Source organism: Thiomicrospira cyclica ALM1 (genome assembly GCF_000214825.1).
In the GTDB taxonomy this organism is placed as follows: Bacteria; Pseudomonadota; Gammaproteobacteria; order Thiomicrospirales; family Thiomicrospiraceae; genus Thiomicrospira; species Thiomicrospira cyclica.
Genome location: NC_015581.1, coordinates 57,672 through 288,357, shown reverse-complemented (window position 1 = coordinate 288,357; position 230,686 = coordinate 57,672). Strand labels below are relative to the sequence as shown.

General features: G+C 46.8%; 231 protein-coding genes, 7 tRNA genes and 3 rRNA genes (2 of these 241 only partly in view). 56 read left to right on the top strand and 185 right to left on the bottom strand.

All coding sequences use genetic code 11. The features are described from left to right. The 3 genes from THICY_RS01470 to THICY_RS01460 form a co-directional block, all read right to left on the bottom strand. Nucleotides 1-70, bottom strand: the 5' end (the start) of a protein-coding gene (locus THICY_RS01470) for a SapC family protein (RefSeq protein WP_013834842.1). Its footprint begins 731 nt before the window's first position; only the first 70 of its 801 coding nucleotides appear in the window; it begins with the start codon at nt 68-70; its stop codon lies off the left edge, out of view. Between the two features lie 58 nt (nt 71-128). Next, nucleotides 129-1,937 carry a ShlB/FhaC/HecB family hemolysin secretion/activation protein gene (locus THICY_RS01465; protein ID WP_013834841.1) on the bottom strand — a complete coding sequence of 603 codons (1,809 nt, stop codon included), beginning with the start codon at nt 1,935-1,937 and terminating at the stop codon, nt 129-131. Nucleotides 1,938-2,070: 133 nt separating this feature from the next. Then, nucleotides 2,071-3,138 carry an AI-2E family transporter gene (locus tag THICY_RS01460; RefSeq protein WP_013834840.1) on the bottom strand — a complete coding sequence of 356 codons (1,068 nt, stop codon included), beginning with the start codon at nt 3,136-3,138 and terminating at the stop codon, nt 2,071-2,073. 159 nt (nt 3,139-3,297) lie between these two features. Here THICY_RS01460 and ppk1 point away from each other — a divergent pair, with 159 nt between their 5' ends. Both ppk1 and ppx read left to right on the top strand, forming a co-directional pair. Further along, a complete protein-coding gene (gene ppk1 / locus THICY_RS01455) occupies nt 3,298-5,445 on the top strand; it encodes a polyphosphate kinase 1 (RefSeq protein ID WP_013834839.1) in 2,148 nt (715 codons plus the stop codon). Nucleotides 5,446-5,535: 90 nt separating this feature from the next. After that, complete coding sequence (gene ppx, locus THICY_RS01450) at nt 5,536-7,053, top strand: exopolyphosphatase (protein WP_013834838.1); 1,518 nt, start codon at nt 5,536-5,538, stop codon at nt 7,051-7,053. Here ppx and THICY_RS01445 read toward each other — a convergent pair. Then, nucleotides 7,047-8,147 carry a flavodoxin domain-containing protein gene (locus THICY_RS01445; protein ID WP_013834837.1) on the bottom strand — a complete coding sequence of 367 codons (1,101 nt, stop codon included), beginning with the start codon at nt 8,145-8,147 and terminating at the stop codon, nt 7,047-7,049. The two genes, ppx and THICY_RS01445, sit on opposite strands and share 7 nt — an antisense overlap. A gap of 245 nt (nt 8,148-8,392) precedes the next feature. Here THICY_RS01445 and pyrE point away from each other — a divergent pair, with 245 nt between their 5' ends. Beyond that, nucleotides 8,393-9,037: an orotate phosphoribosyltransferase gene (gene pyrE, locus THICY_RS01440; protein WP_013834836.1), complete on the top strand. Its 645-nt coding sequence runs from the start codon at nt 8,393-8,395 to the stop codon at nt 9,035-9,037. On the opposite strand, the gene THICY_RS01435 is transcribed toward pyrE, so the two are convergent. The 3 genes from THICY_RS01435 to THICY_RS01425 form a co-directional block, all read right to left on the bottom strand. Next, nucleotides 9,021-9,791 carry a sulfite exporter TauE/SafE family protein gene (locus THICY_RS01435; protein WP_013834835.1) on the bottom strand — a complete coding sequence of 257 codons (771 nt, stop codon included), beginning with the start codon at nt 9,789-9,791 and terminating at the stop codon, nt 9,021-9,023. The genes pyrE and THICY_RS01435 overlap by 17 nt on opposite strands. Before the next feature lie 174 nt (nt 9,792-9,965). Further along, nucleotides 9,966-10,880 (bottom strand): acetylglutamate kinase, encoded by a 915-nt coding sequence (gene argB / locus THICY_RS01430; protein WP_013834834.1) that lies wholly within the window; start codon nt 10,878-10,880, stop codon nt 9,966-9,968. A 14-nt stretch (nt 10,881-10,894) separates the two neighbouring features. Next, nucleotides 10,895-11,380, bottom strand: a complete 486-nt coding sequence (locus THICY_RS01425; RefSeq protein ID WP_013834833.1) for a YajQ family cyclic di-GMP-binding protein — start codon at nt 11,378-11,380, stop codon at nt 10,895-10,897. 196 nt (nt 11,381-11,576) lie between these two features. Between THICY_RS01425 and THICY_RS01420 the strand changes: the two genes are divergently transcribed. After that, the gene (locus tag THICY_RS01420) at nt 11,577-12,356 is read left to right on the top strand and encodes a DUF4395 domain-containing protein (protein WP_013834832.1); all 780 of its coding nucleotides are present in this window, start codon (nt 11,577-11,579) and stop codon (nt 12,354-12,356) included. Here the strand turns inward: THICY_RS01420 and coaD are convergent. From coaD to THICY_RS01400, 4 genes are read right to left on the bottom strand one after another with little or no spacing between them, the layout of a single operon-like run. Continuing rightward, nucleotides 12,346-12,828 carry a pantetheine-phosphate adenylyltransferase gene (gene coaD, locus THICY_RS01415; protein ID WP_013834831.1) on the bottom strand — a complete coding sequence of 161 codons (483 nt, stop codon included), beginning with the start codon at nt 12,826-12,828 and terminating at the stop codon, nt 12,346-12,348. The two genes, THICY_RS01420 and coaD, sit on opposite strands and share 11 nt — an antisense overlap. 45 nt (nt 12,829-12,873) lie before the next feature. Continuing rightward, a complete protein-coding gene (gene rsmD, locus THICY_RS01410) occupies nt 12,874-13,521 on the bottom strand; it encodes a 16S rRNA (guanine(966)-N(2))-methyltransferase RsmD (RefSeq protein WP_013834830.1) in 648 nt (215 codons plus the stop codon). Beyond that, nucleotides 13,508-14,860: a M16 family metallopeptidase gene (locus tag THICY_RS01405; RefSeq protein WP_013834829.1), complete on the bottom strand. Its 1,353-nt coding sequence runs from the start codon at nt 14,858-14,860 to the stop codon at nt 13,508-13,510. The genes rsmD and THICY_RS01405 overlap by 14 nt, the downstream gene beginning before the upstream one ends. Beyond that, nucleotides 14,860-16,239 (bottom strand): M16 family metallopeptidase, encoded by a 1,380-nt coding sequence (locus tag THICY_RS01400; RefSeq protein WP_013834828.1) that lies wholly within the window; start codon nt 16,237-16,239, stop codon nt 14,860-14,862. The genes THICY_RS01405 and THICY_RS01400 overlap by 1 nt, the downstream gene beginning before the upstream one ends. 115 nt (nt 16,240-16,354) lie before the next feature. Between THICY_RS01400 and ftsY the strand changes: the two genes are divergently transcribed. Both ftsY and THICY_RS01390 read left to right on the top strand, forming a co-directional pair. Then, entirely contained in the window at nt 16,355-17,401 is a 1,047-nt protein-coding gene (gene ftsY / locus THICY_RS01395) for a signal recognition particle-docking protein FtsY (RefSeq protein WP_013834827.1), read from the top strand. Nucleotides 17,402-17,510: 109 nt separating this feature from the next. Beyond that, nucleotides 17,511-18,137, top strand: a complete 627-nt coding sequence (locus THICY_RS01390) for a transglycosylase SLT domain-containing protein (RefSeq protein WP_013834826.1) — start codon at nt 17,511-17,513, stop codon at nt 18,135-18,137. A gap of 109 nt (nt 18,138-18,246) precedes the next feature. On the opposite strand, the gene fabB is transcribed toward THICY_RS01390, so the two are convergent. The 12 genes from fabB to THICY_RS01330 all read right to left on the bottom strand — a co-directional run bounded on the left by fabB (nt 18,247) and on the right by THICY_RS01330 (nt 29,988). After that, a complete protein-coding gene (gene fabB, locus THICY_RS01385; protein WP_013834825.1) occupies nt 18,247-19,467 on the bottom strand; it encodes a beta-ketoacyl-ACP synthase I in 1,221 nt (406 codons plus the stop codon). Between the two features lies 1 nt (nt 19,468). Continuing rightward, nucleotides 19,469-19,984, bottom strand: coding sequence for a 3-hydroxyacyl-[acyl-carrier-protein] dehydratase FabA (gene fabA / locus THICY_RS01380; RefSeq protein WP_013834824.1), 516 nt, complete (start codon nt 19,982-19,984; stop codon nt 19,469-19,471). A 129-nt stretch (nt 19,985-20,113) separates the two neighbouring features. Beyond that, a tRNA-Thr gene (locus THICY_RS01375) sits at nt 20,114-20,189 on the bottom strand. A gap of 70 nt (nt 20,190-20,259) precedes the next feature. After that, nucleotides 20,260-21,093 carry a type III pantothenate kinase gene (locus tag THICY_RS01370; RefSeq protein WP_157862705.1) on the bottom strand — a complete coding sequence of 278 codons (834 nt, stop codon included), beginning with the start codon at nt 21,091-21,093 and terminating at the stop codon, nt 20,260-20,262. Beyond that, nucleotides 21,074-21,895 (bottom strand): biotin--[acetyl-CoA-carboxylase] ligase, encoded by an 822-nt coding sequence (locus THICY_RS08570; protein WP_013834822.1) that lies wholly within the window; start codon nt 21,893-21,895, stop codon nt 21,074-21,076. Before THICY_RS08570 ends, THICY_RS01370 begins: the two co-directional genes overlap by 20 nt. A 118-nt stretch (nt 21,896-22,013) precedes the next feature. Further along, nucleotides 22,014-22,129 (bottom strand): 5S ribosomal RNA (gene rrf / locus THICY_RS01360). A gap of 141 nt (nt 22,130-22,270) precedes the next feature. Then, a 23S ribosomal RNA gene (locus THICY_RS01355) occupies nt 22,271-25,231 on the bottom strand. A gap of 387 nt (nt 25,232-25,618) precedes the next feature. Further along, nucleotides 25,619-25,694 (bottom strand) — tRNA-Ala (locus tag THICY_RS01350). 3 nt (nt 25,695-25,697) lie between these two features. Then, nucleotides 25,698-25,774, bottom strand: a tRNA-Ile gene (locus tag THICY_RS01345). 93 nt (nt 25,775-25,867) lie between these two features. Next, nucleotides 25,868-27,407, bottom strand: a 16S ribosomal RNA gene (locus tag THICY_RS01340). Together the 16S, 23S and 5S rRNA genes with 2 tRNA genes alongside form the textbook arrangement of a ribosomal RNA operon. A gap of 418 nt (nt 27,408-27,825) precedes the next feature. Further along, nucleotides 27,826-29,016, bottom strand: a complete 1,191-nt coding sequence (gene tyrS / locus THICY_RS01335; RefSeq protein ID WP_013834821.1) for a tyrosine--tRNA ligase — start codon at nt 29,014-29,016, stop codon at nt 27,826-27,828. 24 nt (nt 29,017-29,040) lie between these two features. After that, a complete protein-coding gene (locus THICY_RS01330) occupies nt 29,041-29,988 on the bottom strand; it encodes a dihydroorotate dehydrogenase (RefSeq protein ID WP_013834820.1) in 948 nt (315 codons plus the stop codon). A 16-nt stretch (nt 29,989-30,004) separates the two neighbouring features. Between THICY_RS01330 and THICY_RS01325 the strand changes: the two genes are divergently transcribed. Then, nucleotides 30,005-30,478: a tRNA (cytidine(34)-2'-O)-methyltransferase gene (locus THICY_RS01325; protein ID WP_013834819.1), complete on the top strand. Its 474-nt coding sequence runs from the start codon at nt 30,005-30,007 to the stop codon at nt 30,476-30,478. Nucleotides 30,479-30,480: 2 nt separating this feature from the next. Here the strand turns inward: THICY_RS01325 and THICY_RS01320 are convergent, their stop codons facing one another. The 4 genes from THICY_RS01320 to THICY_RS01305 are packed head-to-tail and all read right to left on the bottom strand — an operon-like array spanning nt 30,481 to nt 32,727. Beyond that, a complete protein-coding gene (locus THICY_RS01320; protein WP_013834818.1) occupies nt 30,481-31,491 on the bottom strand; it encodes an NAD(P)H-dependent glycerol-3-phosphate dehydrogenase in 1,011 nt (336 codons plus the stop codon). A gap of 36 nt (nt 31,492-31,527) precedes the next feature. Beyond that, a complete protein-coding gene (gene secB, locus THICY_RS01315; RefSeq protein WP_013834817.1) occupies nt 31,528-32,010 on the bottom strand; it encodes a protein-export chaperone SecB in 483 nt (160 codons plus the stop codon). Nucleotide 32,011: 1 nt separating this feature from the next. Then, on the bottom strand, nt 32,012-32,275 hold the full coding sequence (gene grxC / locus THICY_RS01310; RefSeq protein ID WP_013834816.1) for a glutaredoxin 3: 264 nt from the start codon (nt 32,273-32,275) through the stop codon (nt 32,012-32,014). Continuing rightward, on the bottom strand, nt 32,272-32,727 hold the full coding sequence (locus THICY_RS01305; protein ID WP_013834815.1) for a rhodanese-like domain-containing protein: 456 nt from the start codon (nt 32,725-32,727) through the stop codon (nt 32,272-32,274). Before THICY_RS01305 ends, grxC begins: the two co-directional genes overlap by 4 nt. Nucleotides 32,728-32,834: 107 nt before the next feature. On the opposite strand from THICY_RS01305, the gene gpmI reads away from it, so the two are divergent. Continuing rightward, nucleotides 32,835-34,388 (top strand): 2,3-bisphosphoglycerate-independent phosphoglycerate mutase, encoded by a 1,554-nt coding sequence (gene gpmI, locus THICY_RS01300; RefSeq protein ID WP_013834814.1) that lies wholly within the window; start codon nt 32,835-32,837, stop codon nt 34,386-34,388. An 87-nt stretch (nt 34,389-34,475) separates the two neighbouring features. Here the strand turns inward: gpmI and gdhA are convergent, their stop codons facing one another. Then, entirely contained in the window at nt 34,476-35,825 is a 1,350-nt protein-coding gene (gene gdhA / locus THICY_RS01295; protein ID WP_013834813.1) for an NADP-specific glutamate dehydrogenase, read from the bottom strand. Between the two features lie 345 nt (nt 35,826-36,170). Here gdhA and gltB point away from each other — a divergent pair, with 345 nt between their 5' ends. Next, nucleotides 36,171-40,646, top strand: coding sequence for a glutamate synthase large subunit (gene gltB / locus THICY_RS01290; RefSeq protein WP_013834812.1), 4,476 nt, complete (start codon nt 36,171-36,173; stop codon nt 40,644-40,646). A gap of 13 nt (nt 40,647-40,659) precedes the next feature. Beyond that, a complete protein-coding gene (locus THICY_RS01285) occupies nt 40,660-42,069 on the top strand; it encodes an FAD-dependent oxidoreductase (protein WP_013834811.1) in 1,410 nt (469 codons plus the stop codon). A 53-nt stretch (nt 42,070-42,122) separates the two neighbouring features. On the opposite strand, the gene ilvC is transcribed toward THICY_RS01285, so the two are convergent. From ilvC to orn, 4 genes are all read right to left on the bottom strand, one after another. After that, a complete protein-coding gene (gene ilvC / locus THICY_RS01280) occupies nt 42,123-43,139 on the bottom strand; it encodes a ketol-acid reductoisomerase (protein WP_013834810.1) in 1,017 nt (338 codons plus the stop codon). Nucleotides 43,140-43,237: 98 nt separating this feature from the next. Beyond that, nucleotides 43,238-43,729, bottom strand: coding sequence for an acetolactate synthase small subunit (ilvN, locus tag THICY_RS01275; RefSeq protein ID WP_013834809.1), 492 nt, complete (start codon nt 43,727-43,729; stop codon nt 43,238-43,240). Between the two features lie 5 nt (nt 43,730-43,734). After that, entirely contained in the window at nt 43,735-45,432 is a 1,698-nt protein-coding gene (locus THICY_RS01270; protein WP_013834808.1) for an acetolactate synthase 3 large subunit, read from the bottom strand. A 167-nt stretch (nt 45,433-45,599) separates the two neighbouring features. Further along, on the bottom strand, nt 45,600-46,145 hold the full coding sequence (gene orn, locus THICY_RS01265) for an oligoribonuclease (RefSeq protein WP_013834807.1): 546 nt from the start codon (nt 46,143-46,145) through the stop codon (nt 45,600-45,602). 105 nt (nt 46,146-46,250) lie between these two features. On the opposite strand from orn, the gene THICY_RS01260 reads away from it, so the two are divergent. Genes THICY_RS01260 through rsgA form a run of 3 tightly spaced genes read left to right on the top strand, consistent with a single transcriptional unit; the run spans nt 46,251 to nt 48,892 of the window. After that, entirely contained in the window at nt 46,251-47,513 is a 1,263-nt protein-coding gene (locus THICY_RS01260) for a M48 family metallopeptidase (protein WP_013834806.1), read from the top strand. A gap of 12 nt (nt 47,514-47,525) precedes the next feature. Beyond that, on the top strand, nt 47,526-47,867 hold the full coding sequence (locus tag THICY_RS01255) for a 4a-hydroxytetrahydrobiopterin dehydratase (protein WP_013834805.1): 342 nt from the start codon (nt 47,526-47,528) through the stop codon (nt 47,865-47,867). An 8-nt stretch (nt 47,868-47,875) separates the two neighbouring features. Then, nucleotides 47,876-48,892, top strand: a complete 1,017-nt coding sequence (rsgA, locus tag THICY_RS01250; protein WP_013834804.1) for a ribosome small subunit-dependent GTPase A — start codon at nt 47,876-47,878, stop codon at nt 48,890-48,892. On the opposite strand, the gene THICY_RS08805 is transcribed toward rsgA, so the two are convergent. After that, nucleotides 48,857-49,030: a hypothetical protein gene (locus tag THICY_RS08805; protein ID WP_013834803.1), complete on the bottom strand. Its 174-nt coding sequence runs from the start codon at nt 49,028-49,030 to the stop codon at nt 48,857-48,859. The genes rsgA and THICY_RS08805 overlap by 36 nt on opposite strands. A 216-nt stretch (nt 49,031-49,246) precedes the next feature. Here THICY_RS08805 and THICY_RS01245 point away from each other — a divergent pair, with 216 nt between their 5' ends. Continuing rightward, entirely contained in the window at nt 49,247-49,552 is a 306-nt protein-coding gene (locus THICY_RS01245) for a c-type cytochrome (RefSeq protein ID WP_013834802.1), read from the top strand. An 85-nt stretch (nt 49,553-49,637) separates the two neighbouring features. Further along, nucleotides 49,638-49,949, top strand: a complete 312-nt coding sequence (locus THICY_RS01240) for a c-type cytochrome (protein ID WP_013834801.1) — start codon at nt 49,638-49,640, stop codon at nt 49,947-49,949. Between the two features lie 78 nt (nt 49,950-50,027). On the opposite strand, the gene THICY_RS01235 is transcribed toward THICY_RS01240, so the two are convergent. The 12 genes from THICY_RS01235 to THICY_RS01180 form a co-directional block, all read right to left on the bottom strand. Beyond that, nucleotides 50,028-53,888 carry a DUF3683 domain-containing protein gene (locus THICY_RS01235; RefSeq protein ID WP_013834800.1) on the bottom strand — a complete coding sequence of 1,287 codons (3,861 nt, stop codon included), beginning with the start codon at nt 53,886-53,888 and terminating at the stop codon, nt 50,028-50,030. 98 nt (nt 53,889-53,986) lie between these two features. Continuing rightward, nucleotides 53,987-55,414 carry a ribosome biogenesis GTPase Der gene (gene der / locus THICY_RS01230; protein ID WP_013834799.1) on the bottom strand — a complete coding sequence of 476 codons (1,428 nt, stop codon included), beginning with the start codon at nt 55,412-55,414 and terminating at the stop codon, nt 53,987-53,989. After that, nucleotides 55,407-56,633 (bottom strand): outer membrane protein assembly factor BamB, encoded by a 1,227-nt coding sequence (bamB, locus tag THICY_RS01225; protein ID WP_013834798.1) that lies wholly within the window; start codon nt 56,631-56,633, stop codon nt 55,407-55,409. The genes der and bamB overlap by 8 nt, the downstream gene beginning before the upstream one ends. Further along, a complete protein-coding gene (locus THICY_RS01220) occupies nt 56,630-57,271 on the bottom strand; it encodes a YfgM family protein (protein ID WP_013834797.1) in 642 nt (213 codons plus the stop codon). The genes bamB and THICY_RS01220 overlap by 4 nt, the downstream gene beginning before the upstream one ends. A 3-nt stretch (nt 57,272-57,274) precedes the next feature. Further along, complete coding sequence (hisS, locus tag THICY_RS01215; protein WP_013834796.1) at nt 57,275-58,543, bottom strand: histidine--tRNA ligase; 1,269 nt, start codon at nt 58,541-58,543, stop codon at nt 57,275-57,277. A 20-nt stretch (nt 58,544-58,563) separates the two neighbouring features. Further along, nucleotides 58,564-58,956: a helix-turn-helix domain-containing protein gene (locus tag THICY_RS01210; protein ID WP_013834795.1), complete on the bottom strand. Its 393-nt coding sequence runs from the start codon at nt 58,954-58,956 to the stop codon at nt 58,564-58,566. A gap of 4 nt (nt 58,957-58,960) precedes the next feature. Then, nucleotides 58,961-60,118 (bottom strand): bifunctional tRNA (adenosine(37)-C2)-methyltransferase TrmG/ribosomal RNA large subunit methyltransferase RlmN, encoded by a 1,158-nt coding sequence (locus THICY_RS01205; protein ID WP_013834794.1) that lies wholly within the window; start codon nt 60,116-60,118, stop codon nt 58,961-58,963. Nucleotides 60,119-60,129: 11 nt separating this feature from the next. Next, nucleotides 60,130-60,534 (bottom strand): nucleoside-diphosphate kinase, encoded by a 405-nt coding sequence (ndk, locus tag THICY_RS01200; protein WP_013834793.1) that lies wholly within the window; start codon nt 60,532-60,534, stop codon nt 60,130-60,132. Between the two features lie 105 nt (nt 60,535-60,639). Next, nucleotides 60,640-60,966 carry a HesB/IscA family protein gene (locus THICY_RS01195; protein ID WP_013834792.1) on the bottom strand — a complete coding sequence of 109 codons (327 nt, stop codon included), beginning with the start codon at nt 60,964-60,966 and terminating at the stop codon, nt 60,640-60,642. 13 nt (nt 60,967-60,979) lie between these two features. Beyond that, nucleotides 60,980-61,417, bottom strand: coding sequence for an Rrf2 family transcriptional regulator (locus THICY_RS01190; RefSeq protein ID WP_013834791.1), 438 nt, complete (start codon nt 61,415-61,417; stop codon nt 60,980-60,982). A gap of 58 nt (nt 61,418-61,475) precedes the next feature. After that, nucleotides 61,476-62,264, bottom strand: coding sequence for a serine O-acetyltransferase (gene cysE, locus THICY_RS01185; protein ID WP_013834790.1), 789 nt, complete (start codon nt 62,262-62,264; stop codon nt 61,476-61,478). Nucleotides 62,265-62,273: 9 nt separating this feature from the next. After that, a complete protein-coding gene (locus THICY_RS01180) occupies nt 62,274-63,014 on the bottom strand; it encodes an RNA methyltransferase (protein WP_013834789.1) in 741 nt (246 codons plus the stop codon). Nucleotides 63,015-63,119: 105 nt separating this feature from the next. Here THICY_RS01180 and THICY_RS01175 point away from each other — a divergent pair, with 105 nt between their 5' ends. Further along, nucleotides 63,120-63,920 carry an inositol monophosphatase family protein gene (locus tag THICY_RS01175; RefSeq protein ID WP_041435253.1) on the top strand — a complete coding sequence of 267 codons (801 nt, stop codon included), beginning with the start codon at nt 63,120-63,122 and terminating at the stop codon, nt 63,918-63,920. On the opposite strand, the gene rimI is transcribed toward THICY_RS01175, so the two are convergent. The 8 genes from rimI to THICY_RS01135 form a co-directional block, all read right to left on the bottom strand. Next, complete coding sequence (rimI, locus tag THICY_RS01170; RefSeq protein WP_013834787.1) at nt 63,917-64,414, bottom strand: ribosomal protein S18-alanine N-acetyltransferase; 498 nt, start codon at nt 64,412-64,414, stop codon at nt 63,917-63,919. The genes THICY_RS01175 and rimI overlap by 4 nt on opposite strands. Before the next feature lie 7 nt (nt 64,415-64,421). Beyond that, complete coding sequence (locus THICY_RS01165; protein ID WP_083816652.1) at nt 64,422-64,940, bottom strand: hypothetical protein; 519 nt, start codon at nt 64,938-64,940, stop codon at nt 64,422-64,424. Nucleotides 64,941-64,947: 7 nt separating this feature from the next. Then, nucleotides 64,948-66,498 carry a 2-isopropylmalate synthase gene (locus THICY_RS01160; protein WP_013834785.1) on the bottom strand — a complete coding sequence of 517 codons (1,551 nt, stop codon included), beginning with the start codon at nt 66,496-66,498 and terminating at the stop codon, nt 64,948-64,950. A 70-nt stretch (nt 66,499-66,568) separates the two neighbouring features. Then, a complete protein-coding gene (gene pssA / locus THICY_RS01155) occupies nt 66,569-67,330 on the bottom strand; it encodes a CDP-diacylglycerol--serine O-phosphatidyltransferase (RefSeq protein ID WP_013834784.1) in 762 nt (253 codons plus the stop codon). An 8-nt stretch (nt 67,331-67,338) separates the two neighbouring features. After that, a complete protein-coding gene (locus tag THICY_RS01150; RefSeq protein WP_013834783.1) occupies nt 67,339-68,649 on the bottom strand; it encodes a UDP-glucose dehydrogenase family protein in 1,311 nt (436 codons plus the stop codon). A 1-nt stretch (nt 68,650) separates the two neighbouring features. Continuing rightward, complete coding sequence (gene pgi, locus THICY_RS01145) at nt 68,651-70,285, bottom strand: glucose-6-phosphate isomerase (protein WP_013834782.1); 1,635 nt, start codon at nt 70,283-70,285, stop codon at nt 68,651-68,653. Between the two features lie 37 nt (nt 70,286-70,322). Continuing rightward, complete coding sequence (gene galU / locus THICY_RS01140; RefSeq protein ID WP_013834781.1) at nt 70,323-71,207, bottom strand: UTP--glucose-1-phosphate uridylyltransferase GalU; 885 nt, start codon at nt 71,205-71,207, stop codon at nt 70,323-70,325. Between the two features lie 52 nt (nt 71,208-71,259). Then, nucleotides 71,260-71,475 carry a sulfurtransferase TusA family protein gene (locus THICY_RS01135; RefSeq protein ID WP_013834780.1) on the bottom strand — a complete coding sequence of 72 codons (216 nt, stop codon included), beginning with the start codon at nt 71,473-71,475 and terminating at the stop codon, nt 71,260-71,262. Between the two features lie 63 nt (nt 71,476-71,538). Between THICY_RS01135 and THICY_RS08565 the strand changes: the two genes are divergently transcribed. The 5 genes from THICY_RS08565 (at nt 71,539) to soxA (ending at nt 75,333) form a co-directional block, all read left to right on the top strand. Continuing rightward, complete coding sequence (locus THICY_RS08565) at nt 71,539-72,915, top strand: M48 family metalloprotease (RefSeq protein ID WP_013834779.1); 1,377 nt, start codon at nt 71,539-71,541, stop codon at nt 72,913-72,915. Nucleotides 72,916-73,124: 209 nt separating this feature from the next. Beyond that, entirely contained in the window at nt 73,125-73,508 is a 384-nt protein-coding gene (gene soxX, locus THICY_RS01125; RefSeq protein WP_013834778.1) for a sulfur oxidation c-type cytochrome SoxX, read from the top strand. A 29-nt stretch (nt 73,509-73,537) separates the two neighbouring features. Beyond that, a complete protein-coding gene (gene soxY / locus THICY_RS01120) occupies nt 73,538-74,005 on the top strand; it encodes a thiosulfate oxidation carrier protein SoxY (RefSeq protein WP_013834777.1) in 468 nt (155 codons plus the stop codon). 59 nt (nt 74,006-74,064) lie between these two features. Next, nucleotides 74,065-74,376 (top strand): thiosulfate oxidation carrier complex protein SoxZ, encoded by a 312-nt coding sequence (soxZ, locus tag THICY_RS01115; RefSeq protein ID WP_013834776.1) that lies wholly within the window; start codon nt 74,065-74,067, stop codon nt 74,374-74,376. Nucleotides 74,377-74,469: 93 nt separating this feature from the next. After that, on the top strand, nt 74,470-75,333 hold the full coding sequence (gene soxA / locus THICY_RS01110) for a sulfur oxidation c-type cytochrome SoxA (RefSeq protein WP_013834775.1): 864 nt from the start codon (nt 74,470-74,472) through the stop codon (nt 75,331-75,333). An 87-nt stretch (nt 75,334-75,420) separates the two neighbouring features. Here the strand turns inward: soxA and THICY_RS01105 are convergent, their stop codons facing one another. Next, nucleotides 75,421-75,819: a tellurite resistance TerB family protein gene (locus THICY_RS01105; RefSeq protein ID WP_013834774.1), complete on the bottom strand. Its 399-nt coding sequence runs from the start codon at nt 75,817-75,819 to the stop codon at nt 75,421-75,423. A gap of 12 nt (nt 75,820-75,831) precedes the next feature. Further along, complete coding sequence (ilvD, locus tag THICY_RS01100) at nt 75,832-77,736, bottom strand: dihydroxy-acid dehydratase (protein WP_013834773.1); 1,905 nt, start codon at nt 77,734-77,736, stop codon at nt 75,832-75,834. Between the two features lie 118 nt (nt 77,737-77,854). On the opposite strand from ilvD, the gene argA reads away from it, so the two are divergent. Further along, complete coding sequence (gene argA, locus THICY_RS01095; RefSeq protein ID WP_013834772.1) at nt 77,855-79,138, top strand: amino-acid N-acetyltransferase; 1,284 nt, start codon at nt 77,855-77,857, stop codon at nt 79,136-79,138. Further along, on the top strand, nt 79,135-79,776 hold the full coding sequence (gene rnt, locus THICY_RS01090; RefSeq protein WP_013834771.1) for a ribonuclease T: 642 nt from the start codon (nt 79,135-79,137) through the stop codon (nt 79,774-79,776). Before argA ends, rnt begins: the two co-directional genes overlap by 4 nt. Before the next feature lie 29 nt (nt 79,777-79,805). Here the strand turns inward: rnt and grxD are convergent, their stop codons facing one another. Together grxD and THICY_RS01080 are read right to left on the bottom strand one after the other, a co-directional pair. After that, nucleotides 79,806-80,156: a Grx4 family monothiol glutaredoxin gene (gene grxD, locus THICY_RS01085; RefSeq protein ID WP_013834770.1), complete on the bottom strand. Its 351-nt coding sequence runs from the start codon at nt 80,154-80,156 to the stop codon at nt 79,806-79,808. A 65-nt stretch (nt 80,157-80,221) separates the two neighbouring features. Further along, entirely contained in the window at nt 80,222-82,030 is a 1,809-nt protein-coding gene (locus tag THICY_RS01080; RefSeq protein WP_013834769.1) for an N-acetylglutaminylglutamine amidotransferase, read from the bottom strand. A 54-nt stretch (nt 82,031-82,084) separates the two neighbouring features. On the opposite strand from THICY_RS01080, the gene THICY_RS01075 reads away from it, so the two are divergent. Both THICY_RS01075 and coaE read left to right on the top strand, forming a co-directional pair. After that, a complete protein-coding gene (locus tag THICY_RS01075; protein WP_013834768.1) occupies nt 82,085-82,372 on the top strand; it encodes a peptidylprolyl isomerase in 288 nt (95 codons plus the stop codon). Continuing rightward, nucleotides 82,369-82,977, top strand: coding sequence for a dephospho-CoA kinase (gene coaE / locus THICY_RS01070; protein ID WP_013834767.1), 609 nt, complete (start codon nt 82,369-82,371; stop codon nt 82,975-82,977). The genes THICY_RS01075 and coaE overlap by 4 nt, the downstream gene beginning before the upstream one ends. Here coaE and THICY_RS01065 read toward each other — a convergent pair. Genes THICY_RS01065 through secA form a run of 3 tightly spaced genes read right to left on the bottom strand, consistent with a single transcriptional unit; the run spans nt 82,974 to nt 87,936 of the window. Further along, nucleotides 82,974-83,933 carry a Nudix family hydrolase gene (locus THICY_RS01065; protein WP_013834766.1) on the bottom strand — a complete coding sequence of 320 codons (960 nt, stop codon included), beginning with the start codon at nt 83,931-83,933 and terminating at the stop codon, nt 82,974-82,976. The two genes, coaE and THICY_RS01065, sit on opposite strands and share 4 nt — an antisense overlap. After that, nucleotides 83,934-85,157, bottom strand: a complete 1,224-nt coding sequence (argJ, locus tag THICY_RS01060) for a bifunctional glutamate N-acetyltransferase/amino-acid acetyltransferase ArgJ (RefSeq protein ID WP_013834765.1) — start codon at nt 85,155-85,157, stop codon at nt 83,934-83,936. 22 nt (nt 85,158-85,179) lie between these two features. After that, the gene (secA, locus tag THICY_RS01055) at nt 85,180-87,936 is read right to left on the bottom strand and encodes a preprotein translocase subunit SecA (RefSeq protein ID WP_013834764.1); all 2,757 of its coding nucleotides are present in this window, start codon (nt 87,934-87,936) and stop codon (nt 85,180-85,182) included. A gap of 89 nt (nt 87,937-88,025) precedes the next feature. On the opposite strand from secA, the gene THICY_RS01050 reads away from it, so the two are divergent. Beyond that, nucleotides 88,026-88,457: a DciA family protein gene (locus THICY_RS01050; RefSeq protein WP_013834763.1), complete on the top strand. Its 432-nt coding sequence runs from the start codon at nt 88,026-88,028 to the stop codon at nt 88,455-88,457. Between the two features lie 7 nt (nt 88,458-88,464). Here THICY_RS01050 and lpxC read toward each other — a convergent pair whose 3' ends face one another. The 11 genes from lpxC to THICY_RS00995 form a co-directional block, all read right to left on the bottom strand. Then, nucleotides 88,465-89,376, bottom strand: coding sequence for a UDP-3-O-acyl-N-acetylglucosamine deacetylase (gene lpxC / locus THICY_RS01045; protein ID WP_013834762.1), 912 nt, complete (start codon nt 89,374-89,376; stop codon nt 88,465-88,467). Between the two features lie 20 nt (nt 89,377-89,396). Further along, entirely contained in the window at nt 89,397-90,641 is a 1,245-nt protein-coding gene (ftsA, locus tag THICY_RS01040) for a cell division protein FtsA (RefSeq protein WP_013834761.1), read from the bottom strand. A gap of 7 nt (nt 90,642-90,648) precedes the next feature. Continuing rightward, nucleotides 90,649-91,380: a cell division protein FtsQ/DivIB gene (locus THICY_RS01035; RefSeq protein ID WP_013834760.1), complete on the bottom strand. Its 732-nt coding sequence runs from the start codon at nt 91,378-91,380 to the stop codon at nt 90,649-90,651. Beyond that, the gene (locus THICY_RS01030) at nt 91,361-92,329 is read right to left on the bottom strand and encodes a D-alanine--D-alanine ligase (RefSeq protein ID WP_245534964.1); all 969 of its coding nucleotides are present in this window, start codon (nt 92,327-92,329) and stop codon (nt 91,361-91,363) included. Before THICY_RS01030 ends, THICY_RS01035 begins: the two co-directional genes overlap by 20 nt. Further along, entirely contained in the window at nt 92,320-93,693 is a 1,374-nt protein-coding gene (gene murC / locus THICY_RS01025) for a UDP-N-acetylmuramate--L-alanine ligase (RefSeq protein WP_013834758.1), read from the bottom strand. Before murC ends, THICY_RS01030 begins: the two co-directional genes overlap by 10 nt. 73 nt (nt 93,694-93,766) lie before the next feature. Then, nucleotides 93,767-94,984: an aminotransferase class V-fold PLP-dependent enzyme gene (locus THICY_RS01020; RefSeq protein WP_013834757.1), complete on the bottom strand. Its 1,218-nt coding sequence runs from the start codon at nt 94,982-94,984 to the stop codon at nt 93,767-93,769. A 22-nt stretch (nt 94,985-95,006) separates the two neighbouring features. Then, complete coding sequence (gene sufD / locus THICY_RS01015; RefSeq protein ID WP_013834756.1) at nt 95,007-96,347, bottom strand: Fe-S cluster assembly protein SufD; 1,341 nt, start codon at nt 96,345-96,347, stop codon at nt 95,007-95,009. After that, nucleotides 96,313-97,071 carry a Fe-S cluster assembly ATPase SufC gene (gene sufC / locus THICY_RS01010; RefSeq protein WP_013834755.1) on the bottom strand — a complete coding sequence of 253 codons (759 nt, stop codon included), beginning with the start codon at nt 97,069-97,071 and terminating at the stop codon, nt 96,313-96,315. The genes sufD and sufC overlap by 35 nt, the downstream gene beginning before the upstream one ends. Before the next feature lie 78 nt (nt 97,072-97,149). Beyond that, on the bottom strand, nt 97,150-98,628 hold the full coding sequence (gene sufB / locus THICY_RS01005) for a Fe-S cluster assembly protein SufB (RefSeq protein WP_013834754.1): 1,479 nt from the start codon (nt 98,626-98,628) through the stop codon (nt 97,150-97,152). 45 nt (nt 98,629-98,673) lie between these two features. Further along, the gene (locus tag THICY_RS01000; protein ID WP_013834753.1) at nt 98,674-99,426 is read right to left on the bottom strand and encodes a hypothetical protein; all 753 of its coding nucleotides are present in this window, start codon (nt 99,424-99,426) and stop codon (nt 98,674-98,676) included. Next, on the bottom strand, nt 99,410-100,327 hold the full coding sequence (locus THICY_RS00995; RefSeq protein WP_245534963.1) for a zinc ABC transporter substrate-binding protein: 918 nt from the start codon (nt 100,325-100,327) through the stop codon (nt 99,410-99,412). The genes THICY_RS01000 and THICY_RS00995 overlap by 17 nt, the downstream gene beginning before the upstream one ends. Nucleotides 100,328-100,418: 91 nt before the next feature. Between THICY_RS00995 and THICY_RS00990 the strand changes: the two genes are divergently transcribed. Further along, entirely contained in the window at nt 100,419-101,180 is a 762-nt protein-coding gene (locus THICY_RS00990) for an ATP-binding cassette domain-containing protein (protein ID WP_013834751.1), read from the top strand. Continuing rightward, nucleotides 101,173-101,973 (top strand): metal ABC transporter permease, encoded by an 801-nt coding sequence (locus tag THICY_RS00985; RefSeq protein ID WP_013834750.1) that lies wholly within the window; start codon nt 101,173-101,175, stop codon nt 101,971-101,973. Before THICY_RS00990 ends, THICY_RS00985 begins: the two co-directional genes overlap by 8 nt. Nucleotides 101,974-101,999: 26 nt before the next feature. On the opposite strand, the gene THICY_RS00980 is transcribed toward THICY_RS00985, so the two are convergent. The 3 genes from THICY_RS00980 to THICY_RS00970 are packed head-to-tail and all read right to left on the bottom strand — an operon-like array spanning nt 102,000 to nt 104,560. Continuing rightward, entirely contained in the window at nt 102,000-103,256 is a 1,257-nt protein-coding gene (locus tag THICY_RS00980) for an MFS transporter (protein WP_013834749.1), read from the bottom strand. Continuing rightward, nucleotides 103,257-103,757 (bottom strand): nuclear transport factor 2 family protein, encoded by a 501-nt coding sequence (locus THICY_RS00975; protein ID WP_013834748.1) that lies wholly within the window; start codon nt 103,755-103,757, stop codon nt 103,257-103,259. Next, nucleotides 103,754-104,560: an SDR family NAD(P)-dependent oxidoreductase gene (locus THICY_RS00970; RefSeq protein WP_013834747.1), complete on the bottom strand. Its 807-nt coding sequence runs from the start codon at nt 104,558-104,560 to the stop codon at nt 103,754-103,756. The genes THICY_RS00975 and THICY_RS00970 overlap by 4 nt, the downstream gene beginning before the upstream one ends. Before the next feature lie 65 nt (nt 104,561-104,625). On the opposite strand from THICY_RS00970, the gene THICY_RS00965 reads away from it, so the two are divergent. From THICY_RS00965 to THICY_RS08560, 7 genes are read left to right on the top strand one after another with little or no spacing between them, the layout of a single operon-like run. Next, entirely contained in the window at nt 104,626-105,909 is a 1,284-nt protein-coding gene (locus tag THICY_RS00965) for an NAD(P)/FAD-dependent oxidoreductase (RefSeq protein WP_013834746.1), read from the top strand. Further along, nucleotides 105,909-106,694, top strand: coding sequence for a DUF1365 domain-containing protein (locus THICY_RS00960; protein ID WP_013834745.1), 786 nt, complete (start codon nt 105,909-105,911; stop codon nt 106,692-106,694). Before THICY_RS00965 ends, THICY_RS00960 begins: the two co-directional genes overlap by 1 nt. Beyond that, on the top strand, nt 106,688-107,917 hold the full coding sequence (locus tag THICY_RS00955) for an SAM-dependent methyltransferase (RefSeq protein ID WP_013834744.1): 1,230 nt from the start codon (nt 106,688-106,690) through the stop codon (nt 107,915-107,917). The genes THICY_RS00960 and THICY_RS00955 overlap by 7 nt, the downstream gene beginning before the upstream one ends. Continuing rightward, nucleotides 107,904-108,446, top strand: a complete 543-nt coding sequence (locus THICY_RS00950; RefSeq protein ID WP_013834743.1) for a DUF3833 domain-containing protein — start codon at nt 107,904-107,906, stop codon at nt 108,444-108,446. Before THICY_RS00955 ends, THICY_RS00950 begins: the two co-directional genes overlap by 14 nt. Then, a complete protein-coding gene (locus THICY_RS00945) occupies nt 108,443-108,952 on the top strand; it encodes a chalcone isomerase family protein (protein ID WP_013834742.1) in 510 nt (169 codons plus the stop codon). Before THICY_RS00950 ends, THICY_RS00945 begins: the two co-directional genes overlap by 4 nt. Continuing rightward, the gene (locus THICY_RS00940; protein ID WP_013834741.1) at nt 108,953-110,389 is read left to right on the top strand and encodes a cryptochrome/photolyase family protein; all 1,437 of its coding nucleotides are present in this window, start codon (nt 108,953-108,955) and stop codon (nt 110,387-110,389) included. It abuts the gene before it with no gap. Next, entirely contained in the window at nt 110,386-111,288 is a 903-nt protein-coding gene (locus THICY_RS08560; protein ID WP_013834740.1) for a MerR family transcriptional regulator, read from the top strand. The genes THICY_RS00940 and THICY_RS08560 overlap by 4 nt, the downstream gene beginning before the upstream one ends. Before the next feature lie 14 nt (nt 111,289-111,302). Here the strand turns inward: THICY_RS08560 and THICY_RS00930 are convergent, their stop codons facing one another. The 8 genes from THICY_RS00930 to groES all read right to left on the bottom strand — a co-directional run bounded on the left by THICY_RS00930 (nt 111,303) and on the right by groES (nt 117,708). Next, nucleotides 111,303-111,749, bottom strand: a complete 447-nt coding sequence (locus tag THICY_RS00930) for a PAS domain-containing protein (RefSeq protein ID WP_013834739.1) — start codon at nt 111,747-111,749, stop codon at nt 111,303-111,305. Nucleotides 111,750-111,863: 114 nt separating this feature from the next. Then, nucleotides 111,864-112,256 carry a 30S ribosomal protein S9 gene (rpsI, locus tag THICY_RS00925; protein ID WP_013834738.1) on the bottom strand — a complete coding sequence of 131 codons (393 nt, stop codon included), beginning with the start codon at nt 112,254-112,256 and terminating at the stop codon, nt 111,864-111,866. A gap of 10 nt (nt 112,257-112,266) precedes the next feature. Continuing rightward, complete coding sequence (gene rplM, locus THICY_RS00920) at nt 112,267-112,695, bottom strand: 50S ribosomal protein L13 (protein WP_013834737.1); 429 nt, start codon at nt 112,693-112,695, stop codon at nt 112,267-112,269. Between the two features lie 168 nt (nt 112,696-112,863). Then, on the bottom strand, nt 112,864-114,066 hold the full coding sequence (locus THICY_RS00915; RefSeq protein WP_013834736.1) for a citrate synthase: 1,203 nt from the start codon (nt 114,064-114,066) through the stop codon (nt 112,864-112,866). A 60-nt stretch (nt 114,067-114,126) separates the two neighbouring features. Then, nucleotides 114,127-114,471 carry an iron-sulfur cluster insertion protein ErpA gene (gene erpA, locus THICY_RS00910; RefSeq protein ID WP_013834735.1) on the bottom strand — a complete coding sequence of 115 codons (345 nt, stop codon included), beginning with the start codon at nt 114,469-114,471 and terminating at the stop codon, nt 114,127-114,129. 97 nt (nt 114,472-114,568) lie between these two features. Next, nucleotides 114,569-115,615 (bottom strand): N-acetyl-gamma-glutamyl-phosphate reductase, encoded by a 1,047-nt coding sequence (gene argC / locus THICY_RS00905; RefSeq protein WP_013834734.1) that lies wholly within the window; start codon nt 115,613-115,615, stop codon nt 114,569-114,571. A 136-nt stretch (nt 115,616-115,751) separates the two neighbouring features. Further along, nucleotides 115,752-117,383: a chaperonin GroEL gene (gene groL, locus THICY_RS00900; RefSeq protein ID WP_013834733.1), complete on the bottom strand. Its 1,632-nt coding sequence runs from the start codon at nt 117,381-117,383 to the stop codon at nt 115,752-115,754. A 37-nt stretch (nt 117,384-117,420) separates the two neighbouring features. Continuing rightward, a complete protein-coding gene (gene groES / locus THICY_RS00895) occupies nt 117,421-117,708 on the bottom strand; it encodes a co-chaperone GroES (RefSeq protein ID WP_013834732.1) in 288 nt (95 codons plus the stop codon). A 298-nt stretch (nt 117,709-118,006) separates the two neighbouring features. Here groES and THICY_RS00890 point away from each other — a divergent pair, with 298 nt between their 5' ends. Both THICY_RS00890 and THICY_RS00885 read left to right on the top strand, forming a co-directional pair. Continuing rightward, nucleotides 118,007-119,968 carry a BCCT family transporter gene (locus THICY_RS00890; protein WP_013834731.1) on the top strand — a complete coding sequence of 654 codons (1,962 nt, stop codon included), beginning with the start codon at nt 118,007-118,009 and terminating at the stop codon, nt 119,966-119,968. Nucleotides 119,969-119,991: 23 nt separating this feature from the next. Continuing rightward, nucleotides 119,992-121,047: a porin gene (locus THICY_RS00885; RefSeq protein WP_013834730.1), complete on the top strand. Its 1,056-nt coding sequence runs from the start codon at nt 119,992-119,994 to the stop codon at nt 121,045-121,047. Here the strand turns inward: THICY_RS00885 and THICY_RS00880 are convergent. From THICY_RS00880 to rplU, 5 genes are all read right to left on the bottom strand, one after another. Continuing rightward, nucleotides 121,044-122,396 carry an MFS transporter gene (locus tag THICY_RS00880; protein ID WP_013834729.1) on the bottom strand — a complete coding sequence of 451 codons (1,353 nt, stop codon included), beginning with the start codon at nt 122,394-122,396 and terminating at the stop codon, nt 121,044-121,046. The genes THICY_RS00885 and THICY_RS00880 overlap by 4 nt on opposite strands. Nucleotides 122,397-122,447: 51 nt before the next feature. Next, on the bottom strand, nt 122,448-123,569 hold the full coding sequence (gene proB / locus THICY_RS00875) for a glutamate 5-kinase (RefSeq protein WP_013834728.1): 1,122 nt from the start codon (nt 123,567-123,569) through the stop codon (nt 122,448-122,450). A 1-nt stretch (nt 123,570) separates the two neighbouring features. Continuing rightward, a complete protein-coding gene (gene cgtA / locus THICY_RS00870) occupies nt 123,571-124,635 on the bottom strand; it encodes an Obg family GTPase CgtA (protein WP_013834727.1) in 1,065 nt (354 codons plus the stop codon). Between the two features lie 101 nt (nt 124,636-124,736). Beyond that, on the bottom strand, nt 124,737-125,000 hold the full coding sequence (gene rpmA, locus THICY_RS00865) for a 50S ribosomal protein L27 (protein WP_006459558.1): 264 nt from the start codon (nt 124,998-125,000) through the stop codon (nt 124,737-124,739). Between the two features lie 64 nt (nt 125,001-125,064). Continuing rightward, nucleotides 125,065-125,379, bottom strand: a complete 315-nt coding sequence (gene rplU / locus THICY_RS00860) for a 50S ribosomal protein L21 (RefSeq protein ID WP_013834726.1) — start codon at nt 125,377-125,379, stop codon at nt 125,065-125,067. 295 nt (nt 125,380-125,674) lie between these two features. Here rplU and THICY_RS00855 point away from each other — a divergent pair, with 295 nt between their 5' ends. Further along, nucleotides 125,675-126,640 (top strand): polyprenyl synthetase family protein, encoded by a 966-nt coding sequence (locus tag THICY_RS00855; RefSeq protein ID WP_013834725.1) that lies wholly within the window; start codon nt 125,675-125,677, stop codon nt 126,638-126,640. A 27-nt stretch (nt 126,641-126,667) separates the two neighbouring features. Here THICY_RS00855 and ssb read toward each other — a convergent pair whose 3' ends face one another. The 8 genes from ssb to THICY_RS00820 form a co-directional block, all read right to left on the bottom strand. Beyond that, nucleotides 126,668-127,246 (bottom strand): single-stranded DNA-binding protein, encoded by a 579-nt coding sequence (gene ssb, locus THICY_RS00850; RefSeq protein ID WP_013834724.1) that lies wholly within the window; start codon nt 127,244-127,246, stop codon nt 126,668-126,670. 7 nt (nt 127,247-127,253) lie between these two features. Beyond that, nucleotides 127,254-128,645, bottom strand: coding sequence for an MFS transporter (locus THICY_RS00845; RefSeq protein WP_013834723.1), 1,392 nt, complete (start codon nt 128,643-128,645; stop codon nt 127,254-127,256). 178 nt (nt 128,646-128,823) lie between these two features. Beyond that, complete coding sequence (locus tag THICY_RS00840; protein WP_013834722.1) at nt 128,824-130,377, bottom strand: cryptochrome/photolyase family protein; 1,554 nt, start codon at nt 130,375-130,377, stop codon at nt 128,824-128,826. Continuing rightward, entirely contained in the window at nt 130,358-130,510 is a 153-nt protein-coding gene (locus THICY_RS08680; RefSeq protein ID WP_013834721.1) for a DUF2256 domain-containing protein, read from the bottom strand. The genes THICY_RS00840 and THICY_RS08680 overlap by 20 nt, the downstream gene beginning before the upstream one ends. A 6-nt stretch (nt 130,511-130,516) precedes the next feature. Then, nucleotides 130,517-132,100: an FAD-binding domain-containing protein gene (locus THICY_RS00835; RefSeq protein WP_013834720.1), complete on the bottom strand. Its 1,584-nt coding sequence runs from the start codon at nt 132,098-132,100 to the stop codon at nt 130,517-130,519. 113 nt (nt 132,101-132,213) lie between these two features. Then, on the bottom strand, nt 132,214-132,603 hold the full coding sequence (locus tag THICY_RS00830) for a DUF302 domain-containing protein (protein WP_322787139.1): 390 nt from the start codon (nt 132,601-132,603) through the stop codon (nt 132,214-132,216). Between the two features lie 16 nt (nt 132,604-132,619). After that, nucleotides 132,620-132,928: a hypothetical protein gene (locus tag THICY_RS00825; protein ID WP_013834718.1), complete on the bottom strand. Its 309-nt coding sequence runs from the start codon at nt 132,926-132,928 to the stop codon at nt 132,620-132,622. A gap of 59 nt (nt 132,929-132,987) precedes the next feature. Then, a complete protein-coding gene (locus THICY_RS00820; protein WP_013834717.1) occupies nt 132,988-133,599 on the bottom strand; it encodes a flavin reductase family protein in 612 nt (203 codons plus the stop codon). Nucleotides 133,600-133,819: 220 nt separating this feature from the next. Between THICY_RS00820 and uvrA the strand changes: the two genes are divergently transcribed. After that, nucleotides 133,820-136,627 carry an excinuclease ABC subunit UvrA gene (gene uvrA, locus THICY_RS00815; protein ID WP_013834716.1) on the top strand — a complete coding sequence of 936 codons (2,808 nt, stop codon included), beginning with the start codon at nt 133,820-133,822 and terminating at the stop codon, nt 136,625-136,627. A 43-nt stretch (nt 136,628-136,670) separates the two neighbouring features. On the opposite strand, the gene coaBC is transcribed toward uvrA, so the two are convergent. Genes coaBC through THICY_RS00800 form a run of 3 tightly spaced genes read right to left on the bottom strand, consistent with a single transcriptional unit; the run spans nt 136,671 to nt 138,989 of the window. After that, nucleotides 136,671-137,897: a bifunctional phosphopantothenoylcysteine decarboxylase/phosphopantothenate--cysteine ligase CoaBC gene (coaBC, locus tag THICY_RS00810; RefSeq protein ID WP_013834715.1), complete on the bottom strand. Its 1,227-nt coding sequence runs from the start codon at nt 137,895-137,897 to the stop codon at nt 136,671-136,673. 13 nt (nt 137,898-137,910) lie between these two features. Continuing rightward, nucleotides 137,911-138,303: an acyl-CoA thioesterase gene (locus THICY_RS00805; RefSeq protein WP_041435241.1), complete on the bottom strand. Its 393-nt coding sequence runs from the start codon at nt 138,301-138,303 to the stop codon at nt 137,911-137,913. Then, the gene (locus THICY_RS00800) at nt 138,300-138,989 is read right to left on the bottom strand and encodes an alpha/beta hydrolase (protein ID WP_013834713.1); all 690 of its coding nucleotides are present in this window, start codon (nt 138,987-138,989) and stop codon (nt 138,300-138,302) included. The genes THICY_RS00805 and THICY_RS00800 overlap by 4 nt, the downstream gene beginning before the upstream one ends. Before the next feature lie 86 nt (nt 138,990-139,075). Here THICY_RS00800 and lptM point away from each other — a divergent pair, with 86 nt between their 5' ends. Then, nucleotides 139,076-139,279 carry an LPS translocon maturation chaperone LptM gene (lptM, locus tag THICY_RS00795; protein ID WP_013834712.1) on the top strand — a complete coding sequence of 68 codons (204 nt, stop codon included), beginning with the start codon at nt 139,076-139,078 and terminating at the stop codon, nt 139,277-139,279. A gap of 1 nt (nt 139,280) precedes the next feature. Further along, complete coding sequence (gene lysA, locus THICY_RS00790) at nt 139,281-140,540, top strand: diaminopimelate decarboxylase (RefSeq protein WP_013834711.1); 1,260 nt, start codon at nt 139,281-139,283, stop codon at nt 140,538-140,540. A 46-nt stretch (nt 140,541-140,586) separates the two neighbouring features. Here lysA and THICY_RS00785 read toward each other — a convergent pair whose 3' ends face one another. The 47 genes from THICY_RS00785 to THICY_RS00555 form a co-directional block, all read right to left on the bottom strand. Further along, on the bottom strand, nt 140,587-141,690 hold the full coding sequence (locus THICY_RS00785; protein WP_013834710.1) for a hypothetical protein: 1,104 nt from the start codon (nt 141,688-141,690) through the stop codon (nt 140,587-140,589). Beyond that, entirely contained in the window at nt 141,690-142,421 is a 732-nt protein-coding gene (locus THICY_RS00780) for a tRNA threonylcarbamoyladenosine dehydratase (RefSeq protein ID WP_013834709.1), read from the bottom strand. Before THICY_RS00780 ends, THICY_RS00785 begins: the two co-directional genes overlap by 1 nt. After that, nucleotides 142,408-143,160, bottom strand: a complete 753-nt coding sequence (locus tag THICY_RS00775; RefSeq protein WP_013834708.1) for a TatD family hydrolase — start codon at nt 143,158-143,160, stop codon at nt 142,408-142,410. Before THICY_RS00775 ends, THICY_RS00780 begins: the two co-directional genes overlap by 14 nt. Nucleotides 143,161-143,210: 50 nt before the next feature. Further along, on the bottom strand, nt 143,211-143,606 hold the full coding sequence (rplQ, locus tag THICY_RS00770) for a 50S ribosomal protein L17 (protein ID WP_013834707.1): 396 nt from the start codon (nt 143,604-143,606) through the stop codon (nt 143,211-143,213). An 18-nt stretch (nt 143,607-143,624) separates the two neighbouring features. Then, on the bottom strand, nt 143,625-144,611 hold the full coding sequence (locus tag THICY_RS00765) for a DNA-directed RNA polymerase subunit alpha (RefSeq protein ID WP_013834706.1): 987 nt from the start codon (nt 144,609-144,611) through the stop codon (nt 143,625-143,627). A 25-nt stretch (nt 144,612-144,636) separates the two neighbouring features. Next, nucleotides 144,637-145,257: a 30S ribosomal protein S4 gene (gene rpsD, locus THICY_RS00760; protein WP_013834705.1), complete on the bottom strand. Its 621-nt coding sequence runs from the start codon at nt 145,255-145,257 to the stop codon at nt 144,637-144,639. Between the two features lie 11 nt (nt 145,258-145,268). Beyond that, nucleotides 145,269-145,658: a 30S ribosomal protein S11 gene (gene rpsK, locus THICY_RS00755; protein WP_006459589.1), complete on the bottom strand. Its 390-nt coding sequence runs from the start codon at nt 145,656-145,658 to the stop codon at nt 145,269-145,271. A gap of 18 nt (nt 145,659-145,676) precedes the next feature. Then, complete coding sequence (gene rpsM, locus THICY_RS00750; protein ID WP_013834704.1) at nt 145,677-146,033, bottom strand: 30S ribosomal protein S13; 357 nt, start codon at nt 146,031-146,033, stop codon at nt 145,677-145,679. 87 nt (nt 146,034-146,120) lie between these two features. Further along, a complete protein-coding gene (gene secY, locus THICY_RS00745) occupies nt 146,121-147,449 on the bottom strand; it encodes a preprotein translocase subunit SecY (RefSeq protein WP_013834703.1) in 1,329 nt (442 codons plus the stop codon). 3 nt (nt 147,450-147,452) lie between these two features. Then, on the bottom strand, nt 147,453-147,887 hold the full coding sequence (rplO, locus tag THICY_RS00740; protein ID WP_013834702.1) for a 50S ribosomal protein L15: 435 nt from the start codon (nt 147,885-147,887) through the stop codon (nt 147,453-147,455). Between the two features lies 1 nt (nt 147,888). After that, on the bottom strand, nt 147,889-148,077 hold the full coding sequence (gene rpmD, locus THICY_RS00735) for a 50S ribosomal protein L30 (RefSeq protein ID WP_013834701.1): 189 nt from the start codon (nt 148,075-148,077) through the stop codon (nt 147,889-147,891). A 1-nt stretch (nt 148,078) separates the two neighbouring features. Then, nucleotides 148,079-148,588, bottom strand: a complete 510-nt coding sequence (rpsE, locus tag THICY_RS00730; protein ID WP_013834700.1) for a 30S ribosomal protein S5 — start codon at nt 148,586-148,588, stop codon at nt 148,079-148,081. Between the two features lie 14 nt (nt 148,589-148,602). Then, the gene (gene rplR, locus THICY_RS00725) at nt 148,603-148,956 is read right to left on the bottom strand and encodes a 50S ribosomal protein L18 (RefSeq protein WP_013834699.1); all 354 of its coding nucleotides are present in this window, start codon (nt 148,954-148,956) and stop codon (nt 148,603-148,605) included. Nucleotides 148,957-148,968: 12 nt separating this feature from the next. Then, nucleotides 148,969-149,502, bottom strand: a complete 534-nt coding sequence (gene rplF, locus THICY_RS00720; RefSeq protein ID WP_013834698.1) for a 50S ribosomal protein L6 — start codon at nt 149,500-149,502, stop codon at nt 148,969-148,971. Nucleotides 149,503-149,513: 11 nt separating this feature from the next. Beyond that, nucleotides 149,514-149,909 carry a 30S ribosomal protein S8 gene (rpsH, locus tag THICY_RS00715; RefSeq protein ID WP_013834697.1) on the bottom strand — a complete coding sequence of 132 codons (396 nt, stop codon included), beginning with the start codon at nt 149,907-149,909 and terminating at the stop codon, nt 149,514-149,516. A 9-nt stretch (nt 149,910-149,918) separates the two neighbouring features. Beyond that, entirely contained in the window at nt 149,919-150,224 is a 306-nt protein-coding gene (gene rpsN, locus THICY_RS00710; protein WP_013834696.1) for a 30S ribosomal protein S14, read from the bottom strand. 11 nt (nt 150,225-150,235) lie between these two features. Beyond that, the gene (gene rplE / locus THICY_RS00705; protein WP_013834695.1) at nt 150,236-150,775 is read right to left on the bottom strand and encodes a 50S ribosomal protein L5; all 540 of its coding nucleotides are present in this window, start codon (nt 150,773-150,775) and stop codon (nt 150,236-150,238) included. 13 nt (nt 150,776-150,788) lie between these two features. Next, on the bottom strand, nt 150,789-151,103 hold the full coding sequence (gene rplX, locus THICY_RS00700) for a 50S ribosomal protein L24 (RefSeq protein ID WP_013834694.1): 315 nt from the start codon (nt 151,101-151,103) through the stop codon (nt 150,789-150,791). A gap of 10 nt (nt 151,104-151,113) precedes the next feature. Then, nucleotides 151,114-151,482: a 50S ribosomal protein L14 gene (gene rplN, locus THICY_RS00695; protein ID WP_013834693.1), complete on the bottom strand. Its 369-nt coding sequence runs from the start codon at nt 151,480-151,482 to the stop codon at nt 151,114-151,116. A 118-nt stretch (nt 151,483-151,600) separates the two neighbouring features. After that, on the bottom strand, nt 151,601-151,864 hold the full coding sequence (gene rpsQ, locus THICY_RS00690; protein WP_013834692.1) for a 30S ribosomal protein S17: 264 nt from the start codon (nt 151,862-151,864) through the stop codon (nt 151,601-151,603). A gap of 1 nt (nt 151,865) precedes the next feature. After that, nucleotides 151,866-152,057: a 50S ribosomal protein L29 gene (gene rpmC, locus THICY_RS00685; protein ID WP_013834691.1), complete on the bottom strand. Its 192-nt coding sequence runs from the start codon at nt 152,055-152,057 to the stop codon at nt 151,866-151,868. Between the two features lies 1 nt (nt 152,058). Further along, nucleotides 152,059-152,472, bottom strand: a complete 414-nt coding sequence (gene rplP / locus THICY_RS00680) for a 50S ribosomal protein L16 (protein ID WP_006459604.1) — start codon at nt 152,470-152,472, stop codon at nt 152,059-152,061. A gap of 13 nt (nt 152,473-152,485) precedes the next feature. Next, complete coding sequence (gene rpsC / locus THICY_RS00675; protein WP_013834690.1) at nt 152,486-153,175, bottom strand: 30S ribosomal protein S3; 690 nt, start codon at nt 153,173-153,175, stop codon at nt 152,486-152,488. An 11-nt stretch (nt 153,176-153,186) separates the two neighbouring features. Further along, a complete protein-coding gene (gene rplV, locus THICY_RS00670; RefSeq protein WP_013834689.1) occupies nt 153,187-153,519 on the bottom strand; it encodes a 50S ribosomal protein L22 in 333 nt (110 codons plus the stop codon). A gap of 12 nt (nt 153,520-153,531) precedes the next feature. Continuing rightward, nucleotides 153,532-153,807: a 30S ribosomal protein S19 gene (gene rpsS, locus THICY_RS00665; protein WP_013834688.1), complete on the bottom strand. Its 276-nt coding sequence runs from the start codon at nt 153,805-153,807 to the stop codon at nt 153,532-153,534. An 11-nt stretch (nt 153,808-153,818) separates the two neighbouring features. Then, nucleotides 153,819-154,649, bottom strand: a complete 831-nt coding sequence (gene rplB / locus THICY_RS00660) for a 50S ribosomal protein L2 (RefSeq protein WP_013834687.1) — start codon at nt 154,647-154,649, stop codon at nt 153,819-153,821. 10 nt (nt 154,650-154,659) lie between these two features. Next, nucleotides 154,660-154,956, bottom strand: a complete 297-nt coding sequence (gene rplW, locus THICY_RS00655; protein ID WP_013834686.1) for a 50S ribosomal protein L23 — start codon at nt 154,954-154,956, stop codon at nt 154,660-154,662. Then, nucleotides 154,953-155,573, bottom strand: a complete 621-nt coding sequence (rplD, locus tag THICY_RS00650) for a 50S ribosomal protein L4 (protein ID WP_013834685.1) — start codon at nt 155,571-155,573, stop codon at nt 154,953-154,955. Before rplD ends, rplW begins: the two co-directional genes overlap by 4 nt. Before the next feature lie 10 nt (nt 155,574-155,583). After that, a complete protein-coding gene (gene rplC / locus THICY_RS00645) occupies nt 155,584-156,219 on the bottom strand; it encodes a 50S ribosomal protein L3 (protein WP_013834684.1) in 636 nt (211 codons plus the stop codon). 57 nt (nt 156,220-156,276) lie between these two features. Next, the gene (gene rpsJ, locus THICY_RS00640; RefSeq protein ID WP_006459612.1) at nt 156,277-156,588 is read right to left on the bottom strand and encodes a 30S ribosomal protein S10; all 312 of its coding nucleotides are present in this window, start codon (nt 156,586-156,588) and stop codon (nt 156,277-156,279) included. A gap of 101 nt (nt 156,589-156,689) precedes the next feature. Then, the gene (gene tuf, locus THICY_RS00635) at nt 156,690-157,880 is read right to left on the bottom strand and encodes an elongation factor Tu (protein WP_013834672.1); all 1,191 of its coding nucleotides are present in this window, start codon (nt 157,878-157,880) and stop codon (nt 156,690-156,692) included. Between the two features lie 25 nt (nt 157,881-157,905). Continuing rightward, nucleotides 157,906-160,008, bottom strand: coding sequence for an elongation factor G (gene fusA, locus THICY_RS00630; protein ID WP_013834683.1), 2,103 nt, complete (start codon nt 160,006-160,008; stop codon nt 157,906-157,908). 63 nt (nt 160,009-160,071) lie between these two features. Continuing rightward, nucleotides 160,072-160,545 carry a 30S ribosomal protein S7 gene (rpsG, locus tag THICY_RS00625; RefSeq protein WP_013834682.1) on the bottom strand — a complete coding sequence of 158 codons (474 nt, stop codon included), beginning with the start codon at nt 160,543-160,545 and terminating at the stop codon, nt 160,072-160,074. A 54-nt stretch (nt 160,546-160,599) separates the two neighbouring features. Beyond that, nucleotides 160,600-160,977 (bottom strand): 30S ribosomal protein S12, encoded by a 378-nt coding sequence (rpsL, locus tag THICY_RS00620; protein WP_013834681.1) that lies wholly within the window; start codon nt 160,975-160,977, stop codon nt 160,600-160,602. A gap of 126 nt (nt 160,978-161,103) precedes the next feature. After that, complete coding sequence (gene rpoC, locus THICY_RS00615; RefSeq protein ID WP_013834680.1) at nt 161,104-165,345, bottom strand: DNA-directed RNA polymerase subunit beta'; 4,242 nt, start codon at nt 165,343-165,345, stop codon at nt 161,104-161,106. Beyond that, nucleotides 165,346-169,404, bottom strand: a complete 4,059-nt coding sequence (rpoB, locus tag THICY_RS00610; protein ID WP_013834679.1) for a DNA-directed RNA polymerase subunit beta — start codon at nt 169,402-169,404, stop codon at nt 165,346-165,348. 165 nt (nt 169,405-169,569) lie between these two features. Beyond that, a complete protein-coding gene (gene rplL, locus THICY_RS00605; RefSeq protein ID WP_013834678.1) occupies nt 169,570-169,938 on the bottom strand; it encodes a 50S ribosomal protein L7/L12 in 369 nt (122 codons plus the stop codon). A 39-nt stretch (nt 169,939-169,977) separates the two neighbouring features. After that, the gene (gene rplJ, locus THICY_RS00600) at nt 169,978-170,472 is read right to left on the bottom strand and encodes a 50S ribosomal protein L10 (protein WP_013834677.1); all 495 of its coding nucleotides are present in this window, start codon (nt 170,470-170,472) and stop codon (nt 169,978-169,980) included. Between the two features lie 163 nt (nt 170,473-170,635). Continuing rightward, a complete protein-coding gene (gene rplA, locus THICY_RS00595) occupies nt 170,636-171,325 on the bottom strand; it encodes a 50S ribosomal protein L1 (RefSeq protein ID WP_013834676.1) in 690 nt (229 codons plus the stop codon). Nucleotides 171,326-171,331: 6 nt separating this feature from the next. After that, nucleotides 171,332-171,760: a 50S ribosomal protein L11 gene (gene rplK / locus THICY_RS00590; RefSeq protein ID WP_013834675.1), complete on the bottom strand. Its 429-nt coding sequence runs from the start codon at nt 171,758-171,760 to the stop codon at nt 171,332-171,334. Between the two features lie 51 nt (nt 171,761-171,811). Then, a complete protein-coding gene (gene nusG / locus THICY_RS00585; RefSeq protein WP_013834674.1) occupies nt 171,812-172,345 on the bottom strand; it encodes a transcription termination/antitermination protein NusG in 534 nt (177 codons plus the stop codon). Between the two features lies 1 nt (nt 172,346). Further along, nucleotides 172,347-172,730 carry a preprotein translocase subunit SecE gene (secE, locus tag THICY_RS00580; protein ID WP_013834673.1) on the bottom strand — a complete coding sequence of 128 codons (384 nt, stop codon included), beginning with the start codon at nt 172,728-172,730 and terminating at the stop codon, nt 172,347-172,349. Nucleotides 172,731-172,787: 57 nt separating this feature from the next. Continuing rightward, nucleotides 172,788-172,864 (bottom strand) — tRNA-Trp (locus THICY_RS00575). A 54-nt stretch (nt 172,865-172,918) separates the two neighbouring features. Then, nucleotides 172,919-174,109 carry an elongation factor Tu gene (tuf, locus tag THICY_RS00570; RefSeq protein WP_013834672.1) on the bottom strand — a complete coding sequence of 397 codons (1,191 nt, stop codon included), beginning with the start codon at nt 174,107-174,109 and terminating at the stop codon, nt 172,919-172,921. A gap of 51 nt (nt 174,110-174,160) precedes the next feature. Next, nucleotides 174,161-174,236, bottom strand: a tRNA-Thr gene (locus tag THICY_RS00565). Between the two features lie 20 nt (nt 174,237-174,256). Beyond that, nucleotides 174,257-174,331 (bottom strand) — tRNA-Gly (locus tag THICY_RS00560). A gap of 8 nt (nt 174,332-174,339) precedes the next feature. Further along, nucleotides 174,340-174,424 (bottom strand) — tRNA-Tyr (locus THICY_RS00555). 116 nt (nt 174,425-174,540) lie between these two features. Between THICY_RS00555 and bioA the strand changes: the two genes are divergently transcribed. Next, complete coding sequence (gene bioA, locus THICY_RS00550; protein ID WP_013834671.1) at nt 174,541-175,872, top strand: adenosylmethionine--8-amino-7-oxononanoate transaminase; 1,332 nt, start codon at nt 174,541-174,543, stop codon at nt 175,870-175,872. A gap of 30 nt (nt 175,873-175,902) precedes the next feature. On the opposite strand, the gene speE is transcribed toward bioA, so the two are convergent. The 9 genes from speE to rpe form a co-directional block, all read right to left on the bottom strand. Continuing rightward, a complete protein-coding gene (gene speE, locus THICY_RS00545; RefSeq protein WP_013834670.1) occupies nt 175,903-176,730 on the bottom strand; it encodes a polyamine aminopropyltransferase in 828 nt (275 codons plus the stop codon). Continuing rightward, on the bottom strand, nt 176,727-177,233 hold the full coding sequence (gene speD / locus THICY_RS00540) for an adenosylmethionine decarboxylase (RefSeq protein WP_013834669.1): 507 nt from the start codon (nt 177,231-177,233) through the stop codon (nt 176,727-176,729). The genes speE and speD overlap by 4 nt, the downstream gene beginning before the upstream one ends. Before the next feature lie 107 nt (nt 177,234-177,340). After that, on the bottom strand, nt 177,341-177,769 hold the full coding sequence (locus tag THICY_RS00535) for an OsmC family protein (RefSeq protein ID WP_013834668.1): 429 nt from the start codon (nt 177,767-177,769) through the stop codon (nt 177,341-177,343). Nucleotides 177,770-177,857: 88 nt separating this feature from the next. Then, nucleotides 177,858-178,664, bottom strand: a complete 807-nt coding sequence (trpC, locus tag THICY_RS00530) for an indole-3-glycerol phosphate synthase TrpC (RefSeq protein WP_013834667.1) — start codon at nt 178,662-178,664, stop codon at nt 177,858-177,860. Nucleotides 178,665-178,673: 9 nt separating this feature from the next. Then, complete coding sequence (trpD, locus tag THICY_RS00525) at nt 178,674-179,693, bottom strand: anthranilate phosphoribosyltransferase (RefSeq protein WP_013834666.1); 1,020 nt, start codon at nt 179,691-179,693, stop codon at nt 178,674-178,676. A 3-nt stretch (nt 179,694-179,696) separates the two neighbouring features. Then, nucleotides 179,697-180,281, bottom strand: a complete 585-nt coding sequence (locus tag THICY_RS00520) for an aminodeoxychorismate/anthranilate synthase component II (RefSeq protein WP_013834665.1) — start codon at nt 180,279-180,281, stop codon at nt 179,697-179,699. Then, on the bottom strand, nt 180,265-181,779 hold the full coding sequence (trpE, locus tag THICY_RS00515) for an anthranilate synthase component I (protein WP_013834664.1): 1,515 nt from the start codon (nt 181,777-181,779) through the stop codon (nt 180,265-180,267). Before trpE ends, THICY_RS00520 begins: the two co-directional genes overlap by 17 nt. Nucleotides 181,780-181,782: 3 nt before the next feature. Next, nucleotides 181,783-182,469 carry a phosphoglycolate phosphatase gene (locus THICY_RS00510; RefSeq protein ID WP_013834663.1) on the bottom strand — a complete coding sequence of 229 codons (687 nt, stop codon included), beginning with the start codon at nt 182,467-182,469 and terminating at the stop codon, nt 181,783-181,785. Nucleotides 182,470-182,476: 7 nt separating this feature from the next. Then, a complete protein-coding gene (rpe, locus tag THICY_RS00505; RefSeq protein WP_013834662.1) occupies nt 182,477-183,181 on the bottom strand; it encodes a ribulose-phosphate 3-epimerase in 705 nt (234 codons plus the stop codon). Between the two features lie 189 nt (nt 183,182-183,370). Here rpe and THICY_RS00500 point away from each other — a divergent pair, with 189 nt between their 5' ends. The 4 genes from THICY_RS00500 to THICY_RS00485 all read left to right on the top strand — a co-directional run bounded on the left by THICY_RS00500 (nt 183,371) and on the right by THICY_RS00485 (nt 186,509). Continuing rightward, nucleotides 183,371-183,829 (top strand): phosphate-starvation-inducible protein PsiE, encoded by a 459-nt coding sequence (locus THICY_RS00500; protein ID WP_013834661.1) that lies wholly within the window; start codon nt 183,371-183,373, stop codon nt 183,827-183,829. Nucleotides 183,830-183,838: 9 nt separating this feature from the next. Then, nucleotides 183,839-184,726 (top strand): phosphoribosylaminoimidazolesuccinocarboxamide synthase, encoded by an 888-nt coding sequence (locus THICY_RS00495; RefSeq protein WP_013834660.1) that lies wholly within the window; start codon nt 183,839-183,841, stop codon nt 184,724-184,726. A gap of 3 nt (nt 184,727-184,729) precedes the next feature. Next, a complete protein-coding gene (gene bioD / locus THICY_RS00490; RefSeq protein WP_013834659.1) occupies nt 184,730-185,455 on the top strand; it encodes a dethiobiotin synthase in 726 nt (241 codons plus the stop codon). A 103-nt stretch (nt 185,456-185,558) separates the two neighbouring features. After that, complete coding sequence (locus THICY_RS00485) at nt 185,559-186,509, top strand: RpnC/YadD family protein (protein ID WP_013834658.1); 951 nt, start codon at nt 185,559-185,561, stop codon at nt 186,507-186,509. 164 nt (nt 186,510-186,673) lie between these two features. On the opposite strand, the gene THICY_RS08555 is transcribed toward THICY_RS00485, so the two are convergent. The 11 genes from THICY_RS08555 to THICY_RS00425 all read right to left on the bottom strand — a co-directional run bounded on the left by THICY_RS08555 (nt 186,674) and on the right by THICY_RS00425 (nt 202,770). Next, nucleotides 186,674-187,726 carry a porin gene (locus tag THICY_RS08555; protein WP_013834657.1) on the bottom strand — a complete coding sequence of 351 codons (1,053 nt, stop codon included), beginning with the start codon at nt 187,724-187,726 and terminating at the stop codon, nt 186,674-186,676. Between the two features lie 264 nt (nt 187,727-187,990). After that, on the bottom strand, nt 187,991-189,055 hold the full coding sequence (gene fba / locus THICY_RS00470) for a class II fructose-bisphosphate aldolase (protein WP_013834656.1): 1,065 nt from the start codon (nt 189,053-189,055) through the stop codon (nt 187,991-187,993). Nucleotides 189,056-189,107: 52 nt separating this feature from the next. Next, nucleotides 189,108-190,550 carry a pyruvate kinase gene (gene pyk / locus THICY_RS00465; protein WP_013834655.1) on the bottom strand — a complete coding sequence of 481 codons (1,443 nt, stop codon included), beginning with the start codon at nt 190,548-190,550 and terminating at the stop codon, nt 189,108-189,110. A gap of 240 nt (nt 190,551-190,790) precedes the next feature. Next, on the bottom strand, nt 190,791-191,969 hold the full coding sequence (locus THICY_RS00460) for a phosphoglycerate kinase (protein WP_013834654.1): 1,179 nt from the start codon (nt 191,967-191,969) through the stop codon (nt 190,791-190,793). Between the two features lie 10 nt (nt 191,970-191,979). Further along, nucleotides 191,980-192,978, bottom strand: a complete 999-nt coding sequence (gene gap, locus THICY_RS00455) for a type I glyceraldehyde-3-phosphate dehydrogenase (RefSeq protein WP_013834653.1) — start codon at nt 192,976-192,978, stop codon at nt 191,980-191,982. Nucleotides 192,979-193,071: 93 nt separating this feature from the next. Then, on the bottom strand, nt 193,072-195,081 hold the full coding sequence (gene tkt / locus THICY_RS00450; RefSeq protein ID WP_013834652.1) for a transketolase: 2,010 nt from the start codon (nt 195,079-195,081) through the stop codon (nt 193,072-193,074). Nucleotides 195,082-195,246: 165 nt separating this feature from the next. After that, the gene (locus THICY_RS00445) at nt 195,247-198,357 is read right to left on the bottom strand and encodes an efflux RND transporter permease subunit (protein ID WP_013834651.1); all 3,111 of its coding nucleotides are present in this window, start codon (nt 198,355-198,357) and stop codon (nt 195,247-195,249) included. Then, nucleotides 198,350-199,588, bottom strand: coding sequence for an efflux RND transporter periplasmic adaptor subunit (locus THICY_RS00440; RefSeq protein WP_013834650.1), 1,239 nt, complete (start codon nt 199,586-199,588; stop codon nt 198,350-198,352). Before THICY_RS00440 ends, THICY_RS00445 begins: the two co-directional genes overlap by 8 nt. 38 nt (nt 199,589-199,626) lie before the next feature. Then, nucleotides 199,627-200,550: a cation diffusion facilitator family transporter gene (locus tag THICY_RS00435; protein ID WP_013834649.1), complete on the bottom strand. Its 924-nt coding sequence runs from the start codon at nt 200,548-200,550 to the stop codon at nt 199,627-199,629. After that, the gene (locus tag THICY_RS00430; protein WP_013834648.1) at nt 200,551-201,795 is read right to left on the bottom strand and encodes a multifunctional CCA addition/repair protein; all 1,245 of its coding nucleotides are present in this window, start codon (nt 201,793-201,795) and stop codon (nt 200,551-200,553) included. It lies immediately after the preceding gene. 3 nt (nt 201,796-201,798) lie between these two features. Next, nucleotides 201,799-202,770, bottom strand: a complete 972-nt coding sequence (locus THICY_RS00425) for an SDR family oxidoreductase (RefSeq protein ID WP_013834647.1) — start codon at nt 202,768-202,770, stop codon at nt 201,799-201,801. A 154-nt stretch (nt 202,771-202,924) separates the two neighbouring features. On the opposite strand from THICY_RS00425, the gene THICY_RS00420 reads away from it, so the two are divergent. Then, complete coding sequence (locus THICY_RS00420; protein ID WP_013834646.1) at nt 202,925-203,233, top strand: YcgL domain-containing protein; 309 nt, start codon at nt 202,925-202,927, stop codon at nt 203,231-203,233. A 117-nt stretch (nt 203,234-203,350) separates the two neighbouring features. Further along, complete coding sequence (locus THICY_RS00415; RefSeq protein ID WP_013834645.1) at nt 203,351-203,959, top strand: superoxide dismutase; 609 nt, start codon at nt 203,351-203,353, stop codon at nt 203,957-203,959. 76 nt (nt 203,960-204,035) lie between these two features. On the opposite strand, the gene THICY_RS00410 is transcribed toward THICY_RS00415, so the two are convergent. From THICY_RS00410 to aroK, 4 genes are all read right to left on the bottom strand, one after another. After that, nucleotides 204,036-204,371: a DUF3392 domain-containing protein gene (locus THICY_RS00410; RefSeq protein ID WP_013834644.1), complete on the bottom strand. Its 336-nt coding sequence runs from the start codon at nt 204,369-204,371 to the stop codon at nt 204,036-204,038. Then, entirely contained in the window at nt 204,368-205,276 is a 909-nt protein-coding gene (locus THICY_RS00405; protein ID WP_013834643.1) for a D-hexose-6-phosphate mutarotase, read from the bottom strand. Before THICY_RS00405 ends, THICY_RS00410 begins: the two co-directional genes overlap by 4 nt. Nucleotides 205,277-205,395: 119 nt before the next feature. Then, a complete protein-coding gene (gene aroB / locus THICY_RS00400) occupies nt 205,396-206,475 on the bottom strand; it encodes a 3-dehydroquinate synthase (protein ID WP_013834642.1) in 1,080 nt (359 codons plus the stop codon). Between the two features lie 53 nt (nt 206,476-206,528). Continuing rightward, the gene (gene aroK / locus THICY_RS00395; RefSeq protein WP_013834641.1) at nt 206,529-207,056 is read right to left on the bottom strand and encodes a shikimate kinase AroK; all 528 of its coding nucleotides are present in this window, start codon (nt 207,054-207,056) and stop codon (nt 206,529-206,531) included. 102 nt (nt 207,057-207,158) lie between these two features. On the opposite strand from aroK, the gene gmk reads away from it, so the two are divergent. Genes gmk through THICY_RS00370 form a run of 5 tightly spaced genes read left to right on the top strand, consistent with a single transcriptional unit; the run spans nt 207,159 to nt 212,083 of the window. Beyond that, a complete protein-coding gene (gene gmk, locus THICY_RS00390) occupies nt 207,159-207,773 on the top strand; it encodes a guanylate kinase (RefSeq protein WP_013834640.1) in 615 nt (204 codons plus the stop codon). Nucleotides 207,774-207,786: 13 nt separating this feature from the next. Beyond that, entirely contained in the window at nt 207,787-208,974 is a 1,188-nt protein-coding gene (locus THICY_RS00385; protein ID WP_013834639.1) for a DegT/DnrJ/EryC1/StrS family aminotransferase, read from the top strand. Nucleotides 208,975-208,984: 10 nt separating this feature from the next. Continuing rightward, the gene (locus THICY_RS00380) at nt 208,985-210,058 is read left to right on the top strand and encodes an iron-containing alcohol dehydrogenase family protein (protein ID WP_013834638.1); all 1,074 of its coding nucleotides are present in this window, start codon (nt 208,985-208,987) and stop codon (nt 210,056-210,058) included. Further along, entirely contained in the window at nt 210,058-210,804 is a 747-nt protein-coding gene (gene kdsB, locus THICY_RS00375; RefSeq protein ID WP_013834637.1) for a 3-deoxy-manno-octulosonate cytidylyltransferase, read from the top strand. The genes THICY_RS00380 and kdsB overlap by 1 nt, the downstream gene beginning before the upstream one ends. A gap of 1 nt (nt 210,805) precedes the next feature. Then, on the top strand, nt 210,806-212,083 hold the full coding sequence (locus tag THICY_RS00370) for a 3-deoxy-D-manno-octulosonic acid transferase (RefSeq protein WP_013834636.1): 1,278 nt from the start codon (nt 210,806-210,808) through the stop codon (nt 212,081-212,083). A 1-nt stretch (nt 212,084) separates the two neighbouring features. Here THICY_RS00370 and gorA read toward each other — a convergent pair whose 3' ends face one another. The 13 genes from gorA to mnmC form a co-directional block, all read right to left on the bottom strand. Then, nucleotides 212,085-213,440, bottom strand: a complete 1,356-nt coding sequence (gorA, locus tag THICY_RS00365) for a glutathione-disulfide reductase (RefSeq protein ID WP_013834635.1) — start codon at nt 213,438-213,440, stop codon at nt 212,085-212,087. 106 nt (nt 213,441-213,546) lie between these two features. Beyond that, nucleotides 213,547-214,296, bottom strand: coding sequence for a glutathione peroxidase (locus THICY_RS08850; RefSeq protein WP_013834634.1), 750 nt, complete (start codon nt 214,294-214,296; stop codon nt 213,547-213,549). A 149-nt stretch (nt 214,297-214,445) separates the two neighbouring features. Then, nucleotides 214,446-215,051, bottom strand: coding sequence for an OmpA family protein (locus THICY_RS00355; RefSeq protein ID WP_013834633.1), 606 nt, complete (start codon nt 215,049-215,051; stop codon nt 214,446-214,448). 107 nt (nt 215,052-215,158) lie between these two features. Next, nucleotides 215,159-215,608 (bottom strand): hypothetical protein, encoded by a 450-nt coding sequence (locus THICY_RS00350; RefSeq protein WP_013834632.1) that lies wholly within the window; start codon nt 215,606-215,608, stop codon nt 215,159-215,161. A gap of 18 nt (nt 215,609-215,626) precedes the next feature. After that, complete coding sequence (locus tag THICY_RS00345) at nt 215,627-216,811, bottom strand: BaiN/RdsA family NAD(P)/FAD-dependent oxidoreductase (protein ID WP_013834631.1); 1,185 nt, start codon at nt 216,809-216,811, stop codon at nt 215,627-215,629. Further along, nucleotides 216,808-217,572 carry a competence/damage-inducible protein A gene (locus THICY_RS00340; protein ID WP_013834630.1) on the bottom strand — a complete coding sequence of 255 codons (765 nt, stop codon included), beginning with the start codon at nt 217,570-217,572 and terminating at the stop codon, nt 216,808-216,810. The genes THICY_RS00345 and THICY_RS00340 overlap by 4 nt, the downstream gene beginning before the upstream one ends. 97 nt (nt 217,573-217,669) lie before the next feature. After that, nucleotides 217,670-218,008 carry a hypothetical protein gene (locus tag THICY_RS00335; protein ID WP_013834629.1) on the bottom strand — a complete coding sequence of 113 codons (339 nt, stop codon included), beginning with the start codon at nt 218,006-218,008 and terminating at the stop codon, nt 217,670-217,672. A 6-nt stretch (nt 218,009-218,014) separates the two neighbouring features. Then, entirely contained in the window at nt 218,015-219,337 is a 1,323-nt protein-coding gene (locus THICY_RS00330; protein WP_013834628.1) for an NAD(P)/FAD-dependent oxidoreductase, read from the bottom strand. Nucleotides 219,338-219,421: 84 nt separating this feature from the next. Then, entirely contained in the window at nt 219,422-220,000 is a 579-nt protein-coding gene (locus THICY_RS00325; RefSeq protein ID WP_013834627.1) for a YfaZ family outer membrane protein, read from the bottom strand. A 36-nt stretch (nt 220,001-220,036) separates the two neighbouring features. Continuing rightward, the gene (locus tag THICY_RS00320) at nt 220,037-220,240 is read right to left on the bottom strand and encodes a hypothetical protein (RefSeq protein ID WP_013834626.1); all 204 of its coding nucleotides are present in this window, start codon (nt 220,238-220,240) and stop codon (nt 220,037-220,039) included. Then, nucleotides 220,241-220,873, bottom strand: coding sequence for a penicillin-binding protein activator LpoB (locus tag THICY_RS00315; RefSeq protein WP_013834625.1), 633 nt, complete (start codon nt 220,871-220,873; stop codon nt 220,241-220,243). Between the two features lie 88 nt (nt 220,874-220,961). Beyond that, nucleotides 220,962-222,629 (bottom strand): hypothetical protein, encoded by a 1,668-nt coding sequence (locus THICY_RS00310; RefSeq protein ID WP_013834624.1) that lies wholly within the window; start codon nt 222,627-222,629, stop codon nt 220,962-220,964. Further along, complete coding sequence (gene mnmC, locus THICY_RS00305) at nt 222,626-223,987, bottom strand: FAD-dependent 5-carboxymethylaminomethyl-2-thiouridine(34) oxidoreductase MnmC (protein WP_013834623.1); 1,362 nt, start codon at nt 223,985-223,987, stop codon at nt 222,626-222,628. The genes THICY_RS00310 and mnmC overlap by 4 nt, the downstream gene beginning before the upstream one ends. A 47-nt stretch (nt 223,988-224,034) precedes the next feature. On the opposite strand from mnmC, the gene THICY_RS00300 reads away from it, so the two are divergent. Further along, nucleotides 224,035-226,287 (top strand): tRNA(Met) cytidine acetyltransferase TmcA, encoded by a 2,253-nt coding sequence (locus THICY_RS00300; protein WP_013834622.1) that lies wholly within the window; start codon nt 224,035-224,037, stop codon nt 226,285-226,287. A 6-nt stretch (nt 226,288-226,293) separates the two neighbouring features. Here the strand turns inward: THICY_RS00300 and purU are convergent, their stop codons facing one another. Further along, a complete protein-coding gene (purU, locus tag THICY_RS00295; protein WP_013834621.1) occupies nt 226,294-227,151 on the bottom strand; it encodes a formyltetrahydrofolate deformylase in 858 nt (285 codons plus the stop codon). Between the two features lie 125 nt (nt 227,152-227,276). On the opposite strand from purU, the gene xthA reads away from it, so the two are divergent. Further along, entirely contained in the window at nt 227,277-228,104 is an 828-nt protein-coding gene (gene xthA / locus THICY_RS00290; RefSeq protein WP_013834620.1) for an exodeoxyribonuclease III, read from the top strand. A gap of 12 nt (nt 228,105-228,116) precedes the next feature. Next, the gene (locus THICY_RS00285) at nt 228,117-228,797 is read left to right on the top strand and encodes an FAD-binding oxidoreductase (RefSeq protein ID WP_013834619.1); all 681 of its coding nucleotides are present in this window, start codon (nt 228,117-228,119) and stop codon (nt 228,795-228,797) included. 34 nt (nt 228,798-228,831) lie between these two features. Here THICY_RS00285 and pgm read toward each other — a convergent pair whose 3' ends face one another. Further along, the gene (pgm, locus tag THICY_RS00280) at nt 228,832-230,475 is read right to left on the bottom strand and encodes a phosphoglucomutase (alpha-D-glucose-1,6-bisphosphate-dependent) (RefSeq protein WP_013834618.1); all 1,644 of its coding nucleotides are present in this window, start codon (nt 230,473-230,475) and stop codon (nt 228,832-228,834) included. Next, a protein-coding gene (locus THICY_RS00275; RefSeq protein ID WP_013834617.1) for an NADP-dependent isocitrate dehydrogenase crosses the window boundary here: on the bottom strand, nt 230,465-230,686 show its 3' end. It continues 2,028 nt past the right edge of the window; 222 of the gene's 2,250 nt are visible here — the last part of the coding sequence; its start codon lies off the right edge, out of view — the gene reads right to left on this strand; the stop codon is at nt 230,465-230,467. The genes pgm and THICY_RS00275 overlap by 11 nt, the downstream gene beginning before the upstream one ends.

The following is a 230,686-nucleotide window of genomic DNA, read 5'->3' as shown; positions in this document are numbered from 1 at the left end:
CTAGACGTAGGTTTTTGTGTGTTTCTTTGTTAAGCGGTTGCACGTTGTTATAAAACATTAAGGTTTTCATAAGTCGTCCTTTTTGGGTTTAAAAATTTACAGTTAATTAAACGGTGTTTTATCCTTAGTTAAAACCACCACATAGCCTGCAGCCAAAGTCTCGCAAAGCGATCTTTGCCCTCAGAATCTGTTTGCACCGTACTACGGCGCTCTATCTTGTCATCAATCTTGCGTGCATAGATTGCTTTTACGCTGTATTTTAGCGGTCGCGTCCAGGATAGCTCGACCCCTGTGCCTCGAATATCGTAGCTGTTTACGTTTGCGGTATTGGCGTTTTGGCTCACCGAGTTTTTATTAATTAGGATATGGGCATGGTCGTAAAAGCCCGTCAACTGAAAGGTGCCGTTGTGCAAGCTGAGATTGGGGATGTCGTAGCGATATTCTAGGTTCAGTAACCAGCCTTCGTCACCCGAGGCATCACCACCGGCATAGGCTCTTACGCCACTGGACCCGGAGCCGGAGAAGGTTTCGGCGGAATCGAGGTTGCCAGAGGCGTTAAACTGGCGGTCGAATTTGACATAAACCGCGCCGTTACGGGTGATTTTTTGCAGTCGAGTGAGGCTGGCATTGAATTTGGAAAACTGGCCTTGTTGTTGCAGTCCGTTGTTGGGGTCGCGGTCGGCAGCGATGACTTCGTCGGGACTGCCTGAGAAGCTGAGGTCGCCGCGCTTAAAGCTGATTTCGTAGCCGGTGTAGCCTCCTAGACCTTGTTGGTCGAGGCGGTCGCCGTTCAGACTGACACTGAAGTTGTTGTACTTGCGACTTTTGCTCAGCTCGTTGTTGAAGTAGTCTTCAAGCCGGCTGTAGCTGAAGCTGGTGCTGGCGTAGAGGTTGCTTTGGCGCGAGCGAATAATTGGGTAACGCAGACCCATGTTAAAGCCGGCCGAGCCGCCTTTGGAGTCAACTTCGTCGAGGTTGCCAAGCGTGTAGCGCATGGTGTTAACCCCGTAGTTGAAGCTGAGCCCATTGGGGCTGACCGGGGTGGTGTAGGTGAGACTGCCAAAGCCGAGGTATTCTGTGCGGCTTATCAGGGCGGTGAGCTGGTCGCCACGACCGGTTAGGTTGTTGACGTTAAACAAGCCGTTGAGACGGATATCGCCGGTGTAGTAGCCGCCGTAGTTGTCGACCCAGACGTTATTGGTATAGCGCGGCGTGGGCAGCACGTGAACATTAACTCGGGTGGTGCCAAAATCATCCCCTCTTTCGAGTACGGATTGTGCGTTTATGCCGGAAAGGTCATTGAGTAAAAGCAGGCCTCTTTCCATATTTTTTGCATTAATGGCAATACTCATGTCGTCGCGCATACTGTGACGCAACATACTGCTGATTAATTCTTCATCGATCACCAGATCTTGTGCTTTGAGGATATTGGGCTGCCAGTCCTCCCCGCCTTCGACTCGAACAGGCAATATCGCGATGATTAAATCGCCATCGGTGATGTCTTGTTCGGGTAGGTAGGCAAAGGCTAAAAAGTAGCCTAGATTAGCAAGGTATTGCGTCACCTTGTCGGCCAGTGCCATTAGGCCGTTGAAACCGAGCTCTTGCCCAATGTCGTCGACCACTAACCGTTCGAGCGCCGCTAAGCTGACCATGCCTTCGTAGCCTTGAAACCGGACACTACGAAGCACCACGGTTTGGCCGTCGTCGGCGAGTGCGCGGGGCTGGTCACGCTCGATGCGGGGAAAGGTTTGGGTTTCGCGTTCAAGCTGTTGCAGGTCACGCAATAGGGTTCCAGAATCCGGCACTTGCGGTGGCAGTGCACTGGTGTCTGCTTGTGCATAGAGAGGTTGCAGGCTTAGACCGGCTAACAAACAGGCGCAGGTGGCGCTGGTTAGCTTGGCCGGCAGGGCATTTTTTGTTTTCGCGACTGTGATCAAACGAGCTACCTCAGGATTCTTTATTTTTACTTTGTGTATCCTAAAGCATTATTTTTTCTGAATATACACTCAAAACGCAGTAAGGCAATTTTTTTTGTCTAAAAAATGCGAAAACAGGTCGAACAAGAGAATTTTAATTTTTCTTGCTTATTTCAGTGGATTGCGTGGGCTCAATTGGCGGTGGCGGCGCGTCGTTGGAGAGCATAATACCAATCCAACGCGTGCCGTCGTATTGCTCTAGGGCAATTTTGACAATCATGGTGAGTGGAATCGATAAAAACATCCCTACCGGTCCAAATAGCCAGCCCCAGAGAATTAGGGATAAAAACACCACCAACGGCGATAGCCCGAGCCCTTTGCCCATATAGCGCGGCTCGATTAAACTGCCCATCACCACGTTGATGACAATGTAGCCGAGTGCGACCAGCGCGGCATCGCCAAAGCCCAGTTGCACCATCGCCAGCAACACCGCCGGAATCGCCGCGATTAATGAGCCGACATTGGGGATAAAGTTCATCAACATCGCAATTAAGCCCCAGAGTATCGGGAAATCGACCCCTAAAAACATCAGCCACAGGGTGACCAGCAGACCGGTTATAAAACTGATGATGGTTTTGATGAGTAGGTATTTGTTGACGCGGTCCATAAATCCGCTGGTCAGTGCCAAGGTGAAATTGGCATTTTTGCTAGCGGCTTTGAGTTTGGCGGGAAGCTGGGCTTCTTCCATCATTAAAAAGATCACGATGAAGATAACCAAAAAGGTGCTGGTAAGCAGTGAACTGACCGCCGACAGTGCGGTGCCAATCGAGCCCATCACGGTGGCCGGATTAATGTGCTGCATCACCATGTCGCGGGTTAATGGAATATTAAATTGCTCGGCGAGCGGCACCAGGCCTGTTAATAGCGTTTGCAGGCGCAGTTGATAATGCGGCAGTTGTAGCATAAAGGCATTGATGGATTGACTGACGATGGACAACAGCCCACCACCGACAATAATCAACACCGATAAGACAATAAGCACCGCCGCATAACCCGGAATACCGCGTTGGGTAAGTATTCGTAAAAAGGGACTGCTGATAATGGCGATAAACAGCGCCAGCATAATCGGGATGGTGATGGATTCGGCGGCTTTGAGCCCCGCTAGGATAATAATGATGGCGGCTATGCCGACTAACCAACTTAGGCCTTTATTGTCTGTCATCGTAGTGTTCCGTAATGGGGTTCCGTAATAAGCGTTGCGCAACAGTTTAGCACTTGGGCTGATGTGCGTCATCAAAGCGTCATGTAGCGATAGCTATTTTCAGTTAAAATGATTGAATAATCCTATCAATCTTTTTAGTGTTTTGCATCGAGGACGACCATGACAGAAACCACCGAATTGAATCCACCTGTTTCGCCTATTTATATTAATCGCGAGCGCAGTTTGCTGGAATTTAACCGCCGCGTATTAGCCCAGGCTAAAAATGCGCAGGTGCCGTTGTTGGAGCGGTTGAAATATTTGTGTATTTCAAGCTCAAACATGGATGAGTTTTTTGAGGTGCGTTTGGCGAGTTTAATTGAGTTGGCTAAAGAGCCGGCGGCGCGAACTCACCCGGATAATTTGGTGCCGCGTGATGCGATTGCTCAGTTGACCGAGGCGGCGCATGAGTTGGTGAAAGACCAGTATCACACGCTCAATCACATTTTGATTCCGGCCTTGGAAAAGGAAAATATTCGCTTTGTGCGCCGCAATCATTGGAATGAGAAACAAAAGGAGTGGATTCGCAATTATTTTCTGGATTCGTTGAAGCCGGTGCTGAGTCCGATGGGCTTAGATCCGTCGCATCCGTTCCCCAAAATTTTAAATAAAAGTTTGAACTTTATTGTGTCTTTAGAAGGTAAGGATGCGTTTGGGCGCTCAAATGGTTTGGCGATTGTGCAGGTGCCACGCTCACTGCCTCGGTTGGTTAAGCTGCCGCCAGAGGCGACCGATGGTGACAATGATTTGGTGTTTTTGTCGTCTATTTTGCACTCCAATGTGGCCAACTTGTTCCCGGGGATGACGGTGACCGGTTGTTATCAATTTCGGGTGACGCGTAATACAAATTTGTTTATTGACGAGGAAGAAGTTGATGACATTATGAGTGCATTGCAAGGCGAATTGTATGGGCGCCAGTTTGGTGATGCGATTCGTTTGGAGGTGGCCGATAATTGCCCGCCGGCGATGGTGGATTATTTGTTGGATCGGTTTAAGCTGGATGAGTCGGCGTTGTATCAGGTGCATGGTCCGGTGAACTTGCATCGCTTAGATGCGGTGCCTAATTTGGTGAATCGTCCGGATTTGATGTTTCCGCCCCACGTGCCTAAGCCGTTTAAGCCGAAGCCGGTAAATAAAAGCCCGTTCCGTTTGTTTTCGCGCAAAAAAGATGGCGAAAGTTTGTTTCAGCATATTGCGCGCCAGGATATTTTGTTGCATCACCCCTATGATGCCTTTGCGCCGGTGATTGATTTTTTGAACCAAGCGTCGAAAGATCCCGATGTGTTGGCGATTCGGATGACCTTGTATCGCACCGGTGAGAAATCGGCGATTATTGATGCGTTGGTGCGTGCGGCTAAGAATGGCAAAGAGGTTACCGCGGTGGTCGAGTTGCGTGCCCGTTTTGATGAAGATAATAATATTCAACAAGCAACGCGGTTGCAGGATGCCGGCGTGCACGTGGTGTATGGCGTGGTGGGCTATAAAACTCATGCCAAGATGATTTTGGTGGTGCGTCGCGAGGAGAATAAGTTGCGCCACTATGTGCATTTGGGCACGGGCAATTATCATCACATTACCACGCGTTTTTATACCGACTTTGGCTTGTTTACTTGCCACAAAGATATTTGCCATGATGTAACGAAGATTTTTCAGCAGTTGACCAGTTTGGGCAATACCAAAGATTTGAAGGTGTTGTTGCAATCGCCCTTTACCCTTCATTCGGGCATGATTGAGCGGATTCAGCGTGAGGCGGAGAATGCACGCAATGGCAAACCGGCACGGATTATTGCCAAAATGAATGGTTTGCAAGAAAAGCAAATTATTGATGCGCTGTATGAGGCGTCGCAGGCGGGCGTGCAGATTGATTTGATTGTGCGCGGTATGTGTTCGCTGGTGCCTGGAGTGCCAGGCCTGTCTGAGAATATTCAGGTGCGTTCGATTATTGGGCGGTTTTTGGAGCATCATCGGGTGTATTATTTTGAGAATCATGGTGACGAGCCGCAGTTATATTGTTCGAGCGCCGATTGGATGGGACGCAATTTGCTGTCGCGGGTTGAGACCTGTTTTCCCATTTTGGACCCGCAGTGTTTTCAGCAGGTGTTTACCGAGGGCTTGGCGCTGTATTTAGAAGATAATACGTCGGCTTGGTTGTTACAGCCCGATGGTCATTATGAGTTGGTCGCGCCGCCTGTGGGCGACGATGAGGATACGCCGCTATTGAACGCGCAACAGCATTTGATTAGCCAGTATCAGGGTGATCAAATAGGCTAATAGCTCGGCAAGCCAATTTGCTTGGTTTGCCATACCTAAATGGGTTACACTTGAGCCCTTCCTTTTCCCCAGTTGTGAAAAAAGACAGTTATGATCGAACGTCCAGAGTCGGATTTATACGCCGCCATTGATTTGGGTTCCAACAGCTTTCATATGATTTTGGCACGTGAGCGTGACCATCAATTACAAGTGATTGACAAGCATAAAGAAATGGTGCGACTGCGGTCTGGCTTAGATAGCCAGGGCTGGTTGTCGGATGAGGCCATTGAAAACGCTTTGACCTGTTTGACGCGCTTTGGGCAGTTGATTAAACATTTACCCGCCCAAAATATTCGTGCCGTGGGCACCAACACCCTTCGCAATGCGCAAAATTCTCGGCGATTTTTACGTGCCGCCGGCGAGGCCTTGGGCCATCATATTGAAATTATTTCGGGCCAAGAAGAAGCCCGGCTGATTTTTTTGGGCGTGGTGCATGGTTTGCCTAAAAGCACAGAACAGCGGTTGGTGATGGATATTGGCGGCGGCAGTACCGAGTATATTATTGGTCAGGGCTTTGAAAACCAGCATTTGACGAGCACTGAAATGGGTTGTGTAAGTTTAACCCAAACTTTTTTTGCAGATGATGTGATTACCGCCGACCGGATGAATCGAGCCATTGCCAGTGCGCGCCAGATTTTGCGACCACATCGCAAAAACCTGACTAAGCAGGGCTGGGATAGTGCTTATGGGGCTTCGGGCACGATTAAGTCGCTTAGCCAAATTTTGCAAGAAAATCAGTGGAGCACCGATGGCACTATTCAACTGAGTGGCTTGCAACAACTTCGCGGCGAATTGATTAAGGCCGGCAGTGCGATGGATGCGACGATTCTGGGCTTAAAAGATGATCGCCGTCCGGTGATTGCCGCTGGCTTGGCCATTTTGATTGCGACCTTTGAGGAGCTGAGTATTTCGACAATGCTGGTGAGTCAGAATGCGTTGCGCGAGGGTTTGGTGTTCGACACCCTGGGACGCTTGCAAAATGAGGATAGCCGCGAACAGAGTGTGTTGGCGATGCAAAATTGGATGCGGGTGGATACGGCGCAGGCGAAGCAAGTGGTACATACCGCTCGACGTTTGTATCATCAGGCGCACAATACTTGGCAGTTGCATGACACGGAATACAATTATCCTAAGCTGTTGGAATGGGCTGCGCAGTTGCATGAATGCGGGATGGCGATTAGTTATAAGCGTTATCGCCATCATTCGGCTTATTTACTTGAAAATGCTGACCTGGCGGGTTTTACCAACCAAGAAAAACAAATGCTGGCGGCGATGATGCTAAACCATCGCGGCAAATTTATAAAAGAGGCGTTTGATAATTTATTTGAGCCGCACAATATTAAGCTGGTGTTTTTAACGGTGCTGTTGCGCTTGGCGGTGCGAATTCACCGCGGTCGCGATTTGGATTCGCCCGAGGTGTTGTTGCAGATTGATGCCAGTTCGTTGGATCATCAGTTGAAACTGGTGTTTGAAGAGGGTTGGCTGGAACAGCATCCATTAACCGCCATGGACTTGGATATTGAGGCCAAGCGTTTAGAAGCGGCAGGATTTTATTTAACGATTCAATAAACGTCGAGTTGGATGCGCCCCGCTTTGCGGGCGTCTAACCAGGCCTGTTCCAACGCCGAGGCGGGATAAATGCCAGCGGCCAACCAGGCCTGCTTGATGGCGGCTTCTACCCCTTTCGCGAGTCCTTGCTTACTTCCACACACATAAATATGCCCACCCGCTTGCCAGGCGTTTAACCAGGCCTGCTGGTGGATGAGTGCGTGTTGCACATAGTATGGGCTTGGGTGCTCGGCGGGTTGTGGATCGCGCGAAAATGCGGTGACCAAATTGAGCAGGCCTGCTTGTTGCCAGGCGGTGAGTTGGTGTTGCGCCAAAAATCGTTGTTGGGCGTGGGTTTCGCCAAAGTAGAGTTGGTTGTTATGAGCACCCTGATTAGCACCTTGTGCGACTCGGGCTTGCATGAAGCTGAGGAACGGAGCCAAACCGGTGCCGGCGGCAATCATGGTGATCGGCGTTGCGGGGTCTGCTGGCAAACGAAATTGGGGATTGGGTTTGATTGCAATATCAAAGAGGTCGCCCGGTTGCGCGTGCGCCAGACTGCTCGATGTGACGCCATAACGGCTGCGACCACGGCGCTGGATTTCGATTTGCTTAAATAAAATATCGAACTGGGTGGGCGCAGTAGGATTTGGCGCGCTGGCAATCGAGTAATAACGCGGCAGTAGCGGCGTGAGCAACGGCAGGAGCTGCTCGCCCATGTCAGCAATGTCGGGGTATTCGATGAGCAGGTCGAGCAGGTCGCGGCTGTCGGCATAGGCTCGCATGGCATCGCGGTCGGGCCAGTCGGTATAACCAAACTGGCGACTTAACTTGCCCAGTAACGCTGGATCGAGCAGAGTGATTTCTAGGTGGTGCGTTAGGGCTTCGCGGGCGCTCACCTGCCCTGCTCGGCGCAGGCTGACTGGCGTGTCGGGGCTAAGCTGGAGTTGTGCCAAAATAGCATCAACCCAAGCGGGCTGATTGGTGCCGGTAACGGTAACCCAGTCGCCCGGCTGAAAGTCGATGGGGCTGTCGGCGGCCAGAGTGACCAGCCAGGCCGGTTGTGCGCTATCGGGGTGCGTTTGACGCTGTTGCTGAATAAGACGAGCTTGCATTGAGTGTACCCGAGTTGTGAAGCGTTATTGTAACCAGCCGGCAAAGCTGTGCATCCAGGGTGCGACCAGCAGAATGGTAACCGTTACTGGTAATTATTTGTTGAATAGTTTAGCAAGTCCTGCGCGAGCTGAACAGGATTTAACCGGCATTGGTTGTAAAAAGGCTTGCCAGATGCCGAGCGCCACTCTATGATTTGAGGCATTATTTTTGTCGAATTAATAGGTTATTAACAGGGATTTTTACCATGAATAAAGCAGACTTTATTAATTTTATTGCCGATGTGGGCGTGTTGAAATGGGGTGAGTTTACCTTGAAGTCGGGGCGCGTGAGTCCGTATTTTTTTAATGCCGGTTTGTTTAATACTGGGGCGCATTTGGATCAGTTGTCGCAGGCCTATGCCGCGGCGATTGCTGCGTCTGGCGTTGAGTTTGATGTGTTGTTTGGCCCGGCTTATAAGGGCATTCCGTTAGCGGCGACGACCAGCGTGGCACTGGCGCGCGATTTTGGGATTAATAAGCCCTATGCGTTTAATCGTAAAGAAATTAAGGATCACGGTGAGGGAGGTCAAATTGTGGGCCATGCTCTGAGTGGGCGTATTTTGATTATTGACGATGTGATTACCGCTGGCACCGCAATTCGGGAGTCGATTGATTTGATTCATCAGCATGGCGCAACGCCTGCCGGTGTGGTGGTGGCTCTGGATCGTATGGAGCGTGGCCAAGGTGAGTTGTCGGCAATTCAGGAAGTGGAACAGCAGTACGGCTTGCCGGTGATGAGTATTTTGAATCTGCATGATTTAATTGCCTATTTGGCGGATGGCGCTACGGGCACGGCAGATGCCGCCACTTTGGCGGCCATGCAGGCTTACCGCACTAAATATGGGGTGTGAACCAGGCCTGGTAAATCAGCGCTAGGCCGACCAGCACGGTAATAATTTCGAAGGCGCGCTTGATGAGCTTGTTGCCTTTAACAATGGAGAGATGGGCGCCTAAGTAGCCGCCAATCAGCGAGCCGAGAATGAGCGCGGGTAGCCAGCTCCACTGGATATCGCCGAGGATTCCAAGAGTTATTGCACCAGCGCCGTTCCAGAAAATGCCCACCAGCACGAGGGTGTAGGCTACCGCCGCTTTGTAGTCTAAACCAAACCAACGCACTAGCCATAGGGTTACGAATAACCCGGTGCCAGAGGTGAGCGAGCCATTAAGAACACCGATCATGAGAATAACTGCACCACCTATTAGCAGGCCTGCTATTTGGCGGTTTTGCGGTTGCGCGTGCTGGCCGAGTTCGGGTTTGAGCCAGGAATAAATCCCCAGACTGAGCGTGAGCACACCAAGCGCAAAGGTCGCCCAGCGTTCGTCAACCTGCAAAATAAGGCTGGCTCCGAGTAGAACTCCGGGCAGTCCGCAGGCAAGGATAAATGCGGCAAATCGCCAATCGAGAGTGGAACTGCGCCAGTGGCGTGCGGTCGCGCCTAGCCCCAAAAACACACTGGCGACCTTATGGGTGGCAAGTGCTACGCCAAATGGCAGGCCTAAAAATAACAAGGCAGGCAGTTGTAGCAGGCCTGCCCCACCACCCGCTAAGGCCGATAACAAATTCGCAACCAGGGAAATTACAAAGAGCAGCAGTTGTTCTAGCATGACGATTCCAAATAAAAAAGCGAACCCGGTTATAAATCGGTTTCGCTTTTGAACTATGCACTAAAGGCTTTCGGTCTATACCCATGCCTCCTTCGGCTTTTTTCTGCGAAAAAAGAGGCGTCAGCAGAGTATAGCCCTACGCCTTTTTTAGAGGGCTAACCCAACCATTTGATCTTAACGCGCCGTAATCAAGGTGCCGACACCTTCGTCGGTAAAGACTTCTAGCATGACCGCATGATCTACCCGGCCATCGACAATATGTGCAGCTTTGACACCACCTTGCACGGCATCAAGAGCACATTGGATTTTTGGCAGCATACCGCCATAAATGGTGCCATCGGCAATCAGTTCATCGACCATTTTGGCATTGAGACCAGTAAGCAGTTCACCCTGCTGGTTTAGCAGGCCTGGTGTGTTGGTGAGCAACATTAATTTTTCGGCTTGCAAGGCTTCGGCCACCTTACCCGCCACCAAATCGGCATTGATATTGTAAGAGTGCCCTTCTTCGTCGACACCCACCGGCGCAATCACCGGGATAAAGTCGCCTTGAATGAGCATATCAATCACGCCGGTATTAATCCGAGACACTTCGCCAACATGACCTATGTCAATTATTTCGGGTTCGTCCATATCGGGCGTGTGCTTGGTGACTTTGAGTTTTTTGGCCATGATCAAGTTACCGTCTTTGCCGGTTAAGCCCACGGAGTTGCCGCCATGTTGATGAATCAGGTTAACAATTTCTTTGTTGACCAAGCCACCGAGCACCATTTCGACAATATCCATGGTTTCGGTGTCGGTCACCCGCATTCCCTGCACAAATTCGGACTCTTTGCCGACGCGCTTAAGCAAATCGCCAATTTGCGGACCGCCACCATGCACCACCACTGGGTTCATTCCGACCAGCTTCATGAGCACGATGTCGCGAGCAAAACTGGCCATGAGGTGATCTTCGGTCATGGCATTGCCGCCGTATTTAACCACAATGGTTTTGCCGGCAAAACGCTGAATATAGGGCAGTGCTTCGGCTAATACTGAGGCGATATTTTGGGCTTGGTCTTTATTTAGATTCATGGTTTTTTGTACTCTCATTTCAGCAGGCCTGGTTAATCTCGGAAATTGTTAAATTGCAGTGGGCGTTCAAAATCTTCTTGGCTTTTGAGGAGCGCAATGGCTTCTTGGAGGTCATCGCGTTTTTTGCCAGTCACTCGCACCGAGTCGCCTTGAATTTGTGCCTGCACTTTTAGCTTGGCATCTTTGAGGATTTTGATGATTTTTTTGGCCACCGGCGTATCTAAACCCTGGTGCACAATAATGCTTTGTTTGGCGGTTTTTAGCTGAACATCTGGGTCTTTTAGCTCGATAGCCCGCAAGTCGATGCCACGTTTGCTGAGCTTGGAGGTTAATACGGTGTACATTTGGTCGAGCTGAAACTCGGATTCGGTGTGCATTTTGATTTCGAGCTCTTTGAGGTCAAAATGACTGTCCGTGCCTTTAAAATCAAAGCGCGTGGTGACTTCTTTGTTGGCTTGATCTACGGCATTGGTGAGTTCGTGTTTGTCGACTTCTGAAACAATATCAAATGAGGGCATAGAACGTCCTTCGGTTAGGTGATTTGGGTGGTTGTTGCAATATTGGATTATTTTAGCACACTACGTATTTGATGCTTTATTGCTTGTGGCATTGGCGCTAGGCCTGCCGATAACCCCATTAAGCTTTTCTATTAGAATTATTGGTACAGCTGGGCGTAATATAATTAAACAGTAATATATTTTGATGGGGTTTATCATGTGGCAGGCTTATGTGAATGCACTGCAAAATTTGTGGTTTCGTGACCCGCGCGAGCAATCGCTTTATATCAATGATATGGCAGTACGGATTCGTGCGGGGATGTTGTTGGCGATTCCGCTGTATATGGGATTGACTCTGTATGATGCGATTTATTTTCCGGTGTGGTTGGTTGATGGCAATACCTCGGTCGATACTTATGAAATGGATTGGGAAGGACGCATTATTTATCAGGTTGAGGCGGTGCGCAGGACTTATGATTGGACGTTTCAAACCTGGGTGCTTTGGTATGCATTGTTTGAAATGATTGCCGGGATGTCGAAGTATTTATCGCGACTATCGCCTACGATTTTAATTGCCAGTTTGTTGGCCGCGCGCCAGCCTGTCGTTTGGAAGCCTTTGGTGCCAAAACGCTTTGCTTGGACTTTGGGCAGCAGCTTTATTATTGTTTGTTTAATTTTCTTTAATCCAGAGGTGTTTGCAGGCTGGGTGAATAGTCTAACCGGCCAAACTCTGCTACCGACGCATTACAACTATATGCCGTTTTGGATTCCCACAACGCTGGTGTGGATTTGTATTGCGTTTATGTGGATGGAGGCGATATTAGGCTTTTGTATGGGTTGTAAAATTCATGCGTTGCTGGTGAAAGTGCGCATTCTGAAAGAGGAGTGTGAAACCTGTAATAACATCGATTGGGATGAGATTGCCCGCCGTCATCAGGCGAAACAGGCCGCAGAACAGCAAGCCGCCAAAAACGCAGCTGATAAACCTAGTACTTGAATTTGGCGTGCAGTGCCTGATTAACGCAATCGGGCACAAATTCTTGCACGTCGCCTTGTAAGCGGGCAATTTCTCGCACCAGGCTTGATGATATAAAACTGTATTGTTCGGCAGGTGTCATAAACATGGTTTCGACTTGGCTGGCGAGTTTGCGATTCATCGAGGCCAGTTGAAATTCGTATTCAAAATCGGATACCGCACGCAAGCCCCGCAGAATCACTCGCCCTTTTACCTGCTTTACAAAATCAACCAACAGGCAGTTAAAACCTTTTACTTCGACATTATCAATTCCCAAGCAGGCCTGCTGGGCCAGAACAATGCGCTCATCTAAACTAAATAGCGGTTGTTTGTTTTGGTTTTCCGCCACCGCAATTATGATCTTATCGTAAAAAGGACTGGCACGTTTGATGAGGTCGGTGTGACCGCAGGTAATCGGGTCGAAGGTGCCTGGGTAAACTGCAATTGTGCTCATAACAGCGTGGTTTCCTTGTTATTTCGGTAGTCTGGTGCACAAGAATTAATCGGATGCGCGTTGTTGACGCCAGAGGCTGAAAGCGACTTGTGCCGTGGTTTTTTCACGGTGACAGTGCCAGTTCGCCGGTAGTGCAGGCCAAGTTTGCCCTTTTTCGTGCTCTAAGTAAAGCCATGTGTCGGCATGAATCCAGTTCGAATGGATAAGCAGGTCGAGTGTTTTTGCCAACAGGTCTTGCATAAAAGGCGGATCGAGAAAGATGATGTCATAGGGCTTATAGGTCTTAAAGGGTTCGTTGGGCGTGCTGGCTGGCTGGGTTTGTAGCCATTTGAGCGTGTCGGTTATTATGACGCGACTGTCGGGACTAACCAGGCCTGCTTGTTGCCATTGATTAAGGTTGTTTTGTAGGCAATTTGCAACCTGTGGACTTTTTTCGAGCAGCGTAACGCTGGCGGCGCCGCGGGATAGGGCTTCGAAGCCGAGCGCACCCGAGCCCGCATAGGCGTCTAAGCAGCGGGTGCCTGCTATATCAAACTGCAACCAGTTGAATAGGGTTTCTCGGACTCGGTCGCTGGTTGGACGCAATCCGGGTTGGTCGAGCACTTGCAACTTGCGGCCACGCGCATCACCGCCAATAATGCGCACTTGGCCGGTAGCCAGTGTTTTTGCCGATGCCGGTTTATGGTGTGGCATCGAGCACCGGTTGTCCAACCATTAGGGTAAACAAATTGTCGGGATGAATATGCTGACGCCAGGCGGCGAGTACGTCCGCTTTTTCGAGTGCTTCGATGGCCGCTGGAAAGGCTTCTAAGTAATCGAGCGGGAGGTCATAAAACCCAATCATGGTGAGATAGCCAAGAATTTTATCGTTGGTATCAAAGCGCATCGGCCAGCCGCCGAGTAGGTTTTGTTTGATGTCGGCAAATTTGGCATCATCAAAATCCTCCAAGAAGCCGAGCAGCGTTTCTTTAACGACTTGGTCGGCTTCTTGCGCTTGGTTATTGGCGGTTGATAAGCCAATCATCCAGGGACCGGCTTCGCGCATTGGAGCAAAAAAGCTAAACACGCTGTAAACCAAGCCGCGCTTTTCGCGCACCTCTTCCACCAGCAATGAGGCAAAACCACTGCCGCCGAGCAGGTGATTACCTAGAAATAAGGCATAGTAGTCGGGGTGACCGCGTTCGACACCCAGCTGACCCGCAAAGTATTGAGTTTGATTGGCGGTAAATTCCACCACCTCTAATCCGGGGGTTACCGGTTCTGGCGTAGGTATTGCGGTGGCTTTAACACCGCTGGCTAGACGCTCACTGATGGCTTGTGCAATCGCCTTGGCTTGCGATTGACTGAGATCACCGACAATCGAAATTTGCGCATTTTGCGCCACATAGTATTGGCGATAGAAGGCATCCAGATCCATCGGCGTTAGCTGTTCAATAACTTCGCTGTCACCTGCGACATCCTGACCATAGGGATGATCTTGATAGAGACGTTGCCAAAACACTTTGCGCGCATATTGACCGGCGACTTCGTCGGCTTGTTGCATAGCTTGTAGCAAACGCACGCGATCGCGTTGCATGATGTCGGCTGGAAATTCGGCATCAGCAATCACTTCTGTAAATAGGTCGAGCGCCGCAGTCAGCAAAGGTTCACGGGTTAGGCTGCGCAGTGAAAAACGGGTCATGTCACGGTTAACATTGGAGTTAAACACCGCGCCTAAGTCGTTAAAGCCATCGGCAATGGCTTGCTCATTACGCTGACTGGTGGCCAGCCCGATCATGTTGCCGGTAAAATTGGCCAGGCCTGGTTGCGCACCATCTCGGGCACTGCCGGCATCAAATAGCAATTCGATATCCATCATCGGGAGTTCTGGCGTCGCGACAAACAGCACCTTGGCGCCCTCTTGCGTTTGCCAAGTTTGGATGTCGAGCTGTGCCAGCACCGGCTGACTCAGACTTAGCATCAGCGCTGAGGCACTGGCTGCGATCAGGTTTTTAAGCCGTTTTAATGGATTAAGACGTTGTAAGTTGTTCATTAGTGCGATCTCCCTCCGAAGTCGGGTCTGGCCGCAGGACGGCGGTTGGTTTCGCCACTGGGCTCTAAAATAGCGACCGTGGATTGATCGAGTTGTAAATATTGGTTGGCGACCCGTTGAATGTCTTCGGGGGTGACTTGGCGAAGGTTGCTAACATAGTCATCGAAGGTGGATGCTGGCAGGCCAACACTGACTAACATCCCGAGCATATTGGCTTGGGATTGAATGGAGTCTTGACTGAATACGTGTGCGGCTTCGGCTTGTGCTAGCACGCGATTAAGCTCTGACTGGGTGACCGGCTCGGTTTGTAAGCGACTAATCTGCTCTAATAATGCGGCTTCGAGCTCGGCTACCGTGACCCCTGGATTAGGTTGCGCACTGAGGGCAAATTGGGTGCCTAGGCGACCCAAAAAGCGATAAAAACTACCGGCCGAGCTGGCCAGCTGGGTATCTCGTACTAGCGCTTGGGTGAGTCTTGAGCTGTCATTGCCGCCTAAGATACTGCTGAGTACCGCCAGCGCATAGACATCGGTTGGGTCTTCCGCTGTGACCAAGGTGGGCGCATGAAAGCCGATCAGTAAGCTGGGCACGGGCACGGCATCTTTTAAGATAATGCGACGCTGGCCTTGCTGGGGTATTTCGACAGCAGAACGTGGCGGTGCGATTTCGCGGGCAGGAATTTGACCGTAGGTTTGTTGAGCATAGGTCATCACTTCATCTGGGGTAATGTCGCCGACAATAACTAGAGTGGCGTTACTGGGGGAATACCAGCGGTCGTACCAGGCCTGCAGGTCTTCTAAGGTGTAATTTTTGATGTCATCCATCCAGCCGATAATCGGATTGCGCTCGGGGCTACTCATAAATGCGGTGGCTTTAAATTGTTCAAACAAGCGCGAGTTGGGACGATCATCAACCGCCCATAGGCGTTCTTGGATGACGACATTGCGCTCTGGCTGAAATTCTTCTTCGGTGAGTTTTAGGTTCGCCATGCGGTCGGCTTCCATTGCCATCATGCGGGATAGATGGTCTCGGCCGACAATTTGAAAATAGGCGGTGTAATTGGCGGAGGTAAATGCGTTATCGCGGCCGCCAAGACGGGAGACTTCACGCGAGAATTCACCTGGGGCTTGGTTATAGGTACCTTTAAACATCATGTGTTCGAGCATATGTGAGATACCGGTAAGATGAGTAGGCTCGTAATTAGCTCCTACTCGGTACCAGACCTGATGCACGACAATCGGCGACCGGTGGTCGGATTTGACGATCACTTGCATCCCGTTGTCTAACTGGGTTTCAAAAAGCGTTGGGCTTTCGTACGCGTATAACGGATGGCTAAACACCATCACCAGGCTTAATCCCCATATTTTCCAGTTTGGCATCCGTGGCTCCTGTTTGCAGTGCAAAAAACAATAAGTTATTTATAATAGGGCGATATGACATTTACAAGAGGCGCGGGCCAGTGCGTCACATTTTTCCTAATTTACTGAGATGGCTATGTTCGATTTTTTTAAAAAGAAACCTATTGTAACTGAGACACCCCCTGAAGAGGTTAGCAATGTCGCCGAGGTGAGCGAAGTCTCGCAAGAGACTGGGGAGACGCCAACGAAAATGGGGCTGTTTGCGCGACTAAAATCCCAACTGACAAAATCACGCGAAGCCTTTACGTCGGGATTATCGCAGTTATTTTTAGGTAAAAAACAGATTGATGACGAACTGCTTGAGGAGCTGGAAACCCTGTTATTGCAGGCGGATGTTGGCTTTGAGGCAACGACCCAAATTATTGATGCGCTGACTGAGCAGGTGTCGCGTCAGGCGTTAAAAGATCCACAAGCCTTGTTTGAAGCCTTGGCCAGTCAACTCGAGGCGATTTTGACGCCCGTTGAACAGGCGTTGGTGATTAACAGTGATGCCAAACCTCACGTGGTGTTGATGGTGGGCATTAATGGCGCCGGTAAAACCACCACCATTGGTAAGCTGGCTAAGTTTTTACAACGCCAACAACATAAGGTGATGTTGGCAGCGGGCGATACATTCCGGGCCGCGGCGGTGGAACAGTTGCAAACTTGGGGCGAGCGGAATCAAATTGCAGTAATGGCACAAAAAACCGGTGCCGATTCTGCGGCGGTTATTTTTGATGCCATCCATTCAGCACAGGCCAAAAACTTAGATGTGTTGCTAGCTGACACGGCCGGGCGTTTGCATACGCAACATAATTTGATGGACGAACTTAAGAAGGTTAAGCGCGTTATTCAGAAGTGTGATGCCGATGCGCCGCATGATGTATTGCTGGTGTTGGATGCCTCGATTGGTCAAAATGCGATTAATCAGGCTAAGCAGTTTCATGAAGCAGTTGGCGTAACAGGCCTGGTGATTACGAAGTTGGACGGTACGGCTAAGGGCGGCGTTATTTTTAATTTGGCGCAAACGCTGGGCTTGCCGGTGAAGTTTATTGGTGTTGGTGAGAAAATTGATGATCTGCAAGTCTTTAATGCGAAGGCGTTTGTGGACGCATTTTTAGATAGCCCGGCTTCTGAACATTAAGCGGTGGCGGCGGTTTTGTTGTGATTTTAGTGCTAATGCGTTGCTAGTGTTATTACATATAAATAATATACGCCGAGGCGACCTTTTATTTTATACGGAGGGGAAATACTTGAACCACTGGAATAAACTTGTGTTGGGCGGTTTAATGATTGGCACTTTGACGCTTCAGGGCTGTGCCACTAATCGCAATCCGCCGCCATCCGTCCATGATAATGTTTGTAATTTGATTAAGCATGATCGCCAATGGTATACCGCGGCGAAGCGCTCTCAGGACAAATGGGGGACCTCGATTGCGATTCAAAAAGCGTTTGTGCACCAGGAGTCGCGTTTTGTGCACGACGCGCGTCCACCGCGTAAAACCCATTTAGGCGTGATTCCGGGGCGTCGAGCATCCAGTGCACTAGGCTATGCCCAGGCGCTTGATGGCACTTGGTCTGATTATCAAAAAGCAACGGGTAATTTACGGGCAAGGCGTACTAACCTTAACGATGCGTTAGATTTTATTGGCTGGTATAACAGCTTGTCGCATTCGCGCAACGGAATCGCGCTTAATGACCCGTATAATTTGTATTTGGCCTATCACGAGGGTCATGGCGGTTTTAGGCGCAAGACCTATGAGCAAAAGCCTTGGTTAATGTCGGTGGCAAAACGGGTGGAACAGCGAAGTATTATGTATCAAAATCAGTTAAGCCAATGCCGATTGCCTGCACAGCGCTGCTTTTTTGGACGGTGCTGAAAGTGGATTATTGAGTGTTGATTCTACAAGTAGTCCAAAAAAGCGGTGTGTTGAGCACCGCTATAGACAGATTATTTAACAGATATATTATTTCGTGGCTATTTAGCGGCTATTTAGCGTAACGCTGAACCACTAATGAAGCATTCGTGCCACCAAATCCAAAGCTATTGCTCATAATGCGGTTAAGACCCGCGTTATAGATAGTTTCAGTAACAATCGGCATCCCTTCGCAGTCAGGGTCCAGCGCTTCGATATTTATTGACGGCGCGATAAAATCCTCTTCCATCATTAATAGGCTGTAAATTAATTCGTGTACCCCGGCGGCACCCAGCGAGTGACCGGACATGGCTTTAGTTGAACTGATTTTTGGTACTTGGTTACCAAAAACCTCACGAACAGCCGCCATTTCTTTAGTATCACCGACTGGCGTACTGGTGCCATGCGGGTTGATGTAATCAATTGGACCTTCAACCGTACTAAGTGCTTGACGCATACAACGAACCGCACCTTCACCCGATGGGGCGACCATGTCGTAGCCATCTGAGTTAGCGCCATAGCCAACGATTTCAGCGTAAATTTTTGCACCACGTGCCAATGCGTGCTCGAGCTCTTCAACGACAACCATGCCACCGCCACCCGCGATAACAAAACCATCACGATTGGCGTCATAGGTTCTGGATGCTTTTTCTGGTGTGTCGTTATATTTGGATGATAGAGCACCCATGGCATCAAACAGTACCGACATGGTCCAGTGTAGCTCTTCGCCACCACCGGCAAACACGACATCTTGCTTGCCAAGTTGGATTTGTTCAACAGCCGTACCGACACAGTGCGCACTGGTTGAGCAGGCCGAGCTAATCGAGTAGTTAATACCTTTGATTTTAAACGGGGTAGCTAGGCAGGCTGATACTGTGCTGCCCATAGTACGAGTTACCATGTAAGGGCCTACCCGCTTAACGCCTTTTTCGCGTGTAATTTCTACCGCTTGGGTTGAGTTTGAGTTGGAACCACCGCCCGAGCCAGCAATAATACCCGTACGCTCATTTGAGACCATCTCTGGGGTTAAACCGGAGTCTGCAATAGCTTGTTCCATAGCAATGTAGCTGTAGGCCGCGGCATCACCCATAAAACGCAGTTGTTTGCGGGGAATAAGTTCTTCAAAGCTGAGGTCTTTAATAGCACCATGAATTTGTGACCGCATACCATTTTCAGTGTATTCAGGCGCGGCAACAATGCCTGACTTGCCCAGTTTGAGCGATTCGGCTACTGTTTGTTTTTTATTTCCTAGGCTCGAGACGATGCCAAGTCCGGTGATGACAACTCTTTTCATATTAAAAACTATCCGTGTTGGTAAACAAGCCGACTTTTAGGTCGGTAGCACTGTAAATTTCGCGACCATCTACAAACAATTTGGCGTCGCCAATGCCCATGTAGAGTTTGCGCTTAATGACACGCTTCATTTCAATGACATATTCTACTTTTTTTGCTTTAGGCAGAATTTGGCCATAGAATTTAACTTCGCCTGAGCCCAATGCACGCCCGCGTCCTGGACCACCGGTCCAACCGAGGAAAAAACCAATCAGTTGCCACATTGCATCAAGCCCTAAACAGCCTGGCATTACCGGGTCTTCGTTAAAATGGCATTCAAAAAACCACAGGTCTGGCGTGATATCTAGCTCGGCACGAATGATGCCTTTACCATGGGCACCGCCCTCTTCAGAAATTTCGGTAATGCGATCAAACATGAGCATTGGCGGTTTGGGGAGCTGGGCATTGCCTGGTCCGAATAATTCACCACGCCCACATTGGAGCAACTCTTCACGGCTATAACTAGATTGTTGGTTCATGTTTTTTCCATATAAAATTTTCGATATTATATCAGCCTTGCGAGTTGAGGCAAAGTATACAAATTAGAAACTCATCATGGTTGTGCTGTCGATAGCTTGACGCAATTGGTTTGGAGGGTAACTAAGAAGTGGTGCCGACAGAGGGACTCGAACCCCCAACCTACTGATTACAAATCAGTTGCACTACCAGTTGTGCTATGTCGGCAATGCGCGCTATTATAAGTTGGTTTAATTAAGAGTCAATATGTTTTAAACAAAATTAGCAGAAATTTAAGTTAGTTTGATTTGGCTGGTTGATTAGATTGTGCGTATAGCGCTAATCCTTTTAAAACGAGATCTTTCTCATATCGCCATTTTCCACTAAGCAAAGGCTGTATGAAAGGGGCTTCTCCACCACATATAATTTTGTTTATGGCGTTAGCATTGGGGAATGATGGAGTTGCATTGTCCTGCGTCTGTATTGCCTGTTGGAGAAACTGATCAATAGCGCCCACCGCACCTGCTAGCAGGCCTGCTTGAATGCCTTGCGTAGTATCGGTACCCATCTTCAGCTCAGTGACTTCAAAATCCATGGTGTAATTTTGATGACTAAGGTCTGTTTCAGATAGCCGAGTATGTGCTGTGAGACTTTGTATCGATTTTGCTAGACCTGGTAGTATCCATCCACCATGATGATGACCCGTATGGTCAACGTAATCCAAAGTTAACGCACTCCCCGCATCAACAAGCACACACGGATAGCCATAAAAGTGACCGCAAGCTAATAAAGCTAGCCAACGATCGATACCCAGTTGAGCTGGGTTGTCATAGCCATTAATAAGGTGAGGATTTTGGCTAATCAACGGTGTTTTGGCTAGATGCGTATTTAATGGGTAATCGGCTAGTAGTTCGAGTAGTTGGGTTTGTTGCGCCTGTTTAGCAACAGAACTGATCCATACTTTCGATATACTGCTCAGAATTGGGGCTTCCCCGGCTAACTGGTGTTGAAACGCCACTAGTGATTTACATTGCCCTGACGCTATAAAGCGGAACTGTTCGTTCTTAATAAGCGCCCATTTTAGTTGACTATTACCCTGGTCAATTAGCAGGCTAGTTGGTTCCATCTTCATTGGTCTCATAGGTTCGTAAACTAACCGTCCCAGAATTTAGACGCACTAGCTTATTTGGCTGATGGGCATAATATACCATGGCTTCGCCTTGAAGATTAATTCCCTGATAGTAGGCGATCTGTGGTTTATTTTGCGTCGAAACCACATAAATTGTTTCGCCTTGAGTAAAAAGGTCCCGCGCTTGCCATGCGTTTACGTTTAGCGGTGCTGAAGTTATCTTAGCACTCGTAAAGAGTGTCTTAATTAGATGTGCTTCGATGGAACCTATCAGTTGATTACGGCTTGTATTAGGAATAAACCAACCCCGTTTATAGCTTGCATCGGGATGTTGTAACGGTGGTTGTAAGTTTACACCCAGCCCGATAATAATTAACCACTGTCCGTTTGCTGCGCGCTCCAATTCAATTAAAATTCCACCGACTTTGGCGTTATTTATAAATATGTCGTTCGGCCATTTTAGCTGTATGTTTTGGTGGCTTTGCTCAGCAAGCGCTTCGGCAATGGCAAGTGCAACACGCTGGGATAGACCGTCTGGAAGTCTAATGCTATTGTCTATATGAGGCATTGGAAGCATTAATGACATAGCAATGTCATTTTCTTGACTAGCCCAATTACGGTTCTGTTGACCATATCCCTTAGTTTGACAATCTGCGACACATGTTACCGGGTGATTAGTAAAGCCTGCTATGTCTTTCAGAAAGCTATTTGTTGATGCGAGTCGCTTGAATTTGAACTGGTAAACTGCTTGGTACTTATCTAACCTGGTCATTATTGAAGGCATTACTGAATTACTTGTTATCACAGACAAGACTCCGGAACTAATTCATCGGTAATAGATATGTCTAAATAAAGATACATTAATACAACCAGTAAAAAATAGGCAAAAAAAAACCCCTCATTAGAGGGGTTTAGGATGTGGAGCTTGGCGATGACCTACTCTCGCATGGGGAGACCCCACACTACCATCGGCGCTGGAACGTTTCACTTCTGAGTTCGAGAAGGGATCAGGTGGTTCCATTCCGCTATGGTCGCCAAGCAATTCGGCTTTGCCTGATGTGTCGCCACACCCGGCTAAAATTCTTTGTTTAGGAATCGATCTCTTCCTGGGTTTTACTTAGATAACTTGATCTTGCGGCTTTCTCAAGCTCACACATCAGTTAAGTCACTTTTGAGTTGTATAGTTAAGCCTCACGAGTAATTAGTACAAGTTAGCTTCACACATTACTGCGCTTCCACACCTTGCCTATCAACGTCCTGGTCTTGAACGGCTCTTTAGAAGACTTAAAGTCTAGGGAGAACTCATCTTGGGGCAAGTTTCCCGCTTAGATGCTTTCAGCGGTTATCTTTCCCGAACGTAGCTACCCAGCAGTGCCCTTGGCAGGACAACTGGAACACCAGCGGTTCGTCCACTCCGGTCCTCTCGTACTAGGAGCAGCCCCCCTCAATTCTCCAACGCCCACGGCAGATAGGGACCGAACTGTCTCACGACGTTCTAAACCCAGCTCGCGTACCACTTTAAATGGCGAACAGCCATACCCTTGGGACCGACTTCAGCCCCAGGATGTGATGAGCCGACATCGAGGTGCCAAACACCGCCGTCGATATGAACTCTTGGGCGGTATCAGCCTGTTATCCCCGGAGTACCTTTTATCCGTTGAGCGATGGCCCTTCCACACAGAACCACCGGATCACTAGAACCTGCTTTCGCACCTGCTCGACGTGTCTGTCTCGCAGTCAAGCACCCTTTTACTCTTGCGCTCATTGCACGATGTCCGACCGTGCTGAGGGTACCTTCGCGCTCCTCCGTTACTCTTTAGGAGGAGACCGCCCCAGTCAAACTACCCACCATACACTGTCCCTGACCAGGATTCACTGGCCGAGGTTAGAACCTCAATACGATCAGGGTGGTATTTCAAGGATGGCTCCACCCGAACTAGCGTCCGAGCTTCAAAGCCTCCCACCTATCCTACACAGATAGTATCAAAGTCCAGTGCAAAGCTATAGTAAAGGTTCACGGGGTCTTTCCGTCTAGCCGCGGGTACACGGCATCTTGACCGCGATTTCAATTTCGCTGAGTCTCGGGTGGAGACAGTGTGGCCATCGTTACGCCATTCGTGCAGGTCGGAACTTACCCGACAAGGAATTTCGCTACCTTAGGACCGTTATAGTTACGGCCGCCGTTTACCGGGGCTTCGATCAAGAGCTTCGCTTTACAGCTAACCCCATCAATTAACCTTCCGGCACCGGGCAGGCGTCACACCGTATACGTCATCTTTCGATTTTGCACAGTGCTGTGTTTTTAATAAACAGTCGCAGCCACCTGGTCTCTGCAACCCTCAAAAGCTTACAGCGCAAGGCCTTCACCTTCAAGGGCACACCTTCTCCCGAAGTTACGGTGTTATTTTGCCTAGTTCCTTCACCCGAGTTCTCTCAAGCGCCTTGGAATTCTCATCCTGCCCACCTGTGTTGGTTTGGGGTACGGTTTCTTATAACCTGAAGCTTAGAAGATTTTCTTGGAAGCAGGGCATCAACCACTTCGTCCTAATGGACTCGTCATCAGTTCTCGGCATTAAAGACCCGGATTTACCTAAGCCTTCTGCCTACCGCCTTAAACAAGGACAACCATCGCCTTGCTGGCCTAGCCTTCTCCGTCCCTCCATCGCAGTTATAAAAAGTACAGGAATATTAACCTGTTTCCCATCGACTACGCCTTTCGGCCTCGCCTTAGGAGCCGACTAACCCTACGTCGATTAGCGTTGCGTAGGAAACCTTGGGCTTTCGGCGAGGGCGTTTTTCACGCCCTTTATCGCTACTTATGTCAGCATACGCACTCGTGATATCTCCAGCATGCCTGACAGCACACCTTCACAGACTTACACGACGCTCCCCTACCATGCCTTACGGCATCCGCAATTTCGGTACACGACTTAGCCCCGTTAAATCTTCGGCGCAGGCCGACTCGATCAGTGAGCTATTACGCTTTCTTTAAAGGATGGCTGCTTCTAAGCCAACCTCCTGACTGTCTAAGCCTTCCCACATCCTTTCCCACTGAGCCGTGTTTAGGGACCTTAATTGGCGGTCTGGGTTGTTTCCCTCTTGACAACGGACGTTAGCACCCGCTGTCTGTCTCCCATGATTGCACTTGTTGGTATTCGGAGTTTGCAATGGGCTGCTAAGCCTTGACGGCCCGCTAGACCATAACAGTGCTCTACCCCCAACAGTGAGACATGAGGCACTACCTAAATAGTTTTCGGGGAGAACCAGCTATCTCCGAGCTTGATTAGCCTTTCACTCCGATCCACAGCTCATCCCCTAATTTTTCAACATTAGTGGGTTCGGACCTCCAGTTGATGTTACTCAACCTTCATCCTGGCCATGGATAGATCGCCCGGTTTCGGGTCTACTGCATGCTACTATCGCCCATTTAAGACTCGGTTTCCCTACGGCTCCCTTATTCAGTTAACCTCGCAACACACAGTAAGTCGCTGACCCATTATACAAAAGGTACGCAGTCACCCCATCACTAAGCTACCTCTGCTTGTTTTTTGGTTTAGCTCGCTTCGCTCACTTAACACTTACAAGTAAAGATAATCACATGACTACTTTTAAAGTAGCTTAGTGATGGGGCTCCCACTGCTTGTACGTACACGGTTTCAGGTTCTATTTCACTCCCCTCCTGGGGTTCTTTTCGCCTTTCCCTCACGGTACTGGTTCACTATCGGTCGGTAGAGAGTATTTAGCCTTGGAGGGTGGTCCCCCCATGTTCAGACAGGATTTCACGTGTCCCGTCCTACTCGATTTCACAAGAATAAAGCTTTCGCATACAGGACTATCACCTCGTATCGTCGCACTTTCCAGAGCGTTCTGCTAACTTAGTCCTTGCTTAAGGGCTGGTCCCCGTTCGCTCGCCGCTACTTAGGGAATCTCGGTTGATTTCTTTTCCTCCGGGTACTTAGATGTTTCAGTTCCCCGGGTTAGCCTCCCATTAAGGGATATCCTCGAAAGGATGGGTTTTCCCATTCAGACATCTCCGGGTCAAAGGTTATTTGCCACCTCACCGGAGCTTTTCGCAGGCTATCACGTCTTTCATCGCCTTCTACCGCCTAGGCATCCACCGTGTACGCTTAATCACTTAACTATACAACTCAAAAATAACTTATTAGTAAACTAACTCGTTGACCTTGACCTTTTGTGTTGAATTCCTATCTCTAAAAACTCAATCAAGGCACCCTCTTTGAGTGCACAACGCAATTAAGATTCTTCGCTGACATGTTCGCTTGAGATTGCTCATCAAGATACATGTTACCTAAGTTTGGTGAGCATGATTGGAGGTCACACTCACCGGGTTAATGCCGTCTCATCAACGCGCACTAACCTTCTCTTTTGAAGAGATCTTTTCCTAATTTTTAAAGAACTTCGACTTCATGTCACTACAAAAGACTTTCATCTTCTCTAATAACAATAAAAACCGCTCATAGTTTCTTAGCTAATTTTCATCAACCAAAACACCATGAGCGGTGTTTATTGGTGGAGTTAGGCGGGATCGAACCGCCGACCTCCTGCGTGCAAGGCAGGCGCTCTCCCAGCTGAGCTATAACCCCATGTGGTGGGTCTGGGTGGATTCGAACCACCGACCTCACCCTTATCAGGGGTGCGCTCTAACCAACTGAGCTACAGACCCAGGTCCTCTTTAACCTGAGCGCACCCAGGCCGTTCTTTCGTAATTCAGAGACAATTTATGTGAAAGCGCCTAAACTTACTGCCGCTTCGTCTTAAAGGAGGTGATCCAGCCCCACCTTCCGATAGGGCTACCTTGTTACGACTTCACCCCAGTCATGAATCACACCGTGGTAACCGTCCTCCCGAAGGTTAGACTAGCTACTTCTGGTGCAACCCACTCCCATGGTGTGACGGGCGGTGTGTACAAGGCCCGGGAACGTATTCACCGCAACATTCTGATTTGCGATTACTAGCGATTCCGACTTCATGGAGTCGAGTTGCAGACTCCAATCCGGACTACGATCGGTTTTTTCAGATTCGCACCACCTCGCGGCTTCGCAACTGTTTGTACCGACCATTGTAGCACGTGTGTAGCCCATCCCATAAGGGCCATGATGACTTGACGTCGTCCCCGCCTTCCTCCGGTTTATCACCGGCAGTCTCATTAGAGTTCTCAACTAAATGGTAGCAACTAATGATAAGGGTTGCGCTCGTTGCGGGACTTAACCCAACATCTCACGACACGAGCTGACGACAGCCATGCAGCACCTGTCTCACAGTTCCCGAAGGCACCAATCTATCTCTAGAAAGTTCTGTGGATGTCAAGGGATGGTAAGGTTCTTCGCGTTGCATCGAATTAAACCACATGCTCCACCGCTTGTGCGGGCCCCCGTCAATTCCTTTGAGTTTTAATCTTGCGACCGTACTCCCCAGGCGGTCAACTTATCGCGTTAGCTGCGCTACTAATCTTTTTAATAAGACCAACAGCTAGTTGACATCGTTTAGGGCGTGGACTACCGGGGTATCTAATCCCGTTTGCTCCCCACGCTTTCGCACCTCAGCGTCAGTTTTAGTCCAGGAAGGCGCCTTCGCCACTGATGTTCCTTCTGATATCTACGCATTTCACTGCTACTCCAGAAATTCCCCTTCCCTCTACTAAACTCTAGACTGCCAGTTTCAATCGCCGTTCCTAGGTTGAGCCCAGGGCTTTCACAACTGACTTAACAATCCGCCTACGCGCGCTTTACGCCCAGTAATTCCGAATAACGCTTGCACCCTCTGTATTACCGCGGCTGCTGGCACAGAGTTAGCCGGTGCTTTTTCTGTGAGTAACGTCACAGCAATCAGGTATTAACTAACTGCCTTTCCTCCTCACTAAAAGTGCTTTACAACCCTCGGGCCTTCTTCACACACGCGGCATGGCTGGATCAGGGTTGCCCCCATTGTCCAATATTCCCCACTGCTGCCTCCCGTAGGAGTCTGGGCCGTGTCTCAGTCCCAGTGTGGCTGATCATCCTCTCAAACCAGCTATAGATCGTCGCCTTGGTGAGCCATTACCTCACCAACTAGCTAATCTAACATGGGCTCATCCTTTGGCGATAGCTTACAAGTAGAGGCCACCTTTCATCCGTAGATCTCATTCGGTATTAACGTACGTTTCCATACGGTATCCCCAACCAAAGGGCAGATTCCCATGCCTTACTCACCCGTCCGCCACTCGTCAGCAGGAGCAAGCTCCCCTGTTACCGTCCGACTTGCATGTGTTAGGCCTGCCGCCAGCGTTCATTCTGAGCCAGGATCAAACTCTTCAGTTTAATCTTGAACATTTTTATAACACTCGGAATTGACAAAGAAACATGGAAGAGTTACCTCTACCTATACTTACATTGTCGTTTCGAGTTAATTTTTGCGGTCAGCTCATCTAGACACTTCCACATAAATTATCTCTGAATTACCTGATTTTTAAAGAACGTCTTATTCGTTTTCCAGCACAACAATTTGTTGTTTGGAAGCCCGCTATTATATCCAGGCCCGCGCTTTAGTGTCAATATTTATTTTCAAAATCTTTTCACTCAAACCGCTTGTTTCTTCCCTTCTTGGCGCATCGCTTCGAAGTGAGGCGTATTCTACAGACTCCGATTTTCCTTGCAAGTCTTTTTTAGAGTTTTTTTACTGTTTTTTATAAATTTCATTTATTACAGATATTTACAAAACTTATCTGCCGTTTCATTATCACTGCAAAGTAATCCTAGCAAATTTGCGTTTACCAACCTGAACGACAATGGACTCCGAATTCGTTAAAACTAATTTCGCATCACTTACCTTTTCGCCATTAATCTTTACCGCACTCTGTTTTATCATTCGATGAGCCTCTGAGGTGGTTGGGACCAGGCCTGCTTCTTTCAGAAGGTTAGCCAAAGGCATTTCTCCTTTAAAGGTGTATTCGGGCATCTCATCGGGAATCGCGTTTTTCGAAAAACGTGTTTCGAAGTCGCTTAATGCCGCCTGCGCATCTTCTGCCGAATGAAATCTGGCTACTAGCTCCATCGCCAACTTAACTTTAATGTTACGTGGGTTTTCACCATCCGCAACCGCTTGCTTATATCCCGCAATGGTTGCCAGGCTTTCAAAGCTCAGTAGCTCATAATAACGCCACATCAATTCATCTGAGACAGACATAACCTTTCCAAACATATCATTAGGCGTATCTTTTATACCTATATAGTTGTTTAGCGATTTGGACATTTTTTGTACACCATCCAAACCTTCAAGGATCGGCATCGTTAAGGTTACTTGCGGCCTATGCCCAGCTTGCTGCTGTAATTGACGCCCCATTAATAGGTTAAATTTTTGATCAGTACCACCCAACTCAAGGTCCGCTTGCATCGCCACCGAATCGTACCCCTGCACGAGCGGGTATAAAAACTCATGAATCGCAATCGGTGAACCGGCACGATATCGGGTCTCGAAGTCGTTACGCTCCAACATTCGGGCTACAGTCGCTGATGATGCTAAACGAATCATGTCGGCCGCTGAAAAATCCTTAAACCAGGAGGAGTTGAACACTACTTTTGTTTTTAGCGGATCGAGAATCTTAAACACCTGATCTTGGTAAGTCTGGGCATTTTCAGCAATCTCCTCTACCGATAACGGGGGCCTAGTTGCACTTTTCCCAGTGGGATCACCAATCATTGCGGTAAAGTCGCCAATTAAGAAGTGAATTTCGTGCCCAAGGTCTTGCAATTGCTTGAGTTTATTTATCAGAACCGTGTGACCAAGATGCAAATCCGGTGCTGTTGGGTCGAAACCGGCTTTAACGATTAACGGACGCCCTGTTTTTAACTTTTCAATTAACTCAGCTTCAACCAAAATTTCATCGGCACCGCGCTTAATAATGGCTAACTGTTCATCAATACTTAACATCTTCTCTCTCTATCTTTTTCTGTTTTATCCGCACAAGACGGTATCGGTATGTAATTCTAGTTTTCCGGTTAATTGACTAACCGAACCTAAGCCCCGTTTTTGTAGGTAACGCGCAATGTCTTTATTCATTTTCGCTATAAGCATCGGATCTTTGGCAAGGGATGTGCCAACAGCAACCATCGTGGCACCCGCAAGAAAAAACTCAATGGCATCTTCAGCACTGCTGACACCACCTAAGCCAATAATCGGAATATTGTGCTGTTTGGCAACTTGATAGACTTGATGGACACGCAATAGGGCTACCGGTTTAATCGCTGGCCCAGATAAGCCACCTTGGTTATTACCCAAATCTGGACGCCAAGTATCTATATTAATGGACATTCCCATTAGGGTATTAATCGCAGACAAGGCATCGGCGCCCGCATCAATGACCCGTCGCGCGCCTTCCGCAATATCGGTTTGATTGGGTGACAATTTTACAATTAATGGCTTGGAGGTACTCGCTCGACAAGCCTCTACCACACGTGCGGCCATGTCCGGGTCATTCCCAAACGCCGCACCGCCTTTTTTTACATTCGGACAGGAGATATTAATCTCAAGACCCGCTAGCTGCGTGTCATCAAAACGCTTGCAGACTTCCGCATATTCCTCAATGCTAGAACCAGACACATTGGCGAAGTAACGCGTCGCGGTATAATCCAGTTGCGGAAGCAATTGCTTTACCACATAATCAACACCCGGATTTTGCAGACCGATTGAGTTGAGCAGGCCGTTTGGCGTCTCCCAAACTCGTTCGGCCTTATTGCCTAATTTGGGCTCGAGTGTTGTACCTTTTAAAAATACCGCGCCGACGTCCTGATTACGAAAACCGGAGACGGCCTGATACTCCAGCCCGTACCCGGCATTACCGGACGCCATTGCCACCGGAGAGTGACACGTGACACCACACACATTAACTGATAAATCAACCATAGCGACACCTACTACTATGTTACATATTATTCTTTATGAACCTGAAATCCCACAAAACACTGGGGCTTTAATTCGACTCAGCGCCAACATGGGCGCACACTTGCATTTGATTAAACCCTTTCCATTTGACCTAAGCGAAAAACGGGTTAGGCGAGCAGGCCTGGATTATCACGAATTAGCGAATGTGTTCGAATACGATAATCTTGAGCAGTGTTTAACTAGCGTGCAACCCAATCGTGTATTTGCACTCACCACCAAAGCAACCCGCCATTATCATGAACCCCAATATGAAGCTGGAGATGCTTTTTTATTTGGACCGGAAAGCCGTGGATTACCAGAAGGTGTTCGCAATCAATTTCCCCACGACCAACTACTTCGCATCCCGATGGTTGCCGATGCCCGCAGTATGAATCTCGCCAATGCTGTGTCCGTCATGGCTTATGAAGCCTGGCGCCAACTTGACTTTCAATCGGCATCAACCATTAAGTAATATTAGTGACTAGCACCTTGTTCGGCGGTTAGCTCCCGAGCTAGCAAAGCTTTGACAGCTTGTTCGGCGGTAATCTTGCCCTCAACCAGCTGATAAACCTGCTCCACAATTGGCAGTTCTAGGTGGTGCTTATCGGCAATTGCTTTGACAATGCGCACGGCTTTAACGCCCTCAACCACTTGACCGATTTCTTGTTGAACTTGCTGAGCCGTTTTACCTGACCTTGCTAAACTCAAACCAAAGCGCCGGTTACGCGACAGATCATCCGTGCAGGTAAGCACCAAGTCGCCCAACCCAGCTAGACCCATTAGTGTTGTGGGCTGAGCATCAAAGAGTGCACCGAAACGCTGCATTTCGACCATTCCTCGCGCGATAAGTGCGGCCCGTGCATTAGCGCCCAAGGCCATACCATCACTAATACCTGTGGCAATGGCCATGATGTTTTTGAACGCGCCGCCGACTTCGACGCCTGCAATATCGGCCTGAGTATACATGCGAAAGTGTGCATAATGAAAAGCCTGCGCCCAAAACTCGGCTTCAACAGGTTGAGGCGAGGCGCTCACCATTGCGGTCGGCAACCCTCTAGCAACCTCGTCCGCAAAAGTGGGCCCTGAAAGCACCGCCATAGGCGCATCAATACCCAGCTCATCGACCACGACCTGATGCAACAGGCGCTGATTGTGAGGGTCGAAACCTTTCGTTGCCCAAGCCAAATGCTGAGGACAACCCGATAATCGCACCACTCGTTTTAAAGTGTCCGCAAAGGCATCACTGGGGACAACAAGCAAAACGCCATCAACATCAGCTAACGCACCCGCTAAATCGGCAGTAACCTGCAAAGAGTCTGGAAATGTAATGTTAGGCAAATAACGAGGGTTTTCACGCTGCAACACCATATGCTCAGCGTGAGTATAACTGTGCGCCCATAGCACAACCTGATGGTCATTTTTTGCAAGCTGAACGGCCAATGCGGTTCCCCAAGCACCGGCACCTAGAACGGCTAGCTTATGCAAAGCTTTTACACCTAATCATTTAACCAATTTCATCATTTAACCAATTTCGTTTTGTGGCGCAGTACGTGCACCGGATTCACTGCCCGTATCTTGTGTTTGCTTTTGCTGCATATGATTTGCATAAAGCGCATCAAAGTTAACGGGCTCTAATAACAGCTGCGGGAACCCACCACGGACGACTAAGTCCGATACTGCCTCACGGGCAAAGGGGAACAGAATGTTAGGGCACTGGCTACCCAACATATAACCTAATTCGGCCTGCTCAAAATTCGCAATTGTGAAAACACCTGCCTGGTCAACTTCACATAAAAAGGCGGTTTTGTCATCAATTTTAACGGTTACAGTTACCCGTACCATAACGTGATAAATGTCATTTTCCAGGTTATAACTTTCGACATTTAAATTCACATCCATTTTCGGCTTGAACTCAACCGCAAACATTGCTGGTGAATTCGGTGCTTCAAATGACACATTTTTGACATAAATTTTATTAATTAAAAAGCGTTTTTCTTCAGCCATTTCAGTTAACCTTTGCTAATATTTTATCCAGCTGACCCGATTTGTCAGCCGCGTATAATTCGTCACAACCACCCACATGATGGTCACCAATAAAAATTTGAGGAATAGTGTGTCGTCCTGACACCTCTTTTACTTTCTGCCAACCGTTGGGGATTTGGTCAATATTATGCCAAGTATAGGCAACCCCTTTTTGGTCTAGCAGCTTGCGGGCCTTAGAGCAGTATGGGCAGGTATTATTGGCATAAACCACCACTAAGCCTGTCATGCCGCACCCTTACCTTTGCGACGCGCCTTTTTCGATACCGGTTGATTTAGGGGCAAACCCGCCATTTTCCAGGCCAACACACCGCCACGTAAATTAGCGACTTGACTAAAACCCGCTTTTACTAATTGACTTGCAGCACCTCCGGAACGAGCGCCTGATTGGCAGTAAACTAAAATTTGCTTGTCTTTAAAGTGGTCTAAAGTCGACATTTTATCTTTGAGTTCACTACTAGAAATATGGCGTGCTTCACCAATATAACCCGTTTTAAATTCGGCATCTGAACGCACGTCAACCACTATAGCGCCTTGGTTATATAAGCGTGTCGCTTCTTCCGGCGAAACTTGTTGGTAACCTAAAAAACGGTCACCAACATACGAATATAACAGCATCAGCGTAATCACAGCGAGCGCGACAAACAGCAATACGTTTTGAGCAACAAAATCTGCAAACATAGTTTTATCCTTAACTAATGGGCCTCTCAGCAAATCTAGTGATTTTAACAGCGAAACTGGCTACAATAAATCCAATTTATTACTAAATTTAACAACAGGACACATTAATGACGCAGGAAACACCCAACAAACGACATTTGGCGGGCCTTATTATTTTGGACGGGTGGGGGCACAACCCACACCGCGAACACAATGGAATTGCTCAAGCGAACACACCAACATGGGACGCATTACTTGCTAGCAACCCAAACACTCTTATCAACACGTCTGGACTAAACGTAGGCTTACCCGACGGGCAGATGGGCAACTCGGAGGTTGGCCATCTCAACCTGGGTGCCGGCCGTGTCGTTTATCAAGAGCTAACACGCATTCAAAAAGCTATTGATGACGGGATTTTCTTTGATAATAGCGCCCTAGTTCACGCCGTTGATTCCGCAACATCGCGTGGGCGTGCCGTACATATCTTAGGCCTGATTTCTGATGGTGGCGTGCATTCACATATCAGTCATATCAAAGCCGCAGCAACCCTGGCCATAAAACGTGGCGCAAAAACCAACCTACATTTATTTACCGATGGCCGTGACACGGCACCGCAAAGCGCACTTGGCTATATTAAGGATATAGAGCAACATTTAAAAACCCTCGAGAGTGGTCGCATTGCTTCCATCACAGGCCGTTATTATGCAATGGATCGTGATAATCGCTGGGAGCGCACCCAAAAAGCATTTGACGTCATTGCCTCTGGCCAGGGTGACTTTACGGTTGACTCTGCTAAAGACGCTATTAAGATGGCCTATTCACGAGGCGAGACCGATGAGTTTATCTTACCCACAGCCATTTTAAAGAAAAACGGTAAGCCGGTAAAAATCAAAGACGGTGATGCGATTATATTTATGAATTACCGTGCCGACCGTGCTCGCCAATTAACACGTCCTTTCATCGAGCGTGACTTTGCTGACTTTCATCGCGACGCTTCCCCGGTGCTAAGCGATTTTGTAACTTTGACCGAATATAACAAAAACTTTAATGTTTCCGTCGCCTTCCGTCCAACCAAGCTGATCAATACTTTTGGCGAGTGGATTTCAAAACAAGGCCTAACTCAGCTTCGTATTGCAGAAACCGAAAAGTACCCTCACGTTACATTTTTCCTTAATGGTGGTGTTGAAGCCCCCAACAAAGGTGAAGACCGAATTATTGTGCCCTCGCCTAAAGTAGCGACCTATGACCTGCAACCCGAAATGAGTATCGATGAGCTTACCGACAAACTGTGCGAAGCCATAGAATCGGAAAAATATGACACCTTTATCTGCAACATTGCCAATCCCGACATGGTTGGACACTCTGGCAATTTGGATGCTTGTATTAAAGCCGTGGAGGCTGTTGATGCCGCTCTTGCGCGCATCACCAAAGCGGTTGCTAATGTCAATGGAGAGCTGTTAATTACCGCTGATCACGGCAATATAGAACAGTTATGGGATGAAAGTACCAACAGTCCGCTAACGGCACACACGACTAACCCGGTGCCTTTTATATATGTTGGCAAGCAAGGCTTTTCGTTGCGTGATAATGGCAGTCTCCCGGACGTCATTCCAACCTTACTCAAGATTATGCACCTGCCTCAGCCCGAAGAAATGACTGGACAATCTATTTGCGTAGATTAAATCAGCCGTTCTCTGTGAACCCGTTTTTGTAAAACGGCTTCATCAGCAGGCCTGCCATTAACCAGGCCTGCTAACCACCTTACAGTGTTAGATAACACCCATGGCACACATCGCCTGACTCACGCGTAGAAAGCCTGCAATATTGGCTCCCATTACATAATCATTGGGGCACCCGTAGGCTTCAGCTGTTTCATAACAATTCTGATGAATATTCACCATAATTTCTTTCAGCCTTGCCTCGGTATAATCATGTGTCCAAGAGTCGCGACTGGCATTTTGCTGCATCTCAAGCGCACTGGTTGCCACCCCGCCCGCATTAGCGGCTTTGCCAGGACCATAAGCCAAACTTGCTTGCTGTAAAATGCGAATGGCGTCTGGCGTACAAGGCATATTCGCCCCTTCTGCAAGCGCTTTACAGCCATTTTTGACCAACATTTCAGCATCTTTACCATTCAATTCGTTTTGCGTAGCACAGGGCAAGGCCACATCACACGGCACCGACCAGATAGAGCCATCTTTAAAGAACTTAGCTCCAGCAACCTCTTCGGTATATTTTTCAATCCGCGAGTATTCCACTTCTTTCAGACGCTTGAGAATATCTAAATTAATACCCTTCTCATCGACAATAAAGCCCGATGAATCGGAACAAGCAATTACTTTGGCGCCGTAGGTCATCGCTTTTTCGATCGCATAAATAGCAACATTACCCGAACCCGACACAACCACTTTTTTACCAGCCAAACTATCGCCGCGCGCCTGTAACATTTCCTCGGTAAAAAATACCGTGCCGTAACCTGTCGCTTCTTTTCGAGCTAAAGAACCACCCCAGCCAATACCTTTACCGGTAAAGACGCCCGATTCAAATCGATTAGTAATACGTTTATATTGACCAAACATATAACCAATCTCGCGCGCACCGACACCGATATCACCTGCTGGCACATCCGTATGCTCACCAATATGACGATAGAGTTCGGTCATAAAGCTCTGACAAAAACGCATGATTTCGTTGTCTGACTTATCTTTTGGATCAAAATCGCTACCGCCCTTACCACCGCCAATGGGTAGTCCGGTTAAGGCATTTTTAAAAATTTGCTCAAAACCTAAAAATTTAATAACACTCAAATTAACGGATGGATGGAAACGAATACCACCCTTGTATGGCCCCAAAGCACTATTAAACTCTACACGGAAGCCACGATTAACCTGAACTTCACCTCGGTCATCTATCCACGGTACTCTAAAAATAATTTGACGCTCAGGTTCACAAATGCGCTGCAAAATTTTCTTCCTGACGATCTCGGGGTGTTTTGCCATAACCGGGTTAAGGGTCTCAAAAACCTCAAGCGCCGCCTGATGAAACTCTGTTTCTCCAGGATTGCGACTCAGAACATCTTGATAAAGATGCTTTAAATTTTCTTCTAGTTTCAAACTCATTATTTATTCCTCGTAGGCGTTTCGTGATTGCCTGACTGTTTTATGAGATAACGAATGTCATCTTTTTATCAAAAATCACGCCCTTTTTTGCGCGCAAACCCTTTATTATAGTGCCTAGGCCTAAGAAAAGCATTGTTGACATTTAGCCTAAAGCTATAGATACAACCTTGACAAAAAGGGATTAAAACTGTAGATTAACCACCCCTTTTTTCTAGGAATTTGGAACTAAGGCCAAGATATTTCAATTTGCCGCGTACTGGGCGCAAACAACTGTGAGCCTTTGCAAACAAGGGGTTAACGAACCTCTTGTCTCACAGAACCCAGATTTATAAGGAACCGTTAGACATGAATTCACTGAACACCCTAAAAGGCCTTTACTCCCCAGATTTTGAAAAAGAGAACTGTGGTTTTGGTTTAATTGCGAACATGGATGACCAGCCGAGTCATTGGCTAGTCGAAACAGCGATTAAGTCATTATCTAAAATGACTCACCGTGGCGGTGTCGCGGCAGACTGCTGTACAGGTGATGGTTGTGGGTTATTAATCAAACGCCCTTCTGCATTTTTTGAAAAAGAAGCCCAATCACTCTCCATTGCCCTAGAACCTTTATATGCTGTTGGCATGGTGTTTTTAAGTAAGAACGAAGCGCTTGCAGCAAACGCAAAGCAAACCTTGGCGGCTTCATTACAAGCACAAGGTTTAGACATTGCCGGCTGGCGTGATGTACCGGTTAACTCGAACGTACTAGGTACACAAGCGGCGTCCATGGAACCTTATATCCAACAGGTATTTGTTAATGCTCCGGCCGATGTTAGCGAGAATGAATTCAATCGCAAGCTATTTACGGCACGCCGTAAGACGGAAATGGCTATCGAGCCGCAGGACGCGGATTTCTATATTGCATCGCTTAACTCGCAACTGATTGCCTACAAAGGCTTGGTGATGCCCAGAGAACTAGAGCTCTACTTTCTAGATTTGGTGAACCCTGATTTTGCCTCTTCGTCGATTTCGTATCATCAACGATTTTCAACTAATACCATGCCACAATGGCGTTTGGCGCAACCCTTCCGCTTTTTAGCACACAATGGTGAGCTTAATACCATTCGCGGCAACCGCAATTGGGCACTAGCACGTCAACAAAAATTTGAAACTCCTCTCATCCCTGAGCTAGCTGAACTTAAACCTTTGGTTGCGCAATCTGGCTCCGACTCTAACAGCTTAGATAATATGTTAGAAGTGCTCATAATGGGTGATATGTCGGTGTTCCAAGCCTTGCGCTTGTTGATTCCACCCGCTTGGCAAAACGTGCCACACATGGATGCCGATTTAAAAACCTTTTTAGAATACAACTCCATGCATATGGAGCCGTGGGATGGACCAGCAGGCCTGGTTATTAATACCGGTAAATATGCCATTTGTGGCGTTGACCGCAACGGCTTGCGCCCGACACGCTATATGATCACTAAGGATCGCCACATTACCTTTGCTTCTGAAATTGGCGTTTATGATTACCCCCCTGAAGATGTCGCCGAAAAAGGTCGTCTAAAGCCTGGACAGGTGATTGCGGTTGACCTAGAGAACGGCGAATTATTAATGCCGGATCAAATTGATGAAGGTTTAAAAACGGCTAAGCCCTATCGTCAGTGGATGGATGCTGGTTATCGATACCTTGAAGAAAAACATGACCAAGAAATATTGAATGGCGATTGGGATGCGAAGATCGTAAACAGCTACCAAAAATACTTCCAGGTCAGCTTTGAAGAGCGCGATCAGATTATCCGTACTTTGGCGGAGTCGGCCCAAGAAGCTGTTGGCTCTATGGGCGATGATGCGCCATTGCCTGTGTTTTCGCATAAACCGCGCTCTGTTTTTGATTACTTCCGTCAAATGTTTGCCCAGGTAACCAACCCGCCCATTGACCCATTGCGTGAAGCGATTGTGATGTCACTCAACACCTGCTTTGGGCGCGAATTGAATATGTTTGAAGAAGGGCCAGACCATGCCCGCCGTTTAGAAGTTAAATCACCGATTCTAACCCCAAGCATGATGAATCAATTGTTAGCTTTGGATGACCCCGACTACCGTGCTCAAACCTTTAGCCTACATTATGATGCGAAGCAAACAAATCTAAAATCAGCGATTGTGCAGTTAAACAAAACTGTTGCGGACGCTGTAGCCGCCGGCATTACCCTGGTCATCTTAAGTGATGAACAGATTGCCGCCGACTTAACGTCTATTCCTGCGATTATGGCCACCGGTGCTCTGCATCACCATTTAATCAAAGCAGGCCTGCGAACCGAAGCCAATATTATTGTTGCCACAGGCACCGCTCGGGACCCGCATCATTTTGCGGTGTTATTTGGTTATGGTGCTACCGCGGTATATCCCTATTTGGCCTATGCCGCAATAGCCGATATGCAACGCACTAAAGAGCTAGACCCACAAACACCGGTTGGTAAACTGATGAGTAACTACCGCAAAGGTATTAATAAAGGCTTGATGAAAATCATGTCGAAGATGGGGATTTCTACCCTACCTTCCTACCGTGGTTCGCAATTATTTGAAGCTGTGGGGTTAAGTTCTGAAATTGTTAGTCTTTGCTTCCCTGGTACCGCTAATCGTATCGAAGGAACTAAGTTCGAACATCTAGAGCAAGACCAACTGCGTTTAGCCAAAGAAGCGTTTAATCCACGCAAACAAATGGCTCAGGGAGGCTTATTAAAATATGTGCATGGTGGTGAATATCATGCCTACAACCCTGACGTTGTCGACAATTTACGCAAAGCCGTTCAAACCGGCGAAAAACGCTACTACGATATTTTTGCCGACCTCGTCAATAATCGTCCAGCGATGACGATTCGTGACATGATCACCTTCCGCAAGGATATTAAAGGCATTTCTGTTGATGAAGTAGAACCTTTAACCAGCATTTACAAGCGTTTTGATAGTGCCGGGATTTCACTAGGTGCCTTATCACCGGAAGCCCATGAGTCGTTAGCAATCGCTATGAACCGCTTAGGTGCTCGCTCCAACTCGGGCGAAGGTGCGGAAGATCCAAGTCGTTACGGCACAGAAAAAATGTCGAAGATTAAACAAATCGCTTCAGGGCGTTTTGGCGTAACTGCGCACTATTTACGTAATGCCGAAGTATTACAAATCAAAGTAGCCCAAGGTGCCAAGCCTGGTGAAGGTGGTCAGCTGCCTGGTCATAAGGTAGATATGACGATTGCCAAACTTCGTCACTCTGTTCCAGGCGTCACTCTGATCTCGCCGCCACCGCATCATGACATCTACTCAATTGAAGATTTGGCTCAGCTCATTTATGACCTAAAGCAAATTAATCCGAATGCTCTTGTATCCGTTAAGCTGGTAGCAGAGCCAGGTGTTGGTACCATTGCAGCCGGTGTTGCTAAGGCCTATGCCGACCTCATTACCATTTCCGGCTATGATGGTGGCACCGGTGCCAGCCCAATTACCTCAGTAAAATATGCGGGTAACCCGTTTGAAATGGGCTTGGCAGAAACGCATCAAGTATTGCGTGCTAATGACTTGCGTGGTCAAGTTATTGTGCAAGCCGATGGTGGTTTAAAAACAGGACTTGATGTGGTGAAAGCGGCCATTTTGGGTGCGGAATCCTTTGGATTTGGAACCGCACCGATGATTGCACTTGGTTGTAAGTATTTACGTATCTGTCACCTAAACACCTGTGCCGTCGGTGTAGCAACCCAGGATGAGCGTCTGCGCAAAGAGCACTATATTGGATTACCAGAGATGGTTATGCACTACTTCCAATTTGTTGCGGAAGAAACACGTGAATGGTTGGCTAAATTAGGTGTACGCAGTCTGGGTGAGCTTGTTGGACGCACTGACCTGCTCGCAATCATTGACAACCCATTAACCGATAAGCAACGTAACCTCGATCTGTCGAGTATTATTAGTGATGGCGGTGTCCCAGCAGATAAACCTCAAACGGTTCAGGTAGCGCGTAACAATCCTTGGGATCGTGGCGACATAGCTGAAGATATGGTCAAACAAGTACTACCAGCGATTGAGGCTAAATCTGGCGGTATCTTCAACTTTAAATTGGTTAATACCGGTCGCTCTATTGGCGCACGTGTTGCTGGCGAGATTGCCGAACGCTATGGCAACCATGGCATGGCATCGAGCCCTATTACCTTAAAACTAACCGGCATTGCAGGACAATCTTTTGGCGTATTTAACGTCGACGGTCTTAATTTGCACTTGGAAGGCGATGCGAACGACTATGTCGGTAAGGGCATGGCGGGTGGTGAAATAGTCATCACGCCACCTAAAGGTTCGGCGTTTAATCCACGATTTACCCCTATTGTCGGCAATACTTGTTTATACGGCGCAACAGGCGGACGTTTATTCGCTCAAGGCACCGGTGGTGAGCGTTTTGCGGTACGTAACTCTGGTGCGATTGCCGTTGTTGAAGGGTTAGGCGACCACGGTTGCGAATACATGACCGGTGGTACTATTGTTAGCCTGGGTGAGGTTGGCGTCAACTTTGGAGCGGGTATGTCAGGCGGTATGGCCTTTATTCTTGACCTAGATCGCTCGTTACCGGATCGCTTAAATGGTGAAATGGTTGAAGCGATTCGGATTGATACCGAAGTGACCGAAGATCATCGCAATTACCTAAAACAGCTAATAACTGAGTATGTGCAGAAAACACAAAGCCCATGGGGACAGGAAGTACTATCGAACTTTAGTCAATATATTGGCCACTTCTGGCTCGTTAAATCACGCGCCATCGATATGAAAACACTGATGCAACTGTTTGCTAATGATGCGGCTTAAAAGGACTCTATAGATGCCAAACGTAAGACAATTTTTAGAACTAGACCGCCAGCTACCCAAAAAACTTGAAGCCGCTGAGCGTCGCCAAAATTTTGAAGAAATTTACACCGACTTTGATGCCGCAGAAGCTATGGCTCAAGCAGATCGCTGTCTACACTGCGGTAACCCTTACTGCGAATGGGCGTGTCCGGTACACAACTACATTCCCAACTGGCTAAAACTGGTTGCCGAAGGCAATGTAATGGAAGCGGTCGAGCTGTCCCATAAGACCAACTCATTACCTGAAATGTGTGGTCGTATTTGTCCGCAAGACCGCCTATGTGAGCAGGCCTGCACTCTGAACGACACCAATTTTGGAGCCGTTACTATTGGAGCCGTCGAACGCTATATCAGTGATGTTGCGATTGCAACTGGTTGGCTACCTGATATGTCTGATGTTGTTAAAACAGACAAGAAAGTCGCTATTATTGGTGCAGGACCAGCAGGCCTGGCAGCAGCCGATGTATTGGTTAGAAATGGTGTTCAGGCCGTTGTTTTTGACAAGCAACCTGAAATTGGCGGTCTACTCACCTTTGGCATTCCACAATTTAAGCTTGATAAGAAAGTTATAGAACATCGCCGCCGCGTATTCGCACATATGGGTGTAGAATTTCGACTTGGTGTAGAAGTGGGCAAAGATATCCCTTTTGAAACCCTTATCAACGACTATGATGCCGTATTCCTTGGCATGGGCACCTACAAACCGATGCGCGGTGATTTTCCTGGTGAAAACTTACCTGGTGTTTACAAGGCACTCGACTTCCTGGTTGGTAATGTGAAAAATGAACTGGGTCTTGAACAATCACCGGAACCCTATGTCAGCATGGCAGGCAAACGCGTTGTCGTTCTAGGCGGCGGCGACACTACGATGGATTGCACGCGTACCTCTATTCGCCAGGGCGCCAGTGAGGTATATTGCGTTTATCGTCGTGATGAAGAAAATATGCCCGGTTCACGTGCTGAAGTTAAAAACGCGAAGGAAGAAGGTGTGCAGTTTAAGTTTAATCTTGCGCCGGTTGAAATTATTGGCACCGATAAGGTTGAGGGGATTAAGGTCATTCAAACCCGCATGGGTGAGCCAGATGAAAAAGGTCGACGCCGTGCCGAAACAGTACCTGGTTCGGAAACCGTTATTCCGTGCGATGCCGTTGTTGTTGCCTTTGGTTTTAAGCCTAATCCACCCGCTTGGTTCAAAAACTATAATATTGAACTGAATAGCTGGGAAGGCGTAGTCGCTTCAAAAGACACCTTGTATCCGTTCCAGACCAGCAACCCCAAAATTTTTGCCGGTGGTGACATGGTTCGTGGTTCGAGTTTGGTTGTTCATGCCATTGCTGAGGCTCGCGATGCGGCCGAAGGCATCTTGGATTACCTAGAGGTATAAATTAAAAAGGCTCCATAAGGAGCCTTTTTATTATCAGCGGATAAAAACAGAACTTAGTTCTTATCTTTATCTACGATTTTGTTCGCTTGAATCCATGGCATCATCGAGCGCAACTGCTCACCGACTACTTCAATTGGATGTTCAGCATTCATACGACGCATTGCAGTCATTTCTGGATAGTTGGTCATACCTTCAAGAATGAAACGCTTCGCATACTCACCGCTTTGGATGTTATATAGTGCTTCACGCATCGCCATACGGCTTTCTTCGTTGATAACCTGTGGACCAGTAACATACTCACCATACTCTGCGTTGTTAGAGATTGAGTAGTTCATGTTGGCAATACCACCTTCATACATCAAGTCAACAATCAGCTTTAACTCGTGTAGACACTCAAAGTAGGCCATTTCAGGAGCATAGCCCGCTTCAACCAGAGTTTCGAAGCCCATCTTAACCAATTCAACCGCACCACCACATAGAACCGCTTGCTCACCAAACAGATCCGTTTCACACTCTTCACGGAAAGTCGTTTCGATAATACCAGTACGACCACCGCCTACACCAGAAGCGTAAGAAAGCGCGATAGACTTAGCCTTACCAGAAACGTCTTGGTGAACTGCGATCAAATCTGGGATACCGCCGCCTTTAACAAATTCAGAACGAACTGTGTGACCTGGCGCTTTAGGTGCAATCATGATAACGTCAAGATCGGCACGTGGCACAACTTGGTTATAAAGAATCGCGAAACCGTGAGCAAAAGCTAATACCGCACCTTTTTTCAGGTTTGGTTCAATTTCGTTTTTGTAAAGAACAGACTGGAATTCATCTGGAGTTAGGATCATAACCAAATCGGCATTCGCTACAGCACTAGGAACATCAGCGGTTTTTAGACCATAACCTTCCGCTTTCTTAATAGATGATGAACCTGGGCGCAAACCAACCGTTACATCAACACCTGAGTCTTGTAGGTTAGCGGCGTGAGCATGGCCTTGCGAACCAAAACCGATAATCGCGACCCTCATGCCACGAATGATAGAAAGATCACAATCTTTATCGTAATAAACTTGCATGGTTATTCCTTTGAAATTAAAAGGGTTAAAGAAAAAATTTGGACAATTATAACCTAGTCTCAAACGAATTGCTTAAGACCAGGCTTGCTAGGATGTGGTTAGAGCTGGAGACACTTCTCGCCGCGCATAATACCCATTGCGCCCGATCGAACTGTTTCCATAATCAAAGCAGGATCGATGGCCGAAACAAACGCGTCTAACTTTTGGGTTTCACCGACTAATTGGACGGTATAAGTAGTTGCAGTAACATCCACAATCGTTCCGCGGAAGATGTCCGTTAGACGAACCAATTCCTCACGGAAGGCACCTTGCGCAGTGAGTTTTATCAGCATCAATTCGCGTTCAATGTGAGGACCGTCGGTTAAATCAACGACCTTAACCACATCAATCAGACGATTGAGGTGTTTGACAATTTGCTCAATTTGCTGTTCCGTGCCACTAGTAACGAGGGTTAAGCGAGACAAAGACTCTTCTTCCGTTGGCGCAACGGTTAGGGCGTGAATGTTGTAGCCACGCGCCGAAAAAAGGCCTGCCACACGCGATAGTGCTCCTGACTCATTTTCAATGAGCATCGAAATTATATGTTTCATAAGACTTACACCAAAATCATTTCGTTTTGTCCGGCACCGGCTGGAATCATAGGATAGACGTTCTCTTGCGGATCAGTCAGGATATCAATAAAGACTAAACGATCCTTCAAGGCAAACGCCTCTTCGAGCTGTTGCCGCATTGTTTTTGGATCATCGATGCGCACACCAACATGGCCATAAGATTCCGTCAGCTTGACAAAATCTGGCAAAGAATCCATATACGACATCGAGTAACGACGATCGTAAAAGAACTCTTGCCACTGACGAACCATGCCAAGATAGCCGTTATTCAAACTAACAATTTTGATCGGTAAACCATATTGCAAACAGGTTGATAGCTCCTGAATATTCATCTGAATAGAACCTTCACCGGTTATACAAACAACCGTTGCATCAGGCAACGCCATTTGAACACCCATAGCCGCCGGCAAACCGAAGCCCATGGTGCCCAAACCACCAGAGTTAATCCAGCGGCGTGGTTTCTCGAACGTATAATATTGAGCCGCAAACATTTGATGTTGACCCACGTCTGACGTGACATACGCATCGCCTTTGGTCACTTCCCATACAGCTTTTACCGCAGCTTGTGGCTTAATTTTTGTACCGCTCTCATCAAACTTAAGGCAGTTCATCTCACGCCATTCAGCAATTTGCGCCCACCAAGCGTCCAATGCTTCTTTATTACGGCCTTTTTCAAGCTTAGCAAGATGTTGATTCATCTCAGCAACTACCTGTTTAACGGGACCAACAATTGGCACATCCACCATGACATTCTTTGAGATTGACGCTGGATCAATATCGACATGAATGATTTTGGCGGTTGGACAAAACTTCTCGATATTTCCGGTGACACGATCGTCAAAACGCGAACCGATAGCAATCAACACATCACAATGATGCATGGCCAAATTTGCCTCATAGGTACCGTGCATACCAAGCATGCCAAGGTTTTGCTGGTCTTGCGCAGGATAGGCTCCAAGCCCCATTAGTGTTTGGGTTATCGGATAACCCAAAGATTTGACCAGTGACACCAACTCCTCTGACGCATCACCCAAGACCACACCGCCTCCGGTATAGAAAATAGGTCGCTCGGCAGAGAGCATGAGCTCTACCGCTTTTTTTATTTGACCGCTATGACCTTTTGTTACAGGTAAGTAGGAGCGCAGCTCAACTTCTTGTGTATAAACATAGGTGCTTGTGGCGTTTTGTACATCTTTGGGAATGTCAACAACAACCGGGCCTGGTCGACCCGTGGTAGCAATATAGAAGGCTTTTTTGAGCGTAATTGCTAGATCTTTAACATCCTTAACTAAGAAATTATGCTTCACAATGGGACGGGTAATGCCTACGGTATCTACTTCCTGAAACGCATCCAAACCAATCAAGCTGGTTGGCACTTGTCCAGTAAACACTATCATAGGAATCGAATCCATGTAGGCTGTCGCAATACCTGTAACAGTATTGGTTGCCCCAGGTCCCGATGTCACCAGTACCACACCTGGCTTACCTGTAGAGCGGGCGTATCCATCAGCTGCGTGCACAGCTGCTTGTTCGTGACGCACGAGAATATGTTTCAATTCTTTTGCATCGGTATCCAGTGCGTCGTAAATGGGCAATGCCGCGCCGCCTGGATAACCCCATATATGCTCTACCCCCTCATCCTCTAAAAAATGAACGAGAATTTGGGCACCAGTTAGTTCCACAATAATGGTCCTCCATTGACTGAAATGCTGAGTATTAGCAGCATCTCGACGAATAAAATTTGAAAAGTTGTTAATTATAACGAAATTAACGCAATTTGCGAAACAAAATTACCTTTTAAAGTCAATAGACACGATGCAAGATAATTTCCTACTATTTTACTCGGAAATTAAGCTTTTGGAAACAATTGTTCGCGGTAATAACGCAATTCAGCAATGGATTCATAAATATCGTCTAATGCCAGGTGAGCATTCTTTTTTTTAAAACCACTGTAGATACTGGGATACCAACGTTTAGCTAATTCTTTGATACTACTGACATCAAGATTACGATAATGAAAATAGGCTTCTAAATTAGGCATATCCACCGCTAAAAATCGGCGGTCTTGACAGATACTATTACCGCACATAGGCGACTGCCCTTTACTCACAAACTGCGACAAAAACTCAACGGTGGCTTGTTCGGCCTCGGCCAGTGTCACCTTGCTGGCTTGCACCCGCGCCGTTAATCCGGATGCACCATGCGTTTTTTGGCACCAAGCATCCATTTTGGCCAACTCCGCTTCGGGAGTGGCAATTGCCATTACTGGTCCCTCGGCTAATAGGTTTAAATTAGCGTCTGTTACCACCGTCGCAATTTCTATGGTTTTGTGAAACCCAGGCTCTAAGCCAGTCATTTCTAAATCAATCCACACTAAATTGGTATCAGATTTCATAACTTTTCCGTTTTGACATAGAATAATCGACCATAATACCTGTTATTCGTTTTTGACAAAAGCTAAGACATTAACTTGGCATAGCGCCTATCGAGGAGCCTATTCATGAATTTAGTCAGTATTTTGTTTTTAATCAGCTGGGCAGCCAACCTTGTTATTGAGTTAGTCCTCAACATTAAAAACCAACTTCACATTGCCTTACATAAAGAGGCGGTTCCAGAAGCGTTTGCCGAAACTGTAGATCTTGCTGCCCACCAAAAGGCCGCCGACTATAGTCGAGAGAAGCTCCAGCTGGCCCGTTTTATTTTATTTTTTGATGCCGCGTTAATCCTTATAATGACCCTAGGTGGTGGCTTTCAAGACATCTACCATATTTGGCAAGGCTTTGAGCTAGCCCCCATTTGGCAAGATGTCGGTTTTTTATTATTTACATTCTGGTTTTTAGCGCTACTCCATTTGCCATTCAGCCTCATTAGCACCTTTAAAATTGAAGCTAAATTTGGTTTCAATCGCACCAGCCCTACACAATTTATCAGCGACTTGGTCAAACAATGGTTGCTGATGTTCGTTCTTGGCTTACCGTTACTGTGGATTATTGTGTTGTTAATGAACAGCTTTATTGACCAGGCCTGGTGGGTTGCTGTCTGGGCAGTATGGATGGCCTTTAATCTCGTGCTGCTATGGGCTTACCCAAAATGGATTGCCCCCTTGTTTAACAAGTTCACTCCGTTAGAAGACGGCGAGATGAAGCAACGTATTGAAGCTTTGCTAGAACGCACAGGGTTTGAATCGAATGGCATTTTTGTGATGGACGGTTCATCGCGATCCGGCCATGGCAACGCCTACTTTACCGGCATGGGCAAAAATAAACGCATTGTGTTTTTTGATACCTTGTTAGAAAAGCTCAGTATTGATGAGGTGGAAGCAGTGTTGGCGCATGAGCTCGGACACTTCAAACATGGCCACATTAAAAAACGATTAATTATGAGTGCGCTGCTGAGTTTAGCAGGCATGGCACTCCTTGGTTGGCTAGTGCACTGGCCAGCATTTTATGCCGGGCTCGGCATCACCACGCCAAGCCCGGCAGCCGCTTTATTACTCTTTGTAACTGCGGTACCACTGGTGTTCTTTTTTCTGGGTCCTATAATGGCGGTTCAAAGCCGCAAGGATGAATTTGAAGCCGATGCCTTCGCCGCTAAGCACGTGGGCTCTAATCACTTGATTAGCGCTTTGTTAAAGCTGTATCGCGATAATGCCAGCAGTCTTACCCCAGACCCTAGCTACTCGGCTTATCATGACAGCCACCCACCGGCGAAGATTCGAATTGACCACTTAAAATCATTAGCCGTAACCCCCACGCAAGGATAGAGGAGCGACCTTATGACCGATTTACCCGATCTGATCAATCAGCACTGCTCAGATATTCCACCAGGCACTAAGGGGCTGGTTATTCCTACCATCGAAAGCTATTTAAATATGCTACCTGGTTGGGACGTCAGCTTAGATTTCTCGAGTCTGAACAAAACCTTTAAATTTAAAAACTACCATCAGACGCTCGCATTTATCAATGCCGTCGCTTGGATAGCACACCAGGAAGATCATCATCCGGATATCCAGTTTGGCTACAACCAGTGTGTAATCACCTTAAAAACACACAGCATTAAGGGTTTAAGTCAAAATGACGTCATTATGGCGGCGAAAATTAATGCGTTATTTACGTAAATCTCGCCATGAGTAAACGTAAGCTGAGTCTTCAGCAACAACGCCGCATGACCAAGCAACGCATTAAAACGGCAGAGCAACCGATTGAAGGGCTGTCAGCAGGCCTGGTTATTACCAACTTTGGTCAGCGACTGTTGGTAGAAGCCGAAGATGGCGCCATCCATAATTGTGCCGTTCGCCAGCACCTAGGCAAGCTCGTAGCCGGTGATCGCGTTTTTTGGGAAGCCGATGGTGAAAGTGGTCGTGGGATTGTCAGTGCCGTATCACCTCGCTACAGTGAACTTACCAGACCTGGTTTTCGAGGTCAGACTCGGATGGTTGCTGCCAATATTGATGTGATTGGCATTGTCGCGCCAATAGAGCCTGGCGTACACCCTGACATGATTGACCGCTACCTCGTTGCCGCCGCGCAGTTGGATATTCCTGTTGCGCTAATCATTAACAAAATTGATTTACTTCAGACAGATGATGCTTGGGATAACTTAGCTGAAATCTTGCTTCCCTATGATGAAATGGGCATTGATATCATAACGGTCTCGGCACATTTAGCCGATGGCTTGGATGATATTGAACAGTTTTTAAATCAAAAAACATCGGTATTTGTAGGTCCGTCGGGGGCCGGTAAATCCTCATTAATTAATGCACTGATCCCTGACCTAGCTATTCGCACGAGCTCACTATCTTCGGCGACCGGCTTGGGCGTTCATACCACCACCAATAGCATCTTGTACCATCTGCGCTGCGGTGGTGACATTATTGACTCACCTGGCGTCCGCCGCTTTACCCCTGCCCCTTGTGATCTGTCGGAACTTGAGAGCTATTATGCCGATTTTGCCCCATATTTGGGGCAGTGTCGTTTTGACAATTGCACCCATCAACATGAACCAGACTGTGCGATTCGTCAGGCCGTTGAAGAGGGCGACATTGCTGAAACACGCTTCAACAGCTTTCAAGGAATGCGCCAAGCGTTTACAGACCCATCAAAAAACTCAGGCGGCCAAAAACACCGAGATAAAATAAAGTAAACCGGCCGTTAAGCCAATGACCATGACCCAAAACAAAAACACCCAGGCCAAAGGCTTCGGGTTATTAATCAATTTTAATACATACCAGCTAGCAAACGTTGCCAACATTACCAATAACCAAATTTTTATTAATGCCATTTAACACTTCTCCTTTTAACCGACTAACTATTTTAGATGGTTTCTACAGCAAAAAAGAAGATATTCGTCTATTAACTACATTGCTTATGCTTCGCGTAAAAACCATGAACATGCTATTCAATAACCATGACTTAACTTGACTCAATTGAGTGATTAAGGTCTAATATTAATAGGGATTTCCCTAAAATTTTTTGTCGTGCTTTAGGAGAGTGCAAAATGAAAAAAACAATCTTAGCTGCAACAGCTGCGGGGTTAATGACTTTTGGTATGGCCGCTCAAGCGGGTGACGTACAAGCTGGTCAAGGTGCATACGCTACTTGTATGGGTTGCCATGGTATGCAAGGTCAAGGTGGTGTAGGTCCAGCGGTTGCTGGTCGTGACGCTGATGAGCTTGCTAACCTATTAAAGCGCTACCGTGCTGGTGAGCAAGTTGGTCCTATGACAGGTGTCATGGCACCTTCAGCGGCAAGTCTTTCTGACGCTGATATCGCTAACCTAGCTGCTTATATGGCTTCTTTGTAAGTTAATCGCCGCTAAACCGCCTGTATTAACAGGCGGTTTTTACTTTGTGAAACAGAATGTTTCAACTAAAGGCATGGAGAAAACAATGAATAAAAAAAGTATGGTTCTAGCTGTTTCATTAGGCTTCATGACTGCTACAAACGTAGCCGTTGCCCAAATGGCTCAACAGCCTGCGAAATTAAACACCTGTATTGGTTGTCATGGTGCCGATGGTATCAGTGTAGTACCTAACTTCCCAAAACTTGCCGGTCAGCACGCAGCTTACCTTGAAAAAGCGTTGAAAGATTATCGCGACGGTTTCAGACGAGATGAATCCATGGCGGCTTTTGCCCGTGGCTTAACCGACGAAGAAATTCGTGAACTCGCAGAATATTATTCACAGCAAACACCACGATAATATTTGGTTATAACGATGTGAAGTAAAAAGCCCCAATTCGGGGCTTTTTTATTGGTTTGATTACAAACGCTACACTACTTAAAGTAGCACACGATCAATCCCCTCTGATTGCACGCTCGTAATAAAATCCTTCTTCCATTCTTTACCCATCAGGTTATTGGCCAACTCAACCACGATATAGTCCGTTTTTAAGCCAGTATCGTCTTGATAACGGTTTAACCCTTGCTGACAAGCCGGGCAGGACGTTAGCAACTTGACATTGCCATTGACCGCTTTGTCTGCGCCCGTTAGGTCTTGTATGCCCTTTCTCAGCTCTTCTTCTTTCCGGAAGCGTAACTGATTGGCAATATCCGGTCTTGCGGTGGCTAGGGTACCGGCCTCACTGCAGCACCGATCATTCAGCGGCACATTGATTCCTGTTAATTCTGAAGCCACTTTGGTGGAGTCATATTTTTTCATCGGATCATGACACGGGGCGTGATACATATATTGCACCCCATTGGTTGATTCCATTTTCACGCCCTTTTCCATTAGATATTCGTGGATATCCAATAGCCGACAACCTGGGAAAATTTGCTCAAATTCATACTTCAATAACTGATCCATACAGGTACCACAGGACACCAACACGGTTTTAATATCCATATAGTTGAGGGTATTGGCCACCCGATGGAATAGTGCACGGTTTTCTGTGGTGATTTGTGCGCCTTTCGCCGCTTGGCCTGCGGCGGTCTGTGGATAGCCACAACATAAATAGCCTGGCGGTAAAATGGTTTGTGCGCCGGTTTCATACAGCATCGCCAAGGTTGCCATACTGATATCACTAAACAAGCGCTCCGAGCCACACCCCGGGAAGTAAAACACCGCTTCAGAGTCTTCGGTAGTTTTATGTGGATCCCGCAGAATCGGCACAATGGTGCGATCCTCTAATGCTAATAAGGCGCGCATGGTCGGCTGATTAGGCCCCGTGTCTAGCGGTTTGCGCACAAAATGAATCACCTGTTGCGTCACCGGCGTGGTACCGGTTGATTTCGCCGGTAACGATTCTTTCCGTCCTAACAGACCGGTCCATTTTGCTAGCCTATGCCCCATTCGCTGGCCCAACGCCCCCCAACCGATCATGGTGGTGCGGAGCAACTTCACCAGGCCTGGTTGCCCGGAATTAAGATAGAACAAGGCGGCCTTGGTCCCTAGGCTGACTTTTTTCTGGCCCATATCGGTTAGAATCTTACGCATGCGAATCGACACATCACCAAAGTCGATATCAACCGGACAAGGGGTTTCACACTTATGGCAGGTGGTGCAATGGTCGGCCACGTCATTCATGGCATCAAAATGATGCAATGAAATACCCCGACGGGTTTGCTCTTCATATAAGAAGGCTTCAATCACCTGACCGGTCGCTAAAATTTTATTACGCGGCGAATAAAGCAAATTGGCTCGTGGAATATGGGTCTGACACACCGGCTTACATTTACCACAACGCAAACAATCCTTAATGTCGTTATTGAGCTGGTCGAGCTCACTGGCTTCAAGAATCAACGCCTCTTGTTTGACCAATGACAAGGAGGGGGTATAGGCATTATGCAAACCGGAGCCGGGCATAAGTTTGCCCTTATTAAAATGACCATTCGGGTCAACTTTGTTTTTGTAGTCAACAAACGCTTGGATTTTTTCCGGTGCCAAGAATTCAATTTTGGTTAAGCCTATACCATGCTCACCCGAAATCACGCCGCCTAATTCGGTCGCAAGTTTCATCACTTGCTCAACCACGGCTTCCGCTTGGTGAATCATGCGATAGTTGTTCGAGTGGACCGGAATATTAGTATGGATATTGCCGTCACCGGCGTGCATGTGCAATGCAACAAACAAGCGCGCATTGCGTATATCAAAGTGCAATTCTTTTAACCGCTTCATCATCGGCTCAAAATCATGCCCCATAAAGGTTTGTTTCAGAAAATCTAACACTTCACGACGATAGGACACCACGAGATCACGCCGTAAAATCAATTTAACCAAGGATTCATTATCACGAATTAAGGTACGCGCTGATTCATCCATTAAATCTAAAAACTGCTCAGCTGGCTTATCTAAGCCATCATTAAACGCCTGCCATTTCCGCCTTACATTCGACAAATGCGCCAGGGTCGCATCAACCTTGGTTTTAAAATAAGCCGCCGGATCGCCTTGCGAATCTTCAAAGTCATCTTCCAGGGTATATTCTGGCATATCGCCGTTAAAATAGGTTTCCAAGGCATCGAGTATCTCGACCTTGTTTTGGAGCGACATTTCAATATTGATGCGCTCAATCCCTTCGTTGTATTCATTGAGACGCGGCAACGGAATCACCACGTCTTCATTGATTTTAAACGCATTGGTATGGGCCGAAATGGCCGCAGTACGTGAACGGTCTAACCAGAAACGTTTGCGTGCTTCGGCACTGACTGCAACAAAGCCTTCGGCGTTACGTTTTTTAGCCAGCTCAACGATTTCTTGACAGGTTTTAGCGACTTCAAAGCCATTATCACCGGCAATATCGCCCAGCAAAATCATTTTCGGTAGTTCCCGACGATTCGCCTTGGTGTTGTACTTCACCGCCCGCACATAGCGCTCATCCAAATGTTCCAAACCGGCCAACAATATACCCTGGGCTTTTTTGCTTTCGATATAGTCGGTGATTTCAACGATAGCCGGCACCGCGAGACTTAAATCGGTACCAAAGAATTCCAAACACACGGTACGGATATGCTCCGGCATCCGATGCAAAATAAACCGCGCCGACGTAATTAAACCGTCGCAGCCTTCCTTTTGCACACCGGGCAACCCACTTAAAAACTTATCGGTGACATCCTTACCCAGGCCTGCTTGACGAAACGCCGAACCGGGAATATCCAAGCGTTCAATCTCGCCGCGTGGGGTTTTGCCATCAGATTCATAGCGATGCAGTTCAAAACTCACAGTGGCTTGGTCTTGCAGTTTGCCGAGATTGTGATTAACCCGCACCACTTCCAACCAACTGGCATCCGGCATCACCATTTTCCAGGATGCCAAATTATCCAGGGTCGTACCCCAGAGCACGGCTTTTTTGCCGCCGGCGTTCATGGAAATATTGCCGCCAATGGTCGAGGCATCATGCGAGGTGGGATCAACAGCGAAAACCAAACCATTGCGTTCGGCCAATTCGGTTACCCGCTTGGTGACCACCCCGGCTCCGGTACGCACTGTAGGCACTTTAACGCCTACACCCGGCAACTCTACTTTTTCGACCATGCTCAAAAATTCAAGCTTTTCAGTATTGATGACCGCCGTATTGGCTTCAAGCGGAATCGCGCCACCAGTATAACCTGTGCCACCCCCTCGCGGAATAATCACCAGCCCCAACTCAATACAGGCCGCAACGATATCCGCCGTTTCCTGTTCAGTATCCGGACTAATCACCACCAAAGGTAACTCCACCCGCCAGTCAGTAGCATCGGTTGCATGAGAAACACGAGCCAAGCCGCCAAAATCAACATTATCCAAACGGGTGATTTTCTTTAAACGCTTGCTGACCTTTTGGCGCAAAGCAATCTGCTGTGGAAACCAGTCTTTAAAGCGTTTAACCGCTTCTTTGACTTCATCTAACAGTGACTCAGCCAGTTTGTTATTATTTAAGCGAGCTTCAACTTGATTTAAACGATGATGCAAAGCATCGACTAATCCCTGGCGACGCTTGGCATTTTCCAGCAGATCATCCTGAATATACGGATTACGAGTAACAACCCACATATCACCCAACACCTCAAACAGCATTTGAGCCGAACGACCTGTGCCGCGACTTTCGCGCAGTTGCTCAATCGTTTGCCAGCCCGACTCGCCTATAAAACGCATCACAATTTCACGATCTGAAAAGGACGTATAGTTATAAGGAATCTCTCGAATACGTTTGCTTGTTTTCATAACAGGGCTCATTAATTTTTTGTCACTTAAAGGGTTAAAAAGCACCTCTTATATTCATTTAAGAGATGCTCTATTACATACTTGAGGTTGTTAGCTTATTAGCGTTGGCGAGGTTGATTTCTTGTTTTTTTGGATTCTCTGTAGCTGGTCAAACGCTTTTTACGATGTAGCTGACGCTGCGATAACTCATTACGATCTGCGTCAAATGGATTCTCACCCACTTTAAACTCAACCATTACAGGTGTACCTTCCCACTTAAACGCCTTCCTAAATACATTTTCCAAATAACGTTTATAAGGTGCCGGGGTCTGATCAACTTTGTTACCATGAATAATGACGCGAGGTGGATTTAAGCCCCCAAGATGGGCGTAACGCATTTTCAAACGACGCCCGCCAACCAATGGCGGCTGGTGGTCTAATATAGCCTGCTCCAATACTCGGTTTAAATCTGCCGTAGAAACCTTATTGGTTGCCGCACGATAGACTTTCTTTATGCTACTAAATAAATCACCAACACCGCTGCCATGTAATGCGGAAATTAAATGGGTTTTGGCATAGCTAATAAATTGTAATCGCAGATCCAGCTCGTATTTAATTTTTGCACGCTGATCGCTATCAAGTCCGTCCCATTTGTTAACAGCTAAAACCAAACCGCGACCGGATTCAATTGCCAGGCCTAGTAGAGTCAAATCCTGATCGGTAATCCCTTCAGAACCATCCATTAGCATCACGACAACATGGGCATCTTGCATCGCTTCTATTGCTTTAAGCACCGAAAATTTTTCAATTTTTTCCGACACCTTTTTACGCCGACGCACGCCGGCTGTGTCAATTAAAGTATAAGCTTGACCATCACGTTCAAATGGCACATAAATACTATCACGAGTTGTCCCGGGCATATCAAATGCGACAACACGATCTTCACCTAGCATCCGATTAATTAGTGTCGATTTACCGACATTGGGTCGACCAATGACGGCCACTCGAATACCAGGATGCTCATCGAGTTCATAATCTTGAGCGAAGATATCGGTCGGCAAGCGGTCGATTAAATCATCAACAGCTTCGGCAACATTATCTCCGTGTGCTGATGATACCCCTATGGGATCACCAAGACCTAGAGCATAGAAATCGGCCGTTAAAACGGCTAAATTGCAACCCTCAGTTTTATTAACCAGTACCTGAACGGGTTTTCCGAAGCCCCGTATATAAATTGCAATCGCTTCATCAGCGGGAGTAATGCCAGCGCGTCCATCGACTAGAAAAAAAATCCCATGCGATTCAGCCAAAGCTTGTTGAACTTGACTCGCCATAAGTGTATCGACACCTAGATCTTCACCGCTCAGACCGCCAGTATCAACCACAATATAATCATAACTTCCGACCTTGCCAGTACCGTATTGGCGATCACGAGTAAGCCCCGGAAAATCAGCTACAATCGCATCGCGGGTTTTGGTTAGTCGGTTAAAAAGAGTTGATTTACCGACATTAGGCCGACCGACCAGGGCTACTATTGGTTTACTCATTTGTGTCTGCTTGCTCGTTTAGCATTGGAAAGTTACCCGTATCGAGCAGATAGCTGACAAGTTGTCCGTTGCGGTCTAGTATAAAATAGCGTTCACCATCAATTGCCGTAGCTAATATCTGACGCCCGCGTTGTAAATGGTCAATATGGTCATAACGCGCCAATAATCGACCGTCAAGGGGTGACAACCAGTGTAAATAACCAAAGCCATCCACAATAAGCATGGCAGCTTCGTCACCAATAGCGACTTCGTTGACATGCCCCGGCAGGCGCCCGACTAGACCCGATTGATTCCATATTTCTGTACCAGAACTCGCATCAATGGCTCGTACAATTTGATCATCACTGGCAATAATAAGCTGGTTATTATGAAGACTGAAGTCTTTGGCACCCGATAAAGGACGGGTCCAAATAAAATTACCCGTCTGGGCATTTATAGCGGCCAAACGCCCGTTATAAGCCAGGGCAAATAGGCGGCCTTGATCGTAAATTAACTGTGCTTGAATATCAACCATACGCTCAAGATCAGTTCGACCACTTGGAATGGCTAAACGCGCCTGCCAAATTGTCTCTCCATTCTGCAAAGACAGCGCCTCAACAAACCCATTCTCGCGGCCAATAAAGACTTGATTTCCTTCGACTAAAACCGGCGCACCACCACGCAGAAATAAGTTGGGCATTTGTGCACTTGCAACCCAAATCGTTTCGCCCGTTAATTTGTTAATAGCAATCACACGACCATCGTTTGTTCTTACTATCACACGGTCATTAGTTAACACGGGGGTTGCTACAATTTCACTATTGACCCGAGCTTGCCAGATAATTCGCCCCGTTTCCGCATGAATGTGCAACAAATCACCTTTCGCCGTACCCAAGTACAATCCACTAGAATCATGCGCCGGCCCCGATATCAGGGGCGCTTCAAACCGAGCTTGCCAGAGCACCTGATCACTGTAGCGAGATTGGTTACTGACCACTAAGGCCGTCAATAGACCAGAGCTAGCGGCAACATAAGCACGCTCGCCGTCAAGATTGATCGCTAAACCACGTCCATCCGCTTGAGAAACTAGATCTAGATTTAAACGCCAATCAAGAGTAACAGGCGCACTGGGAATCCCCGGAACAAGTGGGCTAGGTTCAGGCAGAGTTGTTGGCGTACTTGAACAGGCTACCAGGGTACCTAACAGGGCAACCAAACCAATACGTTTCAATTTTTTCACAGCGCTAAATCATCCTTATATAAACGTACAATGTTTCGCAAGTCTGGTGTTGCCGAAGAATTAGCTAGTACACGTTCGAACGCACGTTGCGCTTGTTCGCTATCACCGGCGAATTTAAATACGAGACCTTGATGATAATCATATTGAGCTCGCGTAGCGGCTGGCATAAGCGCCGTTGCGATATTATCAAGCGTTTGCTGTGCTAATTCGTAACGCTGCGCGTTGATATATAATCTTGTAAGACGTAGTGCCGCTGTGTCCTTAAATGCATTGTCAAGGCGTGCATCAATAACCCATTCCAATGCCGCTTGCGCCTCTTCGAAGTCACCTTGTGCAATATAGTGATTAGCCAGCATTAGTGCGGCCCCGGCTGCGTACGGACTACGGGGGTAATCCTGCATTAAGCGACGCGCCTCGCGAGTCACTTCCCCGAACTGACCGGATTGTTGACTCACTTCTAGCATATCAAAAGTCATTGACGCCGTTGTCGCTTGACTAAGTTGGCTGGACTGCCAATAACGCCAACCAGAAAAGCTCAATACAATAATTAACACACCGCTGAGAAGCCATGTGCCCCACTTATCCCACCAGGCTTTTAATTGAGCTAATTGTTCTTGTTCAGTATCATGGCGACTCATTGCTTATTTCATCCTTGTCGTTAAATGTGTTATCAACTGATTCCATTGAATGGTCTCTTGTGGCACATCCTCTCTTAGTGCTTTTACTTGCAGAGTCTGTGACTGAATTTCATCCTCACCCAACACTAATGCTAACCTAGCGCCAGATTTATCGGCCTTTTTAAACTGACTCTTAAGACCACCACCACCACTGTGCATGGCAACACGTACACCTGGGAAATAGTCCCTAATAGATTCACACAACAATCCTGCCGGTTGGATTGCCTGCTCGCTGCCTACAATCATGTAAATATCGGCATTAGGACGCGTCTTAAAATCAGATTCGGCCAATAGCACCATTAAACGCTCTAATCCCATTGCAAAGCCAACAGCGGGGGTTGGCTGTCCACCAATCTGTGTGACCAACCCATCATAACGTCCCCCGGCACAAACGGTAGCTTGGGCACCTAACTTAGTCGTAGTCCATTCAAAAACCGTTTGATTATAGTAATCTAAACCTCTCACTAAGTTGTCGTTAAGCTGATAGGCAACTCCTAAACCATCAAGCAGTCTACACAATTTGCTGAAATGGGCTTGTGACGCTTCATCGAGGTGATCCGCCAGTCTAGGTGCATTTGCAATCAACTCGCCCATTGCTGGATTTTTACTGTCTAAAATCCGGAGTGGATTACGGTCTAACCGGCGAAGGCTATCTTCATCAAGTTGCTCCAGATGGTCTTTAAAGTAGTCGGTTAAAACAATCTTATATTGAGTACGCGCTTCGGTACTTCCTAAAGAGTTAAGCTGCAGTTCAAAGTCGTCAAAACCTAACTGTTCCCACAACCTTGCTGTAATGGCTATCAACTCGGCATCAACCTCTGCCGCAGAGAACCCAAAAACCTCGACGCCAAACTGATGAAACTGTCGATAACGCCCTTTTTGAGGGCGCTCATGTCGAAACATAGGGCCATAGTAATAGACTTTTTGAGTCTGGTTATAAAGCAAACCATTCTCAATCATTGCGCGAACACAGCCCGCTGTTCCCTCTGGCCGCAAACTTAAATTATCTCCATTTCTGTCATCAAAACTGTACATTTCTTTTTCGACAATGTCAGTTACTTCGCCAATCGCACGACTAAATAATGCTGTTTTTTCAACTACAGGTAAGTAAACCGGTTGATAGGCATACTGCTGAAGAACCTGCTCTGCTGTTTGAATCAAATAGTTAAGAATGGCCGCATTGCCTTGAACATAATCATTCATGCCCCGAATCGCAGTCAGTTTAGTTGCCATAAAAGATAAATACTCTGGATTTAAAAATAACTAAAAAAATACCCGACTATGCCGGTGAATAGCAAGCCCACAATAACGACCCATACAGCCACTCTGATCCATGGAAATAAAGGCTTAGACCAGTCTTCTTTAGCAATAGGCTGTAGTTCGGCTGCTAGCTTTGCAACATCACTCGACTGGAGCTCAAAAGGCGCTAATGACAACCCGACTTTACTTGCATAGTTGCGAACATAACCGCGATCAAATGGTGAAAGACTGGCTAAATCTGTATAAGACTCGATCGCCGTAACCTTATCAACCGTAAGTTTCATAACGTCAGCCATAGCTTCTTTAGTATAGTCTTGTTGAACGCGCGCTTTTTTTAGCGCTTCGCCGATCGTGATAGCTTGAGGTGTGGCTTCATTATCAGTCATAAACTTACGTCTCAAGGTGGTGTTGACTTTGCGAGATCCCGTCAAAATTTATACGATGCAAAGTTCGCTTAGTTCGATCTTTTACCTTACCTGCCAATTGACCACACGCGGCATCAATGTCATCGCCACGCGTTTTACGAATCGTGCAATTAATACCAGCCTCATGTAGAACACGCTGAAATCGGTGTACGCGGTTATTTGATGAGCGTAGATAGGGCGTATTAGGAAAAGGGTTAAACGGAATTAGGTTTACCTTGCAAACCAAATCGCCTAATAATCCGACAAGCTGGTGGGCATGTTCAATTTCATCATTGACTTGATCAAGCATGACATATTCGACCGTTATGTGTTTTTTAGCATGTCCATCCGCAACGTAGCGGCGTAACGCAGGCATTAAGACTTCAAGGGGGTATTTTTTATTCACCGGTACCAGTTCGTCACGCAGCGCATTATTTGGCGCATGCAGAGAAATCGCAAGACTGACATCCACCTCGGCCTTAAGCTTATCAATCGCGGGAACAACCCCAGCCGTGCTAATGGTGACCCGACGCTTTGATAGACCATAGGCATTATCATCCATTAATAATTTTGCTACTGGAAAAACATGTGTCACGTTAAGCAACGGTTCACCCATGCCCATAAATACGACATTGCTGATTTTTCGCTCAGCTTTTGGATTAGCGCCCAATGCTTTATTGACGACCCACATTTGGGCGATAATTTCCCAATTTTCTAGATTTCGGTTGAATCCTTGTTGCGCCGTTGCACAAAATGAACAATCTAGGGCACAACCTACTTGAGATGAAATACAGAGAGTTCCGCGGTCAGCTTCGGGGATAAAAACCGTTTCGATAGAGTTTTGCTGATCTACCTCAATTAGCCACTTAATAGTACCGTCATCAGATATTTGCTCGGCAATAATTTTGGGACTACGAATCCAGGCATTTTGCTTCAATTTCTCCCGAAGTGACTTGCTGATATTGGTCATCAAATCAAAATCACTGACACCCATTTGGTGAATCCATTTCATCACTTGTTTCGCGCGAAATGGCTTTTCTCCAATAGACTCAAAAAAAGTCACAAGCGCGTCGTGATCCATTCCTAACAAATCAATTTTGGAGGACTCAGGTGCGGACAACTCTAAAGCAGTTTCAACAGACATGTGCAACAACCTTAGCTCTGAGAAAAAAAGAAGGCTATTTCGCGCTCTGCGCTCGCCACACTGTCAGAACCATGCACGCAATTAAGACGCGTTGATTCAGCAAAATCAGCACGAATAGTGCCTGGCTCAGCCTGTTCTGGATTGGTAACCCCCATTAAGGCACGATTACGTGCAATAGCATCTTCTCCCTCAAGTACCATAACAATACTTGAACCCGATGTCATAAAGTCAATAAGGGGGTCATAGAAGTCTCTACCAAGATGTTCTGCGTAAAAGGAGGCCGCCTGCTCAGGCGTGAATTGCATCATTTTAAGTTGGACAGGAATAAGACCCTCGCGCTCAAATCGCCCGATAATCTCACCAATCAAATGCTTTTTTACAGCATCAGGCTTAATAATTGAAAGTGTCTGTTCCATCTCGGCTACCTAAAATACAAAAAATGTATTCTATATTAACAACTTTTTGTTTTTTTTTCAGCCGAACTATGGGTTAAGACTCATAAAATGAGTTCATTGGATGGGTTAAACGCTAAAAGACTCACCACAACCACATTCGTCTTTCACATTTGGGTTGCGGAACTCAAAACCTTCATTAAGCAAACTTTCTTTTACATAGTCGATTTCCATGCCGTCAATTGGTGGCAGGCTTTTTGCATCCACATATACATCGATACCATGGTGGGTAAATACATGATCATCAGCACCCGCTTCATCGACGTAATCTACAACATAGGCAAAGCCAGCGCAGCCGCTTTTTTTAGTCGCAACCCGCAAACCGATACCTTTACCGCGCTTTTCAATCATCAACTTTACTCGTTGCGCAGCTGACGGGGTTAGTGTTACTCCCATACGTTCTCCTAACTTATAAGTTCATAGCAATATTAAATCGCTTTGCGGCATGATGCTGGTCGAACAAGGTCTGCAAAGTAACATCTGCTAAAAAGTCACCAATCATTTCACTCAAATCTTCCCACAAATGGTGGGATAAGCATTGCTTTCCTTTGTGACAGTTTGATTTTCCGCCACAACGCCTAACGTCAATAGCCTCATCTACAGCGTCAATAATTTGCCGAATATTAATATCCGTAGCGGCACGACTCAGACGGTATCCACCGCCTGGGCCTCGCGTGGATACAACCAGGTCAGCTTTTTTTAGCTTTGCAAACAACTGTTCTAGATAAGAAAGTGAAATTGCCTGACGCTCAGAAATCATAGCTAAGGTTACGGCGCCGTCATCTTGATAAAGTGCAATATCAATCATTGCTGTGACAGCGTAACGTCCTTTCGAGGTGAGTTTCATGTCAAACCTTCTTCCGTTCTAAATCCAAACATCATAGTATAATAACCTAGCGCTACACTCAACTATTACGTTTTTTCTTCAAATGACCCGCTTGCTCTGGATCATCGGGCTCTAATACGGCACCCGATAGATCTGGCATAGCCATATCAACAGCCTCACCACCGAGCTTTTGAATCTGCGCTGATAGTAATGCAATTTTTTCATCCTGCACCTGAATATGATCGAGCAAACTGTAGATTGCTTTCTCTATTGGGTCGTCGCCATTGGCTGTTATCCCGTAGGCATCAAAACCAATCTTTTCAGCCATCTTAGCGCGCTTATGCTCACTTTCTGTCTTTTTCTTAACAATTCGACCCGGAATCCCCACCACCGTTTTGGTACTGGGCACATCCTTAACAACCACGGCATTTGAACCAACACGCGCATCATCACCAATCAGAATTGGGCCCAATATCTTAGCCCCTGCTCCGACCACAACGCGCTCACCCAGGGTAGGATGGCGTTTGCCCTCTTGCCATGAGGTACCTCCCAAGGTTACTCCATGATACAACGTACAATCATTGCCAACTTCAGCCGTCTCGCCGATTACTACACCCATTCCATGGTCAATAAATACCCTACGACCAATCGTCGCCGCTGGATGAATCTCTATCCCGGTAAACCATCGAGCTACCGTGGCAATCCAACGCGCCAGCCATTTTAAGCCTTTAAGCCACAACCAATGAGCTACCCGATACCAAATAATCGCATGAACACCCGGATAGGTTGTTAAAACATCCCATATATTACGCGCTGCTGGGTCTCGGCTAAAGACACATAGCACATCCTCTCGTAATAATTTAAACACGCTTGCTCCTTACTGGGGGTTAGACGCTTTTATCACCGCGGTTAACATGCCACGCAGTATCGCAATTTCTTTTGAATCGGGCTGGGCTCGATTAAATAACCGTCGCATTCGACGCATAAAACGTTCATGCTTATTGGGATCTAGATAATTAACCTGCAACAGGGCCTGTTCTAAATGAACGTAAAAACCTTCCATGTCCGCATGAGTTGCTGGTTGATAACGATAGCCTTCACTTTGCGGAACAACCGCACCACACGCCATACGACACTCATAAGCAAAAACCTGCACCGCTGCCGCCAGATTTAATGAACTGTATGTTGGATTCGACGCAATATGCCCTAATTTATCACACTGATCTAACTCCTCATTGGTTAAGCCCGAATCCTCACGCCCAAATACAAGTGCAACCCGACCAACATCGGCAGCCCTTACCGCAAACTCACCTACCTCACGTGATGATAGCTGTGGCCAAGCGACTTTGCGCAGACGCGCACTCGCACCGATGACTTGGTGACAGTCAGCTAATGCCTCAGCCAAGGTTGAAACAACCCGTGCTTGATCAAGAATATCAGCCGCGCCTGAAGCACGTGCCGATGCCTCATAGGATGGAAACTGGTTTGGATTCACTAGCACTAAATCGTGCAAACCCATATTCTTCATAGCTCGCGCCACAGCGCCTATATTACCTGGGTGCGACGTAGCAACCAAAACAATCCGAATTAAGGGTAGTGGCTCAAACTGATCCTGCATAATTACCTGCTAAATAGTTTATAATTGCAATATTAACAGTTTAACATTAGGCGTTGCCCTTTGGTTAATCTCGCTCTTTCTTTTACAATTTGGACACTCAAAGTTATGCACCCGATTTTAAATGTTGCCATGATCGCCGCTCGAGAAGCTGGTGAAGTTATTATGAAATACGCTCAAGACATCGACCGTCTTGAGATTACCGAAAAAGACCGCAACAATTACGTCAGCCAAGTCGACCAACTGGCTGAACTCACTATCATCAAAACCATCAAAAAATATTACCCAGACCATGCCATTCTTGGCGAAGAAACCGGTCACAACCAAGTTGATTCACCGATTCAATGGGTTATTGACCCTTTAGACGGCACTACCAACTATCTTCATCAATTCCCCCAATTTAGCGTGTCCATTGCCGTCCTTGAAAAAGGCAAGCTCCAACATGGCGTGGTTTTTGATCCCGCTCGCGATGAAATGTTTAGCGCATCAAAAGGCCAAGGTGCTAAATTAAATAACCGCCGCATTAGGGTAACTGATCAAAAAAGTCTTAAGGATGCCTTATTGGCAACAGGGTTTCCTTATTATCAGTTCGATTATATAGATGACTATCTTGCAACCTTGAAGTACTTTATGACTGAAACGGCAGGGGTGCGTCGTGCAGGTTCCGCCGCTCTTGACTTAGCTTATGTGGCCTGTGGTCGTGTAGATGGCTATTGGGAGTTTAACCTAAAGTCGTGGGATATCGCAGCCGGTATTTTATTAGTTCAGGAGGCGGGTGGACGGTCCAGTGATTTTGCTGGCGGTGATAACCAGCTTACATCAGGTAATGTTTTGGCCGCCAACCCCAAGCTTTTCAAACACCTAGTTCAAGGGGTTAGCAAGCATATTAGAAGCGACTTAAAGCGTTAAAACTCACGTGACATCAGTAGGGCATCTTCTCGGATGCCTCTTGCGCACTGATAATATCCCTTCCTTACCCCGTCTAGCTTAAACCCTAATTTTCGATAGAGTTTTTGGGCGGGCTTATTTGATTCGCGGACTTCTAAAAAAATCATCCGAATCGGTACGTCCTGATGTATCGTGCAAAGGTGCTTTATCATCGCAGTTGCCAACCCCTGACCGCGATGTGTCTGTGCAACACTTAAATTAAGGATGTGCAATTCGTCCAGCACTTGACTAGCGCAAATAAAACCTATCAGTTCCGCCTCGCTGCAAATAACCCAATTACAATGTTTCGCATTCAAAGCCAATTCAAAAGAACGCAATCGCCAGGGCGCAACCGCATTTTGCTGCTCAAGCTCCACCACAGCGTCTAGATCATCCTTGAACATCGGAGTGATGTGCAAGCCTTCCACCAAATTAAGGGGAGACGTAAGATCAACATACACTTGGGGTTGTACCATCAATAGATTACTGCGCAAGTAGGTTTAATGTGACCAATGCTTGATAGCAGCGTTGCTTTGCAGCCGGGCTGTCCCGCAAATCTTCGAGGCTTGGCAAACACACCACGTCTAACCCTTCATTTAGAACCTCAGCCATCAGGTCGTGCTGCCCAAATAAAAGGAGTACCTCGGCATCCCACTCAATTAAGCGATCGACAAGTTCATAACACGCATCGTAATCTTGAAGTGCATTCAGTCCAATAGTACGCAACGGAGCCGACGTAAAGTGAACCATTTGAATATCTTGCCAAAGTTTACTAACACCCGCCCTTAATAAGGCATTGTTATCAACCAAGCCTGTTGCTAGGTCATTAGCATAATCCGCTAGAAGTAGAATGGGGTATTTTACGATTGACCCAGAGGCTTGCATGTGTTTTTTCTCAGTAGTGCTAAATTTGAGTGATGGTGGTTCATCCAGAGGTTTCCACAAGGTCACCCCAAGTTCAAGCCACATCGGGTTTTGTTCAGAAAAGACAATGGACGACAATTGTCACCTATACCGTTTCTTGACGTTGCGGGTGTGCTTTAATGGCGGCATCAGAAAACTTATTCAGCGCATTGATATATGCTTTCGCTGAAGCCGTTACTATGTCCGTATCAGAACCTTGCCCGTTAACGATGCGACCACCTTTTTCAAGCCGAACCGACGTTTCACCTAAAGAGTCCGTCCCATTCGTCACGTTGCTTACTGAATAAAGCTCCAGAGTCGTTTTTGAATTGAGGATTTGCTCAATCGCCTTAAAGGTCGCATCAACCACGCCCCCTCCCATAGCACTGGCAGTAAACTCCTGTCCATCAACGGATAGAGTAATCGTCGCACTAGGTTGCTCACCCATTTCAGCGGCCACTTTCAATGCAACCAATCGAATAGACTCATTTTCTACCCGTTCAATATTGGCTTCCGTTACAAGCGCTTGTAAGTCTTCATCATAAATTTCATGCTTACGATCCGCCAATTCTTTGAAGCGAACAAACGTATCGTTTAACTGCTGCTCTGTTTCAAATTCAACGCCCAGTTCTTGTAAGCGCGTTTTAAAAGCATTACGACCAGAATGCTTGCCTAACACCATTTTATTGGTACTCCAGCCCACATCTTCAGCTCGCATAATTTCATAAGTTTCACGATGCTTGAGCACACCATCTTGATGAATGCCTGACTCATGGGCGAAGGCATTGGCACCCACAATCGCCTTATTTGGCTGGACACTAAACCCAGTGATATTTGAAACCAAACGCGATGCCGTCAAGATTTCCGGAGTATGAATACGCGTATCAACCGAGAAATAATCTTGGCGGGTTCTGACCGCCATAACCAACTCTTCTAGTGCTGTATTACCTGCTCGCTCACCCAAGCCGTTGATTGTACATTCAACCTGGCGGGCGCCATTAGTCACAGCAGCAATCGAGTTAGCCACCGCTAAACCCAAGTCGTTATGGCAATGCGCTGAAAATATGGCTTTATCGGCATTAGGAATGCGCTCTAATAACTGCTTAAATAAATAACCGAATTGGTCGGGTACGTTGTAACCAACTGTATCAGGAATATTTATCGTGGTTGCCCCAGCATCAATCGCAGCCTCAATGACACGACATAAAAAATCGAGCTCTGAACGACCGGCGTCTTCTGGAGAAAACTCGACATTGTCGGTAAAATCTCGTGCTCGCTTAACGGCCCAAACCGCACGCTCAACAACCTGATCAGGTGTCATACGTAATTTCATTTCCATATGAATCGGTGAGGTTGCGATGAAGGTATGAATACGTCCTGAGTTTGCGGGTGCAATCGCTTGCCCCGCTTTGACAATGTCATGTTCAACAGCACGCGCCAAACCGCACACAGTACTATCTTTGATGACCTTGGCAACAGCCTGAACGGATTCAAAATCACCGTCGCTCGCGGCAGGAAAACCAGCCTCAATGACATCTACTCGCATTTTTTCTAATTGCTTAGCGATACGAACCTTCTCTTCTTTAGTCATTGAAGCACCAGGGCTTTGTTCACCATCACGCAATGTCGTATCAAAAATAATTAAATGGTCTTTCATCACTCGTCTCTATTTTCTTGTATGGCTAAAGTTTACGATAAATACGGAATGTCAATTTCATAGCGTTCCATTATTCTGTATCAGTTTTCTGACGCTTTCGTCCTTCTCGTGTCTTACGTATCGTGACAAGTGTCATTATTGGTCCCGATACAGCGTACAACAAGGCTAAACCAAATAAAAACACTGAGGGCTTAATCGTAATAATGACAAATACCGTTACTATCACAAGCAGGGTAACAAACGGTACTTTATCTTTTAAATTTAACTCTTTAAAGCTACTGTATCGCACATTACTCACCATGAGAATACCGCCAGCAAAAGTCAATAATAACGCAACCCACACTAGCCCATCAAAATTAAGATTATTAGCTTCAATCATCCACACCAGGCCTGCTAACACGGCTGCCGCCGCAGGACTAGCTAAACCCTGAAAGTAGCGTTTATCGGCAACCCCAACCTGCGTGTTAAATCGCGCCAATCGCAATGCCGCACCCGCTACAAAAACAAAAGCGACAATCCAACCTAGTTTGCCCAAGTCATATAACACCCATTGATACATCAGCAATGCCGGTGCAACACCAAAAGAAACCATGTCAGCGAGGCTGTCATACTCGGCACCAAACGCACTCGATGAATTTGTCATTCGAGCAATGCGACCATCCAAGCCATCAAATACCATAGCAACAAATAACGCTATAGCGCCATGCATAAACTGACCATTCATTCCCGCAATAATGGCATAAAAGCCTGCAAATAATGCCAAGGTGGTGATCAGGTTAGGTAACCAATATATACCGCGCTCTGTTTTAGCTTGCTCTAAAGGTTCTTGCATAGTGTTCCTTACACTTCTTCACCACGACCCACGCCAAAATAGCGAAACCCATGAGAAACCATCATTTCAGGGTCATAAATATTGCGACCATCAAAAATAATCGGTCGCTTCATTAACTGCTTCATTTGTGCGTAGTCGGGACTCCAGAATATTTTCCATTCTGTCATAATGATTAAAGCATCGACGCCTTCAAGAGCCGCATACATATTATCAACTAATTCAACTTGCTCTGCACCTCGCCAATGATCTGAAAAATCCATCATAGCTTTGGGATCGTAAGCTTTTATTTGAGCACCTTGTGCACAAAAGGCTTCAATGGCTTTCACACTTGGGGCGTTTTCAACTGTAGCGGTATTGGGTTTAAAAGACAGACCCCACACTCCAATTTTAATGCCGCGCAAATCATTATCAAAGAAACGCCATGCTTTACGGAACAACACTTCTTTTTGGGTTTCATTATTTGATAAAACGGTTTTTAATAGGTCAGCATCATAGCCCATTGTTTGAAGGTTTGCGACCAGCGAACGCACATCAGCTGCAAAACTTGGCCCGCCAAACCCACAACCTGGGTACAAATAATTAAAGCCTATACGGTGATCTGAACCCAGACCCTGACGAACTTCTTCAAAATCAATATTAAAATGCTCAGCATTGTTAGCCAGTTCATTAACTAGACTAATGCGTGTTGCCAATAACGCATTGACTGCGTACTTTGTGTATTCAGCGGCACGTGTACTCATGACCTTAATCTGATCTGTTACACGATTAAAAGGCCTTACCAAGTCACGCATAACCCTTATACTAGCTTCACTTGATGAACCTAGAATGATGCGATCCGGACGCATAAAATTATCAATTGCAGAGCCTTCGCTCAGAAAATCAGGCATTGCAACCACCGACACTCCAAAAACCTCGCCTCGCTCGGCTAATGCCAATTTTAACTTGGCCTCGAAACGATCTGCCGTACCAACCGGAAATGTGCTTTGATTTACCACCACAAGGTCTTTTTTAACTTTTTGTCCGATAAGATCGATGATTGCTTCGGCTCGGTCCATTCGCCAGGAAGGTGTTGCAATGATTAAAACATCGGCATGTACCAAACCCTTTTCCCAGTCTGACTCAAAATGCAACCGCTGGTCAGACTGCTGCTGAGCCAATAAGTTAGCCAACCCCGGCTCTTCTCGCGGTAGTACACCCGCCTCCAAATCAGCAACCTTAACAAACCCAACAGGTAGAGCCATAACTTGGTTACCCACTTGCGCCAAAGCGCCTGCTGTAACCAATCCAGTCAGCTCGCATCCATAAACTGCTACTTTCATATTACTTTACTCGCTTCATTAAGGCTTGTGTCGAGGCATCAAACGAGGCTAAAGGTGCGTCCTCAGCTAAACAAGCGTAGGTTTCTTTTGCAATTAGTTTACCTAATTCCACCCCCCATTGATCAAAAGGATTAATTTCCCAAACGACGGACTCAACAAATGTTTTGTGCTCGTAGAGTGCCACCAACATCCCAAGTGTTTTTGCCGAAAGGGTTTTTAATAGAATGGTGTTGGAAGGCTGGTTACCTTCATAGTGTTTATATGGGCTATTAAAACTTGCTTTTAAACTATCAGGAATCGCCGCGTCGCCTAACATCAGCACACGAGACTGAGCAAAACAATTTGCCAAGGCTAAATGATGCTGCTTAAGTAATGAGGCATCTTTATCGGCGCCTGAGTAACGTTCAAAATCATCACGCTCTACAGGCACGATAAAATCACTCATCACTGCTTGGGTACCTTGATGAAGCAACTGATAAAAAGCATGCTGTGCATTTGGACCGACCTCACCCCACAAGATAGGACAGGTTTTATAAGGCACCTTATCGCCATTACGGTTAACCGACTTGCCATTGCTCTCCATTACCAACTGCTCAAAGTAGGATGGTAAGTACTTAAGTCGCGCATCATAAGGCAATATCGCCTTGGCATTAATATTTAAAAAATTAATATTCCAAACATCAACCAACCCCATAATGACCGGAATATTTTCAGCCAAAGGCGCTGTCGCAAAGTGCTCATCCATCAAATTAGCGCCTTCAAGCATTTGATAAAAACCCTTCATGCCAACCTTTAGTGCGATCGGAAACCCAATCGCTGACCACATGGAATAGCGACCACCGACCCACTCCCAAAACAGTAACTGGTTTTCCTCTGGAATACCCCACTCAAGCATTTTATCTGGACGCGTAGACACGCCAATAAAATGTTGAGCCATCAGTGTTCCTGAACGCTCAATACGTTCTTCTAGCCAATCTTTGGCCGTTTCTGCATTTGATAGCGTATCAATGGTTGTAAAAGATTTAGACGCTAAAACAAACAGTGTAGTTTCTTGATTCAAGGTGTTAAGCAAATTAGATGTTTGAGTACCATCAATCGAAGAGACAAAATGTAACCTGACCGGGGACTGCTGAACCTGCAAGGCATGAGTGACCATTAGCGGCCCTAAATCAGACCCACCAACACCAATGTTTACCACATCTGTAATTGGCTTACCGCTATAACCCCGCCAATGCCCTGCACGAATTTTATTAACGATTTTAGCCATCTTATTAAATTGGGATTCTATCTCTGGCTGGACCTTTGCCGCTAAACCCGAAGCTGGCGCCCCTTGCAATCCGCGTAAAGCTGAATGTAGCGCTGGGCGAGCTTCGGTATCATTAACAATGTCACCGGTAACCAAACGCTCAATCCATTGCGCCATACCTTGCTGCTCCGCTAAAGCAAGCAGGCCATCCAAAACCTGGTCATCGATTCGATTTTTAGAATAATCTAAATAAAGTTCATCGAGCTCAATAGAATAGCGCTCGGCACGATCTGGCTGAGCTTGAAACCAATCTTGCAAATGTTTTGTTGCAACGCCAGACTCCGCTAATGCCATTAATGCTTGCCATGCCGATGATTGATTTACCACCATACACCCCCCCTTGGGATCCTGATTTTGCTTATACAGCCTATTTAAAGCTGGCCACATCTAATTGTTCTAAATAGGCTTGAAATGATTTACCTAGCACAGCATCTCGAAGCGCATATTCCACATTTGCTTGTAAAAAGCCTTGCTTGTCGCCGCAATCGTAGCTTTTTCCACCACTAAACTCATAACCAAACATGACCTCTTCATTGAGCAAGCTCGCCATAGCATCGGTTAATTGAATTTCACCAGCAACACCCGGCTTTGTTGTTTTTAAAAGCTGCATTAAGCGTGGCGTAAAAATATACCGGCCAACGACCGATAAATTTGAAGGTGCTTCACCCAGCTTTGGCTTCTCAACCAATTGATTTATCCGTAAATCAGGGTCTTGCACGCCGGCAATACCATATTTATGCACCTGGTCATCGGGAACCTGCTCAAGTGCAATCACGCTGGTATGAACACGCTCGTAACTCTGCGCCATTTGAGCCAAACACCCTTTTTTTGGGTGATACATCAAAACATCTGGCAGTAAAACGGCAAACGGCTCGTCCTGAGCAATAATATGACTCGCACATAAAATAGCATGACCAAGACCTAGAGCTTCTGGCTGCCTTACGCTAATAATATTGATACCTTTGGGTGAAATTTGACTAATGGCCTCGATCCGATCATGCTTGGCGGACTCAAGAAGTTTGGCCTCAAGCTCATAATGAGTGTCAAAATGATTTTCTATCGCATTCTTGCTAGAGTGAGTCACTAAAATGATGTCAGTGATACCCGCCTCAGCGGCTTCATGTACAATATACTGAATCAATGGTTTATCGACCACAGTCAACATTTCTTTTGGTATCGCTTTGGTCGCCGGCAAAAAGCGCGTCCCCAATCCCGCAACAGGGATAATGGCTTTGGTTAATTTCTTATACATATTATCAATCCAGTGCGTTAAATTTACGGTATTTTATCGTTTCTCTGTTCAATTACGAACGATTAATCTGCAGGGTAATGTGTGGCTCTTCTGATAGAACGTGACATTCATATTTGAACTTACGGCAAAAAGCTGGGAAGTCGCTAAGTGCGCCAGGATCATCGACGAAGACCTCAAAGCTCGCTTCGCAAGGGAACTCAGCGAGTGTCTTTTTAAACCTGATCAATGGCATCGGGCATTTTAATCCAATTAAATTCACTTTTTGCATCACTATCTTCCTCACTAATACTTCCTATAATAGCGGATAGTAAAATATTTTAAATGAGCGGTTATGCAAAAATTATTTCAACTCGTCATTCTGTCGCTTGTTTTCTTATCATCATACGTGCACGCACACACAGCGACTCAAAACTTGCCTGACTTAGGTTCACCAGGCCTAGTGCTCTATGATCGCAATATGGAACTCACCTTGGGGCGGGCATTTTTGACCGCGCTCCATACCGAATACAACATGACAAATGATCCCTATGTCCTCGCCTACATTCGTCGAATTGGAGAAAACATAATTGCTCATGTTCCCGACGGACGAAACTACCGCTTCTTTGTAATTGACCGCCCAGAAATTAATGCCTTTGCGGGACCTGATGGCATCATAGGCATTAATACCGGCTTAATTTTGGCAGCGGCGAGTGAAGATGAACTAGCATCTGTCATTGCCCATGAGATAGCGCATATTACTCAAGAACATCTATCTCGACGCTTTGAACAGTTTGAACAAGGCAATATAACAACTCTTGCTTCGCTTTTGGCTGCCATTCTTATTGGAACTCAAAACCCGTCTGCGGGTATTGCAACTTTTATTGGTGGCAACAGCCTCGCGATTCAAAACCAATTGCGTTTCTCAAGAATACACGAGCATGAAGCTGATAGCATTGGTATTCAACTACTGTCCAAGGCCGGCTATAGTCCCAGCGCCATGTCACGCTTTTTTGATCAACTCCATCGCCAGCATAACCACACCAACCGCCCGCCTGAGATTCTACTTACACACCCAGTTACTGAACGAAGGACGGCATTAGCAATGGCTCGAGCGGAGCAATTACCAGTGCAACCTGAACAACGACTAAACCTAAAACTGATACAAGCTCGACTCAACCCTGGCCGTATCGAAACAAAAGGACTGTCAGCAGCCAAGCAAAACTCACTCATCTGTTACCAAGCCTATTTAAAAGCACTAAATACCCCAGACAGTATTGATCAACTAAGTTGCCTCGATACAGCCATAGCAGAACACCCCAACAATCGCCTGCTAAAAATCGCAGCAGCCGACATAAAAGACCGAGGACAGGAAACTCCAGAACATTTAAAAGCGTTAGCAATCATTTACCCACAAGACAATGCACTTGCCAATACGATTGCACAGCATCTTATAGATAATCAAAAATTAGATGATGCAATAGTCTACTTAGAAGGACAACGTATTCAATCGAATCAAAGCATTGAACTACTTGCAACTATTAGCGAACTTTATATGCAAAATGATAAAACCGCACATGCACTTTATTTCCAAGCTGTCAGAGAAATAGAGATAGGGAATATAGCTCGCGCGAAGCACCTAGTTAAACAAGCAAAAAACCATACTAAGAACGAAACAGAATTAACAAAAAAAATCAAAGACTTAGAGCAAAAAATAGCAAAGATATCATGAAAATAAAACACCAGAAAAGCACCCATGTATAGAAATAATCTTTCAAGCTATTAAATAAAACTATAGCTAAAGACTTTAAAAACACTTGCTTTTAAGTATCAACTCCGTAAGCTTATAAACCAAGAGCGAATATTCATTTTGCAGCTCAGTCAAAGAACCCCAAAATAGACATAAACTGGGGTCGAATAGAGGCACTTTAGGAGGAGAGAATGGGTCATTCTAAATTAAAGCGTGTTTTAGGTACGCTTGCTGTATCAGCAATGCTAGCATCGCCAATGGCTGTGTCGGCAAATGAGGTTTCTGAAGAAGAAATGAAACAACGTGTTGCTCAAGGTAAAGAACTTGCCTGGAATCGTGCACAAGGCAACTGTCTTGCTTGCCACATGATGCCAGAAGGGACTTCGCCAGGTAACATTGGGCCAGCACTCATTGCAATGCAACTTCGCTACCCTGATCGACAAAAACTTTTTGATAAGTTATGGGGCGTTAAAGAAACTGAAGTTAAGTACAGCATGATGCCATTATTCGGTCGTCATGGTATATTATCTGATGAGGAAATTAACCTTATCGTTGACTACCTATACACCCTATAAATCAAACTAACCTAGGAGTTAAAATAAATATGAAACGTAGATCATTTTTGAAAGCTACTCTAGCTACTGGTGCCGCTTCTGTTGCAGTAAGCGCGGGTCTTTTAACGCCTGCTACTGTGTTAGCTAGCTGGAATAAGCAAGCTTTCGAAGCAAAAAATGTTAATGATGCATTGACCGGTGTTTTTGGTTCTTCAAACGCAGCATCATCTGATGATGTTAAATTAACGGCTCCAGCAATTGCTGAAAATGGTGCTGTAACACCAATCACAGTAGATGCTTCAGGTATGAGCGGTGTTGAATCTATCGTAATCATTGCATCTGATAACCCAAATCCACTAGTTTGTGAATACAAATTCTCTGGCGCGGCTCAAGGCTTTGTATCAACGCGTATCCGTATGGGTAGCACGCAAACTGTAATGGGTGTTGTTAAAGCTGGCGGCAACCTGTTCAAAGCTGAACAAGAAGTTCGCGTAACTATCGGTGGTTGTGGCGGTTAATTCCACCCAACATATTGCTAATTAACGACTTTAACAAATTTATTTAGAAGGAATAATCGATGTCTATTAATATCAGAACTCGTGGTCAAGTCCGTGGTGGCGTTGCTGAAGTTAAATCACTAATTCGTCATCCAATGGAGTCTGGCGCACGTATGGACCAGTCAACTGGCAAGCCATTCCCAATGAAACTTATTACCAACGTTGATGTTAGTGTTAACGGTAACCGTGTTGTTGACGCTCAGTGGTCAGCAAACATTTCTACCAACCCTTACATGCACGTAAACGTTGCAGCAAATTCTGGTGATGAAGTAACTATCAACCTAGTTGATAATACAGGTGAAACCGGGTCTGAAACCTTTACCCTACGTTAATTTGTAGATAAAAGCGGGGCTTGCCCCGCTTTTTTAGCTTAGACAATATAATAATCATAAAAACAATTAAAGCTCTTTTGTGGAGGATTCAAAATGAAGAAGACACTTTCAAGCGCAATAGCTCTAGCTATGACCGCATCATTTGGAGGCCAAGCTATTGCAGTTGAATACAACGCAACAGCTGAAAAAAGTCGTATGGATTTGGTTCAATACTTCCAAGCAAAACATCCAGACCGTCCATTCGAAGATTATATTAATGGCATTTATGGCTACGATGAAGATCGTCGTATGCAATGGCAAGCTGAAGAAGAGTTTCCTCAGTACATGGACTTTGTTGAACGTGGCGAAGAGTTATTTAACAAAGACCTAAATGCTTACATGGGCTGTATGGTTGGTTCTGATCAGGGTGTCGCCAATATCCGTCCTAGCTATCCTTACTTCAACGAAGATCTTCAAGCTGTTGTAACACTTGAAGGTGATATTAACCGTTGCCGTACTGAAGCTGGCTTAAAGCCTTTTGGGTGGAAGCGTGGTGATATTGCTCATGTTGGCGCTTACCTAGGTTATGAAGCTCGTGGTCAGAAAATCAATGTTGTGATTAATTCACCCGGTGCGGCAGCAGCATTTGCGGCTGGTGAACGAGAGTTTATGGAACCACGTGGTCAACTTGGATTAGCTTGTGCAAGTTGTCACGTTTACAACGCATCTCGTAATGCTCGTTCTGACATCCTCTCCCCAGCACTAGGTCATGTATCTCATTTCCCAGTGTGGCGTGGTAAGTGGGCTCGTGCGTCTGGTGACGGTTTAGGTACGCTTCACCGCCGCTATGAGGGCTGTCACAAAAATATGCGTCACACAGCTCATAAGGTTCAGGGTGAAGAATATCGTAACATGGAGTTTTTCCAGGCTTATATTTCTAGTGGTTTAGAAATAAATGCACCAAGCTACCGTCAGTAATATTATCTGACTCAATAAAAAACCCGGAAGTTTCCGGGTTTTTTATTGGATTAATTTTAAATAAAACCGCTGAATCCAGCGAACTTCTTAGCCTAACAGCTGCTCTCCTTCATGCAACCAATCAAAACCCTGTCTTACCCAGCGTTCAATAGCTAATAAAAGCTCTGGATCATTCAAACCCAATTTTTGCGCAATCTGAAACACTTTTTGCTGTTCTTCAGGACCAAAGTGACCATCCTTATAGGACAACTTTATTAACTCTTGTAAAACAATGACCTTCGCTTGCTTACTATCAACAATAGATATTAAATCGTCTATAGAATTAGCTCCGTGATTTTCTAAATCCAATGTTAAATTATAATTGCTAGCTAATTCTTCCAAGTACTGCAGCTCTTCAGCGGATACATCATTATCAATTCCAGCCATAATGACGGCTAGATCTAATAATGCCTGACGCTGTGCTTGACTAAGACGATCTACAAACATAAAACTGCGCTCCTATTTTTCAATTTGTTCAACGCGTCTAACAGCGCCAAAAGCGGCACTGGTTGTCATGGCGGCATAGGCACGCAAAGCGGCAGACACGCGACGCTCTCTGGGATGCTCTGGCTTCCAAGCTTTATCGCCTTTAGCCAACATTTTTTGGCGACGCTGAGACAGTTCATAATCGCTCAACTTAACATTAATCGATCGGTTTGGAATGTCGATTTCGATAATATCACCCTCTTCAACCAACCCAATATTACCACCTTCAGCCGCTTCAGGCGATGCATGGCCAATTGACAAACCAGATGTGCCTCCGGAGAAACGACCGTCTGTTAGCAGCGCACAGTACTTACCAAGACCCTTCGATTTTAAATAACTTGTAGGGTAGAGCATTTCTTGCATACCCGGTCCACCTTTTGGCCCTTCGTAACGAATAAGAACCACGTCGCCCTTTTGAACTTCGTCCCCTAGAATCGCCGCTACAGCCGCATCTTGACTCTCATAGATTCGAGTTGGGCCACTAAAAACGCGAATCGTTGAGGTTGGCACACTGGTCGTGTATTGAAGCTGCTCCACTTCCAGCATACTTTCATCAATACCTGCCGTTTTAACAATACAACCATCCTGAGCAATATTTCCAAACAGAACTGCTAAACCGCCATCTTGTGTGTAGGCGTGCTCAACTGAACGGATACAGCCATTTTCATAATCACTGTCAAGCGTTTTCCAGCGCTTATCTTGACTGAATGCCTGTGTCGTTCTGACATTTCCTGGTGCCGCCAAATAAAACTTTTTAACAGCTTCAGAAGGATTACGGCGGATATCCCATAGCTCAAGAGCCGCGCCCAGGGTTGATGAGTGGACGGTATAGGTATCCGGGTCTAATAGCCCGCCACGATCCAGCTCGCCTAACAAGCGCATAATCCCACCGGCGCGGTGGACATCTTCCATATGATAAATTTTAGAGTTAGGAGCAACCTTGGATAAACAGGGCACTCTACGAGACATGGCATCAATATCTGACATCGTAAACTCTACGCCCGCCTCATGTGCGACAGCAAGCAGGTGCAACACGGTATTTGTTGAGCCACCCATAGCAACATCCAACGCCACGGCATTTTGAAAGGCGCTAAAGGTCGCAATCGAACGGGGCAACACCTTGTCATTGTCTTTCTCATAGTATTCTTTGGCAATTTCAACAATGCGCCGACCCGCCTCTTCAAACAAATGTTTACGATCAGCATGGGTAGCCAACGCCGATCCATTGCCAGGTAAGGCCATCCCCAACGCTTCTGCCAAACAGTTCATGGAGTTTGCGGTAAACATACCGGAACAAGAACCACAGGTTGGACAGGCTGAAACCTCGACAGACTCAACCTCTTCATCGGTAACCTTGTCATCAGCCGCCATGACCATGGCATCAACCAAATCCAGCTTGATGGTTTGTCCACCAATCACGGTTTTACCAGACTCCATCGGGCCACCAGACACGAAAATCGTCGGAATATTTAAGCGCATCGCCGCCATCAACATCCCGGGCGTAATCTTGTCACAATTGGAGATACACACTAAGGCATCGGCGCAATGCGCATTGACCATATACTCAACCGAATCGGCAATCACCTCACGAGATGGCAAAGAGTACAACATCCCGTCATGGCCCATAGCAATACCATCATCAACCGCAATGGTATTAAACTCTTTTGCTACACCACCAGACTGTTCAATGACCCCAGCAACAAGTTGACCAAGGTCTTTCAAATGCACATGACCTGGAACAAACTGGGTAAACGAGTTCGCAATCGCAATGATAGGTTTCCCAAAATCCTCAGAATTCATCCCGGTAGCACGCCATAGTGCACGGGCTCCTGCCATATTGCGACCATGTGTACTGGTTCTTGAACGATATGCTGGCATAGTTTCTCCTTAAACAAACGCTTAGATAATCAAACTTTTCGTTATTGCTTTGCTATACTTAAAAAAGTCTGTAGTTGTTAAAAATACTTTTAACATTTTCTCATAATTACGAAATCTCATGAAACAATCTGAACTTGATTTTCTTAACAATCTTCGCCAAGCTTCTGACTACGTTGCCCAGCATCGTGGCAAAGTCTGTGTGGTCTACTTACCGGGTGAATTGTTAGAGCATCGTGAACAACTGCAAGAATTTGCCGAGGACATCTCGCATCTTAATGCACTCGGACTAAGGTTGATTATTGTCATGGGTGCAACCTTACAGATTAATCAAGCCCTTGAACAGGCTAACATTGTTTGGTCAAGTCATCACCAGATTCGAATTACCTCACCTGAAATGTTGCCGATCTTACAACGCACCATTGGTGAGGTACGTAGTATGCTTGAGGCCGCCTTTAGCCGCCAGCAAACCCACCACCCTTTTCCATTAACCCTCTGCTCTGGGAACTGGGTTATTGCTAAGCCTAGAGGGGTTATTGATGGTATTGATTACCAACATACCGGCCTTATTCGCAAGATTAACCAAACGGCCTTGCAAGCGATACTAGACTCCAATCAAATCGCGCTATTAACACCGCTGGCCTATTCGTTAACAGGCGAGGTGTTCAACCTAAACACCCTTGAGCAGGCCTGCTGGGTCGCGAGCAAAATCAAAGCCGACAAGCTGATGGTCTTCACCTCTAGCGATCAAATGGCAGACCTGCCTAAACAACTCAGTTTGGCGCAACTATCGCATTGGCAGGCAAAGAACACAGATCAAGCCGATCTCATTCAATGTCTTACAAATAATGCCCAGCAAGTCAAACGCATTCATCTTCTCAATGAGTCGGATCCGACCAGCTTATTGATTGAACTCTATAGTCGTGACGGCATAGGTTCGCTGGTATTTACCGACCGCTATCACGAAATACGTCAAGCTCGGATTGAGGATGTTAGTGGCATTATTGATTTGATCAGCCCTCTAGAACAAAAAGGGATGCTGGTGAAACGCTCTAGAGAACGTCTCGAGCTTGAGATCAATCAATTTTTTGTTATCGAACGTGACAGCCATATTTTAGGCTGTGCGGCGCTTTACCATCACTCGGGTTCGCAAGCCGAACTTGCCTGCCTAGCCATTGATCCCAATTACCAGGGACAGGGCTTAGGTGAAGAATTAATCAACTTCCTTAGCCTTAAAGCAAAGGAGCAAGCGATCACGCAATTATTTCTGCTCACCACGCATACATACCACTGGTTTATCGAACAGGGATTTGTATTAGCCAGCCTAGATGAACTCCCGCCCCCAAAACAACAACTTTACAACTTTCAACGTCAATCTAAAGTACTTATTAAAGCCCTAACATGACCCAATCTTGCGCAGAATCATTTAGTGTCACTCAAATCAGAGACCGTTTTCGTGGTTTTCTGCCCGTTGTGGTCGATGTTGAAACAGCTGGCTTTGACCCCAATAGCCATGCTTTGTTACAGGTAGCCGTCCTGCTACTCGAGATGAATGCGCAGGGTGAGTTAATCACGGGAGCTTTGTTCCAGGAAAATATCTTACCATTTGAAGGCTCAAAGCTTGATCAAAGTGCGCTGAAGTTTAATGGCATTGAAGATCCTTATCACCCGTTCCGGGATGCCAAATCTGAACGAAATGCGCTTGAAAAACTGTTTCAACCGATCAATTCCGCCGTTAAAGCCAGTGGTTGCACGCGTGCCATTTTAGTAGGCCACAATGCGATGTTTGACTTGAACTTTATAAAACATGCGGCAGAACGCAATAAAATGAAGTCGCCATTTCACCAATTTAGCACTTTTGACACCGTGTCTTTAGCAGGTTTGGTTTATGGAGAAACCGTATTAAGTAAAGCCGTTAAACTAGCTGGATTTGATTGGGATCATGAAAAAGCACATGAAGCCGCTTACGATACGCTGCAGACAGGCCGACTGTTTTGTAAAATTGCGAACCAATGGAAACTGGCTAAGCCTAGTCGTGCTTAACTAGGCTCATTAGCGCAAAATCTGATAAATCAAGCTTGATCTACCTTGGCATTAGCCGCCGCCATCAATGTTTTTAATTCACCACTTTCAGCCAGCTCTAGCGTAATATCACAGCCGCCCTGCAACTCACCATCAATATAAAGCTGAGGAAAGGTTGGCCAATCTTGGTATTTCGGTAAAAACTGATAAATACCCTGATCAGCCAAGACATTTACAAATGCAAACTTCTCCCCCGTTTCAACTAATGCCGCGGCGGTACGACTCGAAAAACCACACGATGGCATTTGTGGAGTGCCCTTCATATAGAGCACGACAGGGTTATTTTTGACTTGCTCATCAATTTTAGCCAGTACGGTTTGTTCATCAATTTCAAAACTCATCCTAAACTCCTTGGTAATTTCCTAGTAAAATGCTTGGTTATTATACGTTATTTATATCTAAGACGTTAGTCTGCCGATCGATATGGGTCAACATGGGTTTGCAACCATAATTCTAATAGTGCGCAGTGCCATAATTTAGAGCCCTTAATCGCAGTAAAGTTTTCTGAGGCTTCCGGATTCGCCAACAATCGAGCAACATAATCTGGATTAAATAAACCCCGCGCTTGCGCCGCAGGGCTCATTAAAATATCACGCATAAATTGATAAAACTCACCACGAACAAACTTCAGTGCAGGCATGGGGAAATAACCTTTCGGACGATCAATCACCTCATCAGGCACCAGACCACGCGCGATCCGCTTTAAGAGGGTCTTCCCATCATCGCCTAATTTAAGTTCAGGCGGAGCCTGCATCGCCAGCTCCACCAAATCCTTATCTAAAAAAGGTACACGAGCTTCTAAACCCCAAGCCATGGTCATATTATCGACCCGTTTTACAGGGTCATCGACAATTAAGGTGGTCGCATCGAAACGAAGTACTTGATCTAAAAACTCATCTGCTCCTGGCTCCGTTAAACGTTCAGAGACATAAGCACTGGTCACATCATCGAGATGAAAGCGGGCATCAACCGTTTGCAACCATTCCTCATGACTGCGGTCAAAATAATAAGGCGCAAAACGTGCAATGGTTGACCCGGTTGATGCGGCCATCTGTGGATACCAAAAATAGCCTCCAAATACTTCATCCGCACCTTGACCCGATAGCACCACTTTCACATCTTGAGACACCTGTTCTGATAACAGATAAAAAGCCACCGCGTCTTGACCGACCATAGGTTCGGACATGGCAGCAACCGCCTCTGGCAAACGAGGCAACACATCACTATTCGGCACAACATATTTATGATGCTGAGTGTTATAACGTGCCACGACCTTATCGGAAAATTCAAACTCTGAGCCCTGCTCATCGGCGATATCTTCAAAGCCTATCGAAAAGGTCTGAATCCTATCCATACCTGCTTCGGCCAATAAGCCTACCAACAAACTCGAATCCAGCCCGCCTGACAGCAAAACACCTACTGGCACATCAGCCGCTGCGACCCGCTTAGCCACCGCTTTTTTAAGCGCGTCGTGCGTTGCGTCTAACCAGGCCTGCTCAGTTTGGGGCTGACTCAGGTCCGAGGCATCAGGACGCTGCGCATTGAGCTGCCAATATTGGCGCACAAAGATTTGTCCGTCTGGCTGCACCAGCATGTAATGCCCAGGCTGTAGTTTTTTAATCCCTTTTAGAATGGTATGGGGTGCAGGAATCACACCATGTAGGGTTAACTGAAAATGCAGACCTATTGGGTCAATATCCAAATTTATACCGCCAGACGCTAATAGCGCTTGCGTATTAGAGGCAAACCGCAAACCTTCGTCCGTCAACGCATAATATAACGGTTTAATCCCAAAGCGATCGCGCGCTAAAAACAACTGTTGTTGATGATCATCCCAAATGGCAAATGCAAACATACCATCCAAATAGTTCAAACATTCAGAACCCCATTGGCGATAGGCTTTTAGAATAACCTCGGTATCAGAATCCGACTGAAATTCATGCCCTAAAATAATCAGCTCAGCTCGCAAAGCTTTATAGTTATAAATACAGCCATTAAAGACCAAAGTGAGTTCTTGATCTCGCATGGGTTGCTGACCTGCTGGCGTTAAATCAATAATGGCTAGGCGGGTATGACCAAATCCCACCTGCTCTTGAACCCAAAAGTCCTTTGCATCGGGACCACGCTTAACTAACTGCGTCAACATTTTATTAATGCGCATAGGATCAGCCTGTTGCCCGTCTCGCCACAAAAACTCACCGCAAATTCCGCACATATGTCTTTCATCCAGTAAAATAGAGTTTCACCATTTTACCGATTACAAAAAATAATGCCATTAATCCACGCCAGTCATATCCTGCTACCATCACGCAAAATTGCTGTTCGCCTATATACGCGATTAGTCAATCATGAACTTACCTTCGAGGACGCAGTGACACGCTACTCTATTTGCGCAAGCAAAGCTCACGAGGGTGACTTGGGTTTTATGGCACCAGGCCTGCTTGCACGCGATTTTGAACAGGGTCTTTGGCAAGCCCCTACTGCCCAGCCCAGCGAGCCCTTTGCCAGCTCACAAGGTTGGCATATTGTTTGGGTGCATCAAAAGGTGTGGCCATGAAATCGGGGCAAGTAGTTGCGGTTATTGGCGGCATTGGCTGTGGTAAGTCTGCCGCTTGTGATTATTTTTCGCAACAGGGCTACCCGGTGATCGACACAGATAAGGTAGCCAAACAATTGATGCAAAAGAATCAGCCGGGTTACAACGCATTGGTCACAGAGACGGGTGATCGATTTTTAGATCCGAATGGCGATCTCGATCGCAAACAACTCGCGGCGGCTTTTTTTGCCGAGCCTGATTTAAAAAACACGCTTGAAGGTTTCATTCATCCGTTAGTGCGTCAGCATGTTGCCAAGCAAGTCACTGAACTCAAAAATAAACACCCACTGGTCTTTGTAGCCATCCCCGTTATTCATCAGGTGATGCAACCGGCTTATCAAATCGACCAGGTGTTATTAATCGAATGTGAACCTGAACAACAAACGCAACGTGTCCAGCTGCGTGATCAACGCTCACCGGAACAGATTGCAACAATCATCGCCCAGCAGGCTGATCGTGCCACACGACAAGCACTCGCAGACACCATTATTGAAAATAATCAAGAATTAGCAGACCTGCATTCGGCACTGCAGGCCTGGTTAGATAAACAACCAGACCCGCATTAAATCGCTTGCGGCCACAAACCATTGATAGCCGCTATGCCCTGTGCGCCTGTCGCTTTTGCTTGCAACAGATCATCCAGGCTAAGACCACCTAAAGCATAGACCGGGATAGGTAAGGCTTGAGTCATCAACTCAAACTTCGCCCATCCCAACGGGGTGCTGTCTGGATGAGTCTGGGTGGCTTTAACGGGTGAGAGTAAGGCAAAATCGGCTTCGAGCTCGGTTGCTTTGGCAAGCTCAAAAGCATTATGAGTCGAAACGCCCAACCATTTATTAGCTGCAATCGGGCGATGCGTTAAGGCCGCTAACTCACTGGATGCTAGCTGTAAACCATCCACCGCTGGCATCTCGTCGAACCAAGCGACCGAGGTATTTACAATTAACTTGGCGCCATGACCATGGCAATGCTTAACCATCTCATTCGCTAATGCGATGTAAGCTTGCTTATCGAGGTGTTTTGCACGTAACTGAACTAACTTGACCTCTTGCTTTAGAGCCTCTTCAAGACGAGATAATGCGTCTTGTTGGTCATGAAAACCACCGGTGATCATATAAGCTGATGGCAATTGCAGTGCCCTAACAATGCCTTTATTGGCTCGCAACAAGTGACGTTGATCCAGCATTGACAAGGGACACCATGCAAATAAATGGCCTTCTGGTGCTGACAACTGACCGCTTGCCTGTTCAGTTATATAGACATGCAATTGCACCTGAACGGAGCCATTGGGTAGTTGATGGGTCCAAGGATAACTAATTAACGGCTGCCAATCAGAGGTTGTTAAACCTGTCTCCTCTTTAAACTCACGAACCAAAGCTTCAATCGGTGTTTCATTGGCTTCTAACTTGCCACCTGGAAACTCCCACTCACCGGCAAAGGATTGCCGAGCTAAGCGCTGGCCAATTAATACCTCACCATTGCGAATGAGACAACCAACGGCAACCGGCACAACACCGGACATTTAAGAGCGATACTCCGCATTAATCTTGACATAGTCGTAGGAAAAATCACAGGTCCATACCGTTTCACTGTGCTGTCCGCGATTCAACTCAATCCGCACCGAGATGTCTTCAGCCTTCATGACCTTTTGCCCCTGGTCTTCGGTATAGTCAGCCGCACGGCCACCATCACGCACAATACAAACATCACCTAAAAAAATCTCCAAGCGATTGATATCCAACTGCTCAACACCAGCACGACCGACCGCCGCTAAAATACGTCCCCAATTCGGGTCCGAAGCAAACATCGCCGTTTTAACCAGGGGCGACAATGCGACCGCATGAGCTACTTTTAAACACTCAGCCTCAGATAATCCTCCATTGACCTCGACACTAATAAACTTAGTAGCACCTTCACCATCACGCACAATCATTTGCGCCAATTCGGTCATGACCCGTTCAATTTCTACCGCAAAAGCTTTATAAGCCGTCGATTCAGCGTCGGTAATACTTGGCATATCCGCTTGCTGGGTAGCAGTGAGTGTACAGGCATCATTAGTTGAGGTATCACCATCGACCGTGATTCGGTTGAAGGATTTTTTCACCGCCTGACTCAAGCAGGCCTGCAGCAATTCCTCAGTAATCTTGGCGTCAGTAGCCACAAATCCAAGCATCGTAGCCATATTAGGATGGATCATCCCAGAGCCCTTCGCCATCCCCGTAATGGTAATATCGTGACCATCAATGGATACCACGCGGCTGACCATTTTTGGCACAATGTCCGTTGTCATAATGCCAGCCATCGCATGCGGCCAATGATCAATAGCACGATCGGCTACGGCAGCAACCAAGCCCAGTTGAATTTTGTTCATCGGCAAAGGTTCGCCAATCACTCCAGTTGAAAAAGGCAGGATCTCTTCTGGCTCACAACCCAATTCGTCGGCCAACCATTGACAGGTTTGTTTTGCATTCGCGAAACCCGATTCACCAGTTGCCGCATTGGCATTGCCTGAATTGATTAACAATGCCCTAGGTTGCGTTTTAGCCAAATGTTTTTTCGCCACATGAACAGGGGCGGCGCAGCAGGCGTTTGTCGTAAAAGTCGCTGCCGTTACACTTTCCGGTGCAAACTCGATAACAACTAAATCTGTTTTACCATTTTTTTTAATTTTAGCTGCTGTAGCACCTAAATAAACACCGGCAACCGGATGAATATCTGGCAGCTCGTACGCAAGACCCACAGGCATGATGCACCTCGAAAAATATTAATTAATCTAACTTACCACAACAATGTTTATATTTTTTGCCCGACCCACAAGAGCATGGATCATTACGCCCCAACTTCGGCACGTCCCGGCGGAAAGTTTGTTCTTTAGACGTATCCTCAGCATTCGATGACTGCTGATTATTGCCTTCAGTCTTAGCCTGTGCCGGTGTTACTGCACTTGGGTGTGAGGCTTTGGCTTTTTGCATATCCTTTTCAAGCTCTGCCTGCTGTTGTTTTTCAAAGGCGGCAACATCTTGCTGACTATGTAACTGCACCAGAGACAACATTTTGATGGTTTCTTTTTTGACTTCATTTAAAAAACCTTGGAACAGCATGGCAGCTTCACGACGATACTCTTGAAAGGGATCGCGTTGAGCAAAGCCACGTAAATGGATACCACGACGCAAGTAATCCATTTCAGACAAATGCTCACGCCATAACTTGTCAATGTTGCGCAACAACATTTCCTTTTCAAAATGCCCTAGGGTTTTTTCATCAATGATGGCCATCTTGCTGTCGTATGCCGCTTGAATCTCTGCAACAATTTTTTCACGCAAGGTTTCTTCAAACAAAGTTGCATCGGCATCTAACCAGGCCTGCACGTCAATCTTGACCCCAAACGATTCTTCAAGCGCATGACTTAACTCAGGAATACGCCATTGTTCATCCAAGCTTCCCGGTGCAATAAAGTCATCAATCACCTCATTAACCACATCTTCACGCATGAATCGAATGGTTTCCCGAACTTCCTCGCTCTCCATCAATTCATTACGTTGCTGATACACCACTTTGCGCTGCTCGTTTGAAACATCATCAAACTTCAACAGGTTCGCACGCTCATCTTGATGCAAGCGCTCTACTTGCTTTTGAGCACGTTCAATCGATCGACTGACCATCGGATGCTCAATCGCTTCACCTTCAGCCATCCCTAAACGGCGCATCATGCCTTTAACTTTTTCAGACGCAAAACGGCGCATTAAATCATCATCTAACGACAGATAGAAACGTGTTACGCCAGGGTCACCCTGACGACCTGAACGTCCTCGTAACTGGTTATCAATTCGACGCGATTCGTGACGCTCTGAACCGATCACCTTTAAGCCACCTAGCTCAAGAACACGGTCATGACGTAATTGCCAAGCGGCTTTGACTTTTTGTTTTGCCTCGGCTGTGGCATCGTCACCCAGCTCATCCAATTCGACATCTAAACTACCGCCCAGCACTATATCGGTACCACGGCCCGCCATATTGGTTGCAATGGTTACAGCGCCTGTACGCCCAGCATTGGCAATAATCTGCGCTTCTCGTTCATGTTGTTTTGCGTTTAGGACTTCGTGTTTCACACCAGATTTTGTAAAGGCTGCCGATAATAATTCTGACATTTCAATAGACGCTGTACCAATTAATACTGGCTGTTCTTTAGCGTGAGTTTCTTTGACATCTTCGACAATGGCTTTGAACTTGGACTGAACATCCAAGAACACTAGGTCGGTTAAGTCCTGACGCTGTGGCGTTTTATTTGGCGGAATAACCACGACTTCTAACTTGTAGGTTGACAAAAACTCACCCGCTTCTGTGTCTGCTGTACCGGTCATACCCGATAGTTTTTGATATTGTCTAAAATAATTTTGGAAGGTAATCGACGCAAAGGTTTGGCTCTCACTTTGAATCTCAAGGCCTTCTTTCGCTTCTACGGCTTGGTGAAGACCTTCACCCCAACGGCGACCAATCATCTTACGACCCGTATGCTCGTCGATGATAATCACTTGTCCATCATCAACGATATAGTCGCGATTGCGTTCAAATAAAACGTGTGCTCGCAAAGCCGCGTTTACGTGAATCATCAACCCAATATTAGTCGCGTCATAAAGACTCTCGCCTTCTTTTAACAGCTCAACCTCGGCCAACAGGTTTTCAATTTTTTCATGGCCTTGCTCTGTTAGATAAACCTGACGATTTTTTTCATCTACCGTGAAGTCACCAGACGCCGTTTTCTCAATCGGATCCTCTTCGCCTCGCTCCAGATGACTAATTAACGGATTAATTTTGTGATAAACCTGCGCTTTATTTTCTGCTGGACCTGAAATAATTAGCGGCGTTCTCGCTTCGTCAATCAGAATCGAGTCAACTTCGTCAATAATTGCGAAGGCTTGGTCACGCATCACTCGCTCTTCTTTGAAGATTGCCATATTGTCACGCAGATAATCAAAACCAAATTCATTGTTGGTTCCGTAGGTAATATCCATAGCATAGGCCAATTGCTTTTCTTGATGACTCTGGCCGCTAAAAATCACACCGGTGGTCAAACCCAAAAAACTGTACAGCTGGCTCATCCACTCAGCATCACGTTTTGCCAAGTAATCGTTAACGGTTATGACATGGACACCTGAACCAGTTAGTGCATTAAGATAGGCTGGCAAAGTCGCCACTAGGGTTTTACCTTCACCGGTGCGCATTTCGGCAATACGACCGTCATTCAAGGCCATGCCACCAATCATCTGTACGTCATAATGGCGCATACCGAACACCCGTTTACCCGCTTCGCGCACCACCGCAAAAGCCTCCGACAAAATAGTATCGAGATTTTCATTGGCCGCCAAACGCGCCTTAAACTCGTCTGTTTTTGCCTGTAATGCTTCATCAGACAACTTGGACATAGCGTCTTCATGGGCGTTTATTAGCTCAACACGCTTTTGATATTGTTTCACCAAGCGTTGATTACGATTGCCTAGTAGTTTTTGCAGAAATGACATAAACATAGTTAAAGAGACCTAAAACAAAAAATCGTTTAAAATGAGGTATTCTAGCATAGGACATTAAGCGCGTAACGCTCATACATCTGACAGCCATGGCAAAACACCCACTTAATCAATCAGGATTGTTTAAACTTATTCAAGAAGCGCAACAATATCAGGCATTAAAAGAACATGTTTTAAATCTACTGCCTGACAATATGCGCCATCATGTCTGTGCCGTTGGTATTGAGCATCCGTATCTTGTGCTGGTTATCAATGAGGCGTTATGGGCCAGCAAAATTCGCTTTCTTGCCCCCGCTTGCTTGGATCAAATTAACGAAACCTACCCAGGTCTTAACCTGGTAAACCCGGTAAGAATTCGATTAAATAACCAGCCACACAATATCGCTACCCAAGCCAAAACAACCAGGCCTGCCATGCCACCAGACCAAGAAACAGCCAAAAAAATGCTCGCCTTAAGCGAGCAAGTTACCTCTAGCAAACTGGCGCTTGCCCTAAAAAAACTGAGCGATCGGGCGCAATAAAAACGGCTTAAACCAATACCTTTGAACTGTCAAAGTTAATGGGATCATCCTGATCGCCAAACTCCGTCATGAATTCAAACGCGCCCGGCTCCGAAAACAACTTACGTAACAACTGATTATTAAGTGCATGGCCTGATTTGAACGCGCTAAATTCACCAACGATGGCGTAACCTGACATAAACAAATCACCGACCGCATCAAGAATTTTATGCCGAACAAACTCATCTTTATTGCGCAAGCCACCTTTATTCATCACGCCTTGCTCATCCAGACCAATCGCATTGTCCAAGCTAGCGCCTAATGCCAATTTCTGGGCCCGCAACGCTTCCATATCATTAAAGAAACCGAAAGTACGTGCACGACTCACTTCTTTAAAATAACTCGTTGAGGAAAACTCCAGCGTCATATCTTCAGCCGTTTGTTTAAATGCGGGATGATTAAACTTGATGGCAAAATTTAACTTATAGCCACGATGTGGCTTAAACTCTGCCCATCCGCCCAATTCATTTTCAACACGAACCGGTTGCTTAATTACCAGAAAACGCTTAGGACTATCCTGGAGCTTAATACCAGCCGCTTGAATTAAAAAAATAAAGTGGGACGCCGAGCCATCCATGATAGGCACTTCATCGGCATCAATATCAATGTAAACATTGTCCATTCCAACACCAGCCAGGGCTGACATCAGGTGCTCAATTGTAGCAATCTTTTTATTGCCGGCACGAATCGTGGTACAAAGCGTGGTCTCCGCAACCAATTCAGGGGTTACTTTAAATTCGACCGCTGGCTCTACATCTACTCGGCGGAATACAATCCCAGTATCAACAGGAGCTGGCCTTAATGTAATGTGGGCTTGGTGGCCAGTATGGAGGCCAATACCTTTAGCGTGAATCGCATTGGCTAAGGTTCTTTGCTTCACTGTTCGTCCTACTTTAATTCTTAAAAACTTTTGTTAAACCATTCTTTCATACGGCTTAGCACAGACGCTTGATTCGACTTCACAGGCGATGGCTCGTGACCCGGTTCATAACGACTATGTTCGCGAGCATACATCAACAAACCCACTGTCGTTGCAAAAGCGGGATCAGTGACTTCATCCTTTAGACCTTGTAAGTCTTGCGGGATACCCAAACGCACTGGCATATTAAAAACTTCTTCTGCCAATTCGATCGCACCTTCAACTTTGGCACTACCCCCCGTCAAAACAACACCGGCCGCCATCATTCCTTCGAAGCCTGAGCGGCGCAATTCGGCCTGAATTAACTGGAAGAGCTCTTCATAACGAGGCTCTACAACTTCAACTAATGTTCTTCGTGATAAACAGCGGGCTGGACGATCGCCCACACTTGGCACTTCAATTTCTTCATCGGTGGCAATCAACTGCGGCAACGCACATGCGTATTTACGTTTAATCTCTTCAGCGGCCGGCGATGGCGTTCTCAAAGCAACGGCAATATCGTTGGTAACCTGATCTCCCGCTACTGGAATGACTGCGGTATGCCGAATAGCTCCTTGATAAAACACGGCGATATCGGTAGTGCCACCGCCAATGTCAACTAAACAAACCCCTAGCTCTTTCTCATCTTCAGATAAAACAGATTCACTTGATGCCAGCTGCTCGAGGATAATATCATTGACAACCAAACCACAGCGTTCTACGCACTTGGTAATATTCAGTGCGGCACTCAGTGAACCGGTGACCATGTGAACCTTGGCTTCCAAACGAACTCCAGACATACCAACCGGCTCTCGGATGCCATCTTGATTATCGATAGTGTATTCTTGAGGAAGAATATGTAGCACTTTCTGATCGCCTGGAATCGCTTGCGTTCGTGCCGCATCAATCACACGAACTATGTCATCATCTGTAACTTCCTGACTTCGAATTGCAACCATACCGGTTGAATTGAAGCTATTTATATGACTGCCAGCAATACCAACGTATACGGAGCCCACCTCATATCCAGACATACGTTCAGCTTCATCAATGGCTCTCTGAATAGAGTCTACCGTCGAGTCAATATTTACCACGACACCCTTCTTCAGGCCTTTAGATGGATAGGTTCCCATGCCAAGAACTTCGATCTCAGCATTTGCTTTTAATTTGCCAACAATTGCCGCAATTTTTGATGTGCCTATATCTAGGCCCACGACAATATTTGATGCCGACTTTTTTCTTGCCATACTCTTCTCAATCAACATTATTTAAGGGTTTTAGCGCAATGCCATTGCTGTATCTTAAATCAATTTGCCACATTTTATCTGGCTTTATCACCGCCCGGCCGACACCCTGTGTCACCAAAGCCGACGAACCCAGCTTGGGCCAAGCATTGACAAAACGTCGCAATAACAAATCTTTATCACTGGCAGTGACATACAATTGGTGCCCCACATCTACTTGGATATGCAACACATCATCTGCAAACCAAGTAAGCTCGGTAACACGCCAGTCTTTTGGACTCATTATCTCTTGTACTTGATGCCAATGTCGTAGCATCGCTCGTGCTTGTAAATCGTGCGCCTGCAACAACACTAAATGCTCAAAACCGGCGACATCATTAGGCTCGAACACGAAACCATTCCGATCAATAAGTGCCGTCGTTCCCCAACGAGCTATTGGCTCACGCTCATCCAGTGTTAGCACTAATTGGTTTGGCCAAACGCGAGATACCTGTGCACTTTCAATCCAAGGCTGCGCTTGTAAATCACGTTGCAAACTGACTAAATCGGCCTCCCAAAATCCACTCACAAGATATGGCCAAATCAAATCTTCAACATCATCTAGTGTCACTTTTTGCAAGGGTGTCGTTATTTTATAGGACATTGTGGCATTCTGTTCAGGTTTCATCATCAGAATCGTCCAGACCACCACCAAGGCAACTAATAAACTGACCAACCCAAATTTAAGCCAAGTCTGCTGCATCTAATGCCTGCCCTAAAATAGCAACACATAATTCGCCGTAACTAAGTCCAAAGACCTCAGCCGCCTTTGGAACGAGACTCATATCGGTCATACCCGGCAGCGTATTCAATTCAATCAACCAGGGCTGCTGAGTCTCATCTAGCATTAAATCAATGCGGCCAATCCCGCTCGCGCCTAGAATATTAAAAGCACGTAAAGCTAGGGCATTAAAGGCAACCAATTGTGATGCCTTTAAATCTGCTGGACACAAATACTGCGTATCACCCGACACATACTTGGCATCGTAATCATAAAAATCATGCTGTGTTCGAAGCTCTATAGCAGGTAGCACCGTATCCCCCAATATTGCAAAAGTAAACTCGCGCCCAGCTATCCACTGCTCAACTAAGACTTCATGATCATGCGTTAATGCTTTATAAACACCCGATTGCAATTCATCGAGATTATTTACTTTAAACAAACCAATACTTGATCCCTCGTGACTAGCTTTAACCATAGCAGGTAAAGGAATCGAGAGCCAGTCTACATCATCCAGATTTTTGGCTGATATATGTTGAAAATGCGGGGTTGGCAAACCGGCCCCTTGCCATACATACTTTGTACGAATCTTGTCCATCGCTAAAGCACTTGCCGCCATACCACTACCCGTAAACGGCACCCCTAAACTTTGTAAAACCGCTTGTACTTGACCGTCTTCGCCCCACCGTCCATGAAGCGCCATAAAAACAAGCGTATGATTTTGAGCAATATGAACCAAATCATCCAGCGTTTGAACATCATAACCCGCAACCGATAGCCCTTCGTGCTTGAGCGCATTTAGTACCGCCTGCCCACTACGCAAAGAGATTTCACGCTCAGCCGATACGCCACCATAAATAACTGCAATAGACTCGCCGGCTAACAGCTCGCGCCAAGCCTCTATTTGAGACTGCATAATATCTACTGCCATTCCTTTGCCCACTGACCTATGTCGCCAGCCCCCATCATTAACACCACATCATCGTCCGTTAAAACATCTTCGGTCAATGCACTTAATGCCTCAAAACCCTCCGCAAACATCACATTTTGCGCGCCACGAATCCGTAAGTTTTGAATCATTGACTTTGTATCAAACCCTGGAATCGGTGACTCTCCGGCGGCATAAACCGGTGCTAATATAATTAAATCAGCTTTAAGTAACGCCGCAATAAAATCATCAAATAAATCACGCGTTCTACTGTAACGATGGGGTTGAAAAACAAGCACGAGCCGCTTACCAACAAACGCATCTCGTGCGGTTTGAATGGTCGCACTTAGCTCGGTAGGATGGTGACCATAGTCATCAACCAAGGTCACCTGATGACCCCCTATCATTCGTTGCGGGTAAACTTCAAAACGACGACCCACGCCTGCAAAAGTGGCAAGAGCTTGTTGAATAGCTGTCACTGGCACATCTAACTCAAGCGCGACAGCAATCGCAGCAAGCGCATTTCTGACATTATGCTGACCGGGAATATTTAATAGGACATTAAAAGGTTCACGCCCTGCGGTAATAACTTCAAACTCACTGGTTAAACCCTTTGACTGCCAGTTTACTGCGACAACATCCGCATCCGCATCAAAGCCATAAGTGCGAACCTTACGCAACACATCTGGCATCATTTGCTTCAGATTGGGGTCATCTAAACAAAGCACCGTTAATCCATAAAATGGCAAACGATTAATAAACTCATTATAGGTATGAATAAGGCGTGAAAAATCGCCTTGATAGGTTTCCATATGGTCCATGTCGATATTAGTAATCACCGACATCATTGGCGCGAGATGAAGAAAAGAAGCATCCGACTCATCGGCTTCAGCCACTAAATAACGACTAGAACCCAGGCGAGCATTACTACCAACTTGGTTGAGCTGGCCACCAATCACAAATGTTGGATCTAAGCCGCCTTGCGTTAATATCGCCGCGGTCAAGCTGGTCGTGGTTGTTTTACCATGGGTGCCGGCAATGGCGATACCATAACGCATACGCATTAGCTCAGCCAACATCTCGGCACGCGGAATAACTGGTATGCGACTGGATTTAGCCCAAGACGCCTCTGGATTATCTTTAGCAATGGCACTAGAAACGACAACAACATCAGCCTGTTGAACCCACTCTGGCTGATGTCCCAGCTGAATCTTTGCACCTAAGGCTTCCAAGCGAATGACCGTGGCATGACGACGAATATCAGAACCACTAACCGAGAAACCCAAATTAATACAGACTTCGGCAATACCTGCCATGCCAACACCGCCAATTCCAACGAAATGGATGTGCCTCACTTGTTCTTTCATTGACCACTCCGCTTAGGCGCTTACCAGCCCTAAGGCTAAAATGGAGTTATGATAGCAAAATTCTGGCCAAGTATCACGCCAACATATCGAGTGCATCTACCAAGGCAGCGCACAATCGATCCACATCATCACGATTATTATAAACCCCAAAAGATGCCCGCAAAGTCGCTGGCAAGTTGAACTTCAGCATGACCGGCATGGCGCAGTGATGGCTTGCCCGCAGTGCAATCGCGTCTTGATCGATCAAGGTCGCAATATCATGAGGATGCGCTTGATCAAACACAAACGAAATAACCGCACCCTTGTGATCCGCCTCACCAATGATGCGCAGGCCTGGTATCGCTGACAGTCGCGCCGTTGCATAATCTAGTAGGTCATTTTCAATCTTAGCAATCGTGTCAAAACCGACCCGCTCAATAAAGGATATGGCCGAACCTAAACCTATAACACCGGCAATATTGGGCGTACCTGCCTCAAACTTATAGGGCAACTCATTAAACGTAGTGGCTTCAAAACTCACTTGATAAATCATATCGCCACCGCCCATGTAAGGGGGCATTTGTTCAAGTAACGCTTGCTTGGCATATAGCACGCCAATACCGGTTGGCGCATACATTTTATGTCCAGAAAAAACCAAGAAATCAACATCCAGCGCCTGTACATCAATTGGCATATGCGAAATTGACTGTGCCGCATCCACCAAAACCTTAGCACCCTGCTGGTGCGCCATTGTAATGATTTCGTTAATCGGGTTGATAGAACCCAGCGCATTAGACATATGAGTCACCGCAACCAAGCGAGTTTTATCATTTAGCAGGCCTGCTAAATCCTCTAAATGCAACTGACCACGGGCATCAATCGGCCATTTCACAATTTCAATACCCAAGTCAGCAACGAGCAGTTGCCAAGGTACTAGGTTGGAGTGATGCTCCATCTCACTAACAATGATTTGATCGCCCGGCTTTAAGCTGCTGCGACCCCATGAACTGGCAACCAAGTTAATGCCTTCGGTGGCACCGCGAACAAAAATCACTTCTTTAGTAGTATTGGCATTTAATAAGCGCTGAACCTGCCCCCTGACGCCCTCAAATGCTTCGGTCGCGCGTTCACTTAAGCCGTAAACGCCTCGGTGAACATTTGCATTTTCACTCGCATAATACTTGGCCACCGCATCAATGACCTGCTGTGGTTTTTGACTTGTAGAGGCGTTATCTAAGTACACCAACGGCAAATCCTTTTCGGTTTGCGACAGCAAGGGGAATTCCGCGCGAATGGCTTGATTGTCGATCATAGTTCCTCGATACAATATTGTGTTAGTTTAAATGCGGAGTAACCGATGTCGCTAAGGCTTTCTGCAACCAGACCTGCGTTGCAGCACCTGAAACGGTTTCCAATGGCTCCATTAAGAAGGCTAAGGTTACGAGTTGTCGAGCTTGCTGCTTCGAAAGTCCGCGCGCCTGCAAATAGAATATTTGATCAGCACTAATTTGCCCTGATGCTGAACCATGCGAACACTTAACATCGTCGGCATAAATTTCTAATTGCGGCTTCGCATTCATTTGTGCCTTATTTGATAGCAACAAATTCTTGTTATCCATCATTCCATCGGTTTTCTGGGCAATCTGGTCAACCTTAATCATGCCATTAAACACGCCAATCGCCTGATCCGTTAACACCAGTTTATGCAACTGACGGCTAAGCCCATTTTCAGCTTTGTGACCTGTGTAGGTTCGGGTATCCATAATCTGCTGATTACGAGCAAAGCAAATACTATTCTGCTCCGATTCAATGCGATCACCGGCCATTTGAATATGATTTTGATGGCGTGAAATAGCACCGCCCAAGCCAGCATAGTGAGTTTTAAATTGAGACTGTTCGGCCAAGTCAATAAATTGGTTATTAAAGTACATCGCCTGATCAGGCAGGTTTTGCCAAACAACTTGACTCATTTGCGCTTGCTCGGCAAGTTCAATTTCACAAACACTATTTTCAAAACCACAGGCATCATCTAAAGCTACATATTGCTCAATTAACTGTAACTGAGAACCAACCCCTAACTTGATCTTATTACGCGTTGTATTGGCATGGTCTTTCAGGGTCTGAACATAACTAATTGCAATTGGTTTATCAAGGTGTGTATGCGCAGCCAGCTCAATAAATACGCCATCATCAAACAGCATGGCATTTAGCATACCAAACGCATCCTGTTCGATTTCATCTTCGTGCTTTGCAAACACACGAAAACCCTGCTCAAAGTCGAGTGCATCTTTGCCCGATTCAATGGAAACACCCTTGGGCAATTTAACCAAATCATCAGACAGCGCCTCACTAAAACAGCCATCAACAAACACCAAATGCCAAGCATCAACCGGTGGCTTAATCTTGGCAATACTTGCTTTATCAAACTGAGAAACGCCATTAAAGTGATAGTGCGTCTTTAGAAAATTGCTAAGCGGCGTGAACTGCCAATCCTCGTCTTTGCGCGTTGGAAAACCTTGCTCAACAAAATGATGTAATGCGGCTTGTCTAAAGCGCGCAAGGGCGTGACCCTCACCTTCCGCCTGGATGAGTCGCGTCGCCTGCGATTGATAGTAATCCATCGCCGCTTTTGCGACAGGACTAAATTTTTTCATAGGCTTGGATAAGGTGGTCATACCCCTTCTCCTCTAACTCATGGGCTAATTCAAAACCACCTGATTTGATGATTTTGCCATCATATAGCACGTGAACAAAATCCGGCTTAATGTGATCAAGTAAGCGCTGGTAATGAGTGACAACGATAAAACTGCGCTCTGGTGACCGCAAAGCATTGACACCACTAGCTACAATACGTAACGCATCAATATCTAAACCAGAATCGGTTTCATCCATAATGCATAGCTTCGGCTCAAGCATCGCCATCTGAAAAATATCATTACGCTTTTTTTCACCACCAGAAAAACCCACATTGACTGAGCGTTCAAGCATTACCGGCGACATTTCAAGCATTTTCATTTTGGTTAATGCCAACTGCTCGAAGTCATACATATCCAAAGGCGCCTCACCAGCGGCAGCACGTTTTGCATTGAGCGCGGTGTGCATGAACAACTTATTGGATACCCCTGGAATTTCGACAGGATACTGAAAAGCCAAGAACACCCCTTCCTGAGCACGCTCATCGGCATCCATATCAAGCAAGTCTTGTCCTTGATAGCTAACGGAACCCTCAGATACTTCATAATCTTCACGACCCGCCAGCACACTTGATAGCGTGCTTTTGCCCGAACCATTTGGACCCATAATGGCGTGAACTTCACCCGGATTAATCTGTAGGTTAATCCCTTTTAGGATTGATTTATCCTCAACTTGAGCATGTAAGTTTTCGATATTGAGAAACATAGTAGTCTTCGCTTTTGCGTTAAATAAAATTTAAATAAAATATTTTAAACCAAACTCGAGATGGTTTAAGTGGCTGGCTTACCCAACCGAACCCTCTAGGCTAATTGCTAGCAGCTCTTCCGCTTCTTGAGCAAACTCGAGCGGTAGTTCTTTAAAGACTTCTTTACAGAAACCATTAACAATCATCGAGATGGCATCCTGCTCACTAATGCCCCGCTGCTGACAATAGAACAACTGATCCTCACCGATGCGGGAGGTAGTCGCTTCATGCTCCACTTGCGCGGTTGGATTTTTGACTTCAATATAAGGAAATGTGTGTGCGCCGCACTGGTTACCGATTAGCATCGAATCGCACTGGGTAAAGTTTCGCGCACCTTCGGCGGTCGGTAGAATTTTAACCAGACCACGGTAGGTATTATCACTTTTACCCGCCGACAAGCCTTTAGAAATAATCGTACTACGGGTATTTTTGCCGATGTGAATCATTTTGGTACCCGTATCGGCTTGTTGACGCCGATTCGTTAAAGCAACTGAATAAAATTCACCAATCGAATTATCACCTTTCAAAATACAGCTCGGGTACTTCCAGGTAATGGCTGAGCCGGTCTCGGCCTGCGTCCATGATAGTTTGGCATTACGCCCCTCACAAACTCCGCGCTTGGTTACAAAATTTAGAATACCGCCATGGCAATCATCATCACCTGGGTACCAGTTTTGTACTGTTGAGTATTTAACTTCGGCATCCTCATGCACAATCACTTCAACCACCGCCGCATGGAGCTGGTAGGTATCACGAATCGGCGCCGAACAGCCTTCAATATAACTAATGTAACTGCCTTTTTCAGCAATCAAAATGGTACGCTCAAACTGACCCGTCTTGGCTTCATTAATCCGGAAATAGGTCGATAAATCAATCGGGCACCGGACGCCTTCAGGGATAAACACAAAGGTACCATCTGAGGCTACCGCAGAATTTAAAGCGGCAAAGAAATTATCGTGATAAGGGACTACGGTACCCAAATACTGCTGAACCAATTCTGGATGTTCATGAACCGCCTCTGAAAAAGAACAAAAAATAATACCCAGTTTTTCTAATTGATCTCGCTTGGTTGTTGACACAGAAACCGAGTCAAAAATAGCATCAACAGCAATATTGGCGTCGCTATTATCAATGGGCACACCCAGAGCTGCAAAGGCTTTAGCGACTTCTGGGTCAATCCCTTCATTCTGCGCTTCACCATCACCATCTGTAGAGCAAGCACCCGCACAACTGCCGCACTCTGGAGCAGAGTAATAGCTGTAATCTTGGTAATCAATCGGCTCATATTCGGCTTTGGCCCAGTGTGGTTCTGGCATTGTTTGCCAATGTTTAAAGGCTTTCAACCGGAAATCTAACATCCACTGGGGTTCGTTTTTCTTCGCCGAAATAGCGCGCACCACATCCTCATTCAACCCCTTAGCAAAGGTTTCAACCAGCGTTTGAGTGAAGAAGCCTTCTTTGTAGTGTTGATTTTTTGCCAGAATGTCATTAATTTCTTCATACTGGGTTGTTTGCATGGCCTTGTGTCCTTGGTCCGAATTTCTGAGTAATTTGGTAGGGTATTATATGACGATTCGCTCACCTGGCGCAAGCGTTGCTACAATCCAGTCTTGCAACTGCGCTGGATCAATGGATTTATCCAGCCAAAATGTTAACTGTCCAAGTAGCATCTGTGGCTCGGTGCCAGACTTTGGCTGTAAGCCTTCAGTCCGCAACTGACCTCGCGTCATATCTAACACCACGGGATTAACATATTCTTGAGTGAGTAATGTACCCTCAGCACGCCAAATCGGCCGCTGATGATTTTGTTGCACCATCTCTAGCACAAACAGCAAATGCTCCAAAACCACTCGCCCAATTGACACCTCCAACACCACCAAGTCTCGTTCAAAAAGACTTGATGCCGGATTCGATGCCGAATCTGATTCCGCTGATAACAGTGACATTGCCTTGACTGGTGTCAGGGTATCAGCGTAAAAAACTTGCCCGTTAAACCAGGTTTTTAGTTGTCGATTGAACTGGCTTTGCGTCATTAAGTCCAGCCTTGTCCAATAGGTTACAATCAACGGCTTGGTCTTTGCAAAAAACGACTGCAACCAGTCTGGCTCATAGGCATCAAACGTTTCGCGCGCATCCCACACCAAGCAGGACTGCTCCTCTGGATTGGCGGCAAAATCAAAGTCGACAGATTCACGCACCGCAACATTCACATCACCAAATACGGCATTACGCTGAAAAGCCTGCAGTTTTTCAACCACCGAGGTTTTACCGCATCCCGGCAACCCCATAAGAAACAAACTATGGGTTATTACCATCTCGCATACATCCAATAAAGGCTTGCACAAGTCGATCATAAAAGGCTTCATAGGGTATGAGTACGCCGTCGGCGCCCAGCGGATCAAGCTTACCTAGACCTACATCCATGCCGCGCAATACAGAGCGTAAACGATCGGTTGGAAACTGTGGCTCCTGGTAAACACAAACAACGCCTTGCGCCACTAGGGTATCTCTAATTTCTTGAATCCGACGAACACTCGGTGCGACTTCTGGGTTCATATATACAGCACCAACAGCATTCAAGCCGAAACGCAATTCAAAATACTGATACGCATCGTGCATCACTACAAACGGCTGATCTTGAAAGGGAGCTAACTGCTCTGACCAGGCCTGCTGAGCCGCCATCAAGCTAGCTACGACCTGCTGTTCACGCGCCTGAAAATCAGCCGCACGCTCGGGTCGTAATTGCTGCAACGCAAGGCTTATCTCGCCAATCCAACCTGTCGCTCGTTGAATATCAAGCCAAATATGACCATCAATCCTAGCCATGGCTTGCAGTCCGTGTCCGTGCCCGTGCCCGTGTCCGTGTCCGTGTCCGTGATGGTGCTCGCGATCCCAGCCACCGGACTCACGTCGCAGCAACCAATCCGTTTGAGCAGCATCAAATAAACGCAACTCGGGAATGTCCGTGCGTTCAGCAGTGCGTTGCATCCAAGCATCAACCGAAGTTCCAACCATCAACAGAAAGTCGGCTTGTTGCAACTCACGCATGTGACTAGGGCGTAATTGAAAACCATGCGGCGAACGTCCCGCATCCAAAATGACATTCAGCGTATCGAACTCATCTAACAAAGGATAAACCAAGCCTGCTAGTGGCGGTATAGAGGTCACAACATGCAAGGGCTGAGTTGATGAGTCTGCCCCATTCTGTGCCGACACACTACTAACCCCTAACCAGCAACACGACACTATAAAAATTTGCTTGAGCAATCTTCGCATTCTGTACGTCTCCATGTAAACTAACTAACTTATGAAAAATATTCTTATCCAAGCGCACCATATCTGTCAGAGCTACAGGCAACAACGCCTCGCATTAGACAATATCAACCTAACCCTTGCAGCTGACCAAATCACGACCCTAATCGGTCCCAATGGCGCCGGGAAGTCAAGCTTGGTTAAAATCCTATTAAAAATTCTTACCCCAACCAGTGGCTATGTTACTCACGCTGCAAACTTGCGGGTGGGCTTTATGCCACAAAAGTTGTTTATTGACCCAACTCTGCCGTTGAGTGTTAGACGTTTTCTAGCACTGGGGTTTGATGCTAAAACAAGCCAAAAGCATCTTAACACAGCCATTGACGAGCTTAATGAACAATTACTATTAAGCCAATTGCTAGAACAACCGGTGCACAGCCTGTCCGGTGGTGAACTGCAACGGGTACTATTAGCACGCGCACTCATCCGCGACCCGAATCTTTTGGTTCTTGACGAGCCCGTACAGGGCATTGACCTACAAAGCCAAAACCAACTCTACCAACTGATTTATCAGCAACAACGCCAACGCCGCTGCGCCGTGTTAATGATTAGCCACGATTTACATTTGGTGATGAAAAACACCGATCAGGTTATCTGCTTGAATCGTCATGTTTGTTGTAGTGGCAGTCTCGCGCACATTCAAGACCATCCCGACTTTTTGGCCCAATTTGGCGATATGAGCCCCTACCAGGCCTGGTATCAGCATCAGCCCCATCATTGCGAACATCAACACACGGAACCTCATCACCATGCTTGACTACTTTATCTGGCTGGCACTTTTGGGCGGATTACTCACGGCATGGATTGCCGCACCTTTAGGTCTCTTTGTGGTTTGGCAACGCCAAGCCTATTTTGGTGAAACCTTAGCCCATTCCGCCTTACTCGGTGTTGGCATTGGCTTAATGCTGAGCATTAATTTAAGCCTCGCCATCTTGATGACATCGTTTTTACTGGTTATTAGCCTGCACTTTTTAAGACGCCACACGCAGCTCGCCAATGATACCTTGCTCGGTATTTTGGCACATGGCAGCCTGGCCAGCGGTCTGGTTTTAGTCGCCCTTCAAGCCCAAGTTAATATTGATATTATGAGCTTTTTGTTTGGAGACATCCTTAACCTGACCCTTTATGATTTGCTATTAATGCTGGGTATAGCGGGACTGGTTACGTTATTTTTAACCACCCAATGGCATAAGTTAATCAACTTAACGCTCAACACCGACCTGGCTCAGGTAGAAGGTGTCGCAGTTTCGCGCCTCCAACTTCAAATGACGTTACTGCTGGCACTGGTCATTGCTATGTCGATGAAGGTCGTTGGAATTTTGCTCATCACATCCCTGCTGATTTTGCCGGCAGCAACCGCAAGACGCTGGGCTCATTCGCCGGAACAAATGCTGGTATTTGCGGTGATATTGGCCAGTCTAGCGATACTATTGGGGCTTGGCTTGTCTTGGTATATTGACGTTCCCACCGGTCCCGCTATTGTGGTCTGTGCGCTAGGTTTGTTTTTGCTGACACTGTTACTGCAAACCATTCGCCCTCGCGCAACCTAGCCCCCAATTAATCTAACTAGTTAAGATTAGGATTTCGCAAGCGCTGGGCGACGAGTACCAAACAAATACGCCAACACCATCAGTTTAATCGCAATTGGCACTCCGGCATACAACCAGAGCATCATCGTCATACTTTCGGGTGTTTGCTGATTCCAGCCAGCCCAATCGATCAAAGGCAAGCTAACGCCGACCGCCAAGGCTAAGGCCAACTTCGTTAACATCCCCCAAATACCAAATAAAACGCCACTCATCGGACCCTGCTGCTTGGATAAGTTTTGCGCGACATCTGCTTGAATGGATGAGGGTAAGGCAACATCAGCACCCAAACTTAACCCCGACACAAAGCTAATGATTAAAAATGCGACAAACTGCCCTGGTTCGAGAGTAAACACCCACACAAAGCTTAAGCAAGCCAAGACAATTGACGCTTGCCAAGCCTGATACTTGCCGATTCGCTTTGCCAACCAAACCCAAACAGGCAAGCCCAACACACCGGCAATAAAAAAAGCTAACAGTAGCAAACCGGTTTGTGGCTCTAAGTCTAAGTAACCCTGCACAAACAAAATAAATAGCGTGGCTGGCAACGCATTCGCTAGGCTATTAAAAAAATACGCCGGCAAGAGGCGACGACTAGCCGGGTCCCCCCATACATACATCAACTTGCTCATAAAAGAAGGCTGAACCGATGGCTGAGGCAAAGAAACCACGACAGGCCGTTCCAACCGCCATAACATCAAAGCTAGAAACAACGTCAATGCAACCGCCACCAGCGGATAGAGAACTTCAAACAACAATCGACTGGTTGGACTCGCGTTAATCAACACGGGCAAACTCAGCACCGTCACAACGCCTAATATTGCAAAGGCTTCCCGTGTCGACGTAAAGCTGGTTTTATGATGTAAATCCTCCGTCACCTCAGCACTCAGCGCCTGATAGGGGATCATAATCAGCGTCCATGCCAAATAGACCACGAGTGACCATACAAATAAACCGATGGCCGTGGGCTCCGCTGGCAATAACAAAAATCCTAAACCGACTAACAACAGCGCCCAGCCAACACCGATCATGAAATAATGGCCATTGGGGCTCAGATGATCACGCAACCAGCCCAACAAGGGATCAGTGATAACATCTGACATTCTGGCGACCAACAAGACAATACCAATAGCGGCCAAACCAACGCCCATCTCATGATAATAGGCTGGTAAATAAATATACAAAGGGATACCGAGCATGGCCAAAGGCCAGGCCGGCAAACCATACCAAACCGGTTGTGCCGACATTTAAACGGGCGCTCGCAGTTTTTTTGCAATCCAACGAGTTAGGGCACCAATCAACGGCACTTGGTGATATACATACTCGCCACTATCCCAATAGTCGATATGCACAATAACCCAGCCCTGCTCATCAATGACAATTTTACTCATGCCATTAATTTGCTTAACAGGCTGTGCTGGCTTGAGGCGAAAATAAAAACGCCATTCCAAATAACCGGTATTGCCTGCTCCGGCTTTATGGTGAATGCGAAACATCGGCTCATGTAGAGTGGCAAACATATGCTCGAATAATTCAAGCAGCTTCGCCCGCCCCTTAATTTCATTAAACGGATCTTTAAAATAGACCTGAGGCGCAAACACTTTTGTAAAGGCTGCCGCCATTGTTTGTGCGTTTAAGCTCTCGAATAACTCTTGATAAGCATCCAAAACCTCGTCAATACTTTGTACCGGACGTTTATCATCCCGCAGACCTGGTGCCGCTTTAAGCTCGTAATACTGGTCTGTCATAGATCCGCAACCTCTTTCTTAGGCTTTAACATTCGCTGTGTCAAACGTAAACTTATTCGATAAGGTAAACATTTTAAAAGACTTAAAAAGCTCACCAAACCTCGCGGAAACCGAATTTCAAAACCACTATTTTTTACCAAACCATGATTAATGGCCTCAGCGGCCTGCTCAGGCTCCAGCAATCCCGGCATCGCAAAATCGTTTTTAGCCGTTAAACGGGTTTTTACAAAACCATGATTAATAATTTGCAATCGAATCCCTGCTTCCGCCAATTCTGGCGCTAAAGACTCAGCCAAATTAATTAAAGCGGCTTTGGGTGCCGAATAACCACCGCCATAAGGCAAGCCAAAATAACCCGCTACACTGGCATTCCAAACCCAGCGCCCATGCCCTTGCGCCATAAAATAATCACGCAAAGGCAGCATTAATTTCACAGCACCCAAATAATTAGCCTGGTTCATCTGCATAAAAGCGTTCATGTCCCAATCATGACTCGACATAGGAAAATAGGCACCCACATTATAAAACCATGCGTCTAAGCCATCAAAAGCCGACCAGGCCTGCGCTACTTCAGCTTCAAAAGATTCATCAGCCGCCACATCCAGGTCAAGTAATATTAACTGCTCTGGATAGGTTGCTAATAAAGACACTAACTCTGGCGAATTTTGGGTATTTCGTGCTGATGCGACAACCTGAACGCCATCGGCTAACCAACTTTTTAGCAAGCCTAAACCTATACCTTGCGAGGCACCAACTAACCAAACCTTTTTAGCAAATAGTTTTGTAAGATCATGGGTTTTCATAGTCCTTCCTCAAAAACATGTATAATTTATGTATAAATATTCATTAATTAAAGAGTTTACATTAAATGTCCGATTCAAAATCACAAAAAGTAGCGATTATTGGTAGCGGTATTAGCGGTATTGCAAGCGCTTGGTTTTTGAGCCAAACTCACCAAGTTACCTTATTTGAAAAAGAAGCGCGCTTAGGTGGCCATACCAATACAGTTGACTTCGAACATGATGGTAAAAAACATGCCGTTGATACCGGTTTCATCGTTTACAACGAGCCAAATTATCCCTTGCTCACCGCTATGTTTAAATACTTACACATTCACACGGCTGAAACCGATATGAGCTTTGCTGTGTCTATTGACCAGGGACGATTAGAGTATGCAGGCAACAACTTAAACACCTTATTTGCGCAACGAAAAAATCTTTTTTCACTGACACATTGGAAAATGATTCGCGAAATTTTACGTTTTAACAAGCAAGCCAAAAAAGATTTGCACCACCTTGATCATGATATGAGTCTTGGCGACTATCTCACCAAACACAAATTTAGCTCTAGTATGCAACAGGACTACCTGCTCCCAATGGCTGCGGCTATTTGGTCCTGCCCAACCGAAACCATGCTGAAATTTCCAGTACAGAGTTTTCTACAGTTCTTCAACAACCACGGCTTGCTTAATGTTAATGACCGTCCACAATGGAAAACCGTTAAAAACGGTGCTCGACACTATATTGATGCCATAAAGAAACACGCAACATTTGACATTATTCACCAAGCCGCTAAAGAGGTTAAACCAAAATCTTCCGATCAGGATCAGGTTGTTATTTATACCGCTGACGGTAAAGAGCATCACTTTGATCAAGTCATCTTTGCATGCCATGGCGACCAAACCTACCAGTTGCTCAATCATCACCCTGACTTTGGATTGATGGCCAACTTTAAATTTCAACCTAACCAGGCCTGGTTACACACAGACGAAACTTTAATGCCACAAATACGTTCTGCTTGGGCTTCCTGGAACTACTTAAGCGATCTCAATCAAGACCAGAAACGTGCCGTTGCGGTTACTTATTGGATGAACCAGCTCCAACCACTTAAAACGGAAACTCCGATTTTAGTCACTCTCAACCCCACCCGTGAACCTGATCCAACAAAGGTGATTGCCCAGTTTGAATACGACCACCCGGTATTTGATGAAGGTGCAATGATGGCGCAAAAAGAACTTGAGGGCATTCAAGGTCATCTGGGCTGTTGGTTTGCAGGTGCTTATACCGGCTATGGTTTTCATGAAGATGGTTTACGCAGTGCGGCACGCATCGCACGGCTCTGGCAACTACCGCTACCTTGGGAACATTATTAATGGCGTCATGTTTCTATTTTGGCAAGGTCATGCATCGGCGTAAACAGCCAATTGAGTATCAATTTAAGTACCAGGCGGCTAGTATCAAGATTGACATTGATCAATTTGAGCATGAAGCAAAAAATCACTCATTACTGAGTTTTAACCGATTTAATCTTCTCAGTGCTCACACCAAAGACCACGGTTCACGGGATGGCACACCCTGGCGTCAGTGGTTTACTGGTCTGCTCGCAGAGTACGACTTAGCAGAACCCAAAAAAATAGAACTGATTTGCCACCCACGAATTCTCGGTTACGCGTTTAACCCACTCGCAATGTGGTATGCCTATGATGAACAAAACAGGTTATATGCAATTGTTGCGGAAGTTAGTAATACTTTTGGTCAATGGCATCACTATGTCTTAAAAGTTCCAAATAACAGTCAACAAAACAAACAAACATTAGAATCTCGTGCCGATAAAATCTTTCACGTTTCGCCATTTATCGACATGAACGCCCAGTACCATTTCAAATTAGAGGCGCCAAAAGCGTCTTTTAATATCTTTATTAAAGAAACACAGAACGAAAAAACCTTTTTTTATGCCAGTCAAGATGGACAACACGCCAAACTTTCGACCGCAAACCTGCTTAGAGTTGCTGGTCTTGCCCCCTTTCGAATGTTCAAGGTGATTGCACTAATTCATTGGTGGGCACTAAAGATCTGGTTGCTAGGTGGCACTTTTCACCCCACGCCACAACACCTTCGCGAAGTGCGTTACAGTCATTCGGAGATGAAATCATGTTAAGTAAAACCAACAGTAGTGAACTTGAGGATATTAAAACCCCATTATTCGGGCAGTGGGTTCTCAAACGCTTACCCTTTGAGGCCATTGCCTACGGTTCATTAACCGTGCAAATCGGAAATAGCCAGCTACGTTATGAAGGTCAGCACGAAGGCCTTCACGCTGAAATAAGAATCCTAAAGCCACTGAAATTTTTTTGGTTACTCATCACCCAAGGTGAACTTGGCTTTGCTAAAGCCTACGCCAAACACTTCATTGAAACGCCTAACTTACATCATTTACTGCATTTTGGTGCGATGAATGAAGAAGCCTTATCGCATGTTTTATTAGGCAAAAACTGGTTTTATAACAATTACCTAAAACGCCATCTAGACAATCACAACTCAGTTGAAAACAGCAAAGAGAACATCTCAGCTCACTATGATTTGGGTAATAGCTTCTATAAGCTTTGGCTTGACCGCACCATGACCTACTCGAGTGCTTTGTTTAAACAATCCAGCGAAGACTTGGCGAGTGCGCAACTTAATAAATATCACCGTATCCTTGACGAACTGGATGTTAAACCTAATCAACATATCCTTGAAATTGGTTGTGGTTGGGGTGGGTTTGCAGAAGAAGCGGCCAAACGCAACGCTGAAGTCACAGGTATTACCCTATCCCGCGAACAACTTGATTTTGCTAAAAACCGTCTAAAACAGTTAAATCTAGATCATAAAACGCAGTTTAGCTTGACGGACTACCGCCATCAGACGGGTAAATTCGATCATATTGTTAGCATTGAAATGTTTGAAGCCGTGGGCCAAGAATACTGGGAAAGTTACTTTAGTCAACTCAAAGCCCTATTGGCCGATCAAGGCAAAGCGGTGCTACAAATCATTACCATTGATGATGCTTACACCGAAAAATATCAACAAGGCGTTGATTTCATTCAAACCTACATTTTTCCAGGTGGTTTGTTGCCCTCCAAAACACAACTTCTTGAGCTAGCAGATCGCTACGGCTTTAAAATCACCAGCAATTTTAGCTTTGGCCTGGATTACGCGGAAACACTCCATCGTTGGCGTCAAGAGTTTGACCAAAAAATTCCACAGGTTGAACAACTTGGTTTTGACAACAAATTCCAACGCATTTGGCACTATTACCTTGATTACTGCCGTGTTGGCTTTGAAACCCAACGTACTGATGTAATTCAGCTAACTTTGGAGCATAGTCATGCTAAAAATTAAAACCTGGCTAGTAATTATTGCCAGCAGTCTCTTACTAGGGTGCTCAAATATGAAGCTTGAACAGTATGAAGGAACAGAACCTGCCTTTGATTTATTTACTTACTTCGAGGGCAAAACCTATGCATGGGGCCAATTTCAAAGTCGTTCTGGTGAGGTGAAGCGTCGTTTTTACGTTGATATAACCGGTACTATCCAGGGCGATACCATTACCCTCGATGAGCAGTTTATTTATGACGATGGAGAAACGGAGCAACGAATTTGGGTCATCCAACGAATCACCCCAAATACCTATCGTGGTACGGCAGGCGATGTGATAGGTGAGGCCCGCGGACGCACGGTAGGCTCTGTCTTCCACTGGACTTATACTCTAGACCTTCCGTTTCGCAATAGCACGATTGCCGTCAACTTTGATGATTGGATGTACTTACAATCTGAAGAGGTGATGTTGAATCGTGCTACGGTAACCAAGTTTGGCTTTAAGGTAGGTGAAGTCACCTTGTTCTTCAATAAACAGGGACCTTCATCATGAAAGGATTATTCAGACTAAGTCTTCTAATGGCACTCTTGGGTTTAACTCAACCTGTATTAAGCAGTCAAAATTGGATTGTTGCTGGCGAGGGCACAGCGCGTTGGGGTTTTATTAAGCTTTATGATGCCAGCCTTCGAATGCCGCCTTCCACAACAAGACAATCGCTACTAGCTGACGATACCCCTTTACAGCTCGAGTTGTGTTACGCGCGTAGTCTAACTGTTGACAATTTTGTTGATGGTGCTACCCACGCCTTACCAGATAATCTGCCAACAGATCTAGCGCGAGCCGTTGCACAACTTCATCAAGCCTACCAGCCTGTCAGCCAGGGGGACTGCTATGTTTTGGATTACCAGCCTGAGATTGGTACGGCACTGATTTTAAACGACAATGAACTGACACGAATCTCTACCCCGGGCTTCAAAGCCATCTATTTTGGCATTTGGATTGGTGATAACCCGCTTTCCGATCGTCTAAAAAACAACCTACTGGCGAATGTTCCTTAAATGAATCAGTTAATTTGGTTTCAACGTGACTTACGTTTAAACGATCACACGCCTATCCACAGAGCGCTAAGCCAAAACGAACCGACGTTGTTTGCTTATTTTCATGACCCTCAGCAGGCTCAAGGTGAAGCTAACCAGGTCTGGCTAGCCGCTAGCTTAAGTAAACTTCAAACAGCTTTACAAGCTAAGAACGCGGACCTACTTGTTGCTGAAGGTGAATTTAGTCAGGCATTTGAGCGCGTGCTTACCACCTATAATGTTAAAAACGTACTCTACCACTTTGAACTCGGGGAACCCTATCAAACCATTCAGCAACAGGCGCTAGCTGTTTGTCAGCGCTTAAAGGTAAGACTAACTCCCTTTGACCAGGCCTGGCTGCCTCCTGAAAGCGTGCTAACACAACAAGGTAACCCCTATGGCGTTTACACCCCGTTTAGTAAAAAGGTGTTCAGTATGCTGGATGGGGTTCCCAAACCAGAGGGCGAAGCCAACTGGAGCAATTTTCAACCGGTAACGCTGGAAAATCATGACCGCCAATTACCCAGTCGTCTAAAAGCGATTGCGAATACTGACTGGGCCAAACCACTTATTAGCCAATGGAAGGTTGGCGAACAAGCCGCCATTAACCAGGCAACGCACTTTTTAACAACTCACATTCAGCACTACCCAGAGCGACGAGACTTTCCTGCTATTAACGGAACCAGTCAACTGTCGATCCACTTGCATTTTGGGGAAATCAGCTCAACACGATTGCTTGAATCATGCCGACAAGCTCAAGCCAACCAACCCGGGCATAGTGAGGCTATTCAAAGCTTTATTCGTCAACTGATTTGGCGGGAGTTTTCGCGTTATTTATTATTTTTTAACCCAGGCTTAATTAACCAAGCCTACCAAAGCAAGTTTAACCAAATCGACTGGCCCGAGCCTGATGACCAAGTAGTTGCTTGGCAACGAGGGCTCACAGGCGTTCCTATTATTGATGCGGGTATGCGGCAGCTTTGGCATACTGGTTGGATGCATAATCGCGTTAGAATGCTAGTGGGGTCTTGGTTAACTAAAAACCTTAATCAGCACTGGCTAGTTGGCCAGGCCTGGTTTGAGAATACATTGTTAGATGCTGATATTGCAAATAATGTTATGGGTTGGCAATGGGTTGCTGGATGCGGTGTTGATGCCGCTCCTTATTTTCGACTCTTTAACCCAGTCGTTCAAAGTGAAAAGTTTGACCCACAAGGTCACTATATTCGACAATGGTTGCCTGAATTAGCGCCGCTGCCAAACCAACTAATTCATGCCCCCTGGGATGCAGCCGGTAAAATAAAGCAACAATTTCCAACGCTAGCAGCAAACTATCCGCTTCATGATCCTAATCTCAAGCAAGTTCGATTGGATCATCAACAACGCGTTCAGGCACTTAAAATGATGACCAATGCATGATTAATGAACCCTCAAAAGATCAACAAGCACTCTACCCAATCCGTGAAGTTTCACGTCTTACGGGTATTAAACCTATTACACTTCGAGCCTGGGAGCGTCGTTATGGGTTAGTCGAGCCTGTTCGCACCGCCTCGGGTCACCGCCTTTATACAGAAAACCATCTAGCCATTATTAAGGAAGCTATCACATTAGTTGATAGTGGCTTGCCGATTAGCCAAGTGAAGACGATACTCAATGAACGTTCTGAATTACTAACGCCAAAAGCGCCCACTGAATGCCTTGACTGTGACTGGGATAACGTAATACGCCAGGCAATTAAGGCCAAAAGTTTTCAACAGCTTCACGCCTTAACGCTGCGCCTTCTTACCACAGAACGCAAGTATTCAGACCTTGCGCACTTATTTTTACAACTTAGCAACACACAAATCTCAGACGACATGGATTGCAATGAAATATTTTGGATCCAGGCCTGGCTACAAGAACTCAATCAGCAACTATCGCATCGCATTCACTTATGGCGGCAACAAACCTATCAGTCCAAAAACCTTATTCTCATCTTACAACAGGCTGAAACACCCGGCTGGTTACTTAAGTTAATGGTACTTCATTGCTACGAACAAGGATTAACCCCCGTATTTACAGAACAGGTTTTCGAATCCCTCCTTGATCTTGTACTACCCCAAGACTTAACGCCATTTAAAGGCGCGATTTACTTACTTCCGCCACAGGGGTCAGCAACTATGATGGGTGTTGGAGACTTACTAAAACCATTAGGAAGTTTACAAAGCTGGATTATGGGGGATAACACTTTTGAAGAAGGGAATGAGTCTGCTGTAGCCTGCGACTTACGCGCCTGGCCGTTTTGGTTCGAGCCTTTATTAATGAATAAGCCGCAATAAAAATATTAATTAGGCTAAATAAGCTGTGCCTTTAGGTCGGCAATTTCTTGCTGAGCGTCTGCTAAAGCATCACGCAATGCCATTTCTTCTGTAACATCTTTTTGAATACCAATGTAGTAGGTTAACTTATCATACTGGTCATAATAAGGTGTCACACTCAGCTCATTCCAAAACGAACTGCCATCTTTACGGTAGTTTTTTAAAATGGTTCTAACTGGCTTATTACTATCTACAGCGGAACGAATCACTTTAACAGCATCTTGCTCACGATCACTGCCCTGCAAAAAGCGACAATCTTGAAATAAGATTTCTTCGGCTGAATAACCGGTAAGTTTTTCAAACGCAGGATTTACATACACTAAAATCGTGTCTTCCCCCTCTTTTTCCGCTAACACGATACCATCCTGCGCAGAGTCGATTAGGTGAAGTAATAATTCGTTACGTATTGGAAACTTTTTCATAACTTGTCGAGATATCCGATTTACATGTAACTTGATTTTAACAGGATTTATGATTATACAACAAACAAAAAAAACCCGCTAAAGCGGGTTTTACATATCTGAAAACGAAAGTTCTTAACGTTTTGAGAACTGCGGACGACGACGTGCTTTGCGAAGACCGACTTTTTTACGCTCGACCTTACGCGCATCACGCGTTAGCAAATCTTTAGCACGTAATGCCGGACGATTGCCTTCTTCGTATGCCACTAGTGCACGCGATAAGCCGTGACGAATCGCACCAGCTTGACCGGTTGTACCACCACCAACAACGGTGATGTACGCGTCAAACTTGCCTTCACTTTGGGTTGCTTCTAACGGTTGATTAATAACCATTAAGTCCGTCTCACGAGCAAAATATTGTTTCATTTCACGCCCATTAACCATCATTTTTCCAGAGCCCGCGCGTAAGAAAACACGCGCGACTGAGCTTTTACGACGACCTGTTCCGTAATATTGTTCTGTTGCCATGTTTTAGTCCTTACACTTCAAGTGATTTTGGTTGTTGCGCTGCATGTGGATGTTCTGTACCGGCGTAAACTTTAAGCTTACGGTACATATCACGGCCTAATGGACCACGAGGTAACATACCTTTAATTGCTAACTCAAGAACGCGCTCTGGGCGTGAATCAATCATTTTTTCGAATGACATTGACTTCAAATTACCAATATACCCAGTATATCGGTGATACATTTTGTTTTTGCGCTTGTTACCGGTTACGCCAATTTTTTCAGCGTTAACAATAACAATATAATCACCACAATCAACGTGGGGTGTATATTCAGGTTTATGCTTACCTCTAAGGCGTGCTGCAACTTGTGCGGCAAGACGACCCAGTGTTTGACCTTCAGCGTCAACTACATACCAGTCGCGTTTAACTTCTGCTGGCTTGGCTACAAATGTTCCCATTTCAATATCCTAAAATTAATGTTTAATCCCAACTGCAATCTTAGCAGCTCACTTACTGTTTAACGGGCAATAAGGGGGAAGGATTAATAAGACTGCGAATATTACTCAAATATCAACAATATTTCAAGCACATAACGCGATTATTTTCTTAGCTTCTAGACAAGGCAACTACTCTTCCAGATTATTTTGCTTGCTCAACACACTCCGAATGCCATCTGAGCGCTGGTCTAGAGACAGATAACAGGAATTTCCAGCACCCGTATAGACTTGTGTTGGACGGAAGATTTTATTATTTTGCAGTTGCTCGCGCCAATGCGCCATCCATCCGGCAGATCGGGCTACCGCAAAAATAGACGTAAACATTTTTGGATCAAAGCCCATTTCTTTGTACAGAATACCGGAATAAAAATCGACATTTGGATAAACGCCTTTGTGACCCAAATACTCTTCACAGATACGTTCAACTTCTAACGCTGTTTCAAACATTTGGCTGAGTTCACCACTCTCACTTTTCTTCAGTAACAGCTTTTCCGATAGCTGCTGCAAAATGGTCGCGCGGGGGTCTTTAGTTTTATACTCACGGTGACCCATGCCCCAAATAACTTTTTTCTTTGCTAAACGGTCCTCAATAAACGCGCGTGCATTTTGAGGGTGCCCGATTTTTTCTAGCATTTCGATAACCATCTGATTGGCACCACCATGCAATGGACCCGATAATGACGCAATAGCCGATGAAATAACGGAACAAGGATTTGCCAAGGTTGAGCCGGTGACCATCGTGGTAAAGGTTGAAGCATTAATCGTATGTTCAGCATGCAATATTAAACACGCATCTAATAAACGCGCCCAATCAGGATCCGGTTCTTCACCAGTGACCATATACAAAAAGTTTTCAGCATAAGTCAGATCTTTACGCGGTTCAATCGGATCATAGCCATTACGCATATGCTCCCATTGCGCCACGAGCGTGGCCATATGGGCAATAATCTTTACCGTTACATCATTAATATAATCCTGATTTTCGGTACCGCCCTTCATGTATTCTGTACTCGGATAGAAACTGGCCAAACTCGCGACAACCACTTGCAACATATGCATCGGATGAGTGGTTTCCGGCAGATTCTTCATAATCTCGCGAATATTATATTTAACGCGTCGATTTTCACGCAGCTGTTGATCAAAATCATTTAGCTCATCGCGTGTAGGCAACTCCCCAAACAACAATAAGAGCGTGGTTTCCTCGAACGACGACTTCTCGGCTAACTCCATGATATTATACCCACGGTAGGTTAATAAGCCTTTTTGGCCATCGATATAAGAGATTTTCGATTCCGTTGCGGGCACACCTGCTAAACCGGGGATATATTGCATAAGATTTCCTTGGAACATCATTTCACTGGGTTGCGCCTCAACAAAAGGAGGCGCTAGACATTAAACACTGAACGACGAGCCACAACCACAGGTCGAGGTGGCATTCGGGTTTTCAATAACAAAACGGGCGCCTTGCAAATCTTCTAAATAATCGATTTTAGCGCCAACAAGGTATTGAAAACTCATCGGGTCGATAAGTAACTGCACGCCACTCTTTTCGACGACAGTATCATCATCAGCGAGGTTTTCATCAAAAGTAAACCCATACTGAAACCCCGAGCAGCCACCGCCCGAAATATAAACCCGTAATTTCAGTTCAGCATTACCCTCATCTTGAATTAACCCATTGACTTTCGAAGCGGCCGCATCGGTGAAATTAACCGGTAACATTGCTTGTTCTGACATCACACCCTCCTTTTACTTGGTGCACTCATCTTACGAATCCATGCGGATGTAGCATTTTATTATAGACCAAATCAGTCGCTTAAACCAAAAGCTGTAATTAGGGTAATAGAGCGACATGCTCAAGACCCATTTTCTCTGGCAAGGCAAACATAATATTCATATTTTGAATCGCCTGTCCTGCCGCCCCTTTAACCAGGTTGTCAATCACTGATGTTACCACCACGGTATCGCCACCGGCAGGCATATACACCGCCATCCGACACATATTAGACCCTTTCACCATCTTCGTATCTGGCAGGCTTCCTGCTGGCATCACATCAACAAAGGGTTCATCACGATAACAGTCTTCAAATAAAGCTTGAAGTTCTGCTTGGCTTTTTGGCTCGTTTAACCTAGCGTAAAGCGTTGCTTCGATACCACGAATCATCGGCACTAAATGCGGTACAAAGGTGAGATTAACCGGCTGGCCTTGTGTCATACGAGTTAAGCCTTCCGCGATTTCCGGCGCGTGACGATGGCCGCTCACACTATAAGCTTTGAAGCTTTCACTCACCTCGGCACTTAAGGATCCCACCTTCGCTCCGCGACCAGCACCACTAACACCCGACTTACCATCAGCAACCAAAAACCCAGTATCAACCAGCCCTGCTTTTAGCAAGGGTTGGAAACCCAACTGCACGGCAGTAGGGTAGCAACCTGGGTTCGCAATCACCTTCGCCTGCTTAATCTGCTCACGGAAAATTTCCGGCAAGCCATACACCACTTCAGCCATCACGTCAGGGCAAGTATGTTTCATGTCATACCATTTTTCCCACACCGCAAGGTCGGTCAAACGGAAGTCAGCAGCTAAGTCAATGACACGCACGCCAGCGGCTATCAGTTCAGGCGTTTGACTCATCGCAACGCCATGAGGGGTCGCAAAAAACACCAAATCGCAATTTTTAAGCTGCAACATGTCCGGCTCACTATAAGCTAAATCATAGTGGCCGCGCAAATTGGGAAACATGTCCGCAACTCGCTGACCTGCCTCTGAACGTGAGGTAATGACCTGCACATCTGCCTGTGGGTGATTCGCCAGCAAGCGTAATAATTCGACACCGGTATAACCTGTGCCGCCTACAATACCAATTTTGACTTTTTTCATAATCATTCCTAAACCGTTTTACTTATTTTAGCCAAAGCCTTGAGTAGCGGGCGACTATTTTCAGCTCTAAAACAAAAAACCCTGGCCAGCATATACTGACCAGGGTTGGTTTACTCAGCGTTATAAACAGCGCGAATTACATCATGCCGCCCATACCACCCATGCCACCCATATCAGGTGCCGCAGGTGCATCTTTCTTCGGCAAGTCCGCAATCATCGCTTCTGTTGTGATGATTAGGCCTGCAACTGATGCCGCATTTTGTAAAGCGGTACGCGTTACTTTAGCTGGGTCGATAATACCCATCTCAAGCATATCACCATACTCTTCGGTTGACGCGTTGAAGCCAAAGTTACCTGAACCTTCGATAACCTTGTTTACAATCACCGAACCCTCTAGGCCACAGTTAATAGCGATTTGACGCATTGGCTCTTCAATCGCACGCAGGGCAATTTCAATGCCTACGTTTTGATCATGGTTGTCGCCTTGAACATTCACTAGCGCTTTAGCACGCACTAGCGCAACACCGCCGCCTGGAACGATACCTTCTTGTACCGCCGCACGCGTTGCATGCAACGCATCATCAACACGGTCTTTCTTCTCTTTCATTTCCATTTCAGTCGCCGCGCCTAGCTTGATAACCGCTACGCCACCAGACAATTTCGCCAAACGCTCTTGGAGCTTTTCTTTATCGTAATCAGACGTGGTGTTGGCCAACTGAGACTGGATTTGAGCACAACGCGCTTCGATATCCGCTTTTGCACCAATGCCATCAATAACCGTGGTTGAATCTTTACCGATGTTAATGTTTTTAGCCTGACCCAAGTCTTCTAAAGTAACACCTTCCAGCGTCATGCCGACTTCTTCAGAGATCAGCGTTCCACCAGTTAACACGGCGATATCTTGCAACATCGCTTTACGACGCTCACCAAAACCAGGAGCTTTAACCGCCGCAACCTTCACAATGCCGCGCATATTGTTAATCACCAAGGTAGCCAAGGCTTCGCCTTCAACGTCTTCAGCAATAATCAATAATGGACGACCCGCTTTTGAAACCGCTTCCAGTGTTGGCAATAGTTCTCGGATATTAGAAATTTTCTTGTCGTACAAAAGAACAAATGGATTTTCTAATTCGGCAACCATTTTTTCTTGATTGGTTACGAAATAGGGTGATAGGTAACCACGATCGAACTCCATACCCTCAACAACTTCTAACTCATCATGTAATGAAGAACCTTCTTCAACCGTGATCACGCCTTCCTTACCTACACGCTCCATCGCATCGGCAATCAATTTACCTACCGCGCTGTCAGAGTTAGCAGATATAGTACCTACCTGGGCAATTGAGGCTGTTGTTTCGCAAGGCTTAGACATTTTTTGGATTTCAGCGACAACAGCGTCAACCGCTTTGTGAATACCACGGTTTAGATCCATTGGGTTCATACCTGCGGCAACGGATTTCATCCCTTCACGCACAATGGCTTGTGCCAATACGGTTGCAGTAGTGGTACCGTCACCGGCCACGTCATTGGTTTTAGATGCAACTTCTTTAACCATTTGTGCGCCCATGTTTTGGAACTTATCTTCAAGTTCAATTTCACGTGCCACAGACACACCGTCTTTGGTAACCGTTGGCGCTCCAAATGATTTTTCTAAAACCACATTACGGCCTTTAGGCCCTAAAGTTACTTTTACCGCGTTCGCAAGGATGTTAATACCTTCGACCATACGCTCACGCGCTTCAACTCCAAACTTAACTTGCTTTGCCATCTTAACTTATCCTTTTAATCTATTTATTGCACTTGAATTAACCGCGAATAGCGATAATATCGTCTTCACGCATGACTAATAATTCTTCGCCATCAACCTTAACTTCTTGGCCAGCATACTTACCAAACAATACCTTATCGCCAACCTTTACGTTCATTGCAATAAGGTTACCGTTATCGGCCGCTTTACCTGGACCAACGGAAACAACTTCACCTTCCGCAGGCTTTTCTTTAGCTGAATCAGGAAGCACGATACCGCCTGCAGACACTTTTTCTTCTTCAAGACGACGAATGACCACACGGTCATGCAAAGGTTTAATACTCATTCAAAATACTCCTATGTGATTAACAGATGCCAGCTAAGGCAAGATTAGGTTTGCAATAGATAAGCACATAACATTTATCTTACTGCTTTTAATACCACCCTTTAATGGGACTTGAAAATAGCAATTCAAGGGTCAAACATAAAAAAAATTTAAAAAAATTTAATAAACATTGCTCCAGCCCCGCCATATCGATGGTAGTATAGCCTTCTCAATTAAACTGCTTCAAATATCAATAATTTGATTAATAGCATTAATACATTTTAAGGCAAAAAAGACACATAAATATTTATTAGGTACTATGGCACACTCAAAAACGGCATTTCAGATAAATCCCCCGGTATTTATTAGCTCGGCGATTCTAACTCTAGCGCTAGTCGCTTTTACCATTATCTTTAACGAATTGGCCGCAAGCCTCTTCTCCTGGACACTCAGCTGGATATCCACACAACTTGGTTGGTTTTATGTCCTTGCTGTAGCGGGTTTTTTAGTTTTTATCGCTTTTATCTCACTGTCACGATTTGGCAATGTCAAACTTGGTAGTGATCACAGCAAGCCTGAGTTCACTAACTTATCTTGGTTTGCCATGCTGTTTTCGGCAGGGATGGGCATCGGCTTAATGTTCTTTGGAGTTGCAGAACCGGTAATGCATTATGTTAGCCCTCCGGTTGGCGATCCAGCGACGGCTGAAGCAGCACGCCAAGCCATGCGGATCACCTTCTTCCACTGGGGTGTTCACGCGTGGGCAATCTATGCCATTGTGGCCATGTCTTTAGCCTACTTTGCCTTCCGTCACGATATGCCAATGACAATTCGATCATCACTGTATCCATTAATTGGCGACCGTATTCACGGCCCAATTGGTCATGCCGTGGATACCTTTGCCGTAATCGGTACTTTGTTTGGCGTGGCCACTTCGCTTGGTTTTGGGGTCATGCAAATTAATGCCGGTTTAAACTACCTATTTGACATCCCAGTAGGCATTACAACACAGGTTATTCTTATCGCTGTTATTACGGGCATAGCCACTATTTCCGTTGCCTTAGGATTGGCAGGTGGTATCCGTCGTTTATCGATTTTAAATATGATCTTGGCCGCAGCCCTGCTTGCTTTTGTATTAATTACTGGTCCTACGGTTTTCCAACTGCAAACCCTCGTTCAAAACACTGGGATGTACATTTCACAATTGTTAGACATGACGTTTAACCTCTATGCCTATGAACCTACCGACTGGATCGGCGGTTGGACATTGTTCTATTGGGGCTGGTGGATTGCTTGGGCACCCTTTGTTGGGATGTTTATTGCCATGGTGTCAAAAGGTCGTACCATTCGTGAATTTGTGCTAGGCGTATTACTGGTTCCTGTCGGCTTTACCTTTATGTGGATGACCTTCTTTGGTGGCACGGCTTTACATATGATTATGGTTCAAGGCATAACCGAACTTGCTGACGCGGTTGCTGCCGATACCTCGGTAGCCCTATTCCAGTTCTTAGAACACTTACCGCTGTCAAGCATTACCGCGATTATTGCGACGCTGTTAATCATTACCTTCTTCGTCACTAGCGCCGACTCAGGCTCTCTGGTTGTTGATAGACTGACTTCTGGGGGCACCGGTGTCTCGCATACCTGGCAACGTATTTTCTGGGCCGTTATTCAAGGCATATTAGCCGCAGGCCTGCTATTGGCCGGTGGCTTGGGTGCGTTGCAAACAGCTACCATTGCCAGCGCGTTTCCATTTGTCATCATAATGATCTTAATGGCCTGGGGACTCGCTCGCTCACTGCGTCTCGATGTTGCTAAGCATTCAACGCTCGCGGCACCCCGTTTAACTGATAGTCAAATGGATTGGAAATCTCGTTTAAAAACCTTAGTGAGCATGCCACAGAAAAAAGAAGTATTGAAGTTTATCGACAGTAGCGTTACACCGGCACTTAACGAGGTATCTTCTGAGTTTAAAAAGCAAGGCCTCGATGCTCGCGTCCAGCGTGGTGAAGATGGGCGCGCCTGGTTAGAAATTCGCCATGATGATCACATTGACTTTTTCTACTCTGCCCGTCCTCAAGCCTATGAGCCAACCGCGCTTATTATGCGCGATGCTGTAGAAAAGGTCGCAGACGCTAAAAAATACTACCGCATTGAAGTCCACTTAGGCGAAGGCGGTCAAGATTATGACATTATGGGCTGGACCAAAGACACCATCTTAAACGATGTCTTAGAACAGTACTCGCGTCATGTTACCTTCTTAAATCAAGTTAATAATTAATAGGAAATCAGCTAAGGATGTCTATGCAACAAAAACAAAAACACGCTACAAAACTGACTCTTAAAACTTTAGTGTTAGCTATGGCTAGCACCGCACCAGCAAGCGTTTTAGCGGCTGTTGATATTGATTTTTACGGTTCCTTGCGAATGCAAGCAGAAGCGGTGCACCCGGATTCGAGCGCGGAGTTTGCTAATGGCGGCAACAGCAGCTACAGCAACATCCGTGACGCCTATTCAAGGTTAGGTATTACCGCTAATTGGCAAGCCAATGACGCCATTAATGTCTTTGGACAACTTGAGGTACCGATTGATACCGCAAATTTTAAAATTCAAGACCCTTACGATGATCGACGTGATTTGCGTGTAGCGCAAGTAGGAGTTTCTGGTGACTTTGGCACCCTGGCCTACGGTCAAATGTGGCTACCTTTCTATAACGCGATTTCCTATAAGGTTGATCGCTTCAGCACCTACTACAGTGGCTATGCCACTCTCGCTTTTTTCCGCGCTTTCAATACAGTGAGCTACTACAGCCCCGATTTTAATGGCGTTTCATTTGGAGCTGGTGCCGTTATCAAAGACACTTCAGACCGAGCTGATACATTTGACGATAACCGCTACCAATTTACTGCAACCTATAATGCCAATGGCACCGACTTTTCTATTGGTATTGAACAAGTTGATGACAATAAAGATACTCGCCTATTAGGCGCCGCTTTAGGTCAACAAATTGACAATCTTTACCTAGGAATTAAACTTGAGCAATCTAGTGCGAAAGGGTCAGCTGATGCAAATGTCTTTAACCTCTACGCCGACTACACCTTCAATGACTACACGTTCAAAGCGATGTATGCGGATGTCGATGGTTTTGGTGGCCAAATCTTCCATCTAGGTGCGGACTATCAATACAGCAAAAATCTAAAGACGTTTATTGAGTTCTATCAACAAGAAAGTGTCAACGCCCTAGCCGCAGAAAAAGCCGGTGGCTCGGGCAGTTTCCGCAATCCCCTTGGTGACTTTGAACCCGACGCTAAGAAGGGCGGTGGTAAAGCCGTTGCGGTCGGTTTCCGTTACGACTTTTAAGCTTTAAGCTGAGGTGCCTGCTCAGTAGTTGACTGTGACACTGCTGCTTCCACTTCAGATTCAGACACGACCGGATCCTCTGTTGCCTCAACAAGATCTGGTCGATGTTCTTCAACCCATTCATCATCTTGGCGTGGATCCATCTCAGCCAAAACGTCCGCTGACGTCGCCGGCACCGCCACATACACATTCATCTGATCATCCGGAATCCGTTCACTCATTAAGGAATAGATCCCTAGCACCAGTGCTACCAGCGCCAGCACCGCAAAAAAGAGTGTTGTTGAAATCCCTAAAGCCACCCCGAGCACTAGCGGTGCCACAAACGAGCCCGAGCCATACGAAAAGAGTAGCGTTCGGCTAATCTCCACCAAATCCTTACTCTCGTCCATCTCATCGTTTGCACGTGCGACACTGAGAGGATAAATACTAAACAAACTCATACCCAATAAAAAACCAAGCAAATACAACACGTACACAGAATCGGTTACCAGCCCTGATACTAACATCAATAACACCAACACACCGACACTAAAAAAGCCGGTCCAAGCCAGTAAACGTCTACGCCCAAAACGATCCGACAATAACCCCACCGGCCATTGAGCAACCAAGCCACCTAAAATGGTTAGCGCCATAAAAAAGGCGACAACACTGGCTTGATTCGTGACGTTCAATGCAAACAATGGCATCATGGTATAAAACGCACCCACAAAGACGCCGCCCACAAAACTACCTAACAAGGCTAAGGGTGCGATCGCATAAATTTTCGGCATACTATAGCGCTCGAAAGGCTTTAGAATCGGCTGGGTAATCCGGGTGATCGCAATCATAAACAATGACCAAAGCACCAACACGGAACCCAAAATAAACACTTGCACCGGCTCAACATCAAATGTCAAAATTAGCTGCCCCAGTGCAGTGGACAGGAAGAAAATAATGGTATAAATGGCCAGCACTTTGCCGCGGTCCTGGGTCGAGCTTTTCTCATTTAGCCAACTCTCCAAAACAATCAACAGCGCATAATAGGCAAATCCCGATACGAAGCGTAGCAAAGCCCAAAACCAAGGATCATAAAAAAGTGCGTGACCGAGAAAGGCAATCACCATAATCGCGGAAAAGGCCGAAAAACTTCGCGCATGTCCGACAGTAACAATGAGTTTTTGACTAAATACCGCGGCCAGCATGGCGCCCAAAAAAAACGCCGCGTTGATCAGGCCAATCACGGATTCAGATAGACCATCTTGCTTTAAAAATACGCCAATGAAGGTCATTAGCATGCCATAACCGGTGGCAAGTAATGCAATGGCTAGGAATAATGACGAAATGGGGAGGAGGGTTTTTTTAAATAACATGGCGCCAGTATAACCAGATGGACAAGGGTTTTAAACCGTTACCCTATAGTTTTACAACACCACAAGATTATCACGATGAATCAAAGATTCATCATCGACATAACCAAGAATTTCGGCAATTTTGGTACTGGGTTGGCGTAAAATTCGCTGAGCTTCATCCCAATCATAATTAACCAGTCCTCGGGCGACCTCGTGCTGCTGCTGATCCACACACACCACCATATCGCCCCGCTTAAACTGACCTGACAAAGCGACGACGCCAACCGGTAAAACGCTTTTACCATGCGCACGCACAACCTTGGCCGCCCCATCATCAAGAGTCAGTTGACCACGAACCTGTAAATGTCCGGCCAACCACTGTTTACGTGCGGTCATCGGCTCTAAGTCGGGTACCAGCAAAGTGCCGTAATCTTCACCCGCAAAAAGTTTTGGCAGAATATCCGCTTCTCGACCCGAAGCAATTAAGGTTGCCGTACCTGAGCGTGCCGCACGTTTCGCGGCCATCACCTTGGTATACATGCCGCCACGCCCTAATGCACCACCAAGAGGGCTTGCCATCGCCTCGATATCCTTGCGACTGACTTGGGCCTGTTTAATTAACTGAGCCTGAGGGTTTTCACGCGGATTACTGTCATACAATCCCTGTTGATCGGTCAAAATCACTAAAACATCGGCGCCAATTAAGTTGGCCGTTAAAGCAGCCAGGGTATCATTATCACCAAAGCGAATTTCATCGGTTACCACGGTATCATTTTCATTGATGACCGGAATTACCCCATGCTCAACCAAGGTTTGAATAGTAGAACGAGCATTTAAATAACGCGCGCGATTGGATAGATCATCATGGGTCATTAAAATTTGCGCGGTGTGTAAGCCACTTTTCGCAAACTCGGATTCATAGGCTTGAACTAAACCCATCTGACCCACAGCCGCAGCGGCCTGCAACTCGTTCAATGCCGTTGGTCGCGTTTTCCAACCTAAACGCTGCATCCCTTCGGCCACTGCACCAGAGGATACAATAATTAGCTCAACACCCTGATTACGCAACAGCACCATTTGAGCAACCCATTTCGCCAACTCTGTTTGGTTGAGACCTGAACCGTCATTGGTTAAGAGTGCGCTACCAAGTTTAATAACCCAGCGTCGCGTTTGAGATAGGGCCAAACGATCCATCTTATTCCTCTCCCCGCTCCACAGGTAAAGCGTCAATTTGTGCTTGTTGTGCCGCCGATTTACGAGCAATTAATCGCCAACCAATTTGTTGCATCAAGGTTTCAGTATAGGTACGCTCTGCCGCTGAAATAGCATGGACTTCCCCTTCCCAACCGATAGCCGCAACAATGTCATCGCAACGCGCCTTGGCATCTTCTTCAGGTAGCAGATCGATCTTATTTAGAACTAGCCAACGCTCCTTACCTGCTAATTCCTCGCTGAACTTCCCGAGTTCGACCTCAACTGTTTTGAATGCGGTTACCGGATCACTGTCATCAATCGGTGCAACATCAACTATGTGTAATAACAACCCAGTGCGTGATAAATGCTTTAAAAATTGCACGCCGAGGCCAGCACCCTCTGCGGCACCTTCAATTAAGCCAGGAATATCCGCGATAACAAAACTGTTTTCCGGTGAAACACGCACCACCCCTAAATTCGGGTAGAGGGTAGTAAACGGGTAGTCTGCCACTTTTGGACGGGCCGCTGAAACCGCTCCAATAAGACTAGACTTGCCAGCATTAGGCATACCCAATAAACCAACGTCGGCCAGAACGGTCATCTCAAGACGCAACTCACGGGTTTCGCCATCCTCCCCTAAGGTATGTTGGCGAGGCGTGCGATTAGTTGAACTTTTAAAATGCACGTTACCCAAACCGTGACGACCACCCTGCGCCACAACCAAACGCTGCTCATGCTCGGTTAAATCACCAATTAACTCCTGCGTGTTTTCATCAAACACACGTGTACCCACAGGTACAGGAACAATTAAATCCTCACCGGCACGACCGGTCTTTTGGTTACCCATGCCTGCTTGACCGTTCTGCGCTTTGTAACGTTTAGTAAAACGAAAGTCCACCAGGGTGTTTAGATTCAGATCTGCTACAAATATGACGCTGCCACCATCACCACCGTCGCCACCATTCGGACCACCAAATGGAATGTATTTTTCACGGCGAAAACTTACCACACCATTGCCACCGCGCCCTGCTTCGACGACTATATGCGCTTCATCAACAAACTGCATTCCAAACCCATACCCTGATTATTCATCATTAAATCCAATAAAAAACGCCCCGCACTTTAAAAGTACGAGGCGTCATTTTAGCACAGCGTAAACTTTGCTAATTAAGCAGTCTGCTCAATAATTTCAACGTAAGTACGTACCGGCTTACCTTTGCTTACAAAAGCAACTTGACCTTCAGCTTTTGCATACAAGGTATCATCCTTGCCACGACCTACGTTCACACCGGCGTGGAATTTAGTGCCACGTTGGCGCACAATAATGCTTCCCGCTGTAACTGTTTCGCCACCGAAACGCTTAACGCCTAAGCGTTTGGCATTAGAGTCGCGACCGTTACGCGTACTACCTGCGGCCTTCTTATGTGCCATGGTTGAACCCTCTTGTTAACTTAACTATCACTAACGCAATAGTATCAGAAAAATAATTTACAACTTAGGCTGAAATACCAGTGATTTCAACTTCAGTAAAGTTTTGACGATGGCCTTGCTTCGAGCGAGACTTGTTCTTGCGACGGCGGAATTTGATGATTGTTACTTTTTTACCACGACCGTTACCAAGAACAGTTGCAGCAACTTTAGCACCTTCAACAACTGGCGTGCCTAATGTAACAGACTCACCTTCACCGACCATCAAGACCTGGTCAAATTCAACGTTATCACCCTCATTAAGATTTAAAGACTCAACGCGAAGTGTTTGACCTTGACGAACTCGATACTGCTTACCACCGGTTTTAATTACGGCATACATTTGTAACATCTCCCGGATTGAAAATTCTGCTAAGATGCGGAAGCATTCGTGCGCGACCCTGCGCAAGACCGTCCGGCATAATAGTAAAGGCGGGATTATATAGATTTTTATCCACTAGGTCAAAATAATTTCCAACTATCTAACGTAATTTTTGCGCGCCACCCTCGTGAAGCTAACAAATACGCTAGAAACGACTTAATTTACCCAATATTACCCGCTCAAAAACTTTAAAAAAAGCACGTTTCGTAATAAACTTGCAAACCATTTAAGTCATTCTTAACCAAGGTAATTGCGCATGACGCTTGCTGACATCAAAGACCTTATGGCCGACGACCTTCGCGCCACTGACAAGCTCATATTAGAGCGCCTGGCTTCTGATGTAGTGCTGATTAATCAAATCGGTCATTACATTATTAACAACGGTGGTAAGCGCTTACGCCCTTTGATCGTGCTGCTCAGTGCCCGCGCCTGTGGTTACCAAGGTACACATCATCTGACTATGGCCGCTGTCATTGAATTTATTCACACATCAACCTTACTTCATGATGACGTGGTTGATGAGTCCAATACCCGTCGTGGCAACAAAACAGCTAATGAGGTATGGGGGAATGCCGCGAGTGTTTTGGTTGGAGACTTTCTTTATTCACGCGCCTTTGAAATGATGGTTAAACCTGGCCTTATGTCAATAATGCAGATTATGTCGGAATCCACCAATGTTATTGCTGAAGGTGAAGTGCTGCAATTACTCAACTGCCATGACGCAGAAACAGATGAACATCGCTATATGGACGTTATTGAACGCAAAACAGCCAAACTGTTTGAAGCCGCCGCCCTAATGGGTTCTGCACTGACACAAAAAACACATTGGGATGAAGCTCTCGCTGCCTATGGTCGTCACTTAGGTGCCGCATTTCAGCTGATTGATGATGTTTTAGACTACACTGGAGATGCGGCGGCTCTAGGTAAAAGCTTAGGGGATGATTTGGCTGAAGGCAAGCCTACCCTACCACTCATTTATGCGATGCAACAAGCCAGCAAAACCGATGCCGCCACAATCAAGGACGCTATTGAAGCGGGGGATATTTCTAAAATCAGCCAGGTTACTGCGATTATTCAGAGTACCGGCGCGATTGGCTACACAATAACCATAGCTCAACAGCAAGCCAAGCTTGCACAAGCCGCTGCTGCAGCTCTACCTCGCTCGCCATACCAACAAGCGATGAGTGCTTTAGCTGACCTTGCTGTGAATCGTAATCACTAATTTAACGTGACGATCAGCATGTAAAACCTAGAATGGGACATCGTCATCATCAAAGTCATTCGGTTGATAGGCTGGACGCTGTTGAGCTGCTGGCTGCTTAGCCGCTGAGCGTGGCGCTCCACCGCCTTGCACCGGGGGCTGTGCATATCCACCCGAAGCAGCGGCAGGACGTGCCGGCGCAGCACCATAATTGGACTGGTCATAAGCATCACCGCCCATAGAGCCCATGCCACCCGCTGACTGACCGCCTTGACGATTACCACCGCCAAGCATTTGCATCACGCCACCACCCTGATCAATAACAATTTCAGTAGAGTACTTATCTTGGCCTGTCGCTTGATCCTGCCATTTACGAGTTTGCAATTTACCCTCAAAGTAAACCTGCGAACCTTTTGTTAGATATTGTTGCGCTATTTCAGCCAGTTTGCCAAAAATAACTACGCGATGCCATTCCGTTCGTTCTTGACGTTCGCCTGTTGCACGATCATTCCATTGCTCACTGGTTGCGACACTTAAATTCGCAATCGCATTACCATTGGCGGCAAATCGAACCTCAGGGTCACGACCCAGGGTGCCTACTAAAATAACTTTGTTCACTCCACGCATCGCTTACTCACTTTTCTCTTGCTTGCTTAAAATAGTCTAACAGCGCTGTTTCATCGACCACTTTTCGATCAATCTTGAAATAGGCTTGTTGTTCGTCTGGGATTACGACGGCTTCAAACACACCATCATAAGCACATAATTTTTGTTCCAACGACGGTACTTCACTGGTTAATACCGGCCCAACAGACACCGATGCAATACTCCAAGGCATGGGTTTTTGCATGGTTGCTGCCAAAGCGACCCAAATAATCGCCAGTGACATCGTAAATAAGAATAAGCCATTATAACCATAAAACTGGAAGAAAAAGCCACCGACCGCACCCCCAATCGCAGCGCCCATAAATTGGCTACTGGAATAAACGCCACTGGCTGTCCCTTTTTTATCCGCTGGCGAAAGCTTAACTACCAGGGATGGCAAAGACGCCTCAAGTACGTTAAATGCCGTAAAGAATAATAATAACAAAACAAACAACAAAAACAAGCTTTGTTGATAAACTGCAAAACCTAATTGGGTTAAGGCAATCATAGCAATCGCGCCAACAAAGATCATCTTCATTCGGCCTCGGGACTCGGCTTGAATAATTAAGGGCACCATCAGCACGAAGGACAATAACATCACTGGCAGATAAATTTCCCAATGACTCATAGAATCCATACCACCCTCATCTCTCAAAATGAATGGAATCGCCACAAACATTGCCGTTAAGATAGCATGCAAAATAAACACGCCAACATCCAATCTTAACAACTGGGTATTTTTAACCACTTGTAGCAACTGACTCGGCACCGCTTCTGCCTCACGTTGAAACCGTTGTTCGGTTATAGGTGGCAAAGCAACCCACACCAATAGCATCGCCAAAAGCGCCAAAGCCGCAATGACCCAAAAAATACCGCGCACACCAATAAACTCAGCTAACAAAGGTCCCAGCACGAGCGACAGCGTAAAGGATAATCCGATAGTAATACCCACAATAGACATAGCTCTCAAACGATAGGGCTCACGCACAAGGTCAGACACACTCGCCGTTAACACCGCTGCCACCGCACCCGCACCCTGAATCGCGCGCCCTAAAATCATCATTTCAATCGACTCGGCGAGCGCACAAACAATCGAGCCGATCAAAAAAATGATCAAACCCAATTGAATTAGTGGCTTGCGTCCAAAACGATCCGACAACATCCCATACGGAATTTGTAACAAGGCTTGCGTTAAACCATAAGCACCAATCGCTAAACCAATTTGAATCCCGGTAACATTGGAAAATTCTTGCTCTGCAAACAAGGCAAAGACCGGAAAAATCATAAACAAGCCGAGCATTCTGGTTGAAAAAATACTGGCAATTGAAAACGTTGCGCGACGTTCTAGTGGATTCATGCGCCGCGATAAGGCATCTGACATATCGACCCTTTTTGTCATCAACCTAACCATGAAAAACATGCTTAAGCCAAAACTGTAATGTTAAAAATAATGCCGTTGATTATACCAAACAATCTACGAGGACACGCCATGCATATCCAACCCTATGTAATCAGCCTCTTATTGCTTCCGGGTACATGGCAAACGAGTTATTGAAGGTTTAAGCCGTGATATCGCGCAACTGCCGGATTTTTTGCTGAATCAGCTGGCGTTTTTCGTCACTCATCGCATCTAGGTGCCGCACCTGCATACCCAAACGAGGATGACCACGAAACTGCTCTTGATGCCGCTCAATAAAACCCCAGTAGAGGGTGGTAAAGGGGCAGGCCTGCTGACCAGTTGCTTCTTTGGGGCTATAGGGGCAGTGTTGGCAATAACCCGACATTTTATTGATGTATTGTCCACTGGCAATGTAGGGCTTACTGGCCATTAAACCGCCATCGGCAAACTGGCTCATGCCCAACACATTGGGCAATTCCACCCATTCCACCGCATCGACGTACATGGCTAAATACCAGTGATGCACCTGCTCAGGTTTCGCTTGCCACAGCAGGGCAAACAATCCTGTCACCATCAGGCGCTGAATATGGTGACCATAGCCATGCTCCAGCACCTGACCGATTGAATCTTTTAAACAAGCCATTTCGGTGTCGCCTGTCCAATAAAAACCCGGTAAGTCCTGCTGGGCATCCAAGGCATTCATATGTAACCAATCCGGCATATAGGACCAGTACAAGCCGCGCACATATTCGCGCCAGCCTAAAATCTGCCGAATAAAGCCCTCTACCGCATTCAGGGGCGCACGCCCTTGTTGATATGCTTGCTCGGCGGCGGCAATCACTTCACGCGGATTAAGCAGCTTGAGATTAAGCGCCACAGATAATAACGAATGATACAACCAGGCCTGGTTCGACCACATGGCATCCTGATAATCGCCAAACTTGGTGAGTCGGTTAGCGATAAAGTCGTCTAATGCCTGTAACGCTTGCGCACGAGTCACCGGCCAACCAAACTCATCCAGTTGGCCGGGGTGATTGGTAAACTGGGTTTGCACCTGCGCCATCACCTCCTGGGTAATTTGATCAGGCGCAAATCGCACAGGTTCCGGCACGGCTTGTGGACCCGCTTTACCAAAACTTTGCCGATTATCGGCATCATAATTCCACTTGCCGCCGAGCGGTTTTTTACCGCCTGTTGTGAGGTCCATTAAAACCCCTGTGCGCTGGCGCAAATGCCGATACCAATATTCCATGGTCGGTTTTTTTCGCCCCGCCAGCCAGGTCTTAAATTCACCGGGTTCGGCAATAAAATGCACATCAGGCAAAACATTCAATGGGGTTGCTGTTTGCTGACAGGCCAATTTAATCTGCTGCAACACGCGATAATCACCCGGTAGCACCAACTCAACTGAGCCAACCGGATGACGAGATAAAAAGTCCTTCAAAGCCAGTTCAAAACTGACAAAATCATGACTGCCCAGCTCAAGATAATGCAACGACCAGGCATGCTGACGCAGCTGCTCGGCAAAGTGGCGCATCGCGCTTAAAAACAAGACTGTGCGTTGTTTATGCGATTTAACATGAGTCGATTCCTCGGGCAGTTCGGCCATCCACACCGCATCCTGCTTTGCATCAAAATCCTGCCAAACCAACGAATCCTGGTTTAACTGATCACCTAATACCACCACCAATTTTCTAATCATTTTGTTTCCCATGTTTTGCAGACCGCCGACAACGCTCTGAACAATAAATGACACTCTCCCAGTCCTTCGCCCACTTTTTTCGCCACACAAACGGACGCAAACACACCGGACAGATTTTGCTTGGCAATTCCGACTTTTTTCGCATTTTCATTTAAAACAAACTCAATTGTGGATGATCTGAGCCGATACTGGTGGTTTTTTTAGACCGACGCCGACTGGCTGAACGCAAGCGGCTACCATGCTTTTGAAAAACCTGTTGCGCTTGTGCCTTGGCCGTCGGCTGCTTGCGCAAGCTCGCCAGTTGTTGCTTCGCATCGCGCGCCGCCTGAGTCAAATCAACAATTGGCCAAGGATAATTTTGCCCTAATACCAGGCCTGCTTGTGCCAACCATTCCGGCGCGGCATCCCAGGGCGCGTGAATAAACGCCGCATCTAACTCAGCCAACTCAGGGCACCACTGCTTAATAAAACGCCCATCTGGATCATGGTCTTGCGACTGTTTAACCGGGTTATAAACACGCATTGCATTAATTCCCGTGGTGCCCGATTGCATTTGCACCTGCGAATAATGAATCCCCGGCTCATAGTCGGTAAATAGCCCCGCCAGTAAAGGTGCCGTGTCGCGCCAATCCAACCACAACTGATAACTGGCAAAACTCATCACCATTGCTCGCATCCGAAACGGCAGCCAGCCGGTATGAAGCAAACAGCGCATACAAGCATCCACCAATGGCACGCCGGTTTGTCCCTGATACCAGGCCTGCAAACGCTCAGGATGAGTGCCTCGGCTACGTAACAACTCGGTTTCCGCTTGCAAACAACAAAACTCGAGCTCCGGCTCAGTTTCCAGTTTTTGCATAAAATGGCTTTGCCAGTGCAGCCGCGATACAAAGGCACCCAATGCTCGAGAATTTTTCTCGCCCGCCGCACGAGTGGCATAAGCGGCCTGCAGTACCTCACGAATCGATAAACTGCCCCAAGCTAAATGGGGGCTTAAGCGCGAACTGGATTGACGCGATGCCAAGGGCTTGGCAATGTCGTACAAATAACGCGTTAGATGGCATTGCAAAAAATCGGCTAGGCGCTGCTCACCGCGCCGACGCCCGCCCGGCTGGCTTTGCTCATTGGCCACAATCGGCGCAGGTAAATAACCCGCAACTTGCTCGGCAAGCCATGAACCACTGAGGCTGGGCGTCCTCACCAGGCCTGATAAGGATGAAGGCGCCGTCAGTAAAGGTTGCTGAAAAAACTGCTCGGCTTGACCCTGCCAATGATCTCGTTGCGTAGGGCCGCGTTTAATCGGATGCTGGGCAAGCTCATACCAAGCAATCTGCTGTTCATTTAACCAGTGTTTAAGCCGTCGATCCCGTTGAAAAGTCCACCCATTTCCGGTTTCTTGATGCGACCAAACCGCACTAATGTGATACTGCTGGCGCAACTGACTGAAAACTGTTTCAACCTCGCCTATGGCAAACATCAAGCCTTGCCCGAGCGAGCGCAAATCGGCATCTAAATCCACTAAACAATCGGCGACAAACCGCCATTGCCGCAGACTGGCATCTGGTTGTTGCCAAAGCTCGGGTTCAAAAACGTAGACGGGCAATACCGCACCCTGTTGGGTGTGTTGGGCCTGTTGGGCGGCAAAATGCAGCGGTGTATGATCATGAATACGCAAATCGCGCTTAAACCATACGAGTTGCACACTGGGCTTGCTTTGATTAGCCGGACTATCCATAATCTAGCTCAGAAGTTTATCAAAACTAAATTATAGGCATTGCCGACAAAAAGTGATACTGGTGCTATACAACCAAAAAAGATAACACCGTGAAAGGAAAACCCGTGACGAGATTACTGCGCGGCCTGCTCGATGGCGCGAGTCAGCTTGGCTTGCACCTCAGCGGCCACCGTTTGTATAGCCGCATCATCGGTTAAACAACTTAATAGATACACTGGTTCAATCATGCCAATTTTTACTTGTCCCTGCTCGGTAAATACCGAAATACGACAAGGCAGCGCCATATTCAAGCGCATATCGGCAGCTAAAACACGTGAAGCATCACCCGGACCACAGACTTCAAACACGCGACATTCTTCTGCAAAATCAAATCCCTTACTACGCAAGGTCGCGCCTAGATCATGAATATGCAGCACCCCAAATGGAATCGAGGTTACCGTAATACTTAAGGCTTCGCAGGCCTGCTCAAAGGTTTTCTCGGTCGTCATTACACAATACATCATCACTCCTTAACCTGCATTACGCGGGTAACTGAAAGTTAGTCCAAATTAATTGGCGAGCAAATTTTTCGGTAAAGTTATCCGCATCCACATCATCAATCCACTCCGGTTCGCGCATCCCACCAGGATAATAGGCATAACCAATTTTATACTCTTCACCCATGCGCCCAAGTACAAAGGTTAATTTGGCACGAGTAACACTTAAAACCAGGGAACAGGTCTTATTCGAGTTTATTTCACAACGTACCACCGGGTTTCCGGAATTATTTAAGCCCGCCACATCTGCTTGAGCTTGCAATAGGCTATACAGCTGTTCATATTCAGTCATCAGTTATCTCATTTAAGCCAATCAAAAACGCCAGTATACTGGAAAATTTGCCTTGAAAGCTATGCTTGCGCTTCGCTAAAGGTCGCAAAACGTTCCAAACGATAATAATTATTCAAGCCACTGATACCGACACTGTTCAAAGCGGTTAAATCCAAGCCACCGTCTGGCGCATAATGCGGCTGTTCAATCCAGACGTGTTCAATTTGACCAATAATAATCACCGTACCATTATGCTTAACTGGCATTTCATCAACAAATCTTAACCCATATTTAACCTGCGATTCCGCCACAAACGGTGCCGAAAAGCCATCAATATAAGCGGGGGTTAAGCCCGTAGCGGCAAATTCAGAAACCTCAAGCGGATATTTAGCCGAGGTTTGATGCGCCTTATCCGCCCAATCAGGATGCACATGATTGAGGGTGTAACAACCGTTACTCACCAAATTATCATAACTATGCCGAGCCACATCACCCTTCGAGCGCAACACCATACCTATCAATGGTGGACTACTGCCCATATGAAACACCGAGCTAAACACCGCTAAATTGGTACCACCCTTAACATCCGCCGTGCCGACAAGGTTGGCGGGCTTGATGCCGGTAATCGAGTTAATTAATTGAATTTGTTCCGGTTTGGACAGATTTGCCAAGGCTTGCGCATTTAATTGCATAGACGACTCACAGTTAACGGTTTGATTTAGTAGAAGTTTAATCTAACCAGACCTGGTTACCTTGAACAAAATGCGCAAACCCTAATCAGCTTTTCACAAAAACAACAGCTTAGCGACTTTAAGGAAAAATTAAGCCACTCGTCGCCAGGCCTGGTTGTTGAAACGGCGCAAAAATGAATCATGTTATAATCCATCTTTTGCTTAATTTGGCGGGTTGGTCATGCTTGAGAAGATTATTATTCGTGGCGCGCGAACGCATAACTTAAAGAATATTGATGTTACCCTGCCGCGCGATAAGCTGATTGTTATTACCGGCTTATCCGGTTCGGGAAAATCGTCATTGGCGTTTGATACGATCTATGCCGAAGGCCAGCGCCGTTATGTCGAATCTTTGTCTGCTTATGCGCGCCAATTTTTATCGGTGATGGAAAAACCCGATTTAGACCATATTGAAGGCTTGTCACCGGCGATTTCAATTGAGCAAAAATCCACCTCGCACAACCCGCGCTCGACCGTTGGTACGGTCACCGAAATTTACGATTATTTACGTTTGCTCTATGCCCGCGCTGGCACGCCGCGCTGCCCAACCCATGATGTCGATCTTGAAGCACAAACCGTCAGTCAAATGGTCGACCGCACCTTAGAACTGCCCGAAGGAACCAAGTGTTTATTAGTCTCACCAGTGGTACGGGGGCGTAAGGGCGAACACAATAATCTTTTGGATGAACTGCAAGCACAAGGCTTTATTCGTGCCCGCATCAATGGCCGCTTGATGGATCTAGACGGCTCGATTGCACTGGATAAAAACAAAAAACACGATATTGAGGTGGTCATTGACCGCTTTAAGGTGCGCGAAGACCTCAAACAACGCTTGGCCGAGTCCTTTGAAACGGCACTGCGTTTATCGGATGGCTTGGCGCGAGTAGTACCGATGGACGAAGAGGATGACTTTGAATTGTTATTCTCGGATAAGTTTTCCTGCCCACATTGCGGCTACAGCGTGCCGGAACTCGAACCGCGTTTATTCTCGTTTAATAATCCGCATGGCGCCTGCCCCAGCTGTGATGGGCTGGGCATTAAAGAAAGCTTTGATCCAAGTCGAGTCATTACCCATCCGGAATTGAGCTTGGCCGGTGGCGCGATTCGTGGCTGGGATCGTCGCCACAAATATTATTACGATATTTTATTAGCGGTAGCGACCCACTATGGCTTTGATATGGAAACGCCCTGGTCGGAGCTGGATGACAAAGCCCGTCAAATCGTCCTGTATGGTTCTGGGCGTGAACGCTTACCCTTGCCGCACGGCAAATATTCCGAAGTACGTCGTTTTGAAGGCGTTTTGCCGAATATGGAGCGCCGCTATATCGAAACCGACAGCAAAACCGTGCGCGATGAGCTGGATAAATACCGCGTTACCACGCCGTGTAAAACCTGTGGTGGCGAGCGATTAAACGAAGCGGCGCGTCATGTGTTTGTCGCAGACATTACCCTGCCTAAACTGACCAACAAGTCAGTTGGCGAGCTGTATGGGTTTTTTGATCAGCTCAGCCTACCTGGTGCCAAAGGCCAGATTGCCGCGCCGATCTTAAAAGAAGTGCGCGAACGCTTGTCATTTTTGGTCAATGTCGGACTGAATTATCTGACCCTTGACCGCAGCGCCGATACCCTCTCCGGTGGCGAAGCGCAACGGATTCGCCTTGCTAGCCAAATTGGCGCAGGCCTGGTGGGAGTGATGTATGTCTTAGATGAACCGTCGATCGGCCTGCATCAACGCGATAATGACCGTTTACTGCGCACCCTGACTCATTTGCGCGACCTTGGCAATACCGTGATAGTGGTCGAACATGATGAAGACGCCATTCGCGCGGCAGACTATGTGCTCGATATTGGCCCCGGCGCGGGGATTCATGGCGGGCGCATTATGGCGCAAGGCACACCGGATGAAGTCAAAGCCAATCCGCAATCGCTCACCGGCCAATATCTCAGCGGTAAACGCAAAATCGAAATACCGACAGCAAGGGTGAAGCCGGGCAAAAACTGGTTGAAAATTATTGGCGCAACCGGCAATAACCTGAAAAACGTGACCCTAGAGATTCCAGCAGGTCTGCTAACCTGTATTACCGGGGTATCCGGCTCAGGTAAATCGACCTTGATTAACGAAACCCTGAGCAAAATCGCCGCGCGTGATTTGAACGGTGCGTTAAACGAACCGGCACCTTACGAGAAGGTTGAAGGCTTGCAACATTTTGATAAGGCGGTCAATATCGACCAAAGCCCAATCGGTCGCACGCCGCGTTCAAACCCAGCCACCTATACTGGCCTATTTACCCCAATTCGTGAGCTGTTAGCTGCGACACCGGAATCGCGCACTCGTGGTTATAACCCGGGACGCTTTAGTTTTAACGTCAAGGGCGGCCGCTGCGAAGCCTGTCAGGGCGATGGCGTAATCAAGGTTGAAATGCACTTCCTGCCGGATGTCTATGTGCCTTGTGATGTCTGTCATGGTCAACGCTATAACCGCGAAACCCTGCAAATTCAGTATAAGGGTAAAACCATTCATGATATTTTGGAGCTAACCGTTGAAGACGCACGGGCATTTTTTGATGCGATTCCGGCCTTGGCACGCAAACTCCAAACTTTAATGGATGTTGGCTTGGGCTATATCAAACTCGGCCAAAGTGCCACCACCCTGTCCGGCGGTGAAGCCCAGCGCGTCAAGCTAGCCAAAGAACTGTCTAAGCGCGATACCGGCAATACGCTGTACATCCTGGACGAACCGACCACCGGCTTGCACTTCCACGATATCGAACAACTGATGAAAGTCGTCTATGAGCTACGGGATCGCGGCAATACCATTGTAATTATCGAGCACAACCTCGATGTCATTAAAACCGCGGATTGGCTAGTTGACCTTGGTCCAGAAGGTGGTGCTGGCGGCGGCCAGATTATCGCCACCGGTACGCCCGAAGATGTGGCGAATAACTCCGATTCGCACACAGGTTACTATCTAAAATCCTGGTTAAAATAACCTTGAAATAGATAACCACTCGATTAAAACCTTGCAGCCGTTTTTATTGGTCACTCGCTTCGATTTTTGCTAATTCGGTATGCAATTGCGCCAACAGCTCCCGCGCTAAAGCCTGTTTCGATTGCGTCGGCAAGGGGTATTCACCATTCGCCGTAATCACCAACAACGCATTATCACTCACCTCAAAGCCTAAGCCGGCACCCACCTGATTCGCGCAAATCATATCCAAACCTTTTTGCACCCGCTTGTGACGGGCATAATCGGCGACGGCTTCGGTCTCGGCGGCAAAGCCGACCAAATAAGGTTTATCGACCTGTTGTGCAACCCAAGCAATAATGTCTGGGTTTTTAATCAACGTCAGCATAAGCTCATCTTGGTTGGCTTGTTTTTTTATCTTGTGTGCTGCCGGTTGCGCCATCCGGAAATCGGCTACAGCTGCGGCACCGATCATAACGTCAACACCGGAATAGTGAGCTTGCACTTGTGCCAACATCTGCTGTGCTGAACGGACATCAATACGAGTGACGCCCGGCGGCGTGGCTAAATTAACCGGTCCGGTAATCAAAATGACTTCAGCACCTTGCTGGGCCGCGGCGGCGGCTAAGGCGAAACCCATTTTTCCGGAACTGCGATTACCGATAAAACGCACCGGGTCTAAATCTTCAAAAGTTGGACCCGCGGTTATTAAAAGCTTTTTACCCAACCAGGCCTGCTGCTGCGCGGTCTGTCGCGCAAAAAAATCCGCAAAAAAATCTGCAACCACTGCGGCAATCTGCTCAGGCTCAGCTAAACGACCGGCACCAACATCCCCGCAGGCCTGCTCGCCTTCGCCCGGTTCAATAACCTGCCAGCCCCGCGCAATCAGTACGGCACTATTGTCTTGGGTGGCCGGATTCGCCCACATCTGCTGATTCATCGCAGGCGCAAACAGCACCGGCCGATCACTGGCTAAACACAGGGTGGTCAGTAAATCATCGGCCATGCCGATACGCAACCGTGCCAATAGATTAGCCGATGCCGGTGCGAGTAAGATCAAATCCGGCCAGCGCGCCAATTCGATATGCCCCATGCCATTCTCTTGCGCTAAATCAAACAGACTATCTCGCACCGGACGCCCGGATAGCGCCTGAAATGACAGCGGCTGGACAAATTCTTTTGCACCCGCCGTCATCACCACCTGCACCTGATGCCCTGCCTTCACCAGCAAGCGTACCACTTGCAAGGCTTTATAGGCCGCGATACCGCCACTGACCCCCAATAAAATCTTCATAGCTTTAACATCCTTAATCAGGGAACAGTGCATTGAGTTGCGCGGGGATTTCAGGGCGCCCTTGAGGGTTTAGTGCCGTACCCACAACCTTCGCCTGCATAATTAATTTATCATCAGACGAACGATAAATATGCTGATGAAATGCAAAGCGCAACCGAGACTCTTTAACACACTCAACGGTGATGTAAAAATCATCCTGCGGCTTTAACGACCCTTTGTAATCCATTTCAGCGTTCGTGACCACTAAATGAATCTGCTGAGCGGTTAATTCAGCAAAATTAATTTTGTGTGCCAACAAAAATTCATGACGCGCATGCTCTAGATAATTCATGTAGACACTGTTGTTAACCACCCCTTGCAAATCACACTCATAGTCTCGCACCCGTAATGACATGGTAAACATCATGCTTCCTCACTGTTTGTTGAATCTTCTTCGGAACGCAAGGCCAATACTTGACTCAACCATTGCCCAATCGCGGTTAACTCGGCAACGCAAACCTGGTGGTGCATCGGATAGTCCTGCCAAGCTACGTTATAACCTTTGGCGATTAAATCATCACGAGCCTGAGCGCCCAATGCAAACGGGATAACCGGATCCTGTTGGCCATGGGCGATAAAAATCGGCATTTGGCGGTGCAAATAAAACTGCTCGACCAATGGACACCAGGTAGATAACGCCATCACCCCAGCTAAAGCATGGTCATAACTTAATCCGGCATGTAGAGCGATTAACCCACCTTGTGAAAAACCCGCCAAAACAATCCGTTGCTCTGCTATACCGCTATCGCGTTGTTGTGCAATTAATTTATAAACCTGGTGGCATGACACCCGTATTCCGGCCGAATCAACATCATTGACTAAATCCATTGAACGAATATCAAACCAGGACCGCATCGTCATGCCACCATTAATGGTTACCGGCTGAATGGGCGCATGCGGAAACACAAAACGCACGCCATGATCGTCGGGCAGGTTCAAGCTGGGCAACACCTCAGCAAAATCGTAACCATCGGCACCTAAGCCATGCAACCAAATGACGGAGGCATTGGCCGGTCGATTTGGTTCAATTATCACGGGGCTTGGGTTACTCATATCGCTATCCTATCTGTTTTAAAATAAGTCGGTTTTAAAGTCTGCTAAAATAGTGCCATTTTAACCCCTAGCGCGAGAGGCTGCACATGTCTTTAAAATCATTAGGCGTCACAGCAGGCCTGCTAATCACCGCAGTCTGGTTAACCGGTTGTGGTAAGAAGGGTCCATTAAGCCTGCCAGAAACTGCGACGCTAGCGTCAACGCTAAAGCCGACTCTAGTGCCGACACCAGCGCAACAGATCAGCATGGCGCCTCCCGCTTCCATCCAACCTTACCAGCCGAGAACCTAGCATGAGCGAGATGTTTCACTACCAAAACAACCAATTATTTGCTGAAGATATCGCTGTTAGCGAACTGGCTAGCACCTATGGCACGCCACTGTATGTCTATTCACGCTCCGAGCTTGAGAGCCGCTGGCTGGCATTCGACCAAGCCTTTGGCAACCAACCACATCTGGTTTGCTATGCGGTTAAAACCAACTCCAACTTAGCGGTATTGCAGGTATTGGCAAAACTCGGTTCCGGTTTTGATATTGTGTCGCAAGGTGAATTAGAGCGCGTATTGCGCGCCGGCGGTGAAGCAAACAAAGTGGTGTTTTCAGGGGTCGCTAAAAGAGAAGTCGAAATTGAACGCGCGCTGGCGGTTGGTATTCGCTGTTTTAATATTGAGTCCCATGCCGAATTGGCCCGGATTCAATCGGTTGCCGAGCGGATGGACAAAATCGCGCCGATTTCGATTCGGGTCAACCCGAATGTCGATGCCAAAACGCATCCGTATATTTCAACAGGGCTAAAGGAAAACAAATTTGGGGTGGATATTGTGACCGCGCCAGAACTTTACCAACAAGCCGCCGGTTTGCCAAACATCAAAGTGATTGGAATTGATTGTCATATCGGCTCCCAATTAACCGAAATTGCCCCGTTTGTTGATGCGCTGAAAAAAGTCTTAGAATTGAAAGCTGAGCTGGCGGCAATGGGTATTGCGATTCACCATTTGGATTTAGGCGGCGGTTTGGGGATTCGCTATACCGACCAAAACCCTCCGGCGATTGGTGATTATTTGGCGGCACTTTTAACCGAACTCAACGACCCTAGTATCGAAGTGATTATTGAACCCGGTCGAGCCATTGCTGGTAATGCGGGTATCTTGGTAACCGAAGTTGAATACCTCAAACCGACCGAACACAAAAATTTTGCGATTATTGACGCGGCGATGAATGACCTGATTCGCCCCGCTTTATATCAAGCCTATCAAGACATTATTCCCGTTAAACCAAGAGCGGCCGACAAGGCGCTCGAATGGGATATTGTGGGTCCCGTTTGCGAAACGGGTGATTTTTTAGGCAAGAATCGTCGGCTGAATCTTGCGGCGGGTGATTTATTAGCGGTGATGTCGGCCGGCGCCTATGGCTTTACCATGAGCTCGAATTACAATACCCGCCCGCGTGCGGCCGAGGTGATGGTGCAAAATAACCAGGCCTGGTTAGTCCGCCCACGCGAAACTTATGACGATTTAATGGGCAAAGAGCAATTGATTATTCATAAGAAATGAGATTATGATGACGAAAACAACAATGGTTGAGTCAACTATTCCTACCTTACAAATCCTGGTGATTCAAGCCGACCAACCATATCTCCACTTGGGCGATAACATTCGCCGAGGGGAGTTGGTTTGCTCCTTGACGCATTTTTACGATGCGATAACAAGAGTCCGACTGCTCCACCAATACACCAACCGGCTCATCGCCATCCAACCACGCCCAAAGTTGCCGACTTGGCTGTTCAAAGTCATACCACCAGGCCTGGTATTGCATCCGACTTAACGCAACATAATCCGCCAGATACTGCAAACGCTGAGGCTCAGCGGTTAATAGCAATTCACTAGCATTCAATAATGACCAACTCTGATGCAACCAAGTCCGATATAAGGACTCAACATCCGTCAAATAACGACAGTCCCCAATTGCTTCAGCGCTCGAAACCCCTAACCCAGCCGCCAAACGGTAGGCATCATCCAGAAGGGCAATCATCGCCTGACACTGCATGGGGCGACAAGGCAATTGTGCTAAGGTGCGATGTAAACGTGAACCAATCAAGGCCGGAAAACGCGCGGCTAAGGCGAGTGCCATTGAGTTGACCCGTGGCAATTGCACCAGGCCTGCTAAACGCTGGCTATCCAACAAACACGTATCAATTTGAGCCAAAATGGGCGGGGATACTTGACGCAACCTTAAACGACGTAGAAATTTTACCCCGTCCTGTTGCGCCGACACACCAAATAGACTCATCAGATCGGCACGCTTGCCGTGTAATAAAGCCACACGCTCTGCTTCACTGCCCGGCATCGCCACTAGCTTCCAAGCAAGTACAGGTGCTTGATCTAATAATTCTAACAGCTGTGGATAGCGAGCGGCATAATGCAGCAAACGCAACTGATGTGTATCAAACAAGGCCACACTTTCACGAATCCAATTCGGAATTGCCTGCAACCAATGTTGCAAACGACTGTGTTGCGACCAATCCAGCAACTGCAACTTCGGGGGATAATTGGGAATCGGCTGCTGGTCAGTTAGCATCTCATCCCAACTGGGTATGATGAGATCATGCCGACGAGGATCAAGCCGGCTATAGGGTAAAAGAATGCGACCGATATCATCTTCAATCAAATGTCGATTTAACCAAGTTCGCAGACGAGCATCCATTAGACATGCTCTTTACTAACAAAGGCATTAATAACCAAGCCTGCTAGGATTAAGCCAAAAATACCAGGCATATAACTCGCCGTTCCATTGACCACACGACCCCGTGCATTGGCAATCTCTTCCATAGGGCCAGGTTCTTTAGGTAGTTCGGTTGAAAACACCACTGGAACCCCCTTTTTGATACCCAGCTTACGTAAACGCTGACGCATGACTCGAGCCAGTCCACAGGTGTGTGTTTTACTAATATCGGTAACTCTAATCTGACTTGGATCAATGCGACGCCCAGCCCCCATGCTTGAAAAAACCCGTTTTTGCTGGCGAACCGCCTCTGCAACCAAGGCTACCTTACAATTTAGGCTGTCAATCGCATCAATGACCACGTCAAACTCAGCAACTAATGACGCCATCACCTCAGGGGCAAAAAATTCAGCGCGACAATCTACTTGGCAATTAGGATTAATTTGAGCAATACGTTCCGCCATAACCGACACCTTCAGTTGGCCAATTGTGTTATCCAACGCAACAATTTGACGATTCTTATTAGATAGTGAAACCCGATCATGATCCACTAAAGTCAAATGCTGTGCACCCGCTCTGGCTAGAGCCTCCGCAACAAAGCCACCAACACCTCCGACACCGGCCACTAAAATACGAGCATTAGATAAATCTAACAAAGTCTGTTCATCAAACACTAACAAACTACGTTCAAAAAGTGGGTCATTTAAATTCATCAATATTTCTCGTTACAAACTGTTTGGTTGTATTATAAATTTGTTGTGCAACAGCTTCATCACTTATTCCATAGGCATGGGCCAAATCCTTGATTAATGCAATCATACCTAAGACCGGGTCAATACAGAGATTCGATGATGACAAATTTGGGAAATCAGACTCAATCACCCAAGCTGTCAGTGGTAGCTGAGAGTAAAAAGCATGACGCTTATCGTGAGATGATTGCAGAATACGCGGATTTAAACCCAGCAAGAATCCTAATTGATAAAATCGTTTTGCTTCAACAGGCATAAGTGGCATGCTGTGAACAACCCCCTTTATATCAAAACCCCTAAGCGTGTTGTAAAGGTCATTAAAGGCTTTCACGCAATGCAAGGATACTGGCAGCCTGTGTAGTGAAGCTAATTGCAACTGAAAGTCCAAGCAGGTCTGCTGATCTAATTTATTATCTGCGTTTCGGTAATAATCTAAACCAATTTCACCAATACCCGCTATTTTTGTACCAGTATAACTGACGAACTCTGCCAAGCACTCAAGATCAGCCTGATACCCTTTTGAGATAAACCATGGATGAATACCAACAAACGAATGAATGGTTAGAGATGGATAGTTCGATTTGATATCAACATTGCTTCGTGATGATGCCAGATCAACAGAAACTGCAACAACATCAGTTAAAGAAGGTTTATAGGGATAATCCTGACTATCAAGATGGGCATGACTGTCGAACAGAAGCATAGAAGCATTGGGGCTTGGGTATAAAAAAACCGGCTTACGCCGGCTTTTGATCACTCTGCGCTTGCAGGAACAGGTGTTGCGTCCACTACTGGACGATCAACTAGCTCTACAATTGCCATTGGGGCATTATCGCCAGCACGGTAACCGCATTTTAAAATGCGAATGTATCCACCTGGACGGCCTTGGTAACGAACACCAAGATCAGTAAATAATTTACCAACAGCAGCTTTACTACCTAAACGCGCAAAGGCTAGACGACGATTATGTACGCTATCTTCTTTTGCTAAGGTAATTAAAGGTTCTGCAACACTACGCAATTCCTTTGCTTTCGCTACCGTTGTTTTGATCACTTCGTGCTCAATTAACGAGGCAGACATGTTCTTAAACATTGCCTTACGGTGCGAGCTATTGCGATTTAATTTACGACCACTCTTACGATGACGCATAATAGCTTCCTTCTAAAATTACGCTGACTCTTTACCCACCAAACTTGATGGTGGCCAATTGTCTAATTTAGTACCCAAACCTAAGCCACGCTGTGCAAGGACATCTTTGATCTCCTGCAATGACTTTTTACCTAGGTTAGGTGTTTTTAATAAATGCCCTTCAGTACGCTGCACCAAATCACCAATGTAGTAAATTTGTTCTGCTTTTAAACAGTTGGCTGAACGAACTGTAAGTTCAAGGTCGTCAACAGGCTGTAAGAAGATAGGATCGTAATCATTTTCTTCTTCCTGCGGAGCTTCCACTTCTTGATGCTTAAGGTCAACAAACGCATTCAGCTGGTAGTGTAATACCGTTGCAGCCTGCTTAATAGCATCCTCTGGATCTAGTGTACCGTTAGTAACAACATCTAAAATCAGCTTGTCTAGGTCAGTACGTTGCTCAACACGTGCATTTTCAACCGAATAACTTACTGTATGAACAGGACTGAAACTTGCATCAAGACGAAGGAAACCTACCGTACCAGCCGCCTGCTCATTTTGAGTAGCTGCCGTATAGCCAATACCCTTTTCAACTTTTAAGGTCATTACTAATTTAGCGCCCTCACCAAGGTGGGCAATAACCAAATCGGGATTACAAATCTCAGTATCATGATCTGTTGCAATATCTTTTGCACGAACCACCGAAGGTCCAGTTACTGATAAAGACATTTCACTAGACTGACGTGCATTCAACTTTACTGAGACCTCTTTTAAGTTCAGTAAAATTTCTAAAACGTCTTCACGAACACCCTCAATAGTAGAATATTCATGCAGCACACCATCAATTTGTACCTCAGTAATTGCAGCGCCGGGCATAGACGATAACAAAATACGCCTTAGTGCATTGCCTAGCGTATGACCAAAACCACGTTCCAGTGGCTCTAATGTCACACGACTATGCGTTGAACTGATTCTTTTGATGTCAACAAGACGTGGGGTTAACAATTGTTCTAACATCTCTTGCATCAGGAGTTATCTCCAAAATTTTCTATTACTTAGAATAAAGCTCTACAATCAGGTTTTCTGAAATATCAGAAGAGAGATCGCTGCGATCTGGTACGGATTTAAACGTACCTTGAAAAGCTTTTGCATCAACTTCTAGCCATGATGCTTGACCCATTTTTGCAGACAACTCAAGTGCTTGAGCAATACGTGTTTGGTTACGCGATTTTTCTCGAACAGCAACCACATCACCAGCAGACACTTCAAATGAAGGAATGTTAACTGTTTGGCCGTTCACTTGAATTGCCTTATGAGATACAAGTTGACGTGCTTCAGCACGAGTTGCTGCAAAACCCATACGGTATACAACGTTGTCCAAACGACTCTCAAGAATCTGCAACAGGTTCACACCTGTAGACCCTTTCCGACGATCAGCTTCCTTGTAATAAAGACGGAATTTCTTTTCAAGGACACCGTAAATACGACGAACTTTTTGTTTCTCACGCAACTGGGTACCATATTCAGTTACACGGGCACGACGCGCACCATGCTGCCCAGGAGCCTGATCAATTTTACATTTTGAATCAATGCTACGAGCACCACTTTTTAAGAACAAATCTGTTCCTTCGCGACGCGCTAATTTACACTTTGGACCAATATATCTTGCCATGAAATTATTCCTTAAACACGACGTTTCTTAGATGGACGACAACCATTATGAGGAATCGGCGTCACATCAGAAATCGATGTAATTTTAAATCCAGCACTATTTAAACCACGAACCGCTGAATCACGACCTGGACCTGGGCCCTTAACCATGACATCCATGTTTTTAACGCCGTACTCATGCGCCATTTGACCGGCACGTTCTGCAGCAACCTGTGCCGCAAAAGGAGTACTTTTACGAGAACCACGGAATCCACTGCCACCGGCTGTTGCCCAGCAAAGAGCATTACCTTGACGGTCAGTGATCGTTACAATAGTATTGTTGAAAGAAGCGTGAACATGCGCAACGGCATCATTGACGACCTGCTTAACTTTCTTTTTTGCACGTGTATTTGCTTTTGCCATAATTAATCTCAGCTATGCTTATCTTTTAATAGGTTTTTTTGGACCCTTACGAGTACGCGCATTTGTTTTTGTGCGCTGACCACGTAGTGGCAGGCTGCGACGATGGCGAATACCACGGTAACAACCCATATCCATTAAACGCTTAATGTTCATTGAGACCTGACGACGTAAATCGCCCTCGATCTTATACTTCGCGATTTCAACACGCAATGATTCCAATTGATCTTCCGACATATCTCTGATTTTTGTCGTAGGATCAATTTTTGCAGACACACAAAGTGCTTGCGCAGTTGTCTGGCCAATGCCATAAATTGATCTTAAACCGATAACAATATGCTTGTTTAACGGTAAATTTACGCCGGCAATACGTGCCATATTGACGCTCCCTAAAATTCTGTTTTACGAAAACGGGCGATTATACACGTTTTCGCGTTTAAAAACTAGTCAATAAATAAATACTATTTATCGTCCTTTTAAATTGGCCTTTTTCATCATGCTTTCATATTGACCGGACATTAACTGAGATTGTATCTGCGTCATGAAATCCATGACGACAATAACTATAATCAACAGGGACGTTCCTCCGAAGTAGAAAGGAACATTCCAATAGAGTATTAGAAACTCAGGTAATAAACACACTGCGGTTATATACACGGCGCCAGCAAGGGTTAATCGACCCATAATCGAATCAATATATCTTGCTGTTTGAGGTCCGGGTCTAATACCTGGCAAAAAAGCACCAGACTTTCTTAAATTATCAGCTGTGTCTTTTGGGTTAAAGACAATGGCTGTATAAAAGAAACAGAAAAACATAATAGCAAGCGCATAAAGAATAACGTACAACGGCTGCCCTGGAGCAAGTGTTGTTGCAATATCCTTAAGCCAACTCATATTGTCAGATGATCCAAACCACCCGCCTAGTGATGCCGGGAATAAAATAATACTCGAGGCAAAAATAGGTGGTATTACACCTGCCATGTTGAGTTTAAGAGGTAGATGACCCTCTTGCCCACCATACAACTTACGACCACGCATGCGCTGAGCATATTGCACAGGAATTCTACGTTGGCCGCGTTCTACAAAAACTACAAATGCGGTAACTCCTGCAACCAATAACAACAAAATTATTACTGTTATCGCATGCAATGCACCTGTATGTACTTGTTCAAGTGTGCCACCAAGCGCTGAAGGCAATCCAGCAACAATACCGGCAAAGATAATCAATGAAATACCATTACCAATACCACGCTCCGTTATTTGTTCGCCAAGCCACATCAAAAAGATTGTTCCACTTACCAGAGTTATTACAGCAGTTACCATAAATAACGGACCAGGGTTTACAACAACAGGCATGCCATTAATATTTTGCGCTTGCAACGCAATCGAAACGCCAATCGCCTGGAAGGTAGCAAGTACCACAGTTCCGTAACGAGTATACTGTGTAATTTTCCGACGCCCAGCTTCACCCTCTTTCTTGAGTTGTTCAAGTGTTGGCGAAACAGCGGTAAGAAGCTGCATGATAATTGCCGCAGAAATATAGGGCATAATACCAAGCGCAAGAATGGACAGACGCTCGAGTGCGCCACCTGAGAACATGTTGAACATGTCCAGGATAGTGCCTCTTTGCTGCTCAAACATTGCGGCTAATGCAATTGGATCAATAGATGGAACAGGTATATGAGTACCCAATCGAAAAACGATTAGGGCACCCAAAACAAATAATAAACGAGCCTTTAAATCACCCCAACCTTGTGAAGAACTTCCAGATTGAGCTATTGCAGGACTATTCATAAATTATGCTTCAACACTTCCACCAGCAGCAATAATAGCTTGCTTAGCTGATTCTGTTACTTTAATACCGTTTAATTTAACAGCACGTGTAATTTCGCCAGAATTTACCACTTTAACAAAGCGGATTTTCTCTGCAATTAAGTCAGCGGCTTTTAGCACAGCCAAGTCAATTTCAGTTGCATCAAGACGATTAAGAGCATCTAGGCGAATTTCTGCAGTGATTCTTGCCTTCATAGACGTGAATCCCACTTTAGGCAATCGGCGTTGAATTGGCATTTGACCACCTTCAAAACCAACCTTATGAAATCCCCCTGAGCGTGACTTTTGGCCCTTATGACCACGGCCACCCATCTTACCAAGTCCAGAACCTTGACCACGACCGACACGTTTACGTGGACGCTTGGTTCCTTCAGAAGGCGCTAATGTATTTAAAAACATCTTAGGCTTCCTCTACTTTTAATAAATAAGAAACTTTATTGATCATGCCACGATTTTCAGGTGTATCAATAACTGAAACTGTATGATGCAATCTACGCAAACCCAGCCCCTTAACACAGGCAATATGGTTTGGTAAACGACCAATAGTACTTTTAACTAAAGTAACATTAAGTTTTTTCTGTGCTGCCATTTTAACCACCTACAATCTCGTTAACTGACTTGCCACGTTTAGCAGCAATGAAATCAGGTGAATGCATGGACGTAAGGGCATTAACAGTTGCGCGAACAACGTTTACTGGACGAGTTGTACCAATACATTTTGCCAATACATTCTTAACGCCTGCAGCCTCAAGCACCGAACGCATACTACCACCGGCAATAACACCAGTACCTTCTGAGGCAGGCAACATAACAATCTTAGCCGCACCTTGTTCAAAACTAATAGGATACTCAAGGGTGCCGTTAGTTAGGTGAACATTACGCATATTACGGCGAGCCTGTTCCATTGCCTTTTTAATTGCAACTGGCACTTCACTTGCTTTACCACTTCCAAAACCAATGCGACCTTCACCGTCACCTACAACTGTAAGTGCAGAGAAAGAAAACACACGACCACCCTTAACCACCTTAGCAACACGACGAACTGAAACTAATTTTTCGATTAAGCCGTCTTGACCATCTTGCAATTCTTGTGAAGACATAATCAACCCTTATCTTAAAACTCTAAACCATTAGCACGTGCAGCATCTGCTAAGACTTGCACACGACCATGGTATTTGAAACCGGAACGATCAAAGGCTACTTTGGTCACACCAGCTGCTTTTGCTTTTTCAGCAATCGATTTTCCAACGATTTCAGCAGCGGTCTTATTACCGGAATATTTAACTGTACTTTTAACTTCTGCCTGAACGGTTGAGCTAGAAGCTATAACAGTGGCGCCATCAGCCGCAATCAACTGAACATAAATATGGCGTGGTGTACGATTTACACATAAACGAGGCATATTCAATTCACTAATCTTAGCACGGGTCTTCTTTGCACGACGAAGTCTTGCTTGTTTACTATCCATGATTAACCAACCTTATTTCTTCTTAGCTTCTTTACGCAAAATACGTTCATCAGCATACTTAACACCCTTGCCCTTATATGGCTCTGGTGGACGATAGCCACGTATTTGCGCCGCAACCTGACCAACAACCTGCTTATCCGCGCCACGGACAACAATTTCAGTTTGACTTGGCGTTTCAGCAGTAATACCTTCAGGCAGTTGATGGCTGACAGGATGTGAGAAGCCCAGTGTTAGATTAATAACATTTCCTTGCACCTGTGCACGGTAACCAACACCAACAAGCTGTAAGCGTTTTTCAAAACCTTGCGTGACACCAGTAATCATGTTGTTAACTAATGAACGGGCAGTACCAGCCTGCGCCCAGCCATCAATCGCATTTCCCTTAGGCGAAAAGGTCAAAATACCATTTTCATTGGTGATGCTCACTGACTTGTTTAAAGGTCCTGTTACAAAGCCCTTAGCTCCTTTAACTGAGACCATTTTATCTTCAACTTTTATTTCGACACCTGCAGGCAGAGTGATTGGAGCTTTTGCTACTCTAGACATAACTACTCTCCTTAAGCCACAAAGCAGATGATCTCACCACCAACACCCGCTTCGCGAGCCTGACGATCAGACATAATGCCTTTTGAAGTTGAAACAACAGCCACACCTAAACCACCAATAACTTTTGGTAACTCGTCTTTGTTCTTGTAGACTCGAAGACCAGGACGACTTACACGTTTAAGTAATTCAATAACAGGCTGACCCTGATAATATTTAAGGTCTAAGGAAAGCGTAGCTTTACCATTTAGATCCTTAACATCAAACTTTTCAATATAACCTTCATCAGCTAACAATTTAGCAACTGATGCTTTCAATTTTGAAGACGGCATACTGACATTCTTGTGACCTGCCATTTGGCCGTTTCTGATACGCGTTAACATATCGGCAATTGGATCTGACATACTCATAAATAAATCCTACCAGCTAGCTTTTCTTAAACCAGGTACGTCGCCCTGCATTGCATATAGACGAAGCATGTTACGTGATAAACCAAACTTCTTATAAACCGCATGCGGTCTACCAGTTAGCTTACAACGACGTTGCTGCCTTACCGGAGAAGCATTGCGCGGAAGGCGCGCTAACTTATCCATTGCTTCCATACGCTCCTCGTAAGAGAGAGTCATGTCCACAGATTTAGCTTTTAACTCACTACGCTTCTCGGCATATTTAGCAACAGTCTTTGCACGTTTTTCTTCACGCATTTTCATTGAAGTCTTTGCCATTTCAATTCCTTTTATTTCTTAAATGGGAAATTAAAAGCTTCTAGCAAAGCTTTAGCTTCAGCATCAGTTTGCGCAGTTGTAGCGATATTAATATCCAAACCACGCATCATATCAACCTTTTCAAATTCAATTTCAGGGAAAATAATCTGCTCTTTAATGCCCATAGTATAGTTACCACGACCATCAAATGACTTGGCGCTAACACCACGGAAATCACGAACACGCGGTAAAGAAATATTGATCAATCGATCAAGAAACTCATACATTCTTTCGCCACGCAAAGTTACCTTACAACCAATCGGCCAACCTTGACGAACCTTAAATGCAGCAACAGACTTACGCGCTAAAGTTTTTACCGGCTTCTGGCCCGCAATGGCTTCCATATCAGCTAAAGCATTATCTAAAATCTTTTTATCAGCTAATGCAGCACCAACACCCATGTTCAAAGTAATCTTTGAAATCTTTGGCGCTTGCATCACTGACTTATAACCAAATTGCTCTACTAACTTAGGAACAACTTGTTCTTTATAAACTTGTTTTAATCTTGCCATTTCACCAATCCAATTAAGCGTCAACCGCTTTATTTGTTGACTTGAAATATCGAATTTTCACATCATTCTCAACACGAAAACCTACACGATCAGCCTTTTGTGTTTCAGGGTTGACCAAAGCAACATTTGAAACGTGAATAGGCATTTCCTTAGTTACGATACCACCTTGAGCACCCGTCATTGGATTAGCCTTGGTATGCTTCTTTACAAGATTAATACCATCAACTAAAACTTTTTCAGCAGAGACAATTCTTGAAACTGTGCCCTTTTTACCCTTATCTTTACCTGTGATGACAACAACTTCATCACCTTTTTTCAAACGATTCATTCTTTTCCCCTTACAACACTTCTGGCGCCAAAGAAACAATTTTCATAAACTTCTCTGTACGCAGTTCGCGTGTCACTGGTCCAAAAATACGTGTTCCAATGGGCTCCTGCTTGCTATTAAGAATAACAGCAGCGTTATCATCAAAACGAATTAAAGAACCATCTTGACGACGAACGCCTTTTGCAGTTCTAACAACAACGGCGTTGTAAACATCGCCCTTCTTAACTTTTCCACGGGGTGCAGCTTCTTTAATTGAAACCTTAATAACATCCCCAACACTTGCATAACGGCGCTTAGAGCCGCCCAACACTTTGATACATTGCACACGCTTTGCACCACTGTTGTCTGCAACTTCTAAAATAGTTTGCATTTGAATCATAGCGGCACTCCAAATTTGCTATAAATCAGCCAAATAATTAATGATAACACAAAAACCGCTGCGTAACTAGTTCCATTTGGCTTAGTTACATCAGCGGTGAAAAAACAAAAATCAGTTTTTAGATTTTAGCTTTTTCGTTAACTTCTACAAGTGTCCATGACTTACGCTTAGACAAAGGGCGACATTCTTGAATCGTCACCTTATCACCCACTTGACACTGATTACCAGCATCATGCGCCATGATCTTAGTAGACTTCTTAACGTATTTCTTATACTTAGCGTGCTTTTCATAGCGCTCAGTTAACACCACGATGGAACTATCCATTGAATTGCTAACAACAACACCTGCACGAGTTCTAGCTTTTACATTTTCAGTGCTCATATTATACACTCACTTTTTCACGAATGATGGTTTTTACACGAGCAATTGAACGTCTTACCGACTTAAGCTGAGCCGTGCTTGCTAATTGACCTGTTGCTTGCTGCATTCTTAGGTTAAATTGCTCCTTCAATAATGCATGCAATTCGGTATTTAAATCTTCAGCACTTTTTTCTCTTAGTTCATTACTAGTCATCTTACATCACCGTTCTAATTACAAACTGTGTTTTGAAAGGTAGCTTAGCAGCAGCTAAACTAAACGCTTCACGCGCTAGGCTTTCATTCACACCTTGAACTTCATAAAGGACACGACCTGGTTGGATTTGTGCAACCCAGTATTCAACGCTACCCTTACCCTTACCCATACGAACCTCGAGAGGCTTGCTAGTAATTGGCTTGTCTGGGAACACACGAATCCAAATCTTACCGCCACGCTTAATATGACGTGTCATTGCTCTACGGGCAGATTCAATTTGACGTGAAGTTAAACGACCGCGCTCTACAGCTTTCAGGCCAAACTCACCAAAACTGACCTTACTACCAGCTAGAGCCAAACCACGGTTACGTCCCTTTTGAACTTTTCTAAATTTAGTACGCTTAGGCATTAACATGGTCTAAATCCTTTTATTTACGGCCTTTCTTGGCTTTAGGTTGTTTTTGATTGTCATTAGCAGCTAAAGACATTTTGCCAAGTTTTTCACCGTGGAAAATCCAAACCTTAACACCTAATTTACCGTAAGTTGTATCCGCTTCAAATGTTGAATAGTCGATATCAGCACGGAAAGTATGTAATGGTACGCGACCTTCACGATACCACTCGGTACGGGCGATTTCGGCACCATTTAAACGGCCTGCAACAGCGACCTTAATGCCTTGGGCACCAAGACGCATAGCATTACCAACAGCGCGCTTCATGGCACGGCGAAACTGAATACGCTTCTCAAGTTGCTGAGCAATGCTTTCAGCAACAAGCTTTGCATCCAACTCAGGCTTTTTAACTTCTTCAATATTGATATTTACTGGCATGCCTGTTTTCTTAACGAGATCAGCCTTTAACTTCTCAATATCTTCGCCCTTCTTACCAATAACAATACCTGGACGCGCAGTATGAACGGTTACACGAATCCCATTCGCTACGCGCTCAATATGAATTTTGCTAACTGATGCATTTTTTAGCTTTTCGTTAAGTTCCTTTCGAATCTCAATATCACTCACTAAAAAATCAGAATAATTTTTGCTATCCGCATACCAACGAGCATTCCAATCTTTCGTAATGCCAAGGCGGATACCAACGGGATGTACTTTTTGACCCATAATGGCTCTCCTTATTTTTCGCCAACTGTAACAGTGATATGACTCATTCGCTTCACGATCCGGTTACCACGACCCTTAGCACGAGCACGCATACGCTTCATCAATGGACCCTCGTCCACGAACACAGCCGTTACTTTTAACTCATCAACATCGGCGCCATTATTATTCTCTGCATTAGCAATAGCAGAGTTCAATATTTTTTTCATCAAATCAGCAGCCTTCTTGTCGCTAAACGCAAGAATACTAACGGCTGACTCTACACTCTTACCACGAATAAGATCTGCTACTAAACGAGCTTTCTGTGGAGAAATACGAGCGAATTTATGTGTTGCACTAACTTGCATCTTTTCTCTCCCCTATCGCTTAGCTTTCTTATCAGCAGCATGGCCACGGTAGGTACGAGTCATTGAAAACTCACCTAGTTTATGACCAACCATGTTTTCTGAAACGAAAACTGGGATGTGCTCTTTGCCATTATGAACGGCAATGGTTAATCCAATCATATCCGGCAAAATCATTGAACGTCTTGACCAGGTTTTAATTGGACGTTTACTACCAGATTCTTGCGCCTCAATCACTTTTTTTGCTAAGTGATGATCTACAAAAGGTCCTTTTTTAACTGAACGTGGCATTATGTCCTTCCTTATTTACTATTGCGACGACGTACAATCATATTGTCTGTACGTTTGTTGCTACGAGTTTTCTTGCCCTTAGTTGGAACACCCCATGGTGTAACAGGATGACGACCACCAGAAGTACGGCCTTCACCACCACCGTGCGGATGGTCAACAGGGTTCATAGCCACACCACGAACGGTAGGACGAACGCCACGCCATCTTTTTGCACCAGCTTTTCCAAGCTTACGCAAATTATGCTCTGTATTTCCAACTTCACCAATAGTCGCCCTGCAATCAATATGAATCTTGCGCATCTCACCAGAACGAAGCTTAACTAATACATAGGCGCCTTCCTTACCAGCAATTTGGACAGATGCACCAGCACTACGAGCAATTTGAGCACCTTTTCCAGGACGCATCTCCAACGCATGAACTACAGTACCGACTGGAATATTACGCAGTGGCAAAGTATTACCTACCTTAATACTTACACCTGAACCGGATTCAACGCTATCACCTGCTTTTAGGTTGCGCGGTGCGAGTATATAAGCACGCTCACCATCGGCATATCTAATTAAAGCGATGTTTGCAGTACGGTTCGGGTCATATTCTAAACGCTCAACAACTGCTGGAATGCCATCTTTAGAACGCTTAAAATCAACTAAGCGATAATGACGCTTGTGACCGCCACCAACATGACGCACAGTAATACGTCCGTTGTTGTTACGGCCACCTTTTTTACTTTTCTTCTCTAGTAACGGAGCATATGGATCACCCTTGTGAAGACCAGGCTCAACGATACTTACTACGAAACGACGTCCAGGAGAAGTAGGTTTTGATTTCTTAATAATCGCCATAAATTACTCCTTATTCACCCGCTACAAAGTCGATTTCTTGACCAGCGGTCAACTTAACAATGGCTTTACGAACACCATTGCGTGTACCTGGACGACCTTTAAACATTTTGCGTTTGCCCTTCACGTTCAACACGTTGACACACTCAACCTGAACTTTGAAAAGACTTTCTACAGCTTGCTTAACTTCGACCTTAGTGGCGTCAGGTGCTACCTTGAAAACGTATTGTGACTTGCTATCTGCCATCAAAGCGCTTTTTTCAGACACATGCGGCGCTAGCAAAACTTTTAATAGACGCTCTTTACTCATGCGTACTTCTCCTCTAACTGCTTGATAGCACCCTGAGTCATAACGACGTTTTTAAATCCAACTAAACTTAATGGATCAATAGACGCAACGTCACATACATCAGCCTGATACAAGTTTCGTGATGACAAATATAGATATTCATCAAACGCTTCGGTAACAACTAATGCATCACTCACACCCAACATTGCCAACTTGGCTTTGAATTCACGTGTTTTTGGTGCTTCAACTTTAAAGTCATCTACAACAATTAAACGACCGTTACGGCTCAGTTCAGACAAAATTGATTTCATCGCACCACGATACATTTTCTTATTTACTTTCTGACTAAAGTCTCTGTTTTGACCAGGAAATGCACGACCACCACCGACCCACAGTGGGCTACGGATAGTACCTGCACGCGCACGGCCTGTACCCTTTTGACGCCATGGTTTAATTCCACCACCACGAACTTCAGAGCGTGTTTTTTGTTTCTTAGTCCCTGAACGGGCACCCGCCATATAGGCTACGACAACTTGGTGAACCAATGTTTCATTGAAGTCAACGCCAAATACAGCATCTGACACTCCAACTGAACCTTTTTGGTTTCCTGTCGCTAACTCAATCATTTTTAATTCCATAGCGCCCACCTTACTTAATTGCTTTGCGCACGATAACTGTTCCGCCCTTGGCTCCAGGAACAGCACCCTTGATTAAAAGCAGATTATTTTCAACATCTACTTTTACCAGGTCTAAATTAAGGGTAGTTTGACGCACGTCACCTAAATGACCAGCCATTTTCTTGCCTTTAAAAACACGCCCAGGGGTTTGGTTTTGACCAATAGAACCTAATACACGATGAGACAATGAGTTACCATGCGTCGCATCCTGAGTTCTAAAGTTGTGACGCTTTACGCCACCTTGGAAGCCTTTACCTTTTGTTTTACCAATAACATCCACAACCGGGGTTTCTGCGAATTGTGCAACAGTAACTTCAGAACCTAGCTCAAAAGAACTTAGCTCTTCGCCTGTTACACGAAATTCCCACAAACCATCACCAGCCTCAACGCCTGCCTTGGCAAAATGTCCCGCAACAGGCTTGTTAACGCGACCAGCGTGTTTTGTTCCAGCAGTTACCTGCACAGCACAATAGCCATCTGTTTCCAGCGTCTTAAGTTGCGTTACACGATTAGGCGCAACCTCTACAACTGTTACTGGCACTGAAACACCCTCTTCATTGAAGATGCGTGTCATGCCAATCTTTTTTCCAACGACACCAATACTCATCAAAATTACCTCTTATTATTGCAATCCACCATTACGATTGATGGCTTCTATCGCTAATTAACGCAATTCCAACTGCACATCAACACCAGCAGCTAGGTCTAGCTTCATGAGTGCATCAACGGTTTTGTCAGTTGGATCAACGATATCTAGCATTCTTTTATGAGTACGAAGCTCATATTGATCACGCGCATCTTTATTTACATGTGGTGAAACCAGCACAGTAAAACGCTCTTTGCGTGTTGGCATTGGAATTGGGCCCTTAACTTGAGCACCAGTACGCTTAGCCGTCTCTGTAATCTCTTTAGCGGATTGATCAATTAGACGATGATCAAATGCTTTTAAGCGAATACGAATATTTTGAGTTGCCATAACCACTTCTCGCTTTATAGAAAAAATAAAAGCAGCAGGCTAAGCCTACTGCTAATAAGGTTGCGGATTATAAACTTAAATTCTTAAATAATCAACACTGATTACTTCAAAATCTTAGAAACAACACCCGCACCAACCGTACGACCACCTTCACGAATCGCGAAGCGTAAACCTTCGTCCATCGCAATTGGGTTGATCAAGGTGATTGTCATCTGGATGTTATCTCCTGGCATAACCATTTCAACACCTGATGGTAATTCACACGCACCGGTTACGTCCGTAGTACGGAAGTAAAACTGGGGACGGTAGCCATTGAAGAATGGCGTATGACGACCACCTTCTTCTTTCGACAATACATACACTTCTGATTCAAACTGAGTATGTGGATTAATCTTGCCAACATGACTCAACACTTGACCACGCTCAACGTCTTCACGCTTAGTACCACGTAGTAGTACACCCACGTTATCGCCCGCTTCACCTTGATCTAGTAACTTACGGAACATTTCAACACCGGTTACAGTAGTGCTTACGGTATCACGGATACCTACGATCTCAACCGTTTCGCCTACTTTAACAACACCTGTCTCAATACGACCGGTTACAACCGTACCACGACCCTGAATCGAGAATACGTCTTCTACTGGCATCAAAAACGGCTTATCCGTATCACGCTCTGGTGTTGGAATGTAGGTATCTAACGCTTCGATCAAACGACCGATTGCTGGCTCACCAATCTCAGACTGGTCACCTTCAATAGCCTTCAAGGCCGAACCTTTAATGACCGGCGTATCATCACCTGGGAAGTCATAGTCTGACAACAACTCACGTACTTCCATTTCAACCAATTCTAGCAACTCTTCATCATCAACCATGTCCGCCTTGTTTAGGAACACAACGATGTAAGGTACACCCACCTGACGTGATAACAAAATGTGCTCACGGGTTTGTGGCATGGGGCCATCAGCAGCCGAACATACAAGAATGGCACCGTCCATCTGCGCCGCACCCGTGATCATGTTTTTAACATAGTCAGCATGCCCTGGGCAGTCAACGTGCGCATAGTGGCGCGACTCGGACTCATACTCAACGTGTGCTGTTGAAATGGTAATACCACGTGCTTTTTCTTCCGGTGCATTGTCAATCTGGTCGTAACCTTTGACATCACCACCAAACTTCTTACCCTGCACAATGGTCAATGCCGCTGTTAATGTCGTTTTACCATGGTCAACGTGACCAATCGTTCCTACGTTAACGTGCGGCTTTGTACGTTCAAACTTTGCTTTTGCCATTTAAAAATCCTTCTATATTAAATGATTAAGAACCTTTTTTCGCTTTCGCGATAATTTCTTCCTGGATTGAAGCAGGTGCTTCTGCATATTTCGCGAAAGTCATAGCATAACTTGCACGACCCTGAGATAAAGAACGAACATTCGTTGCATAACCAAACATTTCCGATAACGGAACTTCAGCTTTTAGCTCTTTACCAGTTGGTGTATCTTCCATGCCCTGAATCATACCGCGACGACGGTTAAGGTCACCCATAACATCGCCCATGTATTCCTCAGGTGTAATAACTTCAACAGCCATTATTGGCTCAAGAATGACCGGACGTGCTTTTTCAACGCCGTTTTTCACACCCATAGATGCTGCGATCTTGAATGCCATTTCGTTTGAGTCAACATCATGATAAGAACCATCGAAAACGGTTACCTTTACATCCACAACTGGGTAACCTGCGATTACACCGTTTTCCAGCTGTTCTTTAGCGCCTTTCTCAACAGCAGGAATGTATTCACGAGGAACAACACCGCCAACAATTGCATTTTCAAAAGTGAAGCCCGCGCCTGGCTCTTGAGGCTCAATACGAAGCACCACGTGACCATACTGACCACGACCACCAGACTGACGAACAAACTTACCATCAGCCTCAACTGACTGACGAATTGTTTCACGATAAGAAACTTGCGGAGCACCCACATTCGCTTCAACGTTAAACTCACGTTTCATACGATCTACGATAATATCCAGATGAAGCTCACCCATACCAGAGATAATCGTTTGACCCGTTTCTTCATCAGTACGAACACGGAATGATGGATCTTCTGAAGCCAGTTTTTGCAAAGCAATACCCATTTTTTCTTGGTCGGCTTTGGTCTTAGGCTCAACAGCAATCGAGATAACAGGCTCTGGAAACTCCATACGCTCAAGCGTAATGATATTGGCAAGATCACAAATAGTGTCACCTGTAGTAACATCCTTAAGACCGACAACACAGCCAATATCACCAGCACGCAATTCTTTAATTTCTTCACGCGTGTTAGCATGCATTTGAATTAATCGGCCCGCACGCTCTTTCTTACTCTTGACTGGGTTATAAACCGCTTCGCCTGAATTTAGCACGCCCGAATAAACACGAACGAACGTCAAAGTTCCCACATATGGATCTGTCATCATTTTAAATGCAAGTGCTGCAAATGGTGCATCATCTGAGGATTCACGCGTTGCTTTATCACCGCTTTCAAGCTCACCCTCGATAGCCGGAACATCTAGCGGCGAAGGGAAGTATTCAATAACAGCATCTAGCAGCGCCTGAACACCCATGTTCTTAAAGCTCGAACCACAGAACATTGGAATGACTTCATTATTAATACAACGTGCACGAATACCTTGCTTAATCTGTTCTTCAGTCAACTCACCAGATTCAAGGTAGGCATCCATGAGCTCTTCGCTTGCTTCAGCGGCAGACTCTACCATTTGCTCACGATAAGATTCACAGTCCGCTACCATATCAGCAGGAATGTCTTGATATTCAAAATTCAGACCCTGAGTTTCTTTATCCCAGATAACGGCCTTCATTTTGATCAGATCAACAACACCATTAAAAGTATCTTCAGCACCAATAGGTAATTGCATAACAACTGGTGTAGCGCCTAAACGAGTTTTAATCTGCTCAACAACTCGTAGGAAGTTCGCACCTGCACGATCCATTTTGTTGACATAGCCCATACGCGGCACGCCATATTTATCAGCTTGACGCCATACTGTTTCAGACTGCGGCTGAACACCACCAACAGAACAGAATGTGGTTACTGCACCGTCTAATACGCGCAGTGAACGCTCTACTTCAATTGTGAAGTCAACGTGTCCAGGCGTATCGATAACGTTAATGCGATGCTCTTGGAACTGTTTCGCCATACCGGCCCACATACAAGTGGTCGCAGCCGATGTGATAGTAATACCACGCTCTTGCTCTTGCGCCATCCAATCCATGGTCGCACCACCATCGTGCACTTCGCCAATCTTATGTGATTTACCGGTATAAAAAAGAATACGCTCGGTAGTTGTTGTCTTACCTGCGTCAATGTGAGCCATGATACCAATGTTACGATAACGCTCTAAAGGGGTTTGACGTGCCACTTTATTAACCTTTTACTTTGATGTTTGAAAGAACAAAGGCCCATCAAGGGCCCTTGTAGTGAATTACCAACGGAAATGAGAGAAAGCCTTATTGGCCTCAGCCATTCTATGGGTATCTTCTTTTTTCTTGATTGCTGAACCGCGATTTTCTATGGCGTCTGCAAGTTCGCCAGCTAGGCGAAGCATCATTCCTTTTTCGTTACGCTTACGTGCGGCTTCTACGATCCAACGCATGGACAATGCCATTTTACGCTCTGGACGAACCTCAACAGGTACCTGGTAGGTAGCACCACCAACACGGCGTGACTTCACTTCTACCATTGGACCAACATTGTCTAACGCTTCGCGCAATAAAGAGGCATGCTCACCACCTTTGCGGCGCTCAACAACTTTATCCAATGCATCATATACGATTTTTTCAGCCACGGCTTTTTTGCCGCTGAACATGATCATGTTAACAAATTTTGTTAATACTACGTCGCCAAACTTTGGATCTGGTAGAACCAAACGTTTGGGTATCTCTCTTCTTCTTGCCATTCTTCACACTTCCGGTATTAAAGAAATAAAATTAGCTAGCGTATGTCAAAAGGCTTATTTACCTTTTGGACGCTTAGCACCGTACTTAGAACGACCTTGTTTACGCTCATTAACGCCTGCACAGTCAAGTGCACCACGAACTGTATGATAACGTACACCAGGCAAATCCTTAACACGCCCACCACGAATCAGGATGACCGAGTGTTCTTGAAGGTTATGACCCTCACCACCAATGTATGAAGTAACTTCAAAACCATTAGTTAAACGAACACGCGCAACCTTACGCAAGGCAGAGTTAGGCTTTTTAGGGGTAGTGGTATAAACACGCGTACAAACACCGCGACGCTGTGGACATGCATCCAACGCTGGAACGGCCGATTTTTTTACTTTGTCTTTACGCGGCTTACGAACCAACTGGTTAATTGTAGCCATTAAAACTTTCTCCAAATTTGAGACTTAACTCATTAGCCAAATGTTTGTGAGTTTAACACCCACAAACAGGGTTTCAGAATTTTAGTTATCCACTTACTAGAAGTCAAGCAATAAGTTATTGATTTTTTATTGCTCTGACTCTTCAACTTCCATCATTCGGTCGTCAATGACCGGCATTTCTTCTAAAATATCTTCACTTATATCATCGCCATCAGTGAAAACTTCTTTTTGTATGAATGCTCGTAACTCACTATCAACTTCAGCACTAGCCTTGCGGCGCGCTTGATGATAAGCAAAACCTGTCCCAGCTGGAATTAAACGTCCGACAATAACGTTTTCTTTCAGTCCAACCAAAGTATCACGCTTACCACTGACTGCTGCCTCAGTTAAGACTCGCGTAGTTTCTTGGAAAGAAGCCGCCGAGATGAACGATTCCGTTGCCAAGGATGATTTGGTGATACCTAATAAAATACGCTCATAGGTAGCCTCGACTTTACCTTCTTCGCGCATTTTCTCATTGAGCTCTAGCACACGTGCATATTCAGCTTGTTCGCCTTTGATCAATCCCGTGTCACCCGCAGAACGAATTTCAACCTTGCGCAACATTTGACGTATGATCGATTCGATATGCTTGTCGTTGATACGAACACCTTGTAGTCGGTAAACATCTTGCACTTCATCCACAATGTATTCAGCTAAGCGCTCTACACCTAGAAGGCGCAAAATATCATGAGCATTGGGGCTACCTTCAACAATCACATCCCCGCGCTCAACGCGCTCACCCTCAAACACGTTGACACTACGCCATTTTGGAATCAAGGTCTCATACTGCTCGCCTGAGTCTTGGGTAATGATTAATCGTTGCTTACCTTTGGTTTCCTTACCAAAAGAAATTACACCACTAACTTCCGCCATAATCGCAGGCTCTTTCGGTTGTCGCGCCTCGAAAAGGTCGGCAACACGTGGCAAACCACCAGTGATATCTTTTGTTTTTGAAGACTCTTGTGGAATACGTGCCAATACGTCACCAGAAGTTAGTTTTGCACCACTTTGCACTAATACAATGGCATTTTCTGGTAGATAGTAAATTGCAGGTGTTTGAGTACCTGCAAAACAGATACTTTCACCCTTTTCATCAACTAGACGAATAAAAGGACGCGCATCTTTCATTGCATTAGAGCGCTCTTTAGAACCCTTAACGACACGAGTCACTAAACCGGTTAACTCATCAAGTTTTTCTTCAACCGTACCATCAAAGTTACCATATTCGACTAGACCCGCTACCTCTGAAATAACTGGGTGAGTATGTGGATCCCAGGTTGCAATAATCTCACCAGAGCTTAGTTGCTGACCTTCTGTCACCACTAGTATTGCACCGTAAGGAATTTTATAACGCTCTTTCTCACGACCCGCTGCATCCTGAATGGTTACTTCCCCAGAACGAGTTGTAACCATCACTTTATCTTCTGAGTTACGTACTGTCTTCAAGTTATTAAACTTAACACTACCCTCATATTTCACTTCAACCTGACTTTGAGCCGCTGATTTCGATGCTGTACCACCAATGTGGAATGTACGCATGGTCAACTGAGTACCTGGCTCGCCGATTGACTGTGCCGCCATAACGCCAACAGCCTCACCCATATTCACCAGGTGGCCACGGGCAAGATCACGACCGTAACACTTTTGACACACACCAAACTTTGTTTCACAGGTAATCGGTGAACGAACTTTTACGCGGTCGATGCCGTTAGCATCAATCAAGTCAACTAGTTTTTCATCAAGCAACGTACCCTCTTCAACGAGCACATTGCCAGCGGCATCTAGAACAGCTTCGCTTAACACCCGTCCCAGAATACGCTCGCGTAATGATTCGATAACATCACCACCTTCTACGTGCGCGGTCATTTCAATGCCAGCATGGGTACCACAGTCATGTTCGGTTACAACCACGTCTTGTGCAACATCAACTAAGCGACGGGTTAGGTAACCTGAGTTAGCTGTTTTCAATGCTGTATCCGCCAAACCTTTACGCGCACCATGGGTTGAAATGAAGTACTGAAGTACGTTCAAACCTTCACGGAAGTTAGCAGTAATAGGTGTTTCAATAATCGAGCCGTCTGGCTTAGCCATCAAACCACGCATACCACCCAACTGGCGCATCTGGGCAACCGAGCCACGAGCACCTGAGTCTGCCATCATATAAATCGAGTTAAAAGATGTTTCTTTAACCTGTTCACCTTTGGCATCGACAGTCAAATCGTACTGCAACTCCTCCATCATCGCTTTGGTTACTAATTCGTTAGTATGTGACCAAATGTCGACAACTTTGTTATAACGCTCACCCTCGGTTACAAGTCCTTGCGCATACTGAGTCTGGATCTCTTTAACCTGCTCTTCTGCGCGCTCAAGAATGGGCGCCTTCTCATCTGGAATCAACATGTCATCCGAGCAGAAGGACAGACCTGCCATCGTTGACCATTTAAAGCCGGCATACATCAATTGGTCAGCAAAAATAACGGTTTCTTTTGGACCTAGCACACGATAACAAGTGTTTAAAACCTTACTAATATTTTTCTTCGTTAAATTAGTGTTGATCAGGTCATAGGATAAACCCTTAGGCAAAATACGGCTTAACAACGCACGGCCAACAGTTGTATCAACAATACGTGTTTGGCAACGCTCGACACCCTCTTCAATCAAAGTCTCATTAACCCGCAATTTAATACGCGTATGCAAATGAACAACTTTTGCCTCTAGTGCGCGTGTTACCTCCTGCCAGTTAACAAACGCCTTACCCTCGCCAATAGCATTGATTTTCTCACGGGTAATGTAGTAAAGACCCAATACAACGTCCTGCGAAGGTACGATGATAGGATCACCGTTTGCTGGTGACAATAGGTTGTTAGTTGACATCATTAGCGTACGCGCTTCAAGCTGAGCTTCCAATGACAAAGGCACGTGTACAGCCATCTGGTCACCATCAAAGTCGGCGTTGAAAGCTGAACACACTAACGGATGTAAGTTAATAGCCTTACCTTCAATCAATACCGGTTCAAACGCTTGGATACCCAACCTGTGCAATGTTGGCGCACGGTTTAGTAGTACCGGGTGCTCACGGATCACTTCATCAAGCACGTCCCAAACCTCTGGCAAGCTCTGCTCAACCATTTTCTTGGCAGCCTTAATTGTAGGTGCTGATCCACGTTTTTGCAGTTTGCTGAAAATAAAGGGCTTGAAAAGTTCAAGTGCCATCTTCTTTGGCAAGCCACACTGATGTAAACGTAAGGTTGGGCCTACTACGATGACTGAACGACCTGAGTAGTCAACGCGCTTACCGAGCAGGTTTTGACGGAAACGACCTTGTTTACCTTTAATCATGTCGGCTAAAGATTTTAACTGGCGTTTGTTAGTACCGGTAACCGCACGACCACGACGACCGTTATCCAGCAATGAATCTACGGCTTCTTGCAACATACGCTTTTCGTTACGCACGATAATATCGGGCGCCATCAAATCTAATAAACGCTTAAGACGATTGTTTCGGTTAATCACTCGGCGGTACAAATCGTTAAGATCAGAGGTCGCAAATCGGCCACCATCCAAAGGCACTAATGGCCTCAACTCTGGCGGCAATACCGGCAGAACTTCTAACACCATCCATTCCGGCTTATTACCTGACTGAATAAACGACTCAATCAACTTCAGTCGCTTAGATACTTTCTTTTGCTTGGTTTCAGAGTTGGTGTTTTCAACTTCTGAACGTAAACGAGCGGCCTCTTCCGTTAAGGGAATCGACTGCAACATACGTTTAATAGCTTCAGCACCCATCATGGCTTCAAATTCATCGCCATGCTCTTCTAATGCATCAAGATACTCTTCTTCTGTTAACAACTGCCAAGCCTCTAAAGGTGTCAGACCAGGATCAACAACCATAAAGGCTTCAAAATACAATACCGCTTCAATTTCTTTAAGCGTCATGTCCAACATTAAACCAATACGACTTGGAAGCGACTTCAAAAACCAGATATGCGCAACCGGCGTTGCTAGGTCAATATGACCCATACGTTCACGACGCACCTTTGACTGAGTGACCTCAACGCCACATTTTTCGCAGATAACACCACGGTGTTTAAGGCGCTTATACTTCCCACACAAGCATTCATAATCACGAATTGGACCAAAGATTTTGGCACAAAACAAACCATCACGCTCTGGTTTAAATGTACGGTAGTTTATGGTCTCTGGCTTCTTAACTTCGCCATATGACCATGAACGAATTTTTTCAGGTGAAGCAAGTGATACTTTGATCGCATCAAATTCACTGGAAACGTTTTGTTTTTTTAGAAAACCGATTAAATCTTTCATTTAGTCTTGCTCCAACTCAATATCAATACCTAATGCACGAATTTCTTTACGCAACACGCTAAAGGATTCAGGCATCCCCGGCTCCATGTACTCATTGCCATCGACAATGTTTTTGTACATTCGCGTACGACCATTCAAGTCATCCGACTTCACCGTTAACATTTCCTGCAGAGTGAATGCCGCACCATATGCTTCTAGTGCCCACACCTCCATTTCACCGAAACGCTGACCGCCAAATTGAGCTTTACCGCCCAATGGTTGCTGAGTCACGAGGCTGTATGGACCGGTTGAACGCGCATGCATCTTATCGTCAACCAAATGGTTAAGCTTGAGCATGTACATATAACCCACTGTTACTGGGCGATCAAACTCTTCACCTGTACGCCCGTCAAATAAACGCATTTGACCTGACTCTGGTAGATCCGCTAAGCGTAACAATGCTTTGATTTGACCCTCGCCAGCACCGTCAAAAACAGGCGTTGCCATCGGTACGCCTTTGCATAGGTTGCGTGCCAGTTCGATCAACTCATCATCACTAAAGGCGGCAAAATCAACGCCTTGGCCTTGGGTTTCGTTATAAATCTTATCCAAGAAACTACGAACCTCTGCCAAATCCGCTTCACGACGTAACATGGCATCAATTTTCTGACCCAGGCCTTCTGCCGCTAAACCTAGATGGGTTTCTAAAATCTGACCAACGTTCATACGAGAAGGTACACCTAGTGGGTTCAGACAAATATCAACCGGACGACCTGTTTCATCAAATGGCATATCCTCAACAGGGCAAATACGAGAGATTACACCCTTATTACCATGACGGCCGGCCATCTTATCACCTGGCTGAATACGACGCTTAATCGCCACGTAGACCTTAACCATCTTCGACACACCTGGCGCCAGATCATCGCCCTGAGTTAATTTTTTACGCTTTTCCTCAAAGGCGTCATTCAAGCCCTTACGCTTAGTATTAAGCTGGTCTTCCTGTGCTTCTAACTGACGCATTAAATCTTCATCGTTAAGATTCAAAAGGAATAAAGACTTACTATCCATTATGGCCAATTGATCAGCTGTTAAGGTTTTACCTTCCAGTGTGGTTTGACCAACAAGAATTGTGCGCAAACGAGCCAAGCTATCCTGTTCCAGAATACGGTATTGCTCATCAATGTCTTTACGAACGGCATCAAGCTCTTCTTCATGAATTGCTTGGGCACGCGAATCCTTCTTCATCCCTTCACGAGTGAAGACTTGCACATCGATAACTGTGCCTTCAATACCCTTAGAGACTCGCAATGACGTATCTTTAACATCCGATGCTTTTTCACCAAAGATGGCACGTAGTAGCTTCTCTTCCGGTGTTAACTGGGTCTCCCCTTTTGGGGTAACCTTACCAACCAGAATATCACCCTGTTTCACTTCGGCACCGATGTAAACAATACCGCTCTCGTCCAGACGAGATAAAGCCGACTCACCCACGTTCGGAATATCAGCGGTAATTTCCTCTGGACCTAACTTGGTATCACGTGCTAAACAGGTAAATTCTTCAATATGAATTGTTGTAAAACGATCCTCTTGCACAACACGCTCAGATACTAGGATGGAGTCTTCAAAGTTGTAACCGTTCCAAGGCATGAAAGCAACACGCATATTCTGACCTAGAGCCAGCTCACCTAAATCAGTTGAAGGCCCGTCAGCCAATACATCGCCGCGCGCAACTAAATTACCAGCGGCAACAATGGGTTTTTGGTTAATACACGTATTTTGGTTTGAACGTTGATATTTAATAAGATTATAAATATCAACACCCGTTTCACCCTCACTAATCTCATCGGCATTAACACGCACTACAATACGCGACGCATCCGCAGAAACCACTTCACCACCGCGCTCGGCAACCACGGTTACACCAGAATCGATTGCTACCGTTTTCTCAATACCGGTACCTACTAACGGCTTATCGGCTCGAAGCGTCGGTACTGCTTGACGCTGCATGTTTGAACCCATCAAGGCACGGTTAGCATCATCGTGCTCAAGGAATGGAATCAATGCGGCTGCAACTGAAACAATTTGCTTCGGAGATACGTCCATCAAGTTTATGTCTTTCGACATTGACAAGGTAAATTCATTTTGATGACGCGCTGAAATCAAGTCATCAACAAAACGACCGGAATCATCTAAGCGAGCACTCGCCTGCGCAATGATATACTGTGCTTCATCAATTGCAGAAATATATACAATCTCATCAGAAACCTGACCATCAATAACACGACGGTAAGGTGTTTCCAAGAAACCGTATTCGTTGGTTTTTGCATAAACAGCCAACGAATTGATTAGACCGATGTTTGGTCCTTCAGGCGTTTCAATAGGACAAACGCGGCCATAATGAGTGGGGTGTACGTCACGAACCTCAAAACCTGCACGCTCACGAGTTAAGCCACCCGGGCCAAGCGCAGAAACACGACGCTTATGCGTCACTTCTGACAAGGGGTTAACCTGATCCATGAATTGAGACAACTGGCTAGAACCAAAGAACTCTTTAATCGCCGCCGAAACCGGCTTAGCATTAATCAAATCCTGAGGCATTAAACCATCAGATTCGGCCTGATTAAGTCGCTCCTTAACGGCACGCTCAACACGAACCAAACCAACACGGAAAGCATTCTCGGCCATTTCACCAACAGCACGAATTCGACGATTACCTAAAGTATCAATATCATCAACCATACTCTCACCATTACGGATACGAATAAGCTCCCGAATTACTTCTACAATATCATCCGGTTCTAAAACCAAACGACCATCATTGTTATCACGCCCTAAACGACGGTTTAATTTCATGCGACCAACATTGGACAAGTCATAACGCTCTTCTTGGAAGAACAGACTATTAAATAGAGCTTCAGAAGACTCTTTTGTTGGCGGTTCACCTGGGCGCATCATACGATAGATTTCGATCTGTGCTTCTAATTGAGTACTCGTACTGTCTAGGTTCAAAGTATCTGAGATATATGGACCATGAAGTAACTCGTCAACAAACAATACACCAAGCTGTACTTTACCAATCTCATGCATCTTCGCAATCAATTCACTTGTTATCACAGTGTTTGCAGCCGCTAATAACTCACCTGTTGACTTATCAACCAGGTTCTCTGCCACTACCTTGCCAACCAGGAAAGCTTCTGGCACATCAATCTCTTTTAAGCCAGCCTGCTCAAATTGCTTGATACTCCGAGCAGTAATACGATTACCCGCCGCAACGATCACTTCTCCTTTATCAACCATATCAAATGCGGCTACTTGACCTTTCAATTGCTCAGGAATAATGCCCATCACAATTTTAGTTTTAGTAATACGAATTGGTGTTGTGTCAAAGAAAGCAGATAAAATTTGCTCGTTGTCATAACCCATTGCACGTAGCAGGATTGAAACGGGTAATTTGCGACGACGGTCAATACGCGTAAACAAACAATCATTATGGTCAAATTCGAAATCCAACCAAGATCCACGGTATGGAATAATCCGCGCGTTAAATAAAATTTTGCCAGAAGAATGTGACTTGCCCTTGTCATTATCAAAGATAACGCCCGGCGAACGATGCAACTGCGTTACGATTACACGTTCGGTACCGTTAATAACAAAAGTACCGTTATCGGTCATCAAGGGCATATCACCCAGATAAACTTCCTGTTCTTTAATATCCTTAACAGGGCGATTACTGGCAGGCGCTTCTTTATCATAAATCACCAACCGCATCTTGACGCGCAGAGGCGCCGCATAAGTTACGCCACGCTGTTTACACTCCTTAACATCAAACTCAGGCTGACCTAGATGATAGCTGACGTAATCCAAGTCCGCTGTGCCAGCGACACCCTTAATTGGAAATACAGACTTAAAGGCAGAGTGAAGACCCATCGCAATGCGGTCATTCGGTTTTTTATCTAATTGAATAAAATCGTGGTAGGAGCTCTTTTGCAAAGACAGTAGGTACGGCACATCAAGCATTGATGCTTGAGTGGCAAAATCTTTACGGATACGTTTCTTTTCGGTTAACGAGTATGACATGGAATACCTCGACAATCGGGTTATTAAATTGTGGGACTTCAAGTAAATGTATAAAAGGGTCGTATCAAACTAAAATATGACGCTTTTACACACTGATAAAACACAAAAGGCCGACACCGAAATGTCAGCCATTTTCACTGCAGCTAAGCAGTTAAAATCAAGCTATTACTTGATCTCAACCTGGCCGCCAGCCTCTTCAACTTGCTTTTTAATTTCATCAGCTTCTTCTTTAGAGACGCCTTCTTTAAGCACAGTTGGAACACCTTCAACCGCGTCTTTAGCTTCTTTTAAGCCAAGACCAGTGATTGCGCGAACAGCTTTGATCGCACCAACTTTGTTAGAACCAGCACTGGTTAAAACTACGTTGAACTCTGATTGCTCTTCAGCAGCTTCAGCGGCAGCAGCTGGACCAGCAACAGCCATCGCTGCAGCAGATACACCAAATTTTTCTTCCATTGCTGAAATTAATTCAACAACTTCGACTACCGTCATATTGGCAACGGCTTCTAAGATATCGTTTTGTGATACAGACATGTTTATCTCCTAAATGTAATAAATAACTAATGCAAAAAATTAAGCCGCTTCGCGTGACTCTTTGTAAGCTGCCAGCGTACGAGCCAATTTCTCGACCGGTGCCTTCATTACATACATTAGTTTTGCAATTGCTTCGTCGTAAGTTGGTAGTGATGCAACCATATCTAATTGATTAGCGTCAAGGGTGCCTGAACCAATTGATACTGCTTTAACAACCATAGCATCGTTTTCTTTTTTGAATGCCTTAACAACACGCGCTGCGCCTGATAGTTCTTTCTGAGAGAACACCAAAACAACAGGTCCTACCAATGAAGCGCTCATGTCTTCATAAGGTGTTCCTGCAAATGCACGTTTAGCTAGGGTATTTTTAACTACGCGAACAACAACACCATTGTCGCGAGCCTGAGAACGAAGCTTAGTCATCTGCTCCACTGTCAACCCACGATATTCAGCTACGACTATAGAAACGGTATCTGCCAATACAGCAGAAACTTCTTCTAAGACAAGCTTTTTATCTTCGAGTTTAAGTGCCATTCTAACCTCCATAAGTTTAGTTACGATGTAACTAAACTACTCATCTACGTAGGCCGCAAATGCAATTAAGGTTGTTCTATTCACAACCACCTACGGTCTGCGATGGGCACTCACATTTAGGAGACCCAAACCGCAACCCATTATTCAAAAGAACAACAGGAATTTAGATTGAAGACTGTTCCACAGCTACCGCAGGACCCATGGTACTGGATAAGGAAACCTTCTTCATATATACACCCTTAGCAGCGGAAGGCTTAGCTTTATTCAAGTCTTCAATAAGGGCTGCCAAGTTTTCTTTCAATTTTTGGCTATCAAAAGACGCCTTACCGATTGGAGCATGAACAATACCGGCCTTGTCTACACGGTAACGAACTTGACCTGCTTTTGCGTTATTGATCGCAGTCACAACATCAGGCGTTACAGTACCTGTCTTAGGGTTAGGCATTAAGCCACGTGGACCTAAAACAGTACCTAACGCACCTACAACACGCATGGCATCTGGGCTTGCAATAACTACGTCAAAGTCCATCATGCCTTTTTTAATGTCAGCAGCCAACTCATCCATACCCACGAAATCAGCACCTGCTGCCTTAGCAGCCGCCTGGTTCGCTTCACCGGTAAATACAGCAACACGAATAGTCTTACCAAGACCATTCGGCAATACTGTTGCACCGCGAACAACCTGATCAGATTTACGTGGGTCAACGCCTAACTTAACAGCAACATCCACAGTTTCATCGAATTTTGCCGTTGCCAACTCTTTAACAAGATCAAGCGCAGCCATAACCTCATAAGAAGAGTCTTTATTGACACGCTCAACCATTACTTTTTGTTTTTTTGTTAATTTTGCCATGTCTTATTACCCCTCAACCGTTAGGCCCATGCTACGCGCGGAACCTTCAATGATTTTAACTGCTGTGTCTAAATCGTTAGCATTCAAATCCGGCATTTTTGTAGTAGCAATTTCTTCTAACTGAGCACGGGTAACCTTACCCACCTTGTTTAGGTTAGGTACGGCACTACCACTCTTGATGCCAGCTGCTTTTTTCAACAACACAGCGGCCGGAGGGGTTTTAGTAATGAATGTGAAGCTCTTATCACTGTAAACAGTAATAACAACAGGCAATGGAAGTCCTTTTTCAACATTGGCTGTCTGGGCGTTAAACGCTTTACAGAACTCCATGATGTTAACACCACGCTGACCCAAAGCTGGACCAACGGGCGGACTTGGATTCGCTGCACCTGCAGGAATCTGTAATTTAATATAGGCTGCAATTTTCTTAGCCATTGTTACACTCCTAGTTGGGTAATAGCGCCTTGCGGCTCCCCGTTAAAAAAATCAGCTTTTTGCGACCTGTGAGAACTCAAGCTCAACCGGCGTTGAGCGCCCAAAAATCAATACTGATACTTGTAATTTATTTTTATCGTAGTCAACGCCTTCAACAACGGCTTCAAAGTCGGTAAACGGACCATCTGTAACTCGAACCATTTCACCTGGTTCGTAGATGATTTTAGGCCGTGGCTTGTCTACATTTTCTTCAACACGCTGTAAAATTCTATCCACTTCTTTTTGGGTTATTGGCGCAGGCTTATCACTCTTACCACCAATAAAACCAAGCACTTGGGGTACACTCTTAACTAGGTGCCAGGTTTCTTCGCTTAATTCCATTTCAACCAACACATAGCCAGGAAAAAATTTACGTTCACTGGTGCGTTTTTTACCATCTCGAATTTCAACAACTTCTTCCGAGGGCACTAGGATACGCCCGAAATGGTCACTTAACTCCGCACGCTCAGCATATTCAACAATACCGGCCTTAACTTTGTTTTCATAACCAGAAAATGCATGTACTACATACCAACGTTTTGCCATTTTAGCCTCCCTGTCCGGTCAATAACTTCACCGCCCATAGGAAGAACATATCAATCAACCATAGGAAAATACCCACGATGATGACGGCAATAACCACAATGAGCGTTGTTTGTGCTGTCTCTTTACGTGTCGGCCATACGACCTGACGTATTTCTTTTTTTGTCTGAATTAAGTATTTAAACCACGACCCACCTAGAGCCGTTGTATACAACACAGCAACGGCGCCAACGGCGCCCGCAATTACCACCAATACACGAATTACGGCATGGAGATCAGACAGGTAATAATAGGCGAAGATACCGCCCACTAATATAAATAGAGACAATACCAGCTTAGCGGTATCCGCTGTACTGCGTGCTTCTTGAACTTCTGGATTTTTATTCATTGGTTTCAGTACAATTAAAAAAAACGACCTGCACCTTGGATACAGACCGTTAAAATTTGGCAGGGGTAGAGAGATTCGAACTCCCAACCTTCGGATTTGGAATCCGCGGCTCTACCAATTGGAGCTATACCCCTAGAAAATTAAAAAAAGGGACTATATCAGTCCCTTTTAATTTTTGCAAGATTTAATTACTTCAAAATCTTAGAAACAACACCCGCACCAACCGTACGACCACCTTCGCGAATCGCGAAGCGTAAACCTTCGTCCATCGCAATTGGGTTGATCAAGGTGATTGTCATCTGGATGTTATCTCCTGGCATAACCATTTCAACACCTGATGGTAATTCACACGCACCAGTTACGTCCGTAGTACGGAAGTAAAACTGGGGACGGTAACCATTGAAGAATGGCGTATGACGACCACCTTCTTCTTTCGACAATACATACACTTCTGATTCAAACTGAGTATGTGGATTAATCTTGCCAACATGACTCAACACTTGACCACGCTCAACGTCTTCACGCTTAGTACCACGTAGTAGTACACCCACGTTATCGCCCGCTTCACCTTGATCTAGTAACTTACGGAACATTTCAACACCGGTTACAGTAGTGCTTACGGTATCACGGATACCTACGATCTCAACCGTTTCGCCTACTTTAACAACACCTGTCTCAATACGACCGGTTACAACCGTACCACGACCCTGAATCGAGAATACGTCTTCTACTGGCATCAAAAACGGCTTATCCGTATCACGCTCTGGTGTTGGAATGTAGGTATCTAACGCTTCGATCAAACGACCGATTGCTGGCTCACCAATCTCAGACTGGTCACCTTCAATAGCCTTCAAGGCCGAACCTTTAATGACCGGCGTATCATCACCTGGGAAGTCATAGTCTGACAACAACTCACGTACTTCCATTTCAACCAATTCTAGCAACTCTTCATCATCAACCATGTCCGCCTTGTTTAGGAACACAACGATGTAAGGTACACCCACCTGACGTGATAACAAAATGTGCTCACGGGTTTGTGGCATGGGGCCATCAGCAGCCGAACATACAAGAATGGCACCGTCCATCTGCGCCGCACCCGTGATCATGTTTTTAACATAGTCAGCATGCCCTGGGCAGTCAACGTGCGCATAGTGGCGCGACTCGGACTCATACTCAACGTGTGCTGTTGAAATGGTAATACCACGTGCTTTTTCTTCCGGTGCATTGTCAATCTGGTCGTAACCTTTGACATCACCACCAAACTTCTTACCCTGCACAATGGTCAATGCCGCTGTTAATGTCGTTTTACCATGGTCAACGTGACCAATCGTTCCTACGTTAACGTGCGGCTTTGTACGTTCAAACTTTGCTTTTGCCATGACGAACCCCGTTTTAGCGTTACTAATTGACTGGGCACCCCAGCCTAAAAATGGAGCTCTCAACCAGAATCGAACTGGTGACCTCTTCCTTACCATGGAAGCGCTCTACCGACTGAGCTATGAGAGCTGAATTCTTAAATCTTGAAATGGAGCGGGTGATGGGAATCGAACCCACGTCTTCGGCTTGGAAGGCCGAGGTAATAGCCATTATACGACACCCGCAGGTATATTGGTGGAGGGTGCTGGATTCGAACCAACGAAGGCTGAGCCAGCAGATTTACAGTCTGCCCCCTTTGACCGCTCGGGAAACCCTCCAAATGTGGTTGCGTATTTTACCTAGAAAAACACACCTGTCAACAAAAGATTACTAAAGTTCTAAAATAATTCTGACAAGCATTTCATTCATCAAAAGAATCGCTAAACTAGCCTATATGAATAACTTTCTATTTGATCAACAGCATATTTGGCACCCCTACAATCGCCTGCCAGCTCGTCAACCAGCACTAGCGGCATCGTCAACCCAGGGTTGTACAATTACCCTAGACGACGGTCGTCAATTACTCGATGCCATGTCATCTTGGTGGTCGGCAATTCATGGCTATAATCACCCTACCATTATCGCGGCCGCTAGTGAGCAACTGCAGAAGATGCCGCATATTATGTTTGGTGGCTTTAGCCATCAACCAGCGACCGAACTCGCACAGGCTTTAATTGATATTTCCCCGCCCAGTCTTACGCACACTTTTTTCGCTGATTCTGGCTCTATTGCGGTGGAGGTCGCCCTCAAAATGGCTTTACAGTACTGGAAGTCGATTGGCCAGCCCAGAAAGTCACGCTTCATCGCCTTACAGCATGCCTATCATGGCGATACCTTTGGTGCCATGTCGGTTTGCGATCCGGTTGATGGCATGCACCATCTGTTCGCAGACAACCTGATGCCAAATTTGTTTGCAAAAGCACCACCCATTTGCCACCATCCTAGCGAGCCACTTGACAACCAGGCCTGCTTAGCGTCACTGGCCCAAATACTGGAACAGCATCATCATGAAATAGCGGCGTTTATTTTTGAGCCGATTGTGCAGGGCGCGGGCGGGATGCGTTTTTATTCTGCCGACTACCTTAAAGAAGCCGCCGCACTATGCCGACACTACGATGTATTATTAATTGCCGATGAAATCGCCACCGGGCTAGGTCGCACTGGCAAGTTGTTTGCCTGCGAATGGGCCGATATTGAACCGGACATCTTAACCCTTGGCAAAGGATTAAGTGCGGGCATGATAAGCCTGGCCGCCGTACTATGCAATGAACGGATTCGTGCGGGGATTAGCCAAGCAGCACCAGGCCTGCTCATGCATGGCCCAACATTTATGGCCAACCCACTCGCCTGCCGCATTGCACATGCAAGCGTGAAACTACTAAACGACTATGATTGGCAAACGGCCGTTACGCAACTACAACACATCTTTAGTCAGGCCTGGCAAGGTCTAGCACATCCTGATATTGTCGGTATCCGCTGCTTAGGTGGGGTAGCCGTGATTGAATTAAATCGCGATGATTTGGCTGGCTTAATACAAGAATTTGCACTGGAAGAAGGTGTTTGGCTGCGCCCGTTTGGAAAGTTGGTTTATAGCATGCCGGCCTACACCATGACAGCGACCGAAGCTCAACAAATCGCCCAGGTGATGGCCAGCGCCGTAATGAAAGCTTTAATAGCCGCTGATAAACAAGACACCGCACTCAAACAACAACGACCATTTGTCTAGCGCTCTAGCGCTCAAGACTAAGCAACTTAACTATAACTGCTCGGCAATATAGCGTGGTAACGCAAAGCAGGCCTGGTGCAATGCTGGGGCGTAATAACGGGTGGCTAATTCAACCGCACGCGGTGGTACAGTGGTAAGATCCACCGCATCACTCGCCCAGGCTAGTGTCATAATGCCGCCAACATAGGTTGGTACGGCAACGCTATAAAAACCACGATGCGCAAAGGTTAAACCCAAACGCTGTGCCGAGGTTTTCAGCTCATCGCCCTGCAAAAAACTCACCCCATTTTGTGCTACAAAAATACCGCCTTCGGCGAGGCAACGCTGCACCCCGGCATAAAAACGCGAAGTAAATAGCACCTCACCAGGCCCCACTGGATCGGTTGAATCAGAAATCACCACATCAAAGGTTTGTGCGGTCTGATTAACAAACTCAACGCCATCACCAATCACCAGGTTTAAACGCGGGTCATCATACGCACCCTGTGAATGATTCGGAAAATAGGTACGACACATCGACACCACCGCCTCATCAATTTCCACCTGGGTAACCTGCTCAACCTCAGGATGCTTCAACACCTCACGTAGAATACCACCATCCCCGCCGCCAACGATCAGCACGCGCTTAGGACAAGGGTGCGCCATCATCGGCACATGGGTTAGCATTTCGTGATAAATAAATTCGTCACGCTCGGTAGTTTGGATAACACCGTCTAGCGCCATAACACGGCCCCACTGGGCATTATTAAAAATTACCAGATGCTGATGCGCGGTTTTGCTTTCAAACAAAATCTCATCCATCACAAACGACTGCCCCCAGGACGGGTGCAATGTTTCTAAATAACTGATTTCGCTCACGCGGCATCCTCAGTCGCTGCGCTGTTCACATCACCACGCAACAGGGTATCAACCACAACGTGTGACGGGGTAAACGCCGCTTCTAAAACCGCAATCGCTTTTTCAGGCTGGGCATCGCCACACATAAACACATCAAAGGCGGCAAAATCACGCTCTGGCCAAGAGTGGACACTAATATGCGATTCGGCCAGTACGGCAACACCCGAAATGCCGCCATTCGGGGTAAAGTGATGCAAATGAATATGTAACAGCGTTGCGCCGGCTTTCGTCACCGCCTCGCGCAAAGTGTCTTCCATTAACTCCAACTCATCCAAGCGCTTAGCGCCCCACAAGTCGATAATCAAATGCGTGCCTGCATATTCTTTACCATCGCGCACAATAAAATGATCTTGGGTTAAATCTTCCACCGCTTGATCATGGGTGGGCCAAGACGACTCAATCACTGTCGTTTTTTCAATGATTTCAAAGTGCTCATTACCGGTTTTTAGAATATTTTCAGGCATTTTTTGGCCCACCTTCCCTTGTTTCAATGTTATTAATAAAATTTTGAAAAACGCGAATTATGACGGTTAAACGTCAAAATGCAAGCATAATTCGCTCACGCAAATAATCAGTGCGCCGTGTCTACGACCTCAAAGTCATGAGTTAGCGACGCGGCCTGCTCTAACATTTTCGATACCGAACAATATTTTTCAGCCGATAAGTTCACCGCTCGCTCAACCTTGGCGGCGGATAAACCATGCCCCGTCACCACATAATGCAAATGGATTTTGGTATACACCTTCGGAATGGTGTCGGCACGTTCCGCGCTCACCTCAATGCGACAATCCTGCACGGCTTGACCGCCTTTCTGCAAAATCATCATCACATCAACTGCTGTACAACCACCCAACCCCAATAACACCATTTCCATTGGGCGCGGCCCCAGATTTTTACCACCAATATCGGGCGGACCATCCATCACCACAGCATGACCCGATGCGGTTTCACCCACAAAACTCATGCCATCAACCCATTTCACTGTTGCTATTGTATTCATCATCCTGATCTCTCTTTGTTATAACGGGTTATAACCTAACCCAAATAAGCAGGCCTGGTTAAGAATGCTCAACCAGGCCTGCTAATCATCACAGCTTAAACATATCGGCTAAGGCATCACCCGGATCGTGGGCGCGCATAAAGGCCTCACCGACCAAAAAGCCATGCACATCATGGCTACGCATCAGCTGAACATCGGCGGCCGACAAGATACCACTTTCGGTAATCACTAATCGGTCAGCCGGTAAACGCGCCAACAAATCCAAAGTGGTTTGCAAACTCACCTCAAAATTATGCAAATTGCGGTTATTAATCCCGATCAGCGGCAACGGAATGCTCAAAGCACGATCGAGCTCTTCACCATCATGCACTTCTATTAACACATCCATCTGTAACGTTTGGGCAAGCGCGGTTAACTCAACCATTTGCGCATTGGTTAAAGAAGCGGCGATTAACAAAATACAATCCGCACCCATCGCCCGCGCTTCATAGACTTGATAGGGCGCAATAATAAAATCTTTGCGAATTACCGGCAAACTGACCGCCGCCCGTGCTTGTCGCAAATAGTCTGCCGAGCCCTGAAAAAAATCAACATCGGTTAACACGGACAAACAAGCCGCACCCGCTCGCTCATAGGCTTGAGCAATCGCCACTGGATCAAAGTTTTCACGCAACACGCCCTTACTGGGCGAGGCTTTTTTAATCTCGGCAATCACCGCCGCTTGACCGGCCGCAACTTTGACTTGTAGTGCGGCAGCAAAACCGCGCACGGGATTATCCAAGCAGGTCTGCTCGGCCAGTGCGGTGATTTCAGCCAAAGGTACAATAGCTTCTGCCGCGGCAATTTCCGCGAGCTTGCGTTGATTAATTTTATTTAAGATAGTTGGAGTTGCCATGCGTGCCTGCTAGATTGCTTGAGTAAATTCAATAAACTGCTGAAACTTCTGCGCCGCCAAACCGTCACGCAACAGGGTTTTCGCGCGCATTACGCCATCAGCAAAACTGGTCACTTGGCCGGCCACATACAGCGCAGCACCCGCGTTTAGCGCAATAATATCGGCCGCAGGCCCGGCTTCACCTGCAAAAGCTTGTTGAATTAACGCCAAACTTTCTTCAGCCGAGGCCACAGACAGGGGTAACAAACTCGGATGCGCCATGCCATATTCATCCGGGTCAATTTGCCACTCTTTAATCTGCCCGTTACGCAACTCGGCCACATAGGTGGATGCCACCACAGAAATTTCATCCAAACCATCAGCGGCATGCACCACCATCACATGCTCAGAACCCAATTGCTTCAACACCTGAGCAAAGGGTACTAATAAACCGCGATCATAAACCCCTAACACCTGTGCGGGGGCATTAGCGGGATTGGTCAGTGGACCCAGCAAGTTAAACACCGTGCGCACGCCCAAAGCCCGACGCACGCCAATCACGTGCTTCATCGCACCATGATGGGCCGGCGCAAACATAAAACCAACGCCCAATTCGGTAATACAGGCTTCCACCTGAGTGGCGGTCAAACCTAAGTTAACCCCGGCCGCTTCTAATAAATCAGCACTGCCCGACTTACTCGACACCGAACGATTACCATGCTTGGCAACCTTCGCGCCCCCAGCAGCGGCCACAAACGCGGTCGCGGTAGAGACATTGAAAATATTCGCACCATCACCGCCGGTACCACAGGTATCAATCAAGCCGTCTAGCGAGCCAAGATTCACCTTTACCGATAAACTGCGCATCACTTCCGCGGCGGCGGCGATTTCATCAATGGTTTCGCCTTTCATCCGCAAGGCAATTAATAAGCCGGCAATTTCCGCATCGCTTGCCTCGCCCGACATCAGATACTGCATAACATCGCGCATCTGCGTACTGGCTAAATCCTGTTGTTTCAATAGTGCCTGCAAGGCGTCAGCAATTAACATCGGCTACCTCGATTGATCTAAAAAGTTCTGCAACATCTGATGACCCTGCTCGGTCAAAATCGATTCGGGATGAAACTGCACCCCCTCAATCGGCAAGGTTTTATGACGCACGCCCATAATTTCATCAAATTCACCGCTGTCGGTTTGAGTCCAGGCGGTCACTTCCAAACAATCCGGTAAGCAGGCCTGGTTAATCACCAACGAATGGTATCGGGTCGTTTGCACCGGATTCGGCAAATTCGCAAACACCCCAAGATCATGATGAAACACCGGCGAGGTTTTGCCATGCATCACCTGTTTGGCGCGAATAATCTCACCACCAAAGGCTTGACCAATCGCTTGATGACCCAAGCACACCCCCAAAATCGGAATCTCACCAGCAAAGCGTTGAATCGCTGCAACCGACACCCCGGCTTCGGTTGGCGTGCAAGGCCCGGGCGAAATCACCAAATACTCGGGCTGCCAGTTGGCAATATCCTCTAGCGTCAGTTGATCATTACGCACCACCTTCACATCCTGACCCAATTCACCAAAATACTGCACCAGGTTATAGGTAAAGGAATCATAGTTATCAATCATTAACAACATCGTCAGCTCCCATACCTTGACTCACAAACGCGGCAGCACGAAACACCGCCCGCCCTTTATTCATGGTTTCATCCCACTCGCTTTGCGCAACCGAATCGGCCACAATACCGGCACCGGCCTGCACAAACAAGCGGCCGTCTTTAATCACCGCGGTACGAATCGCAATCGCGGTGTCCATATTGCCATGCCAGCCTAAATAGCCGACCGCACCGGCATAAATGCCCCGCTTTACCGGTTCCAGCTCATCAATAATTTCCATAGCACGCACTTTCGGTGCACCGGACACCGTGCCAGCCGGAAAGGTCGCCCGCAACACGTCAATGGCACTTAGACCGGGTTGCACTTGCGCTTCCACATTCGACACAATATGCATCACATGAGAATAACGCTCTACGGTCATTTTCTCGGTAAGCTTCACCGCGCCCGTTTGGGCAATACGCCCCACGTCATTGCGGCCTAAATCAATCAGCATTAAATGCTCTGCCAACTCTTTCGGGTCGGCCAGCAAATCCTGCTCTAAGGCCAAATCGGCGGCGGCATCTTCGCCCCGTTTGCGCGTACCCGCAATAGGGCGCACAGTCACTAAACCATCCTCAAGACGCACTAAAATTTCAGGGGAGGAGCCGACAATATGCACATCATCCAAATTGACATAAAACAAATAGGGCGACGGGTTTAAATGGCGCAAAGCGCGGTACAAGTCGAGCGGACGATAGGGATAATCAATCGACATCTGCTGGGACAACACCACCTGCATCGCATCGCCGGCTAAAATATAGTCCTTTATTTGATGCACCGCGTCTTTAAAAGCCGCTTCACCAAAACTGGACTTAAAATCCAACTCGGCCACCGCCTGACCACTAGACTTATCCTGCGGTGGCGTTAAAGGTTTGCTCAACTGTGCCGCCATCGCCCCCAACTGCGCCAAGCCATAGGCATAGGGGTCATCAATACTCGGATCTTGCAAAGGCACCTGCACAATACATTGCACCTGACCATTTAGATTATCAAACACCACCAACGCAGTTGATACCAGCAGCACCATGTCATCGGCGTTTAAATCATCACGCGCTGGCACGCCGGCGGCTAAACGTGGCTCCATATAACGCACGGTGTCATAACCAAAATAGCCCACCAATCCGCCACAAAATTTCGGCAGGCCGGGTTGCTCATAAACTTTAAACCCAGTTTGATAAGCTTCTAACCAAGCCAAAGGATCATCGACCACCTGTTCGGCAACACGGGCGCCAGCTTGCCAAACACTGACCCGCTGACCTTTTACCCGCACCTGCGTGTCGCAGGGCAACCCAATAATCGAGTAACGCCCCCACTTATCCCCGCCTTGCACCGACTCAAACAAATAACTGTTTGGGGCATCGGCTAATTTTGCATACACCGACAAGGGCGTATCAAAATCGGCTAATAACTGACGCACCATCGGCGCGTGGCTATAGCCTTGGGCTTGTAAATCACGCAGTAGCTCGCGGGTCATCGCCATCGCCTAGCTCTCCTTTGCACGCATATAATTGGCCAGCTCGGTCATGCTATCCATCACCACATCCGGTTCGTAATTGCGAATATCTTCGCCATGGTTGTAGCCATAACTCATACAGAAAACATGGAAGCCCGCGGCACGGGCCGCTTTCACATCACTTTTCGAATCGCCAATCATTAAGGCATTATCCGGGCTGACACCCATCAACTTCGCCGCATGCAAGAGTGGCATCGGATGAGGTTTTTTCTCCGCACAGGTATCGCCACTCACCACAAACTCGAAATAATCCAGCAAGCCCTTATCTTTCAACAAGGGTAAGGTAAAGGCTTCGGCCTTATTGGTGACACAACTTAAACGATAGCCTTGCGCCAGCATCCACTCAATGCCGGCAACCACACCATCGTACACCTGCGAGCGTTTGGCATTGTTATCCCGATACAGCTCTAAAAAGATCGGATAGGCTTTGGCAAATAACGCCTCATCAGGCTCGCCATCGACGGCATTGATTAAGGCACGACGCACCAAGCGCTCAACCCCATTGCCCACCCAATTACGCACCGCGGCCTCACCGCGTAACGGCAAGCCTAATTGCGCCATCATCTCATCAACGCAATAGGCTAAATCCGGCACGCTATCAATCAAGGTACCATCCAAATCAATCAGCACCAGGCCTGGTTTAATTTTAGCGACCATGCTCTGATTACGCCTTGGCTAATTCAGCGCGCATTTGCTTAATAATCGTGTCATAACGATTCGCATCTGCTGCATTGGCCTTACCAAAAATGCCTGAACCCGATACAAACGTATCACAGCCAGCTGCGGCCACTTCGGCAATATTCTCAGCCTTCACACCGCCATCAATTTCTAAACGAATGTCCTTACCGCTGGCATCAATTAACTGACGCGCCGCACGCAACTTGTCGAGCGCATGAGGAATAAACGCCTGACCACCAAAACCAGGGTTCACAGACATAATCAAAATCATGTCAATCTTATCCATCACGTGTTCCAAATAGCTTAACGAGGTCGCCGGATTAAATACCAGGCCTGCTTTACAGCCAGCCCCTTTAATCAACTGCAGGCTGCGGTCAATGTGTTCTGATGCTTCTGGGTGGAAGGTAATATAATCGGCACCGGCATTGGCGAAGTCACCGATCACACGATCCACCGGCTTAACCATTAAATGCACATCAATCGGTGCGGTTAAGCTTTCACGCACCATATAGTTTTTTAACGACTCACACACCAATGGGCCAATGGTTAAATTAGGCACATAATGGTTATCCATCACATCAAAATGCACCACGTCGGCGCCCGCGTTTAAAACATCCTTCACATCTTTGCCTAACTGGGCAAAATCGGCTGATAAAATAGAAGGCGCGATCCAATTCGATTGCTTAGCCATAGTAAAATCCTTATAACTTAGAGGTAAATAATAAAAAACATCCGTCGACTGTGACAGTAACACCCAGTCTACACCCAAATAAAACCCTTGAAATGCCAAGCATTTTACCAGTATCGGGATAAATTTCACCTTAACGGATGCAAAAACACTATAATGCGGCAAAAATAGCTTGATAAAAAGGACTTTCCCGTGAGTGTCCAACACACCAAAACCACCCATGCCATTCGCCGCACCATCGGCGTATTTGAAATCATCGGCCTAGTGATTATCGCCTTGGCTACCATCTACGCTGGATTTACCGAAGTCACCCAAATGGTGCTCACCGCGACAGTAACTCTGGGTGACCTACTGTTATTGTTTCTTTATCTAGAAGTCTTAGCGATGGTGGCGATTTACCTCGACTCCGGTAAACTACCGATTCGCCTGCCCTTATATATTGCCATTATTGCGATGGCACGTTACTTGATTTTGGAGATGAAAGAACTCAGCGAATGGGAAATGCTCGCGGTCGGCTTCACCATTATCTTAATTGCATTGGCGGTACTGGCTTTACGTTATGGGTCATTAAAATTCCCATCACAAGACCGTATGGGACCTCGTTGGCTTGCCCCCACTGCGAAACCCCAAAAATCTGATTATGTTGACTAGGAGCTCACTATGACCCCCGCCCTACACCAATCGTCCCTAAACTCGATACCGCTGATTAATCGCGGCAAGGTACGTGACCTATACCAACTTGACGACCAGCATTTGTTAATTGTCACCACGGATCGAACTTCCGCGTTCGATGTGATCTTACCGACGCCGATTCCCGGCAAAGGTCGCATCCTCGCCAACATGGCGCAATTTTGGTTTCGTCACACCCAAGGCATTATTCGCAACCACTTGGCCAGCGATTTAAGCCTAAGCGACTACTTAACGCCTGATGAGTTGGCACAACTCGACGGTCGCGGTGTGGTGGTAGGCCGTTACACACCACTGCCGATTGAAGCCATTGTGCGCGGTTATTTGGTCGGTTCGGGCTGGAAGGAATATCAACAAAGCCAAAGCGTCTGTGGCCTCGCACTGCCAGCAGGCCTGCAATTAGCGCAACAACTGCCCGAAGCCTTATTTACCCCGTCCAGCAAAGCGGACGTGGGCGATCATGACGAAAACATCACCTACCAACAGATGGTGGCCAAAATTGGTCCCGACTTAGCCGCACAAGTACGCGACATCAGTTTAAAACTCTATCAGTCTGCCGCCGAATTTGCCCTAGCGCGCGGGATTATTATTGCCGATACCAAATTTGAATTTGGTTTAGATGAGCAGGGTGAACTGGTATTAATTGATGAAATCCTAACTCCGGATAGTTCACGCTTTTGGCCAGCCAAAGACTACGCGATGGGCAGCAATCCACCAAGTTTTGACAAACAATTTGTGCGTGATTACTTAGAAACGCTCGACTGGGATAAAACCGCACCCGGCCCGGAATTACCAGACAGTGTCGTCAAGGCCACGCTCACCAAGTACCAAGAAGCGCAAGCCCGCCTGACGGAAAACTAGGTTATGCCGGCTTTATTCATGCCAGGCGTATTTATAACCGGCACCGATACCGAAGTGGGTAAAACCTGGGTATCGGCGGCGCTGATTAAAGGTTTTGCCCAGCAGGGCTATCAGATTATTGCGCGCAAACCGGTGGCCTCGGGCTGTATTTGGGTCAATGAGCAACTGCTGTCCGAAGACGCGCTACAACTGCAACAAGCCGTTATCGCCGCCGGTCAAACCCCACCGCCGCTGGCACAAATTTGTCCGTATCTATTCGAACCGGCCATCTCGCCAGCTCGTGCCATCGCACAGAGCCCCAATCCACAGTTACAACAGTTACGCTTGGCGCAGTTACACCAGGCCTGCTTGGCGAATCATCCAGAGCAACTAGCATCAAAACCAAATTTACTATTGGTTGAGGGCGCTGGTGGTTTTTATTCCCCAATAACGCCTGATGGCTTGAATGCCGATTTAGCACAAAAACTGGGCTTACCCATTGTACTGGTGGTGGCTAATCGACTCGGCTGTCTGAACCAAGCGCTGTTAAGCTTAACCGCGATTGCCGAACGCAACCTGCCACTGCAAGCGATCGTGCTAAATGATATTACCCCCGATGCCGATGCGCATAATCTCAGCGACCTAGCCACGCTGGTAAGTCAATATAGTCCTTTCCCCAATACGCCCATTTATCACCAGGCCTGGCAGGCCGAAGCTCAAATAATTAAACCCCTGGTCATTAATTATTAATTAACAGCACCTAGTAAAATAATTAAAAACTCTCAGATAATACTATAAATTACGTATAATTAAAGCCTTGATAAATCTTAACCACTCTAAGACCTAGGCACTTATGACTGAATCCAATAATAACCAAGACCACGACAGCCCGTGGAAAGAAGCACTGGAACTGCGCTTTCCGGAGTTTTTGGCGCTGTTGTTCCCTCACGTTTATGCCTTAATTAACTGGCAGCGCGAAGTGATTTTCCTCGATAAAGAACTGCAACAGATTCTGCCGAATGCGGAAAATGGCCGTACCTATGCCGACAAGCTGGTGCAGGTGGAATGTACCGATGGCATTGCGCGCTGGGTGTTAATTCATGTTGAAGTACAAGGTGAGCCAGAGGCGGATTTTGCAAGGCGGATGTATCGCTATAATTATCGGATTAACGACAAGTACGACAAGGATGTCATTAGCTTGGCGGTGTTAACCGATGTTAATAAAAAATTTCGGCCCGACCATTTTCGCTTTGAGCTGGGCGGTTGTGAAATCTCGTTTAAGTTTCCGATGGTAAAGTTGCTTGATTGGCAGGATCGCCTTGAAGAACTCTATGCCAGCGATAATGTGTTTGCATTGATTGTCGCCGCACAACTGCACGCCAAGCTGAATAAGGCACCGGAACATCAGCTGGATGCTAAAAAACAACTGATTCGGTTGTTATACCAACGGGGCTACACGCATCAGCAACTACTAGAACTCTTCCGGCTGATTGACTGGATGATTACATTACCGCATAATTTAGATATTGAATTCAAGGTCTTAGTCGACCAGATTGAGGAGGAACAAAAAATGGCGTATGTCACATCCGTAGAACGCATCGCGATGCAAGAAGGCTGGATGAAGGGACAGCAAGAAGGCTGGATGAAGGGACAGCAAGAAGGCAAACTCGAAGGCAAACTTGAAGCTGCGCAAACGATGGTTAAGGACTTTGGTATTTCTGTTAAAGACGCGGCGACAAAATTAAAAGTCCCGCTAGATGACCTAATCGACTACCTTAATAAACACGAGCAGTCTAAGTCTTAGGTTGTAAGACAGCTTTACATTGTTGATGCTTTTTACCACGCCCCGATTTTGGGGCGTTGTTGTTTTGGTTTTGTTTGGGGATTAAAAAACCCCGCCGGGGCGGGGTTTTTAGCCGTTAGGCTAGTGCTACAGTTCCAAGCTGTCCGAGCGAACTCGGAACAAAATTAGAAGCTGTGAGCGATACCAACAGTGAACACGTCAGTTGACTTGTCATTAACACGAACACCACTTAAGCTGTTCTTATCAAGAACACCATACTCTACAAAAGTACGGGTTTTCTTGCCTAGTGCGTAATCTAAACCGATTGTATAGTTAGTCGCATCTTTTGTTTTAAACTTTTCATCTTCGATAACGATGTCATCATAAGATACAAATGCAACTTTAGCACGTGGGGTGAAGTCACCCATGGTGTAGGCCGCACCTAATACGATGTTACTATGGTTACCAAGGTCTGAACGCTCACCGTCAATTTCAACTTTCTTAGTGTTAACACCATTGTACATAGCCGAAACCACTAAACCAGCGTCAGAGTACTGAACGACAGCACGGGTATTTTGCTGATCAATATTTTCGCCTGCAGCATAAAGATCTTTGGTGGCTTGCGTTAAACCAATTGCGGCATACAAACCATTACGCTTAGAACCGTAAGAAAGTGAAGCCGAATAGCCATTGCCTAGTGCCTGATTTTTAGGTTCTTCGGCATCTGTAATACCGGCCAAACTAACTTGGAAACCATTGATGTTTGGGGAAATATAAACTACTACATTGTCTACGCGATCTTCACCAGAAAAGTTAGCATCTCCACCCAAGTTTAAGCCACCGAAACGACCAGTGTTATTACCTAGGTATGCAGAGTCGTTAAAACGGTCGTTAGGCTGAATCATACGTAATGGCGTGTCATGACGACCGGCGATAACGGTACCAAAACCACCCGCAACACCTACGAAGGTATTACGCTGACCACCAAAACCACCGTTATCACCACCATTTGCAACCAAGGTAGTTTCGAACTGGTATACCACCTTAAGGCCATTACCAACGTCTTCAGAACCCTTAACGCCTAAACGTGAGTTACGGTTTACTACTGCAGAACCGTTGTCAGTGACTGAGTCAACTGCAATGTTCATTTGACCGTATAGGGTTGGAGCTGAAGCGTTTGCTGCAAATGGAACGGCCATTGCGCCAGCGATGGCTACTGCAAGAATATTCTTTTTCATGCTGTCTTCCTTATTTAAAAGTTAGTGTATTTCGTTAATTACCGGGCTCTAATGGCTCGGCTTGATGATGACAATACGGATTTTTGTTGGTCAGTGCAAGGTCTGGGGAATATTTTTAAACAAAATTTGCATCTGTTGTTTTTTTGCAACAGTTATAGCCCAAAGCCGTGCGATTTATAAGTCGTTGCTAATAAAAAACCCGAAACAAGTTCGAGTTTTTGGTGGCAGCACCAGGCCGGGTAATGGCCTGGTTTACAACCAGGCTTAAACGACCTTCTGGTCTAATGAACCTGACGCATAACGAGATTGCATCACTTCTAAACCAGACGCTTTGATTTTAGACGCATGGCCGGCACAACCAAAGGCTTCAAAACGTGCTTTACAGATTTCCATCATCGCGTCTTCGGCCGCTTTGAAGAATTTACGTGGGTCGAAGTTTGACGTGTTTTCCGCCAAGTGCTTACGAATCGCACCGGTTGAGGCCATACGTAGGTCGGTATCGATGTTCACTTTACGCACACCGTACTTAATCCCTTCAACAATCGCTTCTACAGGTACACCATAGGTTTGACCCATGTCACCACCGTAGTTGTTGATGATGCTTAACCATTCTTCTGGTACTGACGAAGAACCGTGCATAACCAAATGAGTGGTTGGGATACGCGCATGGATTTTTTTGATCTGGTCAATTTTCAAAACGTCATCAGACGGCTTAGAAGTGAACTTGTACGCACCGTGGGAGGTACCTACCGCTACGGCTAAACAGTCGACGTTGGTTTCACGTACAAACTGAGCCGCTTCTTCTGGATCAGTCAAAAGTGCTGAATGGTCTAGTTTTTCATCAGAACCGTGTCCGTCTTCTTCACCCATCATGCCAGTTTCTAATGAACCCAAACAACCCAATTCGCCTTCTACAGACACACCACCGGCATGAGCAATCTTCACAACTTCGGCAGTAATGCCAGCGTTGTATTCATAAGAAGCGGGGGTTTTCATGTCTGACATTAAAGAACCGTCCATCATCACCGAGGTGAAGCCAGACTGGATCGCGCGTAAACAGACGCCCACATCAGAGCCGTGGTCTTGGTGCATAACCACTGGAATGTGTGGGTACATTTCAACAGCCGCGGCTACCATGTGACGAAGCATTGGCTCGCCGGCATATTTACGTGCACCAGCAGAACCCTGCAGAATGACTGGTGAGTTTACTGCGTCAGCGGCACGCATGATTGCGCGTACTTGTTCCATGTTGTTTACGTTAAACGCTGGCATACCAAAGCTATGTTCTGCTGCGTAGTCCATCAATTCACGAAGTGTAATCATCGCCATATGCGATACTCCTTTTTTTAGTTTAAAAAATTTAACTTAACTTGCATTAAGATTAAGGTACTTTAACAATTTCCATGCGATTGGTGCCACCCATTTCGCCCTGGGTTTGGCCACGAGTTACAATCGCCAAATCACCGCTGTTAACCCGGCCAAACTGCTTAAGCTGACTTAAGATCGATTGGGTAACTTCCTCGTCGCTTAGGTTGGCAAAATCAACTATCGACGGATAAACACCGCGATACATACACACCTTACGACGGGTGGCCTGATGCGGGGTTAGGGCGAAAATCGGCATGCCCGAACTGATGCGCGACATTAACAAAGCGGTGTTACCCGATTCGGTTAAGGCAGCAATGCATTTGACATTAAAGTGGTTGGCCGCGTACATGGTTGCCATCGCAATGGTTTCGTCAACCGCTTGGAAAGTTTCTTCGATGCGGTGGGTAGAATGGCGGGTTGACCGCGATTTTTCCGCTTCATGACAAATTTTGGCCATGGTCGCAACGACCTGGTGCGGCGAGCGACCGGTCGCGGTTTCGCCAGATAGCATCACCGCATCGGTACCGTCCATCACCGCGTTGGCGACGTCAAAGACTTCTGCGCGGGTTGGGATGGCGTTGTCAATCATGGTTTCCATCATCTGGGTCGCGGTGATGGTGACACGGTTTAATTGACGTGCGCGTTTGATAATTTTCTTTTGCAGGGCCGGTAATTGGGTATCACCCACTTCGACACCGAGGTCACCACGGGCAATCATCACCACATCCGAGGCGAGGATAATGCCATCCAGAGTTGCGTCATCAGCCACGGCTTCGGCACGTTCGATTTTAGACACAATACCGCATTTTAGACCGGCTTGTTCGGCCAGGCTGCGGCAGTAGTCGACATCTTCCGCAGAACGGGGAAAGGACAAGGCTAGGTAGTCGGCATCAATTTTAGCGGCGGTTAGGATGTCTTCCTTGTCTTTTTCGGTTAATGCGCTGGCGGATAAGCCGCCGCCATGCAGGTTAATACCCTTGTTATTGGACAAGGTACCGCCCACGGTGACGGTACATTCAACGCGCTCGCCAACCACTTGATTGACCTTCATCACAATCCGGCCATCGTCTAGTAACAACAGATCGTCAGCTTTAACGTCATAAGGCAGGTTTTTGTAGGTTAACCCCACTTCTTGTTGATTACCGGCATCATTGGCGACGTTGTTATCTAAGGCAAATTGGTCGCCGTCATTGAGTTCAATCGGGCCATTTTTGAATTTGGCAATCCGGATTTTTGGTCCTTGCAAATCAACCAAAATGGCCACTTCGCGATTAACGCGAGCGGCGGTTTCGCGAATATTTTGGGCGCGAAGTAAATGATCTTCCGGGTTACCGTGTGACATATTAATACGCACCACATCAACACCGGCGAGGATAATACGTTCCAGTTCACCGGGACGATCGGTCGCTGGCCCAAGGGTGGCGACAATTTTTGTTCTACGAAGTGTTTCAGCCATCTTGGCATGTTTCCTTATGTGTTTGACTGTTTGCTAAACTACGTCTTAGTGTGGCAGTTGCAAGATGTCTCGTAAAATAAACTGCCCCCTAGCTGGGGAAAGACCCGTCCGGCCTTGGTTCAATTCACTTCTCGAGTCATCCTTATTTAACTGATAACAATAAGATGACCGTTTTACAACAGTGTTTGTTGATAGAACCAGGCCTGCTAACAGCAGGCCTGGATTAGTACTTTGTGTTACTTACTTCGCGCGTTGTTCCAGCATTTCAACGGCAGGTAGTTTTTTGCCTTCCAAGAATTCAAGGAAGGCACCACCGCCGGTTGAAATGTAAGACACTTGATCCGCAATGCCATACTTATCAATCGCGGCTAGGGTGTCACCACCGCCAGCAATTGAGAAGGCTTTGGATTCGGCAATCGCTTTAGAGATGGTTTTAGTTCCTGCTCCAAACTGATCAAACTCAAACACGCCCACGGGACCGTTCCATACCACGGTGCCGGCGTTTTTGATTATTTCAGCTAATTCTGCGGCTGATTTTGGCCCGATATCGAAAATCATATCGTCATCCGCTACATCAGCAACTGATTTGGTTTCCGCCGCCGCGGTTTCAGAGAATTCTTTACCGGTTACAACGTCAACAGCCACGGGAATAGACGCATTACGTGCGTTCATAATCTCGTTTAGCTTGTTAGCGGTTGGCACCAAATCATCTTCACATAGTGACTTACCGACATTGTGGCCAGCGGCCTTAATGAAGGTGTTGGCAATACCACCACCAACAACCAACTGGTCAACCACTTGTGATAGCGACTCAAGCACGGTTAACTTAGTTGAAACCTTAGAACCGCCGACAATCGCCACTAATGGACGCGCAGGCTCTTTTAAGGCCTTGGTTAGTGCATCAAGTTCTTCAGTTAATAACAGGCCGGCACAAGCAACGGGGGCATAGACACCGGCGCCGTGGGTAGAACCCTGCGCACGGTGAGCGGTACCGAAAGCATCCATCACATAAACATCACACAATGCGGCGTATTTTTTCGATAACTCTTCGGTGTTTTTGCCTTCCCCGACGTTGAAACGGACGTTTTCTAGTAGCACTAGCTCACCATCAGCCACATCAAAACCACCGTTTAAGTAGTCTTTGATCAGACGAACGTTTTTGCCCAATTTTTCGGATAGGTTTGCCGCAACCGGCGCCAATGAATTTTCTGCTGAAAACTCACCTTCTACGGGACGACCTAGATGCGACATGACCATCACTTTGGCACCGGCCTTCATGGCCGCTTCAAAGGTTTTCATAGAGGCACGAATACGCGCATCTGAGGTGACAACGCCATTTTTAACTGGCACGTTAAGGTCAGCACGAATTAAGACGCGCTTGCCCTTAAGATCCAAATCTGCCATACGAATAAAAGACATAGGTGGCTCCTTACTTACCAACGTGTTCAACAACACGCATCATGTTACAGGTATAGCCGTATTCGTTATCATACCAAGCAACAACTTTAACGAAGGTACCGTCTAGGGCAATGCCTGCGCCCGCATCAAAGATGGATGGGTGAGAGTTGCCACGGAAGTCAGTCGAAACTACGGATTCGTCAGTGTAACCTAGCACACCCTTCATTTCACCTTCTGAGGCTTTTTTCATGGCGGCACAGATTTGCTCGTAAGTCGCATCTTTTTCTAGCTCAACCGTTAGGTCAACCACTGATACGTCAGAGGTTGGTACACGGAATGCCATACCGGTTAGTTTGCCGTTGAGTGATGGCAATACTTTACCCACGGCTTTGGCCGCACCCGTTGATGATGGAATGATGTTTTCTAAAATACCACGACCACCGCGCCAGTCTTTTGATGAAGGACCGTCAACGGTTTTTTGGGTTGCCGTTGCGGCATGCACCGTCGTCATCAAACCACGCTTGATACCGAAGTTATCGTTTAATACTTTGGCCACTGGTGCTAAACCGTTGGTGGTACAAGAAGCGGCTGAAACAATCGCTTGACCCGCATACTCTTTATGGTTTACACCGTAAACAAACATTGGCGTATGGTCTTTTGATGGTGCTGACTGAACGACTTTTTTCGCGCCCGCTTTGATGTGTGCCTGGCAAGACTCTTCGGTTAGGAAGAAACCGGTACATTCGATAACTAGGTCAACACCGGCTTCGTCCCATTTTAGGTTTGCTGGGTCGCGCTCTGCGGTTAAACGGATTTTTTTACCGTTAACGACCATGCTGTTACCTTCAACAGCAACGTCGCCCTGGAAGTTGCCGTGTACTGAGTCATACTTCAACATATAGGCTAGGTATTCAGGATCTAGAAGGTCGTTGATGGCAACCACTTCAATACCTGGAAAATCTTTTGCCGCGGCGCGGAATGCCATACGACCGATACGACCAAAACCGTTAATGCCTACTTTAATTGTCATACTTTTCTCCTATTGAGGAAAACCGGCACAAGTGCCGAGTTTTCAGTCGGGCCGTAGCCCTTTTTTAGTTAACAAACATAAATTTAAAATCGATTATTTCGCAATGAGCGCCTGAGCTTTTGCTACGACGTTTTCTACCGTGAAACCAAATTCTTTAAATAGCTCGCCAGCGGGTGCGGATTCACCGAAGGTGTCGATACCAACCACATCACCGTCTAAACCAACCCACTTGTACCAGTAAGCTGTTACGCCCGCTTCTACCGCTAAACGCTTAACACCTGGAATCAAGACCGAATCTTGATAGGCTTGGTCTTGCGCGGCGAACATTTCTGGACATGGCATAGATACCACGCGTACTTTAGTCCCTGCGGCATTCAACTGATCGGCCGCTTTCACCGCTAGATCAACTTCCGAACCGGTCGCGATAATAATCAATTGTGCTTCGCACGCGCCTTCGCAGTTGCAATCTTTTAGGACATAACCGCCCTTCTCGATGTTTTTAACCTGCGCATCGGTACGTGGTTGTGGGGTTAGGTTTTGACGCGAAAAGACCAACGCGGTTGGCGCTTCGTTACGCATCACAGCCACTTTCCAAGATACCGCTGATTCCACCGCATCACAAGCACGCCAGGTCTGGAAACGTGGAATCATGCGCATGGTCGCAATTTGCTCTACTGGCTGATGAGTTGGGCCGTCTTCACCCAGACCAATCGAGTCGTGAGTATAAACATAGATGGTGCCGATTTTCATCAGTGCTGACATACGTAACGCGTTACGCATGAATTCCATGAACATTAGGAAGGTTGCACCGTAAACCTTGAAGCCACCATGAAGGACCATACCGTTCATCATGTGGGCCATACCAAATTCACGCACACCCCAAGAGATGTAGTTACCGTTAGCATTGTTTTTGTTTACTTTAACCGTGCCTGACCAGTTGGTTAGGTTAGAACCGGTTAGGTCGGCTGAACCACCAAATAGTTCTGGCAATAATGGTCCCATGGCTTCAATCGCGTTTTGTGACGCTTTACGTGAGGCAATGTTTGGCATATCGGCTTGCGTTTTGGCAATGAACTTGTTCATTTCGACTTCGAAGTTGGCCGGTAATTCGCCTGACATACGACGTTTGAATTCAGACGCCAATTCTGGGTATTCTTTTGCGTAGCCGGCAAACATTTCATTCCAAGCGGCTTCTTCTTCAGCGCCTTTTGCAGTGTGATCCCAACCATCATAAATGTCTTGCGGGATAACGAAAGGCTCGTGATTCCAGCCTAGGTTTTCACGCGTTAGGGCAATTTCTTGGTCACCTAGTGGTGCGCCGTGACAATCGTGCGTGCCACATAGGTTTGGCGAACCGAAACCGATGGTGGTTTTGGTACAAATGAGCGTTGGCTTGTCTTGAATCGATTTAGCTTCATGGATAGCGGCATCCACCGCTTCTGCGTTATGACCATCAACACCACGGATCACGTGCCAGCCGTAAGATTCAAAACGACCCGGTACGTCTTGTTCCATCCACTCGTCGATGTGACCGTCGATAGAGATGTTGTTGTCGTCCCAGAAGGCAACTAACTTACCTAGACCTAAAGCACCGGCCATTGCACAAGATTCATGCGACAAGCCTTCCATCAAGCAACCGTCGCCCAAGAATACATAGGTGTGGTGATTTACAACTGGGTAACCTGGGCGGTTGAACTGCGCGCCTAATGTGCGTTCTGCAATCGCCATACCCACGGCATTAGTAACACCTTGACCTAGTGGACCGGTGGTGGTTTCGATGCCATCGGCATAACCGTATTCTGGGTGACCGGCTGTTTTTGAATGAAGCTGACGGAATTGTTTGATATCTTCGATACCTAACTCAAAACCGGTTAAGTGCAGTAGAGAATAAATCAACATAGAGCCATGGCCGTTCGATAGTACGAAACGATCACGGTCGGCCCAGTTTGAATTTTTTGGGTTGTATTTCATGTGGCTGTTCCACAGAACCTCGGCAATATCAGCCATCCCCATTGGGGCACCAGGATGTCCTGATTTGGCTTTTTGTACCGCATCCATGCTTAACGCACGGATAGCGTTAGCGAGTTCTCTACGAGTTGGCATATCAACGTCCTCAATCATTAAAAAAATTCGGGGGTGTTTGAAACCGGGGTATACCGGGGTCTTTATAACCGAATAAGCAGACCTGCGCCTTGCTATTTCAAACACAAATAGTTAGTTATTTTCGCTTAATTTGCAAGATTCTTCAAGTGGGGGCGTCATTTAGCATCAAATTGCGCGTTGGGTAGAGCGCTTTAGCCAGCCCTCAACCCGCTTAGCGCCGCCTTCGTAGAGAGATAATAACGCGGGAATAACCAATAGAATTAATATCGTTGCAAAGGCTAGACCAAAGGCTATCGACACCGCCATGGGGATTAAAAACTGTGCTTGCAATGAGGTTTCGAACAATAACGGGGTTAAACCGGCAATGGTGGTTAGACTGGTAACCAGAACGGCCCGCAAACGCTGTACCGAGGCTTCTTCGAGTGCTTCGTTAACACTGAGGCCTTCGGCCAGTAGGCGTTGATAGAAACTGACCAAAATAATCGCGTTGTTAACCACAATGCCGGCCAAGCCAAATAAACCAAACAGTGACAAGATGGTCAAGCCAATCCCCATCACATAATGGCCCAAAATGGCGCCGATTAAGCCGAGCGGAATCGCCAGCATGACCACGAGCGGCCAGCCATAAGACTGGAATACCCAAGCCAAAATAATATAAATCAACACCAGCCCGAGCATTAAGCCAATCAGCATATCGCCAAAGGTATTACTTTGGTTTTTAGCGGTGCCCTCTAGGCTGTAATTTACGCCATAGCGCTGCTGTAACTCAGGCAAGACGGTGTCTTGCAGATTGGCTAGAATTTGATTGGCATTATTTTGACTGCGATCGACATCGCCGAGTACGGTAACCGCAAGCTGGCCGTTAAAATGGCGTAACACATCAAAACCTTGCTGAGTGCGCCACTCGACCAGCTGTGAGAGGTTCACAAATTCGCCATTCGGTGCAACCAGCTGGAGTTGATTGAGTAAAGCGAGTTGCGCTTGCTCCTCGCGTGGTAGCATCACTCGCACTTCAATTTCATCTTCGCCCAGGGTAAAAATTTGCGCCAGTTGACCCGATAAAGCACTGCTGAGCTGGCTACCAATAGAGCTGGTGGTAAAGCCCAAGGCTTGCGCATAGGGAGTGAGTTGATAAACCATTTGCTGGCGACCGTAGGGCAAATCATCCGATACACCACTGACGCCGGGCAAATCTTCAATAACCGCTTGTAAGGCTTCGGACGCCAACTTTAAACGCTCGGCATCGGCACCGGTAAATTGGATTTGGATATCCCGTCCAGGTGGCCCGCCGGTTTGAGCGGCAATATTAAAGTTTTCTAGGCCGGGTGCCGTGGGTACGCGTTCGCGCCAGGCCTGCATTAGGGTGATATTGCGGGTTTGACGTCGATCGGAGGGGATTAGCTCAATTTGCATCGCGCCATACACCCCACTGCTGGCACTGGAGCCTTGATTGTAAGCCAGTACCGCAGTTTTGACGATACCCGGCTCCAGTTCCGCTTCAACCTCACGCAAAGCTTGATAAACTTGGCGCATAAAATCGGCGGTAACCTGCTCTGGCGTGCCGGATACAAATTGCACCGAGGCATTGATACGGTTAGATTCTGGCGAGGGGAAGAAGGTAAAACTTAGCCGCCCGCCGGCAATTAGACCGATGATTAATAGAATAAGACTAAAGGTCATGGCGACCATACTCATACGGTTATTGAGCACCCAGCGAATCACCGCACGGAAATACACTTGACGGAAACGTCCAAATGCGGCATCCCAGCGTTTACGCCATTTCGGTTCCGTGCCGTTAAACAAACCTAAACCAAAGCGTAAATGACCCGGCAATACCAAAAAGCATTGCACCAGCGACACCAGAATAACGGAAATAATCACCATCGGAATGGCGATTAAAATACCGCCAATTTCACCACCGATAATCATTAAAGGCAAAAAGGCGGCAATGGTGGTTAAGGATGAGGCCATTACGGGTGTAAACATGCGTTTGGCACCGCCGGCGGCGGCCTCGCCCGGTGATTCGCCTTGCTCAAAATGGGTGAGCGCATCTTCACCGACCACTATGGCGTCATCGACGATAATACCCAGCGCCATAATCAGCGCAAACAGGCTAATCATATTAATACTGCCACCGGCTAGATAAAGCACCATCAGCGTGGCTAAAAAGGACACCGGAATACCGACCGCTACCCAAAAGGCGACCCGCCCGTTGAGGAAGATATATAAAATTGCTAGCACCAATAACAAGCCGCCAAGCCCGTTTTTAACCAGCAACATAATCCGTTCTTTCACCAGCGACCAGGTTTCGTCATAGACCACCAAATCGACCCCCTGAGGCAAGTGTGGCAAGGTGTCATCTAACCAGGCCTGCATAATGCGTGATGAGGCTAGCGTGTCACCGCTTTCCGAGCGTTGCAGGGACAGCTCAATCACTGGGCGGTCGTCCACCCTTAGGTAAGCCGCCTCACGAACCGGGCGGAGAATGACTTGGGCAACATCGCCCAAGCGCAATTGTTCGGTATCACTCACTTGCAAAGGTAGGTCAGCAAAGTGGTTCACTTCTCGACGCTGTTCGAGTGCGCGCACATCGCGAGTGGCGTCACTAAAGCCAATTTGGCCAGCAGGGACATCACGACTGATACTACTGACCTGCTCGGCCACTTGGGCAATGCTTAACTGGTAAGCCTGTTGCTTGGCCAGCGGCAATTCAATGGCCAGTTCTTCAATCGGGCGGCCACGAAAGGTGACCCGGTCAACGCCACGATCGAGCAGTTCACGCTCAAATTGTCGCGCCATCTCTCGCAGGCCATCGGCATCGCCGGGCTGACCTAATAATAAGACCTTGGCAATGGGTTCGTAACGGAGAATTCGTTCAATGGTGGGCGTTTGAATATCTTGTGGTAGGTTGCGTAATTCGGTAACCCGTTGGCGCACTTGATCGACTGCCTCAATCATGTCGGTGCCTTCTTTAAATTTCAACGTCACCAATGAGGAGCCTAATGCTGAGGTCGAGGTCATTTCGTCGAGATTCTCTACCGTGCGCAGTACCCGTTCTATTGGATTGGTGACACTTTGCTCGACATCTTGCGCATTCGCGCCGGGCCAAATAACTCGCACTTGGGCATAGTCTAAATCGAAATTTGGGAAAAACTGAACGTTCAGGCGCATCAAGGCGACCGCTCCGGCCAGCATCATCAGTAGCATCAATAAATTGGCGGCGACCTTGTGATAGGTAAAGAGACCAATTAAACCGCGACGACTGTGCTTACTCATTGAGAGGCCTCACGCGTAAACCACCCACCGCATTGGGTAACTGGGTGACCAGCAATTGCTCACCCAGCGCCAACTCGCCCACTACTAACGCCCAACGCTGAGTGCCTTGCATCCAATCCCCAACCCGTTTCACTTCACGCGCGACCAAGCGTTCACTATCAATCACATAGACACGATTTTGTCCGTAAAGCGCGCTATAGGGCACAGCAAAGGCTGGTGACTCCAGCGGCACTGAAACCCGCATTTCCCGCATTTCACCAGGCCTGCTTTGGGTGGGCAGGGTAAAGGCAAACCAGGCATCTAATCCGCGAACACTGGCGACTGCATCGAAGCGTGAAAATTCGAGCGGCTCGTCGGTACCTAGCAGTTGACCGGAAATAGGCTGTGCCTGCGCAATCGCCGCTTGCAAGGTCGCTACTTGATCCAAGGGCAGGGTGACACGCAATTCCAAGCTATCGAGGCTATAAAAATCCAGTACTGGGCTATTTTGGGTTAGGGGTTCACCTTCGGCAGCATGGCGTGCCATGATGCGACCGGGCATGGGTGCGATGTAGCGCGCTTGCTCTGCTTGCCGCTGCACCGTATCCAGCTGCACCTGGGCACGGTCTAAACGGGCCTGTGCTTGTGCCAAACGGCTGGTTTGCTGTTCGACCTGAAGCTGTGCATTGAGCCAGGTAAGTTCTTGCCGGTTCAAGGCCTCTTGAGCTTGATCAACCACTTGCTGTGAGGCAAGTTCTCGTGCTACGAGCTGTTGATTACGCTGAAGATCGGTTTGCTTTAACGCCAGCAGGCCTGCTTCGCGGGTGAGTTTTTCTCGCTCATTGACATGTTGAACCTCTTCGGCGGCGAAGAGTGCTTGAGCTTCATTAAAATCGGCTTGCGCAGCTTGCAGTTGCCAGGCGACCTGCCGATCGTCAAAGGCCATTAATTCGGCACCGGCTTCAAAACGTTCGCCCACCTGCCGTGGCAAGCTGACCAGATCGGCATTTAGCGGCGCATGCAGGCGAATGCGCTGCTGGGTTTCTACCCGCCCTACCAGGGATAGTTGGGTGGCGGTTTGCTGTGTATTAAGTGACAAAACCTCCACCGGCCACGCCCGTTCTTCAATATCAACCGGCTCGGCGACCGGCTTGGTGTTTTTGAGATAGTTAAAGATGCCAAATCCGATAATGAGGATAAGCAAGGGCAGCAGGATTGTTTTGACCAGCCAGCGTAGAGGCGATTGGGCCATAGGTTTATGTCCTTAAACGTTGGGGCGTGATTGGCTAATTAATCACGACCCCATTGATGATGTTGGGGGTCGGTCCGCAAGCTGACGGGCTCTTGATGAACAATCACGTCAGCTTGCGGATAAACCTCTTGAATTTTTTCGGTCACCATTTCCGCAATATGGTGGGCTTTTACCAGCGGCATACGATCATCCAATTCTAGATCAAACTGAATAAATACATTGGGTCCAGAGCGATAGGTGCGCAAGTCGTTAAAACCCTCTACACCACGCTGATTCATAATAATTTTGGCGATGGTTTGACGCATCTCGTCCGGTAATTCAATGTCCAGCAGTTGATTGGCCGAATCCCTGGCTAATTTTAATGCGCTCCAGCCGATAAAAAGTGCAATAAATAGGCCTAATACGGCATCAATCCAACCAAAATAAAAAGCCGCGAGCAATAACCCGATAATAACTAAGCTGTTGGCGGCTAAATCGGTGATGTAATGCAGCGCATCGGATTTAATGGCGGTGGACTGGGTTTGGCGCACCACATAGCGTTGAAACATGACCAGTAAGAAAGTTAGAAAAATTGAAATCACCATAATGATGATACCCAGGGTGATCTGCTCGATAGGCTGGGGGTTGATAAGGCGTTCAATCGCATAGATTAATAAGTAAAAGGCCGAACCTATAATAAAAACACTCTGCGCTAATGCCGCCAAGGGTTCGGCCTTACCGTGGCCAAAACGGTGTTCGGCATCGGCCGGTATTTGGGCAAACCGCACCGCCAGTAAAATCATTAACGAAGCGACCACATCTAAGGCCGAATCTAACAGCGATGCCAAAATACTGACCGAACCCGTGAACCACCAGCCCATAAACTTGAGCAGAATTAAGAACGATGCGACCGATACCGATGCATAGGTCGCAATTCGTGTCAGTTGCGGCTGAGAAACCCGCCAGGGACCAAGCTTAATCATTTAAGCCTCATGTTCATCTAACCAATGGGTACAAAAATTATCCAGGCAAGCTAGGCGCCGTTGTTCAATCGCTTGCGCCATGGCTTCACCTTTAAGCCCTGCCGACACAAGACTGCGTGGGTCGACATTCTGCACCGCCAGCAGTGCACCACGCCAGTAGGCTTTTTGTGGATAATCCGTCGTTTTAAAGCCTTTGCGTCCGCGACTATCGGCCTCGCAAACGGTCAAAACAGCATCAAATTCATCGGGTTGCCGAAACGCATCACAGCCTTTAAGCACGGCCAGCTGAGCCGTTAATGGCATGGTTGGGCCGCCAGCATGAATTTGACCATGCCATTCGGTCGCTCTGACCGCCAAGCGTTGCATGGTTTTGGGCACACGGTAACGCTGACAGAGCGCATTGACTAACGGCACGCCGGCCAATTCGTGCTGCGGATGGGAGGGCCAATAATCTTCTGGCGTCACCCCTTTCCCTAAATCATGAACTAGAGCAGCGAATCGAATCGCCAAATCATGACCCAGTTCGGCGGCGACATCAAGTACCATTAGGCTATGAGTGCCGGCGTCCCCTTCTGGATGGTGTTCGGGGGATTGTGGCACCTTAAATAGCCGGGCAAGTTCTGGAAACAATACCGCTAACGCACCCACCTCATGTAGGGTTTTAAAAAACAAACTCGGCTTGGGTGTCAACAAGGCTTTGCTGACTTCTTGCCAAACCCGTTCCGGCACTAGTGCGTGAAGCTCGCCACTTTGCACCATAGTATGCATTAGCGTAAGGGTTTCAGGCGCGACAGTGAAGTTTTTTTCAGCTAATTGCGCTCGAAACCGCGCGACCCGCAGTACCCGTAAGGGATCTTCCTCAAAAGCTGGCGATACATGACGTAACAAACGCGCATCCAAATCCTGCTTGCCGCCATAGGGATCGATAAGGTCACCGTTCTGCGCAACTGCCATCGCGTTGATGGTTAAATCACGACGAAGCAAGTCTTCCTCTAGCGTTACACCGGCGTCGGCATTGACTTCAAAACCGTGGTAGCCTTGCCCTTGTTTGCGCTCCGTTCGTGCCAGTGCATATTCTTCTCGACTGACCGGGTGGATAAAGACGGGGAAATCTTTGCCTACCTGTTGGCAACCGAGCGCGAGCATTTGCTCGATACTACCGCCGACCACCACCCAGTCTCGGTCGGCAATCGGGATATCGAGCAAGCCATCACGCACGGCACCGCCAACAAGGTAGATGTCCATAATTTACGCACTCGGTGGGTTGGCACGACCAGCATTGCGACGCCAAAAATCGAAACGCTGACGAGCTTTCATTTGACTAATGTAATCACTGAGGACCGCTTCAATCTGCCGCGGTTTAAAACCGGTCAAAGTAGCAAAGTCCTGCTTAGTAATCTGGGGGTTAGCTAAACGTTTATTTTGATAAGGCGTGGTAACCTGAAAAGGCGCCAAAGGCCCGAGTAACAGCATAAACTTGGTGTTGAGTTGACACATGGGAAGCAAGGTCGGGCTTTCTACGCCCTGAAATTGCGCAACCCAGCTGGCCAGGTCTTCAATCGTCATCACCTCATCACCCGCGAGCTCCCAAGTTTTTCCATAACTCTTGGGCTGTTTCACCGCGGCAGCTAAGGCGCGTGCAAAATCTCGCACCCACAGCGGCTGGACTTCGCGATCCGCATGCGGCAACATCAGTAGTTTAGCGCGCTGTAATTGGGCATTGTATAAGGTCGTTGTATCGTCGCCCTGGCCGATGAGCAGGCCTGGTCGCATAATGGTAACGAGCATTGTGCGTGACGCCAGTACCATATCATCAAGAATCGCGCAGAGTTGTGCCCAAGGCGTTTCCGCTTGCTCCCCCGCACCCAGCAGAGATAATTGAATCCATCGGGCAATCGCCTGTTCTTCGGCGGCCAATACCAGGCCTGCTTGTAATTCGCGTAACGCATCATCGCTACAGGCTTCATTTGCAATAGATTGGTCTGTTAACAGATTAATCACGGTATCTTGTTCTTGTAGATATGGGGTTAGAGCCTCTAGTGTCCATCCGCCGACATCGCGGACCTTAACATTCGGATAAAGCGCCAGCTCACGATTACGTGAGGCGCGCTTAACCACTGCGGTAACTTGATATTTTTGCTCACTTAAACGAGCAATTACTTCGCGCCCTAACCAACCGCCGGCGCCTAAAACGACGACTTTATTACCAAATTTCATCATCTTTCTATGCAATCCTATTAATGTGTTCGCGTATTTGCAAAATGCTGCAGCATATTAAGAAAAAGCCTGACAAGGGTCAAGCCAGAAAAGCTGACTGTTAATAAGTTACAATAGCGCGTAACGGTTTATTAATCTAGTCAATTTCGGAGATACTATGGCAACAGCCCCACAAAGCCTGCCCATTTCAGCCTATAAGAGCAGTAAGAAAGACGAGCTTTATCTAATGATTCCGCAAAGCTCAAAATTGAGTGATTTACCTGCGGAATTGCGCGTTATGTTTGGCGAAGCACAACATGTGTTGGACTTTGAAATGACGCCAGCCCGTAAAATGGGTCGCGAAGATCCGCAAAAAGTTTGGGATGCCTTGCAGCAAAAAGGGTATTTTATCCAGCTACCGCCACAAGAAGTTGAAAAACTCAGTGATATGCCACCGCCTCCAGAGCGTCTTGATAATATTTTTTAGAGTCTTTTAATTCCCTAGTAAAACACTAGGGCTTTAATCAAACGGCGTTTGGATATAGAATGTTGAAGGTCTGTATCTTTTTTGTTTTTAGTGATTTTTAATCCGAGGAATGTAACTATGAGTTTTAAACTGCCCGATTTAGCCTATGACTACAATGCGCTTAACTCTGCGATTGATGCGCAAACCATGGAAATCCACCACTCGAAACACCACAATACCTATGTAACCAACCTTAACAATGCCCTCGCTGGTAGTGAGCATGAAGGTAAGGATTTAGAAGAGTTGGTTCGTAACGCTGGCGCAATTTCACCTGCGGTACGTAATAACGGTGGTGGTCACTGGAACCATAGCTTTTTTTGGGATCTGATGACACCTGATAGCATGGGCGCACCAACTGGCACCTTGGCTGATGATATCAAAGCCACTTTTGGCGACTTTGACAGCTTCAAAACCCAATTCACCCAAGCCGGTTTAACTCGCTTTGGTTCCGGCTGGGCTTGGTTGATTGTTAATGCAGAGGGCAAATTACAAATTACGTCAACCCCAAATCAAGACAACCCATTAATGGATATTGCCGAAGTAAAAGGCTCTCCGATTCTTGGTTTAGATGTTTGGGAACACGCCTATTACTTGCGTTACCAAAACCGTCGTCCTGACTATATTAATGCTTGGTGGGATGTGGTTAACTGGAACAAGGTCGCTGATCTGTATCAAGTGAACAAGTAAACTTTAGTTTCACTTGTTGTAATCAGGCCGGCTCAGATTTCTTTTGAGTCAGCCTGATTCTTTTAGGCTAGGCGTTTTAGAGTACGCCGCGCTTTTTGGCCAAGAAGCCAATGAAATAAAACACAACCAAAACAGCTAAACCCAGCCATAAATCATCAACCCCTGCTAACAGGCTGATCAACCAAGGGGTGAGCAGACTGGTTAATAAACCAAAGCCAACCGCACAAAACACAATGAACAGGGTTAACTTGAGCAGTATGTTTAAGCCACCAATTTGTTGTTTCAGCACATTCAAAATGTCTTTACCATAAATTACCAGTAGTGTAGCCATCATAGCTAAACCCAATTCACTCAAATAAGGACGTAGAAACCCTGAAAACCCGATTAGTACATCACTAAATAGTTCATTCATCTTGCTACCTCCTCCAAGGTCATTGTCATGACATGACGAGCGCCAGCGGCCAATTCATAACCATTCTGTAACGCGTTACCCGCCTCGATACACACCATATGTTGATATTGACCATCTGGCATATCGGCAAAGGCTTTAACACCTTCCGCACCCGGGTTCCAAACGATGGTGCTGGCGCTGTTGCTCTTATCCATTTTAATATCACGCCCTTGATCTTTGATGACGACTGCACCGATGTGATCGACATAGACGCAGTCCATCGGTGCTTGCACCTTTAGCCTATCGGTTTGAGTAAAGGGAGCAAAATCTTGGTTTTTATCATAATAAGTGATGCCTTCCAAACCTTCAACTACCAGGCCTGGCGCTTGGGCAACTTTAAAGTAGGTGTGCAAGGCTTCGGTGACATACCAGGCCTGGTCACTGCGGTTTTCGCCAATCAGCTCGACCGTTAATTGCTTCCCGAGGGTAATGGCTAGGCTGAGTTTAAAATCGTGTGACCAGGCTTTTTCAATCGACGCATTTGGGGTTAGGCTTAATACCACTTGGGTAGCATCACCGATTGATTCGACCGATTCAACCTCCCACAATTCATAACGTGCAAAACCGTGCGCTTTTTTGACGGCATCGGTTGGGTCTGCGCCCATTTTGCTAGCATCATAAGCACCAAACCACGGCCAACACACCGGCACCCCACCGCGCACTGGCTTACTGCCGTCATAAATCGCGGTATCGCTCACCCATAATAGATCGCTGCCACCTGCAGGGATGTAACTTAGCAGGGTCGCCCCATGAGTCGTCACTGTGGCTTGGCCGTAACGATTGTTTAGCTCAATCATTACCAACTGGTCGCGCTGATAAAAACGCACATTGGGGTGATCAAAACGCTGTTGTAATTGGTCGAGCATGATATGTCCTTAGGTTTTAAAAGCAGATAGTGTTTAGCGCGCAGCCTTCGATTTTTGCTGTGCAAAAAGAGGCGGCGTTCAGGGGTAGCTAAGACCCTAGTAAAACCCTCTTAAAATACTTAGCTTCGCCATTCAGTAAGCGTTTTTTGCAATAACTCAGCCGGATAATCACCGCTAATATAAGCTTGGCCAATTGATTTTAGTAGTACCAAGCGCACTTTACCGGCTTGGACTTTTTTATCGCCGGCCATATAGTGCATAAATTGTTCGTTACTTAATTCATTTGGCGGATAAATAGGCAGTTTGGCGCGTTTAAAAATTGCGCCAATACGTTCAACATCGGCCGCGCTTAAATCCCCTAACAGCTGTGACATATAAGCCGCTTGCATCATACCGGCACTAATCGCTTCACCGTGCAACCAAGCACCATAACCCATGCCCGCTTCAATCGCATGACCAAAGGTATGTCCCAAATTCAACAAAGCACGCTGACCTTGCTCGGTCTCATCCGCCGCGACGATATCGGCTTTATTCTGGCAAGAGCGTTCAATCGCTTGCGCTAATAATGCATGATCCCGCGCCATCAAACCTTCAAGGTTCTGCTCCAGCCATTCAAAAAACGCAAGATCACGAATGAGGCCATATTTAATCACTTCCGCCAGGCCTGCTGACAGCTGACGGTCTTCCAGCGTATTCAAGGTCAAAGTATCAATCACCACCGCTTGCGGCTGATGAAACGCACCGATCATATTTTTACCCTGCGGATGGTTGACCCCGGTTTTGCCCCCTACCGACGAATCCACTTGCGATAACAAAGTCGTTGGAATTTGAATAAACGGCACCCCACGTTGATAGGCTGCCGCCGCAAAACCGGTCATATCACCAATCACACCACCGCCTAATGCCACCAGCGTAGATTTGCGATCAAAATGGCCGCCGATCAACTGGTCAAAAATTCGATTAAGAATCTCTAAATTTTTATACTCCTCACCATCCGGCAAGACCACCGCATCGACTTGCAAATCAGTAAACAACGCTTTGGCGCGGTCTAAATATAAGGGCGCGACCGTGCTATTGGTGACAATCATCACCTGAGTGCCTTTGACAAAAGGAGCGACTAGGCCGGGTTGTTGTAATAAATCCTGACCAATAAAAATTGGATAACTGCGTTCTGCTAAATCTACGGTTAAGGTAATCAATGGACTGTCCTAAAATTTCGATTGAAAATACGAAGCGGGTTGGTTAGCTCCGGTTATGACACCACACCTTCGCGTACTAATTGGTCTTGAATATGACGCACCACACGGAACACTGAGGCTTGCTGAGTATCAACGATTAGATCAGCAACCCCTTCATAGAGGGGGCCCCGTTCCGTAAGCAAGCGCTCAATAACCGTTTCCGGATTTTCCGTTTGCAATAACGGACGGTTGCGGTCATTTTTGGTACGCTGAATCAGCGCTGGCAGGGTTGAGCGCAAGTAAACCACAAAGCCGCGTGCGGCAAGATGACGACGGTTTTCAGCTGATAACACCGCACCGCCCCCTGTGGCAAGCACCAGGCCTGGTTGTTGGGTGATATCATCAATGACCGTCGTTTCTCGCGCTCGGAAACCGGCTTCACCTTCAATATCAAAAATAACCGGAATAGTTACACCCGTGCGCGCTTCAATTTCATGGTCGCTATCCATAAAATCATAGCCGAGTTTTTCGGCCAAAATGCGTCCCACTGTCGATTTTCCGGCGCCCATCGGCCCTACTAAGAAGATACTTTGTTTATTCATAGTGAAATTGTATCCAAAATTTGCAATTTGCGGCATAAAACCTACAGGAAAATGAACGGTTTTTTGATAAACTGTTAGATTATTTACCATTAGTGTATTTTTATGTTAGGTCAACTCTATGTTATTTCAGCGCCGTCTGGTGCTGGCAAAACGTCACTGGTCTCCCGTTTGCTCGAAATAGACCCGATGATTAAGGTCTCTGTATCTACCACAACCCGCGCACCCAGACCCGGTGAGCGCGATGGAGTAAACTATCATTTTGTTGATAAAGCGACTTTTGAACAACAGGTCGCCGCGGGTGATTTTTTAGAGCATGCCCAGGTATTCGATAATTACTACGGCACTAGCCGTTCCGTTGTGATGCAACAACTGGATGCCGGCCTTGATGTGATCTTAGAAATTGATTGGCAAGGCGCACAACAAATTCGACAAGAATTTACGCAATTAACCAGTATTTTTATTGCCCCGCCTTCCTTGAGTGAGCTGGAACGTCGTCTTAAAGGTCGGGCAACGGATGCGCCCGAAGTGATTGCAAAACGGATGAGCGAGGCCAACCGAGAATTAAGTCATTATCACGAATTTGAGTATCTGATTATTAATGACGACTTTGATAGCGCTTTGATGCATTTACATAGTATTTTTGTCGCCAATCGCCAAACCCTCAACTACCAAAAAACCAAGCACGCTAGCTTATTAAGCCAACTTATTCCAACCTGATCCGGGAGTCCTTATGCCAGGTTTTGAACTTTTTGATGAACACGAAAAACAGCAAGTTGCTGAAGTGATGGAGAAAGGCTTTACCTTTCGCTACAACTTTGATGGCCTGCGCAACGGGGTTTGGAAAGCCCGAGAAATGGAACAGATGATCCAACGCGATTTGCCGGTGAAACATGCGCACCTAGTGTCCAGCGGTACGTCTGCACTTACCGTCGCTATGGCAGCCGCTGGCATTGGTGCCGGTGACGAAGTCATCGTCCCGCCCTTTACCTTTGTAGCGTCGGTTGAAGCAATCGTTTTAGCGGGTGCCATTCCGGTATTTGCTGAAATTGATGAAACCCTATGCTTATCACCCGAAGGCATAGAAGCCGCGATTACCCCGCGCACTAAGGGCGTTAACTTTGTGCATATGTGCGGCTCAGGCGGTTATATGGATAAAGTCCGCGCAGTCTGTGACAAGCACAATATCATTTTAATGGAAGATGCTTGCCAAGCTACCGGTGCCACCTACCAAGGTCGCGCTTTGGGGACTTGGGGACAAGTGGGCACCTTCTCATTTGATTCGGTCAAAACGGTATCTTGCGGTGAAGGTGGGGCGGTAATTACCGATGACACGGCGATTTACGATGCCGCGCACCAGTACTCGGATCATGGCCATGATCATATCGGTTCTGACCGTGGCGCCGAAACCCACCCGATTATGGGGGCCAATTACCGTATTTCTGAAATGAATGCGGCGGTCGGCGTCGCGCAATGGCAAAAACTGCCGCGTATTTTGGAGATTCAGCGTCGTAACAAAAAGGCGCTGAAATCGGCGATGGCGCAATACGCCGAAGTGTCCTTCCGTGACATTGCTGATGAAGCCAATGAAAACGCCGGCTTCCTAAGCTTTATGCTACCAACCGAAGTCCGCACTCGTGAAGTATTAGCCGGTCTGCAAGCAGCGGGGATTCCAGCGGTGTTCTATTGGTATGGCAATAACTGGCACTATCTTAAAAACTGGCACCATATTCAACAGATGAAAGGCCCAGCAAAATTACCGATTGAATTAATCGCCGACCGCCCTGATTACTCTCAGGTTAAAACACCTAAGTCGGATGCGATTATGAGCCGCACGCTCTCGATGCTGATTAATTTAAGCTGGACCGATGCCGACATTCAAAAGCGCCTAGACGCGTTTGCTAACGTTTTCAAAAAGTAAGGACTCCCACATGAAATTTCGTAATTTTAAAACCGTGCCACGGATGATTTTTGGCCGTGGCTCCTTTGAACAGCTTGATGATGTCTTAGCCGAACAACGCCAAACCGACCGCGATTTTGTGGTCTTTGCCGTCGATAGTGTTCATAAAGGCAAGCCGCTGGAAGGACGTATTCCAACACGTCCACAGGATATGATTTTATGGGTCGATGTTACCGATGAACCCAAAACCACTTATGTGGATGCACTGACCATTGAAGTACAGAAATTTGGCAAGGGTAATAATCCGGTTTCCGTAGTTGGTTTGGGCGGTGGTTCAACGTTGGACTTGGCTAAAGCGATTTCGTTGATGTTAACTAATGAAGGCGGTTCCGCGTCTTACCAGGGTTGGGATTTAATTAAAAACCCGGCGGTGCATCATATCGGCATCCCCACTTTGTCAGGCACCGGTGCGGAAGCCTCGCGTACCACGGTATTAACCGGCCCCGATAAAAAGCTGGGCATGAACTCTGACTATACGGTGTTCGACCAAATTATTATGGACCCAGATTTAATTAAAGGCGTGCCAACCGAGCAGTGGTTCTATACCGGCATGGATTGCTACATTCACGGCATAGAAGCCTTGAACGGAACCTACATCAATGAATTTGCACGTGCGTTTGGTGAAAAGTCCCTCGACTTGTGTCGTGAAGTTTATATAGATGATCATCCAGATGCCGATGAGAAGCTGATGATGGCTTCCTACATGGGTGGGCAAAGTATTGCCTACAGCCAGGTCGGTGCCTGCCATGCGCTATCTTACGGTTTGTCGTATGTGCTAGGTTATCACCACGGCATTGGCAACTGTATTGTGATGGATGTGCTCGACGAGTTTTATCCAGAAGGCGTCCGTGAATTCCGCGAGATGATGAAAAAACATAACATCACCCTACCGAAAGGCATTACCAAAGGTATGTCGGAAGATGATATGCAAAAGATGATTCGCGTATCGTCCGGTCTAGCGCCCTTGTGGGATAACGTGTATGGCCCAGACTGGCAGCAGCAGGTCACACCCGCCTTGTTACGTTCCTTATTTGAGAAAATGTAATGCAAACCTATGTGTTTATTCCCGCGCGCTATGGTAGCTCGCGGCTACCGGGTAAGCCGTTAAAACTCATCGCCGGCAAACCAATGATTCAGCATGTCTATGAACGGATTGCGAAGGCTGAAGGCTTAGCAGGGGTCTATGTGGCTACTGATGATGAGCGCATTGCAACAGTGGTGCGCAATTTTGGTGGCCAGGTTGTGATGACACCGGTTGAAGCCGCATCTGGCACGGATCGCATTGCCGCGGCCGCCGCGGCTTTGAATTTGGCTGATGATAGTTTGATTGTGAATGTCCAGGGCGACCAGCCCCTGGTACATCATGAATCCATTGAAGCCGTTATCGCTCCATTCAAGGAGCCTGATTATGACGGCTCTTTTGCAATGAGCACCTTGTCGTTTAAGATTATCAATGAAGCGGAAATTACCAGCCCTAAAGATGTCAAATTGGTGACGGATGTCCATGGTTTTGCGCTGTATTTTTCTCGCGCGACCATTCCACATGGCCGTGATTATTGGGACCATGATTCTTACAAGCATTTGGGTGTTTATGCCTACACCAAAGCGTTTGTCGATGCCTATGCGAGCTGGCCATTAGGCCGCTTAGAGGACATTGAAAAACTAGAACAACTGCGAGTTTTGGAACAGGGCCACAAAATTAAAGTGGTTGAAAGTCGCTATGATTCACCGGAGGTGGATGTCCCTGGTGATTTAGAGATTATGGAAGCCTTGTTATTGTCTGGTCACTAACATGTCCGGTAAGCTGTGGCCATATCAACTATTAATCCGCATATTTGTTCCCCTACTGTTAATTTGGCTTGGGTGGGAGGCATTTAAACGCCAAGGCGGCTGGCAATTTATCATGCAACGCCTAGGATGGGGATATCGCCGGCACGCTCACCCGAAAGCCAATGCCCAACAACCGCTTTCATGCTCAAGCCCGATTTGGATTCATTGCGCCTCAGTGGGTGAAGTGCGTCTAGTCACTCCATTAATTTTGGCCGAGCCTAACCAGGCCTGGTTAATCAGTTGCAATACCCCCACCGGCTATCGTGCAGCGCAAGCCATTACGCACGCGCATCTCAAAATCAGCTATCTCCCTCTGGATTACCCCCGTTCGATTCGTCGATTCTTAACTAATTGGCAACCGCAAGCACTCTGGGTAGTGGAAACCGAACTTTGGCCGAATTTGTTTCAAACAGTGAAATCGGCCGGTCTACCGATTACGCTGATTAATGGTCGCCTGTCTGCTAAAAGCTTGAGCGCGCCCAACTGGTTACAACACGCTTACCAGGCCTGCTTTAATGCCTGCGATGCCATTTTAGTCCGCCATGTCAGCGATGCTGACGATTTTATCCGACTCGGTGCGCCTGCGGAAAAGTTACAGGTGCTCGGCAATCTTAAGCTTAGTAATTTGCAACAGTTGCCCCATTTTCCTAAAGCCTATGCCCATGACTATGTGCTGATTGCGTCAAGTCATCAGGATGAAGACATTAGCCTGATTGAGCACTGGCTTGGCTTGGGACGCGAGGAGTTATTGGTGGTTGTGCCACGTCATCCGCATCAGGGTGAGCGATTGTTGCAAAAACTGATTAGCCAAAATCATCCCGCTTATCGGGTTAAGGATTTACCGGCACAGGCCAATGCCGGTCGTATTTGTGTCGATAATCGTTTTGGACAGCTGTTACCCTGGTTTGAACATGCCAAATTGGTGATTATGGGCGGTTCATTTGTACCCAAGGGTGGCCATAATTTTTTAGAGGCGGCCGCTTATGGTCGTTGTATTTTGACCGGACCGGATAATCGTGACTTTGCCCAGGAAGCAGCGCTATTTGAACGAGAAGGTGGGCTCATTATTTGCCCGGATTATGACAAGTTACAACAACACATAAACCAGTTGTTGAGCAATGGTGCGTTGTGCGAGCGTTATGGCAACCGCGCGGCACAACTTATTGCGCAACAGCCGGATGTATTAACGGCCTACCGACAGGCGTTAGGCCGTATTCATCAACAACAAGGTTCAGCGTAAATTAACGCATGGTCACTAATTCTTCCGCTGAGCTCGGATGAATCGCAATCGTTGCATCTAAATCCGACTTGCGCGCGTTCATTTGCACAGCCACTGCGAAACCTTGAAGCATTTCATCAGCACCATCGCCAACAATGTGAATACCCACGACGCGTTCTTCCGGGCCATAAACCACCAGTTTCAAAGCGGTTTTGATTTGGTGCTTGGTAAAGGCATAACGCATCGGCGTAAACACCGAGGTGTAAACCTTCACATTATCATGACCATAAGCCTTGCGTGCATCATGCTCCGCAAGCCCCACGGTACCAACCGGCGGATGAGAGAAAATAACCGTTGGTACAGCATGCAGGTCGAGTTTCAAATGCGGCTTACCGTTATAAAGACGCTCCGCCAAGAAGCGACCGGCACGAATGGCTACCGGAGTTAATTGCGGTTGGCCGGTAACATCACCAATCGCATAGATATTCGCTACACCGGTATGATGGCACGAATCTACCTCAATGGTGCCTCGGTTAGTCGGCTCAATGCCGACATTTTCTAATGCCAATGGCTCGAGTAAATTACGACGACCCACAGCCCAAACGACTTCATCAAATCCGCTTAAAACTTGACCGTCTTCACTAACTACCGTAATTGTGCCATCGGCAATGCGCTCCAGCTTCTTTACACGGAAGTGGTATTCCTTATGGATGCCACTTTCGATCATCGCATCAGTCAGGGTTTCTCGAATCATGTCATCAAAACCACGCAACACCAGGTCTTTACGACTAATTAAGCTAACATCGGTACCTAAGGCTTGAAACACACCGGCCAATTCCACCGCAATATAGCCACTGCCAATAACCGCCACTTTTTTAGGCTGTTTGGTTAGGGCAAAGAAACCATCGGAAGTTAAACCCAATTCGGCACCTTCGGTTTCTTGTGGAATATCAGGGATACCACCGGGACTAATCACGATGACTTCAGCGGTATAGCGTTTACCGTCTACTTCGATGGTATTGGCGTCAATAAAACGACCCCAACCCTGGAGCACATCAACGCCCAGTTTTTCCATATAACCACCGAACCAGGTGTTGATGTTTTTAATGTAGGTTTCACGCTGTTCAACCAGTTTGGCCCAAGAAAAACCTTTTACATCTAGGTCAAAACCGTAATCTGGTGCATCACGCAAAGCCTCGGCAATATGGGCGCCGAACCACATGACTTTTTTCGGGACACAGCCAATGTTGACGCAGGTTCCACCAAGTTTTTTGGCCTCAACAACCGCACATTTTTTGCCGTACTCAGCTGCTCGCTCTACTACTGACAAACCACCACTACCACCACCGATGGCAATCAAATCATAATCGTATTTCATCTATTATCCTTATAGTGCCTATCTATTAAAGGCCAGAGACAAAAACAGGGAGCTAAATGACTTAGCTCCCTGTTTTATTGTGCATCTAACTCACTAAAAACGGAGGTTACGCCGTTTTTTGTTTAGCCAAGTAAATCTCTAAATCATCAGAACCACCAATATGCTGACCTTCAATGAAAACTTGTGGCACAGTGTCACGATTTGCTACGGCACGAAGTGTACGTGAGGTTAAGCCGCTGTTGCTGATCATGATTTCTTCAAACTTAATACCCGCGTCTTCAAGTGCGGCCTTCGCTTTAGAACAGAAAGGGCAACCGATTTTAGTGAAAATCGTCGCAACGGGTGGCTTAGCGGCATTGGGGTTGATGAAATTTAACATGCTATCGGCATCAGATACTTCAAATGGATCGCCATCAACTTCTGGCTCGATGAACATTTTTTCGATCACGCCATCTTTTACCAGCATAGAATAACGCCATGAGCGCTTACCAAAACCTAGGTTGTTTTTGTCTACCAACATTCCCATGCCTTCCGAAAAGTCACCGTTACCATCAGGAAGCAGAATAATGTTTTCAGCTTCTTGGTCACGCGCCCACTCATTCATTACAAAGGTGTCGTTTACTGACAAACAAACAATGCTATCAACACCATTTTTGAAAAACACGGGTGCCAACTCGTTGTAACGTGGCAAGTGCGTTGAAGAACAGGTTGGGGTAAAAGCACCTGGCAGTGCAAATACGATAACAGTTTTACCTTTGAATAGCTCATCTGAAGTGACGTTAACCCATTCACCATTTTGACGAGTTGGGAACGTAACGTTAGGAACTTGCTGACCTTCTTTGTTGACTAATGCCATTAGAATCTCCTTAAAGATTTATCTATACATAAAATTAACTTATAAACTTAAGACCAGTATAACCTGTTCTTTAATTTTTTTAATTACAAATAAAAATAGGGGCGATAGTTTTAAACTATCACCCCTATAAGATGAACTAGGACGCTAAATTATTCAGCTAGCATCAATTCAAAACGACGGTTTTGAACACGACCTGCTTCGGTGTCGTTACTTGCCGCTGGCTGTGTAAGACCAAAGGCGACTGTTTCAATGCGTGAAGCAGGAACACCTTTATTTAATAGGTAAGTTTGGGCAGCATTCGCACGACGCTCAGATAAAGCTAAGTTATATGCTGGAGTACCAATCGTACAAGTGTGACCATGAACCACCGCGCGCTCATTTGGGTTGGCATTCAAAAACGCAGCAAAACGATCTAAACGCTCAAAATCTTTAGAATCCAAGTCAGCACGATCAAAACCGAACAAACCAACAATTTTTTCTGGCGCTGATGGCGCGGCAACATCCAGCACAGGAGCCGGGGCTATAGAGGCTGATTTGTCAGCAACCTGCTCTTCCCAGCCTTCGCACTTGGCAATAGCCGTTTCTTTTGACCAATGGATGCTGCGTACGCACCCACCAGAGGTAGTACGGACGATGTTGCCTTCTGAGTTAATAACATATGCTGGTGAACCATTATGATGGATGTCGCCTGCATTTGCATTCATGCTCATTGCAAATAAGCTTGCAATAGCAAGACCAGTAACTTTCAATTTCATTGCGTTTCTCCTAGAAACAGTGATAGATGAATTCTCATTAAAATTTTAACATAACCTTGTGAAAAAAAAGTAATTTGATTCAAACATAATGAATTTTATTGACCCTATTAGTGGGGTTTTACACCTTGTAAGGACAACAATAGCGCATCGAGTACTTCTAGAGTTTGTGCATGTGCCATCATCAAACCAGCGCCTTGATCAAAACCTTGCGTTTGGCAGATCCTGAGTGCTGATACAAATTGTTTACCTAATGGACTGCCCTCGTAAGCACTCACATCAAGCATGGCGGCTAAGGCGCCCACATTTTGCAATAAACACGCGGCATGTATTGGCATTACGGCAGAGCCTGCGGAATCTTGAGTGACCGGCAAGAGTGGATCAACGACCTTTCGTTCGATTAATAATCGCACAACCCAATAATTCATTTGTGTATCGGCTTCACTTTCAAGCGCGTGTAGAAAAACATCACTGGCTTGTAGTGATACATCGGATAATAACTTATCGACCAGAGTATTAAATGGCTCCCTAAGGGCATTATCAGCACAAAACAATGACATACTTTATCCTTCTTACAACTAAAGACTCTGGGCGCACGCGTGTGCGGATGCCCAAGCCCATTGAAAATTAAACCCACCTAAATGACCGGTTACATCTAACACTTCACCGATAAAATAAAGTCCCGGCACTTTGAGTGATTCCATGGTTTTTGAAGACACTTCATCGGTAGCAACGCCCCCAAGGCTCACTTCGGCCTTAGCATAGCCGGCGGTATCCTCAGGGTAAAGCGACCAAGCCGTTAATTGCTCTGCCAGAGCGTCCAGACGAATTTGACTGTAGTTAGCAAGATCGTCGTCAAAACCAAACTTATCCTGCCAGGCCTGCACAAAACGTTTCGGCCAATACTGTTTTAACACCGTAGACAAGGGTTGCGCTTGTTGCTTTAGCTCTTGTAACCAACCAGCGATCCCCTTAATTTGTGGCAGCAAATTAAGCCGAATGGCTTCACCAGCAAACCAATAATTAGATGCCTGCAAAATACTGGGCCCACTTAAACCCTGGTGCGTAATCAACATCGCACCGTCAAATTCAGGGCCACGTGCGGTTGAGGCAATAACGCGTAGGCTTAAACCACTTAATTCAGACCACCAGGCCTGCTGACGTGCCGGCATCACCAACGGAACCAGGCCTGGTCTTGATGGCATCACCGCCAACCCAAATTGCTGAGCTAATTGCATCCCAAAATCGCTGGCGCGAAGTTTTGGATAGGATAATCCACCCGTAGCCACTACCAGTTTTTGACTCTGCAATGAACCATTCGACGTGATTAACTGCCATTGATCTGATCCTTTTTGCACGTTGGAAACAAAGCAATTGAGCTGAAGTTCAACGCCTGCCCAGTCTAACTCGGTTCGAAACATCGCCACTAACTGACCAGCACCATCCAGAGTAAATAGCTGACCCTTATCACGTTCTTCATAAGCTATAGCGTGGCGTTCTACTCGCTCAATAAACGCGTCTGGCTGATAGCGCGCTAAGGCTGACTTTACAAAATGGGGATTGCTACAAATAAAATGCTTTGGCTCTACGTTGCGGTTGGTGAAATTACACTTGCCACCACCGGATATACGAATTTTGGCACCAGGCTTAGGCGCATGATCGAGCAACAACACGTTTAATCCGCGATAGCCGGCTTCAATGGCGCACATCATACCGGCCGCACCCGCACCTATGACAATAACGTCATACTGTTTTTGATTCATGCTGAAGGCTCTTGTATTACCAAATCTTCCCAAAGTTGGTTGCGTTCATCGGCCACACTTTTAAAGTGCTCAATAATGGTTTCAGCGATAGCGGGGTCAGCCTCAACCCCCATTTCAATACTACGGCGGCGTTGCGCATCAAAGTGCGGCAGGCTAAAAATTCGTGCGTCTGGATAGCGCGCCTCTAGTTGTTCCATGACCTCAATCCACTCGGCTTCACTGCCGTCAATGAGTCGAATCGCGAGCTCCAACCTATGTTGGCCAGAAAGGTGTCCCAGCGGATTCGCAAGTGCCCAGGCCATCATAGGTTCGGCCATTTGAGGAAAGCCGGGCATAAAGTAATGCTGGTGCAGATAAAAGCCCGGCACGCCATTGAAGCTATTTGGCAAGAGTTGTGCGCCTTCGGGAAACTCAACCATCTTAATGCGATTAGGATAAGCCTGATCCCCAAACAAGGCTTCAAGAATGGCTCTGCCTTCCTCATGCACCACTAACGGCAAACCCATAACATCAGCAGCAGCTTGACGGGTACGATCATCCGGAGTAGCACCAATACCGCCACAGCAAAACACCTGATCACCGGATGCCAGAGTTTGTTTGAGTTGCTGGCGTAAAATCACCGGATCATCACCTAAGAATCTGACCCAACTCAACCCCAAGCCGCGTGCTTTTAATAATCGACTTAAATTAGCCAAGTGTCGATCCTGACGCTTACCTGAAAGGATTTCATCACCAATGACAACTAAGCCAATTCCCGCCATACACACTCCTAGCCACTGCTGCGATTTTTACGAACATACTGATATAAAAACGGCCACATTATGTGGCCGCTACTTATTGACGCCTGCGGTATTAAGCTTACACACCTTTTACCAAACGGACAATCGGATGCACCCACAATAACAGTGCCACCGCATAACCCACGGCCATAAAGATCAGTAACGCCCAGTCTAACCAATAACCCATAAAGGCAAAAGATGAGCCGGTTAGCGTCGGAATACTGACAAACAAAATGGCAGCAATGCCTAACGCAGCCAATAGCGTGGCCTTAAAAGCTGCTGGCTTAATCAAGCCACCCAGCTTAAACAGTGCCACTGCATTTAAAACCACCGCACCCAACACAAATAATGCAATCATTAACCAGTGAGCTTGGGCATAGCCCACCATCATAAAAAAGCCTAAAATCAAACCGTCCATAATTCGTTACACATTCCCTTTCAACATTTGCAAATAGGTAGGTTTCAGCATTTGATCTTTCATAATCCATGCAAACCACGACTCTTTTTTCGGATCGATAAACGAATAGGTCGGCGTTAAATTGCCATCGTAGTCAAACTCAATTAACATCGCCGCGCCAAAGCGAGTCAATAATGGACATGACGTATAACCATCAAATTTGGCAACCGGCTCCTCTCCAGCAATCACGGAAATCAGGTTTTGAACCACAATCGGTACCGACATCTTCACCGTCGCCGCCGTTTTACCGCGTGGCGTGCCATTGACATCACCACAACCAAACACCTCCGGATAGGTATTATGTTGTAGCGTATCGCGATCGACAGCCAACCAACCGCCAGCAGCCATATTGCCTTCTGACCAGGCCAGGTTTGACTCTCTGATAGAGCGCGGTGCACGCATTGGCGGAACCACGTGTAATAAATCATAATCGGTGGTGAACTGACTGCCGTCTTCTTGGGTAAAGGTCGCTTTGCGGGCACCTATATCTACCGCCGCTAATTCGGTACGGAATTTAACATCCATGCCGGCCTCTTCGTAACGGTCCAACACAAACTGGTTAAACCAGGGTAAACCGAACACATTATTGGTGGCTGAATAGAAGCTCATGTTCGCTTTATCCATACCCCCGTTTTGACGCAAACGGTCGAGGGTTAATAACGTCATTTTTAAAGGGGCGCCAGCACAGCGAATCGGCGTGCTTGGCAAGGTAAAAATCCCATTACCGCCCTTTTCACTGTACTTGCGAATGGCATCCCAACTTTGCGCGGCCGCGTCTGGGCTATTATAAACACTGGCTAAACCATTTTGACCAATCGCGCTAACATCCATACCCTCAATAGCATCGTAATGATATTCAACGCCGGTCGCGACGATCAAATAATCATAATTAACAACACGCCCCGTATCGGTTATGACTCGTTTATGATCTGGCTCATAAACATCTGCCATTTCCTTGATCCAGTTGACCTTTGAGGGCAAAAAGCTGGCATTACGATCTAAAACCTTGCTCTTTGGCCAAGCACCGGTCGCAACTAGGGTTAGACCCGGCCAGTAATAATGGGTTTCGCGGCGATCAATAATGGTGATATTGGCATTAGGAAGTGCTTTGGTTAGGCGGTTAGCCAAACTGATGCCTGCCGCGCCAGCGCCGGTAATGACAATATTGGCACGCGTATTTGCGGCACGCGCTGGAATAGAACCTAAACCAGCAACAGCGGCCATCGCAGCCGCACCACTGAGTAAAAATTTGCGACGATTAATGCCGCTCAGAACCGATAAAGATGACATGTTACTAACCTTTATGAAGACAAAAAAGTCGTGCACCAGCGTGTAACCGCGGTGGCACAACATCAATATTAGATTATACTAATATTAAAATGCTAATTCAAAGCCTATGTGAGCCCCATCGTCAAACTTGACCTTGGCTTCTTTATATTCCACTTCAAAATGACGGTAACCTACAAAGCCTTGCAAGTTGCGTAATAAGCGCACATTGGCGCGAATCGAGAGTTCGTTCAGTTTTTCAGCATCCGAAAAAGCTAGAATCTCTGGTGCAATCAAGTATTCAACAGTGACATTGGTTGGCGTTGCGGTAGGTAACCAGTAAGCAGCGTGCACGCCCAATAAGATACCGGTACCTAATTTATCGATATCCTTCGCTTTTGCATAAGCAAACTTGCCTTTCACACCCAGATCTAGGTTTGGATCTAACACACCTTTTCCAACATATGAAAACGAGGTATCAATCACATAATCTTTATCATTGTTGTACTGATAGCTTAAGTCAAAACGGTAGGTTTCCTGCATCCACAAGTCACTGCTAAAAAATCCGAACTTTGCCGAATCATTAGCAAGCTGTACATTAATACCCATTTCATTCGCGTGCACAACCATTGGCAAACTTGCGCTAATCAGTGCTGTTGCCGCTAAGGCTTGAAGTGTTTTTTTCATGTGTTCTCCTACTTTATTGCCAGGGGTTAAAATAAGTTATTGACTTTGATTTGTGTCTTGTTGTGCTTGCTCAGCTTGCGATGTCAACCAGTCACCAAAATGGCTAAGCTGTTCAACCCAGCTGATTAAGGATTCAAGTACAATGATCGAATAATCTCGCACCGGTCCCCAGTCGAGCAGAATAGCGACAATCCACAAAACGATTAAACTCATCCAAATCAGTGTTTTAATAAAAAACATTTAGAATCCAAAGCGTGAGCGTTGTTGTATTTTCTGAATTTTGTTTTGACCCGCCCAAACTTGACGATTGGTTTTTAAATCAATCAAAACCAAATCGGTTTGGTAAAAAGTCACCCGACGATTATTCAACTGATCAACAATCGAGGTAATCGTGCCAGACAAAGCAAAATCAGCGCCAATTTCTTCACCAAAAGGCGTTACCGTATCGGGGCGTGAGAAACTTTGTTGCTCAGCACGCTCATCACGAATTTCGCCACGCTGATCGGCCGCGGCCACAAAATCGACACGTCCCGAACGAATCCCCGCACGACGCAAATCATTGATAAAGGTTTCTACCGGAATCTGCTGATGCGAGCGATTATCCACCGATTGAATAATAATTACCGGACGAACTTGGCCGGTTTCGGTTTGAAAGCGCTCTATCCACGGAAAGCTCAACATATCGTCAATCATCGAGTCCGCTACCAAGCGAGAATCGGTTGCGTTCCATTGATCGGTTAGCGCAATTTCTTCGGCGGCATCGACGCGCTCAACCTTGGTGCCGGCACAGCCGTGCAAACCAAGACCCAGTGCAATCACACTAACCAATAATCCGGTGCGAGTTAGTGGTCGCCATAATTTTTGTCGCTGCATAATTTATTTTCCTTACACGATTATAAATTCTTAACATTTTACCAAGATTTGGCAAATTTACCTGCAAATCCTTCTCATTTTCATGATTTTATTGCTGGTGCGCGATAGGTAGCCACCAGCGCTCGCCGGCGCTCAGTTCTCGCTGTTGTGTTTGCCCGTCCACATCCACCCAGGTGACCAGGCCTGGCTCAACCCAATAACGCTGTAAATGGATATAGGCTGGCAAGGTTTGCCAGTTCCGCGTCTCGGCCGCTTCCGTTGCTGAGGTTGCAATATCACCCAGCAAGCGCAACCAGGCATTATCTTGCGTTACCGCCTGCACGCCCAAACGCTTGAGCATCGCGCGTGCTAAGGCCGCATAAAAATCCTCATTAGCAGCTAGTAATTGCGCTTGCACCGCTTGGATGGCTGGGGCATCCATCATCACTCCCGTCACCGCCTGCTCATTCAGGCGCCATTGCAGTTTCGTCGGTTGCGGCCAAGCCAACAAATCATAATAAGGCAGGGTTACCCGTAACGGTGTTTGCGCCGCTCGGTCTAACCCAACGGCTTGCACTTGTGGCCAAATGGGGCCTAAAAATAGGGTTTTACTGCCAATCGCACCGCGGACAATGCCTCGCAAACCATCTTGGTAAATATTCAGTGCTAATCGTGCCAAACCTTTATCGGTATACATTAAATAAAACCAAATCGACTGCGCCAAGCCCTCATCGCCAGGCGCCAAGATGATCGGATAGACTTCCATGTTTTGGGTGCGATGATTCACAATCAGCATCGCATTCATTTCACCCCGCTGTGGAATCCAGCCCTGATGAACCACCTGAACCAGTTCAACCCAGCCCGGCTGCCAGGCCTGCAACTGCTGTTGCTGAGGTTCGCTGAGTTTTTGTGCCGCAAGACCTGGCCAGCCAGGCTGATTTAAGCGCTTCATCATCCGCAGGGTGTCAAACCAGGCCTGCTGGGTCACTTGGTCCGATAAACCCATTTGTTCACGATAACCCTGCTCATAGAGTTCTGCCGCTTGTTGATAAGCCACCTGTGCCGCCGACCACTCGCCCCGTTGCTCATAGATCATCCCGGTGACATAACGTAACCAAGCATTGTCACGTAACACATATTCGCTGCGATCAAACAAATCACCATTGAGTAAGCGTAAAATTGCTAACAGCCGATAAAACGGCGTTTCGCGCTGCTCGGCGGCGGCTTGATAGTCCAAAACCTGTGCCGCCAAATCATTGAGCTGAATCTCCTTTTGGCGCACCATCACGCGCGCATTATTTAACGCTTCACGCTGTTGGGCCAGATTCGCAGAATTGGAGGACCTCGATGGGTCTGACGAATGAACAGCCGCCTCGCTCAGCGCGATAAAATTGAGCGTTTGAATATATTCAACAAACAAGCGTTCAAAAGTTTGTGGCCGATAGATACGTTGCCGCGGGCTGGTCAGTAATACCCGCAACTCCTCGGTCACGGATAGGGTTTGCGCCGCTTCGGCATCCGCTTTGGCCTGCTCAAATAAACCATGACTGCCTTGGTAGTCACCGGCTAAATGTCGCAACATGCCTAATTCGAGGTTCAACAGAATTTTTTCGCGCCGCTCACCATCTAGGTCGCGCAGCAAAGCTTGTTCAGCCGCCGCCCAATCCTGCACCAACAACGCTTGCCTAGCCGGTTCGGTTTGTTGTTTATAGCTCGCGCAACCTTGCAATACCAGTATTGGCAGCAACACCAGCCAGACTTTTATCAACCCGCTCATGGCGTTTGTCCTTTGCGCCAAGGGCGTAACTGAAAGCGTCCTGGGTGCACCGCGGCATCTAACTCGGTGGTTGCACTATCCTGCGCAACGCCAAGTATTTGATCGCGAATGCGCTCAGCCGCCCACCATACCGACATTAAGCCACGTGCCCCATGCCCTTGCGATACCCACAAGGCTGGGTGGTAACGCTGAGCGGGGTATTGAAATAACGCTTTATTGTGTGGCTGTGACAGATAGGCTTGCTCCAACCATTCACGGTCTGGAATCGCACCAATAATCGGCAGGTGATCGGCGGTGGTGGGCCGAAATCCGACGCGTCCCTGCCAAGTTTCTACTGGCGGAGGAGCCCAATCAGGCAATACCGCTTGCAGCTTGGCGGCGTTATCGGCGTGACCCTGCCATGAAAGCGCAGATGATAAATCGGGCGCTTCAAAAGTTGCCCCCGTGACCCAATAGCCCTCAACCGTCGGTGTGCTATAGCCCTGGTGCGCGACCGCACCAGATAAAGGGTATGGGCAATCCTGCTCGCTCATATAACTGACCTGCCCTTTAAGTGGCCGAATCGGCAAGTGCCAGGCCTGGTTTAACGCCGACAAAGCACCGGTGACCAGCACCACGGCATCGGCCGATATCTCTCCCGCCTGAGTTTTAATCTGCCAACCGACCGTGTCATCTTGCCAAGCCAAAGACTGCACAACCCTGTCACCTTGAAATCGAATCAAAGGATGACGCAAGGCGCGCTTAACCAAGGATGGCGGACTTAACCAACCGGCTTGCTGATACACAAGGCCTGGTGATTGATGAGTGTCTTCGTTTGCAATGATCTTAACCCAGCTGGTCGGCAAGCCCAGCTGTTGCAACTTCTGCGCCCATTGAGCTAAATCACTGGCATTGACCCGCTGTTGCAAACCGGATAAATCCCCCACGACCTCGCCCTGCACAACCCAATCCGCCACCCAACGCCAAGTCGCCTGCAAGCCCTGCCAATAAAATTGACTGCGAATATTCCAATCGGCGGTGATCAATGGATGTACCAGGCCGGCTAAATTGCCCGACGCACCATCAGCGGGCGAACTCGCTTGATCTAACACGCTAACCTGCCAACCCGCTTGCGCCATTACCTGTGCAACCGCCGCACCGGCCAGGCCAGCGCCCACTACGACCAAATGAGGTTTTTCAGGCCAAGAAATTGGCATAGGCGGCTGGTACCAAGGCATCACCGGTTTCGGTTTTTTTGGGCGGCGCGCGCCAGTCCATGCCTGCATTTCAGCCGGCATCTCACTCGCCATTTGAGCTTGCATCCTGGCCTGCGTCTCAATGCCGTTTTGGTGTTGGCTATCAGCGTCTTGCGCCATCATGTTAAAATGCCACCTTCTCGTGCCTAGAGTTCAAACTATTATTAAATATGGCCAATAATTCTACCGACTCTCTACCCACTGTTGATGAAAACTTTGCGCTTAACCAGCAATTAGCAGATCAATTAGCCCAAATTTTGGCCTATTGGCACCAGCAACGTCAGCGCCATCAACGCGCCAGCCTCGTTTTAATGGGTAGCAAAGCCTGGCAAACTACACTGCTAGAGGCGTCCAAGGCTCAGTTTGCAGATTGGCCATCGGAACTACTTTGGCTCGACTCAAAAGCCAACCGACAACACCTGCGCCATCAATTAGGACAAACTCGCAGTGCCCAACAAGCAGGCCTGGTGGTTGATATGGCAGAGGGTCTGGATATCGAAGCGATTACTTTAGCGGAAGGCTTATTACCGGGCGGAGGAATCTGTTGTTGGTTGCTGCCTGAGGAGACGGCTGGGTTGCCCGCACCGAGCGAACACCCATTGGCGAAACTGCTGAGCTTTCCATGGCACGCCCAGGATATGACACCGCACTATGCACTTTGGGCGCGCGAACGTATCCTTAATGCTGATCAACACCTTGTGCTGCTCGAAACAGACTCGATGAATCATCAAGATGCCGATAGCCACATAAACCGAAACATCACCCACACTCGGCCACCCAGCACTCAACCCCCCAGTGCTGAGCTGACCGCCTTGTCGGCCGAACAATCGCAACTACTGCAGCTGCTGTATCAGCACTTTCGTGATCAGGTAACGCAACAACCTGCTAGCCCAACCCTATTGGTTGCGGCGCGGGGACGTGGCAAATCCACCTTAATCGGTCATCTCCTCAATCGCCTTTTAGCGGATGTTGATACGCCCTACCAAATCGCCTTATGCAGCGCGCGTCCAGAGCAACATCAGCAGGCCTGGTTATGCCTGAACCCCAAGCACCAAGACACGGTGACTCGCTGGGCGCCTGATGCGCTATTGGCGCAACAACCCACCCTTGACTGGTTGATTATTGATGAAGCCGCCCACCTTCCTTGGCCACAACTTCAAAAGCTGATTCGGCACTATCCTCACTGTCTGCTCAGTAGCACCTCAGCGGGTTATGAAGGGTCTGGCCAAGCCTGGCAACAGCACTTGCGCCCTTGGCTTGATCAGCATTTCAGTGACTGGCGTGAATTCACACTAACTCAGGCGTTACGCTGGCACGCCGAAGACCCACTGGAGGCGCTCGTGCGCGAATTAAGTGGTCAAGTCGACCATCAGCTTAGCGAACAGGGCGGTGAAACGGCTGGCTTAACACCCTTACCACTTCACCATCTAAGCTGGCAATGTGTCACGCCGCAAGACCTTTCAGCCAGCCAACGCGCCCAGGTGTTTGCCCTGTTAACCGAAAGCCACTATCAAACAAGGCCACGCGACTGGCAATTACTTTGCAGTGCGCCCAACTATCAACTCGCGCTGATCTGGCACAATTCCCAACTGGTCGGCGCACTTTGGGCCATCATGGAAGGACCCTTGCCTGACTGGGGACCAGAGCGGCGTCTGCAAGGGCATCTAGTGACCCAAAAACTGCGCCAGCACCACCAAACGCCAGCTCTCTATAGCGGCCGCTATGCCCGTTGTACTCGGATTGCCATCGCCAAACCCTACCGTCAACAGTGTTTAGGCAAGCAACTGGTTAGCTATTGGCAAAGCCATCCACACAATATCGATATCGATAGTTTTACGGTCAGTTTTGGTGCCAGCCCCGCATTATGGCGTTTTTGGTCGGCCTGCGGCTTTCACACGTTGCATCTGGGTGTGCAAGCCGATGCGGCCAGTGGACGCTGTAACCTGATCATGATGACCCCACCCCAAGCCCAGAGTTTACGCCAGGCTTATGATCAGATTCAAAACTGGTTTCAGGCGCAATGGCTCGCTCTGTCAGATGAGTTTCAACCGCTCAGCCACGACCTTATTAGCGTCACCGAGCAGCAGGCCTGGCAAGTGATTTGGCAACAGCACCCAGATTGGCAAGTTCGCCCCTGGCAACGGACTCCGCCCCACCAACGTCAACAAGCCCTGAGGGAATATGTTCTAGGCTATCGACCCTATGAGGCGGTTAGTGGCGCGTTAATAGACTGGTTTGAGCAACAAAGCGAGGAAAAATGGCACTGGCCAGAAGCCGAATTATTGCGCTGGAAACAACAGGGGCAGAGTTGGGCGCAATGTCGCCAGGCCTGGTCTGCCTCATCTGGGCAAGCGCATATAGGTCGCAAAGGCTTGGAAGCACTACTAAAAGCCCGTCTCCAAGCCATACTGGATTTTTATTGAGTCGGTTTATTGACTAAAAACCACAGTTTTATTGCCGTGAATCAGTATCCGATCTTCAAGATGAAAACGCAGTCCTCGCGCCAAGGTAGTTTTTTCAACATCACGCCCTAAACGACGCATTTCTTCAATCGAATGAGCATGGCTTACTCGAATCACGTCCTGCTCAATAATCGGCCCGGCATCCAGCTCCTCGGTCACATAATGGCAGGTCGCACCAATCAGCTTTACGCCACGCTCATAGGCCTGGTGATAGGGCTTGGCACCGACAAACGAGGGCAAAAAGCTGTGATGAATATTAATCACTCGGCCCGCATAATCGGCGCACATTTGCGGCGGCAGTATTTGCATATAACGCGCTAATACAATCACATCCACCTGATAGTGGGCGACTAAACGCTCGGCTTCGGCAAAGGCTTGCGGCTTGGTATCCGGCGTTACCGGCACATGATGAAACGGAATCTGGTGCCACTCGACCATGTCACGTAAATCATCGTGATTGGCAATCACACAGACGACATCGCCGGGTAAGTCACCATCATGCCAACGGTAGAGTAAATCTGCTAGACAATGGGCTTCTTTACTGGCAAACAAGGCAATCCGCTTGGGTTTTGCGGAATCACTGATAAACCAACTCATCTGAAACTGGTCGGCAATCGGCGCAAAACGGCGTTCAAACTCGGCTAAATCAAACGGCACTGAGCTGGCCAAAATTTCATGGCGCATAAAAAACCAACCATTACCGGCATCGGTATGGTGATTTGCTTCCACAATCGTGGCGCCCTGCTCGGCAATAAAACCGGCCACCTTGGCAACAATACCGACTTGGTCTGGACAAGACATCACTAAACGATAGACACGTTCCACCGACTTACTCCCTTAATTACGCAATTTTTTGAATCTGCACATGATAGCAAAAGCCGGCATATTTCGCGCTTTTCTTCTATGCTATACTCATAGATTCTTCTAATCAGAATCGAATCTAATTTCTTATGCTTAAAGTTGTGTCTTTTAATGTAAATAGTGTCCGTATGCGCCAACATCAACTGGAAGCGCTGGTTGCCGAACAGTCTCCAGATATTATTGGTTTACAAGAAACCAAAGTCCAAGACCATGAATTTCCACTCGAAGCCATCGAGTCGCTGGGTTATCGGGCCGAATTTTGTGGCCAAAAAACCCACTATGGCGTGGCGCTACTCTACAAACCGAGTTTAACCCTAACCGGCCTACAAAAAGGCTGGCAAACCGACGATGACAGCGCCCAAAAACGGATGATTATTGGTGATTTCACTACACCCAGCGGTGAAAGTTTGCGGGTTGTGAACGGCTATTTTCCACAGGGTGAAAGCCGTGACCATCCGGTCAAGTTCCCCGCCAAACTGGCTTTTTATGCCGATTTAATGGCTTACTTAAACAAGGATTGCTCACCGGAACAACAGCTGATTGTGATGGGAGATTTTAATATCTCACCGCAGGATATCGATATTGGTATCGGTGAACCTAACCGACTGCGCTGGCTAAAAACCGGTAAAACCAGTTTTTTACCGGAAGAGCGCGCGTTGTGGCAACAACTACTGGACTGGGGCTTGCAAGACACTTATCGCTGCTGTCACCCTGACTCAAATGACAAATTTAGTTGGTTTGACTATCGCTCGAAAGGCTTTGAAGATACCCCGAAACGGGGACTACGTATTGACACCCTACTGGCTACGGCACCGCTTGCGGCAAAGGTCATGGCCAGTGATATTGGCTATAGTATTCGTGGCCTTGATAAACCCTCTGATCATGCCCCCGTATGGTCGGAATTTGACCTTAATTAAGGATAAAACACCATGATTTCTGTACAAATAATGCAACGTGAACTGGTTGTTGATCATACCTTATTGTTATGGGTCAAAACCGAGGGTGAATTTAATTATGCACCCGGCGATTACTTAATGATGGGCGTACATCCAGATAGCCTAAAGCCCTTTTCCATTGCCAACGCCCCGCGTGAAGATGGCTTTTTAGAAATGCATATTCGCCTTAACCAGGATAGTTGGTTGCAAGAACTGGCGCAACAGCAGGTAGGCGATCATCTATGGATTGATGGGCCGCACAATCAAATGAAATTGATGTCGGAACAACCGCTAAACCTGTTTATCGCCGGCGGCACCGGTTTAGCGCCCATTAAGGCGTTAATTGAAGCGCAATTGGCTCAGGGCTTGACGCAACCCACCTGGTTATATTGGGGTGCCAGTTATGTAGAGGATTTTTATTTGCGTGATCCGCAATGGTGGCCCAAAGGCTTGCATGAACGGGTTCATTTTGTCCCAGTACTGTCTAATGAAGACCAGGCTAAAACGGTGAATTGGCAAGGTAAGCTCGGATTAGTGCATCAGGTCGCCCTGGCCGAACACCCAGATTTAAGTCAAGCTCAGGTCTATGTTTGCGGTGCTTGGGAAATGATTAAAACAGTGAAAGCGGATTGCTTAGCCGCCGGCTTGCCCGCTGAGCGGATTCAACCGCTCTAGCAAGCAATAGTAAGGCTCAAGTTCAGCAACAACCTTAACCTGCTAACACGCCATCGACCATCTGCTGGGCTTCGGCCAGTAGCTGGTCAAGATGCGCCCGCCCCTCAAACGACTCGGCATAAATTTTATACACATCTTCCGTACCAGAGGGTCGCGCGGCAAACCAGCCCTGCGCTGTCGTCACCTTTAACCCGCCTATCGCGGCATCGTTACCCGGCGCATGGGTTAATTTGGCGGTAATATCGTGACCGGCTAACTCGGTAGCGGTGACCTGCTCAGCACTCAGTTTGCTTAAGCGGGTTTTTTGCTCGCGATTCGCGGGGGCATCAATACGGGTATAGACCGGCGCACCAAACTGCTCGGTTAAGGCCTGATAGTGCTCGCCTGGGTCTTTGCCGGTTACCGCCGTAATTTCAGCGGCCAAGAGATTCATAATAATGCCGTCTTTATCGGTACTCCAGGCCATTCCCTGACGATCTAAAAATGACGCGCCGGCGGATTCCTCACCACCAAACCCCAGTGAGCCGGAGACCAGGCCTGGTACAAACCATTTAAAGCCAACCGGCACTTCCACCAAATTACGCCCTAAGCTGGCAGCTACACGATCAATCATCGAGCTCGAAACCAGCGTTTTACCAATACCGGCATCAGCTGACCAATTTGGTCGGTGACTAAATAAGTATTGAATCGCCACAGCTAAATAATGGTTAGGGTTCAGCAGACCTGCTGATGGCGCCACAATACCATGACGATCCACATCTGGGTCATTACCAAAGGCAATATCAAACTGATCCTTCAGTTTAATGAGGCTAGCCATCGCATAGGGTGATGAGCAATCCATGCGAATTTTGCCATCTTTATCCAGTGTCATAAAGCTAAAGGTTGGATCAACGCGATGATTCACCTGAGTTAAATTCAAACCATAATGTTCGGCAATTGGCTGCCAAAAATCTACGCCGGCGCCACCCATCGGATCGACGCCAATCCGCAAGCCAGATTGCGCAATCGCAGCCATGTCAATCACGTCACCCAAGGTTTCAACATAGGGCGTCATTAAATCGATGGCCTCGACCTGATCACTCGCTAGAGCTTTAGTGAGTGATTGGCGCTTAATCGCCTGACCGCCGGCTAATAAAATCGCATTGGCCCGATCTTGCACCCATTTGGTCACATCGGTATCGGCTGGCCCCCCATTCGGTGGATTGTATTTAAACCCCCCATCACGCGGTGGATTATGAGATGGCGTAATGACAATACCATCCGCCCAGCCACGATTCCGACCACGGTTGTGACGAATAATCGCATGGGAAATAACCGGCGTGGGTGTATAACGACCTCGCCCTTGAATATAAACCGTTACACCATTGGCACTTAGCACCTCAATCGCGGTCGCCTGCGCGGCCTCTGACAAAGCATGGGTATCCATACCCAAAAACATTGGGCCATCAATACCGGCGCCATGACGATACTCTACCAATGCCTGACAAATCGCGGCAATATGGGCATCATTGAAACTGGTATCTGAACTGCAACCACGATGACCCGAAGTGCCAAACCCGACCGCTTGCTCGGGACGACTGACGTCGGGTTGATGCGCGTAATAATCGACCATCAGCTGGGGAATATTGTCCAATTTTTCTGCTGGCACTGGCTGGCCGGCTAAGGGATTAAGCGCCATGACTCACTCCTTGGGCAAACTGTGCCAATGCGGCGTTAAATAATTTACTCGGACGCATAGCGGCAGCGGCTTTTTTGGCGTCTGGATGATAATAGCCACCCAAATCTACCGGCTGACCTTGTACCGCGGCTAATTCGGCCAGAATAGCGTCTAACTGAGCCTGCAACGCTTCAGCCAGCGGTGCAAACTGCTGGTGCAAGCTTAAATCTAC

Bases quoted from the DNA above. Each gene is read 5' to 3' on its own strand.
- argA (WP_013834772.1), top strand. From the start codon at position 77,855: ATGAAACAATCTGAACTTGATTTTCTTAACAATCTTCGCCAAGCTTCT.
- nusG (WP_013834674.1), bottom strand. From the start codon at position 172,345: ATGGCAAAACGTTGGTATGTAGTACATGCATTTTCTGGTTATGAAAAC.
- THICY_RS00840 (WP_013834722.1), bottom strand. From the start codon at position 130,377: ATGGGAAACAAAATGATTAGAAAATTGGTGGTGGTATTAGGTGATCAG.
- THICY_RS01135 (WP_013834780.1), bottom strand. From the start codon at position 71,475: ATGCAAAAAGTGAATTTAATTGGATTAAAATGCCCGATGCCATTGATC.
- THICY_RS00385 (WP_013834639.1), top strand. From the start codon at position 207,787: ATGCCAGGTTTTGAACTTTTTGATGAACACGAAAAACAGCAAGTTGCT.
- THICY_RS00310 (WP_013834624.1), bottom strand. From the start codon at position 222,629: ATGAGCGGGTTGATAAAAGTCTGGCTGGTGTTGCTGCCAATACTGGTA.
- coaE (WP_013834767.1), top strand. From the start codon at position 82,369: ATGAAATCGGGGCAAGTAGTTGCGGTTATTGGCGGCATTGGCTGTGGT.
- rpoC (WP_013834680.1), bottom strand. From the start codon at position 165,345: ATGAAAGATTTAATCGGTTTTCTAAAAAAACAAAACGTTTCCAGTGAA.
- secB (WP_013834817.1), bottom strand. From the start codon at position 32,010: ATGGCTGAAGAAAAACGCTTTTTAATTAATAAAATTTATGTCAAAAAT.
- THICY_RS00350 (WP_013834632.1), bottom strand. From the start codon at position 215,608: ATGTCATTGTTTTGTGCTGATAATGCCCTTAGGGAGCCATTTAATACT.
- THICY_RS00370 (WP_013834636.1), top strand. From the start codon at position 210,806: ATGTCCGGTAAGCTGTGGCCATATCAACTATTAATCCGCATATTTGTT.
- rimI (WP_013834787.1), bottom strand. From the start codon at position 64,414: ATGGTACAACCCCAAGTGTATGTTGATCTTACGTCTCCCCTTAATTTG.
- trpE (WP_013834664.1), bottom strand. From the start codon at position 181,779: ATGGCGATGACCCGCGAGCTACTGCGTGATTTACAAGCCCAAGGCTAT.
- THICY_RS00460 (WP_013834654.1), bottom strand. From the start codon at position 191,969: ATGTCTTTTATTCGTATGGCAGATTTGGATCTTAAGGGCAAGCGCGTC.
- THICY_RS00445 (WP_013834651.1), bottom strand. From the start codon at position 198,357: ATGAGTAAGCACAGTCGTCGCGGTTTAATTGGTCTCTTTACCTATCAC.
- rpsS (WP_013834688.1), bottom strand. From the start codon at position 153,807: ATGCCACGTTCAGTTAAAAAAGGACCTTTTGTAGATCATCACTTAGCA.
- THICY_RS01205 (WP_013834794.1), bottom strand. From the start codon at position 60,118: ATGTCTGTTGAAACTGCTTTAGAGTTGTCCGCACCTGAGTCCTCCAAA.
- rpmD (WP_013834701.1), bottom strand. From the start codon at position 148,077: ATGGCAGCACAGAAAAAACTTAATGTTACTTTAGTTAAAAGTACTATT.
- proB (WP_013834728.1), bottom strand. From the start codon at position 123,569: ATGGATCGTTTGGCCCTATCTCAAACGCGACGCTGGGTTATTAAACTT.
- ilvD (WP_013834773.1), bottom strand. From the start codon at position 77,736: ATGCCAGCATATCGTTCAAGAACCAGTACACATGGTCGCAATATGGCA.
- fba (WP_013834656.1), bottom strand. From the start codon at position 189,055: ATGGCGATGATTACACTTCGTGAATTGATGGACTACGCAGCAGAACAT.
- ilvC (WP_013834810.1), bottom strand. From the start codon at position 43,139: ATGCAAGTTTATTACGATAAAGATTGTGATCTTTCTATCATTCGTGGC.
- argC (WP_013834734.1), bottom strand. From the start codon at position 115,615: ATGAAAAAAGTCAAAATTGGTATTGTAGGCGGCACAGGTTATACCGGT.
- THICY_RS08555 (WP_013834657.1), bottom strand. From the start codon at position 187,726: ATGAAAAAGAATATTCTTGCAGTAGCCATCGCTGGCGCAATGGCCGTT.
- THICY_RS00780 (WP_013834709.1), bottom strand. From the start codon at position 142,421: ATGAATTTAAATGACCCACTTTTTGAACGTAGTTTGTTAGTGTTTGAT.
- THICY_RS01235 (WP_013834800.1), bottom strand. From the start codon at position 53,888: ATGAAAACAAGCAAACGTATTCGAGAGATTCCTTATAACTATACGTCC.
- ppx (WP_013834838.1), top strand. From the start codon at position 5,536: ATGATCGAACGTCCAGAGTCGGATTTATACGCCGCCATTGATTTGGGT.
- tyrS (WP_013834821.1), bottom strand. From the start codon at position 29,016: ATGTTAAGTATTGATGAACAGTTAGCCATTATTAAGCGCGGTGCCGAT.
- THICY_RS00985 (WP_013834750.1), top strand. From the start codon at position 101,173: ATGCTTGACTACTTTATCTGGCTGGCACTTTTGGGCGGATTACTCACG.
- rplJ (WP_013834677.1), bottom strand. From the start codon at position 170,472: ATGGCACTTAAACTCGAAGATAAAAAGCTTGTCTTAGAAGAAGTTTCT.
- pyk (WP_013834655.1), bottom strand. From the start codon at position 190,550: ATGGCTGAAACACTTCGTAGAACAAAAATTGTCGCCACCCTTGGGCCA.
- mnmC (WP_013834623.1), bottom strand. From the start codon at position 223,987: ATGATGGCGCAAGACGCTGATAGCCAACACCAAAACGGCATTGAGACG.
- rplK (WP_013834675.1), bottom strand. From the start codon at position 171,760: ATGGCTAAGAAAATTGCAGCCTATATTAAATTACAGATTCCTGCAGGT.
- THICY_RS00285 (WP_013834619.1), top strand. From the start codon at position 228,117: ATGATTTCTGTACAAATAATGCAACGTGAACTGGTTGTTGATCATACC.
- rnt (WP_013834771.1), top strand. From the start codon at position 79,135: ATGACCCAATCTTGCGCAGAATCATTTAGTGTCACTCAAATCAGAGAC.
- rpsL (WP_013834681.1), bottom strand. From the start codon at position 160,977: ATGGCTACAATTAACCAGTTGGTTCGTAAGCCGCGTAAAGACAAAGTA.
- ppk1 (WP_013834839.1), top strand. From the start codon at position 3,298: ATGACAGAAACCACCGAATTGAATCCACCTGTTTCGCCTATTTATATT.
- grxD (WP_013834770.1), bottom strand. From the start codon at position 80,156: ATGAGTTTTGAAATTGATGAACAAACCGTACTGGCTAAAATTGATGAG.
- THICY_RS01030 (WP_245534964.1), bottom strand. From the start codon at position 92,329: ATGGCAGTAGATATTATGCAGTCTCAAATAGAGGCTTGGCGCGAGCTG.
- ndk (WP_013834793.1), bottom strand. From the start codon at position 60,534: ATGGAACAGACACTTTCAATTATTAAGCCTGATGCTGTAAAAAAGCAT.
- THICY_RS08805 (WP_013834803.1), bottom strand. From the start codon at position 49,030: ATGGCATTAATAAAAATTTGGTTATTGGTAATGTTGGCAACGTTTGCT.
- xthA (WP_013834620.1), top strand. From the start codon at position 227,277: ATGCTTAAAGTTGTGTCTTTTAATGTAAATAGTGTCCGTATGCGCCAA.
- fabA (WP_013834824.1), bottom strand. From the start codon at position 19,984: ATGAACCAACAATCTAGTTATAGCCGTGAAGAGTTGCTCCAATGTGGG.
- THICY_RS00335 (WP_013834629.1), bottom strand. From the start codon at position 218,008: ATGGACGGTTTGATTTTAGGCTTTTTTATGATGGTGGGCTATGCCCAA.
- rpsK (WP_006459589.1), bottom strand. From the start codon at position 145,658: ATGGCAAAAGCAAATACACGTGCAAAAAAGAAAGTTAAGCAGGTCGTC.
- THICY_RS00340 (WP_013834630.1), bottom strand. From the start codon at position 217,572: ATGGCGGGAATTGGCTTAGTTGTCATTGGTGATGAAATCCTTTCAGGT.
- sufB (WP_013834754.1), bottom strand. From the start codon at position 98,628: ATGCAAACAACCCAGTATGAAGAAATTAATGACATTCTGGCAAAAAAT.
- THICY_RS00960 (WP_013834745.1), top strand. From the start codon at position 105,909: ATGGCGTCATGTTTCTATTTTGGCAAGGTCATGCATCGGCGTAAACAG.
- THICY_RS08680 (WP_013834721.1), bottom strand. From the start codon at position 130,510: ATGCGAAAAAAGTCGGAATTGCCAAGCAAAATCTGTCCGGTGTGTTTG.
- THICY_RS00830 (WP_322787139.1), bottom strand. From the start codon at position 132,603: ATGATGTATTGTGTAATGACGACCGAGAAAACCTTTGAGCAGGCCTGC.
- THICY_RS08565 (WP_013834779.1), top strand. From the start codon at position 71,539: ATGCAAAAATTATTTCAACTCGTCATTCTGTCGCTTGTTTTCTTATCA.
- soxA (WP_013834775.1), top strand. From the start codon at position 74,470: ATGAAGAAGACACTTTCAAGCGCAATAGCTCTAGCTATGACCGCATCA.
- THICY_RS01220 (WP_013834797.1), bottom strand. From the start codon at position 57,271: ATGAGTCGCCATGATACTGAACAAGAACAATTAGCTCAATTAAAAGCC.
- rpsE (WP_013834700.1), bottom strand. From the start codon at position 148,588: ATGTCTTCACAAGAATTGCAAGATGGTCAAGACGGCTTAATCGAAAAA.
- THICY_RS01020 (WP_013834757.1), bottom strand. From the start codon at position 94,984: ATGATCGACAATCAAGCCATTCGCGCGGAATTCCCCTTGCTGTCGCAA.
- sufD (WP_013834756.1), bottom strand. From the start codon at position 96,347: ATGACCACCTTATCCAAGCCTATGAAAAAATTTAGTCCTGTCGCAAAA.
- rpoB (WP_013834679.1), bottom strand. From the start codon at position 169,404: ATGTCATACTCGTTAACCGAAAAGAAACGTATCCGTAAAGATTTTGCC.
- groES (WP_013834732.1), bottom strand. From the start codon at position 117,708: ATGAGTATTAAACCTTTGCATGACCGTGTGGTCATTCGTCGTCTTGAA.
- THICY_RS00945 (WP_013834742.1), top strand. From the start codon at position 108,443: ATGAAAGGATTATTCAGACTAAGTCTTCTAATGGCACTCTTGGGTTTA.
- ftsA (WP_013834761.1), bottom strand. From the start codon at position 90,641: ATGGCAAGAAAAAAGTCGGCATCAAATATTGTCGTGGGCCTAGATATA.
- grxC (WP_013834816.1), bottom strand. From the start codon at position 32,275: ATGACAGGCTTAGTGGTGGTTTATGCCAATAATACCTGCCCATACTGC.
- soxY (WP_013834777.1), top strand. From the start codon at position 73,538: ATGAAACGTAGATCATTTTTGAAAGCTACTCTAGCTACTGGTGCCGCT.
- THICY_RS00880 (WP_013834729.1), bottom strand. From the start codon at position 122,396: ATGTTATTTAAAAAAACCCTCCTCCCCATTTCGTCATTATTCCTAGCC.
- rpmC (WP_013834691.1), bottom strand. From the start codon at position 152,057: ATGACTAGTAATGAACTAAGAGAAAAAAGTGCTGAAGATTTAAATACC.
- THICY_RS00915 (WP_013834736.1), bottom strand. From the start codon at position 114,066: ATGCAATATATCCCCGGTTTAGCAGGTGTGCCCGCAACGGAATCGAAA.
- argJ (WP_013834765.1), bottom strand. From the start codon at position 85,157: ATGCCTGTGGGTCTTGCGTACGAGCTGCCAGATATTCATCCGGTTGCC.
- rpe (WP_013834662.1), bottom strand. From the start codon at position 183,181: ATGGCTAAGCAATCGAATTGGATCGCGCCTTCTATTTTATCAGCCGAT.
- THICY_RS00325 (WP_013834627.1), bottom strand. From the start codon at position 220,000: ATGAAAAAAACACTTCAAGCCTTAGCGGCAACAGCACTGATTAGCGCA.
- THICY_RS01080 (WP_013834769.1), bottom strand. From the start codon at position 82,030: ATGTGCGGAATTTGCGGTGAGTTTTTGTGGCGAGACGGGCAACAGGCT.
- lysA (WP_013834711.1), top strand. From the start codon at position 139,281: ATGAGCGAGATGTTTCACTACCAAAACAACCAATTATTTGCTGAAGAT.
- THICY_RS00420 (WP_013834646.1), top strand. From the start codon at position 202,925: ATGGCAACAGCCCCACAAAGCCTGCCCATTTCAGCCTATAAGAGCAGT.
- gpmI (WP_013834814.1), top strand. From the start codon at position 32,835: ATGACGCAGGAAACACCCAACAAACGACATTTGGCGGGCCTTATTATT.
- THICY_RS00990 (WP_013834751.1), top strand. From the start codon at position 100,419: ATGAAAAATATTCTTATCCAAGCGCACCATATCTGTCAGAGCTACAGG.
- THICY_RS01175 (WP_041435253.1), top strand. From the start codon at position 63,120: ATGCACCCGATTTTAAATGTTGCCATGATCGCCGCTCGAGAAGCTGGT.
- THICY_RS01195 (WP_013834792.1), bottom strand. From the start codon at position 60,966: ATGGGAGTAACACTAACCCCGTCAGCTGCGCAACGAGTAAAGTTGATG.
- THICY_RS00415 (WP_013834645.1), top strand. From the start codon at position 203,351: ATGAGTTTTAAACTGCCCGATTTAGCCTATGACTACAATGCGCTTAAC.
- THICY_RS00805 (WP_041435241.1), bottom strand. From the start codon at position 138,303: ATGATGTTTACCATGTCATTACGGGTGCGAGACTATGAGTGTGATTTG.
- erpA (WP_013834735.1), bottom strand. From the start codon at position 114,471: ATGTCAGAACAAGCAATGTTACCGGTTAATTTCACCGATGCGGCCGCT.
- tkt (WP_013834652.1), bottom strand. From the start codon at position 195,081: ATGCCAACTCGTAGAGAACTCGCTAACGCTATCCGTGCGTTAAGCATG.
- THICY_RS01190 (WP_013834791.1), bottom strand. From the start codon at position 61,417: ATGAAACTCACCTCGAAAGGACGTTACGCTGTCACAGCAATGATTGAT.
- THICY_RS01255 (WP_013834805.1), top strand. From the start codon at position 47,526: ATGACCGATTTACCCGATCTGATCAATCAGCACTGCTCAGATATTCCA.
- THICY_RS00330 (WP_013834628.1), bottom strand. From the start codon at position 219,337: ATGTCATCTTTATCGGTTCTGAGCGGCATTAATCGTCGCAAATTTTTA.
- THICY_RS00930 (WP_013834739.1), bottom strand. From the start codon at position 111,749: ATGAAAAAGTTTCCAATACGTAACGAATTATTACTTCACCTAATCGAC.
- rpsC (WP_013834690.1), bottom strand. From the start codon at position 153,175: ATGGGTCAAAAAGTACATCCCGTTGGTATCCGCCTTGGCATTACGAAA.
- THICY_RS00965 (WP_013834746.1), top strand. From the start codon at position 104,626: ATGTCCGATTCAAAATCACAAAAAGTAGCGATTATTGGTAGCGGTATT.
- gmk (WP_013834640.1), top strand. From the start codon at position 207,159: ATGTTAGGTCAACTCTATGTTATTTCAGCGCCGTCTGGTGCTGGCAAA.
- rplA (WP_013834676.1), bottom strand. From the start codon at position 171,325: ATGGCAAAATTAACAAAAAAACAAAAAGTAATGGTTGAGCGTGTCAAT.
- der (WP_013834799.1), bottom strand. From the start codon at position 55,414: ATGAGTAAACCAATAGTAGCCCTGGTCGGTCGGCCTAATGTCGGTAAA.
- THICY_RS00855 (WP_013834725.1), top strand. From the start codon at position 125,675: ATGACGCTTGCTGACATCAAAGACCTTATGGCCGACGACCTTCGCGCC.
- THICY_RS00970 (WP_013834747.1), bottom strand. From the start codon at position 104,560: ATGAAAACCCATGATCTTACAAAACTATTTGCTAAAAAGGTTTGGTTA.
- secY (WP_013834703.1), bottom strand. From the start codon at position 147,449: ATGAATAGTCCTGCAATAGCTCAATCTGGAAGTTCTTCACAAGGTTGG.
- rpmA (WP_006459558.1), bottom strand. From the start codon at position 125,000: ATGGCACATAAGAAGGCCGCAGGTAGTACGCGTAACGGTCGCGACTCT.
- coaD (WP_013834831.1), bottom strand. From the start codon at position 12,828: ATGAGCACAATTGCAGTTTACCCAGGCACCTTCGACCCGATTACCTGC.
- rplO (WP_013834702.1), bottom strand. From the start codon at position 147,887: ATGTTTTTAAATACATTAGCGCCTTCTGAAGGAACCAAGCGTCCACGT.
- soxX (WP_013834778.1), top strand. From the start codon at position 73,125: ATGGGTCATTCTAAATTAAAGCGTGTTTTAGGTACGCTTGCTGTATCA.
- tuf (WP_013834672.1), bottom strand. From the start codon at position 174,109: ATGGCAAAAGCAAAGTTTGAACGTACAAAGCCGCACGTTAACGTAGGA.
- orn (WP_013834807.1), bottom strand. From the start codon at position 46,145: ATGAAATCTGATACCAATTTAGTGTGGATTGATTTAGAAATGACTGGC.
- THICY_RS01325 (WP_013834819.1), top strand. From the start codon at position 30,005: ATGTTACATATTATTCTTTATGAACCTGAAATCCCACAAAACACTGGG.
- THICY_RS00835 (WP_013834720.1), bottom strand. From the start codon at position 132,100: ATGGATAGTCCGGCTAATCAAAGCAAGCCCAGTGTGCAACTCGTATGG.
- secE (WP_013834673.1), bottom strand. From the start codon at position 172,730: ATGAATAAAAATCCAGAAGTTCAAGAAGCACGCAGTACAGCGGATACC.
- THICY_RS01245 (WP_013834802.1), top strand. From the start codon at position 49,247: ATGAAAAAAACAATCTTAGCTGCAACAGCTGCGGGGTTAATGACTTTT.
- THICY_RS00535 (WP_013834668.1), bottom strand. From the start codon at position 177,769: ATGAATACAATAGCAACAGTGAAATGGGTTGATGGCATGAGTTTTGTG.
- rpsG (WP_013834682.1), bottom strand. From the start codon at position 160,545: ATGGCAAGAAGAAGAGAGATACCCAAACGTTTGGTTCTACCAGATCCA.
- rpsQ (WP_013834692.1), bottom strand. From the start codon at position 151,864: ATGAGCACTGAAAATGTAAAAGCTAGAACTCGTGCAGGTGTTGTTGTT.
- THICY_RS01180 (WP_013834789.1), bottom strand. From the start codon at position 63,014: ATGCAGGATCAGTTTGAGCCACTACCCTTAATTCGGATTGTTTTGGTT.
- gltB (WP_013834812.1), top strand. From the start codon at position 36,171: ATGAATTCACTGAACACCCTAAAAGGCCTTTACTCCCCAGATTTTGAA.
- THICY_RS01405 (WP_013834829.1), bottom strand. From the start codon at position 14,860: ATGAACAACTTACAACGTCTTAATCCATTAAAACGGCTTAAAAACCTG.
- hisS (WP_013834796.1), bottom strand. From the start codon at position 58,543: ATGGCAACTAAACTGACTGCGATTCGGGGCATGAATGATTATGTTCAA.
- coaBC (WP_013834715.1), bottom strand. From the start codon at position 137,897: ATGAAGATTTTATTGGGGGTCAGTGGCGGTATCGCGGCCTATAAAGCC.
- THICY_RS00380 (WP_013834638.1), top strand. From the start codon at position 208,985: ATGAAATTTCGTAATTTTAAAACCGTGCCACGGATGATTTTTGGCCGT.
- aroK (WP_013834641.1), bottom strand. From the start codon at position 207,056: ATGAATAAACAAAGTATCTTCTTAGTAGGGCCGATGGGCGCCGGAAAA.
- THICY_RS00315 (WP_013834625.1), bottom strand. From the start codon at position 220,873: ATGCAGCGACAAAAATTATGGCGACCACTAACTCGCACCGGATTATTG.
- uvrA (WP_013834716.1), top strand. From the start codon at position 133,820: ATGCTTGAGAAGATTATTATTCGTGGCGCGCGAACGCATAACTTAAAG.
- THICY_RS00765 (WP_013834706.1), bottom strand. From the start codon at position 144,611: ATGCAAGAGATGTTAGAACAATTGTTAACCCCACGTCTTGTTGACATC.
- rplF (WP_013834698.1), bottom strand. From the start codon at position 149,502: ATGTCTAGAGTAGCAAAAGCTCCAATCACTCTGCCTGCAGGTGTCGAA.
- THICY_RS01460 (WP_013834840.1), bottom strand. From the start codon at position 3,138: ATGACAGACAATAAAGGCCTAAGTTGGTTAGTCGGCATAGCCGCCATC.
- THICY_RS01000 (WP_013834753.1), bottom strand. From the start codon at position 99,426: ATGGTAATAACCCATAGTTTGTTTCTTATGGGGTTGCCGGGATGCGGT.
- pgm (WP_013834618.1), bottom strand. From the start codon at position 230,475: ATGGCGCTTAATCCCTTAGCCGGCCAGCCAGTGCCAGCAGAAAAATTG.
- THICY_RS00775 (WP_013834708.1), bottom strand. From the start codon at position 143,160: ATGCTTCTGTTCGACAGTCATGCCCATCTTGATAGTCAGGATTATCCC.
- THICY_RS01210 (WP_013834795.1), bottom strand. From the start codon at position 58,956: ATGACTGATAATGAAGCCACACCTCAAGCTATCACGATCGGCGAAGCG.
- THICY_RS01420 (WP_013834832.1), top strand. From the start codon at position 11,577: ATGTGGCAGGCTTATGTGAATGCACTGCAAAATTTGTGGTTTCGTGAC.
- THICY_RS00485 (WP_013834658.1), top strand. From the start codon at position 185,559: ATGACTGAATCCAATAATAACCAAGACCACGACAGCCCGTGGAAAGAA.
- sufC (WP_013834755.1), bottom strand. From the start codon at position 97,071: ATGTTTCTCAATATCGAAAACTTACATGCTCAAGTTGAGGATAAATCA.
- rpsH (WP_013834697.1), bottom strand. From the start codon at position 149,909: ATGAGTATGTCAGATCCAATTGCCGATATGTTAACGCGTATCAGAAAC.
- THICY_RS01330 (WP_013834820.1), bottom strand. From the start codon at position 29,988: ATGGTTGATTTATCAGTTAATGTGTGTGGTGTCACGTGTCACTCTCCG.
- trpD (WP_013834666.1), bottom strand. From the start codon at position 179,693: ATGTTAATTGCTGACGCCTTGCAGGCACTATTGAAACAACAGGATTTA.
- THICY_RS00890 (WP_013834731.1), top strand. From the start codon at position 118,007: ATGGCACACTCAAAAACGGCATTTCAGATAAATCCCCCGGTATTTATT.
- THICY_RS01305 (WP_013834815.1), bottom strand. From the start codon at position 32,727: ATGTTTGCAGATTTTGTTGCTCAAAACGTATTGCTGTTTGTCGCGCTC.
- ilvN (WP_013834809.1), bottom strand. From the start codon at position 43,729: ATGAAACATATAATTTCGATGCTCATTGAAAATGAGTCAGGAGCACTA.
- THICY_RS00320 (WP_013834626.1), bottom strand. From the start codon at position 220,240: ATGTTTTTTATTAAAACACTGATTTGGATGAGTTTAATCGTTTTGTGG.
- ftsY (WP_013834827.1), top strand. From the start codon at position 16,355: ATGTTCGATTTTTTTAAAAAGAAACCTATTGTAACTGAGACACCCCCT.
- rplR (WP_013834699.1), bottom strand. From the start codon at position 148,956: ATGGATAGTAAACAAGCAAGACTTCGTCGTGCAAAGAAGACCCGTGCT.
- cgtA (WP_013834727.1), bottom strand. From the start codon at position 124,635: ATGCAGTTTGTTGATGAAGCGCATATAGTCGTCGAAGCAGGGCGCGGT.
- rplC (WP_013834684.1), bottom strand. From the start codon at position 156,219: ATGAGTATTGGTGTCGTTGGAAAAAAGATTGGCATGACACGCATCTTC.
- THICY_RS01370 (WP_157862705.1), bottom strand. From the start codon at position 21,093: ATGAAGATGGAACCAACTAGCCTGCTAATTGACCAGGGTAATAGTCAA.
- rpsI (WP_013834738.1), bottom strand. From the start codon at position 112,256: ATGGCAACAGAACAATATTACGGAACAGGTCGTCGTAAAAGCTCAGTC.
- THICY_RS08850 (WP_013834634.1), bottom strand. From the start codon at position 214,296: ATGGCATTAGTCAACAAAGAAGGTCAGCAAGTTCCTAACGTTACGTTC.
- THICY_RS00845 (WP_013834723.1), bottom strand. From the start codon at position 128,645: ATGTCAGATGCCTTATCGCGGCGCATGAATCCACTAGAACGTCGCGCA.
- THICY_RS01075 (WP_013834768.1), top strand. From the start codon at position 82,085: ATGCCATTAATCCACGCCAGTCATATCCTGCTACCATCACGCAAAATT.
- rplL (WP_013834678.1), bottom strand. From the start codon at position 169,938: ATGTCTGTATCACAAAACGATATCTTAGAAGCCGTTGCCAATATGACG.
- THICY_RS00410 (WP_013834644.1), bottom strand. From the start codon at position 204,371: ATGAATGAACTATTTAGTGATGTACTAATCGGGTTTTCAGGGTTTCTA.
- THICY_RS00885 (WP_013834730.1), top strand. From the start codon at position 119,992: ATGCAACAAAAACAAAAACACGCTACAAAACTGACTCTTAAAACTTTA.
- THICY_RS01445 (WP_013834837.1), bottom strand. From the start codon at position 8,147: ATGCAAGCTCGTCTTATTCAGCAACAGCGTCAAACGCACCCCGATAGC.
- THICY_RS00405 (WP_013834643.1), bottom strand. From the start codon at position 205,276: ATGCTCGACCAATTACAACAGCGTTTTGATCACCCCAATGTGCGTTTT.
- rplU (WP_013834726.1), bottom strand. From the start codon at position 125,379: ATGTATGCCGTAATTAAAACCGGTGGTAAGCAGTATCGAGTTCGTCAA.
- rplX (WP_013834694.1), bottom strand. From the start codon at position 151,103: ATGAATCGTTTGAAAAAAGGTGATGAAGTTGTTGTCATCACAGGTAAA.
- THICY_RS01160 (WP_013834785.1), bottom strand. From the start codon at position 66,498: ATGAAAGACCATTTAATTATTTTTGATACGACATTGCGTGATGGTGAA.
- rplB (WP_013834687.1), bottom strand. From the start codon at position 154,649: ATGGCGATTATTAAGAAATCAAAACCTACTTCTCCTGGACGTCGTTTC.
- THICY_RS01400 (WP_013834828.1), bottom strand. From the start codon at position 16,239: ATGCCAAACTGGAAAATATGGGGATTAAGCCTGGTGATGGTGTTTAGC.
- THICY_RS01150 (WP_013834783.1), bottom strand. From the start codon at position 68,649: ATGAAAGTAGCAGTTTATGGATGCGAGCTGACTGGATTGGTTACAGCA.
- rplQ (WP_013834707.1), bottom strand. From the start codon at position 143,606: ATGCGTCATCGTAAGAGTGGTCGTAAATTAAATCGCAATAGCTCGCAC.
- THICY_RS01260 (WP_013834806.1), top strand. From the start codon at position 46,251: ATGAATTTAGTCAGTATTTTGTTTTTAATCAGCTGGGCAGCCAACCTT.
- pssA (WP_013834784.1), bottom strand. From the start codon at position 67,330: ATGCAAGAACCTTTAGAGCAAGCTAAAACAGAGCGCGGTATATATTGG.
- ssb (WP_013834724.1), bottom strand. From the start codon at position 127,246: ATGCGTGGAGTGAACAAAGTTATTTTAGTAGGCACCCTGGGTCGTGAC.
- speD (WP_013834669.1), bottom strand. From the start codon at position 177,233: ATGCCTGAAAATATTCTAAAAACCGGTAATGAGCACTTTGAAATCATT.
- THICY_RS01240 (WP_013834801.1), top strand. From the start codon at position 49,638: ATGAATAAAAAAAGTATGGTTCTAGCTGTTTCATTAGGCTTCATGACT.
- THICY_RS00435 (WP_013834649.1), bottom strand. From the start codon at position 200,550: ATGATTAAGCTTGGTCCCTGGCGGGTTTCTCAGCCGCAACTGACACGA.
- THICY_RS00820 (WP_013834717.1), bottom strand. From the start codon at position 133,599: ATGCAATTAAATGCGCAAGCCTTGGCAAATCTGTCCAAACCGGAACAA.
- THICY_RS00495 (WP_013834660.1), top strand. From the start codon at position 183,839: ATGACCCCCGCCCTACACCAATCGTCCCTAAACTCGATACCGCTGATT.
- rplV (WP_013834689.1), bottom strand. From the start codon at position 153,519: ATGCAAGTTAGTGCAACACATAAATTCGCTCGTATTTCTCCACAGAAA.
- bioA (WP_013834671.1), top strand. From the start codon at position 174,541: ATGAATAACTTTCTATTTGATCAACAGCATATTTGGCACCCCTACAAT.
- rpsJ (WP_006459612.1), bottom strand. From the start codon at position 156,588: ATGGCAACTCAAAATATTCGTATTCGCTTAAAAGCATTTGATCATCGT.
- THICY_RS00425 (WP_013834647.1), bottom strand. From the start codon at position 202,770: ATGATGAAATTTGGTAATAAAGTCGTCGTTTTAGGCGCCGGCGGTTGG.
- THICY_RS00510 (WP_013834663.1), bottom strand. From the start codon at position 182,469: ATGGTCGCTAAAATTAAACCAGGCCTGGTGCTGATTGATTTGGATGGT.
- trpC (WP_013834667.1), bottom strand. From the start codon at position 178,664: ATGGCAACTCCAACTATCTTAAATAAAATTAATCAACGCAAGCTCGCG.
- THICY_RS00785 (WP_013834710.1), bottom strand. From the start codon at position 141,690: ATGGATGCTCGTCTGCGAACTTGGTTAAATCGACATTTGATTGAAGAT.
- murC (WP_013834758.1), bottom strand. From the start codon at position 93,693: ATGAAAGAACAAGTGAGGCACATCCATTTCGTTGGAATTGGCGGTGTT.
- THICY_RS01065 (WP_013834766.1), bottom strand. From the start codon at position 83,933: ATGTCCGGTGTTGTGCCGGTTGCCGTTGGTTGTCTCATTCGCAATGGT.
- lptM (WP_013834712.1), top strand. From the start codon at position 139,076: ATGTCTTTAAAATCATTAGGCGTCACAGCAGGCCTGCTAATCACCGCA.
- rpsD (WP_013834705.1), bottom strand. From the start codon at position 145,257: ATGGCAAGATATATTGGTCCAAAGTGTAAATTAGCGCGTCGCGAAGGA.
- THICY_RS00345 (WP_013834631.1), bottom strand. From the start codon at position 216,811: ATGAATCAAAAACAGTATGACGTTATTGTCATAGGTGCGGGTGCGGCC.
- secA (WP_013834764.1), bottom strand. From the start codon at position 87,936: ATGTTTATGTCATTTCTGCAAAAACTACTAGGCAATCGTAATCAACGC.
- bioD (WP_013834659.1), top strand. From the start codon at position 184,730: ATGCCGGCTTTATTCATGCCAGGCGTATTTATAACCGGCACCGATACC.
- THICY_RS00950 (WP_013834743.1), top strand. From the start codon at position 107,904: ATGCTAAAAATTAAAACCTGGCTAGTAATTATTGCCAGCAGTCTCTTA.
- THICY_RS00825 (WP_013834718.1), bottom strand. From the start codon at position 132,928: ATGACTGAATATGAACAGCTGTATAGCCTATTGCAAGCTCAAGCAGAT.
- rpsN (WP_013834696.1), bottom strand. From the start codon at position 150,224: ATGGCAAAGACTTCAATGAAAATGCGTGAAGAAAAACGTGCAAAGACT.
- THICY_RS00800 (WP_013834713.1), bottom strand. From the start codon at position 138,989: ATGAGTAACCCAAGCCCCGTGATAATTGAACCAAATCGACCGGCCAAT.
- galU (WP_013834781.1), bottom strand. From the start codon at position 71,207: ATGTATAAGAAATTAACCAAAGCCATTATCCCTGTTGCGGGATTGGGG.
- rsmD (WP_013834830.1), bottom strand. From the start codon at position 13,521: ATGCCACACCATAAACCGGCATCGGCAAAAACACTGGCTACCGGCCAA.
- THICY_RS00520 (WP_013834665.1), bottom strand. From the start codon at position 180,281: ATGTTGTTAATGATTGATAACTATGATTCCTTTACCTATAACCTGGTG.
- THICY_RS01105 (WP_013834774.1), bottom strand. From the start codon at position 75,819: ATGTTTGTAGATCGTCTTAGTCAAGCACAGCGTCAGGCATTATTAGAT.
- THICY_RS00975 (WP_013834748.1), bottom strand. From the start codon at position 103,757: ATGACAGACCAGTATTACGAGCTTAAAGCGGCACCAGGTCTGCGGGAT.
- THICY_RS00355 (WP_013834633.1), bottom strand. From the start codon at position 215,051: ATGAAATTGAAAGTTACTGGTCTTGCTATTGCAAGCTTATTTGCAATG.
- THICY_RS00300 (WP_013834622.1), top strand. From the start codon at position 224,035: ATGGCCAATAATTCTACCGACTCTCTACCCACTGTTGATGAAAACTTT.
- gap (WP_013834653.1), bottom strand. From the start codon at position 192,978: ATGACAATTAAAGTAGGCATTAACGGTTTTGGTCGTATCGGTCGTATG.
- THICY_RS00430 (WP_013834648.1), bottom strand. From the start codon at position 201,795: ATGGACATCTACCTTGTTGGCGGTGCCGTGCGTGATGGCTTGCTCGAT.
- rplN (WP_013834693.1), bottom strand. From the start codon at position 151,482: ATGATTCAAATGCAAACTATTTTAGAAGTTGCAGACAACAGTGGTGCA.
- pyrE (WP_013834836.1), top strand. From the start codon at position 8,393: ATGAATAAAGCAGACTTTATTAATTTTATTGCCGATGTGGGCGTGTTG.
- soxZ (WP_013834776.1), top strand. From the start codon at position 74,065: ATGTCTATTAATATCAGAACTCGTGGTCAAGTCCGTGGTGGCGTTGCT.
- THICY_RS00940 (WP_013834741.1), top strand. From the start codon at position 108,953: ATGAATCAGTTAATTTGGTTTCAACGTGACTTACGTTTAAACGATCAC.
- gorA (WP_013834635.1), bottom strand. From the start codon at position 213,440: ATGAAATACGATTATGATTTGATTGCCATCGGTGGTGGTAGTGGTGGT.
- THICY_RS00980 (WP_013834749.1), bottom strand. From the start codon at position 103,256: ATGTCGGCACAACCGGTTTGGTATGGTTTGCCGGCCTGGCCTTTGGCC.
- kdsB (WP_013834637.1), top strand. From the start codon at position 210,058: ATGCAAACCTATGTGTTTATTCCCGCGCGCTATGGTAGCTCGCGGCTA.
- tuf (WP_013834672.1), bottom strand. From the start codon at position 157,880: ATGGCAAAAGCAAAGTTTGAACGTACAAAGCCGCACGTTAACGTAGGA.
- THICY_RS01435 (WP_013834835.1), bottom strand. From the start codon at position 9,791: ATGCTAGAACAACTGCTGCTCTTTGTAATTTCCCTGGTTGCGAATTTG.
- rplE (WP_013834695.1), bottom strand. From the start codon at position 150,775: ATGGCAAGATTAAAACAAGTTTATAAAGAACAAGTTGTTCCTAAGTTA.
- rpsM (WP_013834704.1), bottom strand. From the start codon at position 146,033: ATGGCACGTATTGCCGGCGTAAATTTACCGTTAAACAAGCATATTGTT.
- rplD (WP_013834685.1), bottom strand. From the start codon at position 155,573: ATGGAATTAAAAATGATTGAGTTAGCGACAGGAAACCAAAAAGGTTCA.
- THICY_RS01050 (WP_013834763.1), top strand. From the start codon at position 88,026: ATGGCAAAACACCCACTTAATCAATCAGGATTGTTTAAACTTATTCAA.
- fabB (WP_013834825.1), bottom strand. From the start codon at position 19,467: ATGAAAAGAGTTGTCATCACCGGACTTGGCATCGTCTCGAGCCTAGGA.
- THICY_RS08560 (WP_013834740.1), top strand. From the start codon at position 110,386: ATGATTAATGAACCCTCAAAAGATCAACAAGCACTCTACCCAATCCGT.
- rsgA (WP_013834804.1), top strand. From the start codon at position 47,876: ATGAGTAAACGTAAGCTGAGTCTTCAGCAACAACGCCGCATGACCAAG.
- THICY_RS00955 (WP_013834744.1), top strand. From the start codon at position 106,688: ATGTTAAGTAAAACCAACAGTAGTGAACTTGAGGATATTAAAACCCCA.
- pgi (WP_013834782.1), bottom strand. From the start codon at position 70,285: ATGGTGGTAAATCAATCATCGGCATGGCAAGCATTAATGGCATTAGCG.
- rplM (WP_013834737.1), bottom strand. From the start codon at position 112,695: ATGGGAACATTTGTAGCCAAGCCAGCAGAAGTTAAACGCGACTGGTAT.
- THICY_RS01285 (WP_013834811.1), top strand. From the start codon at position 40,660: ATGCCAAACGTAAGACAATTTTTAGAACTAGACCGCCAGCTACCCAAA.
- argB (WP_013834834.1), bottom strand. From the start codon at position 10,880: ATGAGAGTACAAAAAACCATGAATCTAAATAAAGACCAAGCCCAAAAT.
- gdhA (WP_013834813.1), bottom strand. From the start codon at position 35,825: ATGAGTTTGAAACTAGAAGAAAATTTAAAGCATCTTTATCAAGATGTT.
- THICY_RS01035 (WP_013834760.1), bottom strand. From the start codon at position 91,380: ATGCAGCAGACTTGGCTTAAATTTGGGTTGGTCAGTTTATTAGTTGCC.
- rplW (WP_013834686.1), bottom strand. From the start codon at position 154,956: ATGAGTAAAGAGCGTCTATTAAAAGTTTTGCTAGCGCCGCATGTGTCT.
- THICY_RS00440 (WP_013834650.1), bottom strand. From the start codon at position 199,588: ATGGCCCAATCGCCTCTACGCTGGCTGGTCAAAACAATCCTGCTGCCC.
- THICY_RS01425 (WP_013834833.1), bottom strand. From the start codon at position 11,380: ATGCCCTCATTTGATATTGTTTCAGAAGTCGACAAACACGAACTCACC.
- rplP (WP_006459604.1), bottom strand. From the start codon at position 152,472: ATGTTAATGCCTAAGCGTACTAAATTTAGAAAAGTTCAAAAGGGACGT.
- groL (WP_013834733.1), bottom strand. From the start codon at position 117,383: ATGGCAAAGCAAGTTAAGTTTGGAGTTGAAGCGCGTGAGCGTATGGTC.